Annotated in this window: 175 protein-coding genes, 5 tRNA genes and 2 riboswitches (1 of these 182 running past the window's edge); of the genes, 112 read left to right on the top strand and 68 right to left on the bottom strand. The window is 53.4% G+C overall.

The features are described 5' to 3' along the window. Positions 1-672: 672 nt before the first annotated feature. Complete coding sequence (locus METMA_RS0103685; RefSeq protein ID WP_020157720.1) at positions 673-1749, bottom strand: calcium/sodium antiporter; 1077 nt, start codon at positions 1747-1749, stop codon at positions 673-675. Positions 1750-2266: 517 nt separating this feature from the next. On the opposite strand from METMA_RS0103685, the gene METMA_RS0103680 reads away from it, so the two are divergent. The 5 genes from METMA_RS0103680 (at position 2267) to METMA_RS27975 (ending at position 5619) form a co-directional block, all read left to right on the top strand. Further along, entirely contained in the window at positions 2267-2662 is a 396-nt protein-coding gene (locus METMA_RS0103680) for a hypothetical protein (RefSeq protein WP_020157719.1), read from the top strand. 81 nt (positions 2663-2743) lie between these two features. After that, positions 2744-3235: a macro domain-containing protein gene (locus tag METMA_RS0103675; RefSeq protein ID WP_020157718.1), complete on the top strand. Its 492-nt coding sequence runs from the start codon at positions 2744-2746 to the stop codon at positions 3233-3235. A 62-nt stretch (positions 3236-3297) separates the two neighbouring features. Then, positions 3298-3684, top strand: coding sequence for a VOC family protein (locus METMA_RS0103670; protein ID WP_020157717.1), 387 nt, complete (start codon positions 3298-3300; stop codon positions 3682-3684). A gap of 683 nt (positions 3685-4367) precedes the next feature. Continuing rightward, positions 4368-4937: a reverse transcriptase domain-containing protein gene (locus tag METMA_RS27385; protein WP_084254077.1), complete on the top strand. Its 570-nt coding sequence runs from the start codon at positions 4368-4370 to the stop codon at positions 4935-4937. Further along, on the top strand, positions 4867-5619 hold the full coding sequence (locus METMA_RS27975) for a reverse transcriptase domain-containing protein (RefSeq protein WP_084254076.1): 753 nt from the start codon (positions 4867-4869) through the stop codon (positions 5617-5619). Before METMA_RS27385 ends, METMA_RS27975 begins: the two co-directional genes overlap by 71 nt. A gap of 74 nt (positions 5620-5693) precedes the next feature. Here the strand turns inward: METMA_RS27975 and METMA_RS0103660 are convergent, their stop codons facing one another. Both METMA_RS0103660 and METMA_RS0103655 read right to left on the bottom strand, forming a co-directional pair. After that, positions 5694-6581, bottom strand: a complete 888-nt coding sequence (locus METMA_RS0103660; protein ID WP_020157715.1) for a ribose-phosphate diphosphokinase — start codon at positions 6579-6581, stop codon at positions 5694-5696. A gap of 14 nt (positions 6582-6595) precedes the next feature. After that, positions 6596-8131: a thymidine phosphorylase family protein gene (locus tag METMA_RS0103655; RefSeq protein ID WP_027147011.1), complete on the bottom strand. Its 1536-nt coding sequence runs from the start codon at positions 8129-8131 to the stop codon at positions 6596-6598. Between the two features lie 146 nt (positions 8132-8277). Between METMA_RS0103655 and METMA_RS0103650 the strand changes: the two genes are divergently transcribed. From METMA_RS0103650 to METMA_RS0103600, 11 genes are all read left to right on the top strand, one after another. Then, positions 8278-8835 carry a DNA-3-methyladenine glycosylase I gene (locus METMA_RS0103650; RefSeq protein ID WP_027147010.1) on the top strand — a complete coding sequence of 186 codons (558 nt, stop codon included), beginning with the start codon at positions 8278-8280 and terminating at the stop codon, positions 8833-8835. Between the two features lie 7 nt (positions 8836-8842). Next, complete coding sequence (locus tag METMA_RS0103645) at positions 8843-9712, top strand: ion transporter (protein ID WP_020157712.1); 870 nt, start codon at positions 8843-8845, stop codon at positions 9710-9712. A 48-nt stretch (positions 9713-9760) separates the two neighbouring features. Continuing rightward, positions 9761-10201, top strand: coding sequence for a VOC family protein (locus METMA_RS0103640; protein ID WP_020157711.1), 441 nt, complete (start codon positions 9761-9763; stop codon positions 10199-10201). A gap of 74 nt (positions 10202-10275) precedes the next feature. Continuing rightward, a complete protein-coding gene (gene chrA, locus METMA_RS0103635) occupies positions 10276-11628 on the top strand; it encodes a chromate efflux transporter (protein ID WP_020157710.1) in 1353 nt (450 codons plus the stop codon). Between the two features lie 214 nt (positions 11629-11842). Beyond that, on the top strand, positions 11843-16057 hold the full coding sequence (locus METMA_RS25665) for a colicin E5-related ribonuclease (protein WP_156830448.1): 4215 nt from the start codon (positions 11843-11845) through the stop codon (positions 16055-16057). 10 nt (positions 16058-16067) lie between these two features. Next, positions 16068-16412: a hypothetical protein gene (locus tag METMA_RS0103625; protein ID WP_020157709.1), complete on the top strand. Its 345-nt coding sequence runs from the start codon at positions 16068-16070 to the stop codon at positions 16410-16412. Between the two features lie 56 nt (positions 16413-16468). Next, positions 16469-16900, top strand: a complete 432-nt coding sequence (locus tag METMA_RS26880) for a hypothetical protein (RefSeq protein ID WP_152565180.1) — start codon at positions 16469-16471, stop codon at positions 16898-16900. Positions 16901-17943: 1043 nt separating this feature from the next. Next, positions 17944-18612: a hypothetical protein gene (locus METMA_RS26875; protein ID WP_198014454.1), complete on the top strand. Its 669-nt coding sequence runs from the start codon at positions 17944-17946 to the stop codon at positions 18610-18612. 17 nt (positions 18613-18629) lie between these two features. Continuing rightward, positions 18630-19085: a hypothetical protein gene (locus METMA_RS0103610; RefSeq protein WP_156830446.1), complete on the top strand. Its 456-nt coding sequence runs from the start codon at positions 18630-18632 to the stop codon at positions 19083-19085. Between the two features lie 425 nt (positions 19086-19510). Beyond that, positions 19511-20053 carry a hypothetical protein gene (locus METMA_RS0103605; RefSeq protein WP_020157705.1) on the top strand — a complete coding sequence of 181 codons (543 nt, stop codon included), beginning with the start codon at positions 19511-19513 and terminating at the stop codon, positions 20051-20053. A 110-nt stretch (positions 20054-20163) separates the two neighbouring features. Then, positions 20164-20763 carry a hypothetical protein gene (locus tag METMA_RS0103600; protein ID WP_020157704.1) on the top strand — a complete coding sequence of 200 codons (600 nt, stop codon included), beginning with the start codon at positions 20164-20166 and terminating at the stop codon, positions 20761-20763. A 110-nt stretch (positions 20764-20873) separates the two neighbouring features. On the opposite strand, the gene METMA_RS0103595 is transcribed toward METMA_RS0103600, so the two are convergent. Then, positions 20874-22055, bottom strand: coding sequence for a pyridoxal phosphate-dependent aminotransferase (locus METMA_RS0103595; protein ID WP_027147009.1), 1182 nt, complete (start codon positions 22053-22055; stop codon positions 20874-20876). A gap of 108 nt (positions 22056-22163) precedes the next feature. On the opposite strand from METMA_RS0103595, the gene uvrB reads away from it, so the two are divergent. From uvrB to METMA_RS0103545, 11 genes are all read left to right on the top strand, one after another. After that, positions 22164-24170, top strand: coding sequence for an excinuclease ABC subunit UvrB (gene uvrB / locus METMA_RS0103590; protein WP_020157702.1), 2007 nt, complete (start codon positions 22164-22166; stop codon positions 24168-24170). A gap of 59 nt (positions 24171-24229) precedes the next feature. Next, a tRNA-Val gene (locus tag METMA_RS0103585) sits at positions 24230-24306 on the top strand. Between the two features lie 65 nt (positions 24307-24371). Continuing rightward, a complete protein-coding gene (gene thrS / locus METMA_RS0103580; RefSeq protein ID WP_027147008.1) occupies positions 24372-26279 on the top strand; it encodes a threonine--tRNA ligase in 1908 nt (635 codons plus the stop codon). Between the two features lie 22 nt (positions 26280-26301). Next, positions 26302-26826 carry a translation initiation factor IF-3 gene (gene infC, locus METMA_RS0103575; RefSeq protein ID WP_081917755.1) on the top strand — a complete coding sequence of 175 codons (525 nt, stop codon included), beginning with the start codon at positions 26302-26304 and terminating at the stop codon, positions 26824-26826. A 163-nt stretch (positions 26827-26989) separates the two neighbouring features. Beyond that, positions 26990-27187 carry a 50S ribosomal protein L35 gene (rpmI, locus tag METMA_RS26210; RefSeq protein WP_081917759.1) on the top strand — a complete coding sequence of 66 codons (198 nt, stop codon included), beginning with the start codon at positions 26990-26992 and terminating at the stop codon, positions 27185-27187. A 15-nt stretch (positions 27188-27202) separates the two neighbouring features. Continuing rightward, the gene (rplT, locus tag METMA_RS0103570; protein WP_020157699.1) at positions 27203-27565 is read left to right on the top strand and encodes a 50S ribosomal protein L20; all 363 of its coding nucleotides are present in this window, start codon (positions 27203-27205) and stop codon (positions 27563-27565) included. A 148-nt stretch (positions 27566-27713) separates the two neighbouring features. Next, the gene (gene pheS / locus METMA_RS0103565) at positions 27714-28733 is read left to right on the top strand and encodes a phenylalanine--tRNA ligase subunit alpha (RefSeq protein ID WP_020157698.1); all 1020 of its coding nucleotides are present in this window, start codon (positions 27714-27716) and stop codon (positions 28731-28733) included. A gap of 26 nt (positions 28734-28759) precedes the next feature. Continuing rightward, a complete protein-coding gene (pheT, locus tag METMA_RS0103560; RefSeq protein WP_020157697.1) occupies positions 28760-31135 on the top strand; it encodes a phenylalanine--tRNA ligase subunit beta in 2376 nt (791 codons plus the stop codon). A 4-nt stretch (positions 31136-31139) separates the two neighbouring features. After that, a complete protein-coding gene (ihfA, locus tag METMA_RS0103555) occupies positions 31140-31436 on the top strand; it encodes an integration host factor subunit alpha (RefSeq protein ID WP_020157696.1) in 297 nt (98 codons plus the stop codon). Next, positions 31420-31773 (top strand): MerR family transcriptional regulator, encoded by a 354-nt coding sequence (locus METMA_RS0103550; RefSeq protein ID WP_020157695.1) that lies wholly within the window; start codon positions 31420-31422, stop codon positions 31771-31773. Before ihfA ends, METMA_RS0103550 begins: the two co-directional genes overlap by 17 nt. Before the next feature lie 106 nt (positions 31774-31879). Beyond that, positions 31880-31956 (top strand) — tRNA-Pro (locus METMA_RS0103545). A gap of 501 nt (positions 31957-32457) precedes the next feature. Here METMA_RS0103545 and tnpA read toward each other — a convergent pair. The 3 genes from tnpA to METMA_RS0103530 all read right to left on the bottom strand — a co-directional run bounded on the left by tnpA (position 32458) and on the right by METMA_RS0103530 (position 36747). Continuing rightward, the gene (tnpA, locus tag METMA_RS0103540; RefSeq protein WP_020157694.1) at positions 32458-32832 is read right to left on the bottom strand and encodes an IS66 family insertion sequence element accessory protein TnpA; all 375 of its coding nucleotides are present in this window, start codon (positions 32830-32832) and stop codon (positions 32458-32460) included. A 141-nt stretch (positions 32833-32973) separates the two neighbouring features. After that, on the bottom strand, positions 32974-35664 hold the full coding sequence (locus tag METMA_RS0103535) for an NACHT domain-containing protein (RefSeq protein WP_156830445.1): 2691 nt from the start codon (positions 35662-35664) through the stop codon (positions 32974-32976). Positions 35665-36273: 609 nt separating this feature from the next. After that, positions 36274-36747, bottom strand: a complete 474-nt coding sequence (locus tag METMA_RS0103530) for a Crp/Fnr family transcriptional regulator (RefSeq protein ID WP_020157692.1) — start codon at positions 36745-36747, stop codon at positions 36274-36276. A gap of 828 nt (positions 36748-37575) precedes the next feature. Here METMA_RS0103530 and gdhA point away from each other — a divergent pair. Next, positions 37576-38919: an NADP-specific glutamate dehydrogenase gene (gene gdhA, locus METMA_RS0103520; protein ID WP_020157690.1), complete on the top strand. Its 1344-nt coding sequence runs from the start codon at positions 37576-37578 to the stop codon at positions 38917-38919. Between the two features lie 398 nt (positions 38920-39317). Here gdhA and METMA_RS23840 read toward each other — a convergent pair whose 3' ends face one another. From METMA_RS23840 to METMA_RS0103505, 3 genes are read right to left on the bottom strand one after another with little or no spacing between them, the layout of a single operon-like run. Then, the gene (locus tag METMA_RS23840) at positions 39318-39593 is read right to left on the bottom strand and encodes a DUF1016 N-terminal domain-containing protein (protein ID WP_232216318.1); all 276 of its coding nucleotides are present in this window, start codon (positions 39591-39593) and stop codon (positions 39318-39320) included. Positions 39594-39607: 14 nt separating this feature from the next. After that, positions 39608-40105: a GNAT family N-acetyltransferase gene (locus METMA_RS0103510; protein ID WP_020157688.1), complete on the bottom strand. Its 498-nt coding sequence runs from the start codon at positions 40103-40105 to the stop codon at positions 39608-39610. Next, entirely contained in the window at positions 40105-40392 is a 288-nt protein-coding gene (locus METMA_RS0103505) for a type II toxin-antitoxin system TacA family antitoxin (protein WP_020157687.1), read from the bottom strand. Before METMA_RS0103505 ends, METMA_RS0103510 begins: the two co-directional genes overlap by 1 nt. A gap of 576 nt (positions 40393-40968) precedes the next feature. Between METMA_RS0103505 and METMA_RS0103495 the strand changes: the two genes are divergently transcribed. Further along, the gene (locus METMA_RS0103495; RefSeq protein WP_020157685.1) at positions 40969-41397 is read left to right on the top strand and encodes a hypothetical protein; all 429 of its coding nucleotides are present in this window, start codon (positions 40969-40971) and stop codon (positions 41395-41397) included. Then, positions 41388-42584, top strand: coding sequence for an RtcB family protein (locus METMA_RS0103490; RefSeq protein WP_020157684.1), 1197 nt, complete (start codon positions 41388-41390; stop codon positions 42582-42584). The genes METMA_RS0103495 and METMA_RS0103490 overlap by 10 nt, the downstream gene beginning before the upstream one ends. 323 nt (positions 42585-42907) lie before the next feature. Here the strand turns inward: METMA_RS0103490 and METMA_RS0103485 are convergent, their stop codons facing one another. Continuing rightward, positions 42908-44443, bottom strand: a complete 1536-nt coding sequence (locus METMA_RS0103485; RefSeq protein WP_020157683.1) for a hypothetical protein — start codon at positions 44441-44443, stop codon at positions 42908-42910. Between the two features lie 195 nt (positions 44444-44638). Here METMA_RS0103485 and METMA_RS26870 point away from each other — a divergent pair, with 195 nt between their 5' ends. Then, on the top strand, positions 44639-44800 hold the full coding sequence (locus METMA_RS26870) for a hypothetical protein (RefSeq protein ID WP_156830444.1): 162 nt from the start codon (positions 44639-44641) through the stop codon (positions 44798-44800). Between the two features lie 306 nt (positions 44801-45106). On the opposite strand, the gene METMA_RS0103475 is transcribed toward METMA_RS26870, so the two are convergent. The 6 genes from METMA_RS0103475 to METMA_RS26865 all read right to left on the bottom strand — a co-directional run bounded on the left by METMA_RS0103475 (position 45107) and on the right by METMA_RS26865 (position 50321). Beyond that, positions 45107-45385 carry a hypothetical protein gene (locus METMA_RS0103475; protein WP_020157681.1) on the bottom strand — a complete coding sequence of 93 codons (279 nt, stop codon included), beginning with the start codon at positions 45383-45385 and terminating at the stop codon, positions 45107-45109. A gap of 271 nt (positions 45386-45656) precedes the next feature. Further along, positions 45657-48059: a xanthine dehydrogenase family protein molybdopterin-binding subunit gene (locus METMA_RS0103470; RefSeq protein ID WP_232216317.1), complete on the bottom strand. Its 2403-nt coding sequence runs from the start codon at positions 48057-48059 to the stop codon at positions 45657-45659. Beyond that, entirely contained in the window at positions 47987-48457 is a 471-nt protein-coding gene (locus METMA_RS0103465) for a (2Fe-2S)-binding protein (RefSeq protein WP_020157679.1), read from the bottom strand. Before METMA_RS0103465 ends, METMA_RS0103470 begins: the two co-directional genes overlap by 73 nt. A 140-nt stretch (positions 48458-48597) precedes the next feature. Continuing rightward, entirely contained in the window at positions 48598-49395 is a 798-nt protein-coding gene (locus tag METMA_RS0103460; protein ID WP_020157678.1) for an XdhC family protein, read from the bottom strand. Continuing rightward, positions 49392-49985 carry a nucleotidyltransferase family protein gene (locus METMA_RS0103455; protein WP_020157677.1) on the bottom strand — a complete coding sequence of 198 codons (594 nt, stop codon included), beginning with the start codon at positions 49983-49985 and terminating at the stop codon, positions 49392-49394. Before METMA_RS0103455 ends, METMA_RS0103460 begins: the two co-directional genes overlap by 4 nt. 192 nt (positions 49986-50177) lie before the next feature. Then, positions 50178-50321 carry a hypothetical protein gene (locus tag METMA_RS26865; RefSeq protein ID WP_020157676.1) on the bottom strand — a complete coding sequence of 48 codons (144 nt, stop codon included), beginning with the start codon at positions 50319-50321 and terminating at the stop codon, positions 50178-50180. Positions 50322-50334: 13 nt separating this feature from the next. Then, positions 50335-50552, top strand: a riboswitch (cobalamin riboswitch). A 113-nt stretch (positions 50553-50665) separates the two neighbouring features. On the opposite strand from METMA_RS26865, the gene METMA_RS0103445 reads away from it, so the two are divergent. The 13 genes from METMA_RS0103445 (at position 50666) to METMA_RS0103385 (ending at position 61316) form a co-directional block, all read left to right on the top strand. Next, positions 50666-50845: a CbtB domain-containing protein gene (locus METMA_RS0103445; protein WP_020157675.1), complete on the top strand. Its 180-nt coding sequence runs from the start codon at positions 50666-50668 to the stop codon at positions 50843-50845. Next, positions 50845-51537, top strand: a complete 693-nt coding sequence (locus tag METMA_RS0103440; protein WP_020157674.1) for a CbtA family protein — start codon at positions 50845-50847, stop codon at positions 51535-51537. Before METMA_RS0103445 ends, METMA_RS0103440 begins: the two co-directional genes overlap by 1 nt. Next, the gene (gene cobM / locus METMA_RS0103435) at positions 51534-52343 is read left to right on the top strand and encodes a precorrin-4 C(11)-methyltransferase (protein WP_020157673.1); all 810 of its coding nucleotides are present in this window, start codon (positions 51534-51536) and stop codon (positions 52341-52343) included. Before METMA_RS0103440 ends, cobM begins: the two co-directional genes overlap by 4 nt. Before the next feature lie 8 nt (positions 52344-52351). Beyond that, a complete protein-coding gene (locus tag METMA_RS0103430; RefSeq protein WP_027147004.1) occupies positions 52352-53191 on the top strand; it encodes a sirohydrochlorin chelatase in 840 nt (279 codons plus the stop codon). 11 nt (positions 53192-53202) lie between these two features. Further along, positions 53203-53871: a precorrin-8X methylmutase gene (locus METMA_RS0103425; protein ID WP_020157671.1), complete on the top strand. Its 669-nt coding sequence runs from the start codon at positions 53203-53205 to the stop codon at positions 53869-53871. Between the two features lie 8 nt (positions 53872-53879). Further along, on the top strand, positions 53880-54980 hold the full coding sequence (locus METMA_RS0103420; RefSeq protein WP_020157670.1) for a cobalt-precorrin-5B (C(1))-methyltransferase: 1101 nt from the start codon (positions 53880-53882) through the stop codon (positions 54978-54980). Beyond that, positions 54973-56280: a bifunctional cobalt-precorrin-7 (C(5))-methyltransferase/cobalt-precorrin-6B (C(15))-methyltransferase gene (locus METMA_RS0103415; protein ID WP_020157669.1), complete on the top strand. Its 1308-nt coding sequence runs from the start codon at positions 54973-54975 to the stop codon at positions 56278-56280. The genes METMA_RS0103420 and METMA_RS0103415 overlap by 8 nt, the downstream gene beginning before the upstream one ends. A gap of 87 nt (positions 56281-56367) precedes the next feature. After that, the gene (gene cobI, locus METMA_RS0103410; RefSeq protein WP_020157668.1) at positions 56368-57159 is read left to right on the top strand and encodes a precorrin-2 C(20)-methyltransferase; all 792 of its coding nucleotides are present in this window, start codon (positions 56368-56370) and stop codon (positions 57157-57159) included. After that, complete coding sequence (locus tag METMA_RS0103405) at positions 57156-57902, top strand: cobalamin biosynthesis central domain-containing protein (RefSeq protein WP_020157667.1); 747 nt, start codon at positions 57156-57158, stop codon at positions 57900-57902. The genes cobI and METMA_RS0103405 overlap by 4 nt, the downstream gene beginning before the upstream one ends. After that, positions 57902-58306, top strand: coding sequence for a cobalamin biosynthesis protein (locus METMA_RS0103400; RefSeq protein ID WP_020157666.1), 405 nt, complete (start codon positions 57902-57904; stop codon positions 58304-58306). The genes METMA_RS0103405 and METMA_RS0103400 overlap by 1 nt, the downstream gene beginning before the upstream one ends. Continuing rightward, positions 58303-59682, top strand: a complete 1380-nt coding sequence (gene cobJ / locus METMA_RS0103395) for a precorrin-3B C(17)-methyltransferase (RefSeq protein WP_020157665.1) — start codon at positions 58303-58305, stop codon at positions 59680-59682. Before METMA_RS0103400 ends, cobJ begins: the two co-directional genes overlap by 4 nt. Next, positions 59675-60031 carry a (2Fe-2S) ferredoxin domain-containing protein gene (locus tag METMA_RS0103390; RefSeq protein ID WP_020157664.1) on the top strand — a complete coding sequence of 119 codons (357 nt, stop codon included), beginning with the start codon at positions 59675-59677 and terminating at the stop codon, positions 60029-60031. The genes cobJ and METMA_RS0103390 overlap by 8 nt, the downstream gene beginning before the upstream one ends. Continuing rightward, positions 60021-61316, top strand: a complete 1296-nt coding sequence (locus METMA_RS0103385; RefSeq protein WP_020157663.1) for a cobyrinate a,c-diamide synthase — start codon at positions 60021-60023, stop codon at positions 61314-61316. The genes METMA_RS0103390 and METMA_RS0103385 overlap by 11 nt, the downstream gene beginning before the upstream one ends. A gap of 451 nt (positions 61317-61767) precedes the next feature. Here the strand turns inward: METMA_RS0103385 and METMA_RS0103375 are convergent, their stop codons facing one another. Continuing rightward, complete coding sequence (locus tag METMA_RS0103375; protein WP_020157661.1) at positions 61768-63522, bottom strand: ABC transporter ATP-binding protein; 1755 nt, start codon at positions 63520-63522, stop codon at positions 61768-61770. 388 nt (positions 63523-63910) lie between these two features. On the opposite strand from METMA_RS0103375, the gene METMA_RS27970 reads away from it, so the two are divergent. The 4 genes from METMA_RS27970 (at position 63911) to METMA_RS23830 (ending at position 68520) form a co-directional block, all read left to right on the top strand. Next, a complete protein-coding gene (locus METMA_RS27970) occupies positions 63911-64036 on the top strand; it encodes a hypothetical protein (protein WP_255360584.1) in 126 nt (41 codons plus the stop codon). A 325-nt stretch (positions 64037-64361) separates the two neighbouring features. After that, a complete protein-coding gene (locus METMA_RS0103370) occupies positions 64362-65630 on the top strand; it encodes a hypothetical protein (protein ID WP_020157660.1) in 1269 nt (422 codons plus the stop codon). Next, positions 65623-66987: a coiled-coil domain-containing protein gene (locus METMA_RS0103365; RefSeq protein WP_020157659.1), complete on the top strand. Its 1365-nt coding sequence runs from the start codon at positions 65623-65625 to the stop codon at positions 66985-66987. The genes METMA_RS0103370 and METMA_RS0103365 overlap by 8 nt, the downstream gene beginning before the upstream one ends. Before the next feature lie 327 nt (positions 66988-67314). Beyond that, positions 67315-68520, top strand: a complete 1206-nt coding sequence (locus tag METMA_RS23830; RefSeq protein ID WP_198014453.1) for an Ig-like domain-containing protein — start codon at positions 67315-67317, stop codon at positions 68518-68520. Between the two features lie 243 nt (positions 68521-68763). On the opposite strand, the gene METMA_RS0103350 is transcribed toward METMA_RS23830, so the two are convergent. Beyond that, entirely contained in the window at positions 68764-70416 is a 1653-nt protein-coding gene (locus METMA_RS0103350) for a SulP family inorganic anion transporter (protein ID WP_020157656.1), read from the bottom strand. A 279-nt stretch (positions 70417-70695) separates the two neighbouring features. Here METMA_RS0103350 and METMA_RS0103345 point away from each other — a divergent pair, with 279 nt between their 5' ends. The 6 genes from METMA_RS0103345 (at position 70696) to METMA_RS0103320 (ending at position 76812) form a co-directional block, all read left to right on the top strand. Beyond that, positions 70696-71061 (top strand): antitoxin Xre/MbcA/ParS toxin-binding domain-containing protein, encoded by a 366-nt coding sequence (locus tag METMA_RS0103345; RefSeq protein WP_020157655.1) that lies wholly within the window; start codon positions 70696-70698, stop codon positions 71059-71061. Continuing rightward, positions 71058-71603, top strand: coding sequence for an RES family NAD+ phosphorylase (locus METMA_RS0103340; RefSeq protein ID WP_232216316.1), 546 nt, complete (start codon positions 71058-71060; stop codon positions 71601-71603). The genes METMA_RS0103345 and METMA_RS0103340 overlap by 4 nt, the downstream gene beginning before the upstream one ends. Before the next feature lie 506 nt (positions 71604-72109). Then, positions 72110-72871 carry a class I SAM-dependent methyltransferase gene (locus METMA_RS0103335; RefSeq protein ID WP_020157653.1) on the top strand — a complete coding sequence of 254 codons (762 nt, stop codon included), beginning with the start codon at positions 72110-72112 and terminating at the stop codon, positions 72869-72871. A gap of 211 nt (positions 72872-73082) precedes the next feature. Continuing rightward, on the top strand, positions 73083-73829 hold the full coding sequence (locus METMA_RS0103330; RefSeq protein WP_020157652.1) for a protein-L-isoaspartate(D-aspartate) O-methyltransferase: 747 nt from the start codon (positions 73083-73085) through the stop codon (positions 73827-73829). Beyond that, positions 73830-76262 (top strand): spermine/spermidine synthase domain-containing protein, encoded by a 2433-nt coding sequence (locus METMA_RS0103325; RefSeq protein WP_020157651.1) that lies wholly within the window; start codon positions 73830-73832, stop codon positions 76260-76262. Between the two features lie 313 nt (positions 76263-76575). After that, positions 76576-76812: a hypothetical protein gene (locus METMA_RS0103320; RefSeq protein ID WP_020157650.1), complete on the top strand. Its 237-nt coding sequence runs from the start codon at positions 76576-76578 to the stop codon at positions 76810-76812. 354 nt (positions 76813-77166) lie between these two features. Here METMA_RS0103320 and METMA_RS0103310 read toward each other — a convergent pair whose 3' ends face one another. Further along, the gene (locus METMA_RS0103310; RefSeq protein ID WP_020157648.1) at positions 77167-78186 is read right to left on the bottom strand and encodes a dihydroorotate dehydrogenase-like protein; all 1020 of its coding nucleotides are present in this window, start codon (positions 78184-78186) and stop codon (positions 77167-77169) included. Further along, positions 78183-81788: a pyruvate:ferredoxin (flavodoxin) oxidoreductase gene (gene nifJ / locus METMA_RS0103305; protein ID WP_020157647.1), complete on the bottom strand. Its 3606-nt coding sequence runs from the start codon at positions 81786-81788 to the stop codon at positions 78183-78185. The genes METMA_RS0103310 and nifJ overlap by 4 nt, the downstream gene beginning before the upstream one ends. Positions 81789-82079: 291 nt before the next feature. Between nifJ and METMA_RS0103300 the strand changes: the two genes are divergently transcribed. Further along, a complete protein-coding gene (locus tag METMA_RS0103300) occupies positions 82080-82346 on the top strand; it encodes a hypothetical protein (protein ID WP_020157646.1) in 267 nt (88 codons plus the stop codon). 315 nt (positions 82347-82661) lie between these two features. Here the strand turns inward: METMA_RS0103300 and METMA_RS25660 are convergent, their stop codons facing one another. The 3 genes from METMA_RS25660 to METMA_RS0103285 all read right to left on the bottom strand — a co-directional run bounded on the left by METMA_RS25660 (position 82662) and on the right by METMA_RS0103285 (position 88988). Next, on the bottom strand, positions 82662-83489 hold the full coding sequence (locus tag METMA_RS25660) for a lipase family alpha/beta hydrolase (RefSeq protein ID WP_020157645.1): 828 nt from the start codon (positions 83487-83489) through the stop codon (positions 82662-82664). A 66-nt stretch (positions 83490-83555) separates the two neighbouring features. Further along, entirely contained in the window at positions 83556-86075 is a 2520-nt protein-coding gene (glgP, locus tag METMA_RS0103290) for an alpha-glucan family phosphorylase (protein ID WP_020157644.1), read from the bottom strand. Positions 86076-86570: 495 nt separating this feature from the next. Then, the gene (locus tag METMA_RS0103285; RefSeq protein ID WP_020157643.1) at positions 86571-88988 is read right to left on the bottom strand and encodes a Lon protease family protein; all 2418 of its coding nucleotides are present in this window, start codon (positions 88986-88988) and stop codon (positions 86571-86573) included. 260 nt (positions 88989-89248) lie between these two features. Here METMA_RS0103285 and METMA_RS0103280 point away from each other — a divergent pair, with 260 nt between their 5' ends. The 8 genes from METMA_RS0103280 (at position 89249) to METMA_RS0103245 (ending at position 99822) form a co-directional block, all read left to right on the top strand. Next, positions 89249-90193, top strand: coding sequence for a DnaJ C-terminal domain-containing protein (locus METMA_RS0103280; RefSeq protein WP_020157642.1), 945 nt, complete (start codon positions 89249-89251; stop codon positions 90191-90193). 1 nt (position 90194) lies between these two features. Then, positions 90195-90485 (top strand): chaperone modulator CbpM, encoded by a 291-nt coding sequence (locus tag METMA_RS0103275; RefSeq protein ID WP_020157641.1) that lies wholly within the window; start codon positions 90195-90197, stop codon positions 90483-90485. An 870-nt stretch (positions 90486-91355) separates the two neighbouring features. Then, positions 91356-91826 carry a low affinity iron permease family protein gene (locus METMA_RS0103270; protein ID WP_020157640.1) on the top strand — a complete coding sequence of 157 codons (471 nt, stop codon included), beginning with the start codon at positions 91356-91358 and terminating at the stop codon, positions 91824-91826. A gap of 14 nt (positions 91827-91840) precedes the next feature. Further along, positions 91841-93637 carry a sigma 54-interacting transcriptional regulator gene (locus METMA_RS23820; RefSeq protein ID WP_232216315.1) on the top strand — a complete coding sequence of 599 codons (1797 nt, stop codon included), beginning with the start codon at positions 91841-91843 and terminating at the stop codon, positions 93635-93637. Positions 93638-93856: 219 nt separating this feature from the next. After that, on the top strand, positions 93857-94477 hold the full coding sequence (locus METMA_RS27375) for a PEP-CTERM domain protein (protein ID WP_020157637.1): 621 nt from the start codon (positions 93857-93859) through the stop codon (positions 94475-94477). Positions 94478-95477: 1000 nt separating this feature from the next. Then, complete coding sequence (locus tag METMA_RS0103255) at positions 95478-97130, top strand: DHA2 family efflux MFS transporter permease subunit (protein WP_020157636.1); 1653 nt, start codon at positions 95478-95480, stop codon at positions 97128-97130. 3 nt (positions 97131-97133) lie between these two features. Next, positions 97134-98597, top strand: a complete 1464-nt coding sequence (locus METMA_RS0103250) for an efflux transporter outer membrane subunit (protein WP_051114324.1) — start codon at positions 97134-97136, stop codon at positions 98595-98597. Further along, positions 98590-99822: an HlyD family efflux transporter periplasmic adaptor subunit gene (locus METMA_RS0103245; RefSeq protein WP_020157634.1), complete on the top strand. Its 1233-nt coding sequence runs from the start codon at positions 98590-98592 to the stop codon at positions 99820-99822. The genes METMA_RS0103250 and METMA_RS0103245 overlap by 8 nt, the downstream gene beginning before the upstream one ends. A 106-nt stretch (positions 99823-99928) precedes the next feature. Here the strand turns inward: METMA_RS0103245 and METMA_RS0103240 are convergent, their stop codons facing one another. Together METMA_RS0103240 and METMA_RS0103235 are read right to left on the bottom strand one after the other, a co-directional pair. Continuing rightward, positions 99929-100336, bottom strand: a complete 408-nt coding sequence (locus METMA_RS0103240) for a TraR/DksA family transcriptional regulator (protein ID WP_020157633.1) — start codon at positions 100334-100336, stop codon at positions 99929-99931. Positions 100337-100409: 73 nt separating this feature from the next. After that, positions 100410-100655 carry a DUF1496 domain-containing protein gene (locus METMA_RS0103235; protein ID WP_020157632.1) on the bottom strand — a complete coding sequence of 82 codons (246 nt, stop codon included), beginning with the start codon at positions 100653-100655 and terminating at the stop codon, positions 100410-100412. A 488-nt stretch (positions 100656-101143) separates the two neighbouring features. On the opposite strand from METMA_RS0103235, the gene METMA_RS0103230 reads away from it, so the two are divergent. From METMA_RS0103230 to rluB, 9 genes are all read left to right on the top strand, one after another. Then, on the top strand, positions 101144-101803 hold the full coding sequence (locus METMA_RS0103230; protein ID WP_020157631.1) for a GGDEF domain-containing protein: 660 nt from the start codon (positions 101144-101146) through the stop codon (positions 101801-101803). A 124-nt stretch (positions 101804-101927) separates the two neighbouring features. Continuing rightward, complete coding sequence (locus METMA_RS0103225; RefSeq protein ID WP_020157630.1) at positions 101928-102668, top strand: rhomboid family intramembrane serine protease; 741 nt, start codon at positions 101928-101930, stop codon at positions 102666-102668. Positions 102669-102857: 189 nt separating this feature from the next. Next, entirely contained in the window at positions 102858-104777 is a 1920-nt protein-coding gene (locus METMA_RS0103220; protein WP_027147001.1) for an ATP-dependent DNA helicase, read from the top strand. Further along, positions 104774-105457, top strand: a complete 684-nt coding sequence (tsaB, locus tag METMA_RS0103215) for a tRNA (adenosine(37)-N6)-threonylcarbamoyltransferase complex dimerization subunit type 1 TsaB (protein ID WP_020157628.1) — start codon at positions 104774-104776, stop codon at positions 105455-105457. Before METMA_RS0103220 ends, tsaB begins: the two co-directional genes overlap by 4 nt. A 44-nt stretch (positions 105458-105501) precedes the next feature. Further along, positions 105502-106122: an L-threonylcarbamoyladenylate synthase gene (locus METMA_RS0103210; protein ID WP_020157627.1), complete on the top strand. Its 621-nt coding sequence runs from the start codon at positions 105502-105504 to the stop codon at positions 106120-106122. Positions 106123-106138: 16 nt separating this feature from the next. Further along, on the top strand, positions 106139-106792 hold the full coding sequence (locus tag METMA_RS0103205) for a site-2 protease family protein (protein WP_020157626.1): 654 nt from the start codon (positions 106139-106141) through the stop codon (positions 106790-106792). A gap of 57 nt (positions 106793-106849) precedes the next feature. Further along, positions 106850-107668 (top strand): segregation and condensation protein A, encoded by an 819-nt coding sequence (locus METMA_RS0103200; RefSeq protein ID WP_020157625.1) that lies wholly within the window; start codon positions 106850-106852, stop codon positions 107666-107668. Continuing rightward, complete coding sequence (gene scpB, locus METMA_RS0103195; RefSeq protein WP_232216314.1) at positions 107622-108488, top strand: SMC-Scp complex subunit ScpB; 867 nt, start codon at positions 107622-107624, stop codon at positions 108486-108488. Before METMA_RS0103200 ends, scpB begins: the two co-directional genes overlap by 47 nt. Next, complete coding sequence (rluB, locus tag METMA_RS0103190) at positions 108439-109443, top strand: 23S rRNA pseudouridine(2605) synthase RluB (protein ID WP_020157623.1); 1005 nt, start codon at positions 108439-108441, stop codon at positions 109441-109443. The genes scpB and rluB overlap by 50 nt, the downstream gene beginning before the upstream one ends. 65 nt (positions 109444-109508) lie before the next feature. On the opposite strand, the gene METMA_RS0103185 is transcribed toward rluB, so the two are convergent. The 10 genes from METMA_RS0103185 to METMA_RS0103145 all read right to left on the bottom strand — a co-directional run bounded on the left by METMA_RS0103185 (position 109509) and on the right by METMA_RS0103145 (position 119815). Beyond that, a complete protein-coding gene (locus METMA_RS0103185) occupies positions 109509-110393 on the bottom strand; it encodes a GGDEF domain-containing protein (protein ID WP_020157622.1) in 885 nt (294 codons plus the stop codon). Positions 110394-110599: 206 nt separating this feature from the next. After that, positions 110600-111052, bottom strand: coding sequence for a nucleoside deaminase (locus METMA_RS0103180; protein ID WP_020157621.1), 453 nt, complete (start codon positions 111050-111052; stop codon positions 110600-110602). 3 nt (positions 111053-111055) lie between these two features. Continuing rightward, complete coding sequence (locus tag METMA_RS0103175; RefSeq protein WP_020157620.1) at positions 111056-113335, bottom strand: diguanylate cyclase; 2280 nt, start codon at positions 113333-113335, stop codon at positions 111056-111058. A 233-nt stretch (positions 113336-113568) separates the two neighbouring features. Beyond that, positions 113569-115329 (bottom strand): bacteriohemerythrin, encoded by a 1761-nt coding sequence (locus METMA_RS0103170; RefSeq protein ID WP_020157619.1) that lies wholly within the window; start codon positions 115327-115329, stop codon positions 113569-113571. A gap of 119 nt (positions 115330-115448) precedes the next feature. Further along, positions 115449-115649: a hypothetical protein gene (locus METMA_RS26855; protein WP_156830442.1), complete on the bottom strand. Its 201-nt coding sequence runs from the start codon at positions 115647-115649 to the stop codon at positions 115449-115451. 68 nt (positions 115650-115717) lie between these two features. Continuing rightward, positions 115718-116266, bottom strand: coding sequence for a putative Fe-S cluster assembly protein SufT (sufT, locus tag METMA_RS0103165; RefSeq protein WP_020157618.1), 549 nt, complete (start codon positions 116264-116266; stop codon positions 115718-115720). A 10-nt stretch (positions 116267-116276) separates the two neighbouring features. Then, on the bottom strand, positions 116277-117005 hold the full coding sequence (locus METMA_RS0103160) for an SDR family NAD(P)-dependent oxidoreductase (protein ID WP_020157617.1): 729 nt from the start codon (positions 117003-117005) through the stop codon (positions 116277-116279). Then, positions 116996-117676, bottom strand: coding sequence for an HAD family hydrolase (locus METMA_RS0103155; RefSeq protein ID WP_020157616.1), 681 nt, complete (start codon positions 117674-117676; stop codon positions 116996-116998). The genes METMA_RS0103160 and METMA_RS0103155 overlap by 10 nt, the downstream gene beginning before the upstream one ends. A gap of 7 nt (positions 117677-117683) precedes the next feature. Continuing rightward, positions 117684-118391 carry a bifunctional 2-polyprenyl-6-hydroxyphenol methylase/3-demethylubiquinol 3-O-methyltransferase UbiG gene (gene ubiG, locus METMA_RS0103150; protein WP_020157615.1) on the bottom strand — a complete coding sequence of 236 codons (708 nt, stop codon included), beginning with the start codon at positions 118389-118391 and terminating at the stop codon, positions 117684-117686. Between the two features lie 56 nt (positions 118392-118447). Further along, entirely contained in the window at positions 118448-119815 is a 1368-nt protein-coding gene (locus METMA_RS0103145; RefSeq protein WP_020157614.1) for a TRZ/ATZ family hydrolase, read from the bottom strand. A 60-nt stretch (positions 119816-119875) separates the two neighbouring features. Here METMA_RS0103145 and mtnA point away from each other — a divergent pair, with 60 nt between their 5' ends. From mtnA to METMA_RS0103130, 3 genes are read left to right on the top strand one after another with little or no spacing between them, the layout of a single operon-like run. Continuing rightward, a complete protein-coding gene (gene mtnA, locus METMA_RS0103140) occupies positions 119876-120922 on the top strand; it encodes an S-methyl-5-thioribose-1-phosphate isomerase (protein ID WP_020157613.1) in 1047 nt (348 codons plus the stop codon). After that, positions 120909-121628, top strand: a complete 720-nt coding sequence (gene cysZ / locus METMA_RS0103135; RefSeq protein WP_020157612.1) for a sulfate transporter CysZ — start codon at positions 120909-120911, stop codon at positions 121626-121628. Before mtnA ends, cysZ begins: the two co-directional genes overlap by 14 nt. Before the next feature lie 16 nt (positions 121629-121644). Continuing rightward, complete coding sequence (locus METMA_RS0103130; protein ID WP_027147000.1) at positions 121645-122256, top strand: inorganic pyrophosphatase; 612 nt, start codon at positions 121645-121647, stop codon at positions 122254-122256. Between the two features lie 131 nt (positions 122257-122387). On the opposite strand, the gene pckA is transcribed toward METMA_RS0103130, so the two are convergent. The 6 genes from pckA to METMA_RS0103095 all read right to left on the bottom strand — a co-directional run bounded on the left by pckA (position 122388) and on the right by METMA_RS0103095 (position 130005). Continuing rightward, complete coding sequence (pckA, locus tag METMA_RS0103120) at positions 122388-123968, bottom strand: phosphoenolpyruvate carboxykinase (ATP) (RefSeq protein ID WP_020157609.1); 1581 nt, start codon at positions 123966-123968, stop codon at positions 122388-122390. A 294-nt stretch (positions 123969-124262) separates the two neighbouring features. Continuing rightward, the gene (mtaB, locus tag METMA_RS0103115; RefSeq protein WP_020157608.1) at positions 124263-125549 is read right to left on the bottom strand and encodes a tRNA (N(6)-L-threonylcarbamoyladenosine(37)-C(2))-methylthiotransferase MtaB; all 1287 of its coding nucleotides are present in this window, start codon (positions 125547-125549) and stop codon (positions 124263-124265) included. A gap of 4 nt (positions 125550-125553) precedes the next feature. Continuing rightward, entirely contained in the window at positions 125554-126783 is a 1230-nt protein-coding gene (locus METMA_RS0103110; RefSeq protein WP_020157607.1) for a nucleoside recognition domain-containing protein, read from the bottom strand. Positions 126784-127003: 220 nt separating this feature from the next. Then, positions 127004-128368, bottom strand: coding sequence for an adenylosuccinate lyase (gene purB, locus METMA_RS0103105; RefSeq protein ID WP_020157606.1), 1365 nt, complete (start codon positions 128366-128368; stop codon positions 127004-127006). A 91-nt stretch (positions 128369-128459) separates the two neighbouring features. After that, positions 128460-129551 (bottom strand): tRNA 2-thiouridine(34) synthase MnmA, encoded by a 1092-nt coding sequence (mnmA, locus tag METMA_RS0103100; RefSeq protein WP_020157605.1) that lies wholly within the window; start codon positions 129549-129551, stop codon positions 128460-128462. After that, positions 129544-130005, bottom strand: a complete 462-nt coding sequence (locus tag METMA_RS0103095) for an NUDIX hydrolase (protein ID WP_020157604.1) — start codon at positions 130003-130005, stop codon at positions 129544-129546. Before METMA_RS0103095 ends, mnmA begins: the two co-directional genes overlap by 8 nt. Positions 130006-130270: 265 nt before the next feature. On the opposite strand from METMA_RS0103095, the gene clpS reads away from it, so the two are divergent. Next, complete coding sequence (gene clpS / locus METMA_RS0103090; RefSeq protein WP_020157603.1) at positions 130271-130594, top strand: ATP-dependent Clp protease adapter ClpS; 324 nt, start codon at positions 130271-130273, stop codon at positions 130592-130594. Between the two features lie 16 nt (positions 130595-130610). Then, positions 130611-132881 carry an ATP-dependent Clp protease ATP-binding subunit ClpA gene (clpA, locus tag METMA_RS0103085; protein ID WP_020157602.1) on the top strand — a complete coding sequence of 757 codons (2271 nt, stop codon included), beginning with the start codon at positions 130611-130613 and terminating at the stop codon, positions 132879-132881. Between the two features lie 43 nt (positions 132882-132924). Here the strand turns inward: clpA and infA are convergent, their stop codons facing one another. From infA to trxB, 4 genes are all read right to left on the bottom strand, one after another. After that, on the bottom strand, positions 132925-133143 hold the full coding sequence (infA, locus tag METMA_RS0103080; protein ID WP_020157601.1) for a translation initiation factor IF-1: 219 nt from the start codon (positions 133141-133143) through the stop codon (positions 132925-132927). Positions 133144-133233: 90 nt separating this feature from the next. Next, positions 133234-133935 carry an arginyltransferase gene (locus tag METMA_RS0103075; protein WP_040590947.1) on the bottom strand — a complete coding sequence of 234 codons (702 nt, stop codon included), beginning with the start codon at positions 133933-133935 and terminating at the stop codon, positions 133234-133236. Positions 133936-133937: 2 nt separating this feature from the next. Next, positions 133938-134633 carry a leucyl/phenylalanyl-tRNA--protein transferase gene (aat, locus tag METMA_RS0103070; protein WP_020157599.1) on the bottom strand — a complete coding sequence of 232 codons (696 nt, stop codon included), beginning with the start codon at positions 134631-134633 and terminating at the stop codon, positions 133938-133940. A 72-nt stretch (positions 134634-134705) separates the two neighbouring features. After that, the gene (gene trxB / locus METMA_RS0103065; RefSeq protein WP_020157598.1) at positions 134706-135659 is read right to left on the bottom strand and encodes a thioredoxin-disulfide reductase; all 954 of its coding nucleotides are present in this window, start codon (positions 135657-135659) and stop codon (positions 134706-134708) included. A gap of 205 nt (positions 135660-135864) precedes the next feature. On the opposite strand from trxB, the gene METMA_RS0103060 reads away from it, so the two are divergent. Then, positions 135865-138174, top strand: a complete 2310-nt coding sequence (locus METMA_RS0103060; protein ID WP_020157597.1) for a DNA translocase FtsK — start codon at positions 135865-135867, stop codon at positions 138172-138174. A gap of 2 nt (positions 138175-138176) precedes the next feature. Further along, positions 138177-138377: a hypothetical protein gene (locus tag METMA_RS0103055; protein ID WP_020157596.1), complete on the top strand. Its 201-nt coding sequence runs from the start codon at positions 138177-138179 to the stop codon at positions 138375-138377. Between the two features lie 152 nt (positions 138378-138529). Here METMA_RS0103055 and ppdK read toward each other — a convergent pair whose 3' ends face one another. Together ppdK and METMA_RS0103045 are read right to left on the bottom strand one after the other, a co-directional pair. After that, a complete protein-coding gene (gene ppdK, locus METMA_RS0103050) occupies positions 138530-141280 on the bottom strand; it encodes a pyruvate, phosphate dikinase (protein ID WP_020157595.1) in 2751 nt (916 codons plus the stop codon). Between the two features lie 31 nt (positions 141281-141311). After that, on the bottom strand, positions 141312-142256 hold the full coding sequence (locus METMA_RS0103045; RefSeq protein ID WP_020157594.1) for a histone deacetylase family protein: 945 nt from the start codon (positions 142254-142256) through the stop codon (positions 141312-141314). Positions 142257-142330: 74 nt separating this feature from the next. Here METMA_RS0103045 and acnB point away from each other — a divergent pair, with 74 nt between their 5' ends. Further along, positions 142331-144901 carry a bifunctional aconitate hydratase 2/2-methylisocitrate dehydratase gene (acnB, locus tag METMA_RS0103040; protein WP_020157593.1) on the top strand — a complete coding sequence of 857 codons (2571 nt, stop codon included), beginning with the start codon at positions 142331-142333 and terminating at the stop codon, positions 144899-144901. A 155-nt stretch (positions 144902-145056) separates the two neighbouring features. Here the strand turns inward: acnB and METMA_RS0103035 are convergent, their stop codons facing one another. From METMA_RS0103035 to METMA_RS0103015, 5 genes are all read right to left on the bottom strand, one after another. Further along, positions 145057-145923 carry a M28 family peptidase gene (locus tag METMA_RS0103035; RefSeq protein WP_020157592.1) on the bottom strand — a complete coding sequence of 289 codons (867 nt, stop codon included), beginning with the start codon at positions 145921-145923 and terminating at the stop codon, positions 145057-145059. Between the two features lie 60 nt (positions 145924-145983). Continuing rightward, positions 145984-146367, bottom strand: coding sequence for a GFA family protein (locus tag METMA_RS0103030; protein ID WP_020157591.1), 384 nt, complete (start codon positions 146365-146367; stop codon positions 145984-145986). A 135-nt stretch (positions 146368-146502) separates the two neighbouring features. Continuing rightward, positions 146503-149790, bottom strand: a complete 3288-nt coding sequence (locus METMA_RS0103025) for an efflux RND transporter permease subunit (RefSeq protein WP_020157590.1) — start codon at positions 149788-149790, stop codon at positions 146503-146505. Next, positions 149787-150881 (bottom strand): efflux RND transporter periplasmic adaptor subunit, encoded by a 1095-nt coding sequence (locus METMA_RS0103020; protein WP_020157589.1) that lies wholly within the window; start codon positions 150879-150881, stop codon positions 149787-149789. The genes METMA_RS0103025 and METMA_RS0103020 overlap by 4 nt, the downstream gene beginning before the upstream one ends. Before the next feature lie 10 nt (positions 150882-150891). Continuing rightward, positions 150892-152241, bottom strand: a complete 1350-nt coding sequence (locus tag METMA_RS0103015) for a TolC family protein (protein ID WP_020157588.1) — start codon at positions 152239-152241, stop codon at positions 150892-150894. A 138-nt stretch (positions 152242-152379) separates the two neighbouring features. Between METMA_RS0103015 and METMA_RS23810 the strand changes: the two genes are divergently transcribed. Further along, positions 152380-152937, top strand: coding sequence for a TlpA family protein disulfide reductase (locus tag METMA_RS23810; RefSeq protein ID WP_020157587.1), 558 nt, complete (start codon positions 152380-152382; stop codon positions 152935-152937). Positions 152938-152954: 17 nt separating this feature from the next. Here METMA_RS23810 and METMA_RS23805 read toward each other — a convergent pair whose 3' ends face one another. From METMA_RS23805 to METMA_RS27370, 6 genes are read right to left on the bottom strand one after another with little or no spacing between them, the layout of a single operon-like run. Beyond that, complete coding sequence (locus METMA_RS23805; protein ID WP_020157586.1) at positions 152955-154202, bottom strand: peptidylprolyl isomerase; 1248 nt, start codon at positions 154200-154202, stop codon at positions 152955-152957. Positions 154203-154261: 59 nt separating this feature from the next. Further along, positions 154262-156682: a cytochrome c3 family protein gene (locus METMA_RS0103000; protein WP_020157585.1), complete on the bottom strand. Its 2421-nt coding sequence runs from the start codon at positions 156680-156682 to the stop codon at positions 154262-154264. Positions 156683-156692: 10 nt separating this feature from the next. Next, positions 156693-157343, bottom strand: coding sequence for a c-type cytochrome (locus tag METMA_RS0102995; protein WP_020157584.1), 651 nt, complete (start codon positions 157341-157343; stop codon positions 156693-156695). Position 157344: 1 nt separating this feature from the next. After that, positions 157345-158970, bottom strand: a complete 1626-nt coding sequence (locus METMA_RS0102990; RefSeq protein WP_020157583.1) for a cbb3-type cytochrome c oxidase subunit I — start codon at positions 158968-158970, stop codon at positions 157345-157347. Beyond that, positions 158963-159571 (bottom strand): cupredoxin domain-containing protein, encoded by a 609-nt coding sequence (locus METMA_RS0102985; RefSeq protein ID WP_020157582.1) that lies wholly within the window; start codon positions 159569-159571, stop codon positions 158963-158965. The genes METMA_RS0102990 and METMA_RS0102985 overlap by 8 nt, the downstream gene beginning before the upstream one ends. A gap of 10 nt (positions 159572-159581) precedes the next feature. After that, entirely contained in the window at positions 159582-159734 is a 153-nt protein-coding gene (locus METMA_RS27370) for a hypothetical protein (protein ID WP_020157581.1), read from the bottom strand. 247 nt (positions 159735-159981) lie between these two features. Here METMA_RS27370 and METMA_RS0102975 point away from each other — a divergent pair, with 247 nt between their 5' ends. From METMA_RS0102975 to rsfS, 3 genes are read left to right on the top strand one after another with little or no spacing between them, the layout of a single operon-like run. Next, the gene (locus METMA_RS0102975; protein ID WP_020157580.1) at positions 159982-161238 is read left to right on the top strand and encodes a glutamate-5-semialdehyde dehydrogenase; all 1257 of its coding nucleotides are present in this window, start codon (positions 159982-159984) and stop codon (positions 161236-161238) included. Beyond that, positions 161239-161859 carry a nicotinate-nucleotide adenylyltransferase gene (gene nadD, locus METMA_RS0102970; RefSeq protein ID WP_020157579.1) on the top strand — a complete coding sequence of 207 codons (621 nt, stop codon included), beginning with the start codon at positions 161239-161241 and terminating at the stop codon, positions 161857-161859. A 32-nt stretch (positions 161860-161891) separates the two neighbouring features. Further along, positions 161892-162233: a ribosome silencing factor gene (rsfS, locus tag METMA_RS0102965; RefSeq protein ID WP_020157578.1), complete on the top strand. Its 342-nt coding sequence runs from the start codon at positions 161892-161894 to the stop codon at positions 162231-162233. Between the two features lie 58 nt (positions 162234-162291). Here rsfS and METMA_RS0102960 read toward each other — a convergent pair whose 3' ends face one another. From METMA_RS0102960 to METMA_RS0102920, 8 genes are all read right to left on the bottom strand, one after another. Further along, positions 162292-162861, bottom strand: a complete 570-nt coding sequence (locus METMA_RS0102960; protein ID WP_020157577.1) for a hypothetical protein — start codon at positions 162859-162861, stop codon at positions 162292-162294. Positions 162862-162908: 47 nt separating this feature from the next. Further along, positions 162909-164747, bottom strand: coding sequence for a TonB-dependent receptor domain-containing protein (locus METMA_RS0102955; protein WP_020157576.1), 1839 nt, complete (start codon positions 164745-164747; stop codon positions 162909-162911). 104 nt (positions 164748-164851) lie between these two features. Further along, positions 164852-165057: riboswitch (cobalamin riboswitch) on the bottom strand. Positions 165058-165325: 268 nt separating this feature from the next. Continuing rightward, positions 165326-166141: a bifunctional DNA-formamidopyrimidine glycosylase/DNA-(apurinic or apyrimidinic site) lyase gene (mutM, locus tag METMA_RS0102945; protein WP_020157574.1), complete on the bottom strand. Its 816-nt coding sequence runs from the start codon at positions 166139-166141 to the stop codon at positions 165326-165328. A 161-nt stretch (positions 166142-166302) separates the two neighbouring features. Continuing rightward, on the bottom strand, positions 166303-167649 hold the full coding sequence (locus METMA_RS0102940; RefSeq protein WP_020157573.1) for a GldG family protein: 1347 nt from the start codon (positions 167647-167649) through the stop codon (positions 166303-166305). Further along, positions 167646-168398 (bottom strand): ABC transporter permease subunit, encoded by a 753-nt coding sequence (locus METMA_RS0102935; protein ID WP_020157572.1) that lies wholly within the window; start codon positions 168396-168398, stop codon positions 167646-167648. Before METMA_RS0102935 ends, METMA_RS0102940 begins: the two co-directional genes overlap by 4 nt. Beyond that, entirely contained in the window at positions 168395-169330 is a 936-nt protein-coding gene (locus METMA_RS0102930) for an ABC transporter ATP-binding protein (protein WP_020157571.1), read from the bottom strand. Before METMA_RS0102930 ends, METMA_RS0102935 begins: the two co-directional genes overlap by 4 nt. A 9-nt stretch (positions 169331-169339) precedes the next feature. After that, positions 169340-169963: a high frequency lysogenization protein HflD gene (hflD, locus tag METMA_RS0102925; RefSeq protein WP_020157570.1), complete on the bottom strand. Its 624-nt coding sequence runs from the start codon at positions 169961-169963 to the stop codon at positions 169340-169342. Positions 169964-169994: 31 nt separating this feature from the next. Beyond that, positions 169995-171200, bottom strand: coding sequence for an EAL and HDOD domain-containing protein (locus METMA_RS0102920; protein ID WP_020157569.1), 1206 nt, complete (start codon positions 171198-171200; stop codon positions 169995-169997). A 260-nt stretch (positions 171201-171460) separates the two neighbouring features. Between METMA_RS0102920 and METMA_RS0102915 the strand changes: the two genes are divergently transcribed. The 27 genes from METMA_RS0102915 (at position 171461) to METMA_RS0102775 (ending at position 205441) form a co-directional block, all read left to right on the top strand. Then, a complete protein-coding gene (locus METMA_RS0102915) occupies positions 171461-171670 on the top strand; it encodes a heavy-metal-associated domain-containing protein (RefSeq protein WP_020157568.1) in 210 nt (69 codons plus the stop codon). Between the two features lie 51 nt (positions 171671-171721). Next, positions 171722-173971 carry a heavy metal translocating P-type ATPase gene (locus METMA_RS0102910; RefSeq protein ID WP_020157567.1) on the top strand — a complete coding sequence of 750 codons (2250 nt, stop codon included), beginning with the start codon at positions 171722-171724 and terminating at the stop codon, positions 173969-173971. A gap of 3 nt (positions 173972-173974) precedes the next feature. Continuing rightward, positions 173975-174478 carry a hypothetical protein gene (locus METMA_RS0102905; protein ID WP_020157566.1) on the top strand — a complete coding sequence of 168 codons (504 nt, stop codon included), beginning with the start codon at positions 173975-173977 and terminating at the stop codon, positions 174476-174478. A 113-nt stretch (positions 174479-174591) separates the two neighbouring features. Continuing rightward, complete coding sequence (locus tag METMA_RS27690; protein ID WP_020157565.1) at positions 174592-175047, top strand: hypothetical protein; 456 nt, start codon at positions 174592-174594, stop codon at positions 175045-175047. After that, complete coding sequence (locus METMA_RS0102895) at positions 175016-176215, top strand: hypothetical protein (RefSeq protein ID WP_020157564.1); 1200 nt, start codon at positions 175016-175018, stop codon at positions 176213-176215. The genes METMA_RS27690 and METMA_RS0102895 overlap by 32 nt, the downstream gene beginning before the upstream one ends. Before the next feature lie 8 nt (positions 176216-176223). Beyond that, on the top strand, positions 176224-179022 hold the full coding sequence (locus METMA_RS0102890) for a bifunctional diguanylate cyclase/phosphodiesterase (protein ID WP_020157563.1): 2799 nt from the start codon (positions 176224-176226) through the stop codon (positions 179020-179022). Positions 179023-179430: 408 nt separating this feature from the next. Beyond that, on the top strand, positions 179431-180366 hold the full coding sequence (locus tag METMA_RS0102885; protein ID WP_020157562.1) for a Gfo/Idh/MocA family protein: 936 nt from the start codon (positions 179431-179433) through the stop codon (positions 180364-180366). Positions 180367-180421: 55 nt separating this feature from the next. Beyond that, complete coding sequence (locus tag METMA_RS0102880; RefSeq protein ID WP_027146997.1) at positions 180422-181519, top strand: DegT/DnrJ/EryC1/StrS family aminotransferase; 1098 nt, start codon at positions 180422-180424, stop codon at positions 181517-181519. A gap of 112 nt (positions 181520-181631) precedes the next feature. Then, entirely contained in the window at positions 181632-182780 is a 1149-nt protein-coding gene (gene lpxB, locus METMA_RS0102875; RefSeq protein WP_027146996.1) for a lipid-A-disaccharide synthase, read from the top strand. Between the two features lie 131 nt (positions 182781-182911). Further along, a complete protein-coding gene (gene recA / locus METMA_RS0102870) occupies positions 182912-183949 on the top strand; it encodes a recombinase RecA (RefSeq protein ID WP_020157559.1) in 1038 nt (345 codons plus the stop codon). Between the two features lie 23 nt (positions 183950-183972). Further along, positions 183973-184440, top strand: a complete 468-nt coding sequence (locus METMA_RS0102865) for a regulatory protein RecX (RefSeq protein WP_051114323.1) — start codon at positions 183973-183975, stop codon at positions 184438-184440. 21 nt (positions 184441-184461) lie between these two features. Then, the gene (alaS, locus tag METMA_RS0102860; protein ID WP_027146994.1) at positions 184462-187074 is read left to right on the top strand and encodes an alanine--tRNA ligase; all 2613 of its coding nucleotides are present in this window, start codon (positions 184462-184464) and stop codon (positions 187072-187074) included. An 18-nt stretch (positions 187075-187092) separates the two neighbouring features. Further along, on the top strand, positions 187093-188319 hold the full coding sequence (locus METMA_RS0102855; RefSeq protein WP_020157555.1) for an aspartate kinase: 1227 nt from the start codon (positions 187093-187095) through the stop codon (positions 188317-188319). Between the two features lie 92 nt (positions 188320-188411). Continuing rightward, a complete protein-coding gene (gene csrA, locus METMA_RS26205) occupies positions 188412-188612 on the top strand; it encodes a carbon storage regulator CsrA (protein WP_081917748.1) in 201 nt (66 codons plus the stop codon). 8 nt (positions 188613-188620) lie between these two features. Next, positions 188621-188712: transfer RNA gene (locus METMA_RS0102845), tRNA-Ser, on the top strand. A gap of 84 nt (positions 188713-188796) precedes the next feature. Then, positions 188797-188873 (top strand) — tRNA-Arg (locus tag METMA_RS0102840). A gap of 23 nt (positions 188874-188896) precedes the next feature. Then, a tRNA-Asn gene (locus METMA_RS0102835) sits at positions 188897-188972 on the top strand. Between the two features lie 1727 nt (positions 188973-190699). Then, positions 190700-191830: a sugar transferase gene (locus tag METMA_RS0102830; protein WP_020157553.1), complete on the top strand. Its 1131-nt coding sequence runs from the start codon at positions 190700-190702 to the stop codon at positions 191828-191830. Positions 191831-192249: 419 nt separating this feature from the next. Next, complete coding sequence (locus tag METMA_RS0102820; protein ID WP_020157551.1) at positions 192250-192750, top strand: acyltransferase; 501 nt, start codon at positions 192250-192252, stop codon at positions 192748-192750. Between the two features lie 341 nt (positions 192751-193091). After that, positions 193092-194135, top strand: a complete 1044-nt coding sequence (locus tag METMA_RS0102815) for a Gfo/Idh/MocA family protein (protein ID WP_020157550.1) — start codon at positions 193092-193094, stop codon at positions 194133-194135. Then, positions 194132-195295, top strand: coding sequence for a DegT/DnrJ/EryC1/StrS family aminotransferase (locus METMA_RS0102810; RefSeq protein ID WP_020157549.1), 1164 nt, complete (start codon positions 194132-194134; stop codon positions 195293-195295). The genes METMA_RS0102815 and METMA_RS0102810 overlap by 4 nt, the downstream gene beginning before the upstream one ends. Positions 195296-195546: 251 nt before the next feature. Beyond that, on the top strand, positions 195547-199251 hold the full coding sequence (locus tag METMA_RS25655) for a beta-xylosidase family glycoside hydrolase (protein ID WP_020157548.1): 3705 nt from the start codon (positions 195547-195549) through the stop codon (positions 199249-199251). Positions 199252-199572: 321 nt separating this feature from the next. Continuing rightward, the gene (locus METMA_RS0102800) at positions 199573-200196 is read left to right on the top strand and encodes an Lcl domain-containing protein (RefSeq protein WP_161786370.1); all 624 of its coding nucleotides are present in this window, start codon (positions 199573-199575) and stop codon (positions 200194-200196) included. 49 nt (positions 200197-200245) lie between these two features. Further along, entirely contained in the window at positions 200246-201088 is an 843-nt protein-coding gene (locus METMA_RS0102795; RefSeq protein WP_020157546.1) for an ABC transporter permease, read from the top strand. A 75-nt stretch (positions 201089-201163) separates the two neighbouring features. Continuing rightward, positions 201164-202501, top strand: coding sequence for an ABC transporter ATP-binding protein (locus tag METMA_RS0102785; protein WP_084254075.1), 1338 nt, complete (start codon positions 201164-201166; stop codon positions 202499-202501). Positions 202502-202906: 405 nt separating this feature from the next. Next, entirely contained in the window at positions 202907-204682 is a 1776-nt protein-coding gene (locus METMA_RS0102780) for a GumC family protein (protein WP_020157543.1), read from the top strand. Positions 204683-204685: 3 nt separating this feature from the next. Next, the gene (locus METMA_RS0102775; protein ID WP_020157542.1) at positions 204686-205441 is read left to right on the top strand and encodes a CpsD/CapB family tyrosine-protein kinase; all 756 of its coding nucleotides are present in this window, start codon (positions 204686-204688) and stop codon (positions 205439-205441) included. Between the two features lie 15 nt (positions 205442-205456). Here the strand turns inward: METMA_RS0102775 and METMA_RS26850 are convergent, their stop codons facing one another. Beyond that, positions 205457-205798, bottom strand: a complete 342-nt coding sequence (locus METMA_RS26850; RefSeq protein WP_198014731.1) for a hypothetical protein — start codon at positions 205796-205798, stop codon at positions 205457-205459. Here METMA_RS26850 and METMA_RS0102770 point away from each other — a divergent pair. Continuing rightward, positions 205733-206129 carry the start of a nucleotide sugar dehydrogenase gene (locus tag METMA_RS0102770; protein WP_051114322.1) on the top strand. 944 nt of this gene lie beyond the right edge of the window, so the window shows 397 of its 1341 coding nt (coding positions 1-397); the start codon lies at positions 205733-205735; its stop codon lies beyond the right edge, outside the window. The genes METMA_RS26850 and METMA_RS0102770 overlap by 66 nt on opposite strands.

Genomic DNA, 206129 nt, shown 5'->3' with positions numbered 1-206129 from the left:
AATTTAGCTTAATGGCCTTGTGTTACAACTTTACCCGAGTGCTGAATATACTCGGTGTGGCGGCCTTTAGGGATTACTGCGCCCAGCGCTTAGGGAATAGCGAAACAAACCAGGTTTTTGCCTAAAATGGCTGAAAAACCCGGCTTAATTGGCGAATTCCGCGCTGCCAAGAGGTGGAATTTTCATACCTTATGAAAATTCGCTAATGAAAATAGCGGTATTCACCCAGTAGAGCCATACTCGTTTCTGAATTCTTTCACAGTCTCGTACCTTTTCCAGCGGTTCCGGTGAATGCCATCCCAAAAGGTACGCGATGCGTACGAGACTGTGAAAGTATTCGTTTTTTGAAATTTTAACCACAATATATTGTGCATTTGATATTTGTATATAACAGCATATAGACATTGAAGAGAAAAATGCTGAATACTTTCACAGTCTGGTACCCTACCGGATTTATGAATATCTCTGGCGCACTGCCGGTCAGTGAATGGCTTGTTTTCATGGCGACGCATGCCTGAAGGTAATGTTTCCGGCTAATGAATAAACGCTCCTGAAATCTATCGTTACCAACGTAAACGTCTGCAGGGGCATGCGGATGCGCTCAGGGCTGCGGGGATGATTTAGAACGGCTTTATAAAAGGCTTCAGCCACGGCCTGCGGAGGCGCGGTTTGTCAGGGCCGCTGCCGTTTTCTTTTGCGCAGAATATGGCGAAGCAACAGACTAAGCAGAACCACGGCGGTCAGCGGCATTACAATGCTCCCCATGACCTGGCTGAACATCGGCAGCGCATCATGCCGCATTGAATCCATGATCAGGTACGCGGTATAGGCCGCGTAATAAGCCAGGAATAAAAAGCCTTCCCAGCGCCTGATCTCCAGACCCGTGAAAAAGACCGGCAGGCACGCAATGGCGACGGCGACCATGACCGGAATGTCGAAATGCAGGGCGGCTGGCGATACATCGATGCCGGCCGGTGCTACCGCGGAGCTCAACCCCAGCACGGACAGGATATTGAAAATATTGCTGCCCACGACATTGCCGATAGCGATGTCGCGTTCGCCTTTCAGGGTGGCCATGACCGATGTGGCCAGTTCCGGCAGGGAAGTGCCGATCGAGACGATGGTCAATCCGATGACCAGTTCGCTGATGCCGAGGATATGGGCCAGGGCGACCGCGCCCTCGACCAGCCATCTGGACCCCATGACCAGTAAAACAAGCCCTGCCGCGATCCATATCACATCCCTAAACCAGGACGCCGGTCTTATCGGGGCGCGGCTTTTAAGTTCGCGCGCGGCATGATTTTCCCTGCGGCTCTGCCAGATAAGAAAAATGGTATAGATCACCACCAGGGCGAACAGCAGGCCGCCTTCCAGCCGGCTGATGGCGCCGTTCAGGCTCAGGGCATACATCAACACCGAGACGCCTATCATCAGCGGCACATCAAGCCGCACCAGCCGGCTTGAGACCACGAGCGGGTTGACCAGGGCGGAAAGACCAAGAACCAGCAGTACGTTAAAAATATTACTGCCGACTACGTTGCCGATGGCCATGTCCGACGATCCTAAATAGGCCGCCTGCACGTTCACGGCAAGCTCGGGCGAACTGGTGCCGAACGCCACCACGGTCAAGCCGATCACCAACGGTGAAATGCCGATGACCACGGCCAGTTTCGACGCGCCTCTTACCAACCACTCGGACCCTGCCGCGAGGCATAAAAAACCGGCAATTAACTGAATGGCGATGATCATGGCTTGAATAATCTCAGGCTTTTAAGTTTAGATCTGATGTTACGCATAAGTTGATTTGAGACGGATTTAACAAAGTACCTCCCGCGCGGCGGTTATTTGAATTCGACCCGAAACGCTTGCTGTTCAGTCTAGTGCGAATGAATTCGCACCTACGCGTGGGTAACCCTTCAGTCGATGAGGTCACTGTCAGTTGAATAAAGATCGGTTTAACAACCTATTGCCAGCGCGGCAGGCAGGATAAAAAAAGGTCCATGCGCAACATCAGTTTAGATATCAGGCAATAGCCACGGGGAGCTTTTACCATAAAGGCCAAAATAAGGAAAAAATATCAGGGCTTGCGCAAGCCTGTCGCGTGGCGGCGACTTCAGTCGACCTCAAAGAGGTTCAAGCGGTTTCATGTGGTCATCGCCTGTAACCTTGATGCGCTGCCGAAATTGATCTGATAGAGGAAATCCGTCCGGGAAAGCGCTATGATAATCTCGCTTAATCTGCGGAACTTAATCAATAGGATAATTTAATGAATAAAAAAGCCTTACATTACCTGGTGCTGCTCGCGTTAACGCCTGTTGCCGGACATGCCCAGTTTCCCAATATGAACGAAGAGCAAATGCAGAAACTAATGGAACAGGGCCAGAAAATGCAGGCGTGTTTCAGCCAGATCGATCCGGCGGCCATGGAACAGATGGCGGAGCGGGGCAAGGCCATGGAAGCCGAGATTTCGGCCTTGTGCAAAAGCGGTGATCGCGATGGCGCCGAGAGCCGGGCGGTAGCGTATGCGAAGGAAATGATGGACGATGACAGTATGCAGGCCATGAAAAAATGCGGCGAGGAAATGGCTCGGACGCTGCCGCAAATGGAGTTTATGAAAGAGGATGTCGAGGGAAAAGAGCGGCACGTCTGCGATAACTATTAGAGCTTAAAGCCGGCGTATAGACAGGCCTGTCGTTCATCACTCCTGGAACTGTATAACGATAACAAACCGAGAGAGGGCATTATGATATATCAAGTCGAAGGTGATATTTTGTTGAGCAAGGCGTACGCCATGGCGCATGGCGTGGAGCTCAATGACCCGATGGATAAAGGCCTGGCGCTGGCGCTCCATGAGCGGTATCCGGCCCTGGTGAAGGATTTCGATCGCTGGTGCCACCAGCACAATACCCGGCCCGGCGAGGCATGGCTGTGGGTCGGGCCCGATAATGCTCATGTTATCAACCTGATCACGCAGGAAACCGTGGACTGTCCCGAGCATCATTTCGGCAAGGCGACGATCAGCAATGTGAAGCATGCGCTGGATGCCCTGGTGAAAATAATTAAAAAAGAAAAACTGCCGTCGCTCGCCTTGCCGCGTCTGGCGACAGGCAAGGGCGATCTGGATTGGGATGACGTATGGCCGCTGATCGAGAATAGCCTGGGCGAACTGGATATCCCGGTGTATGTCTATACCACTTATCATGCCGGCCAGCAGGCCCATGAGCCGATAGTTTAAATCAGGCCGGCAAATCTGTTTGCCGGCACGTAAAAAAACCTACCCTAGAAGAGAAAATTATCTTGCCTGAAACCATTCAATTAAAAATTCACCACGTCAGCATTCTTGTCGCCGATACGGCCAAAGCGCTGGCGTTCTACAGCGGCGTGCTGGGCCTGAAAACCTGCGAGCGTCCCCCGCTGCCGTTTCCGGGCGCCTGGCTGCAGCTTGGCGTGCAACAGCTGCATCTGATCGAACTGCCCAATCCCGATCAGGGCAGAATCGCGCCCGAGCATGGCGGGCTGGACCGGCATACGGCTTTTCTGGTCAATGACTTCCAGGCCGCCAAACGCAAGCTGGAACAGCAGGGCATTACCTACACGCTGAGCCGGTCAGGCCGGCCGGCCCTGTTCTGCCGCGACCCTGACGGCAACGCCGTGGAGCTGATTCAGGACCCTGATGTCGTGTAGTAGGGTACGCACCGCGTACCTTTTGGGGCATCGAAAACTGAATAATGGTACGCGGTGCGTACCCTACCAATCTGACGTCTCGCAGTGAATCGGCGTCTGCTGTAGGGTCGAATTCATTCGACCCGAAGTGCGAATGAATTCGCACCTAGTGTGCCCAGCATGGGCCAAAACTAGTTACCTGAAAGGAGGTAACCGGAAGTAGTAACGACAACCGTAGCGAAACCGCAAGGGGGAAGCCGCGAGGCCAGCCTGAAAGAAGCGGATAGCAAATGCACGACCGTAGGAACACGAACAAGCAGAGAGGCCGGATGTGGGCGATGAGTGTGCTAGGAAACACGAAATCCAACCGTTACCGAAAGACACATCAAGTAGAGCTTGGCGGCACGGGCAGACAGTTTAGGCACCTTACCTGGGGAGATCTCCTAAATGAGAGTTTGGGAGAAGTCAGCAGAGGCCGTAGTAGTGAGGAAGTGCCTGTAATGGGCATGGAGCGAAGGGCTGAAGAATCAAGTTCATTAAACCCAACGAGGCTAATCGGACGCGCATAGTATTCTGAAACAAGCGGGCGTTGCAACTGCGGCAACCCCCCCCTTGGCGGGAAATCAACTAGTAAAGTGGATTCTTTAACGAACAAGATCGCGTGGGATGCAAGCTACGATTAGCGGTAAAAGGCGAAAGAGAAAATGACAGAAGAGTTACTGATGGATGCCATGTTCAACTGGCTAACCCTGCAAGAAGCGTTTGACGCGGTAAAGCGCAATAAAGGCGCAGCAGGAATAGACGGGCGAAGCATTGCAGAGACTGAGCAGCATTTAGAGCAGCACTGGGAAGCAATAGAAGCCAAGTTAAGAAAGGGAAGTTATATCCCGAGTCCCGTGAAAGCGGTGACCATTCCAAAACCGAATGGAGGCGAGCGCGTGCTGGGGATACCGACGGTGCAAGATCGAGTCATACAGCAAGCGATGCAACAAATCTTAACGATAAAGTTCGACAGCGGGTTTAGTCAATATAGCTATGGCTATCGCCCTTATCGCAGCGCGCAGGATGCCGTGAAACAAGCTCGAAATTTTGTTCAGCAGGGTAAAAGTTGGGTAGTGGACATCGACATCAAGGCGTTCTTCGATGAAGTGAATCACGATATTTTTACTGCATCAAATCAGCCGGAAAATATCAGACCGCCAAGTGTTAGGCCTGATAAGAGCGTATCTGAAAGCGGGTGTAGTGAAAGACGGAAAAGTAGAACGACGGTATAAAGGAGTTCCGCAAGGTAGCCCGTTGAGTCCCTTGCTTGCAAATATTTACCTGGACAAATTGGACAAAGAACTGGAAAAGCGAGAACTGAGTTTTTGCCGCTACGCAGACGATATTACCCTCTATGTGAGTAGCGAACGCAGTGCGCAACGAGTCTTGAAAAGTCTGACGTTATGGATAGAAAAGCACTTAAGCCTGACCGTCAACCAAAACAAAAGCGGAACGGGGCGACCTTGGGATAGTCAGTTTCTTGGTTTTAGAATAACGGAAACATACGAAATCGCGACTAGCCCAAAAAGTATCGACCGCTATAAAGCCAAAGTACGCGAACTCTGGGATGCTCGGCAAAGCTTGACCAGTAACGAGTTGGTTGAGCAGTGGCGGCAATACGTTGTAGGTTGGTGGAATTATTTCAAACTCACTACCGACCGCCAACATCTCCTGAAATGGGAAGGCTGGACGCGCCGTCATATGCGAAAATGTTTCTGGTTACGCTGGCATAACAAAAAGGGGCGACTGAAGGCTTTGCGCCGATTAGGTGCGACACCAAGGCAACAAGAAACCGCGAACAGTACACGCGGAGCTTGGCGAATAGCGAAAAGCCCAGCACTACACAGAGCGTTGAGTAATGCCACGTTGAGACAATATGGGTTATGTGTACCATCAGAACTATCAACGGCCTAAGCCGTTGGATTCAACCGCCGGATGCGGAAAACCGCATGTCCGGTGGTGTGGCAGGGGTGACGGGCGCAATCCCGTCACCTCGAGCCGATCACGATCGCCTTGATAGCATCGGCCAGCAGGGTGTCGAGGTTGATGCAGGAGGTCGGATGGTCGATGCTGTCCGTGCTCCAGATGGTTTTGATGCCGGCTTCGAGAATGTGGGTCTCGGCGTCGCCGCAGAACAGCGGGTGGGTGACGGCGACATGGATGTCGCCGGCGCCGGCGGCCTTCAGCAAGCGGGCGGCCTTGGTCAGCGTTCTGCCGGTGCTGGCCATGTCGTCCACGATGACGACGGGCTTGTTGCCGAAGTTGCTGGTGGGCAAGGTCATCTCGACGTGCTTGTCGCCCAGCCGTTCTTTATGCGCGATCGAGTAATCGAAGCCGATTTGCCGCGCGATCGTGGCGACCCATTGTTCCGATTCGCTGTCCGGCCCCAGCAGTACGGCATAATCGAGCTGCTTCTTCAGGAAGCGGGCGATTTCGCCGGCAGCCGTCAGGCTGATCGCATTTTTGATCGGAATCGCCTGATCCAGTGACGAGATGCGGTGCAGGTGCGGGTCGACGGTCAGCACGTCGTCGAACAGGCCGGCCAGCATCTTGCCGATGATGCGCTGACTGACCGCCACGCCGGGCTGGTTGGCGAAGTCCTGGCGCATATAGCTCAAATAAGGCGCGACCAGGGTCAGTCGCTTGACGCCCAGTTCGCGGGCCGTGGAAGCGCACAGCAGCAGCTCGATCAGCTTGTCGTTGGGCTGATTGAGGCTGCGACAAATAATGACATGTTCCGGCAGCGGCGACGGTAACTGTACAAAGCTCTCGCTGTCCGGGAAGTGGTGTACCGTGACGTCGGCCAGCTCGGCGTTCAGGCGCGTGGCAAGCCGTTGTGCCTGACTCTGATAATCGGGGAAGGCGAGTATGATCATGGTTGGTTTCCGGATTAGAAGGCGATCAGCGAGGTAAGGGCCAGCTCGTCATCGCCGATGGTATAGCCGTTATTCTGCGTGGACAGATTCTTGGCGAACGAGAAATTGGCAGGGAATTCGGCATGAACGCGGTATAAAACCTCGCCTTTTTTTACCGGACTGCCCAGCTTTTTAAACAAGTCGACGCCGGCTCTTTTGAATAAGGGCGCGCCGGCAAGGCGGGCGATCTTGGCCATCTGGAAGTTGTCGATATTGGTGACGAAACCGTCGCGGTCGGCATGGACTTCATGACACAGCTTGCCGGGATGCAGGTCGATCTGTTTGGGGCCCTGCGCCTGAATCAGAGAATCCATCTTGGCCCAGGCCCGGCCGGATTCCAGGATGTCGCGGGCGATGGCGTAGCCCTGGCCGCCGCGCACGTCGGGGTCGAATTCAATAATCCGGCCGGCCAGTTGCAGGGACTTCTGGCGCAAATCGGTGGGCGCGTCAGGATCATTTTGCAGGACCTGCATGACATCCCGGGCTTCCAGTACCGGGCCAATGCCGAGGCCGACCGGCTGGCGGCCATCGGTGATCATGACTTCCAGGTGGATATCGAGGCGGTCGCCGACGAATTCGAACAGTTTGCGCAGGGCCAGGGCCTGACGCATGTGCCGGACCTTGGCCGTGGGGCCGACAGGGATATCGATCAGCAGATGGGTGGAGCCGGCGGCGAGTTTCTTGGATAGGATGGACGCCACCATTTGCCCTTGCGAATCGATGCCCAGCGGGCGTTCGACGGAAATCAGCATGTCGTCCACGGGCGCCAGTCTGGCCGTGCCGCCCCAGGCCAGGCAACCGCGTTCCTTGCGCACGATTTCATGCAATTGATCGGGCGACAGGTTGACTTCGGCCAGCATCTCCATGGTGTCGGCCGTACCGGCCGGCGAGGTGATGGCGCGGCTTGATGTCTTCGGGATCAACATGCCGTGCGCGGCGACGATCGGCACGACCAGCATCGAGGTGCGGTTGCCGGGAATGCCGCCGATGCAATGCTTGTCGGCGACCAGCGGTTCCTGCCAGTTGATGCTGTCGCCCGATTGCAGCATGGCGCGGGTCAGGAAGAACAGCTCGTCGCGGTCCAGATTGTTTTGCCCCGTGGCTACCAGAAAGGCGGCCATTTCCATTTTCGAATAACGGGCTTCGGCGATATCGGTAGTAATGCCGATGAAGTCATCCTGATCGAGCCGCTCGCCTTCGATTTTGCGGCGCACCGCATCCATGGACTTGGGCTGCTCGGCATGATTGATCGTTACAAGACTGCCTTCTTCGACATTGAGCTGCGCGAAGGCCTGTTCGGACAAGCCCAACTGGTCCGGCAGCACGATCGACGAATCATCGACGACATTGAGCACGGCAACCACCTTGGCGCCATTGGTGCTGATCAGTATTTTGGAAAGCGCCTGGAAACCCTCCGCACGATAAATGCCGCATTCTCGGTGCATATAAGCGACGTTTTCATGATAGGTATCGATGGCGATACGGCGTATTTGCAGGGTGTCGGTACTCATGGTCAATGGTTCAGTCTGATAATGGGGTCGATGATGCGATCTGAGGCGGCGGTTGTCAACAAACGAATCCACGGATCTGGAATTTGCACAGGCCTCGGTCAAGGCCTATCATGCGCCTTACTTTGTATTTAAATTGTCAGAACACCATGGAAAAATGTGCATGGGCATTGGCTAGCCCGCTGGAAGAACAATACCATGATTTTGAGTGGGGCGTTGCCGTGCATGATGACCGGCTGCTGTTTGAGTTTTTGGTACTGGAAGGCGCGCAGGCGGGCTTGAGCTGGTCCACGATCCTGAAGAAACGCGCCGGCTATAAAAAGGCTTTCGATGATTTTGACGCCGAAATCATGGCCGGCTATGACGCCATAAAAATCGACGAGTTGCTCGCCAACCCGGACATTGTCAGGAACCGGCTGAAGGTGCAGGCCGCGGTCGGCAATGCCCAGGCCTTTTTGAAGGTCCGGCAGGAATTCGGCACATTCGATGACTATATCTGGCAGTTTGTCGATGGCCGTCCCGTGCGCAATGCCTGGAAAAGCGCGGTCGAAATCCCCATGACGACGCCGGCCTCCGATTTAATGAGCAAGGATCTGAAACGGCGCGGCTTTAAATTCGTGGGCAGCACGATTTGCTATGCTTATATGCAGGCGGTCGGCATGGTCAATGATCATACGGTCGATTGTTTCAGGTACGGGCAACTGTAAAAAAATCATGCGGGCAATAAAAACATCAAAAACCACTTATCGCCATCATTATAACGAGGGCGATACGCTCTCGCCGTGGCGGGAACGGCTGAATACGATTATTTTCGGCGCCGAAACGCCTATGGGCAGAGGGTTTGATGTCCTGTTGAGCATCAGCATCATGTGCAGCGTGATTGTGATCATGCTCGACAGCGTCGAAGCAGTTCAAAACCGGTACGCGCAAACCTTATATATCCTTGAATGGGGGTTTACCCTGCTGTTTACGCTGGAATACGGGTTGCGCCTGATCAGCGTCAGGCGGCCCTGGCTGTATTTCACGAGTTTCTTTGGCCTGGTCGATCTGGTGTCGATACTGCCCAGTTACCTGATTCTGCTGTTTCCGGGCGCGCAGCCCATGCTCGCGATACGCATTCTACGGTTGCTGCGGGTTTTTCGTATTCTTAAATTGTCGGCTTATATGAACGAAGCGCAGATCATGATGACGGCATTGAGTAAAAGCTTGCGTAAAATCATGGTATTTCTCTATTCCGTGATTATGCTCGTTATCGTGTTCGGCTCGCTGGTGTATGTCGTGGAAAGCAAGGAAGCCGGTTTTACCAGTATTCCAATATCGGTTTATTGGGCTATCGTGACGCTGACGACAGTCGGCTATGGTGATATTTCGCCGCAAACGCCGCTGGGCCAAGTGCTCGCCTCGACGATCATGATCATGGGCTATGGCATTATCGCGGTGCCTACCGGCATCTATAGCGCCGAATTGATCAGGACGTATACGGCGGAAAAAGTCAGGAACGACGCCTGTCCTGATTGCGGTGAAACCGGGCATGATTTCGATGCCGATTTTTGCAAATACTGCGGCCATGCCCTGGAAGATTGACCCGCATGGCCAGAGCTGTTTAATTTTATCTTGAAGGAGGTCCTTGTTATGCGCTATCTGCATACCATGGTTCGGGTTCACGACCTGGACGAATCACTCGATTTTTATTGCAACAAACTGGGGCTGGTCGAATCCCACCGCATAGACGATGACGGCGGCCGTTACACGCTGGTTTATCTGCACGCGCCGCTCGATGCCGAACTGGCCGCTAAAACGCATGCGCCATTAATCGAGCTGACCTATAACTGGGACACCGAGGACTATACCGGCGGCCGCAATTTCGGCCATCTGGCGTTTGAAGTCGACAATATCTATGAAACCTGCCGGAAGCTGATGGAGGCCGGCGTGCTGATTAACCGCCCACCGCGCGACGGGCACATGGCATTCGTGCGCTCGCCCGACAATATCTCCATCGAACTGCTGCAGAAAGGCCATGCGCTGGCACCTGAAGAGCCCTGGTTTTCCATGCAGAATACCGGCAGTTGGTAACCGCGCAATTCCCTTGTAAAGGCTAATCCTGCGGCCCGTGGCCGAAATTCAGGCCACGGCGATCAAATCCTTATATGTCCATTACTTCAGAAACAGTCAGCGAACGACCGTTGCCGGTCGCCTTTCGGGAAGCCTTTTTTTACTGGCTTAAACTGGGTTTTATCAGCTTCGGCGGCCCGGCCGGGCAAATCAGCATGATGCATCAGGAACTGGTCGAAAAGCGCCGCTGGATGTCGGAGCAGCGTTTTTTGCATGCCTTGAATTACACGATGGTGCTGCCGGGTCCTGAAGCGCAGCAGCTGGCGACTTATATCGGCTGGTTGATGCACGGCGTCTGGGGAGGCGTCGCGGCCGGCGTGCTGTTTGTCCTGCCGTCGCTGTTCATTTTATGCGCGCTGACCTGGATCTACCTGGCATTCGGCGATGTACCGGCGGTGGCGGGCATTCTGTATGGCATCAAGCCGGCCGTGACGGCCATCGTTGCCGTTGCCGCGCACCGGATCGGCAGTCGGGCGCTCAGAAACAATGTCCTGCGCGCTATCGCCTTGCTGGCGTTTATCGCGATTTTTGCCGTCGATGTGCCTTTTCCCTTGATCGTCGTCGCGGCCGGGCTGATCGGCTATCTGGGTTCACGCATCACGCCCGATGCTTTCAAGGCAGGCGGCGATCATGCCTCTACCTATAAATCCTATGGCCCCGCCCTGATCGATGACGATACACCCATTCCGGATCATGCGCGCTTTAAATGGTCCCGGCTGCTGCTGTTTGCCTGCATGGGGCTGTTGGTGTGGGGAATTGTGATCGCGGCGCTGGCTGCAAGCTATGGCTGGAGCGGCACATTGACGCAAATGGGCTGTTTTTTCACCAAGGCGGCCTTGCTGACCTTCGGCGGCGCTTATGCGGTGTTGCCCTATGTCTACCAGGGCGGAGTCGAGCAGCATGCGTGGCTGACCGGCACGCAGATGATAGACGGGCTGGCTCTGGGCGAGACCACGCCGGGGCCCTTGATCATGATCGTTGCGTTCGTCGGTTTTGTCGGCGGCTGGAGCAAGGAGATTTTCGGTCCGGAGTTGCAGCCCCTGGCGGGCATGGCCGGGGCGGCAGTAGCCACATTATTCACTTTTTTGCCGTCTTTTCTGTTTATCTTCCTGGGCGGCCCTTCCGTAGAAGCGACGCGCCATGATGTGAAGTTTACGGCGCCGTTAATGGGCATCACCGCGGCTGTGGTCGGCGTGATCGTCAATCTGGCCTGTTTTTTCGCCTATCATGTGCTGTGGCCGCAGGGCTTGGATGGGGCGTTTGACTGGCTGTCAGGCCTGATCGGGGTCAGCGCGTTCATCGCCTTGTTCCGGTTTAACGTCGGTATTGTTCCGGTTATTGCCGCCTGTGCTGGCGTAGGGCTTATTTATTCACTCGTGCTTTTATAGTGATGAAAAATCTGCTGCTTTTTTCTGCTTTGGCTTATTACGCGCAAAGCGCCTCAAATGCCTGATGTGCAATCAATTGATATTAGCGATAAGCGGCATTTTTTGTCATAAACCGTGACATTCTCACAAATCTGTCAATTGCCTCCTGCTTCCATGTTGAGTGGCTGGTTGAATTCGCTTATGCTAAAAAAACAGGGATAGTGTGGAATTTTAGTTGGCTCTAAAGGTCGGCGGCAGCGGGCAGGGGCGCCCGAACACAGGGACGCATCATGGGCAAGGTGGACAGACGCGGATTCCCCAGGATTACCACCTTATTATCGTGAAAGCCTGTCACATGGATACCTTACCCCGTCTTCTCCCGACTTGGCGCGCCTGCTGGCTGCTGCTGGGCCTGTTTTGTTCCCTAACCGTTACTTGGGGCTTGCCCCTGTCCCTCGCCTTGTTGCCGATTCCGGCGCTGGCCGGCACCTGCGACGGCGACAACGACCCGCCGGACTGGGATGACCAGTTCGACCCGCGCTGCCAGGCGCCTGACCCGGCCAAAGAGCGCGGCTGCAGCGTCGACAGCAATGCCCAGCAATGCACGGTCGGGAAAACTTCCGGTAACCCGATCCAGAACAGCACTGGCAACAAATTCCAGCATGAGACTGATTATAGCGGCGCCGGCCCGTTCCCGCTGCAACTCGTGCGCGCTTACAACAGCCAATCCGGCATCACCAACGGTTCCTTCGGCGCCCACTGGAGCTTCAGTTACGGCGGTCGCATCGAACCGGTTTCCGCCACCTTGGTCAAGGTGATCCGCGCCGATGAGAAAACCTTTACCTTCAAACTGGTCGGCGGCGCCTGGCGTCCCGACGCCGACGTGCACAGCAAGCTGGAAGCCCTGCCCGACGGCGGCTGGCACTACACCAACGGCCAGGACGGTATGGAAACCTATGGCGCCGACGGCCGGCTGCGCACGATCGTCAATCGCGCCGGCCTGGCGCAAACCCTGGCCTATGACGGCACCGGCCGGCTCAGCACCGTCACCGATCCGTTCGGGCGCACGCTGCAACTGGCCTACGACAGCCAGAACCGCATCAGCACCATCACCGACCCGGCCGGCAATCGCTACCGCTACGACTATGACAGCGCCAACAACCTGAGCGCTGTCATCTATCCGGACGGCAACCGCCGCCAATACCGGTACGAAAATCCCGGCTGGCCACTCGCGCTGACCGGCCTCATCGACGAAAACGGCGTACGCTTCGCCAGCTGGACCTATGATAGCAACGGCTGGGCCATCAGTTCCGAACACGCCGGCGGCGTCGAAAAAGTCAGCCTGACCTACGACCGGGCTAACCTCCAGACTACCGTCATGGACGCCTTGGGCGCTAAGCGACTCTACTCGTACCGCACCTACCTCGGTGTCGCACACACCGCCTTCGAAAAGCAAAGCTGCCCTGACTGCGTCAGCGCTACGCGCGCCATGAACTACGATAATGAAGGCAACCTGATCAGCAGCACCGACTTCAACGGTAACAAAACAACCTACCAGTACGATCTGGCGCGTAATCTCGAAACCCGCCGCACCGAAGCCGCCGGCAAACCCGAGGCGCGCACCATTACCACCGACTGGCACCCTGACTTCCGGCTGCCGGTTAAGCTCACCGAGCCGGGCCGTGTGACTACCTTCGCCTACAACGCCCACGGCCAGATCACCCTGGCCGATGGTCCGCGCACCGATGTCGATGACAGCACTCGCTACAGCTACGACGAGGAAGGCAACCTGGCCACCGTCACCGACGCCCTGGGCCACACGACTCGCCTCACTGCTTACGATCGGCACGGTCATCCGCTGAAAATCATCGATCCCAACGGTCAGGTCACGGAACTGGCTTACCATGCGCGCGGCTGGTTGCTGTCGCGCACCGACGGCGATCAGACCACGAGCATCGACTATGACGACGCCGGCCAGCCCGTCCATATTCAACTGCCCGGCGGCGAGCAGCTTTATTACACGTACGATGCCGCGCACCGGCTGATCGCCGTCGCCGACAACCTGGGCAACCGCCAGGACTACAGCCTGGACGCGCTGGGCAACCGCCTCGAACAACAGATCAAAGACCCGGACGGCCAGCTCGCGCGCCTGCAGAAAGCCGGCTTCGACGGCTTCGGCCGGCTGAGCCGGATACTGGACCCTTACGGCAACGCCGCCAGCTACCAGTATGACGCCAACGGCAACCGCACCGGCGCCACCGACCCGAACGGCAACCCCAGCCAGTACCGCTACGACGGCCTGAACCGGCTGATCAAACAGCAAAACGCCCTGGCCGGCCTCACGCGCTACGACTACGACGGCGCCGACCGCCTGCTCGGCGTCACCGATCCCGAAAACCACCGGACCGACTACCAGCGAGACGGCCTCGGCCACCTGCTCAACGAAGACAGCCCGGATCGCGGCAGTCTGGCCTATACCCATGACCCGGCCGGTAACCCATTGAGCCGTACCGATGCCCGCGGCATCACCGCTCGCTACCGCTACGACGCCCTGAACCGTCTGCTCAGCATCGACCACGACGGCGAAGCCGACGACGTCGCCTACACCTACGACCAGTGCGAGAACGGTATCGGCCGTCTGTGCCGCATCGAAGACGAAAGCGGCGTGACCGCCTACCGCTACGACAGCCACGGCAATGTGATCGAACAGCGTAGAATGGAGTTGGGTCAGACCTACATCACCGGCTACCGCTACGATAATGGCAACCGCCTGACCGGCCTCCGCTACCCCGATGGCCGCGAGGTCCGCTACCAGCGCGATACCATCGGCCGCATCAGCCAAGTCGCCACCGGCAAGCCGAACAAGCCGTTGATCCTGGCCGACCGGATCGGCTACCGCGCCGACCACCGGCTCACCACCATGACCTTCGGCAACGGCCTGCAGGAGACCCGCGACTACGACGCCAACGGCCGCCTGACCTGCCAGCAGTTGGGCGATCTGCCGCCCCGGTGCTACCAGTACGACGGTAACGGCAACCTCATCAACCGCAACGAGGCCGCCGCCAGCACCGACTACGGCTACGACCCCCTGGACCGCCTGGCGCAGGAAGCCCGTGCCAACGACAGCCAGGACTACGGCTATGACGGCAACGGCAACCGCCTGAGCCAAACCGGCACATCATTCAGCCAGGGCTATAGCTATGAAAGCGGCAGCAACCGCCTGATCGGCATCGACGCCCAAGCCTTCAGCCTCGATGCCGCCGGAAACACCCTCAGCGATGCTCAGGGCCGGCGCTTCGAGTACAACGCCCAGGGCCGGCTGGCCAAGGTCTACCAGGGCGAGCGCCTCATGGCCGTCTACCGCTACAACGCCCAGGGCCAGCGCACGCGCAAGGAACTGCCGGGCCAAAAGCCACAGGTCATCGTTTACCATTACGATTTGAACGGCCAACTGTTGGCCGAAACCACCGGCAAAGGCAGGGCACTCAAAGCCTACGTCTGGCTGGACAACCGTCCGCTGGCGCAACTGGGCGGTCATGGCCATGGCAACAACGCTAAGCTCGTCTATCTGCATACGGACCACCTCGACACCCCGAGGCTCGGCACCGACAACAAGGGGGATATCGTCTGGCGCTGGGACAGCGACGCTTTCGGCAATGATCTGGGCGGCACGCTAGTGGCTCAGGACGCGCATGAGGATGAGGAACATGACAGCCAGCACGTGGATGACGACGAGGATCATGACGATCACGAAGACCATGATGAGGACGAAGAACATCATAAACACCGCAAAGGCAATAAATCTATCCAGGTCAACCTGCGCTTTCCGGGGCAGTACTTCGACCGGGAGACGGGCCTGCACTACAACTGGCAGCGCTATTATGATCCCAAGACCGGCCGGTATATTACCTCCGATCCGATTGGGCTTAAGGGCGGGTTGAATGCTTATACCTATGTCGGAAATGATCCGCTAAATTGGATTGATCCTAAAGGCGAGGCTGCCGCTGCTGCCGTTTGTTTTATACCGGGAATAGGGCCGGTTAGTTGCGCGGCTGCTGGTGCAGCAGCAGGTGCGGTTCTTTGCGCAATTAATCCTGAGCTATGTAAGAAAGCTATTCAGGGTTGTATTGATCGTATGTTCAATGAAGCAAGTGATGATACAGATAAGGAACCAATCTTTGATGATAAAATTAAGGATCAACTAGGTGAGAGGGGATGGACTGAACAGGACGTTAAAGATTTAGTAAATGATGAGGCGGCGGGGACATCGGCAGATAAGCGTAGCCCAAAAAAGACTCCTGACGGTCAAGGTAGAAATGATACGGCTACAGTTTATGGGACAAAGGATGGATATGTTGTTGTCAATGACCGTACTGGAGAAGTCGTACAGGTCAGTGATAGAAATGATCCAACTTGGATTCCAGACGGCCGAATAAATTGGATTAAGTGAGGTTCTGAAAATGAAAGTCGATAGGGCACGATTATATGATTCTTCAATTGATTTTTTTGAGTTGAATGGATCGGTCGTTATGAAACTAACGCCTAACGCAGCTCAAGAGGTTTGCAACAAGGCTCTTGAGCATGGCCTTGTAGTGGTAAGAATCGAAGGAGGAATATGGCACAATCCTGGCTTTGAAGCTCGCCTTGATTGTATATGGGATGGTGTTGATCCGCCAGTATCCGAGACTGAAGCAGCGATAAATAATGCAAGAGCCTTGGAAATGATACGTGAAGAGATTGAAGTGCATGATGTCTTTATCATCACAACTGCACCTTTAACGGGGTATAAGCATAAACCAAAGTAGCGCGTAGACTGGACTTGCTTTGGCAATCTACCAACAAACGGAGCCTTAAAACCGTAATGTTCCGTAATATTACTGGTCTGCTTGAAATGGCGATAATGAAATTTAACTCGGATCTTGGGGTATTTGTTTGCCCTCATGTTTTTAAAGCTACCAGGCCGATCTTGCTTGTTGTTCACGAAGACGGAGATTGGCAATGCCTGTGTGGAGGAAATGATCATAGTGATGATGGCCATTTAGTTGGAATAGGTCATTTAGTTGAAAGAGATCCATCTCTCGATGAATTAGTTGATCTTCCTGATGGATGGGAAGCTGAAAGACATTCGCCAGAACAACCGTGGGAGTGCAAAAATGCACACCATGAAGAACTTGGTAGATACTCTGTTCAAAGTCAACCAATCTCACCGATTTTTTCCTATTCAGAGCTATTAGGATGTGCCGACGACAGGAGGCGCATCGTTCGCGAGCTAATTTCAGGCAGTCATTTTTAGCCGAACCCTTAGGGCCGAATTCACTTGCGCCTCAAAAGGCTTCCGCTCAGTGCGAATATCCTGAAGGGCACAAGTACCCATAGGGCATAAATGAATTCGCACCTACATAACATTGCTCGTTGCATACCGAGGCTATGAAAGAATATCGGTTCCCACGGAGGATCGTGGGTACCAGGGGCGCTCGCTACTTCGTCGGTTACGCATTTTAGTGCGAATGAATTCGCACCTACATAATATTACTCGTTCCACGCTCCGGCGTAAGAATGGATCCCGGGACTGTGAAAGAATTACCGGTTCCCACGCAGGATCATGAGTTCCAAGGGCTCGGCCTCTGCACGGCACCTTACCCGACCGGCCAGGCTAAATTGCGTATTCCTCAGTCTAACAGGATTGGTCCTGAACGGTCCTGCTCCCATACGTACCATCACTTCATAATAAACTGTGATATTCATCACAAAATGAATGCAAACTTCCCGCAGTCGGATTGAGCGGTTAATAAAATTCAACTATAGTCTGGCTCCACATGGATCGTATTGGATTTCAGCGGCCCAAGCGTGCCGGTGAAACAGGGCAGGGAATAGCCCTGACACAGGGATGCGGCATAAGATAAGGCAGGCATGATCGGTTTTTTGGCAACCTTCTTTTCTAGATGTGCACGCCATTCGCGACAGCCTTGCAATTCACATTCAAGCACAAGAAAATGGGCTGGGTTGACCAGGCCCATTGATCACAAACGGTAGTAGGGCCGTATGATATTGCCTCGTCCTCTAGTCTGCCGCTACATAGACCTGAACCGTCTGGTCCGGCGTCCTGGCTCAGTTCCCGCCAAGATAAAATCCATCCGATAACGTATCAAAATTATTACGCCAGCCTGTATCGCAGAAGGCATGGACGAGGATTATGGAAACGGCCAAAAAGTCCTTTGGAAGTTTTTATTGTCCAGTTTGACTTAACAGGGTTTGTGTTCTATTTTCACAAATTGCCTAAGTCCGATTAGTTAAAAAATAAAAGGCCATAAATCACGCGCCTAAAAACATATTGGCTTGGCAAAATTCATTATTCTTCAAACAGGGAGCTTTTGTTTAATGACCGCATCTACTTTTACTTTTTCCGGCGACCGGGTCGCTCTTATCGTTCGTGGGAAAACATCCCATAGCCATGCTCCGGGCGTTATGGAACAACACGCTGATTGCATTCTGTCAAATGGTGCTCCCATCGGATTTTTCGGTACGGGAAATGATGGCAGCAGCGGCGGCGCTTCGTCGGGTATTGGGGAGTCAAGCAGGCGCAGCGCAAATTCCTCTAACTCCAGCGGCATGGGCATGACCGGTGTCGTTTATGATTTTGCCGGGCTTTCACGGGCTCGTGCCAACTATGTCGATATGACGGTCGCGCGGGGCACGGGGACCATATCAACGGTCTTGTTCGTTCAGGTTTCCGCGGCCGAGGCGCGTGCTTTTGACCGGGCCTGGACGGATATGATGGCCGATCCCGGATCGTTCCATATTCTGGGCTGGAATTGCTCCACGCACGCATCCATGGCGTTTCGAAACGCGGGCATTTTGGCCGGCGGTATTCCGGGGCTGGATACGCCCGATAATCTCTATCGTCAACTGTGCGTGGAAAAAGCTGGAAAAGTATCCGTGATCAGTGGTTATGTAGGCTTTTCCGCATTCGGATCGGGTTATATGTTGACGGTGGACACACCCTAAAAATAAGGGGATTTACTATGAAGTCGACTACATCAGTTATTTTTGGATTTTGCATGATTTTTATCGCCACAATGGCGTTTTCTGGAGGATGCTCAGCTATGTCAACTCAAATCCTTGAAATTAAATGGGAATGGCCCGCAGGACGGCAAATGGAGACGAAACTTTTAATCAATATCAAGAAAATTTCAAAAGCATCCAAAGGGCTTTTCGGCATTGGCGCATCGCCGTCGATGGCCAACGCGCTTCCCGATGCTACGGATGTGTCCGCCTCTATAGAATCCGGCCAGGAAAACCTGGTAGGCAGGGAACTGTCCATACGGATCCCCGGCATGGAAGCCCAAAAGCTTAAGGTTGGCGAGCACGCGGCCATTGGCCTGGTTGAAGGCAACACTATCGGCATCTGTGTATCCGCGGCACCAACGGCAGATAAGCAAGAGCTTGCGAACTGGTTTAACCAATGGCGTTGTGAGTAAAGCCACGGATCGGGCAGGGTGGATTGCGCATCCTATATTTCCAGCACAGGGCCTGGCATATATGGTGCGCATGCCCTGCGATTACCGACAAGATGTGAATAGTACGGCGAAATGGGGCATCGTACTGAAGTCCCTCCTGAATCCGCAAAGACAGGATTGGCCAGGCAAAGGTGCCTTCCCAGCCGGACCTCCGGCCCTTTCAGCTTCAATCCTGTGTTTGTCGTTACCTTCTCTCCCTATAATTACCTTGCCGATTGTGGCAGGTTTTCAGCGTGGATCGGCCATTAAGATTCCCACAGTGCCCTGCCGCCAGCCTATGCTTTCACGAATTTGAAAGATTTCTCTGCCTTGGGCTGATAAGATTCATTCATTTTTTGCCTTCGCCGGGGTTATCCTGGCGAAGGCTATGAATTATTGAGGCGATTATGCACGAACTTACCAACCAAGAACTCTACCAAGCCCTGGAATACGCCAAGAGCATCGACGAGGAAACCGGCAGAAGCATGCTCGAGCAGTTTCAACTGGATCAGACTGGACTCGCCCAGACTATTTTTGGCATGTTTCCGGCGGTCATCGCCCGGGAAAACCAGGATATGTCGTACCTGTTCATGGAGTTGTGCTTCGATGTGCTGTGCGTCTTCCAAAAGGCCTTCGGCCCTCTTCCATCCCAGAATGACATGGATTTCGACTGGGCGGAAAAACAAGCGGTGCTTTTGGACGCGGAACTGCAATCGTTAATCAAGGAAAAACCCATGGATGATAAGATCAGGGCCAGGCTGCAGGATAGATTCGCAAGCCGGGTCATCGAGGATAATCCTCAGCTGGGCCTGGTCAAGCTCATGAATGAAGCGATTGACGATTATGCCTCGGAAAATCCGAGCCGCGTTCCTGCCATCAAGATCACCCAGACCATGATCGCTGTTGTCATTCGTTTGTTTAACAATCTTTACAGCCATGGAAGGCGCTGATTTTTATCAGGGGTATATTGCCTGAAGACACTGTTTTCCGAATCGAATTCGGAACAACAATTTTTCAGGACGGTATTCAACTGCAATACCCTCAGCCGTGACGAAAAACAATGCGCTTATCGCTGACCTATTGCCCCGCACTGCCTATTCTGCTCCTGGCCCTGCCATTATGGCTGGGCGGTTGCGCGGTGCGACTGGATCTGCCCCGTCAACTGAGCGAACCGGTGCCCGTGTTCCTGCTGGATCATGGTCGTCATTCCAGTCTTGTGCTTCCCGCTGAAAGCGGGGGGCTGGTCCGATACTCTTACGGCGATTGGCAGTATTACGCTCTGGGCCGGACCGGTCTGGCCAGCGGTTTTAGCGCGCTGTTCGGAGACACCCAGGCCGCGCTAGGCCGCCGCGAACTGCCGGGGGCGCGGACCGCGGCGAACGTACGCAGTCAGGTGCGCATCGGAATCGAACAGTTAATCGAATTGCGTGCGGAAGCGTCGGATGTGCTCAGGCTGCGCGAAAAGTTGGATGATTTGTATCAGGCGGCGCTGCCGGTGCGGGTCTACAACGCCCAAATGGATCTGGACTTCGTGCCTCACCCCGAGCCCTACACGCTTTCGCACAATTCCAACCAGATGGTCGCGAAGTGGCTCGAAGCGCTGGGCTGTCGGGTGCGGGGGCTGCCGATACTGTCGAACTGGCGCGTGGCGGGCGATTAGCTTGCGCCTGCCGGATCGTTTAACAGGAATCGGGTTCAATCCCTGCGGATAAAAAAAGGGCGGCTGCATAGCTGCAGTCGCCCTGTTGTTTATCAATGCGAAGCAGTTTTTCAGATGGCGTTTCTGATGCGCTCCAGGGCATTTTCCAGGTTGGCCATGCTGGTGGCGATGGAAATGCGGATATGGCCGGGGCAGCCGAACGCGGAACCGGGAACCAGCGCGACGCCGGCCTGTTCGATCAGATACTCGGCGAATTCAAGGTCGTCATTGATGTTGTCGAGCCTTTCGATGAGCTTTTCCACATTCGGGAACACATAAAACGTGCCGTCCGTGCCCAAGCAGTCGATGCCGTCGATTTTATTGAATTCAGAGACGACGAAGTCATGGCGCTTTTTAAATTCGTCGCGCATGTTGTCGATAAACGACTGGTCGCCGGTCAAGGCTGCCTCGGCGGCGACTTGCGAAATCGAGGTCGGGTTGGAGGTGCTTTGCGACTGGATCGTGCACATGGCCGCGATCAGGTCGACGGGGCCGGCCGCATAACCGATACGCCAGCCGGTCATTGAATAGGCCTTCGATACGCCATTCATGACCACAGTACGGTCGTACAGGTCAGGGTGCGCATTCAGGATGTTAACGAACGTGTCTTTTTTCCAGAGGATATGCTCATACATGTCATCGGTGGCGATGATGATGTTCGGAAACTCCTTGAGTACATCGCCGATGGCTTTCAGTTCGTCCAGGGTGTAGGCGATACCGGACGGGTTGGACGGGCTGTTGATGAACATCAGCCGGGTCTTGTCGGTGATGGCCGCGCGCAACTGCTCCGGCGTGATTTTAAATTGCTGCGCCTGTGTGGTTTCGATAATAACAGGCACGCCGTCCGCCAGCAGCACCATGTCGGGATAAGAAACCCAGAACGGTGCTGGAATAATGACTTCATCGCCGGGGTTGAGCAGGGCTTGAGCCAGATTGTACGAGCTTTGCTTGCCGCCGCAGGAAACCAGGATCTGTTTGGGCTGGTAATCCAGGCCGTTATCGTTTTTAAACTTGTTGATAATGGCTTTTTTTAAGCTCGGAATGCCGTCGACTGCAGTATATTTGGTAAAACCGTTGTCTAGTGCCTTAACCGCGGCTGCTTTGATGTGATCCGGCGTGTCGAAATCGGGTTCGCCCGCGCCCAGTCCAATAATGTCCTTACCGGCAGCGCGCATTTCCGCTGCTCTGGCGGTAATGGCCAGGGTAGGAGAGGGTTTAACTGCTTGCACTCTATCAGATAGTTTGATGCTCATATTCCGCCGTGTAAAATCAATGTCAGAAATAACGAAGATTATACTCTATGTATAATGGCTTGCTAACAGTCCACTGTTAAAAATGATTAATTTCCTGAGAAGTTTTGAGTGAAGAAAGAATTTAAAATTCAAAGTCGATTCAAACCGGCCGGCGACCAGCCGACCGCGATAAGACAGCTGATTGAGGGCCTGAATGACGGGGAAGTGCATCAGACGCTGTTGGGTGTCACAGGCTCCGGCAAAACTTTCACGATCGCGAATGTGATCAATGAGGTTCAGCGCCCGGCTATGATAATCGCGCCGAACAAAACGCTGGCGGCGCAGCTATACGGAGAGATGAAAGAATTTTTCCCGGAAAACAGCGTTGAGTATTTTGTCTCGTATTATGACTACTACCAGCCGGAAGCGTATGTGCCGGCCTCCGATACGTTTATCGACAAGGACGCCTCGCTGAACGAGCATATCGAGCAAATGCGCCTGTCGGCCACCAAGGCGCTGATCGAGCGACAGGATACGATTGTGGTCGCGACCGTCTCAGCGATTTACGGTTTGGGCGAGCCGGAATCCTACTTCAAAATGGTCCTGCATCTGGTCAAGGGCGACATGATCGATCAGCGCGCCATTTTGCGCCGCCTGGCCGAAATGCAGTATACGCGCAATGATACGGAACTGCGCCGCGCCACCTATCGCGTGCGCGGCGAAGTCATCGATATTTTTCCGGCTGAATCCGACAGTGAAGCCTTGCGCGTCGAGTTGTTCGATGACGAAGTCGAGCGTATGTCGCTGTTCGACCCGCTGACTGGCGAAGTCCTGCGCCGCGTGGCTCGCTATACGGTCTACCCGAAGAATCATTACGTGACGCCGCGCGAGCAGCTGCTGTCCGCTGTCGATGCGATCAAGATCGAGCTCAAGGAGCGCCTGGAGCAATTGCGCTCGTTGAATAAGCTGGTCGAGGCACAGCGGCTGGAGCAACGGACGCTGTTCGATATTGAAATGATCCTGGAAGTCGGCTACTGCTCGGGCATCGAAAATTATTCGCGCCATCTGTCGGGCCGAGGCCCCGGCGAATCACCGCCGACCATGTTCGATTATCTGCCGGCCGATGCGCTGGTCATCATCGATGAAAGTCATGTCACGGTGCCGCAGATCGGCGCCATGTATAAAGGCGATCGCTCACGCAAGGAAACGCTGGTCGAATACGGCTTCCGGTTGCCTTCGGCGCTCGATAACCGGCCGTTGATGTTCGATGAGTTCGAGGCGAAATCGCCCCAGCGCATCTATATATCGGCGACGCCCGGCCCTTATGAAAAAGCGCACTCCGGCGTATTCGCCGAGCAGGTGGTCAGGCCGACCGGGCTGCTGGACCCCGAGGTCGAGGTGCGTCCGGCCACGACGCAGGTCGATGATTTGCTCTCGGAAATCAATAAGCGCATCGAGTTGCAAGAGCGGGTGCTGGTGACGACGCTGACTAAAAGGATGGCCGAGGATCTGACTGAATATTACCTGGAGCACGGCGTACGCGTGCGCTATCTGCATTCCGACATCGACACGGTGGAGCGCGTCGAGATTATCCGCGACTTGCGGCTGGGGCAGTTTGACGTGCTGGTCGGCATCAACCTGCTGCGCGAAGGACTTGATATCCCGGAGGTGTCCCTGGTGGCCATTCTGGACGCCGACAAGGAAGGCTTTCTGCGTTCGGTCGTATCTTTGGTGCAAACCATCGGCCGCGCCGCCAGGAACGCACGCGGCAAAGCGATTTTATATGCCGACCGCATTACCAAATCCATGCAGCAGGCGATCGATGAAACCGAACGCCGCCGGGAAAAGCAGCGCCGTTTCAATGCTGAGCATCATATAGAGCCGACCACTATCTACAAATCCGTGACCGATATCATGCAGACGTCGATTCCCGGCGCCGCCATCTCGTTCGGCGGGGCGAAGGGGCAGGTCGCGGAACTGGCGGCCGATTACAAAGCCATGACGCCCAAACAGCTGGGCAAGAAGCTCAAACAGCTGGAAGAGGCCATGTACCAGCACGCCAAAAACCTTGAGTTTGAGCAGGCGGCCAAGATCAGGGATGAAATCAAGACGCTGCAAGAGGAAATGTTGGTTTAAAAAGTTGCATAATAAAAAACTGTAAGTATAATAGCCGGCTCTGAAGTTACACAGGCTTCAGGCGCGTAGCTCAGTTGGTTAGAGCACCACCTTGACATGGTGGGGGTCGTTGGTTCGAGTCCAATCGCGCCTACCAGACTTTATAAAGCACTGCTCGGCGGTGCTTTTTTTATTGTACTAACTAAATATAGTTGACGAATAATGCCGGTAATTACCCTTCCTGATGGCTCTCATCGCGAGTATGACCAAGCTGTTACAGTGATGGAGGTTGCTCAATCCATCGGCTCCGGATTGGCTAAGGCGACCCTGGCAGGCAAACTGGACGGCAAGCTTGTCGATGCCAGTACATTAATCGAAAACGACGCCACGCTTCAAATTGTCACTTCCAAGGATGAAGCGGGTGTCGATGTTATTCGTCATTCCACCGCCCACCTTTTGGCCCAAGCCGTCAAAGAACTCTTCCCGCAGGCGCAAGTCACTATCGGTCCGGTCATCGAAAACGGCTTCTATTACGATTTTGCCTACGAACGACCGTTTACCCCCGAAGATCTGGCCGCCATCGAGAAAAAAATGCAGCAATTGGCCGATCAGGATTATCCGGTCAAGCGTACGGTGTTGCCCAGAGACGAAGCGGTAAAATTCTTTAGAAACCAGGGTGAGGAATACAAAGCGGAAATCATTGAATCCATTCCGGCCAATGAGGATCTGTCTTTATACGAGCAGGGCGGATTTACCGATTTATGCCGAGGCCCCCATGTGCCGAGCACGGGCAAATTAAAAGCCTTCAAGCTCATGAAGATTGCCGGCGCCTACTGGCGCGGTAATTCCGACAATGAGATGCTGCAGCGTATTTACGGCACGGCATGGGGCGATAAAAAAGAGTTGCAGGCTTATCTGCATCGCCTGGAAGAAGCGGAAAAGCGCGATCACCGTAAATTGGCGAAAACCCTGGATCTGTTCCATTCCCAGGAGGAAGCGCCCGGCATGGTGTTCTGGCACGATAAAGGCTGGACCATTTATCAGCAGGTTGAGCAGTATATCCGCCAGAAGTTGCGCACGAATGGTTACGGGGAAGTAAGAACGCCGCAGGTCGTGGACCGTTCCCTGTGGGAAAAGTCCGGGCACTGGGATAAGTTCGGCGACATGATTTTCACGACGCATTCCGAGCATCGTGACTATGCCATCAAGCCTATGAACTGCCCTTGCCACGTGCAGATTTACAATCAGGGCATTAAAAGTTATCGAGACTTACCGATCCGTCTGGCGGAATTCGGCTCGTGTCACCGCAACGAACCATCGGGCACATTGCATGGCCTGATGCGGGTCAGAAACTTCGTGCAGGATGATGCGCACATCTTCTGTGCGGAAAACCAGATCCAGGACGAGGTATCGACTTTTATCGATATGCTGTTCGACGTATACAAGGATTTCGGTTTCGAAGAAGTCATTATCAAATTATCGACGCGTCCGGAGAACCGGGTCGGCGACGACGCGGTCTGGGATAAAGCTGAAAGCGCCCTGGAACTGGCGCTGAATAATAAAGGCCTGAAATGGGATCTGCAACCGGGCGAGGGTGCTTTTTACGGGCCTAAAATTGAATTTTCATTGAAGGATTGTATTGGACGTGTCTGGCAGTGTGGCACGATCCAGGTCGATTTCTCCATGCCTGGCCGGCTGGGTGCCACCTATATTGCCGAAGACGGCTCAAGACAAGTGCCGGTTATGCTGCACAGAGCCATACTTGGTTCGTTAGAGCGCTTTATCGGCATTCTGATAGAGCAGCATGCAGGCACATTCCCTGCCTGGCTGGCGCCGGTACAGGCCGTACTGATGACGATCACCGATCGACATGCCGAATATGCCTCGGAGCTTGCGCAAAACCTCGAGAAGCAAGGTTTCAGGGTGAAAATAGACTTGAGAAATGAAAAGATCGGGTTTAAAATTCGCGAGCATTCCATGCAGCGCGTGCCCTATCTTTTGATCATTGGAGATAAGGAATTGGATGATCAAACGATCTCGGTGCGTACGCAAAAGGGTGAGGATTTAGGTAGTCTGTCAATCAGTGCATTTGCCGAACGGTTAACGAAAGAGATTGAAGACAAAAAGTAACAATACTTTGGAGGGTTAAGATATCGCTGCTAAAAAAGATGAAACGCGCCTGAACGATGCCATCACTGCTAGGCGAGTGAGGGTAACAGGTGCCGATGGTGAGGCATTGGGCATCATCTCGCTGGACGAGGCTAAACAGATTGCTTATGCTGCGGACTTGGATTTAGTGGAAATATCGCCAAACGCGGATCCTCCGGTTTGCAAGATAATGAACTACGGCAAATACCAGTTTGAGCAAAATAAAAAACTGGCGCTTGCCAAGAAAAAACAAAAACAGATCCAGGTTAAGGAAATCAAATTCAGACCCGGAACTGACGAGGGGGATTATCAGGTTAAGTTAAGAAGTTTAACTAAATTCCTGAATGATGGGGATAAGACAAAAATTACTGTACGTTACCGCGGGCGCGAAATGGCCCATAGGGAAATCGGCATGGATTTGCTGAAGCGTATAGAGAAAGATTTGGAAGAGTTGGCCACTGTTGAGCAATTTCCTAAAATGGAAGGCCGTCAGATGGTCATGGTCATGGCGCCGAAGAAAAAGAAGTAATAAGGCCGCCTTTTCTCATTAGACTTTCAAAAGCTATCAGGCAGCACGGGATGTGTTGCTGAAGGCATCGTTTTTGATGCGCATAATTCTTCAGGGCCATGCATTTTGCCTTGCTGGGTTATTTTCTCAGGGATTTTGTATTTATATTTATTGGAGCAAACAAATGCCAAAAATAAAAACCAACCGTGGCGCGGCCAAGCGTTTCAGACGCACAGGCAACGGCGGTTTCAAATGTGGCCAGTCACATAAACGTCATATTCTGACTAAAAAGTCCACTAAAAGAAAAAGACAGTTACGCAAGCCGGCAACTATTCATCCATCAGATGTGCGCATGGCCGCACGCATGATGCCCTACAGTTAATCAAGGAGCGGAATAATGCCTAGAGTAAAACGCGGCGTAACAGCCAGAGCAAGACACAAAAAGATTTTAAAGCAAGCGAAAGGTTACTACGGTGCACGTAGTCGCGTTTATCGCGTTGCCAAGCAAGCGGTCATCAAAGCAGGTCAATATGCTTACCGCGACCGTAAACAGAAAAAACGTCAGTTCCGGGCGTTGTGGATTGTCCGTATCAATGCGGCAGCCAGAATGTGCGGCACATCTTACAGCCGCCTGATCAATGGCTTGAACAAAGCGAATGTGGCGATAGACCGTAAGGTTTTGGCGGATATCGCGGTACGCGATATGGACGCTTTTGCTGAAATAGCGAAAATCGCCAAGGCGAATCAAAGTCCACTTTGAGATAAGGAAATGACTACTCCGGCTGAGTAGTCAGGTTATTCCCCCCCTCTCCGATCGGGGAGGGGCGGGGTGAGGGGTTAAATCCTTGCCCGGTTAAAAATCCTTTTTGGATCTCCTCCCCATCTACTTAATATAAGCGAGCTGAGCAGTGTCGGCCATTCTAGAAGAAATTCTCGCGCAGGCATTACAACAGCTTGCGGATGCAAAAGACCTTAATCAACTCGATCAGGTCCGTGTTCAATATCTCGGCAAGAAGGGTCAGTTTACCCTGCAGATGAAAGAACTCGGTAGACTTGATCCCGAACAGCGGCGCTCCGCTGGACAAGTAATCAACGAAGCCAGAGACCAGTTTCAGCAACAACTGGAAATCAGGAAAACCGCGCTGGAGCAGGCGGCACTGGAAGAAAGGCTGGCTAGCGAGCGTGTCGATGTGACCCTGCCGGGAAGAGGGCAATTCGTTGCCGGACTGCACCCGGTCACGACCACGTTGAGAAGAATCTCCACGATTTTTGCCGGGGTCGGTTTCAAAGTGGTTGAAGGACCTGAAATCGAAGACGATTACCATAACTTCAGCGCCCTGAACATCCCTGAGCATCATCCGGCGCGGGCCATGCACGATACATTTTATTTTGACGCGCATACGGTTTTGCGGACACATACTTCACCCGTGCAGATCCGGGTTATGGAGTCCGAGCAGCCGCCGCTCAAAGTCATTGCCCCCGGACGGGTATACCGCTGCGATTCGGATCTCACCCACTCGCCCATGTTTCATCAGGTAGAGGGCTTTCTTGTCGATAAAGACGTCAGCTTCGGCGATTTAAAAGGTGTGATTTTCGAGTTTTTACAGGCATTTTTCGAAAAAGATGTCCAGGCTCGCTTCCGTCCATCTTATTTCCCATTCACCGAGCCTTCTGCAGAGTTCGACGTCTCATGCGTGATGTGCGACGGTCAAGGCTGTCGTGTCTGTAAGAACACCGGTTGGCTGGAAGTAGGGGGGTGCGGAATGATCCATCCCGAAGTCTTCAAATCGGTGAATATCGATCACGAACAATTTTCAGGATTCGCATTCGGCATGGGCGTAGAGCGTCTGGCTATGATGCGATACGGCATCAACGATTTGAGATTGTTTTTTGAAAATGATCTTAAATTTTTAGAACAATTCAAATAAGTTGCAGTTACAGGAAAGCTTGAATCATGCAAATTAGTGAAGCCTGGTTAAGAGATTACGTCAATCCGGCCATAACCACAGAAGAACTGGTCGAGCAATTGACTATGGCAGGCCTTGAAGTTGATTCCGTAACGCCCGCGGCTGCAGTATTCAGCGGCGTCGTCGTCGGTGAAGTGCTGGACATGCAGCAACATCCGGATGCCGACCGGCTCAGAGTCTGTACAGTCGCTGTCGGCGAAGCCGAACCATTGCAAATCGTTTGCGGCGCCAGTAACGTGCGCGTCGGGCTCAAAATACCGGCGGCTTTAATCGGCGCCGTATTGCCGGGCGATTTTAAAATCAAAAAATCCAAGCTGCGCGGCGTGGAATCGTTCGGCATGCTGTGCTCGGAAAAGGAACTGGGCCTGGCAGCCGACGCCAGCGGCCTGATGGAACTGGCCTCCGATGCGCCGGTAGGCACCAATATCCGCGACTACCTGTCTCTCAACGACTCCATTATCGAAGTCGACCTGACGCCTAACAGGGCGGACTGCCTGAGCGTGGAAGGCATTGCCCGGGAAGTGGCGGTGTTAAATCGCATGAACTGGTCGCCGACCCAAATCGAGACGGTGGCGGTCAGTCATCAGGATGTTCTGGCGGTCAACGTCGAAGCGGCAGACGCCTGTCCCCGTTATCTGGGGCGCCTGATCAAAGGCGTAAACGCCAAGGCCGAGACTCCGTTGTGGATGCAGGAACGCCTGCGCCGTTCCGGCCTGAGGAGCCTGGGGCCTCTGGTTGACGTCACCAATTATGTACTGATCGAGCTGGGTCAGCCATTGCATGCTTTCGATGTCGCCAAACTAACCGGCGCCATCAACGTACGCTGGGGCAAGACCGGCGAACAACTTTCTTTATTGAACGGGCAGCTGATCACGCTTGATTCCGAAGCGTTAGTGATCGCCGATGATCAACAGGCCCTGGCACTTGCCGGCGTCATGGGCGGCAGCGAGTCGGCCGTCGGCGATGACACACAAAACGTATTCCTGGAGTGCGCGTTTTTTGCCCCGCAAAGCATTGCCGGTAAGGCGCGCCGATTCGGGCTGCATACCGATTCATCGCACCGCTTCGAGCGCGGCGTCGATCCCATGCTGCAGGAAAGAGCCATCGAACGCGCCACGCAACTGATTATTGAAATCGCAGGCGGCAGCGTCGGTCCAGTTACCGAAGCGAAAGCCGAATCGGCGTTACTTACACGTCCGGCGGTTCTGCTCAGACGGCAGCGCATCGAGAAAATACTGGGCATCGCGCTGGCGGATGAAGAAATCGTGGCGATTTTCCAGCGCCTGGGCATGTCAGTGGAAACTCAGGCCGATGGCTGGCAAATCACGCCGCCGGGCTTCCGGTTTGATATCGCCATCGAAGCGGACCTGATCGAAGAACTGGCGCGTATCTATGGCTATAACAACCTGCCGAGCAGCAGTTTGTTGATGCGCTCCGAATTAGGCAAAGCGGCAGAGGCCGTGCTGGACATAGACCGGGTTAAGGATCTGCTGGTCGACAGAGGCTATCAGGAAGCGATCACCTATAGTTTTGTCGATGAAGACATCCAGAAGGCAGTAGCGCCCGACGATGTGTTTATCCCTTTAAAAAACCCCATTTCCTCGGAATTGTCGGTCATGCGCACCACGTTATGGTGCGGTTTATTGAATGCGGCATTGCACAACACCAATCGCCAGCAGAACCGGGTGCGGTTGTTTGAAACCGGTCTGCGCTTTATTAATCAGGGCGGAGAAGTTCGTCAGCAGAAAATGCTGGCAGGGCTGGCATTGGGAAGCGCCTATGCCGAGCAATGGGGCGAGAAGACCCGCAAAGTCGATTTTTTCGATGTGAAAGGCGACGTACAAGCCATGTTTGCGTTAACGAGCTGCGATGTGCGCTTTGCATCGGGAAAGCAAGCGGCGTTGCATCCGGGGCAGTCGGCTGAAATCCTGACGCCGGCAGGTGAAACAATTGGCTGGCTTGGCATGCTCCACCCCACGCTGGAAAAACAGCTGGGTTTCGATACTCAGGTTTTTTTATTTGAATTCGACCAGAACTTATTGTTAAATAAGCGTATTCCTGTGTTCAAATCGCTGTCAAAGTACCCGTCGGTGCGTCGCGATTTAGCCTTGATCGTCAAGGAAGAGATCTCGGCGGATGACATCCTCCGTGCTATTCAAGGATGTGCTGAACAGACCCTGCAGGACATCGTGATTTTTGACGTGTACCGTGGCAAGGGCGTGGAAGAAGGCCATAAAAGTATGGCTTTAAGTTTAACCATACAGGATTATTCACAAACGCTAACAGATTCTGAAATAGATGCTATATTTAACAGGGTGTTAGATACAGTAACGAAGAAAATTAGTGCAAAGCTGAGAGATTGATTTAATGGCATTAACCAAAGCAGATTTTGCCGAAAGGCTGTTTGATGAGCTTGGCTTAAACAAGCGTGAAGCAAAGGAGATGGTCGAATTGTTTTTTGAAGAAATTAAAGGTTCTTTGGAAAACGGTGAGCAGGTAAAAATTTCCGGTTTTGGGAAATTCGAACTCCGCGATAAAAATAGCCGTCCTGGCAGAAACCCGAAAACCGGTGAAGAGATTCCCATAACCGCTCGGCGTGTGGTAACATTCAGGTCAGGTCAAAAACTTAAAGCCCGAGTGGAAGCATATGCTGGAGCCGAGTAATAACAACGAACTGCCGCCAATACCGGCCAAACGGTATTTCACTATAGGTGAAGTCAGTGAGCTATGTGGGGTGAAACCCCATGTGCTCCGGTATTGGGAACAAGAGTTTGCTGAACTGAGCCCTGTCAAGAGGCGCGGCAACCGCCGCTATTATCAGCGCCATGACGTGCTAATGATACGTCAGATCCGCTCTCTCTTGTATGAACAAGGCTATACCATCGGTGGAGCCAGGGCTCACCTGTCCAGCGATGACGCCAAGGAAGACTCAACCCGCACCAAGCAGTTGATTCACCAGTTGATTGGCGAACTCGAAGATATTTTAGAATTACTAAAATAGATTATTACCAACATAGATTTAATGCGACGGATGGAGTATAATCTGCCGCATCGATAGGGCCTGCGTTCGCAAGCCTTTCTCAGATACTCTCAAAATTTCAATACGTCGGGGCGTAGCGCAGCTTGGTAGCGCACTTGCATGGGGTGCAAGGGGTCGAAGGTTCAAATCCTTTCGCCCCGACCAATTGAATCAAAGACTTACGAAAGTCGATAAAATCAAAAAATTCAAAAAACCGCTTTCGGGATAACACTCGGGCTAACAATTTTTTCCTCAGTAACACTTGCCGATCACCTGATACAAAAAAACCGGTATTATTTGATTTGGCTTAATAAAGTGGGGCAATGATCATCTTAGGCTGCCAGTGTTGTGTACTACATGATGATAAATCGAGGAAAAAAACATAAAGGCGAACACCAGCGGCGGGGGCAGGTCTAGATTAGTAGTATTGTTTGCTAATCATCAAGGTTGAACAGCCAGTTCCCCGATGCCTCCCCTCACAAATCCCGGCGTGCGGAATTACCGTGCTGGGCGTTTCAAAACTCTTCGCTTTGAAAAAAAGGAGCGGGTTGAATTATAAAATAAACCCGGCTCTTTTATTTCTCATTTCCAAAAAAAGCTGTGAATCTAGACCTGACCCCTTCTGTGGACCCCTTCTGTGTGACCCCTTCTGTGACCCGGGGCGCATCATAGCGGTAACCGGCTAACCGTCACCAGCAGCCGTTCCAGTCCGGGCTCATCGATATCCATCAGCTCACAGGTCATGCCATTGGGGAAGTGAAGTCGACAGGCGGCCTCAACCACCTGAGTCCGCCGGATCCTGACGGCATGAAACGTGGGCTGAGGTGACTGCCGCTGTGATTCGGGCTCAATGGCTTTGAGCTGCCGCAATCGTCTTTTCCAGTAGTAGAACGATTTGACCGCCAGCCCGTGTTCTCGCGCATACTCCGCAAGGCTTTGGCTGGCCATTTGGCAGGCCTGGTAATGCGTGAGCCAGAAGCGCTGCGCTTCGGTCAGTTCCTGTTCCGGCGTTGACCCCGACAGGGGCAGTTCTTTTTCCATCTTGTACTCCCGATAATTTCAATCGGGAATAGTTTGACAGTAACTCGCCTGGTTTTTTAGATGGGGTTTAATTCGCGCTTACAATTTTTCATATAAGAATTCTTTACAAATCGCCGTATTCTTCGTGTACAGATGTGGATGTCATGAATTCACTAAATAACACTTCCGAACAGTCTTTGCAGATTTACCTTCAACACGAATCGATTCGATGACCGCCAATTTTGTACCAACCTGTATTTGTAGCCAATCATTCCAATCACAATTTTCTGTAGTGTCAAAATGAACGAAATATTCTTGATCATTTTGATCTTCTGCAAACAGAAAGTTAGTTCTCCCCCCCTTCGGGTTATTCGCTATTCTTACAACCTCAACTAGTTCATATTGACTAGGAATTTCTGTTTTTTCAATTGCATTTTTAAAAGAGAATGAAGTGAGTGAGCGCCAATGTCTTTTATTCGAGAAGGGGTTTTCAGACAATGGAATCCCTGCAAGTGAGTTGGCTATAAGCCTAATCTCTTCTGAGCTTCTATTTCTTGCGGCATCAACGATATCAACCAAATGTTTATCACAAAAATTTAATAGGTTTACACATTCACTCTCACGATTTCGATAAAATACTTCGCGATTGAGGAAATAAACTATTTCTTCAATAATTTTAATTCCCTGTGTACATGAAACTTGTGAGTAACCATCTGTTCTATAGACATCATCAAGGATTTTTGTTGCGCTATTCAGACAATCTAAAATTGAAGCTACATCATGATGTGCAAATGTTTCAATCTTTCTTTTATAGGAACTAGCCCTAAAAGTTCCAAATAAACTTCTAAAAACTGTTTCTTCTTTCCATTTTTTCGTATATTCAAGTACAGGTTCATATTCACCTTTAAAAAGATGACTTAGAAAATAACCTTGATATATTGAATCATAGAAAGGTTTATATTTTGGTTCGTACTCAGTTAAATTTATTTCGCTAACAAGTTTTAAGTATTGTTCCAATGAGCCATCATAATCGGCCTGATCAAATAAGAAACGAGCAACAAAATATCTCGTAAACTTGTCATTGTTGAGACTTAACGCTTTTAAATAATATTTTTTAGCTTCCGCAACCAGTAACATAGATTCAAGCAATTTAGCATATGATCTGACAAACAAATAATCGGAATTATAATGCTCTTCACTTTGTTTAAATTTTGCATATACTGAAGATATCTTTTCTTTGTTCGTATTTTTTGAGAAGCGAAGTTTTGCAAACTCCTTCATTAGAATTTTTAATCCATCATCGGCTTCTGCAGGTATATATTGAAAATGCCATTCAGGTATGTTGTAAGCTTTCTGCTGAATATCAATTTCTTTCGAGACAGCTTTCTGTTTATTTAATTTTCCTTGAATATTAGCCCTGATCTCTAAACATTTAGGATTGATAATCAATAGATCCTTAATTGAACCATTGATCTCATATGACTCTTTATCATTTTCCGAACTTCGATTTATTAAAGAAGTCCTAGATAATTCATTAATAGCTGACGCCGCCTCATCAGCCGTTAACTCTAAAATTTCACAGATAAGTTTACGGCTGCTTTCCGATTCTATGAATATTAACTCCAAAACTTGAAGAGCTTCTTTAGAAAGTGATTCAATGAGATTACTAAACGAAAAGTAAGCAATGTTACTTTTAGCTGCAGTGATTGAATCAGGTATCTCTTTTCCGGAAATATACATATCAAGAGTCATCTTGATTGCCAAAGGATTAAAATAACAGTCCTTTGATATTTTGACGTATTTTTCCTGTGGAAGCTCATCGCCTCCTTTATTGCGATTATACAAGCGCGCCAAATGGATGGCTGACTTCTCTTTTAATTCTGATAGTGAGTATATGTAAGCATTAGTTATAATAACTCGACTTGTTACAATAACTTTCCAATCTCTTGGTAACTTTTCAACAAAACTGTAAAATAATAAGTCATTATCTCGAAGAATAGTTTCTAAATTGTCAATACAGAGAACAATTCTTTTATCAGAGAATTCTTGTATTGCCTGATCAATATCATCAATATATTCGTCAAAAATAATACCTAAATGATCTGCGATTAGTTGTTCTACGGCTTTTATTTCAGAGGCCGCATCAAGCTTTACAAACCCGTCATTTTCCCATGTTTCTGTTTTAAGTGTTATGTAACAGACTGCATCGGCCCACTTTGTAGAATCTGGGGTTGAGACTATTTCCTTCAGTAAATCAAGTACAAGTGCCGTTTTTCCATATCCTCCAGGAGCAATAACTGCTGCAGTATTAATCCGTGGGCTAGCTATTTTTTCTTTTAACTCTGTTAGTTCTTTCTGTCTCCCAATTAGTCCTGTTATGTCGGATTCGAATTTAACGGGCAGATTGTTTGGAATAGCCCAGCTATATTTTTTATCCCAACCTTCTGGTGGCTCTTCAATAATTCCTTTTTCCGCTGAATATAAAACAGCCCTGATTTCTCTAATGCCCAAAGTTTCAAAAACAGGATCAGCAGCAATAGCTGCAACACGATACCAATAAACATCTAAAAAAGGTCTATTAGGATGAGCAATTGTATTCCTTATTTCGAACAAGTTCAGATCATGTGCCAGTTGATATAACCGCTTGATTGCTATTTCTTCAGTAGTATCTTTTGTGGCTCTTATTACTAACTGAAATATTTCGTCGAGATATGTTTTTTCTATAACATCCTGTATTTTTATATCTTCAAATCCTGAAGCTTGGCACGTTACTGAACTTTCGTTTTCAAGAATATACCTCCCAAGCGATTCTTCTATACTATAAAGAACCATTGCTGCCTTGCGTTTTGCCAAGTTTATGTCCACTTTTAATTCCTTCTCTACTATGTATTATATTGTTATAGTGTAATAATGGCTGCCTAGATAAACACCAGAGCTTTACTAAGATAATAAGGAGCCTTAGATGCTGATTACAAAGCAAATATGCAGATAAGTTGATGTCGCTCTAATATCTGGACAATTTTATCTTGATATAGGCAATTCGTGTATATACCTTGATAAATTGATGTCAGCACAATTATAAACTACTGAAAATCGACCAGGAACTCAGTGAGATATAAAAACTAAACACCAGCGGGGTCAGGTCTAGATTGGTAGTAAACACCAGCGGGGTCAGGTCTAGATTGGTAGTGTTGGTTGCTAATCATCAAGGTTGAACAGCCAGCTCCCCCTCACAAATCCCGGCATGCGGAATTACCGTACTGGGCGTTTCAAAACTCTTCGCTTTGAAAAAAAGGAGCGGGTTGAATTATAAAATAACCCCGGCTCTTTTATTTCTCATTTCCAAAAAAAAGCTGCGAATCTAGACTTGCCCCTTCTGACCCTTATCGAATGACCAAAATATTAGCCTAAATGGACATTTGAAAGACACAATGCACAGACCGGTTAGGGTCGGACTGCGACTTAGGCAAATCCGGCGGGATTCCATTCCTCCATCATCTTCTGACGCGCCGCTTCGAGACGCATAGACATCATTCCGGCAAATTTCTTTAACAGCTCATAGCCGAATTTCGGTTCCTGCTCGCATCGTGCCAGTATGGCAGTCCCGTCAAACTGGAGCAATTCCGAGTCCTCTTCGGCCCTGGCTTGAAAACTCCATTGATAAGGTGAGATCAACCAGGACCATCCCAAGACTTGGTCATTACCCAGGGTCTGGATCTCCAGATTCGGGCCCATTATCGCTGGGATTTGTAGAGCGATACGTCCATTGCGGACTATATAGAATTTGTCTGCTTTTTCGCCTTGTTGAAACAGGATCTGCCCCTTTTTGATTTCGTATATGCTCGAACATTCGGACAGAAATTTCAGGACATCATCAGGGAGGTCGCAGAAAAACTCATGAACCGACAGGTATTCCGTAGTTGATGGATTGCTCATTGTTTACCTCCATAAGGCACTGGGAAGGATGGATCTATAGTACACATAGCGTACATCTTTTTCGACTGCTGAAGAAAGCCCATCATTCGTGACCAATAGCTTCATGCCTCAGCTCCTTCTATCGCGCTAAATTTTCTAAGGAACGCGCATAAAATAACTTCCTCAAGTGCACGGATGAATTTCCAGTGTAGGTGCGAATTCACTTGTGCCCTTCAGGGTATTCGCACAGTGCGAATACCCTGAAGGGCACAAGTCCATAAGGCATAAATGAATTCGCACCTACAATTCCCTGATTTATTCCATGCCCATTACTAAGCGGCCCGCGGACCCCCAGCCACCTGAAAACTTCGCCGTCCGGCGTGAAAGTCCTGCACATGTCTTCGCCTGCGGTATTGACGGTGTCACCCAGGCTCAAGGGCTCCTGCCACTCGACCTGAGGATTCTGATAGGAAATCCATTCTTCGTATCAGCCCAGCGAGCCGAGGTCAGGGCACATGCTGGTAATGATCAGGCTTTTGCCGTCCTTCGCCAATCCCGTCCAGTGCAGATGATCCCGGTAAAGAGAGTTGATTCTGGGCCCCAAGTCCTGAGATTTCTGCCAACTACCATTTTTTCTTCTTCACTTTCCAAATGTCGCACCCGCTATCACCAACCTCTCTCAGCAGATATTGAACAGATTCTTAGATATGCGTACGGATCCCGTTATGAATTCGCGACCCTGGATCAATTAAAATTTCAGAAGTTAAATAATGTAAAATTGATGAGCTTATGCGCCATAAGCAACATTATTAATTATTAACAAGCCCACTAAATTGAGGCAATGCATTAATGAAATACAAAAGCTGTAATGAATTTCTGACTCACGTAGCCGAACTTAATCCTGGTCAGACTGAATTTCTCCAGGCAGTGACGGAGGTGATGGAGAGCCTGTGGCCCTTTATTTCGCGTTTTCCTAAATACGCTGAAAATGGTCTGCTTGACCGGCTGGTCGAGCCAGAGCGCATCGTCATGTTCCGGGTATCTTGGGTCGATGACCACGGCAAAGTGCAAGTCAACCGCGGCTACCGCATTCAGCACAACATGGCTATTGGCCCCTATAAAGGCGGCTTGCGTTTCCATCCATCGGTCAACTTGTCGATCCTAAAATTCCTGGCTTTCGAACAAACTTTCAAGAACGCGCTGACCACCTTACCAATGGGCGGTGGCAAAGGCGGTTCCGATTTTGATCCCAAAGGCAAAAGCCCGGGCGAAGTAATGCGCTTCTGCCAGGCGTTCGTGACCGAACTGTTTCGGCATGTCGGCCCTGATACCGATGTACCTGCGGGCGACATTGGCGTAGGCGGACGCGAAGTTGGCTATATGGCCGGCATGATGAAAAAGCTCAGCAATCGCGCCGACTGCGTGTTCACAGGTAAGGGCCTGAGTTTCGGCGGCTCCTTGATCCGTCCGGAAGCAACCGGCTATGGCACGGTCTATTTTGCCGAGGAAATGCTGAAACGCAAAGGCATGTCGTTTGACGGTTTGCGCGTCAGCGTGTCGGGTTCTGGCAATGTGGCGCAGTATGCGGTGGAAAAAGCGATGGAACTCGGTGCCAAAGTCGTCACCGTATCCGATTCCAGCGGCACCATCGTGGACAACGACGGTTTCACCATAGAAAAATTGGCTGAACTGATGGAAGTGAAAAACCACCTCTATGGTCGCGTCAACGACTACGCCAAACGTACCGGCAGCGAATTCCACGCCGGCATGAAGCCTTGGAATGTCCCTGTCGATGTAGCGCTGCCTTGCGCGACGCAAAACGAGCTGGATGCTGTGGACGCGGCCATTCTGATCAAAAATGGCGTTAAATGTGTGGCGGAAGGCGCTAATATGCCGACTACCAACGAAGCGATCAAGTTGTTCGAAGCCAACAACGTACTTTATGCGCCGGGCAAAGCCAGCAATGCAGGCGGCGTGGCCACTTCCGGACTGGAAATGAGTCAGAACGCGATGCGACTGTCCTGGACCCGCGCAGAAGTCGACATGCGTTTGCAGGAAATCATGCGAGGTATTCACCAGGTCTGCGTTCAATACGGCGAACGTGAAGACGGTAGCTTCAGCTATGTCGACGGAGCCAATGTCGCCGGCTTCGTGAAAGTAGCCGATGCCATGCAGGCGCAAGGCGTTCTATAGACCGTAGAGCGGAATAGACGCGCACTGTCAATTCACGACAAATGAAACAGGAGGGGAGTTGCGCGTCTTAACCCCTTGCGGAATAATCGCCACTTCATTCCCGTTTCTGTCAACTGCAGTCCCTTCAACGTCATCAACGGGTGTTGGGATAACTGTGCCACGAGGGCAGCGGCGTAGGGCTCCAGAATCGCCCGCCTATAGCCCCTACACGACCGCTCTTTCAAAAGTTTGTTGACCTGCCGTTCCAGCGCTCGGGCGCTCCAATGCTATTCGATCGCTTCCTTCTGGTACCAATTCCTGGGTTTGGATTTTCAATGCGAATCAGCTTTCTATAATGCGTCCAACTTAATTTGTGACTCACTGCGTCACAATTTGGAAAACAGAAGTAAAAGCGCATATTACGCAGATTGCTGGTCAAAACCCTTGCTGAATACTGCCGTCAAATACTCTGAAAGCGCTTGCAGTTGCTGTTTGCCATAAGCGGCACGGGCTTGTCCCTGCTGTTCATGCTCGACAATCAAACGGCCAATTTGCCAGTAGCACTGGACCATCGCGCTATTGACCGCCTGTTGTACTTGCTGGACGATGACGGCGATGTCGCTAAAAAGCGGAGCCAGTTCTGTGGGGATCGCTGGATGGGCGTTTGAGGCTCTCAAGTTTTCTGAATCCGGCATTATGTGTTTCCGCTTCATTTTTTGCCGTAGCCCGGAGCTTTTCGCTTTAACGACAAAATCAATGTCATCGGTTGCGCCGGCGAGGCCACAAAGCCATGGTGTTCATAGAAAGCCTTGGCTTCAACGGACAAGACATGCACCAGAAGGCCGCGTATGCCAAGAATATCGCTTGCTTGTATCGTGCGCAGCACGGCGTCTTGCAGCAGAGCAACGCCGACGCCGCGGCCTTGCCAGGATTGGTCGACGGCAAGACGGCCGAGAACGGCGATAGGCACGGGATCCGGCATATTGCGGCGCAGCGAGGCCGGTGCATGGTTCAGCGCCAGCGCACCGGAGGCAAGGCAGTAATAGCCGACAATTCTTTTTCCTTCGGCTACGACATAGGTACGCGATGCGCCGCTGATCTGGTTTGGGTAGGCCCGCCGCTTGAGCCAGTCATCCAGGCTATCGACACCGCAGGCAAAGTCGTCAAGCTGATGTTCGGTCGAAAGTAGAACCGGTGCGGTTAGCATTATTCCTGCCAGGGCTTTTTAGCGGACATCAGCCGTTCAAAGCCATCGCCGCTTGGCGGTCGGTCGAGAACTTCCAGAAAATAATCATAGGTTTTGTGGTCAACCCGCACCAGTGTTTGATCGAGCAAGGATTCTTCCGCGGCGCGCCGTGCAGCATCGATCATGAACTCGGAGCGAGTCTTGCCTTGAGACTTTGCCGCCCGGTCGATCAATGAACGAATGTCGCTGCGAACGCGCAGATTAACGGCCTGGGTTTGTGCATCAGTCGTCGTTTGGTTATTAGGCATGGCAACCTCGTTGAAAAATTTTAACCTGCTGATCCTAGCATATTAGATACACATTGTGTATCTAATTGTTTGCGAAACTTACCACTTACGCAGTTTCGTCAAGGCATCGCCAAGCCCTCGCTGCACTTCTTCCGCTAATCTTTTTTGAGACCCCATGGTTTTCTTCAGATCAAAGTCACCTAAGGGCATTATTTTACCTTAAACTGATAGGTGGCAAGGTGGAGTGCCTGCCAATAATTAACTATTGCGTAACATCAGTTCTTAATACAAATGAACAAAAAGCCCGGTTTTTGCCAATGCTTATCGCAAGAGAACAGCATTTCCAGCAGGTTTTATCTGAAACTTGACAAACTCCCGCTAACGTATAAAATGCGGCGCTTTATTAACCATCAACCATAGGAGGCCCAGTCGATGTCCGATATTGCAGCATGCTTGAGCCTCGCGTCCGTTTCCCACCGGTAACACTTCTTTCGGTTCGTACGGACCGGGCTCCCAAACTACTCATCTTTTTTAATCGACGCCGTGGCGTTGCGGGCTTTGTTTTGCCCTCGTTTTACACGGCATTGGGAGTTATTTATGAATACATCAAACCGTTGGCGGGACGTTGCTGCGCAGCTATGTGCACAGTGGCGTGCCGAAGATGGTATCGATCCGCGTCTGGAAAAGCGCGGACGGAAAACACGCTCATCATTACATCAGGACAGGCGGATTTGCCGGGAAGCGGAAAGAATCCTGCCATTGATTTTGGCGAGTGAAGCCGCGAATCCGTTGCTGCGTGATTTGCGCATCGTATCAGTCGATTTGCTCGATAACGGCCGGCGTTTGCATATCGTACTGACCGATGCTTACGGATCAGATCCGGATTCTCAGGTAGAGCAAGCGTTAGCAGGCGGCCAATCCTGGTTGCGCACCGAACTGGCGCGTAATTTCCACCGCAAGCGTATGCCGCTCTTGAGCCTTGAATATGTCAGCGGATTGTCCGGGGAGGCTGTGCCATGCCGATAAAACGCATCATGACCAAAGGCAAAGTCCCGGTCAAAATTTATACCGACGATATCGAGCATGAGGCGATGCAGCAGTTGTATAACTTGTCGCAAATGCCGTTTGTGCATAGTCATATCGCGGTGATGCCGGATGTGCATCTGGGCAAAGGCGCGACTGTCGGTTCGGTGATTCCGACTGTCGGCGCGATAATTCCGGCGGCCGTCGGCGTCGATATCGGTTGCGGCATGAATGCATTGAGGTTGTCGATCAAAGCCAAGGACTTGCCGGATAATCTGCGCGGCCTGCGTTTGCATATCGAGTCGGCCATTCCGGTCGGTTTTGCGATGCACAAACAGGACAGGGCTCGGGAATCGACCATACGCGCCTTGTCCGGCGGCATGCACGCGATCTTGCAAAAGCATCCCAAGCTGTATGCCATGCAGAAAAAGCCGTATCAGACCTGGATACGCCAAATCGGCACCCTGGGCGGCGGCAATCATTTCATCGAGTTATGCCTGGATGAAAATCAAGACGTCTGGGTGATGCTGCATTCCGGCAGCCGCGGCATAGGTAATTCCATCGGTGAATACTTTATCGCATTGGCTCGCAAGGATATGGGACGGCATCTGCATCATCTGCCGGACAAGGACTTGGCTTACTTCAGCGAAGGCGCGGATCACTACGACGATTATCTGCAAGCCGTGGCGTGGGCGCAGGATTATGCTGAGGCCAACCGGCGCGAGATGATGTATTTAATCGTCGAGGCTTTGCGTAAAAAACTGCCCAAGTTCGGCATCACCAAGGAAGCCGTGAATTGTCATCACAATTATGTGGCGCGTGAGCGGCATTTCGATGCTTGGGTTTGGGTGACGCGCAAAGGCGCGGTTCGTGCCGGAGAAGGCGAATTGGGGATTATTCCCGGGAGTATGGGCGCCAAATCCTATATCGTGCGCGGTAAAGGCAATCCCCAGTCGTTTTGTTCCAGCTCGCACGGCGCGGGCCGGCGCATGAGCCGCAATGCCGCCAAGCAGCAATTCAGCGAACGCCATGCCGAGGAGCAAACCGCAGGCGTGGAGTGCCGTAAGGACAAGGGCATTCTTGATGAGCTGCCCGGCGCCTATAAGGACATCGATACCGTCATGGCGAATCAAAGCGACCTGGTGGAAGTGGTTCATACCTTGAAGCAGGTACTGTGCATTAAAGGGTAGGGTGTCGACGGCCTTTTGCCAATCAACGTTAACATCAGCGGGGCGGATATGCGGACAAGTGTGCCGCATATCCGCCCCGATTTTTGAGCTGCTTGTGACTGTCCATGATACTGAAATCAGTTGTCGATTTGGCAGAAGCGTATAAGAATCCGTGTAACCGCCGCTAAATTTAATGGGGTATTCGCACGAAACAACAATCCGGTCGTTTACAGCGCGCCTCGGCTCGAGTACCCAACAGGGGCAAGTCAATTCGACCCTGCAGCGCTGCATCACATCAGATGACGCCTTCCCGGAATGCAATCACAAGCATGAAACGGCTAATCCTAATCATCAGGCCCTGCCGTTTTGAAACGGGCAGCCGCTCCCAACAGACCGATCACGAAGAAGGATGTGCCAACAATGGTGAAACGCAGGTTGGGCTCCGGCACGGTCATGTCGTCGGTCGCATACAGCATGATAATGACGGCGACCGATCCCCAGCCTAAAAAACGCAAGCCGGCAGCTATAATGAGTTTACCCGGGGCTTCCGAATCGCTTACCGGCGTGTCCATTCGATAAGCCACAAAACCGCACATGAGTGCCGGCAGGATTCCCCAGCGCATATGCTGTATGAAGCTTTCCAGAAAATCGAACGATTCCCTGCGGTAGAAAGTCAACTCGAGAACAAGCGTCGATACCGTGGTGCTGACAATGAACCCCATTATCATCATGGCCATATAGAAGCCATAATTTTGATCGGAATGTTCCTGTTGCTGCCTGAAGGCGAGCGTTCGTGAAATAAAGACCAGCGCTATCGGCAGGACATACATCGGAATCACATAGGCGATCCAGCGGAGGGTGTTGCCGTCGAAGTGCGCCAGCGGTTCATCGGGAAACAGGAAGGCATTGTGCAGCGCCACCGAAGTCTCCCGGCCCAGTATGACCCCGATGGAAGTGGCGGCCATGAATTGCAGAATATATTTATAAGTATGTTTAAGGCGAGCCTCGTGGACGTTGCCGCCGAGTTGCTTTACGGTTGTCCAGATATCATTTTCGCTTGCGCTCCCGAACACGACCAGTGAGGCGAGCAGACGACAGAGCAGGCCGGTCAGGTGGTCCAGTTCCTTGATCAGGTTTACTGTCTTGGTGTAGTGAGGTTCCGATTCTCTCCAGACGATGACTTTCTCAGACATCGCGTTGTAGGAGATACAGATTTCACCCCATTTGAGCGACGGTTCGTTAAAAAAACGCCGAAACGATGACTGGTTGGCGTAGCTCTGTATCTGGTCGAAAAGCAGGCAGTTATGCGCCCATTTGTATTCGACCGTGGCGCTGGATTTTTCGAAATCGCCCGGGTCAATGCTCGGCGCCAGCAGACGATTGGCGATTTGGCTCTTCAGGCTGTCGTCGACCGCCGATAATCTCGACGTGATTAACGCGTTATAGACTTCTACCGCTTTGGTCGGAATCGCGAAAGCGTCGTGGATGCTGTCCCTTAAAATCAGTATGGGGTTAAATTTGTTTTCCCAGGCGATAAAAAAAAGAAACAGTCCGGCGGCAATCAAAGGAATGATCGTGTTTCCGTCCAGTCCGTTCAGCAGGCTGGTCAAATCCCGCGAGCGGATGCTCTTCACGATGAGCGTCACCAGCGGTTCCAAGGGCAGCCACCGCGAGGTGAGCAACAAGTAAGATGCCGCGATAAACGTGCAGTACGTCGCGATCCCTATCCAATAGGTGGTTCTGCGGGAAAAATATTGAGGCAGTGTCGGCTCATCGCCTAGCTGAATCCGGCGTTTCTGGAAAGACCGATAGGCAAGAAAGAATGCGCCGGCGGTTCCAAGTAACTGAATGACAGAGTAAATAAAAAGTTCGGCAGTCATCCTGCGGCTGCTCCTATGTGCATTTGACAAGATTTCGGGGTTAGGAAAATATCAAGTCCCGTCTGATTACAAACGCGTTTGTTAAGCAATTCCGGGCATTTCTCGCGCCGGTTTTGCAAGGTTTGGACTGATATGATATGGCCGAGCACGCGTTGCGGGATCGAGTGCCTGTATTATAGCCGGACATAGCGCGACATGGTAACTTCCACGCGTTGGGATAGGTCGAGGCGGCAGGCGGCCGGCATTTTGCTCGGCCATTCATTGACGCGCTCGATCGCGCGATCGTCATGGCTGGCGGGACCTGATGAGGCTCTGTTCGATGCCGGGTTGGGCGCGAAAGGAGGCGAGGGGCGTTAAATAGCCATTGGCCGAGTGCGGTCAGTCGCGGCTGTAAAAAGCCTCAATATCCGATGTTACGCATAGACAGACGGTTATGCCGTCCGCCGCGCCGGGCATTGTTCACCCAGCCTTTCAAAGCCGCCCTCAGGACTCTGCATTGAATAATGACATGGTTTTAATGCGGGTCACGATGGGTGGGAGCGATGCCTACATCGCGACTTGCCGGGCGATTTTAGATCGCGATGTTATATCCAAATGGCATAAAGACATCGCTCCCACGAGCCCGAAGGGATAGCAGAGGGTATTTGCCAATACGGCCAGATTTTACGGCAAGCATTCCTCATTAAATTCTTCCTCGAGCACGGTCAGTTCCTCCTGGTTCGTTTCCAGTTCATCCTCCAACTCTCGCACTAGACTATTGATCTCCAGGATGCGGTCAGCATCTGGACTGGGCTGGGCTTTCAGCTCAGTAAGTTGCTGTTTCTGGTTTTCAATTTCGCGCGTCCTGGTTTCGATTTCTTGCTTTAAGGATTTGATTGCTTCCGCCGTCCTTTCGCAGAAAGTTCCTGGCGGGTGGTCACTCTCAGGCGGTTGAACATGCATGGGTCGTCCTCCTTATCTGTGAGTGTGAGAATTATCCATCCCTCATGTGCTGAGTAATCGGCTGCCGATGACATACGGCAGCGGGCAGATCGTGTCGATGCATGGTGAATCATTGACACTGATCCGGGTAAGATTTCCGCTATCTTTGCAATGATGATTATTCATGTTTCCGGCCGAATTGCCATCCGTATCATTACGGTCTAGCTGTGTCGGGGCCAAAATGGGGGCATGGAACAGACCTGCCGGCGCAGCCGGCAGGATCAGGAAGCGATCAGTCTTTCCTCAACTGATCCCGGATGGGCAGTTGACGGATGCGCTGGCCGGTCGCGGCAAAAATCGCGTTGCACAATGCCGGTGCAATAGGCGGTACGCCCGGTTCGCCCACCCCGCCGAGCGGCGTATCGAAGTCGGTAGCCGGCAGCAAATGTACCCGAATTTCGCGGGGCGCATCATCCATGCGGGTGAGTTCGTAAGTGTGGAAGTTATCCTGCACCACCGCGCCGTCCTTGAAGCTGATCTCGCCCAGCGTGGCCAGACTGACGCCCATGATGCAGGCGCCCTCGATTTGCGAACGGATGCGTTCCGGATTGACCTGGGGGCCGCAGTCCACGGCCACGTCGACTCTGGGAATGCTCAGGCTGCCGTCCTCGCCGACGGCGGCTTCCACCACGACAGCCACGTAAGTGACGAAGCTGTAATGGGCGGCGATGCCCAGTCCCCGGCCCTTGGGCAGCGTGCGTCCCCAGCCGGCCTCGCGCGCGACGGTTTCAGTCACACGGCGCAGACGCCCGGTGTCCACCGGGTACACTTCGGGTGATTCGCCCTGGTTCCAGGTATCTTCAAGGGTGCGCGGATCGATACGGCGAGGCGGACCGATCAGGTCCAGCAGGTAATCCTTGGGATCGAGACCAGCCTCCGCGGCCAGTTCGGCGACGAAAGACTGAATGGCGAAGGCATGCGGGATGTTGGACACCGAACGAAACCAGCCGATGCGGGTATGCGCCTCGGCCTCGGGGTTTTCGACCCGCAGATTGGGGATCGCGAAAGGCACATTGATGACGCCCATGCCGAGTTCGGCCGTCATCTGGTGTTTGCTGTCGGGCGCGAAAGTGGATGAAATGGTGGGCGCCACTGTTCTGTGCAGCCAGGCCACCGGCTTGCCCCGAGCGTCCAGTCCCGCCTCCAGGCGCTCGACTGAAACCGTGTGGAAATAAGAATGATGCAGATCGTCCTCGCGAGTCCAGGTCAGCTTGACCGGCTGGCCGTCCATGGCCTGCGACAATAGCGCCGCCTCGATAATGTAGTCGGGTTTGGATTTGCGTCCGAAACCGCCGCCCAGCAGGGTGACGTATACCGTGACTTTGTCTTCCGGCAGTTTGAGCCATTTGGCCACGCGCTCCCGCGACACCTGCGGGGCCTGCGTGCAGCTCCAGACTTCGCACTGGCCGTTGACGATGCGGGCCGTCGCTGCCGGCGGCTCCATCGGCGCCTGGGCGAGATGCGGGAGGTAGTATTCGGCCGACACCCGTTTGGCCGCGCCTTGCAACGCGGCATCGACGTCGCCGCTGTTGCGTACCACTTTGCCCGGTTGGCGCGCGGCGGCCTCGAGCTCGGCCCGGTAAGCCGCCGAATCATAGCTGCCGTGAGGACCCTTGTCCCATTCGATCTTGAGTGCCTCGCGCCCCTGAATGGCCGCCCAGGTATTGCGGGCGATCACGGCTATGCCGCCGAGCGGGTTGTAATCGGCGGGCGGCGGACTGCCCTTGAGCTCGATGACGCGCACCACGCCCGGTACTTTAAGGGCCTCGCCGGCATCGTAGCTCAAGGCCTTGCCGCCGTATACGGGCGGACGGGCTATCACCGCGTACAACATGCCCTCGAGGCGGACATCGATGCCATACTGTCCCTGGCCCTTGATCATATCCTGCCCGTCGTAGAGGCCGACCCGGCCCTTGCTGATGTAGCGGAACTCCGAAGGTTTCTTCAGGCGCAAACTGTCGCGGTCAGGCACCGGCAGTTTTGCCGCCGCCTGGGCCAGCTGACCGTAGCCGAGTGTTCTGCCGGTCGCGGGATGACGGACTTGGTGCTGCTCGGTGCGGACTTCCTGGACCGGCACTTGCCATTGCGCGGCCGCCGCCGATTCCAGCATGGCGCGGGCCGCCGCGCCGACCCGGCGCATGGGCAGGAAAAAATGGCGCATGCTGCGGGAGCCGTCGGTATCCTGGTTGCCGTAGCGCACTTCGTCGCCGGGCGCCTGCTCGACGCGCACGCGTTGCCAGTCGGCTTCGAGTTCGTCGGCCACGACCATGGGCAGGCTGGTACGTATGCCCTGTCCCATTTCCGAGCGGTGGCAGACGATAGTGACCGCGCCATCGTCGGCTATGGCGACGAATACCAGCGGGTTGTCCACCCAGCCGTGCGGCATGGCGTCGGCGCCATACTTCGCCTCGTCTGTGTGCGGGGCGGTTTCGTCCGCCTTACTCAGCAGGGGAAAGCCGGCGGCCAATACGAATCCGGTGAGCGCCAGCTCCTTGAGAAAGGTGCGGCGGCTGATGTTGACGATGTGCAGTTCATCCAATTCGGGGCGATCCAGCGGCTTTTTCATGACTTGGTCTCCTTCTTCAGTCCGGCAACCTGTTTGATGGCGGCGCGTATGCGGGGATAGGTGCCGCACCGGCAGATATTGCCGCTCATGGCCGCATCGATATCGGCATCGGTGGGTTGGGGTTTTTGTTTGAGCAGGGCCGTGGCCGCCATGACCTGGCCGGGCTGGCAATAACCGCATTGCGGCACGCCCAGCGCCAGCCAAGCCTCCTGGACTTTCTTCCCGGTCGCATCCTGGTCGATGGCTTCGATGGTAACGATTTTTTTGTCGATGGCGGCCGAGATGGGCGTCACGCAGGCGCGCGTGGGTTCACCGTCGAGATGCACCGTGCAGGCGCCGCACAAAGCCATGCCGCAACCGAACTTGGTGCCGGTCAGGCCCAGATGGTCGCGCAGGGCCCAGAGCAGGGGGGTGTCCGCCGGCAAGTCGACCTGATGGGGCTTGCCGTTGATATTGAGCGTGGTCATGGGGCATTTCTCCCTCGAGTCGTTAAAAATGCAAGGTGCCGGCCTTAGGTATCGGCTGCGTGTTGGCCGGAATTCTACACAGGCTTCATCGGAGCGTAAAGGCGCCTAAGCGGCGGCTTGTGGCGGAATCCGCCTGTTACTTAGTCCGTCGCCGGCAGTGTTTTGCTCAATGGCTCGCCGCAGCCGCCCCGCCTTACCAGCACCATTTCGCTGACGATGGACAAGGCGATCTCTTCCGGCAGCTTCGCGCCCAGGTTCAGTCCGGCAGGCGCCCGTACCCTGGCGAGGCGGGTCTCGGGGCAGCCCTCTTGGCGCAATCGCTCCAGTACCAGTTTGGCGCGCTTGCGGCTGGCGACCAGCGATATATACAAGGCTTCCGATTGCAGCGCACGGGTCAGGGAGTCGTAATCGCCCTTGTGATGCGTGGCGATGACCACGAAATCGCCCGTTTGCGGCTGCAATTGCTGATAGCGGCTGTCGTCGCTGATCACGCGCAGGGCCGTGGGAAAGCGCTCGACGGTGGCCTGCGGGTCGTTGACGATCACATCGAAGCCTAAGCGCTGGGCGAATTCGCAAAGGCTTTCCACGATGCGCCCGTGTCCCATCAGCCAGAGCAGGGGCTTGGGTAAGACCGGTTCGACATACACGCGCATGCTGCCGCCGCAAGGCATGCCGGCGCCGAACACTTCATCGTTCAGGTCAATTTCGATCACGCGGGGTTCTCCTGTATCAAGGCACTCAAGCGCTGTCCCGGACACCATGGACTGCGCGCAGCCGCCGCCCACCCAGCCGGCAATCACCTTGCCCGACAGGTCGATCAGCGCCTTGGAGGCCGGTTTGGCCGAGGATGAGCCCAGTATTTCCACTACCGTGGCCAGCGCATAAGGGCGGCGCGCTTCGTGCAGTTCCAGCTGAAGGTTGAGAAGGTCCCGGCTCATGATGATGTCCCTATTTCTGTCCGGATGTCCACATCCTCCGGTCTGTCGATGTCCCGAAGCACGCCCGGGTCATCGCAGTCGATAAGGCGGAGCTGTTCCAGATGGGCCTGAATCACCGTTTTCGCGCCGGTGTCGCCGTTCAATGCCGCCAGGTTCGGGCCCAAGACCGGTGAAAAGCCTACCGGATGCCCGCGCCGGCCTTGCCAGCACGGCGCCGCGATCCGGGCGCCCGAGCGTAGCGCATCGGCCACGCTTTGGATGGTCGCGGACGCTATCCACGGCATGTCCGCCAGCGCGACCAGCCAGCCCGCGGCTTCCGGTCGGGCGCGAACGCCACAAGCCAGGCTCGCGCCCATCCCTTGATCGGCATCGACGCAGATCTGAACCGCCGCGCCTTCGGCCCGCAGTCGGGCCGCCAATGCCTCGCTGCCGGGGCGGACCACCGCCAGCACCGCATCGGTGCCGGCCAACAAGTTGCGGCAGGCACGCACTGCAACCAGGTCGCCATCGGGCAACAGATGGCTCAGTTTGTCGGCGCCAAAGCGCCGGCTGGCTCCGGCGGCCAGCAGTATGCCGACAATCGGGGCCATCAGCTTAAGTACAACCCTGGATGACGGTTTCGCAAGACTGATGCATGAATATTCATCGGTATGGCTGGTTTTGGGTGAATAGAGCCGGCAAGACTAACACCGCCGCAGCCTGATTAGCAAGATCCTTCAGACTGGCGCCGCTAATGCGTCTGGCCGGGAAGCGTGAACCGGAAGGTCGAGCCGATGCCTTGCTTACTCTCCCTCTTTTTCCGGATCGGTTTCCAGCTTGTCGAAGATGACGGTAAGGCGATCTTCGGGAATACCCGCGCCGTTATCGCTGACCCAGCATTCGACAGCCGTCAGCGTTTGTGTCAGCGCGCCAGATTCAGTTTTCAATCGGATTGGTTTATACTTGCCGCAATGATTAGGTGCCCTGGCGCGCGGTCCGCGCGCCAGGGTGAAACGGAAAGTCCGGTGCGATTGGCCTCAGGTTCGGTCAAATCCGGCGCAGCCCCCGCTGCTGTAAGCCTGATGTATCACCTCTATGCCACTGTACGTTAGGAACGGGAAGGCGGGTCGATACAGATGACGGCAAGCCAGAAGGCCGGCCTGATCATATGAAGGACACCGACTCCGGAGGGGAGCCGTATGCCAGTGACGCAGCCCGGGCTGTATTACGCGTACGTGTTTTCCCAAGATAGCAGTCGGCTCCCATCCCTTACTTTATTAGGAAACCCGACATGCTCGCTGAACCCCATTCAAGCCAGACGCTTCGCCTGACAACCACACGCCTGATTCCCGCCTTATCAGCGATTATGCTGGGCTTTGCCCTGCTGCTGGTTGTTGGCTTTGCCCCGATTGCCGAAGTGCATAACGCGACCCACGATACCCGCCATGCTACCGGCTTTCCTTGCCACTGATGCCCGGCACGTTCAAACATATTGTATTTTCCGCGCTACCGGCCGGTATTGTCGCGGCGCTGCTGCTGTCCATGCTGCAGATTTTCTGGGTGACGCCGTTGATTCTTCAGGCCGAAACCTATGAAGTTGCCGCTGAAGCGGTTCATCATGAGCATGCTATCGACCCTGGGCTCGATGAACTGGCCTGGCAACCGGAAGACGGCTGGCAGCGGACCTTATCAACGGCCGGCAGCAATATAGTGATGGCCATCGGCTTTGCGCTGATGCTGACGGGGGCTTACTCACTGCGAAAGCCGCCTGGAATAGGGCGGGGCCTGGCCTGGGGATTGGCCGGCTACGCGGTATTTTTTGCCGCCCCGGCCATAGGGCTGCCGCCGGACCTGCCGGGCACGACAGCCGCGGATCTGATGGTAAGGCAATACTGGTGGCTGGGTACGGTGGTGGCGACCGCGGGCGGGCTTGGGCTGGTTTTTCTACAGGACAACTGGCCGCTAAGGATGGCCGGCGTGCTGCTGTTGCTGATACCGCATCTGCTGGGTGCGCCGCAGCCTGAAGTGGATGAAAGCCTGGCGCCGGCGCTGTTGCAAAACCAGTTCCGCTGGGCCAGCGCGCTCAGTAACGCGGCGTTCTGGATGGTATTGGGCGTGCTCTCGGCACTGATCTTTAACCGTTTGCAAGGCAGAAGCGAATGACTCTTTCCAATAACACCGAAGGCGCCACTGGCCAGGTCTGGTTCGTCGGCGCAGGCCCCGGCGACCCGGAGCTCATTACCGTCAAAGGCCAGCGCCTGCTGCGGCAGGCCGGCGCCGTGCTCTACGCCGGCTCCCTGGTCAATGAGGCCGCTACCCTTTACGCCCCGGCTACCTGCCTGGTCCGCGACTCGAAAGACATGACCCTGGAGGAAATTACTGGCTGGTTGATAGAGCAGGCGCGGCAGCATAAAACCGTGGTACGGTTGCAAACCGGCGATCCCGGGCTGTATGGCGCACTGGTCGAAATGGTACAGCCGCTCGATGCGGCGGGTATTCCCTGGGCCGTAGTGCCGGGAGTGTCTTCGGCGATGGCTTCTGCCGCCGCGGCTGGCGAAACGCTGACCCTGCCCGAGGTGACGCAGACGGTGATCCTCACCCGTGTGGCCGGACGCACGCCGATGCCGGCAGGCGAGGATCTGGAATCCCTGGCTTCGCATCACACCACGCTATGCATCTTTTTATCCATCACCCTGCTGTCGGATGTGCAACGGGCTTTGCTTGCCGCAGGCTGGGACGAAGAAGCGCCGATCCTGGTGGTGCAAAAAGCCAGCTGGCCGCATGAAGAAAAGATCGTCCGCGGCACGCTTAAGGACATTCGCGAAAAGTGCCGCGCCGAAAAGATCAACAGCCAGGCGATGATCATTGCCAGCCCGGCACTGGGCGCCCGCCATTGGCCGGAGATCCGGCATTCAAAACTCTACGATGCCGGGTTTTCGCATCGTTTCCGCAAGGCCGTCAAACCATGAGACAGGATATGAATCAGCAAACCATTTTATTGATCGGACACGGCTCGCGCGAGACGTCCGGCAATCTCGAAGTCGAGGCCTTTGCCGATCAATGGCGTGCCCGCCAACCGCAACGGCGCCTGGAAGTCTGCTTTATCGAATTTGCCGAAGTGCTGATTGACGAAGGTCTGGATCGCGCGGCCCGACACGGGGGGCAGGTCGTCGTGGTGCCGTTGATTCTCAATGCCGCCGGCCACGTCAAGATGGAGATCCCCGAGCATATCGAGCATGCCCGGCTGCGGCATCCGGAGGTTGAGTTTATCTATTGCCGCCACCTGGGCGCCAGCGAGGACATTCTGGCTATTCTCAAGCGCAATCTGCGCAAAGCCATGACCAGCCTGGACATGCCCGACCCGCGCAACACCGGCGTCATTCTGCTGGGCCGCGGCTCTTCGGACCGGGTCGCCAACGGCGAAGTGGCCAAAATGGCGCGCTGGCTGTACGAAGACGGCGAGCACCCGATGGTCGATATTGCCTTTACCGGCATCACCCATCCGCGCCTGGAATCGATGGTGCAACGCCAGGCCAGGCTGGAAATGCGGCAGATTGTGGTGCTGCCGTACTATCTGTTCACCGGTACGCTGATCGAGCGCATCCATCGCCAGATGGCGGGCTTGCAGAGCCAATATCCGCGCATCCGTTTTGCCCAGGGCGATTATTTGGGCTTTGAGGACGAAATTTACGCCATGCTGGAACGGCGCATCGATGAAGCCGCTCATACGCAGCCCCCGGTCATGATGGAGTGTGACGGCTGCAAATACCGCGAATTCGCCGCTGATCACGGCCACCACGCTCATCATCACGCATAACAGGTTACACCATGAACAATATCGTCACCGAACAGCTTACCGACGCCGGCCGCCGGATTGAACACGATTCGTTTGCCATCGTCGACAACGAGGCCGGTCCGCACAGCTATAGCGAGCAGCAATGGCAAGTGGTGCGGCGCATGATCCACGCCTCGGCGGATTTTGAATTCAACGGCCTGACCCGCTTCCATCCCGATGCGGTGGCCGCCGGTTTACAGGCCATCATTCGGGGGGCGCCTATTGTCGCCGACGTGGAAATGATCTGCGTGGGCTTGTCCAAACCGCGCCTGGATTACTTTGGTGTCGCCACGCATCAATTCATCGCCGATGAGGATGTGGTCGCCCAGGCCAAAGCCGAAAACAGCACCCGTGCCGTGCAGGCCATGCGCAAGGCGCAGCGGCTGAATTTGCTGGACGGCGGCATCGTCGCGGTCGGCAATGCGCCGACCGCGCTGCTGGAAGTGGTGCGCATGATCAACGACGGGCAGATCAAACCCGCGCTGGTGATCGGAATGCCGGTGGGGTTCGTTTCCGCCGCCGAATCCAAAGCGGTAATGAGCGAAATTGACGCGGTGCCCTGGATGGTCATTGACGGGCGCAAAGGCGGCTCCACCCTGGTAGTGGCCGCGATCCACGCCTTGCTGGCGCTGGCCGAAGCGCGGCAAAAAGCGGCCGGCTGATCTGGCGCATGGAAAAAAAGGCCAAAGGCACCCGCAAGGGCTACACCACCGGCGCCTGTTCCGCGGCGGCGGCACGGGCGGCGGTGCTGGGCCTGGTGGACGGCGCGGTGCCCGAGGCGGTCGATTGCGATTTGCCCAACGGTCAGCGGGTGCGCTTTGCAGTCCGCGACGGGCGCTGCGACCGCAGTGCGGCGCATGCTGTCGTTATCAAGGATGCCGGCGATGATCCCGATGTCACCGACAAGGCGCCGTTGACCGCCGATGTGCGGCTATTGCCGGACGCGCCCGGTGTGGTGTTGCTGAAAGGCGGCGAAGGCGTCGGCACGATCACTATGCAGGGCCTGGGCCTGGAGGTAGGCGGGCCGGCCATCAATCCGGTGCCGCGGCGTAACATCGAAGCCAATGTGCGCAGTGCGGCCGGCGCCTTGCTGGAGCGGGCGGGCCTTGAGCTGACCATTTCCGTGCCCGGCGGCGAGGACATGGCGAAAAAAACGCTCAATTACCGTCTCGGCATTGTCGGCGGCATTTCCATCCTCGGCACCACAGGCATTGTCCATCCGTATTCCACGGCGGCGTTCCGGGCCAGTGTCATCCAGGGCATCGAAGTGGCCGCCAGCCAGGGCCGGGATACCGTGGTGCTGACCACGGGCGGGCGCACGGAAAAATTTGCCATGCAGGCACTGCCCGATTTGGCGCCGGCCTGCTTCGTGCAGATGGGCGACTTTTTGAAATACGCGCTCGATACCGCCGTTGCATGCGGAATCCGGCAGATAGTGATCGGCGGCATGGTCGGCAAGCTGACCAAGATCGCCCAGGGCGAAACCATCACGCACGCCAACCGCAGCGCCGTGGACACCGAATTACTGGCGGAACTTGCCGCCGAAACCGGCGCGCCCGCGGAAGTCTGCGCCGACATCCGCCAGTCGGAAATGGCCCGCTACGCCAGCGAGCGCATGGAAGCGCTGGGGCTGATTGGCGAATTTTATACGGCCCTGGGTCGGCGGGTCATCGCCACCTTGAGCCAACGCTACACCGGCAAATTCCGCCTGCGGGTGCTGATGTGCGACTTTGACGGCAATAAACTGGCCGAAGTTGAAGGAGATGTTTGAGATGACCCACCCTTGCCGGATTATCGGCGTATTGGACAACGGCGTCGCCGGCTTAACGCCGGAAGCGCTGGCGCAGCTGCGCGCCGCCGACATGGTGATTGGCGCCCGCCGCACGCTAGCGTTATTCGCCGATGAAATCAGCGCCGATGCCGAGCGTCGGGACCTGACCGGCCATCTGCCGCAGGTCCCCGTGTGGATAAAGGCGGCGCGCGAGGCCGGCGGACAGGTCGTGGTGCTGGCGACCGGCGATCCCTTATGCCACGGCATCGCCAGTTTTCTGATCGGTAAGCTCGGGCGTGAAGGCGTGGCGGTAACGCCCAATCTGTCCACGCTGCAGCTGGCCTGTGCCCGGCTGGGACTGCCCTGGCAGGCGGTGCGTATCGGCTCGGTGCACAACCGCGACGCCGGCGAGTGGAGCATCGGCGCCACGCCGGCCCACGGCCTGTACCCGTTGCTGACCATGCTGCGCCAGTCCGATCTGACGGCCGTCTTCACCAGCCCGGAAAACAGCCCGGACCGTATCGCCCGCATGCTGCGGATCGAGTCGCTGGCGGACGAATTCGAAATGGCGGTGGCGGAATGCCTGCTGCGGGACAGCGAGCGGATTACCGACTGGCTGGCGATCGACGAGGCCGCCGGCCGCCGCTTCGCCGATCCCAATATCGTCCTGTTGCGCCGCCGCCGGCCTGCCGCGCGCGAAGCCATGTTCGGCCTGCCCGATGAGCGTTTCAACCAGCGCAAGCCCGACAAGGGATTGATCACCAAACGCGAAGTGCGGGCGGTGTCGCTGGCGCGGATGGCCTTATTGCCGGACAGCATCGTGTGGGACATCGGCGCCGGTTCCGGCGCGGTCGGGCTGGAGGCGGCCAGATTGTGCCCGCGGGGCCATGTCTATGCCATCGAGAAGAACGAGGCCGATGCCGAGATCGCCCTGAGTAACCGGGCCAGTCTGCGGGTCAGCAATTATACGCTGCTGCATGGCCGCGCGCCGGTCGGGCTGGAAAACTGGCCCGACCCGGACGCGGTGTTCATCGGCGGTTCCGGCGGCGAGTTGCGCGAACTGATCGCTCTGTGCCTGCGGAGGCTGCGCCCGGGCGGCCAGCTGGTGATGAATTTCGCCACTCTGGAAAATCTGTCCACAGCGGTGGAAGCGCTGAAAGCGGCCGGCGCGCAATGGGATGTGCTGCAGCTGCAAGCCGCGCGCAGCAAACCCATTTTGGACATGCACCGCATGCAGGCGGAAAACCCGATCTGGATTGTCTGCGCCGAGCGCGGCGAGGGCGGCCCGGACAATGCATAATCATTTAATGCGCCTGAAAATCAGTGCGCAAAGCCGGCGCAGGTGCGCCATAGCTCAGTCCAGCGAGCAAACCTCGGAACAAAACACATGAATACCCCCAAAACCGGCCGACTGTTCGGCGCCTCGCTCGGTCCCGGCGATCCGGACCTGATTACCCGGCGCGTCTGGGCCTTATTGCAGCGGACCGACGCGCACTGGGCCTACCCGGTGCGGCGCAAGGACGCCGAAAGCCATGCGCTGCAAATCGCCCTGCGCGCGGGCTTGACGCTGCCTGACGCGCATTCGCCGCTGATTTTCCCGATGACCCACGATGCCGGCATCCTGGCCGGCTACTGGCTGCGTGCCGCCGAAACGGTGCTGACTCATCTGCATGCCGGTCAGGACGTGCTGTTTCTGGTCGAGGGCGACGCCTCCACCTATTCGACCTTCGGCCATCTGGCCCGCACCGTGCGCGCGCTGGACGAAAGCATCATGATCGAAACGATCCCCGGCGTGCCGTCGTTTAACGCCGCCGCCGCGCGCGTGGCCATGCCGCTGGCCGACACCGACGAAACCGTGGCGATTATTCCGGCCAGTTACGGCATCGCCATGATCGAACGTCTGCTCAATGACTTCGACACGCTGGTGCTGCTGAAGGTAAAACCTTTGCTGGATGATATTCTCGATCTGCTGGAACGACGGGCGCTATTGGCCGATACCGCTTTTGTCGAGAAGGCCGGCACGCCGCAGGAGCGCATCGAACGCGACGTGCTGCAACTGCGCGGACAGAAGGTCAACTATCTGTCCCTGCTGCTGGTGCGCAACCCGGGCCGTCAGCGCGGCGAAATGATCCGCGGCTGCCGCAAAAAAACATCCGAACCCACCGAAGAGGCTCAATGACCACTCCCTCACAACCCCGTATCGCGCTGGTCGCGATTACCAAGCACGGCTTATCCCAGGCCCTGCGTCTGGCCGCTCAATTGCCCGATGCCTGTCTGACGGTATCGGAAAAATTCGCGGATGGCCTGCCCGCCCTCGGCAATCCTGTCGAAGTGCTGCCCGGCGCGCTGAGCGCCAATATGGGCGGTCTGTTCGCGCGCTACGACCAGCTGGTGTTGTTTATCTCGCTCGGCGCCGTGGTGCGGCTGATCGCCCCGCATCTGAAATCCAAGGACGAAGACCCCGGCGTCGTGGTCGTCGACGATGCCGCGCGCTATGCGATTCCGGTATTGTCCGGCCACGTCGGCGGCGCCAATGCCTTTGCCGAGCAGGTGGCCGCGTTGCTGGGCGCCGAAGCGGTGCTGACCACGGCCTCGGATGTCGGCAAGACCATCCCGGTGGATATTCTCGGACGCGAGCTGGGCTGGCAGGTCGAGGCGCCGAAGCTCAACATCACCCGCGTCTCGGCGCACGTGGTCAACGAAGAACCCATCGCTTTCGTGCAGGAAGCGGGGGCCAAAAACTGGTGGACGCGGCCCACGCCGCTGCCGGCCAATATTCATCTGTTCGAACGTTTCGAGGCGGTGGATTTGTCCCGGTTCAAAGCCGTGCTCTGGGTGACCCGCCGAGACATTCCCTCGGAACAGTGGCAGCAGCTGGCCGAACGTTTGGTGGTCTACCGGCCGCCGCTGGGGCAGGACTGATGAAAGTCATGCTGGGACTCGGCTGTGACCGCAACACGTCTTTAGCGACCCTGCGCGCGGCCGTCGAACAGGCGCTGGCCCTGGCCGGACTGGATCAATCCGCCGTCGCGGGCGCCGCCAGCATCGACAGGAAAAACGACGAGGCGGCCATCCTGCAACTGGCTGCCGAACGCGCCTGGCCGCTGTATTTTTTTACCGCGCAGCAACTGGCGCAGGTGCCGGTACCCAATCCTTCCGAAACCGTGCGCAAGTATATGGGCACGCCGGCCGTCGCGGAGGCGGCGGCATTGCTGGCGGCAGGCGCCGACATGCGCGCGCTGCGGCTGGAAAAACACAAATACCGCGGCGAGGATGGCAAGAACGCCACGGTTTCAATCGCAAGCATGAAAGAGAACAACGCATGAACAAAGGCAAAATTCTGTTGGTGGGCTTCGGCCCCGGCGCTCCGGAACACATGACCTACCGGGCCCGTGCCGCCATCGCCGAGGCCGATGTGGTGATCGGCTATTCCACTTACATCAAACTGGTGCAGGAGCTGCTGGAGGGCAAGGAAGTGATCCGCAAGGGCATGACCGAAGAGATCGACCGCTGCATCGAAGCCTACGATCAGGCCTTGCTGGGCAAAACCGTGGCCTTGATTTCATCCGGCGACATCGGCGTTTACGGCATGGCCGGGCCGACTTACGAAGTGCTGCTGCAGGCCGGCTGGACGCCGGACAGCGGCATCACCGTGGAAGTGATACCCGGCGCCACGGCCCTGAATGCCTGCGCCGCGCTGGTCGGCGCACCGCTGACGCATGATTTTTGCTCGATCTCGCTGTCGGATCTGCTCACTCCCTGGCCGACCATCGCCCGGCGCCTGGAAGCGGCCGCGCGCGGCGATTTCGTCGTGGCGCTGTACAATCCCAAAAGCGGCCGGCGCACCGGACAGATTGTCGAGGCGCAGCGCATCCTGCTGCGGCATCGCAGCCCGGAAACGCCGGTCGCCATCATCAAGTCCGGCTATCGCCAGCGTCAGGCGATCCAGATGACCACGCTGGCGCAGATGGCCGATTGCGAGATCGGCATGCTGTGCACGGTACTGATCGGCAACAGCAGCACGTTCGCCCGCGAGGGCCTCATGATCACCCCGCGCGGCTATGCCAACAAATACGACAACCTGACCGGCGACGCGAAAACCGGCGAACAGGCCGGCCGCTCGCTGAGCATGGGGCTGACCGGCTGGCATGCCTGCGTGCGCAAATATTTGCGCGAAAATCCGGCGGCCACGCCGCGCGAGGCGGCCGCGCATTTCGACGCGCCGCTGGATGAAATGCTGGCCGCCATTGCCGCGGCTCGGCCCGGTGACGAGGCGGGTGACCGGCTGGCGCGCCGGATTGACGCGGAACAGGTCGATGCCGTGCTGAACGCCGCCAATGACTGGGGGCGGTTGCGGGCCGTGATCCGCAGCGAGGCCGGCGCGGTGGCCGAATTGCTGCTGGATGCCAGGGACTTCACCCGGCGCGGGGACTGGCTGAATATGACCAACGAGCATTGCCATCTGCATGTCGACAGGCAGCGCATCGTTAGCGCCTGGTTTCTAAGCCAGGGCGACAGACAGCATGGCGTCTATTTCGTTGACGGGCACGGCGCGGTGGTGTTTTCCCTGTTGCTGGTCAAGGCAGGCGAGACCTTCGATGCCGCCGCGCTGAACGCTTATCGCGACGCCTGCGAACACTATGGTCGGGCCATTGCGCCCATTGAAGACGTTGAAACCGAAGAGGCGACAAGCGATGAATGATACGGTGCTGCCGGAAAAGCCCAAAATGGGCAACTACAAACGCCATTTGCTGGTTTGCACCGGCCCGCGCTGCACGCTGAACGGCGAGTCGCAAGCGCTGTTCGAAAGCCTGGGCGCCAAATTCAAGGCCGCGGGACTGGATCAGGGCGCGTTGCGGGTCAAGCGCACCCGGGTGTCGTGTTTCGCCACCTGCAAGGCGGGACCGATCGTCTGCGTGCAGCCGGACGGCGTCTGGTATTACCAGGTCAACGAGGCCAATCTCGAGCGCATAATTCAACAACACCTGATCGGCGGTGAACCGGTGTCCGAGCTGGTTTTCCATCAAGGGCCGGCCTGCCATGAAGACTAACAGCGTAAGCTGCCCGGCGCTGCTGGTAACCGCCCCGGCTTCCGGGCACGGCAAAACCTCGGTGACTGCGGCGCTGGCGCGTTTTCACAGCCGTAACGGCTTGCGCGTGCGCTGTTTTAAAACCGGGCCGGATTTTATCGATCCCACACTGCTGGCGGCGGCCTCGGGGCAGGCCGTCTACAATCTGGACAGCTGGATCATGGGCAGCGAGCATTGCCGGCAATTGCTTTATGACGCCGCGGCCGAATCCGATCTGATTCTGGTGGAAGGCGTCATGGGCTTGTTCGATGGCGAGCCGAGCAGCGCCGATCTGGCCGAATTATTTGGCCTGCCGGTTTTGCCGGTGATCGATGCGGCGGCGATGGCGCAGACATTCGCGGCGGTGCTGCATGGGCTGGCGACATTCCGCCCCTCGTTGACGGTTGCCGGAGCCGTCGCCAACCGTGTCGCGTCGGCGCGCCATGCCGATCTGTTGCGCACTGGCTTGCCGGCGGGGCTACAGTTGGCCAGTCTGCCGCGCAATCCGCAAGCCAGTCTGCCGGGACGCCATCTGGGTTTGCAGCTGGCCGATGAAATTGCCGATATAGCCGGGCGCCTCGATCAACTGGCCGATGCGATCGGCGAAACCTGGCTGGCCAAGTTGCCGCCCGCTATTGCGTTCGCCGCGCCGGCCCGCTCGCCGAAGCCCGAGCCTTTGCTGCAGGGCAAAACCATTGCCGTGGCGCGCGATCGGGCGTTTTGCTTTCTGTATCAGCAAAATCTCGATTGTTTGCGCGATATGGGCGCCCGGCTGAAGTTCTTTTCGCCGCTGGCCGATGACGCATTGCCGGACGCGGATGCGGTTTACCTGCCGGGCGGTTATCCGGAACTTTACGCCGATACCCTGGCGGGCAATAACCGGCCGCGCGCGGACATTCAGGCGCATATCGCCCAGGCAAAGCCGCTGTTGGCCGAATGCGGCGGCATGATGTATCTGACGGAAGCGCTGCTGGACGTTGAAGGACGGCGGCACGAGATGCTGGGCGTGATGCCGGGCGTGGCCGTCATGCAGGGGAAACTTTCCGCGATCGGCTCGCAGCAGGCTGAGCTTGATGGACAGATCGTTCGCGGTCATACCTTTCATTACTCGACCTTGCAAACGCCGTTATCCGCTATCGCCCAGGCACAAACGGTTAACGGGCATGGCGGCGAAGCGGTTTATCGGCTAGGTTTGGCGACAGCGTCTTATCTGCACTTTTATTTCCCTTCCAATCCGGAAGCAATCGCCGGGCTGTTCCTGGCTTGAATTCGCGCAAAACATTTCGGACGGGCAACCGCTCCGTCCGGCTGCCGTTAGAGCGTTTATTCATTAGTCGGAAACATTACCTTCAGACATGCGTCGCCATGAAAATAAGTCATTCACTGATCGACAGGGCGTCAGAGGTATTCATAAATCTGGTAGGGTACGCATCGCGTACGAGACTGTGAAAGAATTAGTGAAAAACGTCATAAAAAGCCTTATTCACCACGAAGATCACGAAGGACACGAAGAAAAAATTAACTTAATCAAAAACTTAAAACTTCGTGTGCTTCGTGTCCTTCGTGGTTAAATCCTTTAAATTGAATACTTTCACAGTCTCGTACCCTACTGTATTTTTCAGGTAGCCTTGGGGCATCCCGTTCATGGTTTTCATGCCCGGCACGGTCACGCCGGAATTTGATCACGACATGAATCCAGGCCGGCAGGTGTCGGCCAATCATTCCCCCAGGAAATCCCCGCGCTGATGCTGCCACATGGCGTAATACTTGCCCTTCCGGTCAAGCAGTTGCTGGTGCGTGCCTTGCTCGATGATGCGGCCTTTATCCAGCACGATGATGCGGTCCATGTTCAATATCGTGGACAGCCGGTGCGCGATCACGATGGCGGTCTTGTCCTTGATCAGCTCAAAAATAGCCACCTGGATCTGTTTTTCGGTCAGTGAATCGAGCGCGCTGGTGGCTTCGTCCAGCACGACGATGGGGGCATTTTCCAGAAAGGCGCGGGCCACGGCGATGCGCTGTCTTTCGCCGCCGGACAGTTTGACGCCGCGCTCGCCGACCAGCGTGTCGAACTGTTCCGGGAGCTTTTCAATGAATTCCTGGCAGCGCGACTTGCGCGCGGCATCGATCAGCCGTGCTTCCGGGATATCGGCGCCCAGCGTGATATTGTCCCGCACCGAGCGGTGGAACAGCTCCGGCTGTTGCGGGACCATCGAGATCTGCCGGCGCAAAGCCGCCAGGGTGAAGGTCTTGGCCGGCATGTCGTCGAAAAACAGACTGCCCTGCTGCGGGTCGAGAAAGCGAAACAGCAGTTTGGTCAATGAGGATTTGCCGGAACCGGACGGGCCGACCAGCGCGACTTTTTCGCCGGCCTTGATGGACAGCGAAAAGTGCTCGAACAGCTTGGACTGTTCGGCATTCGACGGATTATAGCTGAAGTCGATGTTGTCGAAGCGGATGGCGCCTTTAGTGATCTTCAGCGGGCGGGCATCGTCGGCATCGGTTTCAAAGTCCCGCAGCCTGAACACCTCGGTCATTTCGGTGGCATCGGCCAGGGCCGTGAAAAAATTGCGGAAATTGCGCCCGAACTCCCACAAACGCTGGATCAGCATGAGCATGATCGATTGAAACAGCACGAATTCGCCGACCTGAAAGTCGCCGGTCTGCCATTTCCCGATCATCAGGTAAACCAGCAGCAGCTCGATGGCGAAAGTCATCAGGCCTTGCACGGCAAAGGAGATGAACATCAGTAGCCAGGCGATTTTCTTTTTGCGGTAGACAACATCCGAGGCCCGGTTGACCTGGTCCTGTTCCTGGGCTTCCAGGGCGAAGCTTTTGACGATGAAGATATTGCCGATGGCGTCGGAATAGGTGCCGCCGACTTTGGAGTCGGCCTGGGCCACGGCCTTGTCGAAGCGCAGTTTCCAGATCGAATAGGCGATGTTCCAGGTGATGAACAGCACCACCCAGATCAGGAAATAAAACGCGAATCGGGGTTGCTGCCGGAAGAAGATCGCGAACGAGATCACGACCGCGACGATATTCATGAAGAACTGGAACAGGAACCAGTCCATGATGATTTCAAAAGACCGCGAGAAGCGGTTGGCCTGCTTGATCAGGCTGCCTGAAAAGCTGTTCTCGAAAAAAGCGTATTTCTGTTTTTTCAGCACCTCGAAGCAGCGTTTTTCCAGCAGATTGACGCCGCCGCCGTCGAGCGGCACAATCGCGACTTCCAGCAGGCGCCATGACAGCCAGACGCCGGCGTAAATCACCATAATCGTCTTCAGGTTGTCCAGCAGCAGGGCCAGGGTTGCATCGGAGTAAGGCGCCGCCAGCCCGTTGGCGATATTTTTATAATAAAGGGGCGCCGATAAATCCAGCACGACCGCGCAGGTCAAGGCGAACAGGGCCAACAGGAAAAACCATTTTTTCTGCCAGACGACCCGGGCGTATTCTTTGAAGATAATGTCCATTATTATGTGCGGTTTAAGTGTTTTTTCAGGTGGCTAATTTAACATGTCATCACCCTGAGCCGGCGTTGTTTTAGCTAAGTAATGGGCATGGAATAAATCAGGGAATTGTAGGTGCGAATGAATTCGCACCTACATCGGAAATTCCATCCGCGCACTTGAGGAAGTTATTTTATGCGCGTTCCTAACCCGGATATTTTATAACTGATGTTACGCGGCCAGTTGAAGTTAGATCGATTTAATAAAGTGTCGCTAGCGCGACGGTTTTATTTAATCGGGTTCCTCGTTCCCACGCTCCCGCGCACCCTGAAGGGCATAAATGGGAACGCATACCGGGCCATACGGCGTGCCGCTCCCAAAGCCCGGTATGGGTTCCCACGGAGGAGAGGCTGTGAAAGAATTAGTGAAAAACGTCATAAAAAGCCTTATTCACCACGAAGATCACGAAGGACACGAAGAAAAAATTAAGTTAATCAATAGCTTAAAACTTCGTGCTCTTCGTGTCCTTCGTGGTTAAATCCTTTAAATTGAATACTTTCACACTCTCAGGACCGTGGGAACCAGAAAAAGCAGGGTACGTATCGCGCCCTTTTTCGAGGCGGCAGAGCGACGAAGCCATGGTGGGGCATACAGGGAATGGCCGGCTTGATCGATATTCATATCTTGACCGCACGGCGCAAAACCGGCTATAAGTAGCCGGACTTAACATATTGAAATACAGACATAAAGGCTTTGATCCTGAAGCCTACTAATAATAACCAGTCATGCAAACACCGTTATGAAAGTAGCTGAAAAATATCTTGCAAATACTCGCATCGGTAAGACAGATAAAGGTGTGAGAAATGGGTGTAGATAACTTTCGCGGCGCGGGCTCGGGCAGTACCGGGGGCATCATCAATCGTATCCAGACGCTGTTCGTCGGCCTGTTGAGAATATGGACGATCCCGATTGTCCTGCTGTTGAGTCTTGCATCCGGATTTACCACGTATTACGGCATGTCCCATTTCATCACGCCGTGGATCGCCCTGATCATTACCGTGGCGATTCAGTCCATCATCGTTATCTGTTCGCTCGAGATCGCCGGCATCCACTGGAAAGCCAACCGGACGCGCTATTTGAGCGTGTTGATCTCCCTGATCATTGCCATTAGCGCCTCAATTTCATTTTCCTATTTTCAGTTTTACGAAATTTCGGAACAGGAAAACCTGCATATCGATCGGCTGAATCAGGTCAGGCAGGACGTTAACGATTACCTGAACCAGATCCTGGCCGTGAAAACCGAGATTCTCGAACAGCAGCGCGCGCAGCTCGATCAGGCCTCGAAGGAAGTCTCGCAAGCCTATTTCGGCACCCATCCTGAAATTGCCCCCGAATACAGAAACCAGGTCGGCGAAGGGCCGTTCTGGAAACGCTATAACGAACTTTACCAGGCCAAGGCGCAACAATTCGCCCAGCTCGAACAGGGGTTCAAGCAGTTGGACGACGATATGCGCAAGTTGCAGGCAGGCCTCAGGCAGGTGAGTCTCGGGCAGGATGAAGGCGGCGCCTATCAGACCGTGCTGACCAGCCTCAACGATGTGCAGATCAGATTCAATCAATTGGCGACCGGCTTGGGCCGCGCCGCGCCGGAGGCCCCCGTGTTGATGTCTTACGCGCAGTTTGCCCAGGACGTACAGCCCTCTTTCCTGATGTGGAAGGGCTTTTCCGCGTTCGCGTTTATCTGCGCGGCCATGGTGGATTTTTTCACCGTGCTGCTTTCGTACCGGCTGGAGTTTACGGCGCCCGGGCCGTTGACCGAACAGGAGCAGGAACTGGTTTTCGAATGCCTCAGGCAATTCACCGAGTTTCGCATCAATGAAAATGACGAGCTTGAGATGGTGATCGAGAAAACCGAAATAGAACGGGCGAGGCGTTATTCCGACTGGTCGAGAATGTTCGCGGTCGGTTTTTTGCTAAGCCGCGGCTTCTTGCGCAAGATCGACGCCCGGACCGTCGAATTCGCCCCTAATCTCTATCCGCTGATCGCTGAGCGCATGGGCGATAAAATCCGCGCCATCAAGGCCGATTCCGCCGCTAAAGTCACGCCATTGCAGAAGGCCGGAAATGAATAACGACAACACTGACCTGGAACGATGGCTGGGCGGATTCGATTTCGACCGGGAAACCGACGGCCCGGAGACTTGGGACCCCGGTTTCGATGCCGAACGGCGCCTGGTCCATGCCCGGCTCGGTTTTTACAACAAGCTGTTCAGCCGGCCCGAGAAATTCGTCAAGCGCTTTTATCATACCGTCTACCCGCTCGCGATAGCCGACTGGAGCCTGACGTCCGATAACAAGCTCTATGACGGCTTTTGCACGATCGCGACGCGCCTGGATATTCGCTTCCAGGCGTCGATCAAGTATGCGGCCGACAACTGGGAATTTCTGCCGGATATCAATCAGCATATCAAGGCTTCCTATGCAGGGCTGGTCAGGGATGCCATCGACAGGGAGCTGCTGAATCTGGACGACGGCGCCTGGATACAGTCAGGCCTGAAGGAGACGGAACAAAGAATCGCCCAGGCCGTCAACGAGTTGCTGATGCTACGCAACATCCAATGCCGGACTTTCTGCATCATGAAACCCTCTTTCGAAGAGTTTTCCGAGGACTCGGCGTTGGACGGCCGGTTCGCGCAGGAGTCCGTGTATCTGAGCGTGATTAAAAAGAATTTCGAATTCCGTGAAAAACAGGCTCAGGAGAAACGGCGCCAGGAACAGGAGCTGGAAAATCAGAAGCTGTTACAGAAGCAGCTGCAATTGCAGCAACTGAACAAGGAAGACGAACTGCAAAGACTGAAAGCCATTCAGGACGCGGAGAACCAGCAGCTGCGCCTGAAGGACGAGGAAAAGCTGCTGATCGGGCAATTCGCCATGGAAAAGCGCCTGCATGCCGAAAAAATCCGGCATGAAAATGCCTTGAAAGAGATGGCATGGCGGGCTGAAATCGAGGAACAGGAGAAGCGTCAGGCCCTGCAGCGCGAAGTCGAAGAGCAAAATCAGCTTAATCAGCTGGCGCATGGGGCGCGGTTAAAGGAAACGGCGCTGGAGGCCGAGATCAAGGAATTCGAGAAGCAGCAGGCGCGCTGGAACGAGGCCAAGGAAAGAATGCATGTTGAAAGCCTGAAGCAGCAGCAGCGCCTGCAACAGATGGATCTGGAGGTCGAACTCAAGGCCCAGGAGCGTCAGCAGCAGGAAAGAAGCAGAGTGGAGCAGAAACTGCAGGCGGAAAAGCTTGAATACGAAGCGCGTCTGAAAGACATGCAACTGGAAGCCGAAATCAAGGAAAAGCAAAGACGCTTTGATGCGACGGAAAAATCGGACGAGTATCTGCGCCGCGAAATCGAACTGCTGATACTGGAAAAACAGCGCGCCGAACTGACCCGGGCTATCAGCAAGCCGGCCACCAACCTGTTGGAACCCCCGGAATAACGGTTTCCGGACCTGAATATTGCGCAGGCCATTGTCGAATTCCTCAAATTGCTCAGCAGGGCGCATAGCCTGTCCGGCTCAGGGTTCCCATGCTTTGTGGGGCATGGCTTTCGGATACTCCAGGGTTCCGTTTCGGACCGGCAGCCAATTTTATTTCCATCATTAACTTGCGCTTCCGTGGACATAAAAAAGTCACAATAATGCCGGTTTTGTCATTTTAGACGTTAAAACAGGCAGTCTTATCAGTTCAAAAGTTGCTTATCCTTGTTTTTTCAGGTAAAGGAACCAGGTCAAGCCACTCGCATTTTGAAAAGCATGGGGAAAAACATGAAATCAACGCGGAATATTTTTCTTCCTCTCATACTGTTGTCGCTTGGTTTTTTCCAGGCAGCTGAGGCGGTTGCCGGCGGCCGTCCGATTGAGAACATGGCTCTTCAGTCTTCCACAGGGCCTGTCATGGAAAGGGCTTCTGAGCCGAACCGGCGCATCACTGCGCCTGCGATGGCCGGGCCCGTTTTCGCGGCGGCGCGCGCCAGGCAACCGATTACCGATATGCGCGAGGCTGAAGATAGCGTAAAGCCGGCCGTTCTCCGTACCGCTACGGGTAAGGAGGGCGGCGCCGACAGGGCGAACCTCAAAAAGGCGGCCGTCGAGGAGGGGCAACCGCCGATGGCCATCGATGATGCCTATAACACCTTGCAGGGCACCTCGCTTATCATTACCGCCCCCGGCGTGTTGGGAAACGACCTGTATCACGAGGGCGTCTCGGTGTCGGCGGTTTTGGTCACCGAGGCCGGCAACGGTGCGCTGACCTTTAATCCGGACGGTTCGTTCACCTATCAGCCCGACAGTGGCTTCATCGGCGAGGATCGTTTTACTTACACGACGAAAGACAGTCGCGGCAATTCATCCGAGAGCCCTGCAACCGTGATCCTTACCATCAGTGAAGCGAATGTCGACCCGGTCGCGGAGGACGATATGGCCGAGACGGATGAGGATACGGCCGTGGAGATTGGCGTGCTGGCCAATGATCGCGATCCGGACGACGACGCCTTGACCGTGACCACGGTCACCCCGCCGGTGAATGGTGAAGCAACCATTAACTCGGATAATACGGTCGAATATGTGCCCGATGCCAATTTCAACGGTACGGACAATTTTACCTATACCATCTCTGACGGCGACGGCGGCGTGGCCACCGCCACGGTAACGGTTACCGTGAATGCCGTCAATGATGCGCCGGCGGCGGTCGATGATGCGGCGGCGACGACTATCGGCAAAGCGGTCACTATCCCCGTGCTTGCCAACGATAGCGATGCGGACGGCGACACCTTGACCATCACCGCCGTCACCAATCCGCGCCATGGCTCGGCCACCATCGCCAAAGGCGGCGTCACCTATAAGCCCGACGCCGGATTCAAAGGCGTCGATAGATTCGGCTATACCGTCACCGACGGCAACGGCGACACGGCCACCGCCTCGGTAACAGTAAAAGTGAAGGTGAAGTCCGGTGCCGGCGCCGCGCGCCATTGAAGATCTGTTGATGGCTTGACAGGCGCCTGCGCCAGCGGAAAATGAGCGGCATTATCCGATACCCGACGCGGGTGGGCCCTGTCGGCGATTCCTTCAGACCTTCCGCCAGCGGGGCCGCCTGGAAGCGGCGTTTTTTTTTGTCCGCTTCCGTTCGGGAAGTGTTTGCCGGTGCCGATAACGAGAAGGGACTGGTTTTTTCCTTGAACATCCTTGTTCGATACTGGACTTATTTCCGTATGAACGTCACTTGATCCTGTCATCAGCGGTCATAAGCCGCGCCGCTAGCTTATGGTCGGAGAATTTTTCCAGGGCATGGCCGACTTGCAGGCATTTTCCGCCCTGCGCTTTGTAGTCCCGGCTGAAGTCGTCGATGAATTCCATGACCGTATGGTCGATCAGGTAGCCGTTTGAAAAATCAAACACCAGGGTTTTGCCGGGTTCAAGATCAGCCAGCGCCTTTTTCATCGGCAGAAAGTTTGAAAACAGCGCGGACCCCAATAATTTAACGACGATGGTCTGGCTATCGGGCCGGTGGATTTCGAAATAAATGCGGAACATATTGTCCAGCCAAACGCCGCGCGTGATCTGAATCGCTAATTTTGCGGTCATGCCCAGCGCCACGCCGACCAGCAAATCCGTGGCCAGCACGCCGATAATCGTAATGACAAACAGGAACAGTTGTTCCGCGCCGATAGACAGGACATGCTGAAAGGTCTTGGGCGATGCCAGGCGATAGCCGGTATAGACCAGCAGCGCCGCCAGCGTCGCCAGCGGGATGCTATGGATAAGATGCGGGAACAGCAGGAAAAAGCCCAAAAAGATCAAGCCATGGAAGAAATTGGCCCAGCCGGTTCGGGCGCCGCTTTCGATATTGGCCGAGCTGCGCACGATCTCGGCGATCATGGGTATGCCACCCAGCAGGCCGACGACCACATTGCCCATGCCCACGGCGGCCAGATCACGATCGATATCGGAAGTACGGTTATATGGATCGAGCTTGTCCACGGCGGTGGTAACTAGCAACGTCTCAAGGCTGCCGACCAGGCAGATACTGATTACGGCTTCCCAGAATTCAACGGTCATCGCCTTGGAAAAGTCCGGGAAATAGAAGATGGACATAAACTGGTCGGGAATGTCGACTAAAAACTGCGGCTGAATCAGATGTTCGTGGCTAGCCAGATAGGTTGGGTCCGGGTAGAAGTGGATATGCTCATGCTGCAGGCCGAAAAACTGCCCCAAGCCCATGCCGGTTATCAACACCACCAGCGGTGCCGGTATTTTCCGTACGGTCGGATGCTTGAGCAGCGGCCAGATAATCAGAATCGCCAGGCCGCTCAGGCCGATGAAGGCAATTTCGGGGGTAGGGTACAGCACACTGTGCGGAATCTGGGCAATGGTTGAAAAAATACTCCCGAAGTCCAGGTTGACGCCCAGCATGACATGGGCTTGCTTGGCGATGATGATCAGGCCGATCGCGGCCAGCATGCCGTGTATGACGGACGCGGGGAAAAACGAACTCAATTGCCCGGCCCGATAGACGCCCAGTATTACCTGCAGGACGCTGGCAATGACAATTGCCGCCAGCGTATAGCGATAGCCGGCCATCATATCGCCTTCTCCCAGTGCCTGCACGGCGCTGTAGAGCACCACGATCAAACCGGCGGCAGGGCCGTTGATGGTCAGGTGCGAGCCATTGATTCGCGATACCAACAGGCCGCCGACCATGGCCGAAATGATGCCGGCGGCCGGCGGAAAGCCCGAGGCCAGTGAAATACCCAGACACAGCGGCAGGGCCAGTAAAAAAACCAGGAAACCGGCGGACAGATCGCGGCGCCAGTTTTCCGTTAAGCCCGCTAAACCGGTTTTAGGCAGGCGTGGTTGCATAGGTTTATTCATAAATTTATTCTTAATTTTTTTAAAAAATCGGATTCCCGGAAACTTAGGGCGCCATCAGTTTAAGCGGATCTACCCAGAAAGACGAGCCTTGGGCGGCCTTTTAAGCCGATGCGCCCCTTCATCTGGCTGGGTTGCCGAATTATAGCTTATTACCGGTTTTGCCGAATGAACGCGCAGGGCCGCAATTGACTGTTTGACGGTTTTTTAGGATTTGAACTTTGGATTATTCGAGATTGCCCTATAATAAAGCCAATCTAACGGTCAAATAACGAGGCATTTATGGCAAACGTGGATTTTTTACATGAGGTTATTAACGATGAAGGCTATGTGGCCGCGAATTCGCTGGCCAAGGTGCTTCATATTACGCAGCATGACCTTGCCGAGGTGACGGGCCTGTCGCGCGACTCCGTGTCCAAGAGCGCCCGGGTCAAGAGCAAAACGACACAAACCCGATTGCGGGATACCGTCGAAATCATCAACCGCGTCGCGGAATGGTCCGGTGGCGCAGGCCGGGCCTTTGCCTGGTTCCGTTCTCAGCCGCTGCCCTCGTTCGGGGATAAAACGGCCGAGGATCTGGTAAAGGAAGGGCGCGCCGCCGCCGTTAAAGCCTATCTTTCCCGTATCGCCGACGGCGGCTACGCTTGAAACTCCCCACCCGTCAATTCACCGGCATCGTCTACCGGGCCCATCATCCCATGTGGGCTTATACGCCGCTTTCAGGGGAGGGCGCCAAAAAGCACGGCGGACGCTTCAACCGGCCCGGCAACAGCGCGCTCTACACTTCACTGGATCCGACCACGGCCTGGATGGAAGCGCAACAGGGCTTCCCCTTCAAACCCCAGCCCATGACACTGGTGGCGTATCAGGTCGACTGTGCCAGTATCGCCGATCTGAACGACCACGAGATACAGCGGTTCATCGATTGCCAGCTCGGTTGCGCCTGGGAAGACATGGCCTTTCGAAACCTGGAGCCGCCGACCTGGCTGCTGGCCGATCGCTTACAGGCCTGCGGCATCGCCGGCATCCGGGTACGCAGCTTCGCCCCCGGCTGTTCGGCGGGCAACCATAACCTGGTGCTGTGGCAATGGTCGGAGGAAAAACCTCATTCGGTGCAGGTCATCGACGATCTGGGCCGGCTTCCGAAGACGCCTGACTCGTGGACCGGCGGACAGGCGGGCCGGGATTAATCCAACGCATCAGATTGGGTTTTATTTCTTAGCCGTAAGATTTATAGGACTTACGCAGTTTGCCTGTTCATCCGCCGAAACAAGCGGGTTCAAAACCTGTAAGGGCGACTTCAGTCGCCTTTTATCTGAATGGGCGACTGCCAACAGTAGGCGCTTTAGGCGAAGTCGCCCATTCAGGCTTGCGTAAGTCCTGATTTATTTACAGTCCGCCAGTAAAACTCGCTTTCCGCAACGATATCTCTGCCAGCCAATTGCCCAACGGGTTCAAACATCCGGAAAAGCCGTTATGTCCGACAAAAAACCTTGCCTGGTCGAGCGCAAGCAGATTTGGGTGAAAGTCGCTTAACCTGATGTCCCAAAAACGACGCATCAATAGCCAGGTGATGCATGATTGACAGGACAATAGCACGTTAAGATCGCATTAAGATTTAGGTGGTATCAACCATTAGTCGGGTTGCAAAGCCATCCAAACGCTCATTTAAAATCCAAGGCAAAAAGGCGGGGGCATGAATAAGTTAACTCAACATATTGTGCCGTACAGGTTCTGGCCCAGCACATTAATACGGCGCTGGATAGAGCGCCGAAGCGGGGGCGAGGTTATAAGCGGTCCATTTTTGGGCATGAAATATGTGAAGACCAGTGTTTGTAGCGAGTATGAGCCGAAATTGCTTGGTACTTATGAGCTGGAACTGAATACGGTATTCAAGCAACTCATCTCTCACGAATTTCAAACAATTGTAGATGTTGGCGCAGCTGAAGGATATTACGCGGTAGGGCTGGCCAGGCAATATACCGATTGCCATGTTATTGCATTTGAAGCTAATGAGCATGGTAGGGAGCTACTGGAACAAATGGCGTTGCTGAATGGCGTGCGGGATCGAATGCGGATCCGGGGATTTTGTGACGCCAAATCCTTAGCAGGCGCTTTGCTGGACTCAGGGCGCACGCTTGTCATTATGGACGTAGAGGGAGGAGAAAAACTTCTCCTGGATCCTGTGATGGTGCCTGAATTGCTTGATGCACATATTATTGTTGAGATACACGATTTTGTTGATTCGGAGTTAGGCAAATTAATATTGCACCGGTTTAAAGACTCACATCATATTCAGGATATTTCTATTAAGGAGCGATCTCTAAATGATTATCCGTTTGAAATTCCTGCATTAGCAGAAATGCTATTTCGGAATGCATTGTTAAATGCTATTTCTGAAATGCGCCATCATAATAGCCGCTGGTTCTATATGATGCCAAGGGACAGCCGCGGGTAAAACACGGGCGTTCTTGTTTTTATGCAATTGAAAATCCCGCGCGGCACTGCGTGGTCACATCCGTCGTTACATGATTCGCATCATGGACAGGCCGGCAAAATAACCGAAAATCCTGAGTTAGCTGGACGGGCCTGATTTAACGGGGGCTGACGGCAGGCTTTACGGCACGGAGCGCTTTAACTTACGCAGGTTGAATCCGGAGGTTGTCCGCATGCCGAAAAACTATCGCTCGGTGCCAAAAGGACTCGCTTGGGTCTGGCTGTTGTTCCTGTGCGGCGCGCTTGCCGTTGCCGAAGAGAGTTACCTGAAGCCGCGCCAGGCCATGATTAATGAAATCAGGGCCGGTGTCGAGATGAGCCAGCAGTTTCTCGAGAAAGGCGAGCTCGATGAACGCGTGCTGGAGGTTATGCTCAAAGTGCCCAGGCACCGGTTCGTGCCGGAGGATCAGCGCCCTTATGCCTATGACAACAGGCCGCTGCCGATCGGTTACGGGCAAACCATCTCCCAGCCTTATATCGTCGCCGTCATGACCGATCTGCTGAACCTTGAGAAAGGCGACCGGGTGCTTGAAATCGGTACCGGTTCAGGCTATCAGGCCGCCATTCTGGCGGAACTGACCGATGCGGTGTTTACCATAGAGATTATCGAGGAGTTGGGCCGGCAGGCCGGGGAACGCTTTGAACAGCTGAAGTACGACAACGTGCGGACCCTGGTCGGGGACGGCTATTATGGCTGGCCATCCGAGTCGCCTTTCGATGCGATTGTTGTAACCGCCGCCGCCAGCCATATTCCGCCGCCGCTGATCAAGCAGCTGAAGCCCGGAGGACGCATGATCATACCGGTCGGCAGCCGGTTCATGGTGCAGCATCTGGTGCTGGTCACCAAGGACGGGGACGGCAAGGTCACCACCCGGCAGGTTCTGCCGGTTGCCTTTGTACCGTTAACGGGTGAACACTAAATGACCGAAGCCAGGCCGACCGGTTCGTATCTACTGGCGATAGCCATTATCTCGGCGTCCGCGCTGGCGTACGAGGTACTGCTGATGCGCCTGTTCTCGATCATCCAGTGGCACCATTTCGCCTATATGATCATCAGCCTGGCGCTGCTCGGCTATGGCGTCAGCGGCGTCTTTCTGGCGCTGAACCGCGACGCGCTGCAGCGCCGGTTTCCGGCCGCGATCACGGCCAATATGCTGCTGTTCAGTTTGTCGGTGCCGGCCTGTTACGCCCTGGCCCAGATCATTCCCTTCAATCCCGAAGAGATTCTGTGGGCGCCGGTGCAGTTGTTCTATCTGCTGTTGTTGTACCTGCTGCTGGCATTGCCGTTCTTTTGTGCCGCCAATGTCATCGGCCTGTCTTTTTATCATTACCAGACCCGCGTGTCGTTTATTTACGCCGCGGATTTGACCGGCGCCGGCGCCGGCAGCGTCGGCATCATCCTGCTGCTGTTCCTGCTGTTTCCGGAAAAAATTCTGACCGTCTTGACCGGTCTGGGTATCGCGGCGGCCATCATCGTGTCGCATTACAGTTTTCGGGCGCGGCCGGAGGATACAAAGTTCCGGTTCAGTGCCGGCATTATTGTGGTTCTGGCGGCGACGGTCGCGATGACCGGCTGGCTCCGGCTCAATGTTTCGCCTTACAAAGGCGAGAAACAGATGCTGAGAATACCGGGCGCCAGGATCATCGACCGCTATTCCAGTCCGCTGGGCTTGATCAGCGTGGTCAAGAGCGCCATCACGCCGCTGCGCCATGCGCCGGGGCTGAGTCTTAATGCCACGACCGAGCCGCCCGAGCAGCTGGCCGTCTTTACCGATGCCGATGGCATGACCGCAATCAATCGTTACGACGGCAACCTGGAAACCTTGAGCTATCTGGACCAGACCACCTCGGCGCTGCCGTACCATCTGCGCTCGCTGCAAAACGTCCTGATCCTGGGGGCGGGTACCGGCAGCGACATTCTTCAGGCGCACTACCATGCCATACCCCGGATCGATGCGGTTGAGCTGAACCCGCAGATGATCGATCTGGTCGAGAATAAATATGCCGATTTCGCGGGCCATATTTATCAGCATCCGCAGGTCAGCCTGCACATAGGCGAGGCGCGCGGATTTGTCGCCACCAGCGATGAACGCTATGACCTGATCAACATTTCCCTGCTGGATGCGTTCGGGGCCTCGGCGGCCGGGCTTTATGCGCTGTCCGAGAGTTATCTGTATACCGAGCAGGCGATACAGGCCGATTTGCGGCATCTGTCGCCGGGCGGCTATCTGAGCATCACCCGTTGGGTCAAGATGCCGCCCCGCGACACGCTGAAAATGCTGGCAACGGTCGTGAATGCGTGCAAGGCGTTGAAGATAAAAGATCCTCAGCAGCGTATCGTGCTGATCCGCAGTTGGCAAACCAGCACGCTGCTGGTAAAAAACGGGCCTTTTACGGACCAGGAGATCGACAGCCTCAAGCGATTCAGCCGTGAACGCAGTTTCGACCTGGCTTATTATCCCGGCATCACGGCCGACGAGGTCAACCGGTTTAACATTCTGCCGCAGCCGTATTTCCATCAGGCGGCGAAGGCGCTGTTGGGCGCTGACGGCGAGACTTTTATCAAGGCCTACAAATTCAATATCGAGCCGGCGACGGACGACCGGCCTTATTTCTTTCATTTTTTCAAATGGAAAACCCTGCCCGAGATTGTGCCTTTATTGGGGCAGGGCGGCATGTCGTTGCTGGAAAGCGGCTATCTGTTGCTGATAGCCGCCCTGTTGCAGGCCTTGCTCGCCAGCCTGGTGTTGATCGCGCTGCCGCTGGTGCTGGGCAAGGACAGGCTGGGCATCAAATCCGGTGCCCAGGGCTATCGGCAGGTGCTGATTTATTTTGTCTGCCTGGGGCTGGCCTTCTTTTTTGTTGAGATCGCCTTCATTCAGAAATTCATCCTGATTCTGCATCATCCGATTTATGCCGTCACGGCGGTGTTATGCACGTTTCTGATCAGCGCCGGCGCGGGCAGTCTGTTTTCGAAAAGATTATGCGGCAACCGGGCAAAGGCGATGATCCGTTGGCCGGTTGCCGGCATCGTTTTATTCAGCGCGATTTATATCCTGGGCTTTGAATCCCTGACCGGCGCTTTGCTGGAACTGGGCGGCGGCAGCCGACTGCTGTTCTCGGTACTGCTGATTGCGCCGCTGGGCTTTTTTATGGGCATGCCGTTTCCGATGGCCATGGACAGCCTCGGCCGGACGGCGCCGACGCTGATCCCGTGGGCCTGGGGCATCAATGGCTGCGCCTCGGTCATCAGCGCGATACTGGCGACGTTGATCGCGATGCAATTCGGTTTTACCGTCCTGGTGTTTCTGGCCCTGCTGCTGTATGTGATTGCGGCGTTTAATTTTCCTTAGGCTTCGGTCGGCAATAATGTCCCACATTAAACATAGGATGCGCCGACGACAGGAGGCGCATCATCCGCGGGTGATGCGTTTCATTGCGCCGCCTGGAGCACATCAAAACGGCAAAACATCATTGAATTGATGGGGAAAAGCGAGTGGCCGCAGCGGGCTTGTCTGGCTCATTTTATAGATGTGTTGACATGATTTGTTATTTGTGGCATACCGCTAATCGTGCGTTACCATGCACAAAATGAATCCCGTCGTTAGATGTCACCGTCCTGTACAAGGAAGCATATATTACTGTCTGTTTACTGAGGAGGCATGTATGTTTTGCAACAATATCGGCAAACACACCGTTAAAAGTGTAAAAGATTCCGGAAAAATTATTGTTATGTCGGATAACTCGAAATGGGAAGTTTACTCGCTGGATAAATTCACATCGAAAGCTTGGGGCTTCGCCGACAGGGTTACCGTCAAGTCTGATATCGGCTCCAAGTTCAGAATTGAGCGCAAGACCCGAAACGGTAAAATCGAGAAGGTCAGGGCAACCTTTGTAAATTAACCATCCCGTTAAAATTCAAACGAAGAAAAGGCCGCGGCAAGCGGCCTTTTTATTGTTATTTCGCTGACGTTACGCACAGACAGAGGGGGCATGCCGTCCGCCGTGCCGGGGCATTGTTCAGCCCGGCCTTTCAAAGCCGCCGGTTCAGGATTCGGCATGGAATAATGGCCTGGTTTTAATGCGGATAACGATAGTGGGAGCGATGCCTACATCGCGATTTAAAATCGCCCGGCAAGTCGCGATGTAGGCATCGCTCCCACGAACCTGAAGAGATGGCGGAGGTTGTTTTTAGCCGCATCCTCAGGTGTCTGAGTCAATCCCGCTTGCGACACCCTTTATCAGGCAAATCCGGAATCAACGCCGCATCCCCGCCGGCGAACTGTAGCTGTCCAGCACGGCCAGGTAATTGGTACGTTCGAACGATTTGGGATCGGGACAAAACTGCTGGCTTAAACGGCCTTTCATGTCCTTGACCGAGGCGTATTCATGCTGCTCCATCCAGGCCGTCAGGCCGGCTTTGATGCGCGTCAGCTGTTCCGGCCCGTGCAGCAGCAGGGTGGCGCATAAGTGCGTGACATCGGCGCCGGACAACAGCAGCTTGATGACGTCGTCGGCCGTGTGCACACCGCCGGTCGCGGCCATCGACAGTTTGACCCGGCCGTAGAGAATGGCGATCCAGCGCATGGCCAGCAGCGCGTCGGCGGAGGTGGATAAGTGCAGTTGCGGGATGATTTGCAGGTTGTCGATATCAATATCGGGCTGGTAAAAACGATTGAACAGCGCCACGGCATCGGCGCCTTCGTTTTCCAGTTCCCTGATAAAATGCGGCAGTGCGCTGAAATAGGGAGACAGCTTCATCGCGATAGGAATATTGACCTGCCGGCGCAATGCCCGCAACAGTTCCAGATAGCGGTTTTCCACATCCATGTTGGATTCATAGAGATCCGTGTCCAGGTAATAGACATTCAGCTCCAGCGCATCGGCACCGGCATCTTCGAGCAATTTGCCGTTTTCCACCCAACCGTCCAGGGAAATGCCGTTGAGACTGGCGATGACCGGGATATTCAGCGTATCTTTCAGGGCTCCGAGATGCTCCAGGTACTGATCCAGCCCCTGTTGAAAATGACTGTCGAAAGGCAGGAAACTGTCGGCTTCGGGATGTCCTATGGTCTGGTGAATCAGAAAGCGCTCCGTCATCTTTTCCTCGTAGCGCAGTTCTTCCTCAAACAGCGAGTACATGACCACGGCCGACGCGCCGGCGTCTTCCAGGCGGCGCGCCGAATCGAGGCCGCGCGTCAGGGGCGAGGCGGAAGGCACCAGCGGGTTGGCCAGTTTAAGCCCCATGTAGTTTGTGCTCAGGTCTATGCTGCTCATGATCGGTCAGACTCCTGTTGGGTGTTGGCTGGCTGCGCGAACGATTGCTCGGCCTGCAGGCGATAATGCCGGTAACGGTTGTTGACATCGCGTTGCGACTGCTGCATGAGGCGTTCCGAATGCTCGGCGTGCGTGCGGCCGAGGACGCTGAAACGCGCTTCGGTCATGGCGAAGTCGCGATAGGGGATGGACGGTTTCTGGCTGTCGAGAAGCAGCGGATTCTGTCCCTGCGCCGCCCGCCTCGGATCGAAACGCAATAATGGCCAGTGGCCGCTGCGCACCGCCAGGTCCTGCTGCCGCAGGTTGTTCGACATGTCGACGCCGTGCGCGATACAGGGACTGTAGGCGATAATCAGCGAAGTGCCCGGATAGGATTCGGCTTCCAGAAACGCGTGCAGGGTCTGAATGTCCTTGGCGCCAAAGGCGACCTGGGCCACGTAAACCTGCTCGTAATCCATCGCCAGACGCGCCAGGTCTTTCTTGGGCGTGGCCTTGCCGGCGGCCGAGAACTTGGCGACGGCGCCCCGGGGCGTGGCCTTGGAGGTCTGTCCGCCGGTGTTCGAATACACCTCGGTATCGAGCAGCAGGATGTTCACATCGCGGCCGGCGGCAAACACATGGTCCAGGCCGCCGAAGCCGATGTCATAGCCCCAGCCGTCGCCGCCGATAATCCAGACGCTGCGCTTGACCAGGTTTTCCGATACCTTCAGCAGACGCTCCGCCGCATCGTTGGCGAGCGCCGGCAGCCGCCGGTTCAGCTCGCTGACGCGCTGGCGCTGCTCATAGATGCCGGCCTCGTCGCTTTGATCGGCCCCGAGAATCGCGTCGGCCAGTTCCGCCCCAACCGGATCGCGCAAGCCCTGCAGCAGCTCGCGCGCGTACTGGGTCTGCTGATCGATGGCAACGCGCATGCCCAGACCGAATTCGGCATTGTCCTCGAACAGCGAATTGGACCAGGCGGGGCCGCGCCCTTCGGCGTTTTTAGCCCACGGCGTCGCCGGCAGGTTGCCGCCATAGATGGACGAACAGCCGGTCGCGTTGGCGACCACCATGCGGTCGCCGAACAGCTGGCTGGCAAGCCGCAGATACGGGGTCTCGCCGCAGCCCGCGCAGGCGCTGGAAAATTCGAACAGAGGCTGCAGATGCATGGCTTCAGGCAGCTTATTGTGGTGCAGCAGGCGGCGGTCCGGCTCCGGAATTTTCAGGAAATAGTCCCAGTTTTCGCGCTCCTGGACGCGCAAAGGCGGCTGCGGCGCCATATTGACGGCTTTGCGCTCGGGGTTGTCGCGATCGCGGATCGGGCAGACCTGCACGCACAGGGTGCAGCCGGTGCAGTCTTCGGGCGCGACCTGATAACTGATCAACAGATCGCCGCCGAAGGCCTTGCTTTTGACCGGCACGGATTTGAACGTCGGCGGCGCGTTTTCGACGCTGTCGGCGGTAAACAGCTTGCTGCGGATCACGCTGTGCGGGCAGACAAACACGCACTTGCCGCACTGGATGCAGATATCGGGCTCCCAGACCGGGATCTCCAGGGCCAGATTGCGCTTTTCGAAGGCGGCGGTGCCGGTTTCAAAGGTGCCGTCGGCGGCAAAGCGGCTGACCGGCAGGAAGTCGCCGCGCCCGGCCATCATCTCGGCGGTCAGGCGCTGCACATAATCCGGCGCGTCGGCGGCCACGGCGGGCGGCATTTCGATCGCGCCGGTCGCCTGCGCGGGCACCGGGACCTGATGCAATTGGCTAAGCGCCGCGTCGATCGCGTCAAGATTGGCCTGCTGTATGCGCTTGCCGGCCTTGGCGTAGGTTTTCCGCCCGGCTTCCCTGATCGCGTCCAGCGCTTCATCCAGCGGCATGATATTGGACAGCGCGAAGAAGCAGGTCTGCATGACGGTATTGATGTGCCGTCCCAAACCGCATGTTCTGGCGATTTCGTAGGCGTCGATCACGTAAAAGGCGATGTTTTTCTCGATCATGGCCTCCTGGAAACGGCGCGGCAGGCTGTTCCAGGCCTGCTCGGCGGCAACCGGGGTATTCAGCAGGAATACCGCGCCCGGTGCCGCCTTGTCGAGCATCGGGTAGCGCTCGAGAAACACCGATTGATGGCAGGCGACAAAGCGCGCGTCGTTGTCGCCGATCAGATAGCTGGAACGGATTTTCTCGGGCCCGAAACGCAGGTGCGAGACTGTGACGGCACCGGCTTTTTTGGAATCGTAGACAAAATAGCCCTGGGCATTGAGCGGCGTTTTATCGCCGATGATCTTGATGGCATTCTTGTTGGCGCTGACCGTGCCGTCGCTGCCCAGTCCGAAAAAAACCGCGCTGACCGTGGCCTGGGCGGCATCGGTGCGAAACGACGGGTCCCAGGCCAGATGGGTATGGGTGACATCGTCGATGATGCCGACCGTGAACGGGTGCTTGGGCCGCTCCCTGGCCAATTCATCGAAAATGCCTTTAATCATGGCCGGCGTGAATTCCTTCGAGGACAGGCCGTAGCGGCCGCCGACGATTTTGGGCAAGTGCTCAAACCGGGGATTGCCGCCCAGATAATTCTGCATGATAGCGGTCAGGACATCCTTGTATAGCGGTTCGCCATCGGCGCCGGGCTCCTTGGTCCTGTCCAGCACCGCCAGACTGCGCAGCGTGGCCGGCAAGGCGTCGATCAAGACCTCGGCGGCGAACGGGCGGAACAGCCGGACTTTCAGCACGCCGACTTTTTCTCCGTGCGCGGTTAAGTGGCGGACGGTCTCCTCGGCGGTTTCGGCCCCGGAGCCCATCAGCACGATGACCCGTTCGGCCTCCTCGGCCCCGACGTAGTCGAACAGATGATAATGGCGGCCGGTCAATTCGGCGAAACGGTCCATGGCAGCCTGAACGATGCCGGGCATGGCCTGGTAATACGGATTGGCGCTTTCCCGCGCCTGAAAAAACACATCGGGATTCTGGGCGCTGCCGCGCAGGACCGGATGGTCCGGCGACAAGGCGCGCCGGCGGTGCAGGTCGACCAGGTTCTCATCGATCAAGGCGCGCACCGTCGCCTGGTCGACAGGCTCGATCGTGGCGATTTCATGCGAGGTCCTGAAGCCGTCGAAAAAATGCAGGATGGGAATACGCGCGGCCAGCGTTGCCGCCTGGGCGATCAGGGCGAAGTCCATGACTTCCTGCACCGAATTGGCCGACAGAAACGCGAAGCCCGTCGTCCGGGCCGCCATCACGTCGCTATGGTCGCCGAAAATCGACAAGGCATGCGTCGCCAGCGTGCGGGCCGCGACATGGAAAACCGTTGACGTCAGCTCGCCGGCAATCTTGTACATATTCGGAATCATCAGCAGCAATCCCTGCGAGGCTGTGAATGTCGTGGTCAGCGCGCCGCTTTGCAAGGCCCCGTGCACGGCGCCGGCCGCGCCGCCCTCGCTTTGCATTTCAATGACCTGCGGCTGCGCGCCCCAGATATTGTTGCGTCCTTCCGAAGCCCAACTGTCGGACAACTCCCCCATCGGCGAGGCCGGCGTAATCGGGTAGATCGCGATGACTTCATTAGTCAGATACGCGACCCGCGCGGCTGCTTCATTGCCGTCAATCGTGATAGTGCTTGCTTTTGACATCAATCATCCCCTTGCAAATAACTGCTGTTTCAGAACCAATCAGGGTTCTGTCGCAACTGTTCGATAGTAAGTTGCCTCAATTGATTCCTGATAACAGCCGGAAAACAGGATATTAGCCGCTATTTCCCGGAACGGCCATACAAACATTGGTTCTTCGCACCCAAGCATAGCTTAAATGCTTGAGGAATGAACAGAATTTGAGGGGCTCTGTCTTAGCCTCAAAGACAGCTTAATTTTTTACCGAAGACTGTTCCACAATGTGTTAAATAAAACAAAAAACAGAGGTGTGTCATGGCATTAAAAGAAGACTTTGAAAACCTGCTTGAATCCTTAAAAACCGAGCGCGATGAAATTAAATTGAAACTGCATTTAGGTTCCATGGAAGCCAGGGACGAATTTGAGAACGTTGAAAAAAACTGGAACGCGTTTACCCGGAAAGCGGCCGACATCTCCGATGATACGGTGGAAACTTCGGAAGAATTTATCGAAAAGACAAAAATAGTCGGCGAGGAATTGAAAGCAACCTATGACCGGATCAGGGCAAGGTTGTCGAAATAATCTTTTGGCCGATAAGCATGGACAGGTGCCTGGCCGAAGCTTGCGATGCGGCCCATTCGAATCAAAGGGAGATGTATCGTACGGTTGCATTGTAGGGGCGGACCTGCGTGTCCGCCCTGTTTCGGGTGCACGACGGATCATCGGCAAACCATTGGCCGAGGGTGCACACCGTAGGGGCGGACCTACGTGTCCGCCCTGTTTCCGGTGCACACGGATCAGCGGCAAACCATTGGCCGAGGGTGAACCGTTGAGCAAGGGCAAACACACAGGTTCGCCCCCACGAGGTTGCCGAAACAACCGCCAGTACCGATCCGGCTAACAGTTTCGCACACGCTCCACAATGTCCTCATATCCGCGCAGGTAATTGAAATGAGCGGGCTTGCCATGCACGCCCTCATCCAGATCATGGCCGATTTCATCGAAATGGTCGGCAGGCCAGGGCGGGGCAATAGCTTCCCACCCGACAGGCAGGGCCGAGGAAACCGGCACCATGCCGTCATTGTCCCCCCCGGTGATTTTGGCGATGTAGCGATAGGCGGGCAGCAACAGCTTGCAGGTCTTTAAAGGGCCCTCGCGCCCGCTGCCGGCCACGCAGAAATAATTCAGCCGCGGGTTGTCGATATAGGTGTCGTTGAATTCGCGCATGGATTCCGCGGTTAAATCGTGCAAAGCATCAAGCCAATGGAATTTATCGGCTATGTCGCGAATGACGCCTTCGATGGCGCCCATTAAGGGTATTTCCGATTCGCCGTCCGCGAATGATTCACAAAGATCGGCCAGCGGCGAGCCTTGATGCGGCGTGCCGATGGTGGTCAGCGAGCAGACCTGATCGGCGATATTGCCGGGATTGGCCGGCGACAGCAGGTAGCGGCCGTCCAGTCCGCCCATGCTATGGGCGATGATATGGACTTTCTCGTCCGGATTCAGTACGGACGGCGCGCCGGTCTGGCCCAGCGCCTCGAGAATCTGCCGCTTCAATTCCTCGCCGCGCACGTCAATGCCGCCGATCGGAGGCACTTGGGTGACCCGCACCCGCGCCTGAAACCGGCGTTCCAGATGCTCCTTGATGCCGTTGAAGTAGTCGACTTGTAAAACAGGCAGGGTATCAAACCCGAGCAGGCCATGGGTCAGGACGATGTTCATATTGCACCTCAACAGATTATTGTGACGAGCCCCTTAACGGGAGTCCTGTAAAGCCGGCATGCTCGCTCATTTCACCCATAAAATAGGCTGGGCTCCCGTAGGCACGCTGACGTCGGGATGGCTGGGTATGATTCTGGGCGTATAGTCCGAAATCGGCCGCTTGGCCGGGATCTCGACGCTGTAGACGAAACCGTTGACCGCCCCGGGGAGTTCATGGTCGATACGCATTTCATAAATATTATCGGCATCGCCGTAGGTCGGTTCCGCGAATAGTTCGACCTTGACATCCTGTGCCGTTAAATCGCCCAGATAAACCTGCAGCCTGAAAGAATATACGCTCTCCCTGTTTTCGATTTCGACATGGGCGACGTGAATTTTTGGCCACAGGTCATTCAGGCGGGCCAGCCAGCGGGCCAGGTCTCGGCCTGACCGGGCGCCGTTCGCGGCGCGGCGTTGATATTGATCCGCCAGGGACAGATAAAAACGGTCGGTATATTCGCGCACCATGCGGTTGGCGGAGAAATAAGGCGTCAAGGTGGTCATGCTCTCGCGCATCTTGGCTACCCAGCGCTCGGGAATGCCGCTGTCGTTGCGCCGGTAGAAAGCCGGGACGATCTCGTTTTCCAGCAGGCCGTACAACATGTCGGCCTGCTGGGCATCGGTGTGCTCGGCTTCGTGCCCGTTCAGCGCCCAGCCGACTTCCGGCCGGTAGGCCTCGGCCCACCAGCCGTCCAGCTCGGACAGATTCAGGCCGCCGTTGACCAGGATTTTCATGCCGCTGGTGCCACAGGCTTCCCAGGGGCGCCTTGGCGTATTGATCCACAGGTCGACGCCTTGCACCAGGTATTCGGCGGTGATCATGTCGTAATCGCTCAGGAAGATCGCGCGTTCGCGGATTTCCGGCCGCCGTATGAACTGGTGCCAGGCCTTGATCAAGCGCTGGCCCGGCAGGTCCGCCGGATGCGCCTTGCCGGAGACGACCAGCTGCACGGGCCTGTGAGGATCGGTCAACAGGCGCGCCAGCCGTTCGGGATCGGTCAGCAGCAGGTTGGGTCTTTTATAGGTGGCGAAACGGCGGGCAAAGCCGATAGTCAATACGTTCGGGTCGAACAGGCGCAACACCAGATCTTCCAGTTCGGTGTCGGATAAGGTGCTGTGCACGTTCAGTTCCCGGCTGTACTCGTCGCGGACGAACTGCACCAGCCGGGAACGGTTCTGGGCGCGTAAATTCCAGAGGTCGTGGTCCTTGACGTGGCGGAATTGGGCGGCCAGATGATCCGGATCGCAAAACCAGCGGTTCTTGCCGCACAAATTGGTCCAGAGCTCGTCGGCTTCCATGGAATCCCAGGCTGGCACATGGACGCCATTGGTGACATGGGTGACCGGGATTTCGTATTTCGGCCAGCCTGGAAACAAGGGGAGGAAAATATTCCGGCTGACCTCGGCGTGCAAGCGGCTGACGCCATTGACGGCGGCGCTGCCGCGGATGGCCAGACAGGCCATGTTGAAAGGCGCCGCCGGGTTGTTGTCGCCGGGATTTCGCCCCAGAGCCAGCAAGGTATCGAGGTCGATATTCAGGGCCTTGGCATAAAGGCCCAGGCTGTTCTTGATCAATTCGGGGCTGAACCGGTCAAAGCCGGCCTCGACCGAGGTATGGGTGGTAAACAGGTTGCCGGCGCGCGTTACCGTCAAGGCCGTCGCGAAATCGACGCGATGCGCGTTCATGAAATGACGCGCGCGCTCAAGCACCAGCAGCGCGGCATGGCCTTCGTTCAGATGGCAGACTTCTGGGGTGATGCCCAGTGCCTGCAAAACCTGCCAGCCACCGATGCCCAGCAGGATCTCCTGCGACAGCCGGTATTCGGACTCGCCGCCGTACAGCTCGGCCGTGATGCAGCGGTCCACCGGATGATTGGCCGGATCGTTGGAATCGAGCAAATACAGTTTGATGCGGCCGATCTGTGCCTGCCATACCCGCACCCATAAACGGGACGGCGTCAACAACTGTATGCGCAGCCATTCGCCATGATTGATGCGCACGGGGCAAACCGGCAAGTCGCTGGTTTCGCTGGACGGATAAAGGGCGATCTGGTTGCCGTCGGCATCGAAGGCCTGGCGGAAATAGCCTTTCTGGTAGAGCAGGCCGACGCCTACCAACGGCAGGCCCAGGTCGTTGGCGGCCTTCAAGTGATCGCCGGCCAGCAGGCCGAGCCCGCCCGAATAAATGGGCAGGGCCTCGCTGAGACCGAATTCCATGCTGAAATAGGCGATTTTCCGCAGGGCGATGTCCTGCCGCTTCTTGGTCTGGAACCAGCGCTGTTCCGACAAGGCCTGGCGATGGGCCGAAACGATGGTGCGCAGCTTCTCGCAGAAGGCTTCGTTTTGCGACAGGTCTTCCAGGCGCGCGCGCGATATAGCCTGCAACACCAGCCAGGGGTTGCGGGTTTGCGCCCAGAATTCGGCATCCAGCTCGCGCCATATCTCATCAGCGCCATGGACCCAGGAGTAACTGCAATCCCGGGCCAGATCGCTCAATCCGTCGAGTTTCTGTTCCATATCGGGGCGAAAATATTTGGGGATGGTCATGTGTTACGGGCTCCATAAGAACGGCAGTGTAAGAATATAGGACAAGTGTACTTCGCGCCTGGGTATCGGATCCCACGGAGGACCATGGGATCCAGGGGCTCGGCCAATACACGTCCGGCCAGATATACTCGTACCCACGCTCCTCAGACTGTGAAAGAATTAGTGAAAAGCGTCATAAAAAGCCTTATTCACCACGAAGATCACGAAGGACACGAAGAAAAAATAAAATTAATCAATAACTTAAAACTTCGTGTGCTTCGTGTCCTTCGTGGTTAAATCTTTTAAATTGAATACTTTCACAGTCTCTCCTGCGTGGGAATGCATACTAAGGAACGCGCATAAAATAACTTCCTCAAGTGCGCGGATGAATTTCCGGTGTAGGTGCGGATTTATTTATGCCCTATGGGTACGGTATCCGCACAGTGCGAATACCCTGAAGGGCACAAGTGAATTCGCACCTACAATTTACCCGTCATAATTAAATCCGACAGCCTCCTAGCTTTCGTTATTTTTCGACGATTCCTTCTCGGCCCTCAGGTGGAATTCCTTGTTCAGCGAGGTAAATTGCAACAGCTGGGCTTCGACCTTGCCGTTGAACGAGGCCGGCGGATATTTGCCCTGCTCGTCGACGACTCCGGCTTCCATGCCGGTCAGCAGTTCAAGCGCTTCGTCCACGGTGGTGACGGCGTAGATATGAAACTGGCCGGACTGGGCCGCGTGCACGACATCCCAGCGCAGCATCAGGAACTTGACGTTCGTGGACGGAATGATGACGCCTTGCGTGCCGGTCAGGCCCTTTTTGACGCAGATATCGAAGAAGCCTTCTATTTTTTCATTGACGCCGCCTATCGGCTGCACATGGCCCAGCTGGTTGATCGAGCCGGTGATCGCCAGATCCTGCCGCAGAGGCACCTGGGCCAGCGACGACAGAATGACGCACAGTTCGGCCAACGAGGCGCTGTCACCGTCGACGTGGCCGTAGGACTGCTCGAACACCAGGCTGGCGGACAGCGAGAACGGGCTGTTGCGGGCATAGCGCGAGGCGATGAAGCTCGACAGGATCAGCACGCCTTTGGAATGAAGGGCGCCGCCCAGTTCGGTTTCGCGTTCGATATCGACCACTTTGCCGGTGCCAAGACGCGTCGTGGCCGTAATGCGCGACGGCTGGCCGAAGGCGAATTCGCCCAGTTGCAGCACCGACAGGCCGTTGATCTGGCCCGTCACCTTGCCCTCGGTATCGATCAGCACGGTGCCGCGATCGATATTCTCATAGAGTTTTTCCCTGAGCTTGTCGAGCCGGTAAATCTTATGGTCGATGGCTTTCTGGACATCGCTGTTGGCGATCAGGGAATGGCCGTTTTCCTCGGCCCAATGGTCGGATTCCGTCAACAGATCCTTGATGCTGCGCAGGTGCGTCAACAGCTTCTCGGCATCGCCGGCCATGCGGGAGCTGTGCTCGATGACCCGGGCAACGGCCGCCGGACTCAACGGCCGCAATTTTTCGTGCTTGGCAATCGTGGCCAGCAGACGGGCGTATTCATGGGTGCTGTTTTCCCGGACAACGGAGACGTCGAAATCGGCGGCCACCTTGAACAGGTCGTGGAACTCGGGGTCATAGGCGCTTAACAGGTAATACAGCAGCGGATCGCCGAACAGGATAATCTTTACCTCCAGCGGTATGGGCTCCGGTTCCAGGGACGAGGTGCTGATCAGGCTGAGTGTCCGCTCCAGCGGCTCGATGCGGATTTCACGGGCCTGCAGCGTTCGTTTAAGGCTCTCCCAGGCATACGGCTGAAACAGGATTTTCCGGGCGTCGATGATCAGGTAGCCGCCGTTGGCCTTATGCAAGGCGCCTGGCTTGATCATGGTGAAATCGGTGATCAACGAGCCCATATAGGCCTGGTGATCGGTATGGCCGATCAGGTTGCTGTAATTCGGCAGGTCCTCGTAGACCACGGGGGCGGCGCGCTTGTTGCTGAAATCGACGATCAGGTTGACCTGATAGCGTTTCAGCGGATTGGAATCCTGTTGAAAATCCATAAACGGCAGCATTTTTTCGGTATGCGGAACGAAATCCCGGACGTGCTCGATGATGTCTTTCTGCACGTCATTCAGATAACTGATGACGTCCGGTTGATCGGCGTATTTTTCGATCAGCTCGTCGATGGAATGGTTGACGGCCAGGGCCGCGACTTCTCGATTCAGCGCCTGCAGCTTGCGCTTGGTTTCCTTGCGCCAGATCGGGAATTTTTTCAGCAGTTGCTGCAGGCGTTCCTGCAGGTTGAAAATCGTGTTTTGTATTTGGTGCTGCTGCTCTTTATCGAGCTTGTTGAACTGCTCGGGCGTCAGCGCGACGCCGTTTTCATCGGCCGGCGCGAAACCGTAGCCGGTGACCGTTTCGGTCAGCAGGATATGGGCGTTTTCGGCTTCCTCGCGCAACTGGTTCAATTCATGGATTTCCCGCTGGCGCGATTCGCTTTCGATCTCGCCGGCGCGGGAGCGGTATTCGTCACCGTCGAATGCCGAGGGTATGGCGATGCTCAGTTCGTCGATCAACTGCTCCATGTCATGCCGGAAAATCCTGCCTTGTCCCGGCGCCAGTCGGATGGCGGTCGGCTTGGCCGGCTGGCTGAAATTGTTGACGTAACACCAGTCCGAGGGCACGGGGCGGTGGAAGGCTTCATGTTCGGCCAGTTGCTTGATGGTGGTGAACTTGCCGGTGCCGGAAGGCGCCATCGCGAAAATGTTGTAACCGCTTTTGTTGATCCGGATGCCGAATTTGATCGCCTCCATGGCGCGTTCCTGGCCGACAATGATATCGATGTTTTCAAGCTCGTCAGTGGAATTGAATTTTAACTGCTCGATATTGCACGGTTTATAAAGTTGTGACGGAGCCAGCGGTGTATTTTTCATAGAATGAACCTTGCTTGGAAGCCTTGGTTTTTATCAGTTGTTATGAATGTTTCATGCCCGGGCGGGACGAGAAACTTACCCTGTTATAAAGGCTCCAACTAACGGCAATGTCATGATATAAAGAGACAACTATGGCTTTATAAAAGTTCTCGCCTGGTGCTTGTCGAGCCTTTGCCGGCAGGGCTTTTACATTATAGCCACATTTGTATGGCACGTTCACTTTACCCCTTTCCCATGCTAAAGCGGAGCCGATTCGCACTATGGAATATAAAGATTATTACAAAATAATGGGGCTTTCCAGGGACGCCTCGCCAGAGGAGATAAAGCGGGCCTACCGCAAACTGGCCCGCAAATACCATCCCGATGTCAGCAAGGAGCCCGATGCCGAGACGAAGTTCAAAGAACTGGGCGAGGCCTACGAAGTGCTTAAAGACCCTAAAAAGCGCGCCGCCTATGATCAGGTCGGCCGTGGCTGGCAGGAGGGGCAGTCCTTTACGCCGCCGCCTGATTGGGGCTTTGATTTCGGTGCCGAGCAGGGCTTCACCGGTACGGGGGGCGGATTCAGCGATTTTTTCGAGGCGCTGTTCGGGCGCGGTTTCGGCGCCGGGCGGGGCGGCGTCTACGGCAGGCAGGCGCACATGCAGGGCAGCGACCAGCACGCCAGGATACAGATCGATCTGGAGGACGCTTACCGCGGCGCCGACAGCCTGATTTCCCTGAACGTACCGCAAACAGACAGCCAAGGCCACCTGGTTTCAAGCGTGCGGACCTTAAATGTCAAGATTCCGAAAGGCATCAAGGCCGGGCAGCGCATCCGCCTGGCAGGGCAGGGCATGCCAGGAGTCGGCGGCGGCCGCAGCGGCGATTTGTATCTGGAAATTGAATTCAAGCCCCACCGTTATTTTCGCGCCGAGGGGCGCGATATTCATCTTGAACTGCCGGTCACGCCGTGGGAGGCCGCCCTGGGCGCCACCGTTCCGGTGCCGACGCTGGGCGGCACCGTCGAATTGAAAGTCCCGGCCGGCTCGCAAGCCGGCAAGCAGTTGCGCCTGAAAAGCCGCGGTCTGCCCGGAACGCCTGCCGGCGATCAGTATGTGACCTTGAAGATCGTCACGCCGTCGGCCAGAACCGATGAAGCAAAAGCCCTGTATGAGCAAATGGCCAAAGTGATGCCGATGAATCCGCGTGCGGCGATGGGGGTATGAAATGAAAAATGAGATAATCGTGATTTCCGGTATAGTGCTCGATGAAAGCATGCGCTTTACGTTGGTCGAGCTGTGCGAGTTCGCCAAAACCAGTCCCGAGCAGGTCATTGAAATGGTGGAAGAAGGCGTGCTGGAACCCGAAGGTTCTTCCGTTTATACCTGGCGTTTCGACACGTACGCCCTGAAGCGCCTGCAGATTGCCTTAAGGTTGCAGCAGGATTTGGACATCAATCTGCCGGGCAGCGCGCTGATCCTGGATTTGCTGGAAGAAATGGAAAGATTGAGGCGATAGTTAAATTTAACGTTCTATTGTTCTTCCATGCCACGTCAGACGCATGCCGCGGCTTCCCGGATTGAGCTGTAAGCGCCGGACCAGACGTCAGTATCTGGAACGTGGGTCTACCTGTCTGAGTTGGCGATTGCATCGCTAAGTATAAAGGCTCGGATTATCTGCAAATGAGCTTGCATTTCAGTGGCATGGACTCATAATTTATTGCAACTAAAATACCGGGGCCCGACCCTTTGCAATTGACGCAGTCCGGCAATTTAGGATTTGTTCGTCAATCATGTCCCTGTTTAAACATAGGATGTGCCGACGACAGGAGGCGCATCATTTGCGAGCAATGCGCTTCGCTGTGCTCTCAGCTCATCCTATGCAAGATTCCAGTTTCAGGAAGTCATTTTTAGCCAAATTCTTAGCCGCTCACTCGATTTATTGCCGTCCTTCACAACAATTCAAAATTCGGTCTTTGAACTTATTAACGGCCGTTTTTTTACGGGGACTCATCCAGGACATGGCTTAACGCGGTCCAACTGACAGCGTGGGGCACATGTAATTGTTGGGTCAGTTTATCGATCACTCTTTCCATCTGGATCGACTCACCGTGGAACAGTCAGGAATTCGTAGCCAAACAACAGTAATAAAGGCGTACCGAACAGCAAACGCCCGCTCCGAAGACGGACTGGATAATAGACGTGACCACTACAGTGAGCATGATTTCGACTGGCATGAGATTTTTCCATGTAATTAAATTAAAGCCAAGTCATAGTCCTGCTAGACCGTTCTATTGTAACTAGATAATATTGAGCGACAGAAGTGTATTGTTCACCGTAACTTACCGGTCAGCACTCGACAGCCCCTCAACTAACCGAAATCAATCCGATGAATGAGCTAATAGACTACAAAGCGCTTATTAACAAAGCCGTAAATCAGTGGGTCGACAAACTACAGAATACGGTTTATTCGAACACCCGATTCGATCACTTTGCCCGCTCGTGGGCCCGTTTGACCGGCAAACCGCTCGCCTTCAATATCGCGATACTGGTCATCCTGTCGTGGATCATCACCGGCCCGCTGTTCGGTTTTAGCGATACCTGGCAATTGATCATCAACACCGCCACGACCATCGTGACATTTCTGATGGTGTTCTTGATCCAACACACGCAAAATCGTGACACCGATGCGCTGCAGGTCAAGCTGGACGAGTTGATTCGAGTCATCGAAGGCGCCAATGACGAATTGCTGGACCTGGAAGAGATGGAAGAAGAAGAGCTCGCGCTGTTGCGCAAGCAGTATCTGGAATTAGCCCGTATTTCGCGGCAAAGAAAGGCTAAACAAAAAAGCGCTCAATAATGCGGCCGGCCCCAATGCCAAAGGATGCTTTCGCCGAGCATTTGCTGCAACACATGCCGGTTCCGGCCTTTGTTCTGGACACCCGGCACCGGGTCCTGATCTGGAACAAGGCCTGCGAACGGCTGACAGGGCTCAAGGCCGAGGACATGATCGGCACTGACAGGCATTGGCAGGGCTTCTACCCCGCGCCGCGCCCCTGTCTTGCCGACTTGCTGCTCGATCGCTCGCTCGGAAAACTGGACAGCCTCTATGAAATAGCCGGTGACGTCGTTTCGGATACCGGTACGCTGCATACGGAAAACTGGTGTCCGATGCCGGATGGGCGCAGGCTTTATCTGGTCATTGATGCCGGGGCCATTACCAACGCCAGGGGCGAAGTCGTGGCTGTCGTGGAAACCCAGCGCGACCGGACCGGGCAGCGGTTGACCATGCAGGCCTTGGCGGAAAGCGAACAGCGCTTCTCCGCCATTTTAGGTTCGGTCATGGATGCCATCGTGGCGATTGATCGGCAGCATCGCATCACCTTGTTCAATGCCGCCGCCGAGAGGATTTTTCGCTGCGCGGCCGATCTGGCCATCGGCCAGCCCGTCGAGCGCTTTATCGCGCCGAGTTGTCATGCTTTGTTCAGGCAGTTTCTCGGCTTTGACGAACAGGCCGTCAAGGCACCGGCCTGGCTGCCGGAAGGTCTCAGCGCGCGCCGAGCCGACGGCGAGGAGTTTGCGATCGAAGTCAGTTTTTCACCGCTGGAGGCTGGCGGGCAGTGTCTTAATACATTGATTTTGCGTGATGTGAACGATCGGCGGCTGACCGAACAGGCGCTCAGCAAGCTTCAGCTCGAGAAAGGTTATCTGCAGGAAGTGATCGACTCCGAGCATAATTTCGGCGAGATCGTCAGCGGCTCGAAGGTCATGCGCGCCGTCTTCGAGCAGGCGCGCATGGTGTCCCGCACTGACACGCCGGTGCTGCTGCTGGGCGAGACCGGTACCGGCAAGGAACTGCTCGCGCGCGGCATTCACGACCTCAGCGACCGCAGCGGCGCGATACTGGTCAAGGTCAATTGCGCGGCGTTGCCTGGCGAGCTGATCGAGAGCGAACTGTTCGGCCATGAAAAAGGCGCATTTACCGGCGCGACCCAGCAGCGCAAGGGCCGCTTCGAGCTGGCGCATGGCGGCACCTTGCTGCTGGATGAATTGGGCGAGCTGCCGGCGGCGGCCCAGGCCAAACTGCTGCGCGTGCTTCAGGAACAGGAATTCGAACGCGTGGGCGGCAGCGAGACCTTGAAAGTCGATGTCCGCGTGATCGCGGCGACCAATCGCAATCTTCCCGATGATGTCGCCGAAGGCCGCTTCCGGGCCGATCTTTATTACCGCCTGAATGTATTTCCCATCAATATTCCGGCCCTGCGTGAGCGTCAGGCCGATATTCCGCTGCTGGCACGGTTTTTTCTGGCCAAATACGCGCGGAAGCTCGGCAAACGCATCGATGACATCGATCCGGCCTCGCTGGAATCGCTGCAGCAGTATGCGTGGCCCGGCAATGTGCGGGAACTGCAGAACGTGATCGAGCGCGCCGTAATCCTCTGTCAGACGCCGGTGCTGGAAATCGGCCCATTGCTCAATCCCTACGCCCAAACCACGCCAGACCGTCCGGCCACCCTGGAAGCGATGGAGCGCAATCATATCCTGCGCACACTTGAGGCGTCCGGCTGGGTGATCTCGGGCCCCAAGGGCGCGGCGGCCATGCTGGGCATGAATCCGAACACCTTGCGCTCGCGCATGCTGAAGCTTGGGATAAGCAGGCGCGGTTCATAGTTCATTGGGCAATTATGTGGCCAGTAATGCGGCGCCGTACGGGGTGAAATTTCTCTATCGAAAAAAAAATAACTATTTTTTCAGCTTATCACCCATATGGGTGATGACGGGCGTCAGTATGACAAGGATACTCTTTCTCACGGTCAACTTGATTAGGCGCTTAATATGTCCAGCGTTTAACCATGTTCAATCTATCAAGGACATCAAGCAGGATAAACCATGAAGACTACGATAAAGAGCTTACGGGGCGCTATTGCGCTGATAACTGTACTATTGATTACCGGAAATGTTGAGGCGGCAATTTTATCGGGAGATTTCAGAACTGAATCTGATCTGCCGTATTGTTGCGACAGAGCAGGGCCTCTAGTCTATGAAAATATCGGTGCTGCTGTCGGCGCCGGGGAAGAGTTAACGGGGGCCAATTTTGTACAAAATCCATCAAATTGGGGTGGCGGTGTTGTCCATATGGATTTGGATCCATTGACAAACATATTGACACTTCATTCTCAAGACATATGGGATTTTGAGACATTCGATGCATGGATCACTAATATTGTTTTCGACGCAGGCGAGCGTATTACCGGATTATCATTGATATCAGGGAATATCACGGATCTGGGGTTGGCGGCCATATTGAATTTTTCAGATAATAGTGTTCATATCCGTTACGATGTGGGAGCAGGTAATCCGACGTTTGATTTTACAGGCGGGCGAGCACAATTTCAGATTACAACGGATGTCTCCGCTGTACCCGTTCCTGCCGCTGTCTGGCTGTTCGGTTCCGGCTTAATGGGATTGCTGGGATTCAATCGCAAGCGCGCTCAACCGTTAGCTGCATAGATACAACTCGGCTATTGTTTAATACCCGCCGCCTTTCGTGCATCGGAAGGCGGTTTTTTATAACCTTTTACCGACATTCCGAAGCCAATTCAGCCACTACCGGAATAATATTTAATATGGCAATCACCTAATAATTTGCGATGCGGCTCATACAAATCAAAGGGGGCGCCTGTATCGTGCGGATGCATTGTAGGGGCGGACCTGCGTGTCCGCTCTGTTTCGGGGGCACAACGGGTTATCGGAGAACCGCTGGCCAAAGGCGAACCCTTGGGCAAGGGCGAACACACAGGTTCGCCCCTATGTGTCTGTTCATTTTACGGTATCAGGGCATCAATCCGTAGGAATTGCCAGATTGAAACGCCTGGTAATCAAGGAAAATGAACAGGCCGATTAACAATCGATACTGAAATAATTCTGATTAGGTCAAATTTTGCTGCGGAATGTAGTACTCAGTCAGCCTTGTTCTGACGAGTAAAATTTGCAGCGTATTCATGGCGTGCGAATAGTGCGAATAAATTCGCACCTACAATTTAACCGCCATAATTAAATTGACTGACTAGTAGGCTCTTGTTTCTTTAATCAAGATTTCCAAGGCGCCAATGCGAAGCAGCCGCGCTTGGCCAGGTCGAACGTTCCGGACGGGCAATCTGCTCCATCCGGATCGAAAGTAATTGAACACCTCATGCATTGCAAACCGGTTAAAATCCGCCGGTGCATTCCAGTATTGCAACACTACGCAATACGCCTTCCACGACCTCTATACCCCGCAAGTAACTAATTCACGGCAAACAAAATCAAATCCGCTCATGCCCAATACGATTCACGATATTTCGTTATTTAACGATATCAAGTGACTATCGCTGCCGGTTATCGCTGGAATTCAGCTTAAATATAATATTAATTTATTGATTTTATTTGATATTTTTTGATTTTTTCAAGTTGGCAGGGAAAATGCTGTTTATTAGATATCCTAATATTCTAATAAAGAGAGGTTTCCATCATGAGTGTCGCCAGCGAGAAAGCACGGGATATCCTGGCTGTAACGAGGCGCGACAGCCTGAAAGCGGTTCGGGCTGATCCGGGTCACCTGAACGGCGGACAATTTTTCCTGCTCAATTTCGCCTTGCTGCTGGGTAATGTGCTGGTGCTTTTCAATACCGGCGCGTTCGCGTCGATCAGTCTGCATGCCGCGGGCGGTCTGAGCGTCAGTCCGAGTCATGCCAGTTGGATGCAGACGTATTATTTCATCAGCCTGGCGATGGCCTTGCCGGTCAGTTCATGGATGGCTTCCCGCTTCGGAAAAGTGCGCCTGTTCATCGCCGCCATGATGCTCATGGCGCTGGGATCACTGCTTTGTTCGGTTACGGATGAACTGATGTGGTTTCTGCTGGGCCGGGTCTTTCAGGGCTTTTTCGGCGGACTGACAATTCCCTTGTCGCAGACCTTGTTGCTGAGTGCATATTCCGGGCCTAAAAAAGCCTTCGCCGTCGCGCTCTGGAGCATGGCCGCGCTGAGCCCGTTCACGCTGGGTCCGGCGGCGGGCGGCTGGATCGCCGATACGCTGGGCTGGCGCTGGCTGTTTTACCTTAATGTGCCGCTGCCGCTTGTTTCGGCGGCGCTGGTCTGGGCCTTGCTGTTCGATAGCGTATCGAGACGCGTCAAACTGCCTTTCGACCATATCGGTTTTCTGTTGCTGGCCGTGGCGCTGGGTTGCTTGCAGGCGGCGTTGAACCAGGGCCAGGATGCGGATTGGTACAACTCCGGCCTGATCATGTCGCTGGTATTTACCGGTCTGCTGGCCCTGGCCTGTTTCATCGTCTGGGAACTGGCCGAGCGTCATCCGCTGCTGGACATACGCCTGTTCGCGCGCCGCAACTTCGCCATCGGTGCCATCGTCCTGAGCGCGAGCTTTTTGCTCATGTACGGCCTGCTGTCCATTCTGCTGGTGCGGCTGCAGTCGGTGGCCGGCTATACCTCGTTTATGGTCGGCTCCGTGCTGCTGCCGCTGGTGATCCTGGCCAAGCCGATGGCGGTCTTTTTTCACCGGATCGTGCATTATTTCGATGCACGCCTGCTGGCTTGCTTGAATCTTGTAGCGTTCGCCGGATTTTGCTTCTGGACCAGCCGTTATGATTTTTTCCAGCGCAGCAGTCTGTTCAGCGGCACGCTCGGGTCTCAGGTTCTGGAAGGCTTCTGTCTGGGCGGTCTGTTCGTGCCGCTCACGACCCTGTTCCTGTCGGGCCTGACGCCGCGCCGGCAAAGTCAGGCCGTGGAGCTGGGCGGTCTGCTGCGCGTACTGGGCGGCAGTATCGCATCGCCACTGATCGGCGTGATCTGGGAACGGCGCGCCGCGTTCCATCAAAGCCGTCTGGTTGAAACCCTGACACCTTACGATACTTTGGGCAGGGAGATTATCGGTAGTCTGAATGCGGCCGGCATGCACGGCCAGATCGCCACGGCCAAACTCGCCGGTTTAGCCAGCCGCCATGCCGCCATTCTGGGGCTTAATGACACGTTCCGGCTCTCGGCCTTGCTGTTTCTGGGACTCGCGGCCCTGGTCTGGTTTGCCCGGCCGGCAGGGCCTGCGCGCCGGCCGCCGCCTCGGCAAGCCGTGCGTGAAACCGCCCTGGAAGCGCTGGTTGAGGAGCCCTGACCGATGTGCGGACCTATTAGAACAAGCCGGACAATAATCCGGTTGCTGGCCGGCTTGCCGTTATTGATCAGCGGCTGCGCGCTGTTCCCTGAACAGGGGGAAAGGGCGGAGCTGATGGAAATGCCGAGCCTGGAGCGGACCGTGGAGGCGGGGCAGGGCGCCGAAAAGCGGGTCAGCCAATGGCCGGGAGCTTATTGGTGGCGCGACTTCCACAACCCGGAGCTGGAGCGGCTGGTGGGGACGGCGTTGCGCGCCAGCCCCGCGCTGCGGGTGGCGCGCGCCAGACTGGGCCAGGCGCGGGCCGTGGCCGATTATCAGGCCGCCGAGATGCTGCCCAGTATCGGGGCGATCGCCGACTTTCATCTGCGCCATTTTTCCGAGACCGATTTCTATGGCCCCACCGGCGGAAGTACCGCTTTCGGCGCCTACATTGATCCGCTTGTGTTTCGCTATCATCTCGATCTTTGGGGCAAGGACAGGGCGGCGCTGGAAGCGGCACTGGGCAAGGCACGGGCGCAGGCATCGGAACTGGCGGTGGCGCAATTGATGTTAAGCACGGCCATCGCGCGCGGCTATTTCCGCCTGTGTTCGGCCGAGGACGAGAGCAGGCTGGTGCGGACCCTGGTTGCCAATGCCGAGGAAAAACTGCGTCTTGCCAGGCTGCGCCGGGACAAGGGCATCGATACGCAGGATCCTGTGCATGCGGCCGAGCAACAGTTGGCGGCCGCACATCAGCAGGCGGCCAGCTTGCGCGCGGAAGCGAAGGTATTGCGCAACCGGCTGGCCGCGCTGGCGGGGCAAGGGCCGGACTGGGGAGAAGGCATCACGGTGGCGGAGAATGCGTTTGCCGAATCCTTCCCGCTGCCTGAATCATTGTCGATAGGTTTGCTGGCGCATCGGCCGGATGTCGCGGCGGCGCTGTGGCGGATCGAGGCGGCCGCGAAGCGGGTGAAAGTCGCCGAAACCGAGTTTTATCCTGACATCGATCTGGTCGGCTTCGCGGGCTTGCACAGCCTGAATCTCAAGGATCTGTTTCTGTCCAACGGCGCCAGCGTGGCTTATTCGATCGGGCCTACCGTCACGTTGCCGATTTTTGAAGGCGGGCGCCTGGAAGCGTCGCTGAAGAACGAGCAGGCCGGTTACGATGCCGCCGTGGAAAGCTATAACGAAATCTTGCTGGGCGCCGTTCAGCAAGTGGCCGACGCGCTGGCGCGGTGGCGCGAGAGCCTGGCCCATGATGCCGCCCAGGAGCAGGCGCTGCAGGCGGCCGAAGCGGAAGCCAGACTGAATGGCAAGCGCTATCGGGCCGGGCTCAAACCGCGCGACGGCGAGATCGATGCCGACATCCGCAAGATCGGGCAGCAACTGAAACTCAGCGCATTGCATGCCGAACACCTTCAAGCCGCGGTCGGACTGATCGAAGCCTTGGGCGGCGGCTACGAAAACAAGAACGACTCTCATGAATAACAGGCAGGACAGCAACATCAGCCCGCTCAAATCGGCTCCGGGAAATAAAGGGCCGCGCCTGCGGCAATGGCGGGACCGGCGAGCGCGCCGGTTGCTCGTGGTCGCTTTGCTCGCCGGTCTGGCAGGGCTTGCCTGCCTGGCTTACTGGCAGTTCCATTCCCGGCATGTGGTCGTGACCAATGATGCTTACGTCACGGGGAATCAGGCTTCGCTGAAGGCGCAGACCAGCGGCACAATCGTCGATGTGCGCGTCGACAATACCCAGTACGTGCACGCCGGCGATGTCCTGGTGCGTCTCGATGGCCTGAACGCTGAAGTGGCGCTGGAGCGGGCCAAGGCCAACCTGGCCGAAGCCGTGCGCCAGGTTGAGATCCTGTTCAGCAAGGTCGAGATGCTGCGCCAGCGGCTGGCGGAAAAGGACGCGACGCTCAGGCGAAGCCGCCGTGATCTGGCGCGCTACCGCAGCGTGGCCGAAGACGGCGCCGTTTCGGCGCAGCAGATCGAGGATACCGAGTTTGCCATTCTGGAACTCGAAGCCGCGACCCGGCGGATTGGCGCCGAATTGAGCGGAGCCGAGGCGCTGGTGCATGGCGCCGGACTGGCGGACAATCCCAGGATCCGGCAGGCCGCCGCTGCACTCAAGCAGGCTTATCTGGACCGGGTCAGGCAGGAAATCGTGGCACCGGTATCGGGATTCATCGCCAAGCGCAGCATTCAACCCGGTGAACAGGTGCATCCCGACACGCCGCTGCTGGCTATCGTGCCGCTGGATTATCTGTGGATAGAGGCCAATTTTCTGGAAAGCGAACTGACGTTCGTGCAACCGGGGCAGCCGGTCGAAATCACCGTCGATCTGTACGGGCCGGACGTGGTTTATCATGGTGAGGTGCTGGGCCTGGGCGCTGGCACCGGCAGTGTCTTCGGTTTGCTGCCGCCGGAAAATGCCACCGGCAACTATATCCATATCAGCGAGCGTGTGCCGGTAAGAATCAGCCTGAATCCGGAGGAATTGCGGGCGCATCCGTTGCGGCCCGGGCTTTCGGTCGTTACGCGCATCGATACCGGCAAGCCGGGGCGTTCGGTTTTGGAGCCCTTGACCACAACGCCGCCGGGAACTTATCTGACCGAAGTCTATGATGATCAGCTTGACGGCGCAGAAGCCCTGATTCGGGCGATTATCGAGGAAAACCGCTTGCCCGGTGCGATGCGGATGGAGCGCCGATAGGGCGGTGTGTGCTGAACGCTAAAAGGACGGGCGCTTTGTCGGCTCAATGATTGCCGGCGTTTAGCTGCGGCAAGCGCCCGAGCCTGGTCATGAAAGTGTCCGTGCCCTACAGGCGGACTTCCGCGTCCGGTTTTCTATTGCCGGCATAGGTTTTTTCGTAATGCGTCTGGCAGACGATGCAGCGTTTGGCCGCGGGATTCGCCACCAGGCGGTTAAGCTCAATCGGCGTTTCGCATTCAACACAGGTGCCGTAACGGCCCTCGGCGATGCGCAACAGGGCGGAATCGATTTCATTGATTTCATGCACATGCCGGTCGATGCTGGCGAGATGGATATCAACCAAAAGGTCCGCCACAGCTTCATCCGCCGAGTCATGAACGCTTCCGGCCAGTTCCCTGTACTGCTCATTATCGTAGGACAGCAGTTCATCGCGTATTTCATGGCGTAGTTCCAGAAATCGGGATTTCAGTTGCTTCTTGAAATTGCTGATCTGAAACTCGGATAAGTTATGCATGGTTCGTAGCCTCTCTATTTAGATGATGACAGATCCGGTATTCGGGCTGTTGATCTCTCGTCTATGGGATTATCTACGTGTTATCGGGATCGCAGGAGCCGATTTTTATCCAGACGCCATAATCGCAATGCAATAAATTGTCGCCGCTGCAGACATAGGTACCATGGGCATAGTTTCTATTGTTAAACACGCAGTTCGGGGCACCGGGTTGCTGAAGTTTATAATCCTGAGCTTCCAGTGGATACTCTTCAAGGATAGGTGAAGTGGTTAATTCAGGATCAGGTGCCCCGACTTGTGGTTTGTTGATGCGGTCAGCCATTATGTTATGCCTTTGTCTAATAATTGTTATGCATTTAATAATGCGGCTTGAATCAAGATGAAAACAGGCAGGGCAGGAAGCTTGACAGCGTTACCTGACCTGGAGGCACGAGTGCCATGCAGCCGCTGATACGACAACATGGACTACACCCGTAACCGATTCAGAGACGTGATTATTGACCAAATCCCAATCCTTATTGTTGATATCGAGTCGGCTAAGTCTGGCCCGTTCAGCCAGTTAAATAAAACTCGATCCGGTTTGTAGGAAACAGTTATAGCGGATCGACCGAATTAGTAGTATTCGTAAAACCACTTAGATAATGATACGGATAGATAATGACCGGATTTGCTCTTACTATAGGGGATGGCGGAAACAGGAAACTCCGAAGTGATGGATTCTTGTTGAGGTGAACTTTGCCGGCGGGCCTGTTTAGGCTATCAGGGGGGCTAATGTTGTCGCGCCGACAGCGGATTTTATAAAGGGGCATTATGCGAAAAAAAACATCACATCGCGGGCTTGACGATATTGGCAGAGCCTGGGGCTGGTTATTTGGCAACAGAAGTAACAGGCGGGTCGAACGGGTTCAGATTGAAACGGCGGAAAAGCAAATAGCAGACAGTATAGAAGATGAACAGAAATTGATGAAAAAGGTTCAGGAAGACCTGCTGACTTTATCGCCGTTAATCGACAGGACGGAACTGGAAAGAATATTCCCTTTTTTTAAAACGAAAGCCGACAGATACGGAATGCGCATAGCCTTCCTCAATGTGTTTGTGGGTGATTGTGAAAAAATGAACCACATGCTGGGCCAGAAGGACTGCGAGAATTTATTGAATCAGATCTGCGACAAAATTGTCAGCTTAAGCAGAAAAGACGAATTCGCAGTGAAATTGGACGGCAATGAACTGTACCTGTTTGTGCCGTTTTTTCAGACCGAAGAAGAACTTTGCCTGCTGTCCGAAAGGCTGGTCAAGGGAATTGAAGAAGCTATCCAAATGGAGGGGCGCAATCTTTCCTTATCAAGCCGCGTTGGCATATCGATTTATCCAAAGAACGGCAAAACGCTCGATAAACTGTTAACGGCGGCGAATAAAGCGCTCCAGAAGGCAGATGACGCCAATAAGCGTCTTTATTATTTTGCCATATAGCCAGGCCGCGCCGCTATGCGCCGAAAACGTCGAGTATTCTTCAGGTTTATTAGGTGGTGACAGGCATTTTTATTTGCCCCACAATAAGCTATAAACAGACTTAAATTGTTAAGGCAAGGTGTTTATGTTTCCAATCAGAGATGAAAATCCGACAGTACGCGCGCCGGTAGCAACCATTACCATTATCGGCCTTAATATCCTGGTATGGCTGTTTGTTCAGGGCGCCGGAAGCGTCTGGCCGCTGATTAACTCATTTTGCCTCTACAGCCTGATTCCGGGCGATTTGCTCGGTATTGTGCCGGCCGGCACCGTTATACCGATGATTGAGGATGTGGGCTGTGTCGTAGACGGCAAGGGCAGTGTTACAACCTTGATTACGCATGCCTTTCTGCATGGCAGTTGGTTTCATATTATCAGCAATCTCTGGTTCCTGTGGATTTTCGGCGATAATGTCGAGGATGTCATGGGCGTTTTTCGCTTTATAGGTTTTTATCTGCTTTGCGCTGTAGCGGCCGCCGCCGCGCAAATCGTATCGAATCCGGCGGCGATTACGCCCATGGTCGGCGCATCCGGCGCCATCGGCGGCGTGATGGGGGCCTATGCACGGTTATACCCCAGGGCTTCTGTCTACACTCTGATTCCAATAGGTTTCTTTATCACCACAGCGGTAATCCCCGCCGTGTATATGCTCGGTCTCTGGTTCTTCATTCAGTTGGTCAGCAGCCTGTTCGGCGCGGAAGGACCGGGCGGCGGCGTGGCGTTCTGGGCGCATGCCGGCGGTTTTGTCGCCGGCTTGATACTGATAGGCCCCATGCAGCGTGAGGACTATCTGGCCGAACGCCGCCGCCTGGACCCGAAAGAGTAGGCCAGACAAGGCTTATGTCCGACAGCATGCCGCGATAAAAAAACAGACCCTGGATTTACGTTTATCAGGTAATCGGCACTGTATTTCGCTTTATAACTTGAAACCGCATCGGGTTGTTTCGTACACTCTATCCTTTGTGTGGAGTCATCCAGGTCAGCCCATGGCACGGGCATTTTTATTATTTCTCAAGTGACAGAATTAGAAACATTCTTCGGCAGTGACGGCGCCTTATCCAAGGTAATTCCAGGTTATCATCCCAGGGCGGCTCAGGTTGAGATGGCCGAAGCGATCGCGCGTGCCGTCGATGAAAACCGGAATTTGATAGCGGAGGCGGGAACCGGCACGGGCAAGACTTTCGCCTATCTGGTGCCGGCTATTTTATCGGGCAGGAAAGTCATCATTTCAACCGGCACCAAGAATCTTCAGGATCAACTGTTCAATAAGGATTTGCCGGTTATTCGCGAGGCAATCAAGCAACCTTTCACGGCCGCGCTGCTGAAAGGCCGCGGTAATTATCTGTGCACCTATCGGCTAAAGAACGCCTTTGCATCGACCCTGGGTTTCAGCAAGGAAGACGCAGCGGCGCTGGCCAAGATCCGCTCCTGGGCGCAGCGCACGAAAATCGGCGATGTCTCGGAAATGTCCGAGGTGGCCGAAGCCGATCCGATCTGGTATCAGGCCACTTCGTCGCTGGAAAATTGCCTGGGCCAGGATTGTCCCGATTATGCCGAATGTTTTCTGGTCAAAGCCCGCAAAAAGGCGCAGGAATCGGAGATCCTGGTCGTCAATCATCATCTGCTGTGCGCCGACTGGTCGATACGCGACAGCGGTTTCGGCGAGCTGTTGCCGGATGCCGATGTCGTGATCATCGACGAGGCGCACCAATTGGCCGATACGGCGTCAAACTTTCTGGGCATCAATGTCGGGGCCAAGCAACTAAATGACCTGGCCGGCGACGCCCTGGTGGAATACTTTAAAGACGCGACCGATATCCCGGCTTTGCGCACGGCTTGCGAAGACCTTGAACATGAAGTCAAGGATCTGCGCATGGCTTTCGGGATAGAACTGAAACGCGGCGAATGGCGGGACATTGAGGCTAATCCCAAAATAGCCGCCGGGCTGACTGCCGTTAAGGAGCAGTTGCAGCGCCTGACCGATCAACTGGAACTGGCCTCGGTCAAGACCAAGGGCCTGGAGTCGTGCTTCAAGCGCGCCGACGAGCTGCTTCAGCAATTAAAGATCATTATCGATGATGACAGCGGCAAATGGATACGCTGGTACGAGATTCACAGGAAAACCTTTACCCTGAGCCGGACGCCGCTCGACATCGCGGCCGAATTCCGCTCGTTCATGCAGCATCATCAGGCGGTGTGGATTTTCACCTCGGCGACGCTGAGCGTGGCGCAAAAGTTCGATCATTTTTCCAATAATCTGGGCCTGGGCGATGCCGTCAGTGCCAGTTGGGGCAGTCCCTTCGATTATGCCAATCAATCGCTGTTTTATCATCCCAAAGGCTTGCCGCAGCCGAATGATCCCGAATTCATCCCGATTATCATGAATTTCGCCCTGCCGGTCCTGCAGGCCAGCAAGGGGCGGGCGTTTTTTCTGTTTACCAGCCACCGTGCGCTGAAACAGGCCGAAACGCTGCTGAAAGACCAGCTGGACTATCCGTTGCTGGTTCAGGGCAGCCGGCCCAAGGGGCGGCTGCTGGAGCAGTTTAAAGCGGCCGGCAATGCGGTCTTGTTGGGCACCTCGAGCTTTTGGGAGGGCGTCGATGTGCGCGGCGAAGCTTTGTCCTGCGTGATCATCGACAAGCTGCCGTTCTCATCACCCGGCGATCCGGTGCTGAAAGCACGCCTGAACGCCATGGAACGGCAGGGGCGCAATCCGTTTTTCGAGCATCAACTGCCGGCCGCCGTGATTGCGCTCAGGCAGGGCATAGGCCGGCTGATTCGCGACGTCACGGACAGGGGCGTGTTGATGGTCTGCGATCCGCGTCTGCTGAAACGCGCCTACGGCCAGGTTTTCCTGGACAGCGTGCCGCCTATGAAGCGAACCCGCGATATTGAAGATGTGCGGGCCTTTTTTCAACAAGAGACTGAGCAATGAAATTATTAGCGGTAGAAACGTCCACCGAAGCCTGCTCGGCAGCGCTGTTGATAGACGGCGCGGTGGCCGAGCGCTTTGAAGTGTCGCCCCAGAAGCATACCCGGCTGATTTTGCCGATGATCGATGCCTTGATGGCCGAAGCCGGGCTGATGCCGCAGCAGCTTGACGCCCTGGCTTTCAGCCGCGGCCCGGGCAGCTTTACCGGCGTGCGCATTGCCACAGGCATCATTCAGGGCATCGCGTTCGGCGCCGATTTGCCGGTTGTGCCGGTGTCCACGCTGGCCGCCATCGCGCAGGATTTTTTCGATCACCATGATGATAATGTATGCTTCACGGCCATGGATGCGCGCATGGGCGAGATTTTCTGGGGCGTTTACCGGCGCGATCAGCACGGTCATGCCGAATTGTTGGGACGGGAAGCGGTGACGCCGGCCGAACAGGTTGAATATCCGCCGTTGCAAGGCGTGGGCGCGGGCTCCGGCTGGGGCGTTTATCGGGACCAGTTAATGACCCGGCTGGCGGGCCTGGTCGATCGGTGCGAGCCCGGTTTATTGCCGCGTGCCGGCGCCATTGCGCGTTTGGGCGCGCGTGGTTTCGAACAAGGGCTGGCCGTCGATGTCGAACAGGCAATGCCGGTTTATTTGCGCGATAAGGTCGCAAAGAAAGAATCAGAGCGATAATACGGTATAATGGCTTCCTGTTTTATAACTTGTCACTTCAGGTAATGGCTCAATATTTCGAAATCCATCCCGAGAACCCGCAGTTGCGTTTGATACACCGTGCCGTGGACATCATCCGAAAAGGCGGCGTTATCGCTTATCCGACGGATTCGTCTTATGCGATTGCCTGCCAAATAGACGATAAACAGGCGCTGGACAAGGTTCGCCGCATCCGGCAACTGGACGATAAACACAATCTTACGCTGGTCTGCACGGACCTGACGCAGGTTTCGAATTTCACGAAAATGGGCAACGATGCCTATCGGTTGATCAAGGCGTTAACGCCGGGCGCGTTTACGTTCATTCTCGATGCCACGCGCGAAGTGCCCCGCAGGCTCCAGCATCCCAGGAAAAAAACCATCGGTATACGCATTCCCGATCACCCCGTGACGCAATTGCTGGTTCAGGAGCTGGGTGAACCCTTGCTGAGCACCACCCTGATATTACCGGGCGATAGCGAAGCGCTCACCGACCCTTATGAAATCAGAAGCCGGCTTGAACATGAGCTGGACCTGGTGATCGATGCCGGTATTATTGCCTCCGAACAGACGACCATGATCGAGTGCTCCGGTAATGGCTGCGAGGTTGTCAGACAGGGCAAAGGACTTGCCCCCATGCTCGATTGATACAGGAAGCGAAGTTATGATGAATGAATTGACGCTGCTGCAGCGTATCGTTGTCTGGGTGTTGCCGGTGATTTTCGCGATTACCGTGCATGAGGTCGCTCACGGTTGGGTCGCGAAAAAATACGGTGACAACACGGCCTTTATGCTGGGCCGGCTGACTCTGAATCCGATCAAGCATATTGATCTGGTCGGCACCATTATCCTGCCCGGCATATTGTTAATGACGGGCACCGGCTTTATTTTCGGCTGGGCCAAGCCGGTACCGGTCGACCCCCGTTATTTCAAGAATCCGCGCCGCGATATGGCGATCGTTGCATTGGCGGGTCCGGTCTCCAATCTGCTGATGGCGATCGCCTGGGCGCTGTGCGTGCGTCTGGGCGTGATCCTGAACATGGAAGCCATATCATTGCCGATGATCTATACGGGTATCGCCGGCATATCCATCAATCTGGTGCTGGCGATGATCAATCTGTTGCCGATTCCGCCGTTGGACGGCAGCCGTATTTTGACCGGCATTCTGCCGTCCCGGCTGGCCTGGAAATATAACCAGCTGGAGCGTTATGGATTCCTTATACTGGTGCTGCTGTTAATGACTGGCGCCCTGGGCGCGATTCTGGCTTATCCGATGTACATCGCCCAGCAGTTGTTTTTTTCGATTGCCGGGTTATAGGGTGTGGTATTGCGCAACGATCTTCCGGTTACCGGCAGGCATTGTTAATTTTTTCAGATGAGTCAAAACACAGCCGAAATCCTGGATGAGCCGCAAGCCATTGCGATGGTCCACGGCGCGCCGTTCAATCAGTTGCCGGAAGACCTCTATATTCCGCCCGATGCGCTGGAAGTGTTTCTGGAGGCCTTTGAGGGACCGCTGGATTTGCTGCTGTATCTGATAAGAAGGCAGAACCTCGATATCGTCAACATACCGATTGCCCAGATTACCCACCAGTATGTCGCCTATATCCAGATGATGGAATTGCTGAATCTGGAACTGGCGGCGGAATATCTGGTGATGGCCGCGCTGCTGGCGGAGATCAAGTCCAGAATGCTGCTGCCCCGGCAGCCGGAAGCGGAAGACGAGGAAGAGGATCCTCGGGCCACGCTGATACGCCGGTTGCAGGAATATGAATGTATTAAAAACGCGGCCGAAGAGATAGACTTGATGCCCAGGATTGAGCGCGATCTGTTTGAGACCGCTGTCGATGTTTCCACGCTCAATGTTGAAAAAATCCTGCCCGATGTGCAGTTAAAGGAAATGCTGCTGGCATTTCAGGATGTGCTGAAACGGGTAGAACAACTCAGTCACCACCAAATCACTAAAGAACCGTTATCAGTCCGTGAACGAATGGCAACCATTTTGGAAAACCTTAAAGGAGCGGATAGTCTCCTTTTCTCGCAATTATTTATCCGAAAAGAAGGGCGACACGGGGTCGTTGTCTCGTTTCTGGCCATCCTCGAACTCAGCAAAGAGCGACTCATCGACATCATCCAGTCAGACGCCCTTGCCGAACTGCGAGTCCGAAGCGCCGTCTCCGCTTCCGGCTCCTAAAGCGAAGAAAGAGCCAAAGCCCAGAAAAACCAAACCAGTAACAGTCGATGCGATTGACTCGAATGTCCGTATTATTCCCGAGCCCGTCAAGGGGCCGCCTGTCGACTTAGACCGGCTAAAAGCCTACGTCAGGCACAAGAATCGGCGCAGACAGTCTCAATCGGCGCAATTGCCGGTACCACCTCCCGTTATTGAACAGCCAGAACCCAACATGGAAATCAAGCGCATAGTCGAAGCCATTTTGTTTGCAGCCAGCCGGCCGATGACAGCGAAACAGGTGCAACAGGTTTTTCCCGAAATCGAGCAGCCGGAATTGGCGGAAATCCAGTCGGCCATTGATGCCATTGTCGAGGAATACCGGTCCAGGCCTGTCGAGCTGAAAAAAGTGGCGAGCGGCTATCGGTTTCAGGTTAAACAGGAGCTGTCGCGTTGGGTGTCGCGACTTTTTGAGGAAAAACCGCCCAAATATTCGCGTGCCTTGCTGGAAACGCTGGCCATCATCGCCTATCGGCAACCGGTAACGCGCGGCGATATCGAGGATATTCGCGGTGTCAGCGTCAGCAGCAGCATTATGCAGACGCTCATTGAACGCGAGTGGGTGCGGGTGGTGGCGCATAAGGAAGCCCCGGGCCGGCCCGCCATTTACGGCACGACCAAACAATTTCTGGATTATTTCAATATTGCCTCGTTAGATGAACTGCCGACTTTGCAGGAGATTCAAAATCTTGATTTGTCGGTGGATAACGGGCAACAACCCATGCAGGTAAAGAGTGAAAAGCAAGAAACCCGCGAAGAACTCGCAGAAACAGCTGAACAATAACAAGGCAGCGAAAAAAACCGACCGCCATGCATCGCCGGGCGAGCGCTATAAAAAAACCGCGCCACGCGGCGCTTCGGCAGACGCGCAAAAGAAACCGGTCAGCGCCAGGCCAAAGGTGTCTGAGACGGTCGAGGCGGTTGAGGCGGGTCAGCCGTCAGACGGCGAACGCATCCAGAAAGTGCTGGCACGCGGTGGCGTCGGCTCACGCCGGGAAATCGAGCGATGGATAGAAGAAGGCCGGGTCAAGCTGAACGGAGAGGAAGTCAGCCCGGGCACCCGGCTAAAGACCGGCGATCATTTACAGATCAATGGCCGGGTCGTGCATTGGGAGAAATTCGATCAGCAGCCGACGCGCGTGTTGTTGTACCACAAGCCGACCGGCGAAGTCGTCACGCGCCGCGACCCCGAGGGGCGCCCGGTCATATTCACGCAGTTGCCGAAATTGCCCGTGGGCCGCTGGATAGCGGTAGGGCGTCTCGATATCAACACCTCGGGGCTATTGCTGGTGACCAACAACGGCGAGCTGGCCAATCGGCTGATGCACCCGTCGACGGCCGTGGAGCGTGAGTACGCGGTGCGTATTCTGGGCGAAGTGTCGGAGACGACCATGGAAAAGCTCAAGCAAGGCGTGGAACTGGAAGACGGCAAAGCCAGGTTTGACGAAATCCATTTTGCCGGCGGCGAGGGCGCCAATAAATGGTATCACGTCATCGTCACCGAAGGTCGCAACAGGCTGGTCAGGCGCTTGTGGGAATCGCAGGAGGTGACCGTCAGCCGCTTGATACGCCTGCGTTATGGGCCCGTGGTGCTGCCGGAGCGCCTGAAAGCGCATGCGTTCTATGAGTTGACCGATAAAGAACTGGATCTGCTGTTTGATTTTGCCGGCATGGCAAGAGAGAAGCGGGAAGCGGTAGCCGAAACGGAAATGAAAAGCCACAAGCACAGACGGCATTAAGGTCAGGCGGGTTCGCTGACCCGCCAATCGCAGAGGCGCCCCGCGTTGCCGATTGCCGCCAGCCGTTATCGAGCGGCTATGACTCGGTTCCTGCCGTTCTTTTTGGCTTGGTACATGGCGGCATCGGCGCGTTTAATGAAGGACTCGAACGTGTCGTCGGCGCGTAAGGCATTGACGCCGAGGCTTGCGGTCATCCTGAGGGTGTTCATGTCATAGGTCATGGTGCGCCGTTCGATGGCGGCGCGTATTTTTTCCGCCAGCAATTCGGCGTCGGCCAGATCGGTGTCGCTTAACAGGATGACGAATTCCTCGCCGCCATAACGGAAGATGAGATCGCTGCTACGCAGGCTGTCCTTGATCCATGCCGCGACAGAGGCGAGCATGATATCGCCGCAATCATGGCCGTAATCATCATTAATCGTTTTAAAGTGGTCGATGTCCAGGAAAATAATGGCCAGATTCTTGGCCTGGCGTATGGCCAGCCTGATTTCCCGGTTTATCGTGTCGTTAAAGGACGCTCTGTTATGGGTCTGCGTCAGCGGGTCCATATACGCCATTCTCAGCGCCCGATGAAACAGCGTTGCGTTTTTCAGCGGATAGATCAAATAGCGCAGCAGCGTTTCCAGTAACTCGATTTCAGCCTCGGTAAACTGATGATTGCGCATCAGTTTTAATTCACCCAGTGGTTGTTGCTCGATTTTAAAGGCATGGCTATAGGCATGCTTGGTAAAGACGCCATTTTTAATTTCCAGGCTGAATTCCCGATTGCTATAGACGTAACCGCTATGCGGAATCATCGATTCGATTCTGCTGCAAAAAATGGAGATCAGTTCGTTAAATTCCAGCGTCGTCTGTAGCGCGTTGCTGATATCGTACTGACTCAGGTTTTCCGCTTTGCCAGCTTCAAATGCGGTATTGCTGACCATGGCCAGGTTTACGGATTTTTTCACGGTATTGCCTACTCTCACCTTGGGATTTAATTGACATAACAACTCAAGCGAGGACTGTGCCATTTTGTATAAATATATAAAATTCAATAAATTATGAATTTTACTCAGGATCTGGAGTGTATGATTATGTCAGCAATGTGACAATTCAGGACAACAGGGAATGGCTGGCGAGGCAGCGGCCGATAGTGTTTTATACCGCCGGTTTTTTATTCCACGGCGATATCTTCGTTCCAGAGTTGAGGTTTTTCCTTGATTAACCGGGCCATCAGTGCGATGCAGCGAGGGTCGTCAAGCACGGCGACTTCAACGCCGTGGCTTTCCAGAAATGCAATGTTGCCGGCAAAGTTTTCCTTCTCACCGATAACGACGCGTTTAATGCCGAACTGAACAATGGTGCCTGCACACATCATGCAGGGGCTGAGCGTCGTGTATAGCGTGACGTCCTTGTAACTGCCGCGCCGTCCGGCTCGACGCAGGCAGTCCATTTCACCGTGCGCGATCGGGTCGCCTTCCTGAACGCGCCTGTTATGGCCCACGGCTAAAACCTGGCCGTTTTCAACCATAACCGCGCCGATCGGCAGGCCGCCTTCGTCGTAACTTTTTTGCGCCTGGTCGTAAGCCATGGCCATGAATTTCAGGTCTTGTTCGCTGGTCGTCATTTTTTAAGCCCTCTGTGTGATTACTCTATTTCTGCCTTGATCCTTTGCCTGATAAAGCGCGTCATCGGCTCGCTTGACCAGTTGCTCGATATCCATTCCGTCGCCTATTTGCGCGACGCCGAAACTGGCGGAAATCCGCCGCTCATGCTTGTAGTGGTGCGAGCTGATTTTTACTCTTAATTTTTCCGCCAGAATGGCCGCGCTCTCGGCACTGTTCTGTGGGCAAATAATCATGAATTCCTCGCCGCCCCAGCGCCCGAGTATATCAGTCTGCCGAATATGGCCTTTCAGGATATCGGCGATGCTGGTCAACACGGCATCACCGGTCAGATGGCCATGGGTATCGTTGATGGCTTTGAAATGGTCGATATCCAGCATAATGATACTGAATGGTCTCCGGTAGCGTTGATATAAATCGAATTGCTCCTGCAGAATGTCGTCGAGTTTAGCGCGATTGTATACCTGCGTCAGCTTATCGGTTATGGACAGTTTCAGCAGCAATTCATTCTGTTCGGCAATTTCCTTAAGATATTTGGCCTGCACGAAATTGCGGTAGAGCAGCAGGAAGCCGATAACGGCAATTCCGGCCACCAGCTTCCAGAGCAAACCGTAATCAGTGCCTTTTTCATACTTGACGGAGATCCATTTGTTGATAATGGTCTGGTGCTCTGCTGCGGGAATTGCGTTAACCATCTTTTCAAAGATCGCCAGCAATATGGGATCGTCATTACGCACGCCGATGCCGAGTTCAAACTTGTCATCAAATTTACCGGCAATTTTAAGCTCGCCGATGTAATGATTTTGTAAGGCATACCCGATGGTTGTCAATGAATCCAGAAAACCGAACAGTTCGCCTTGGGCGACCTTGTTCAGGCCTTCATCAAGCGTGTCGAATTCAATCAGATTGATGGTCGGATATTTATTTCGCAACAGCTCGGCAAAGGCATAACCCTTGACGATGCCCAGCTTCTTGTTGAGCACATTTTCGATGTCGGCGACAAACAGTTCATCTGTTCGGGTGGCGATAACCAAAGGTGAGTTCAGGTAAGGGCTGGTGAAATTCCAGTCTTTTTCACGTTCAGGCGTCGCTACGACCAGCGATAACAGATCGCATTTTCGCTGTCTGGCAAATGCCAGCGATTGAGTCCAATTACTGGTCGGCACCAGTTCAATCGGGGTCGGTATCATTTGGCGCAGCAAATTAAAATAATCGGCGCTTATGCCAATATGCTGGCCTTGTTCAATTTTTTCATAGGGCATCCACTGCGGGTCTACGCATAGCGTTATTTTTTCCAGGGATTGTATGTAGTCGAGTTCCTGTTTTGAAAACAGTGGCGTTTTCGATGCCGCGGCGGCTTCGAAGAAAAAGCCGTTGAGGCTGGCGGACGAATCGATCAGGTCTGCCGCTTTCAATACGTCAAAATTGTGCAGGACCAGGTTTGTATTGACAGAGCCTAGCGTTTTTATATCGGGCAAAATCAATTTCTTGATGATGTCGGCTTCATAGAGCAGCGCGTCCAGAGGCTTTTCCCGCGAGTAGTTGTTATAAATGAGTTCGGCCATTTCTTCCGTGTGACTCAGCGCATATTCCCAGCCCTTGTTGCTGGCGTCGATCAGTTTCTGCGTGCGTTGTCTGTAATGCTCGGCAGTTGAATAGGCGGTAAAAAGATTGCCGTGATAGGCGTTGATGCCATAGGCGGACGGATCAATGATATTGTAAGGCGTTTTCGATTGCCTGATCTGGTAGAGCTCATTCGACAGGAAGGCTGACATTGCATCTATATCGCCGCGAATAAAGTCAGCCGCATCGAATGAATGAGGAATCGCCTGAAAGTCATTAGCCGTCATGTTAAAGGCTTTTAACAGCAAGGCCAGGGAGCTATTGCGCAACTGTTCTTCCGTGATCATGACTTTCTTGCCGATCAGGTCGGAAGGCGTGAGCAGCGTTTGCTTGCTGATGATAACCAGCGCCGGGCGCTTGAAGTAGTTCGCCAACAGCACAACCGGTTTGTTTTGCGCCTTGACCAGGGTTAAATCGGCATCGTTTATACCGTAATCGGCCTGGCCGTTTAAAACCGCCTCGACGACGTCCATATCCGCTTCCCGTTCCTTTAACTCAACATCAAGGCCTGCTTCTTTGTAAAAACCTTTCTCTTTTGCCGCAATGAAACCGGCAAATTCGAACTGGTACTTCCAGCCGAGTTGAAGGGTAACTTTTTCTAACGGTGAAGAGGACGTTATAGAAGCAAACAGGGTCAAGAAAATAAAGATGGCTATTTTCAATTTAGATTACAGGCTGGCTGGGTAGGCATAAAGATAAAGTTTATCACTATTATCCTTGATATTGCGCGCGGGCGGTTTTTATCTTTCGTTTGCCGTGCCGGAGAGAAGGGGCGCGGGAAGGAGTCAATTGGCGCCGATCGTCAGGCCGGAAGCGAGGCAGGCGGCAATAGAACCGTGTCGGCCAGGGGACCTCGCAGGTCATGGCTTCAAAATGGATCAGCCAAGGGCTGGCGCTAACCGGCCGGCAGATAGATTCTGAACCGGGTGCCCTGGTCTACGGTGGAATCAATGACGAATTCGCCCTGATGGTCCTGGATAATCTTATGGGAAAGGGATAGTCCGAGTCCGAGGACCTTGTCGGCGGGTTTGGTAGTAAAGAAGGGCTCGAAGATTCTGTTTTTTATCGAGTCCGGGATGCCTGTGCCGGTATCTTCAATCTCAAACCATAGCCAGTCGGAATTTTTATAACCGGTTCTGATGGTGATTTTGCCGAAGCCCTCGATAGCCTGGGCGGCATTAATCAATAAATTCATGAATACCTGAATGAGATCAGAGCCTATGCAGCGGACGGGCTTGATTCCGCCGTAGTCCTTGATAATCTCGGCCTTGTATTTGAACTCGTTGTTGAGGATGGTCAGGATGGAGTCGAGGTTTTGTTCAATATCGAAAGGCTCTTTATCGCGCTTATCATTACGTGCAAGGCTGTATAAATCCTGGACCAGTTTTTGGGCCCGGTCGGCATCTGCTATCGCCGCTTTCAACCGGCCATTCAAGTCATCGATTAGCGATGCCGGAGCCAGTTGCTTTTTAAGCGCATTGAAGGCCGTCACTTCGCTATTGTCATGCGGAAGCTGTCCGGCAAGGCGTTTGGTCATATCGGTAAGGCGGTTGATATTGTGTAGAAATTGTTTCAGGGTGTTCAGATTGGAATAGACGGAATCCAGCGGATTATTAATTTCCTGCGCGATGCCCGAAGCCAGTTTGCCTATCGCGGCCATTTTTCCCGATTGTATCAAGTGCCCTTGGGCTTCAGTCAGCTTTTCTTTTAAAGCTCGCCGCGCCTCCTTTTCCCGGTTAAGCATTTCCCGGGTCTGCTGTAATTCCTCTGTCTGGTTCTTGACCATTTCTTCAAGTTGTTCGACGGACAAAGCCTGTGCCGCTTCAATCTGTTTTTGCCTGGAGATATTGGTCCCCCAGCCTGTGAAACCGGCAAATCCGTCATTTTCAAGTATGCCGGGTGCAGCGGTTTCCAAAATGGACAGGTAATTGCCTTCGTGAGACATCAAGCGATATTCAATCTGTAATGTTGAACGCTCCGCGAAAGCTCTGGCGTATTCCGCTGACAGCCGGTCCCGGTCATTCTGATGAACGAAATTCAGCCATACTGCCGCCGGGCATTCGCGCGCCGTAAATCCGGTGGTTTGCTGCCAGTGTTTATTGCAATACATGGACTGGTTGAGTTCATCCTTGAGCCAGATAAAGGCGGGCACATTGTCGGCAAACTCCCAAAAACGGCTGTCATTTGCCCGGGAGAGGTTACGGCAAGCGTCCTTGATGACATAGCCCGCGCCGGTTTCCTCGACGGATTGTTCGGCGCCGGCTACAGTTAATACTATCTGTTTGTCGACATTGATTATATGGTCGATAAACCAGTTGGTCAGGAAATCAAGCAGCTCAAGCGTGATTCTTTCCGGGGTGGACGTGCACCGAAGCTGTTCCTTGGCGATTTTTTTGATGAATGCCTGGTGTTTTATCTGATGTTCGAGAAAAAACGGCTCGGGATAGCCGTTTTGGCGCATGAAATGCTCTTCGGCATCAAAATGGTAATAGATGTAGGCGACCAGCTTATCCAGTGCCCTGAGGCGGATTTGATGTTCTCCATTTGCGGCAATGATTTCATTCAGGTTATTGATTAGTTTGAATATCTGCTGATGATGAGTATCAATTTCATCAATCCCGGTACTTAATTGGGTATCCCAAATAAATATTGCCATAGATCATAGAATAGAAATTTGAAGGCAATAAGCAAGTTACAGTACCCAATGGCTTTGTTCAATAATGAAAGAATTATAATTATGTCAGCAAATACTGACAGTCTAGCTCAAGCCTGGATTTAAAAAATCGTTTTTAAAAAGCAAATGCGACCGATCCGGCGAATCCTTGGGAAAAGCAGGGCCATTGAAACAGTTGCCGGGAAGACTGCCGTCATGGCAGTTTTCCCGGCAGGCGCGCTGATTTTTGATGAAGGGACGCCAGTAAAACGGATATAACGGTAAGCATTAAAGGGTCGAAGTCGGGCGTAGACCGCCGTCATACGGAGCTGGCCGCGAATCCGGGAGTGGCAGAAAGGCAAAAAGCGTTAATTCGGGCTCGGGGCGTGCGTTAATACAAGCCCAGTTGCAGTTGGGCGACTTCCGACATCATGTCGCGCGACCAGGGCGGGTCGAGCACGATCTCCACATTGACATTGTCCACGCCGGGCAGTTCGCGGATGCATTTTTCCACGTCGCTCTGGATCACGGGGCCCATGCCGCAACCTGGCGCCGTCAAGGTCATCATGACGTGCACATCATTCAGTCCTTCGCCTGTCGGCGTGACCTTACAGGAGTAAACCAGGCCCAGATCGACGATGTTAACCGGTATTTCCGGGTCATAAACTGTTTTCATGACTTCCCAGCAGTTTTTCTCGACCGCCTCGGGGCTGGTTTCCGATACCAGGGTATGCAATTGATGCATATCCTTGCCCAACGCATCGGCATCAACGCCGGCGATGCGGACCATGTGGCCGTGCTCGGTCACGACGGTGTAGTTGTTGCCGAGAGACTGGTGGATGGTTACTTCGTGGCCTTTGCTCAAAGTTCCGGTGTTGCCGTCGGGTATGGTGACAACATTGACATCGCGGGTTAAGACAACGGTTTCTCTTTCTGCCATAGTGATTCAGTTATAGGTTAAAAGTGCGGGCGTCGATAATCTGGCCGCTGACACCAAGACTCGCGGCGCTAAATAAATAGACATAAACAGGCGCCAGGGATTCCATGGCGGGCAGCTTGTGTTTGTCTTCCGCCGGATAAGCGCGCTTTCTTAGCGGCGAGTCAACCGGTCCGGGCACCAAGGTATTGACGCGGATTCTGTTGAAGCCTTCAAGTTCTTCGGCCAGAATGTTGGCCAGGCCTTCCAGTGCTATTTTCGACACGCCGTAGGCGCTTGAATAAGCCGGCGCATGTCTGGCGGACGAGTCGGAGGTGAAGACGATCGAGGCGTGCTCGCTTTTGTTCAGCACCGGCAGCAATACGCGGCTTAACAGGAATGGCGCATTCAGGTTGACATTCAGCGTGTGCCCCCAGTCCTTGGTTTTGGTAACTGCGATAGGGGAGAATGCGGTTAATTCGACTGCCGAATGCAGAACGCCCTGCAGGGAGCCGTATTTGTCGTCGATTCTGTCGGCCAGTTCCTGATAGTCGGCTTCATTGGCGCCGGCCAGATCGAAAGGGTAAATAATCGGTTCCGGTGCGTTGGCGGCCAGGATGGCATCGTAGGTCGCTTCCAGTTTGGCGATGTTCTTATCGAGCAGAATAATATGCGCGCCCTGTTTGGCCAGTGCCAGTGCCGCCGTGCTGCCCAGGCCTCCGCCCGCGCCGGTAATGAGGATGACGTGATGGGTTAGCGGCATGTGAGTGACTCTATCCAGGTTGGAATTTGTTCGGGCGATGCGATCAGCGCATCGGCGCCCCAGGTTTCCGGCGTGTCGCCCGGCTTCAGGTAGCCGTAAAGCGCGGCCAGCGTTTTCATCCGGGCATTTTTTCCTGCCGCAATGTCATGAATGGCATCGCCGATATAAACGCATTCCTGCGGCCGGACGCCGGCCTGCCGGCAAGCTTCCAGCATCGGTTCCGGATGCGGCTTGCTGTTGGCCGTGGTATCGCCGCTGACGATGCAGGCCGCTCTGGCGGTCAGCTTTAACGCCGCCATCAGCGGGTCGGTAAAGCGCTTGCGTTTATTGGTCACGACGCCCCATTTCAATCCCCGCGCCTCGATGATGCGCAGCGTTTCGGCCATGCCCGAGAAAAATACCGTGTATTCGGCAATGTTGCTCTGGTAGTGGTCAAGCATGGTTTTCAGAATGGCCGCCTGAAGTTCCGGGTCGGTGTCGGCACCGACGCTCTCTCTGACCATGGCGCCGCCGCCGTAGGAGATAAAGGGGCGGATAGCCTCCGGGGCGACGGCCGCCAAGCCGTGCGCAGCCAACGCCCGATTCAGGCTGGCGATCAGGTCGGGTGCGGTATCGACCAGGGTGCCGTCCAGGTCGAACAGCACGCAGGAAAGTTTGAAGTCGGTCGGCATCGGCACGTTACTCGGGGCGTCTGAACGCGGCGAGATAGTTGACATCGATATCCCTGCCCAGGCTGAAACGCTTGGTGAACGGATTGTATTCGATGCCCACCATGCCCTGCAGTTCGAGACCCGCATTACGGGCGGACTGGCTCAGTTCCGACGGCTTGATAAAGGTTTTGAAATCATGCGTACCTTTGGGCAGCATTCTGAGCACGTGTTCAGCCGCGACAATGGCCAGCAGATAGGCTTTCGGTTGCCGGTTCAGGGTCGAGAAAAACACCATGCCGCCGGGTTTGACGAGCCGGGCGCACGCGGAAATGATAGAGCCGGGGTCGGGCACGTGCTCGAGCATTTCCATGCAGGTGACATGGTCGAAACTTTCGGGCTGTTGCTCGGCCAGCGCTTCGGCGCTGATTTTCTGATAGTGCGTGTTGACGCCGGCTTCCAGTCCATGCAGATCGGCGATATCGATCAATTCTTCGCTGAGATCAATGCCCAGTGCATCGGCGCCCTGTTTGGCGAGGCCTTCGGTTAATATGCCGCCTCCGCAGCCGACGTCAACGATGCGCTTGCCGGCAATTTCAGCATACTGCTGGATGAACTGGATGCGCAGCGGATTGATGTCGTGCAGGGTCTTGAACTCGCCCTGCGGGTCCCACCAGCGTTCGGCCATTGAGCCGAATTTGTTGATTTCGTGCGGATGTACGTTCTCTGTTGCTGTCATCGTATGAACCGTGTGTTGGATGGCTATAGTGTACTATATTAGTAGGTTATTCGTCATTACTGGCCTAAGCGTTGCCGCCATTCGCCGATTTTCCGTTTTAAATCCGTTATATCGATCGTGGTCAGGTGGCGTTGCTTTAACAAGTGTTTGCCCGCTACCCAGACATCAGTGACCTGCTGGCGGCTGGCGGCATAGACGATCTGCGAGATCGGGCAATACAACGGCTGGGTTTCCAGTCGATCCAGATCGATGGCGATCACATCGGCGGATTTGCCGATGCTCAGCGAGCCGATTTCATGATCCAGGCCCAGAGCCTTGGCGCCATTGATGGTCGCCATGCGTAAGGCGGTCATGGCCGGGATGGCGCTGGCGTCATTGGCGACGGCCTTGCCGAGCAGCGCGGCCATGCGCATCTCCCCGAGCATGTCCAGATCATTGTTGCTGGCCGCGCCGTCGGTGCCCAGGGCGACATTGATGCCCGCCGCAAGACATTTGGCAATCGGGCTGAAGCCGCTGGCCAGTTTCAGATTGGATTCGGGGCAATGGACAATATGCGCGCCGGTTTCCGCGACCAACTGGATTTCGTCATCCGTCAGCTGGGTCATGTGCACAGCCATGAATGACGGGCTGAGCAGGCCCAGTTCATGCAAGCGCCGTAGCGGGCGCCGGCCGGTTTTTTGCTGCTCCTGTTCGACTTCGTGCAGGGTCTCGTGCACATGCATATGCACGGGCAGTTCCAGTTCGTCAGCAAATGTTCTGATCTTGCTCAACGGTTCATCCGAAACTGTATAGGGCGCATGCGGGGCAAACGGCGTTGAAATCAATGGATGGTGGCGGAGCTGGTCGTGCAGGGCCAGGCCTTTTTCGATATAGGCCTCGCTGTTTTCGGCCCAGACCGACGGAAAATCAATCACGATCAGGCCGACACTGGCGCGTATGCCATGATGCATGGCCTGCTGCGCCGTGATTTCAGGAAAGAAATACATGTCATTGAAGCAGGTCGTGCCGCCCAGGATCATTTCGGCAATGGCCAGGTCAGTGCCATCGCGCACGAACGCTTCGCTCATCCATTTCTGTTCCAGGGGCCAGATATGGTTTTGCAGCCAGTCCATCAGGTGCAGGTCATCGGCGATGCCGCGGAGTAAGGTCATGGCCGCATGCGTATGGCTGTTGATGAAACCGGGCAGCAGTGCGTGACTTTCCAGGTTTTCCGTTGTCGTACCTTGGTACTTCTGTCTGGCCATCGCTGTCGGCAACAGATCGATAATTCGGCCGTCGTCGATAACCAGTGTATGGTATTCGTATAGGGCGTCAGGCGCGCTCTCACGAACAGTCGCGCCATTGTCGGGAGCAATGCGCGAGGTTACGGATTCCGGCTCAACGGGTATAATCCAGCGCGCATGGATCACTGTGTCAACTATCATAGGTATTCCTGTTATTTAGATGCGGAATTATAACTTTTTTAACTTAATTTTTGATAAATAATGACAAGACAGACTAAATTGACTGTACAAGCCCTGCATTGGACGGGCGATGCTTTAAAAGTGCTGGATCAGCGCCAACTTCCCGAAAAAATCGTTTATGACGAATACCGCGATGCTGTCGGCGTAACGGAAGCCATTGCTTCCATGCGCGTGCGAGGCGCCCCGGCGATCGGCATTGCGGCGGCTTATGGGGTCGTGCTGTCGGTCATGCGGCATTATGCGGCCGGAGCCGACCTATGGCGGCAACACGTGGCGGCCGACTTCGACCGGTTGGCCCATTCCAGACCGACGGCCGTCAATCTGTTCTGGGCATTGGACCGGATGAAAGCGGCGCTGAATCAAGCGCAGGATGATCCTTTGGCGGCGGCGCTGGACTGCGCCGAAAAAATCCACGCCGACGATATCGCCGCCAATCATGCCATGGGCGAACTGGGCGCCGATATCCTGGCCGGCGCCAAGGGCATTATGACGCATTGCAATGCCGGAGCCCTGGCAACGGGCGGTTACGGCACGGCGCTGGGCGTTATTCGCAGCGTCTATCGGCGGAAGCCGGTCGATGTCTACGCCGGCGAAACCCGGCCCTGGCTGCAGGGCGCGCGCCTGACCGTCTGGGAACTGGCGCAGGACGGCATACCGGCGACTTTGATCGCCGATTCGGCGGCGGCCTGGCTCATGAAATCGGGCGCAATCGACTGGATCGTTGTCGGCGCCGACCGTATTGCCGCGAATGGCGACGCAGCCAATAAAATCGGTACTTATTCACTGGCGGTGCTGGCCAGACAGCATGGCGTCAAGTTAATGGTGGCGGCGCCGACTTCGACGATAGACTGGAGCATAGAGGACGGCAGCCAGATCGAGATCGAGCAGCGCAATCCGAATGAATTGCTGGCGCCTTGCTACATCCGGGAGGATTCACTGGTCAGCGCCTGGAATCCGGTATTCGATGTGACGCCGGCCGAATTGATTTCAGCGATTGTGACCGAGAAAGGCGTGGTATTGAATCCATCTGAACACGGAATCAGGAGTTTAACGCATGCAACTAAGTAAAAAAGGTAATAATCCGGTATTGGCGGTCGGTTATTTCTTCAGAGGACTAAGATTATTGACCAACCCTCAACTGCGCGCATTCCTGATCATTCCGGTCCTGATCAATCTGGTGCTGTACAGTGTTGTGTTGGCGCTGGGGTATTTTTACGTCAGCGGCTTGATTGATCAGTTTATTCCCGACTGGCTGCAGTGGCTGAACTGGATATTGTGGCCGTTGTTTTTTATCAGCTTTTTTATCGCCGGTTTTTTCAGCTTTACGGTACTGGCGAATCTGATAGCGGCGCCTTTTTATGGCAAGCTGGCGGCGAAAACACTGAGCATCATTACGGGGGAAGCCGGTGCCGGCGAAGAACAGCCTTTGGCTAAAGTCATGGTTGCCGAACTCAAGCGCATCGGGTATCTCGTCGTGCGCGCCTTGCCGTTGCTGCTGTTGTTCATTATTCCCGGCATCAACGTGATCGCGCCTTTTCTGTGGGCCTTGTTCGGCGCCTGGGGCATGGCGCTCGAGTACATGGCTTACCCGCTTGAAAACGAAGGCATGCTGTTCACGGAACAGAAGCAATTGGCCAAAAGTATACGCCTGGGCGCATTGGGCTTTGGCGGCATCACGATGGCGGGATTGACGTTACCCTTGTTAAATATTGTTGTGGCACCGGCTGCTGTTATCGGCGCGACTATTTATCTTCATGAAGTTAAACAAGACTAAAGACACGAGGTTGATCATGAATAGAGAATATAAAGCGCATCCCTGGCATGGAATCAGTCCCGGTGATAGCGCTCCGTCCGTTGTTACGGCATTTATCGAAATCGTCCCGACCGATACGGTTAAGTATGAAATCGACAAAGTCAGCGGATATCTTAAAATCGACCGGCCGCAGAAGTTTTCCAATACGGTGCCGGCGCTGTACGGCTTTATTCCGCGAACTTATTGCGCCGAGCAAGTTGCCGAGTTTGCGGCCGTAAGGTCCGGCAGGACGGTTATCAAGGGTGACGGGGATCCGCTGGATATTTGCGTGTTAAGCGAGCGCACAATCACGCATGGCGATCTTATTTTGCCGGCTATTCCTATCGGCGGGTTTCGTTTGCTCGATAAAGGCGAGGCCGACGATAAGATTATCGCGGTTATGAAGGACGATGAGTTTTATAGGCAATGGCGTGATGTATCAGACTGCCCCGTGTCTTATATCAACCGCCTGAAACATTATTTTCTAACCTATAAAAGTCTTCCCGAAGAAAACAATTCCTGCGAAATAACCAATATTTACGGGCGGGAAGAGGCACATGAGGTGATTAGCAAGTCCATGGCGGACTATGAAAATCATTTTGCCCGATAAGCGGTTTTTGCGTTTCAAGGCCGGATTTAATGGCGTTTTTCCATTAAATCCGGTTTTTTATTGCTTGCGTCCCGCCTTTTCTGTTCGGGAGGCGGCATTCAATGGGGTGATTGACTCAACCCGGCCTTGAACTACAGGTGCGGTCCGGCTTTGGTGAAATCAAAATCATCGCCGGCGTTGGTATATTTCTTGAAGTTCTCGATGAACATGCCGGCGAGTTTTTTCGACGTCGCATCAAACGCCTCTTTGTCGGCCCAGGCATCGCGCGGATTGAGTCGGGCATCATCGACGCCTGCCAGCTCTTTGGGAATGAACAGGCCGAAGTAAGGTATTTTGTTAAACTCAGACTTGTTGATGCTGCCGTCCAGGATCGCATTGATGCAAGCGCGCGTCGCTTTGATGCTCATGCGCTTGCCGACCCCGTAACCGCCGCCGCTCCAACCGGTATTGACCAGATAGGCGTTAACGCCGTGTTTTTCCATTTTTTCGCCGAGCAGCTTGGCGTAAACGGTTGGATGCAGCGGCAGAAATGCTTCGCCGAAGCAGGCGGAAAAAGTAGCCTGGGGTTCGATGATGCCGCGTTCTGTGCCGGCAACCTTGGCGGTATAGCCGGACAGGAAGTAGTACATGGCCTGGTCCTTGGTCAGCCGGGAGACCGGCGGCAGAACGCCGAAGGCATCGCAACTCAGGAAAATAATATTTTTCGGCAGGCCGGCCTTGAGCGTCGGCTCATGATTTTCGATGTGCTCGATAGGGTAGGAGACGCGGGTGTTTTCAGTTTTGGAGCTGTCGAAGAAATCGACCACGCCGTCTTCGTCATACACCACGTTTTCCAGCAAGGCATGGCGTTTGATGGCGCCATAAATCTCGGGTTCATTCTCCGGAGACAGGCCGATACACTTGGCATAACAGCCGCCTTCGAAGTTGAAGATGCCTTCATCGCTCCAGCCGTGTTCATCGTCGCCAATCAGTTTGCGTGCGGCATCGGTCGATAAAGTGGTTTTGCCGGTACCTGACAGGCCAAAGAACAAAGCGACATCACCCTCCTTGCCGACATTGGCACTGCAATGCATGGACAGGATGCCATCCAGCGGCAGCCAATAGTTCATCATGGTGAAGATGCCTTTTTTCATCTCGCCGCCGTACCAAGTGCCGCCAATGATGGCGATGTTCCTCTCGACGTTGAAGATGCAGAACACTTCCGAATTGAGACCGTGCTTTTGCCATTTCTCATTGATCATGTTGCTGGCATTATAGACTCGAAAATCGGGAGCGAAATGATCGAGTTCCTCGTCCTCAGGACGGATAAACATGTTTTTGACAAAATGCGACTGCCAGGCAAATTCGGTAATAAAACGCACGGACTTGCGCGAGTGCGGGTTGGCGCCGCTGTAACCGTCGGTTACATAAATATCCTTGCCGGAAAGATAATCGATGACGTCCGCGTAGAGCTCGTCAAATATCTCGGCCGACACGGGCTGGTTGATTTTGCCCCAGGCGATATTATCGCTGGAGGGAAGTTGCTGGACAAAATACTTGTCCTTAGGCGAGCGCCCGGTAAATTTGCCGGTGTCGACCATCATTGTGCCGTTGCTTGAAACCTTGCCTTCATTATTGCTGGTTTCATGGGTGAACAGCTCATCATAGCTGAGATTACGATAAACAGTGCCCACGCTCTTCAATCCCAAATCATCTGGGCTCAATCCTCTCATTAAAACCTCCTGTGGATGGCTTTTTACCATCACTAATTATGTTAACGGTCTAAGCCGGTCTTGTTAGTCAGCTACAACGGATGAGTTGTATACGGCTCAAAATCTTCTTTGCTAAAGGGTTGAGACGCGGTTGAAAAATCTCCCTTCATTATTGTCTCAATGTGCTAAAAATAATGGCGCGGATTCGGTGCCGCCGCCATGCTGAGCTATGAATAAATCATATATCATTTTAACTTAAAGCTAAACTCCCGGAATGATTTAGACACTGCTCCGCCGTGCCGCGAGCAGGCTTGATTACGCCAGTTCCGCAACCAGGTGATTTTCGGCATTCGCCGTTAATCTGGCAGTAATAATTTGATTCTCAAGCGATTCATCCTGATTGATCACGCAGCCTACGCGCAGATAATTGGGCGTATAGCCGAACACTCGCTTTTTGCCGGCATCGAGCTCTTCGCTGTAGCCCTCCCATAACACAGGGAACGCATTGCCGACATTGTCCGCGAAAAACCGCTGCTTCATTGTCTCGGCCAGTTCATGCAGTTGCTGGCTGCGCTGCTTTTTGATCTCATTGGATAACTGATCGGGCAGCGTGGCGGCCTTAATGCCTTCTCGCGGCGAGTAAGTGAAGATATGGATATGGCCGAAACCGGTCTGCTTGATGAAACCGAAGCTGTCCTGCCATTCCTGTTCGGTTTCGCCGGGAAAGCCGACGATGATATCGGTCGTGATGTTGAAGTACGGTATTTGCGCGCGCAGCCGATCCACGATGGCGGCAAACTCGTCGGTTTTGCAGCGCCGCGCCATGCGCCTTAGCACCGCATCCGAACCGCTCTGCAAGGGCAGGTGCAAGTGCGGCATCAAGCGAGGGTTATCGAACAGCGCAAAAAAATCATCGGACAATTCCCACGGTTCCAAAGACCCCAGTCTCAGTCTTGGTATGTCTGTTTTGGCCAGAATGGACTTAATAAGATCCGATAAATTATTGCCCAGATCGCTGCCGTAGCCGCCCAGATGCACGCCGGTCAGGATGACTTCATCGATGTTCTGGCTGTGCAGCGCGTTGATTTCATCGATGACGTCCGCGACAGACCGGCTGCGCTCGACGCCGCGCGCAACGGTCACGATGCAGAACGTGCAGCGGTAGCGGCAGCCGTCCTGCACCTTGACAAAGGCGCGCTGCCGGCCGCGCGTGAACAGGGAGATCTCGCCCGGTTCCGTCGACATGGCCGGCATGCTGTCCATATTGAGCGTGGTCAGGGTTTTTTCGACCAGTTGGTCCTTGTCCTTGTTGCTGACGACCAGGTCGACGCCCATTAGCTGCGCCGCTTCATCTTCGTTCAAGGTCGCATAGCAACCGCTGACGACCAGTTTGGCGGCCGGGTTGTCCCGATGGATGCGCCGAATCAGCTGGCGCGATTTTCTGGCGGCGTCCTGAGTCACGGCGCAGGAGTTGATAACGACCAGATTGGCGGCTTCTGCTTGCCGCGTTATTTGATGGCCGGCTTTTTGAAAAGCCTGGGCCCAGGTTTCCAATTCCGCTTCGTTAAGGCGGCAGCCGAGCGTTTTGAGGTGGATATTCATAACATCATCCGAAGAACCAGTAGGCAACAAAAATGGCGGCCATGATGCCCGCAAAATCGGCTATTATCCCACAAGCGGCGGCATAACGGATATTTTTGATGCCGACCGCGCCGAAGTAGATGGCCAATACATAAAAAGTGGTTTCCGTGCTGCCCTGCACGATCGAAGACAGGCGTCCGGCAAACGAGTCGGCGCCCATCGTCTTCATTGTATCGATCATCATGGCCCGGGCGCCGCTGCCGCTGAATGGTTTCATCAGCGCCGAGGGCAGGGCATCAATAAAGCGATCGTCCAGCATCAATAGATGAGCCGTGTAACGGGCCAGGTCCGCCAGCAGGTCCAAGGCGCCGCTGGCCCTGAATACGCCGATGGCGACCAGCATGGCAACCAGGTAAGGAATGATGGTAATGGCGGTCTGAAAGCCTTCCCTGGCGCCATCGATAAAGGCTTCATAGGCATTGATGCCTTTATATAGGGCGCCGGAAATAAATGCGATGACCAAAGTGTACAGGATGACATTGCTGATCAGTGCGGATTGTTCAAGCATTTGCTGCTGGGGCAAACTTGAAAAATAATTGATAACGCCGCCGACAAACAGGGAAAATCCGCCCAGATAAGCCAGAATGACTTTGTCGAACAGGTTGATTTTTTGCACGAAGGCAATGGCCAGCAAACCGGCCAGCGTTGACGTATAAGTCGCTAATAGGATTGGAATAAACACATCGGTCGGGTCAGTCGCGCCCAGTTGCGCGCGGTATGTGAAAATCGTTACCGGAAAAAGCGTGACCCCTGAGGTGTTGATGACCAGAAACAGTATTTGTGCATTGCTGGCGGTTTCAGGGTGCGGGTTCAGCGTTTGCAGTTCCTTCATGGCTTTAATACCCAGTGGCGTGGCGGCATTGTCCAGTCCCAGCGCATTGGCCGAGATATTCATGACCATGGCGCCCAGGGCGGGGTGGTCTTTGGGGATATCGGGCATCAAGCGGCTGAATAGCGGCGCGAGGCCTTGCGTCAATAACTGGATAAATCCGCTGCGTTCACCGATGCGCATAATGCCCAGCCATAGTGCCAGGATGCCGGTCAGGCCCAGGGCTATTTCGAATGCCGATTTCGACAGGCTGAACATCGCGGACATGATTTGCGCGAAAACCTGTTGATCGCCCAGAAAGAGCAGTTTAAACAGCGCGGTGAGAAAAGCGGCGATGAAAAAGAAAATCCAGATGATATTGAGCACAATAGGCCAGTGAGTAAAAACTGTGCGCTATTTTAAAGCCTGAAAGCGGTGATTGTCTTGCCGGAAATAAAAAAGGCTGTGCCAGGAGCGGCGACACAGCCATAAGGACAGATTGCCGAGTTAGCTTAACAAGGGAGAAAGTTAACCTGGATGGCAATCGTGGTCGGATTGTTACAGAAGCCGGTAATTTTTAATGTGATTCGTCTCACAAAAGGAATCATTAAACGTTCTTGGCCAGGTTTTCCGCATAGCCGGTGTAATTGCGAGGCGTTAACGCCAGCAACGCCGTTTTGGCTTCGGCCGGTATGTCCAGCGTATCAATAAAAGCCTGTAGCTGCTCCGGCGTGATGCGCTGGCCGCGGGTCAGTTCTTTCAATTTCTCATAGGGTTTCTCAATGCCGTAGCGACGCATGACGGTTTGAATTGGCTCGGCCAGCACCTCCCAGTTGGCATTCAGATCGGCTTCGATGGTTTCGGCATTAATCTGCAATTTGGAAATGCCTTTCAGGCTGGCCTGTATCGCGATGCTGGTATGAGCGATGCCGACGCCGATATTTCTGAGCACGGTTGAATCGGTCAAATCGCGTTGCCAGCGAGATACCGGCAGTTTCTCGGCTAAAAACGAGAACAGGGCGTTGGCTATGCCCAGATTGCCTTCCGAGTTTTCGAAATCGATCGGGTTGACTTTGTGCGGCATCGTCGATGAACCGATTTCGCCGGCAATGGTTCTTTGGCGAAAATAACCCAGCGAAATATAACCCCAGATATCACGGTCGAAATCCAGCAGAATCGTGTTGAAGCGAGACAATGCATGAAAAAACTCGGCAATATAATCGTGCGGTTCGATCTGGATGGTATAAGGATTCCATTGCAGGCCTAAGGATTCGACAAAATTTCTGGAAAATTCCGCCCAGTCCACATCAGGATAAGCGACAGCGTGGGCGTTGTAATTGCCGACAGCGCCATTGATCTTGCCTAACAAGGCGACATTTTCCAGTTGTTCCTTCTGGCGCAGCATGCGCGCGGCCACATTGGCGAATTCCTTGCCGGTAGTGGTCGGGCTGGCCGATTGGCCGTGAGTGCGCGACAGCATGGGCTGGCCGGCCGTTTCCACGGCAATGGCCTTGATCGCATTGATGCAGTCGGCGATTTGCGCGGCAATGACCGCACGGCCTTCTTTCAGCATTAAGGCGTAGGACAGGTTGTTGATGTCTTCCGAGGTGCAGGCGAAATGAATGAATTCGCTGACTTTTTCTAGTTCGGCATGGCCGGTTATTTTTTCCTTGAGCAAATATTCAACGGCTTTGACATCGTGATTGGTGGTTTTCTCGATGTCTTTAACGCGCTGGGCATCGGCTTCCGAAAAGTGATCGACGATGCTGTTCAATAATTGGTTGGCGGAATCGCTCAGCGGACTGACTTCCGCAATCCGCGGATGAGCCGCCAGCGCCTGCAGCCAGCGCACTTCAACCTGTACGCGAAAGCGAATCAGGCCGTATTCGCTGAAAATAGGCCTTAATTCCTTCACTTTGTCGGCATAGCGGCCATCAATGGGGGAAATAGCGGTAAGGGCAAAATTTGTCATGGTTATTCCGAATGTTTTAAAGAGTTTATTACGACGAAGCCATGCCGGTGCGGAGTAACAGGGTTCAGCTTCGCACAAAAAACGTTAGATGTTATTCATTAGTCTTGGATTCAATAATGCCGCCGCCCAAGCAGATTTCGCCGTCATAAAAAACGACGGACTGGCCCGGCGTAATGGCTCTTTGCGGTTGATCAAAAACAGCCTTGCAGCGATCGCTGCCGATGGGTTCCAGCCGACAAGGCTGGTCCGCCTGCCGGTAACGCGTTTTGGCGCTGCAGCGTATTGTTTGAGTTAACGGCCTATTGCTGCACCAGTCCAATTGGCTGGCTTCCAGTACATTGTGCAGCATCAACGGATGATCGTGACCCTGGCCAACGATAAGAATATTGTTTTCGAGGTCTTTTTCGAGGACATACCACGGCTCGTCCGGTGCATCTTTAACGCCGCCTATGCCTAAGCCCTGACGTTGACCCAGGGTGTAATACATCAAGCCCTGATGCGGACCGATGTACTGGCCTTCCGGTGTGCGCATTTCGCCGGGCTGGGTTGGCAGATACCGCTGCAGGAATTCCTTGAATTTACGCTCGCCGATAAAGCAGATGCCGGTGCTGTCTTTTTTCCTGTAATTGGCGAAACCGGCTTTTTCGGCCATGGCCCGGATTTCGGTTTTATACAGGTGGCCGATTGGAAACAGGGTGCGCGCCAGCTGTTTTTGCCCCAGCGTGTAAAGAAAATAACTTTGCTCTTTGCCGGGATCTAGCCCTTTCAATAAAAAGTATTCGCCGTTTTTCTCGCTGACGCGAGCATAGTGCCCCGTGGCAATGTATTCCGCACCGAGGTCTTCAATCGCATAGTTCAGGAAGGCTTTGAACTTGACGTGCTTGTTGCAGAGAATGTCCGGGTTGGGTGTGCGGCCGGCCTGGAATTCGGACAGGAACACTTCAAATACTTCATCCCAGTATTCGGCGGCGAAATTGACGGTTTTTAATTCAATGCCCAGCTTGTCGCAGACCTGTTGCGCATCGGCGAGGTCTTCCATGGCTGTGCAGTACTCGGTACCGTCATCCTCTTCCCAGTTTTTCATGAATAAACCGGTGACCTGGTGGCCTTGTTCCAGAAGTTGTAATGCTGTTACTGAGGAGTCGACACCGCCGGACATGCCGACGATTATGTTTTTACGCATGGTCAAGATCGAGAAATGATTTTAGTAATGATAAAGGGTGACGCTGTCCGCTCAGGTATTCGTCCACGGCAATAAGCACCAAAGGGCTGCGTAAACGATGTTCCCTGGCGGCTATTTCGTCACGGCTCAGCCAGTGGGTGGCAATAATACCCTCATCCAGTCGCTGGTTGGGGTTGTATGAATGGCACCGCCCGGAAAAACAGATTCTGACGAAACTGGGGAATTCAGGATTTTTTCGCCAAAGTTGAATGGAGAGGACATGCTCGGGCTCAAAATGCCAGGCGGTTTCTTCGTAGACTTCACGTTTGACGGCTGCAATCAGGTCCTCGCTCTTTTCAAGATGGCCTGCTGGTTGGTTGAACTGAAGGCCGTTGGAAGTTTCTTCTTCAACGAGCAAAAAACGATTGTTCTGTTCAATAACGGCGGCAACTGTAACATGCGGTTTCCAAACCATTAACAAATTCCGGCTGCAAAAAACTGATATTTTACTTGATTTGGTTATATTATGTTCGTAAAGATTTTTGAACTCTGCCTATAAAACAAGTCAAAGTTGGTGTCGTAAATGTTGTCTAAGAATGCGGGATGACTGATCAAGCTAATGCCGATCAATGATTTTTCGATATTTACGAAGAATGACTGTATTTTGTTAGGATAGGGTTGAAATTTACTGATGTTGGCACTATGGTAAGCTCTTAAAGTACTTTTATTATTTGGTTGATATGTCCGGTTTTGATCCATCTAAAGATAATGACGACGGCTTGGTTGTTCAAGAGGCCAAGCCTAAACTGAAACGGCCACCTTTATACAAGGTCATCTTGTTGAATGACGATTTTACACCGATGGACTTTGTAATTGAGATTTTAATGGATTTTTTTGCTATGACTGAAGAAAAGGCGACACAAGTGATGTTGCAGGTGCATACGCAAGGAGTTGGTGTATGTGGCACCTATTCCAAGGATGTTGCTGAAACCAAGGTATATATAGTTAATGAATATTCGCGAGAGCATCATCATCCATTATTGTGTTCAATGGAAGAAGCATAGGTTGGAGAGATAGATTATGTTAAGTAAAGAACTTGAAATTACATTGAATCATGCTTTTAAAAATGCGCATGATAAGCGACATGAATTTATCACGGTTGAGCATTTACTGCTGGTGCTGCTCGATAATGCTTCCGCGGAGCCGATTCTGAGAGCATGTGGATGTGATATTAAGTTGTTACGTGCACAGTTGACTCAATTTATTGATGAGACAATGTCATTGATTCCGGAAGGTGTGCAGCGTGAAACTCAGCCTACTTTGGGTTTTCAGCGAGTGCTTCAGCGTGCTGTTTTTCATGTGCAGGCCTCGGACAAGAAAGAGGTTTCCGGCGCCAACTTATTTGTGGCCTTGTTTAGTGAGCAGGATTCTCACGCGGTTTATCTGTTGAACAAGCAGGACATATCACGTTTGGATGTCGTCAATTATCTTGCGCATGGCATTTCAAAAGTGGAACAGGAACGAGAGTCTTCCGATGAGCGGGCATCTGAAATTGGGGCTTCGGATCCTGATGCTTCAGGCAGTCCATTGGATAAATACGCCGTCAATCTCAATGAGGAGGCTTTACAGGGTCGGATTGATCCGTTAATTGGGCGTGAGCTTGAGGTTGAAAGAACCATTCAGATACTCTGCCGTCGCCGTAAGAATAATCCTCTATTGGTGGGCGAGGCCGGTGTAGGCAAAACGGCAATCGCGGAAGGCCTGGCGAAAAGAATCGTCGAGGAGAGCGTGCCTGAAATCCTGCTGAACAGCACCATCTATGCCCTGGATTTAGGTGCGCTGGTGGCCGGGACCAAATACCGCGGTGATTTTGAAAAACGCCTGAAGGCCCTGGTCAGCCAATTGAAGAAAGAGCCTGAATCGATTTTGTTCATTGATGAGATTCATACCATTATCGGCGCGGGATCAGCCTCGGGCGGCGTCATGGACGCATCCAATCTGATTAAGCCGGTGCTGGCTTCCGGCCAGTTGCGCTGTATCGGTTCTACGACTTATCAGGAATACCGCGGTATTTTTGAAAAAGATCATGCGCTGGCACGCAGATTCCAGAAAGTTGATGTCGTCGAGCCCTCCGTTGAGGACACCATCCTCATTCTAAAAGGTCTTAAATCGCGCTTCGAGGAACATCACGATGTGAAATATTCCGTCGAAGCTTTGCGGCTGGCGGCGGAATTATCTGACCGCTATATCACGGATCGGCATTTGCCCGATAAAGCCATTGATGTTATTGATGAAGCGGGCGCAAAACAGCGCATGATGCCTGATGCTGAGCGTAAGGATGTTATCGATGCCGCTGAAATTGAAGAGATTGTTTCAAAGATAGCCAGGGTACCGGCAAAATCCGTATCTTCAAACGATATAGATAAGCTGGCGAATCTGGAGAAAAACCTGAAAATGCTGGTCTTCGGTCAGGATGAGGCGATTTCGGCTCTGGCGTCAGCGATAAAGTTATCGCGTGCGGGCCTGAGGGAATCGCAAAAAACCATCGGTTCATTCCTCTTCGCGGGACCTACAGGTGTAGGTAAAACAGAAGTGACGCGTCAATTAGCCAAAGTATTGGGTGTTGAACTCATTCGTTTTGATATGTCCGAATACATGGAGCGGCATACGGTTTCCAGGTTGATTGGTGCGCCTCCCGGATATGTAGGCTTCGATCAGGGCGGGTTGCTGACCGAACAAGTGACCAAGCATCCTCATGCCGTGTTGCTGCTTGATGAATTGGAAAAAGCCCATCCTGATGTGTTTAATCTGTTGCTGCAGGTCATGGATCACGGTTCGTTGACCGATAACAACGGACGTAAGGCCGATTTCCGGAATATTATTCTGGTCATGACCACAAATGCCGGGGCGGAAGAGGGTAGCCGTGCTTCAATTGGCTTTACTCAGCAGGATCATGCCAGCGATAGCATGAAAGTGATCGAAAAAGGGTTCTCGCCGGAATTCCGCAACCGCCTGGACGCAATTATTCAGTTTAAACCTCTGGATATTTCAATTGTCGGGCACGTGGTTGATAAGTTCATCTTTGAACTGGAAGCTTTACTGGCAGAGAAGCATGTTACGCTGACGCTGGAACCCGATGCCCGATTGTGGCTGGCTGAAAATGGCTGTGATCCGAAAATGGGAGCTAGGCCAATGGCGCGATTAATTCAGGAAAAAATCAAGAAACCTCTTGCTAATGATTTGCTATTTGGCAAGTTGGCTCATGGAGGTGATGTGCGGATTTATGTGGAAGACAATGCGCTTGCCTTTGCGATCGAAAGCAATGAGTTAAGTGTTCCTGAAGGCAGTTAATCGTTCTGGATGCATGCGCGATGTCCAATAAATTGAGGATGGATTAGCGCATGCGGAACGTGATACGGCCTTTAGTCAAATCGTAAGGCGTCATTTCAACTTTAACTTTGTCTCCGGTGAGGATGCGGATGTAATGTTTACGCATTTTTCCGGAGATATGTGCTGTCACAATGTGACCGTTTTCAAGTTCAACACGAAACATAGTATTCGGAAGTGTGTCAATCACTTTGCCTTCCATTTCAATTTGATCTTCTTTAGCCATTTGTTTTAATCCAAGTAATATAAAGCCGCCAATGATAACATAAGCTTGTTTTTAACAACAAACACGTATATCGAAAAGGGGATTTTTTGTTTAAAGAGACAATTCAGCCCAGCAATTATCGATAAATAATTGCAAGGGTTGATATTTACTTTTATAAGACATTTTTTTACAGTTTTTTATCCAGAACCCCAGGTATAAAAATTCCCGTTGTTGCAGTTTTGCCTGTTCAATTTGCCATAAGATGGCATAAACGCCTAGGCTGTGACTGGAAAATTCAGGTTCAAAAAACGTATAAACAGCCGACAAGGCATTGTCCAGGTAATCTATTACGGCTATTCCTGCCAATTTACTGCCAATGGAAAACTCCACGAAGCGTGTGTCGCACCATGTGCTGCCCAGAAAATTGAGATATTCATCGGGACTGGACTCCGCCATGGAGCCATCGCCGTGTCTCATTTTCTGATACCGCATATACATATCGTAATGTTGTTGTTCAAAGACAGGCGGCTTGACGATGGCCCTGGTTTGACTGTTCTTTTTCAGGCAGCGCTTCTGGTTTCTGTTGATCTTGAATTCATTCACCGCCAGCCTTGCCGGAAGACAGGCTGAGCATTGGGGACACTTGGGAATATAGACTTGATCGCCACTGCGACGAAAGCCTTGTTCGATCAGTTGCGAATAGAGAGAGGGAGTCAGTTGAAATGTTGGATGCACGAACGCGGACTGGGCCTGCTCTCCAGTCAGATAGCTGCAGTCGTATTCCTGGGTCAAAAATAACGGGATGGAAATCATCGTCATTGAAGTTGCCAAGCGTGTTTATTGGCGGGGATGTCGCAATATCGATCAAGTAACTCTACAAAATAGGCTCGGTCAATTTCTTGAGCGCCCAAACTTTCCAGGTGGCGCGTATGTACTTGGCAGTCTATTAGCTGGTAGTCCCATTGTTTAAGTTGCTCGACCAGTCTGACGAAGGCTACCTTGGAGGCGTCGGTCATACTATGAAACATGGATTCGCCAAAAAAAACCTGGCCAAGGGCCACGCCGTAGAGTCCGCCGACCAGTGCGCCGTTGTGCCAGGTTTCCACCGAGTGAGCGAAGCCGAGTCGGTAAAGTTCGTTATAGGCCTCGGTTATTTCATCTGTGATCCAGGTTCCGGTACTGTTTTTTCGAAGCTCTCCACAAGCATTGATAACTTGCTTGAAAGCCTGATCGAAAGTCACTGAAAAGATATTTTTGCGCAAAGTCTTGCGCAGACTGCGGGATACATTCAGTTTGTCCGGGAATAAGACTAATCTGGGGTCGGGCGACCACCAAAGAATAGGATCCTCAGGGTTATACCAAGGAAAAATTCCGTTTCTATAAGCTTTAAGCAATCGCGTTTTTGACAGGCAGCCGCCCACGGCAAGCAAACCGTCAGGTTCTCGCAACGCTTTACTTAACGGAGGAAAATCCTCATCCGGGTTGTTGAGGTCTAGGATTGTCAGTTGCATAATGCCAGACGAAAGGCGCAAGGACAGAAAAAGTATCTATTTGCCTTGAGCTTTTCATCTTGTGTGTATCTCCTATACAGACTCATCCAGGAATTTTTCCGCATCGAGAGCGGCCATGCAGCCCGCTCCAGCTGAAGTGATCGCCTGTTTATATACGGCGTCCATCACGTCGCCGGCAGCGAATACGCCTTCCACGCTCGTTGCCGTGGCATTCCCATGAAGACCGCTTTTGACCTTGATATAGCCATGCTCCATATCAAGCTGACCTTCAAAAATGCTCGTGTTGGGCGTGTGGCCGATGGCAATAAAAACGCCGTGCACATCCATTTCCTTGGTTGAGCCGTCATGGGTGTTTTTGATTCTGATGCCGGTAACCCCCATATCATCCCCCAGTACTTCATCCAGCGTATGATTCCATTCAATGGCTACATTACCGTTTTCCGCTTTTTCAAGCAACTTGCTGGACAGGATTTTTTCGGAACGGAATTTGTCGCGACGATGAATGACGGTGACTTTAGATGCGATATTCGCTAAATACAATGCCTCTTCAACAGCGGTATTGCCGCCGCCAATAACTGCCACCGGTTTGTTTCTGTAGAAGAACCCGTCGCAGGTCGCACAGGCTGAAACGCCTCTGCCTTTAAAGGCTTCTTCCGATTCCAGGCCTAAATAGCGTGCCGAGGCGCCGGTGGCAATAATCAGGGCGTCACAAGTATAACTGCCCGCATCGCCTGTTAATTTGAAGGGACGGGTGGATAAATCGGCCGTATGGATATGGTCGAAAACAATCTCGGTATCGAATCGTTCGGCGTGTTTACGCATTCTTTCCATCAGATCAGGTCCCTGCAAACCTTCAACATCGCCGGGCCAGTTATCGACTTCTGTGGTTGTGGTTAGTTGACCACCTTGTTGCATGCCAGTAATGATAACCGGATTCAGGTTCGCGCGCGCGGCATAGACGGCGGCCGTGTATCCGGCAGGGCCGGAACCAAGAATCAAAAGACGGCAGTGTTTGACGTCGCTCATCAAAAATCCTCCAAAGGGTAACAGATAGACAAAACTTCAGGAATTATGAAGGCGAAATATTATTTCGTAAACTTTTTATCTAACGTTTGTCTGCAGGAAGGCGGGGAGCTGTTGTGGACATTACTAATGTAAAATGTGTGATTATTCATCTATAATGATGTTTTATTGGTAATATTGTCAGACGAGTTGTTACATGGCTGCTGTGATGGAAGAAAAAACTTACCGGGGGTTGCGCGAAGTTGCTTTATTAGGTTTTTCCGCTTGTGCATTATTTTTTTTAATTTCACTGGTCACTTTCAGTAACGAAGATGCCGGCTGGTCACATAGCGGCGCAATACAGGAAGTTACCAATGCATGTGGCGTCGTCGGTGCATGGTTGTCTGATTTTACCCTCAGTATTTTTGGTTTAATTGCGTACTTGTTTCCGGGCATGATTACCTGGTTCGGCTATCTGATATACAAACAAGGCTGGCGAACCGGCAGCCTCATGCTGATGGCATTGCGCTGGACTGGTTTTATTGCCACCATTATTTCAGGAGCGGCGTTATTTTCCCTGCATTTGCTGAGAACGGGAGTTGAACTGCCGGGTACTACTGGGGGGATTCTGGGCCAGGAAACCGGTGATGCCTTGCAGATTGTGTTCGGCAATTCAGGGACGACACTGTTTTTATTGGTTGTCTTGTTGGCCGGGGTCACCTTGTTTACGGGACTGTCCTGGATAACCTTGCTAGATATGATCGGTAAATCCACGGTTATTCTCTGCCGCTTTATAGGGATTAAACTCATGACGCTCTGGCAGATGAGTCCAATCCATCGTATTCAGATATCAGTCAAGCCCTCTCGAGTTCAGGCACCCGAGTTTGTCGCCGCGAAACCCGAGGTCAAGAAAAAGCCCAAAATGAAAATGTTGCCCGCCATCGAAGCGGTGCCCATTATCGAAAAGGCTGAAAAAGTCATCATCGGCAAAGTTGAAAAAATAAGCAAGGCAAAAAAACAGTCGCCCTCGGGTGAAGGCGTCTTACCGCCCTTAACGATGCTGGATGAACGTGATACGCGCGTCAAGGGCTATTCCGAGAGCGATCTGGAGGAAATGTCGCGGCTGGTAGAGAGCATTCTTGAGGATTTCAATGTAATCGTGGAAGTCGTTGGCGTGCTTCCGGGACCCGTGATCACGCGTTTTGAATTGCAGCCGGCTGCCGGCGTTAAAGTCAGTCGTATAAGCGGTTTGTCCAAGGATCTGGCCCGGGCACTGTCCGTGACCAGTGTGCGCATCGTTGAAGTGATTCCGGGCAAATCAGTCATCGGCCTTGAAATTCCGAATCGTGAACGCGAAATGGTCACGTTGCGGGAGTTGTTGGCTTCAAAGAATTTTGAAAAATCCAAATCCCTGTTGACGCTGGCGATGGGCAAGGATATTTCCGGTGCGCCGGTCGTCGCCGATCTCGGTAAAATGCCCCATGCCCTGGTGGCCGGTACGACAGGCTCGGGAAAATCGGTCGCCATCAACACCATGATCCTCAGCATGCTCTACAAGGCGACGCCGGAGCAGGTGCGCATGATCATGATCGACCCCAAAATGCTGGAATTGTCGGTTTATGAAGGCATTCCTCATTTGCTGACGCCGGTCGTGACCGACATGAAAGAGGCCAGCAACGCCTTGCGCTGGGCTGTCGCCGAAATGGAACGGCGCTACAAGCTGATGTCCAAAATGGGCGTCAGAAACCTGGCTGGCTTCAATCAGTTGATTACAGACGCCGAGGCCAGGGGCGAAACCATCAGGGACCCGATGTTCCAACTGGTCAGAGAGCTTGAAGAAGGTGAAGAGTTTCCGGTATTGACGACCTTGCCGAGCATCGTCATCGTCATCGACGAATTGGCCGATATGATGATGATCGTCGGCAAGAAGGTCGAGGAGCTGATCGCGCGTCTGGCCCAGAAAGCCAGGGCCGCCGGCATCCATTTGATCCTGGCGACCCAGCGCCCGTCCGTTGACGTATTGACCGGCCTGATCAAGGCCAACGTGCCGACGCGGATTTCATTCCAGGTTTCGTCAAGGATCGATTCGCGCACGATTCTCGATCAGGGCGGTGCGGAAGCCTTGCTCGGCAACGGCGATATGCTGTTCTTGCCGTCCGGCACCAGTATTCCGATCCGCGCTCATGGCGCCTTTGTCGATGACCATGAAGTTCATCGGGTCGTCGAGTTTCTGAAGAAAACGGCTCCCGCCAATTACCTCGATGAGATTACGCGCGAATCATCCGATTCCAGCGATAGCTTCGGCATGGGCGGTGGCGGCGGCAATGGCGGCGGCGAGAGCGATCCGCTGTATGACGAAGCCGTGCAGTTTGTCACTGAATCGCGAAAGGCTTCAATCTCCAGTGTGCAGCGGCGCTTCAAGGTTGGCTATAACCGCGCCGCCACTATGATCGAAGAAATGGAAGCGGCCGGTGTCGTCAGTCCCGCCGAGTCTAATGGCTCAAGAGTCGTTTTGGCGCCGCCGCCGGTCAAGGATTGACCATGAATATCGCCATTATGGGTGTCGTCATGGTGATTGTTGCCGCCCTTGGCGGCATCCTTTTTGTCCGGCGGCATACAGAACAGTCGCAGACTCAAGTCAAAATGGTGCTTTTCGGTCTCTATTTCTGGGGGCTCATTTTTGCGCAGATAATTGTTTTGGCACTGGCCTATGCACTGAACCAGAAATTTCACTTTTTCTGATGAATGTGGGGGCGACTTCAGTCGACTTTAGCCAACAGGTTTAAGTTATAAACCACGAAGAACACGGAGGACACGAAGTTTTTACCTGTTTTTCTCCGTGTTCTTCGTGGTTAAAAAGATTTCAAAATGACAATTGCCGGTCAATCACAGGGTTATTCATTCTCCTTGTAGCCATTCTCCAGCAGTTTGGCATGCGCGGCGGCAAGCCTTGCAATCGGTATGCGCGGCGCTGAGCAGGAAACATAGTCCAGTTTGATACGGTGGCAAAAACGGATGGACTGGGGGTGTCCGGCCTGTTCGCCGCAGATGCCGATTTTGATATCGGGCCGGGTTTTGCGGCCCAACTCCGCCGTCATCTTCATTAGTTGACCGACGCCTTTGACATCCAGCACTTCAAACGGGTTGTCCTCAAGCAGCCCCACTTCATTGTAAAGCGGCAGAAACTTGTTCTCAGCGTCTTCGCGCGAGAAAGAAAAGGTCGCCTGCGTCAGATCATTGGTGCCGAATGAAAAGAACTCGGCGAATTCCGCCAGTTGCCCGGCGCGGGTGCAGGCACGCACCGTCTCAATCATGGAACCGAACTTGAAATTCAGTTTGAGGCTATAGCGGGCTTCAACGTCCTGCTGTATGTCATGGACATACTCTCTTACCCGTTTCAGTTCCTGTGCGGTAATGACCTGCGGGACCATGATTTCCGGTGAAATCCGGAGCCCCTGCTGTGTACAGATGGCGGCGGCCTCGAGGATGGAGCGGATCTGCATCCGGTAAATTTCCGGATACGACATGCCCAGACGCACGCCGCGATGGCCTAGCATCGGGTTGACTTCATACAGTTCACGAACTTTTTTCAGCATTAATTGCTTCTTGGCGATGGCTTTGCGAATGACATCCTTGCCGAGCCGATTGAACGGTGCCGGCAGTTCGTCATGTTCGCCCAGTGTCTCCAGTGTGACGCGCTGGCCTTTGGCAATAATTTCATACTGCTTGAGCGCCTGTATTTCGTCCTTTAACTGCTGCTCATTAGGCAGAAATTCATGCATGGGCGGATCGAGCAGGCGCACCGTGACCGGAAGAGGCGACATCACGGTAAACAACTGGACAAAGTCCTCCCGTTGTATCGGGAACAGTTTTTTCAATGCGGCTTCGCGGCTTTTCTGGTTGTCGGCCAGTATCATATCAATGACCAGCGGCAGGCGGTCCCTGGCGTTGAACATGCGTTCCGTGCGGCACAAGCCGATGCCGGCGGCGCCGTAATCGATGGCCAGCCGGGCGCCGGCCGGCGTATCGACATTGGCGTACACCTTCAGCTCGGCATAGTGATCAGCCCAGGACAATAAGGTTTGGAGTTCTCCGGAAACAGACGGCGTGACCGTCGGAATTTCGTCCAGATAGATCAAGCCGGAGCCGCCGTCGATGGTGATGACGTCGCCCTCCTGTATATGGACATGGCCGACGGTGGCCTGGCGCGACCTGACATCGATTCTGATATCCTCGGCGCCGGCCACGCAGGCTTTGCCCATGCCGCGCGCGACCACCGCGGCATGGGAGGTTTTGCCGCCGCGGCTGGTCAGTATGCCCTGGGCGGCAAAAAATCCGTGGATGTCCTCAGGCTTGGTTTCCTCGCGCAGCAGGATGACTTTTTCGCCGGCGCGGCCCATGATTTCGGCGGTATTGGCATCAAATACGCATTTGCCGCAGGCAGCGCCCGGCGATGCCGGCAGGCCTTGCGTCAGCGCGGAGATCTTGTTGTTCGGGTCAAGCTGCGGGTGCAGCAATTGCTCCAGCAGCTCCGGATCAATGCGCAGCAACGCCCGTTCCTTATCGATCATGCCCTCATTGGCCATTTCGACAGAGGTTCTGACCATGGCCGTGGCATTCATTTTGCCGTTGCGGGTTTGCAGGCAGTAGAGCACGCCGCGTTCTATCGTGTACTCATAGTCCTGAACTTCGTGGTAATGGCTTTCGAGCTTATGGCGCAGTTCAACCAGTTGCCGGTACATCTCCGGCATTTCCACGGCCAGTTCCTGAACCGGCTTGGGCGTGCGGATGCCCGCCACGACGTCCTCGCCCTGGGCATTGACCAGGTATTCGCCGTACATTTCATTGGCGCCGGTGCCCGGATTGCGGGTAAAGCCGACACCGGTCGCGCAATCGTCGCCCATGTTGCCGAACACCATCGCCACGACATTAACGGCCGTACCATTGGCCATTTCCGGCGTGATGCGGAATTCGCGCCGGTAATCGACGGCGCGCTTGCCCATCCAGGAATTGAACACGGCTTTGATGGCCAGTTCCAGTTGCTCGTACACGTTATCAGGAAAAGGCCGGCCGGTTTCGTCGCGCACCACCTGCAGGAACAGTTCGCAGATCTGTTTCAGGTGGTCGGCGCTCAGATCCGTATCGGCCTCGACGTCTGCCTGTCGCTTGACGTTGTCGAAATGCACGTCGAATTTTTCGTCGTCTATGCCCAGCGCAACTTTGCCGAATAGTTGAATAAAGCGCCGATAGGCATCAAAGCTGAAGCGCGGGTCCTGCGTTTGTTCTATCAACGCTTCCAGGGTGGCTTGATTCAAGCCCAGATTCAGGATCGTATCCATCATGCCCGGCATCGAAATCGCCGAGCCGGAGCGTACCGAGACCAGCAGCGGTCTGACCGGCGCGCCGAATTCCTTGCCTGTCGCCTGCTCGACTATCCGTATCTGCAGCTTGACTTCATCCATGAGACCGGCGGGCAATTGTTGATTTTTCAGATAGTCGAGGCAGGCTTCCGTGGTAATGACAAAGCCGGGCGGCACATTCAGGCCGATCTGGGTCATCTCGCAAAGATTGGCGCCTTTGCCGCCTAACAACACCTTATTTTTACCGTCACCTTCGTGAAAAGAATAAATGTATCGAGTTGTCATGCCTGTTCCCTGAAAAATAGTGAAGAACTGTTTATTTGCCGGCTTGTACCTCGTATGCCAACAGTGTTTTGACGTGAACGGCAGCACTGGCAGCCAGGGCTTTAAGGTTATAGCCACCTTCCAGTATTGAAATTATTCTGCCTCCGCAATAGATGCCGGCAATCTCCATCAGTTCCTGAGTAACCCATCGATAATCGTCTTCAACGAGTCCGATCGATGCCAAGGGGTCGTCCCGGTGCGCGTCAAAGCCGGCCGAAACCAGCAGCAGTTCCGGCTTGAAAGCTCTCAGCGCCGGCAGGATGATCCGGCTGTATTTATGCCTGAACTCCGCCCCTGAATCGCCGGCCGCCAGCGGTACGTTGACGATATTGCCGACGCCGGTTTCACTTGGATAGCCCGTGCCGGGGTAATGCGGAATTTCATGGCTGGAGGCGTAAAGCACGGCCGGCTGCTCATAAAATGCCGCCTGCGTGCCGTTGCCGTGGTGGACGTCAAAGTCCACGATGGCGATGCGCTGAAGATGATGGTGCGTGCGGGCGTATTCGGCCGCAATGGCGATATTATTGAACAGGCAAAAACCCATGGCCCGTTCGGATTCGGCGTGATGGCCGGGCGGGCGCACCGCGCAGAAGGCGTTGTCGGCTTCACCGGCCAGTATTTTGTCGACGGCATCGCAAACGGCGCCGATCGCCCGCAAGGCGGCCTTTCCCGAGCCGGGCGAAAGCACCGTATCGGAATCCAGATAATGCAGTCCATGCCGGGGTACGGCGCTCAGCACGGTATCGATATGAGCCTGTGTATGGACAAGCCTGATTTGCCGTTCCGTGCCGAGCGGCGGCTGCGGCCTGATCAAGCCGGAGAAGTCGGGCGTGTCCAGGGCATCGGCTATGCTTCTGAGCCGGTCGGCGCTTTCCGGATGGCCTATGCCCGTGTCATGAAGCAGGAAATCGGCATGGCTGTAGTAAAGTGTCTTCACGACGCCTCGCTTTCAAGAATCTGTTAAAATAGCCTCCTTTCTACCGATTATTTGATTTATTTACAAGGAGCATCATGCTAGATCAATACCGCAAACATGTTGAAGAACGCGCAGCTGAAGAAATAGTTCCGAAACCGTTGAATGCAGAGCAGGTTGCCGGTCTGGTCGAGCTGATCAAACAGCCGCCGGCAGGCGAAGAGGCGTTTCTGCTCGATTTGCTGGCCAACCGCGTGCCGCCGGGTGTTGATGAAGCCGCTTACGTCAAGGCCGGCTTTCTGGCTGCCATCGCCAAAGGCGAAGCGACTTCGCCCATACTCGATGCCGCCAAAGGCACCGAACTGCTGGGCACGATGCTGGGCGGCTACAATATCGCGCCGCTGATCGAACTGCTCGACAACCAGGAACTGGCGCCGATTGCCGCCAAGGCGCTTTCGCACACCTTGCTGATATTCGACGCCTTCCACGACGTGCAGGAAAAAGCCGAGGCCGGCAATGAATTCGCACAACAGGTGCTCAGGTCATGGGCCGAGGCCGAATGGTTCACCAGCAAGCCCGAAGTGCCTGAAAAACTGACCGTAACCGTATTCAAAGTCACCGGCGAAACGAATACCGACGACTTGTCGCCGGCGCCCGATGCCTGGTCGCGGCCCGATATTCCGCTGCACGCCAAGGCCATGCTGAAAATGCCCCGGGAGGGCATCACCAACGCCGAGCAGCAGATTGAAGAGCTCAAGCAGAAAGGCTTTCCGGTCGCTTACGTCGGCGACGTGGTGGGTACCGGTTCATCACGAAAATCGGCCACCAACTCCGTATTATGGTTTACCGGCAATGACATTCCCTATGTGCCGAACAAGCGCGCCGGCGGCGTCTGCATAGGCGGCAAGATCGCGCCGATCTTCTTCAACACGATGGAAGATTCAGGCGCGCTGCCGTTTGAGTGCGACGTATCGAACATGCACATGGGCGATGTGATCGACATCTATCCTTACCAGGGTGCCGTCAAGCGCCATGACAGCGATGAAATCATCGCCGAATTCTCGCTCAAGACCGACGTGCTGCTCGATGAAGTGCGCGCCGGCGGCCGCATTCCGCTGATTATCGGCCGCGGCCTGACCGACAAGGCGCGTAAAGCCTTAGGCTTGCCGGCATCGACCGTCTTCCGCCGCCCGGGCAGTCCTGCCGACACCGGCAAAGGCTTTACCCTGGCGCAGAAAATCGTCGGCAAAGCCTGCGGCGTGGCCGGCGTGCGGCCCAACACCTATTGCGAGCCGCACATGACCATGGTCGGTTCCCAGGACACGACCGGCCCGATGACGCGCGATGAGCTGAAAGACCTGGCATGCCTCGGCTTCTCGGCCGATCTGGTGCTGCAGTCGTTCTGCCATACCGCCGCCTATCCGAAACCGGTCGACGTGGAAATGCAGCATACCTTGCCCGATTTCATCATGAACCGCGGCGGCGTATCCTTGCGCCCCGGCGACGGTATCATCCATTCCTGGCTGAACCGCATGCTGCTGCCCGATACGGTCGGCACCGGCGGTGATTCGCATACGCGTTTTCCGATAGGCATCTCGTTCCCGGCCGGCTCCGGCCTGGTCGCTTTCGCGGCGGCTACCGGCGTCATGCCGCTGGATATGCCCGAATCCGTGCTGGTGCGCTTCAAAGGCGAAATGCAGCCCGGCATCACCCTGCGCGATCTGGTCAACGCCATTCCATATGCGGCGATTCAGCGAGGCCTGCTGACGGTCGAGAAGAAAGGCAAGAAGAACGTGTTCTCGGGCCGTATCCTGGAAATCGAAGGATTGCCGGATCTGAAAGTCGAACAGGCGTTTGAATTGTCCGATGCCTCGGCCGAGCGTTCGGCCGGCGGCTGTACGATTCGCCTGAATGAAGCGCCGATCCGCGAATACATCAATTCCAACATTACACTGTTGAAATGGATGTTGTCCGAAGGCTACGGCGATGCGCGCACGATCGAACGCCGCATCAAGGCCATGCAGGAATGGCTGGCTAATCCGGTATTGCTGGAGCCCGATGCCGATGCCGAATACTATGAAGTCATCGAAATCGACCTGAATGAAATCAAGGAACCGCTGCTGGCCTGCCCGAACGATCCTGACGACGTCAGACCGCTGTCGGAAGTCGCCGGCACCAAGATCGACGAAGTCTTTTTAGGTTCGTGCATGACCAACATCGGCCATTTCCGCGCCGCCGGCAAACTGCTCGACAAGCATGCAGGCCGCCTGCCGACCCAGTTGTGGGTATCGCCGCCGACCAAGATGGACCAGTCGCAATTGACAGAGGAAGGCTATTACAGCATTTTCGGCAAGTCCGGCGCGCGCATGGAAATGCCGGGCTGCTCGCTGTGCATGGGCAACCAAGCCCGGGTCGCGGATGGCGCGACCGTGGTCTCGACCTCCACGCGCAACTTCCCGAACCGTTTGGGCAATAATGCGAACGTCTATTTGGCCTCGGCGGAACTGGCGGCCGTCTGCTCGATACTGGGCAGAATCCCGACGGTTGAGGAATACATGCAGTTCGCGCATCAGATCGACGAAACGGCGGCAGACACCTACCGCTATCTGAACTTTGACCGGATCAAGGCTTATCGGGAGAAGGCCGAAGCCGTAGAGACAGATAAATAGCAGACCTTGCGTAGGGTATGCACCGCGTACCTTTTCAAAGTTATCAACTTTTGAAAAAGGTACGCGGTGCATACCCTACAGGGTTTAACAGCAGCGAGGCGTCCCGGGTCGAATACCCTATAGGGCACAAGTGAATTCGACCCTACAGTTTGTTCTTAACCCGTCAGCGAAGCCAACATCAAAAACAACCCCTGAGTCATTCTGGCAAACGGCTCGTAATCGAGCTGATCAGGCGTATCTTCAGGCGCATGATAATAGGGGTACCGATAGAGTGCCGTATCGGTCACCATAAACGCCTTATAACCATGCCGCCAGAACGATGAGTGATCGCTCCAGGAAACGCCCGGCACTATGTCCGGCGCCGCAATCGTTTCCAGCGGAAAATCGGTTGACGCGGAAAACGCTCGAGCGCTTTCCAGCATGACGGCTCGGGATCTCAGGTTGGAAACAAAGGCGATAAAATTGCCGGTGTCGGGATAGAAGTATTTAAGCATGGGCGGATAGGCCTGGCTGCCCGGGTCATTCCTATAGCAGGCGATGGTTTCCAGCGCAATCATGAAGCGTATCGGTTCGCGGCGCTGTTTCGCGGCTTTGGCGTAGATCATGCTGCCCATTTCTTCGCTGTAGAAAAAAGGCGGCTCTTCATTGACAAAAGCCACGAAGCGAAGGCTGACATTGGGCTTTAAGCCGCTGAACAGGCGGGACAGTTCCAGTAATGCCGCGATACCGCTGCCATTGTCATTGGCGCCGGGACTGCCGATGACCGAATCGTAGTGAGCGCCCACCAGAATGTATTCGCGATTGCGGTTTTTGCCTTCACAGGTGATTTCAAGATTGGCGCGCTCGACGCCTCGGTCATCGTAAACATGCGACCGGACTTCATAGCCTTGCTTGTGCCATTCCTCAGTGATGTAGTGTGCGGCGGCATCCAGCGCCTGCGGATGAAATATATTCCGCTGCCCAATCTCGCCGGCAAGTTTGTACACATGCGTTTTCAGTCGTTCTACGGATATCTCGGCCATGTTTTTATGGACAGCAACGGTTGAGTTGGGTTAACTATTTTTTCATGTCATTCGCATTTGTCAGACTTCCCGGCTTTTGTGAGCCAGCTTGTGCGCATGATTCTCCCAGTTTTGACCGTCGAATTGTTCTATGGTTATCGAACGGGGCTTTGTATCCAGGCAGCGGACATTGATATCGTAACCGTCCGGGTTCGAGCGCGGAATATAAAACGGCTTGATGCCGCATGTCCTGCAGAACATATGTTTGGCTACTCCGGTGTTAAAAGTATAGGTGCTGATATTCTCTTCCGGGCTCAATAACCGGAATTTCGATTTCGGCACGATCAAATGCAGGAAGCCCGATTTCGCGCAAATGGAACAATTGCATTCTTCCACTTGTAAATCCTCCGGTGCCTCCACTTCAAACTGAATGCCGCCGCAATGACAGCTGCCTTGATATTTCATAATAATTGGCCTTTTAGCTTGAAAATTTAGCTGATAGTGAGGCCAAAAAATACCACAGAATACACGAAGTTTTTACTTAATCTTCGTGTCTTCCGCGGTAAGAAATTAGCTACTGCAGAGGTTAGGAATTTGATTTTACAATTCCGTCTCTATATTCAGCTCTTTGGGCTCGTTCCGTTTGATCAGGAAATAAACCACCGGAATCACGACCAGCGAAAACAGCGTAGACGCCACGATGCCGAATATGAAGCTCCAGGCCAGCCCGGAGAATATCGGGTCCAGCACGATGATTGCGGAGCCGAATACGGCGGCCGCGGCGGTCAGGAAGATCGGCGTCAGACGGATGGCGCCTGCTTCTATCAGCGCTTCGGCCAGCGTCGTTTCGAGGTCACGGTTGTAAGTGCGTTCGATGAAGTCGATCAGGATGATCGAGTTCCTGACCACGATGCCGGCCAGCGCAATCATGCCGATCATGGCAGTGGCCGTGAAATAGATCGGCGTCGGATAACCCGCCACCGGCTCCGTGAACAGGTTCAGCAGCCAGAAGCCGGGCATGATGCCGATGATGGTCAGCGGGATCGCGATCATCATCACCAGCGGAATGCCCAGCGATCCGGTCTGGCCGACCAGCAGCACGTAGATCATGACCATGGCCGCGCCAAAGGCCAGCCCTAGGTCGCGGAACACGTCGACGGTGATTTTCCATTCGCCTTCGCCGGCCATGTCAGCCGTGTAACCGTCGGGCAAAGGGTTCTCGTCGAAGTAGTCGAACATGTCCAGTATCGCTTCTACCGGACTGCGGCCGGCCATTTCAGCTGTTACATAAGACAGTCTTTGCAGATTTTTATGGTGAATGGTCGTGTCGCCCGATTCGACGGACATCGTGCCGATTTCACCTAGCGGCACCAGATGACCCTGGTCCGATTTAACGCGCAGCGACAACAGATCGGGCAGGGTGGAACGGATGGCCCGGGGCAGCTGCAGATAGATTTCCAGCGGCTTGCGTTCGGTCATGATATGCATGGAACCTGCCGCCGAGCCTTGCACGGCCAGCTGCAGGGTTTGCGCAACCTGAGCGGCGGTAATGCCGTTCAGGGCCGCCTTTTCGCGGTTCAGGCGGAAGTGTATTTTTTCATGCTCGGCATCGACCATGTCGTCGACGTCGACCACGCCCTCGGTTTCGGCCAAAGCGGCCTTGACGCGGTTGGAGACGTTGATGATGTTCTGGTAGCTCGCTTCGGGCGGACCGTAGACTTCGGCGACCACGGTCGACAGCACGGGCGGGCCGGGCGGCAGCTCGACTATTTTGAGCTTGGCTCCGTACTCTCTGCCGATGCGTTCGACTTCGGGCCGTATGCGCAGGGCGATGTCATGCGATTGATGCTCGCGGTGCTCCTTGTCGATCAGGTTGATGCGCACTTCACCGACATAACTGCCCTGGCGCAGATAATAATGCCGCACCATGCCGTTGAAATCCATCGGCGAGGCCAGGCCGATATAGGATTCATAATCGGTCACTTCATTGACGGTGGACAGGTAGCGGCCTAAAGCCCGGGCGACTTCGTCAGTCTGCTCCAGCGTCGAGCCTCGGGGCATGTCGATGACCAGCTGCAGCTCGTTTTTGTTGTCGAACGGCAAAAGCTTGAGCGGCACGGCCCGGGTCACGGCCAGCAGGGCGGAGGCGATGAAGGCGATGATGATCACGCCGATAAACAGCCAGGCGCGCCGCGGCGAAACCAGCAACGGCGCCAGTATCCTGTTATAGATGCGGTAACCGGCGCTTTGCTTCAGTTCGAACGGTTCGCCGTGATCCTTGCCGTAATCGCCTTTCAGCATCCGGTAACTGGCCCACGGCGTCACGGTGAAGGCGATGATCAATGACATCAGCATCGCGATCGGCACGTTAAACGCCATCGGCGCCATGTAGGGGCCCATCATGCCGGTGATGTAAAACATCGGCACGAAGGACAGGATGACGGCAAAGGTCGCCAGGATGGTCGGCGGCCGGACCTCGTCGACGGCGGTCAGCAAGGCGCGCAGCGGCGGCTCCTTGCGCATTTTGTAGTGACGGTGGATGTTCTCGACGTCGACGATCGGGTCGTCGACCAGCAGGCCCAGCGACAGGATCAGCGCGAACAGCGTGACGCGGTTGATGGTATAGCCGAAGATCAGATCCAGCAGCAGCGTGACGGCGAAGGTCATCGGCACGGCGATGGAAACGATGAACGATTCTTTCAGGCCCAGGCTTAATGCCAGCAGCACGATGATGGTCAGGATCGCGATGCCTAAGTGCTTGACCAGTTCGTTGACCTTATGGTCGGCCGTCTCGCCGTAGTTGCGCGTCACGCTCACGAGGAGGTCGTCCGGAATCAGGGTGCCGCGCAGTTCTTCGGTAGCTTTGATGACGTCTTCGGCGACGCTGACGGCATTGCTGCCTTTGCGCTTGGCGATGGCGAGCGTCACCATCTGCCGTTCTTCACCGGCCTGAGGCAGGTCGCCTACGGCCTGGCCGACCGTATGCATGTGTTCGGCGGCAGGGCCGAAACCGATACGGGTGTAGTGCTGCACATCGGCAGGTCCGTCCTCGACGCGCGCGACATCTCGAAGATAGACAATGCGGCCATTGATGCTTTTAATGACCGTCGCGGCCACTTCTTCCGGCGTTCGGTAGAAAGGGCCGGCTTCCAGCAGGATTTCGCGGTTGTTGTGCTCGAATGCGCCGGCCTGCACGTTGATGTTAGCCTGAATCAGCGCCTGCCTGATTTCCAGCAAAGTGGTATTGCGCGAGGCCAGTTTGCCCGGATCCGGATAAACGGAAATGCGCCGCGGCGCCGCGCCGACGACCCAGCTTTTGCCAACGTTCTCCACCGTGCGCAATCGCTCGATCAGTTCGTCGGCAATGCGCCGCAGGCTCATGGAATCATACAGGTCGTTTTGCGGCGACAGGGTCAGCAGCACGACCGGCACGTCGTCGATTTCCACGGGCTTGACCACCCAGTTGGTCACGCCGACCGGTATGATGTCCAGGTTGGCCAGCAATTTGTCGCGCGTCTTGATCAGGCTGTTTTCGCGGTCTTCGCCGACAAAATAACGGACCGTAATCACGGCCTCGCCAGGTCTGGACATCGAATACACGTACTCCACGCCGTCGATTTGCCGCAACAGGACTTCCACCGGCGTCGTGACCAGTTTTTCCACTTCCTCGCTGCTGGCGCCCGGGTACTGCACGAACACGTCCATGACCGGCACGATGATCTGCGGATCTTCTTCGCGCGGCGTCAGCATCAGTGCCGCCGCGCCGGCCAGCAGGGAAATGATCAGAAACAGCAACGACAGCTGCGAGGTCGTAAACAGTCTGACGATGCTGACCGTGAAGCTGTCTTTTTTTACCGGCTCGGTCGTATTGGGTTGATGCTCGCTCATTCGGGTGAACCGCTGTTGATCAGTATGGTTTCGCCATCGCGCAGGCCGGACAGCACTTCGATTTGATCGCCGTATTGCTTGCCGGTGCGGATATGGCGGGTATAGATGTGATTGTCTTTAACGATGGCGACTGCTTCGAGCTGGCCGTAGTGCCGCACGGCGGATACCGGTATCAGAATGGCATGGTGTTCCTCGGTGCAGTTCAGCAGCAGCCAGGCCAGGAGTCCTGGTTGCAGCCCCTCTATTTTCGGCAGGGCGGCCTTGACCAGCTGGGTGCGTGTTTCTATATCGATTTGAGGGGTGATCTCATCGATTTTGGCTGTTAAATGTTTATCCAGGGCATCAATGCGCACATCGACTTCCATGCCGGTACGGATGCGGCTGGCGCAGAAGTTTGGAATCGCAACCTCCAGACGCAAATCCTCGGGTTTTTGTAAAATAACGATAGGCTCGCCAATGAGTCCCATGTCGCCGGGATCTTTCAACCGTTTGGAAATGATGCCGTTGAAAGGCGCGTGCAAAGTATTTTCACCTAACGAGACGCGCAGTTGCTCAAGGGCGCTGGCGGCCTGTTTGACATTGGCTTGCGCGGCTTTTGAGCGGGCGATGGCGGCATCGTAAGTTTCGCGCGTGGCGGCCTGTTTTTCATAGAGAAATCGGGTTCGTTTCTCATCGGCAACGGCCTGGGCGGCCTGCGCCCTGGCTGCGGCCAGGCGCGCCTTGGCTTCATTCAGGCTCGCCGTCGCTTCGCGTTCGTCCAGCCTGGCCAGTACCTGGCCTTTTTTGACGCTGTCGCCGGCATTGACTTCGATGCTGGTGATGCGCGCCGTGTATTTGGGTGAAATATTGGCGACTATGCGCGAACGGACTGTACCGGGCCAGAATTGGACATCATCGGTTTTGCTTTGGCCGACCACGAGCGTCTGTGCATTGGCCGGCACAGGCTTTGCCGCAATTTCCTGAGTGCCCGGCTCTACTTTATCGCCGGCACCGATAAGTCCCAGCGCGTAAAGAATGACCAGGAAAAGCCCAAGGATGGCGGCGGCCGGGATGAGCCATTTGTTTTTCATGGCCGGGTTGTGATCTGTCATAAAGATTCCTTTATTTCCAATTACCTAACGCTTTATTGAGTTCGGCTTCCGCCTGCAGGGCATCGTAACGGGCGGCGATGACGCGCGAGTTGGCCTTGTCGCGCGCGACCTCGCTTTCGATATAGCGCGTGATGGTGACGACATCGGCCTGGCGCTGTTCGCTGACAAGCCGGAAAGCTTCCTCCGCGGACGTGACCGAAACGGTTGTCACTTTGACCCGCTCCAATGCCTCCTGAAGTTTCAGATAGGCGGTTTTAACGTCATTTTCGATGTCGAGCTGTATTTTCCGGGCGATTTTCTTCGCTTCGGCAAGCTGCCTCTCGGCTTTTTTCACATTTTCGCTGGTGCGAAAACCTGAGAAGACGTCCAGTTCGACCTGGACGCCGGCGGTGACATTGTCGCGGTTGGTCGAGTAATCGAGGTTCTTGCTGTCGGAGCCGTAGCTGAGATAAGCATCGGCTCGGGGCAGATGAGCGCCTTTGGCGGCGCTAAGCTTGCGCTCGGCAATTTCAATCTGTTTCTGGGCGGCTTCCGATTCGGGGCGCTGTGCGATTGCTTGAGTCAGCAGCGTTTCAAAAGATTTATCGAGTTGCGGCAGTTGCCAGACCGAACTTTCGGCGATACCGAATTCTCCACTGGCATCGATTCCCATAAGGGTCCTGAGTCCGCTTTGAGCCAGTTCTATGGCATTGGCGGCCTGGATTTCGGCATCCTGGGCCTCGGCCAGTTGCACTTCCAGCGATAACACGTCGGATTTGAGTACGGTTCCGGCTTCATAGCGGGTACGGCTTTGCTCCAGCTCGCTTTTTACCGCATCAATGGAGCGCTGAGCCACTTTATGCGCTTCCTTGGCGGCCAGCACGCTGTAAAATGCCGAGGTGACTGCCTGAATCAGCTGGTTGCGCGTCGCCGATTCCTCAAGTGTGGCCGCGTCCACGCCCAGTTCGGCGGCTATTTTGTTTTGATAGTCCTGGCCGCCGTTAAAGAGCGAGTAAGTGGCGATCACTTCCGGGCGGTAATTGTCGACACCGCCGGGATGGTTGAAGTCAGTACCGCCTAAGTCCAGCCGCCGCTGCGAGATAACCATGCTGAACGCGCGGGCAGGGTTGTCGGAATGCTCGTAGGAAAGCCGCGTTTTGACCTGCGGATAAAAGCTGGCCAGCGCCTCGCCGACCTGGGCTTCGGCCTGGGCAATGCGTTCATGCATGACCTGCAGGCTCGGATTATTGTCCAGCGCATAATTGACGGCTTGTTCGAGTGTGTAGTTGTTGCTTTCGGCGACGGCCGGGGCGGAAAAGCCTATGCAGCCCAGTAATAAAGCCGTAGCGGCGGAGGTAGCGTATTTTGATAGGTCAAACATGGTGTATGCCGTTTTTTTTGTTATTTGCAGTCGGAAAATCAGCCTGGATATACTTTTAGTATATTAGGAATTATTAATATAGTCTATCGACTCTGTTTCGGTTTATCTCAATCTCTTAAGTCATTGGCGTGTAACATTATGATTAAATTGGTTAAAAAAGAAAAAGTGCTCCCGATATGGTATGTCGGTATGGCCGCAATATTGTCAGGCGCTATAGGATTCTGCGCGCCCGCCATGGCTGCGCAGACCGAACATATCAGGCCGGTAAACAAGGTCAGGGCTCTACCTGCTTTGATCCTGAACGACCTCGATGGAAAAGAGCATAATCTGTCTGAGTGGCGCGGCAAAGTCATCATGCTGAACTTTTGGGCGACCTGGTGCGGTCCTTGTCAGATTGAAATTCCGTATTTTATGAAATATCAGCAGGCCTATGCAGGGCAGGGACTGCAGATTATCGGCATCGGTCTCGATGAGACAAAAAAATTACGCAACTATGCCCGTACCCTGGGAATCAATTATCCAATCCTACGCGCCGACCCCGCCCAGCAATATGAGTTATTGAATCAGTGGGGCGACCCGGCCGGCGTTCTGCCTTTTACCGTTATCATCGATCGCGAAGGCCGGCCGGTCTTCATGCAAACCGGTATCTTTAATGATGAGGCATTCGACACGATCGTCAAACCGTTGCTTGAGTGACCGGCCGGGCTCAAGTATCAAATACGGTCTTTTATCTGCCAATCCAGCGGATGCCTGGCCATGACCTGTTCCAGATAAGCCGTCATTTTCTCGGCGATCAAGGCCTGTTTTACCCTATCTTTTATCCCTGCAAATTCTTTATGCTCGGCAGGCTTGCGGTTCACGATCATGACCAGGTGCCAGCCCCTGGGGGTCTGGATAATATCGCTGACCTGATTGTTTGGCAGTATTTTCAGGACCTGTTCGACCGCGTCGAAACCGCTGCCTTCCTGCAGCCAGCCCATATCGCCGGCATGCTCGCGGCCATACGGATCGATGCTGTATTCGGCCGCCAGTTTAAACAGGCTTTCACCGGCCTGTATGCGTCGGCGCAGGGCTTCGGCCTGTTCCCTGGTGGCCGCGACAAGCTGGCCGATTTGCCTGCGTTCGGGGATGTAGCCGATCTCCGGATGTTTATGGAAATAATCGAGCAGCGTTTTATCGTCGGGTATCCATTGCCGTTCCTGTGCCGCCAGCAGCATTTTGGCGCCCAGATAGTGCCCGTAATCGGCCACTTGCGTTTCAACGTCAATGCCCTCGGCTACTGCCGCACGTGCCAGAAGCATTAGTTCAAGCCACTCGTTGACCTTGTCTTTAATAGGTTGAGGATCTGTGCTAACAGCGCCTTGAGGCGGCATCAGATCGGCGTATTTAATGGTATAGCCGGTCGCTTCCGCCAGTACGGTATCGGCTTTTGTATTTTTATCCAGACGTTCGAAATAAGTTTTGATGCGGGCTTGTTGTTTAAGCTCGGCTATGCGGCTTTCCTTCAAATTCTTGAATTGCCGCGCAATATAGGCGGCGCGGGCCGCCATAAGCGCGTCGCCGTTGCCTTTCAAGTCGTCTTTCAGTCGGCTTTCCAAGGCTGCCGGGATGCTGATCTGATCGCGCAGATGCGTCAGATAACGTTGCGCCAGCAGGGACGTGCGGAAATTGCTCATTTCCTGCCTGTAGGTCTGGGTTTCGGTCATGCCCGAGGCGACGGCTTCCTGATAGAGCGCTTCCGATCGGGCCAGACGCATCAGCATGTCGCCGCGCAGGTAGGCCTGGTCTTTTTCATCCATCGCCGGAAACTGACTGGCGAAAGGCGCCGCACTCATGGCTTTTTCCAGTTGCTGTTCGGTAACCTGGCCGTTGCCGACTTTGACCAGCACCGTGTCGGCGACGGCAGCGCCGCTAATGGTGCAGGCAAGCCAGAATAATAAACCGATCTTCTTTATAGGCATAAAAACTGTCTCATCGTTGCATCCATGCCGACGGGGCAATGCCCATCGGCGTTTTGCGGTTATTTAGGATTTTTGCCGCCCAAATCCGGCGCGTTGGCATGTATCCAGCTGATTGCCGCATCCAGATCATCCTTGATTTTCTTGCCGTTCCAGGTCAACGCTTCCGCGACAACCGGCACGCCGAATTGGTTGGTCTGATGACAGGATGCGCATAACAGCGGACCGTGGCTGCCGTCCGGATTGTATTGCGGGGCCTGTTTGTAAGTCGTGGTGTCGACTGCCGTCGTTACCGGGTACAAGCCGTGGATGGACTCGTGACAAGCCTGACAGGCAAGGCCGGCATGGCCTTTCGAATAGCGCATCAGGCTGTACTTGCCGGGCTGATTGATCGGGAAGGCTACGCCGCCCTGGCCTTCGACGTAGGGCGGCGCGTGACAGTCGGCGCAATGCGGCTCGCCGGGCGCCAGCCAGTAGTCCCGACCGTGTGAGGCCGCGTCATAGGAGACCGCCGTGACGCCGTTGGCGTCTTCCGGCACTGTCAACGCGGACATTTTTACCGAAGGATTGGCCGATAATATCGAGACATTAATATCACCGTCTTCATCCTTGGTCACCAGCGGTTTGCCGTCTTTGGTGGCAATGACGGCAATGTCAGGCACCATGTGGTCCTTGGCCCAGGTTTTCAGAATGCCGGATTTGCCGGGGGTATCATGGCCGTTTTCATCCGGTACCACTTTAGGATCAAGATACTGTTCTTCCAGCGTTCTGCGGTCGACGCCTATCGCCTTGGCGATGTCATCCAGCGACTGGTCGCGGATGGTTTTGCCGGTTTGCTTGAAGGCATTTTCCAAATCATCTCGCTGATACAGTTCCCTGGAGAGCTGGGTATGGCAGTTGGTGCACCAGACGCCGTTGCCGCCTTCGCCGGTGCCGATTTTAGAGACATTGGCCTGTATCCATTTGCCGATTTCATTCAGATGCTCGGGGGTACCGACGCCGTCTTTATCCTTGTCGGGGTTGGAATGGACGTCGCGGCTGGCAAAACACCCGCCTTTGGAGTCGCGGTTGTCGGATGAGGCGTAAAAATTCCTGCCGTCCGCCGTGATGGCATAGCCGTCCATGGAGCCGTCCTGCCTGTGCGAAGGATGGCAGCCGGCGCAGGTGCCGGTGCGGCCGTACGAGTCGGGCATGGGGCGTATGGTCTGATGAACCCGGTGCAAGGCTTGCGACAGGGGCGGAATCGGATTGTCGCCTTCAATTTTCTGGCCGCCGGAAATGACTTCGACGACACCCTTCGATTGCAGCACGCCGATGACGTTATCGGCATGGCATTGCTGGCATAAAACCGGATCGGCGCCCAAGCGGTTTTGGGTGGCTCGGCTCGATGGATCGTATTTGGCCGTAAACTGTGTGCCGTGGCGGGCGTCGTGGATCTGTAAAATGGAAATGGATGTGGCCTTTAAATCGGCCATGTAATCGCTGGCGCCCAGACCTTTCCAGAACGCTTTTTCCTGTTTGTACAAAGTGAAGGTGTCGCCATTGGCGTTCTCATTGGAATGACAGTTGGAGCAGTTGGGCACATCGATCGGATTGGTGCCGATGAATTTCACGGGGTTGCCGGAATGGCTATCGATAATGGGCTGATTGGTTTTGGCGTCGACCAGTCCCACCCAGGCTTCCTGATAAGGCCGGATGTCACTTTCCACGATTTCCAGCGGGCTTTTTCGCATCATGTCGTCATAGAAGGGCGTCAACGGCAGACCCAGCGCATCCCAGATGCCCGGGTTGGTCAGCACGATAGGCACGTTGTCCAGTACCGGCGATTTGGTATAAACAACGGTGCCCTTATCGCCCGTGTAATGCAGATGGCCGCCTTTCACGGGGCTCGGCGCCGCCGCGCCGGCCGGACCCATATCGCGCGGGATGGGGATTTCGATGCCGATCCGCTGCTTTTCGCTGTCCTTGCTGGTGTTGTCGGGATTGTCGCCTTTCAATCCCTTGTAGACATACAGGTGGGTGAAATAAGCGTTGGCCACATTCTCATTATTGCCGTATTTGCCATCGTGGTTTACGTCGTACGGTATATTCCAGTAAGCCAGCTTCGTGCCTTCTGAAAAAGTGTTGCCGACGTGGCCGTATTCAAGCTTCATGCGTTTGTCGCCGTCAACTAAAACGGTCGGATCATTCGGGTCGGCGACCAGCAACCGCGGAAATTCATAGGTAGAGCCGGCCGTCTTAATGACCTGGCTCTGGATGGAATTGTAGGGCGGCAGGACGCAACAGTAAGAAAAGTCAAAGCCGGTGCAGTGCATCCCCAGTTCATAATTGATGGTGATGTTGTAATCGTTCTTCGGCTTCTGTTCATTCGCCTTAAAAATCTTACTGCTGCCCGTCCCGGGCGTTTCCTGGGCGAAAACCGGCAGGACTGACAGGCTGCCTGCCAACATCGTGGTTAACAGGCCTATAGGCAGGATGTTCATAGTCTCACCATCACTGCAGTTGCTGGTAATATTGCGCAAGCTCTTGTATTTCCGTATCGCTCAGCTGCTGGCTGAGTATGCGCATGCGACTGTAGATGTCGTTGTGGCGCTCGCCATTTCTATAGGCCGTGAGTGTGGCTGCGAAATATTCGGCCTGCTGCCCTGCCAGGGCCGGTATATCCATTTTCTCGCCTTGCCCTTCGGGGCCATGACAGGTGTAACACGGAGGCAGGGTGCGCCTGCCGTCGCCTTCGAATACCAGTCGCTCGGCAATTTCCAGCTCTTTATTGCCGGCTTTGTTCCTGGGCGGCGGCAGTGAACTGTACCAGGCGGCCATATCGGCCATATCCTGGTCGCTTAATCCCGCCGCTATCGAGGTCATGAGCGGGTGAGTACGCTGGCCGTTTTTGTAATCCTGCAACTGTTTGTAGATATAGGTTGCCAACTGGCCCGCCAGCGAGGGAAACCCAGGCGTCGGACTGATGCCTTTTTCGCCGTGACAGCCAATGCACTGGGCGGTCAATTCCTTGCCGTTTTTGCTGTTGCCTTTTTTTACGAAGTTCAGCTGGTCGGACGTCCAGGCAACTTGAGAGGAGGGTTCGGCATGTGCAAGGCTTGTGGCCAAAAGACCCAGCAATGCCGTTTGGATTATTTTATTCATGTTAGTACCCCCATCCGCTTGATTCGAACGTGTCCATGAAAAAGAACTGAAGAATAGGATAGCCGAAACTGATAAGCATGGCGGCTGCTATGACCCAGTTCCAGATTTTGAAGTCATTCAGAAATTCAGGCAAACGAGCGACCGGATAGATCGGTTCGGCGTATTCGACTTCGCCTTTATAGGTTTCAGTTGTTGAATTTAATTGAGTCTTCGCCAGATTGTAGACAAATAAACAAGCTGACCCCAGCATTATCAGGCCGCCGACAATCATGGCCAGTTCAAATGTATCCCATGCCAGGGTAAGGGGGCTGTTGTACTGAACGCTGGAAATGCGCCGGGGCTGGCCTAATAATCCCAGAATGTGCCAGGGAGTGCTCAGGACGACCATGCCGATAAACCAGGTCCATAACTGCAGTAAGGCCATGTTCTGCGAGAACAGCGGCTTGCCCGTCAATATTGGCCAGAGATAATAAGCAATGGCAAAGTACATGATGACGGTCGTGCCGGCAAAGATCAGGTGAAAATGGCCGGGAACCCAGGCGGTATTGTGAATCATGGCGTTCATGGCATAGCTGGCATTGACGATGCCGCCGAAACCGCCCAGCATCAGCATCATCAGGCCCAGAATCATGGCCAGCACCATCGGGTTGCGCCAAGGCAGGGCGCCAATCCAGCCGAAAAGGCCTTTGCCGCCGCGCAGTTTGCCGGCTATTTCCAGCGACGCAATCACGGCAAAGCCGGTCAGCAGTGTCGGCAGGGTGACGATAAATGTACCGATGCCGTGCAATAGCTTCCAGCCTTTGGCCTGCTCCGGATCCATATATAAATGATGGAAGCCGATTGGCAGGCTGAAGACGACCAGCACAATAAAGGAGACTCTGGCCAGTTCATCGCTCAGTATATAGCTGCCCGCCTGCTTTGGCACGAATACATAAAAGGCCGTGTAGGCGGGGATCAGCCAGAAGTAAACAATGGGGTGCAAGGTCCAGGCAAACAAGGTGCGCGCCAGTCCGGGATCGACCGTATCCATCCAGCCGAAAGCCAGAGGGATCAGTTGAAACAATACTTCCAGGGCAACACCGACGCTGGTCCATAGCCATAACACGGCATTGGACACGGTTGCGAACATAGCCAGAGGCACAGGCTGTCCGGGGTTGGCCTGCTTCCATTGCCCCATCATGACAATCATGATCCAGCACCAGACCCAGGAGCCGGCAAGCAATAAGGTGGCACCGACGTAAAACAAGGAGTGCGCCTGTATGGGCGGATAAAAGGTATAGAGTACGGAAGCGGAACCTGTCAGCAAGGGGATGGCTGCCAGGACCGTGCCCAACAGGGACACGCCGAAGCCGGCCCAGGCCAGTTTTATGTTCCATACCGGCTGCTTCAGGCTGGTCGTGGCCGTGTAATAACCAAAACCGGGTATAAAAAAAACCGTTAAAACATAAGCCATCAATACGCCATGGCTGCTGACCGAAGCGAAATAAACCCGGCTTGACTCAATAATCGGCAGGAAGCCGCTGCGTTCCAGAACCTGATAGGCGCCCATGAATGAGGCGATAAGGAATGCCCCGAAAGCGATCCACATATGGCTTAGCGCCAGTTTTTTTTCTTCAGCATCATTCATGACTGCTGTCTCCTTTGGAAGCTGTTTTTACCGGTGCGGTCCAGTGTTCTTTCGCGACGACTGTGATACTGCCCCACATGTGATCGTGTCCCATGCCGCAATATTCATTGCATAGCAAAGGGTAGTTGCCGGGTTTTGGAAAATCGGTCTTCAGCTCTGCGACATAGCCCGGCAGTATCATCGTATTCATGTTGGTCATGGGCAAGTGAATGCCGTGCAAGACATCCATGCTGGCCCAGCGGAATGTTAAAGTCGTGCCGGAAGGGACGGTAACCTGTTTGGGGTAAAATCCGTAACGACCGGCTACTATCCGGACCGTTATATTGCCGCTTTCATCAACCTGAACGCCCAGGTTGTCCTCGGCGAATTCCTCGCTCAGATGCAGGCGGGCTGAATCGATGGTTTCAACATGGCTGGGAGGATTAATGCCGTGAAACAGCGCATCTATGATAATGATGCCGACAAGCAGGCCGGCCATGCCCAGTATCACGTATACCCATTTTTTTTCCAACGGATCAATATGAACAGGGTCGCCTTTAAACTGCTCGGCTAAGGACTGGATTGCACTGGACCATTTCTTTTTCAATGGGTCGGTATTCATAAGGTCCCCTTTAGTCTATAGCACCACGCGGCAGAAATACGCCGTAATAGAGAAACAGCCAGGCGGCAACCATGCCGGCGCCAACCATTAGCATCAGAGCCCAGGTGCCAACAGGCGGGCTCTTGATGATTTTTTCGCGTTCTTCTTCGCTTAATTGAGTCATAGCTTCTCCTCGATTTTTTTATTGTTATTGCTTCTAGAGCGATGCCGGAGGTTCGGCCGATCCGGCGGATGGAGCGGATGCTTGTCGAGACTGACAATTCCGAATGTAATGATGAAACGGATGAAAAGTCAATTTTTAATTTATCTGTTTGAAAAATAAGAAATAACTAAGTAGAAATGCTTACTGTCAATGGGCATGGAATCGATTTATAATGGAAAGTTAATTTAGATCCGTTTGAGAGAGAATCATGGAAATCAAACAATATATGAGCAGTCTGGGCCTTAACGCCAGGGCAGCGGGGAGAGAAATCAGTCGAACCGAATCGTACAAGAAAGATCAGGCTTTACTGAAAATAGCGGAAATCATCGAAGCCGATCGAGACATGCTGATTGCGGAAAACGCCAAGGATCTGGAGGCCGGCAGGCAAAACGGTCTGGATGCGGCATCGCTGGACAGGCTGGCCTTAACACCGGCGCGCATCCAGGCGATGATCGAAGGTCTGAAACAGGTGGCCGCCTTGCCTGATCCGGTCGGTGAAATCAGCGATTTAAGTTACCGGCCCAGCGGCATACAGGTCGGGCAAATGCGCGTGCCGTTGGGCGTGATCGGCATTATTTACGAGTCTCGTCCCAATGTGACGGTTGATGCCGCGGCCTTGTGCCTTAAATCGGGCAATGCCTGTATTCTACGAGGCGGCTCGGAAGCGCTGCATTCCAATCAGGCGATCGCAGCCTGTATCACCAAAGGTCTGGCGGAGACCGGCTTACCGGTGGAGGCGGTGCAATGTGTGGCGACTGCGGACCGCGCGGCCGTCGGCGAATTGATCACGATGGACCGGTACGTGGATGTGATCGTGCCGCGTGGAGGCAAAAGCCTGATCGAGCGTATTTCCAAGGAGGCCACGATCCCTGTGATCAAGCACCTGGATGGCATTTGCCATGTCTATATCGACGATAAAGCCGATATGGATAAGGCCATTAACATAGCCGTTAATGCCAAAACCCATCGTTACGGGGTTTGTAATGCCATGGAAACATTGCTGGTGGCCGAAGGCATTGCCGCGAAAGTATTGCCGAGACTGGCCAGGGAATATGAGGAAAAAGGCGTGGAATTGCGCGGCTGCCTGAAAACCTGCTCCCTGATTCCAGGGTGCAAAAGAGCAACCGAGGAAGACTGGCGCAGCGAATACCTGGCGCCGGTTTTATCGATCCGGATTGTCGATGGGCCGGATCAGGCCATGGAGCATATCCATCGGTACAGTTCCGGCCATACCGAAGCCATTGTCACGGAAGACTACACGCTGGCCCGACGCTTCCTGAGGGAAGTCGATTCCAGTTCGGTCATGGTCAATGCCTCGACGCGTTTTGCCGACGGCTTTGAATATGGCTTGGGCGCCGAGATCGGCATCAGCACTGACAAACTGCACGCACGCGGCCCGGTCGGTTTGAAGGGCCTGACCTCGCTGAAATACATTGTGCTCGGCGATGGCCATATCCGGCAATAAATGATCGGTATTTTGGGCGGCACGTTCGATCCGGTGCACTACGGTCATCTGCGCCCGGCGCTGGAAGTCAAGGAAGTTTTCGGGTTGACCGAGATCCGCTTGTTGCCCAGCGCCCATCCCCCCCATCGCGAACAACCAGCCGCCACGGCGCTGATGCGCGTGCGGATGCTGGAACTGGCTATTCAAAATCAGTCCGGCTTTGTCATCGATACCCGGGAACTGGACAGGGCGGGTCGGTCCTATATGATCGATACGCTAAAATCCTTCAGGCTGGAATTCCCCGAACAGACTTTAATACTGTTTGTCGGGGCCGATGCGTTTAAAAATCTGACCAACTGGCATTGCTGGCAGCAGTTGTTCGATTATGCGCATATCGTCGTCATGACGCGGCCAGGGGTTCAATTACAGGAACTTGACGGCTATTTCGCGGCCAAAAAGGCTAACGGGATAAGCGAGCTCACGCAGGCGCCGGCCGGCAAATTATTCTTTCAGCCAGTTACACAGCTTGAAATCTCGGCAACGGCTATCAGACAAATGATTGCGGAAAAACACAATCCGGGTTTTTTATTGCCTGATGCTGTCATAGAATACATTAAGCAACATAAGCTTTACGAGAGTTAAGCTCTCATAATTTATTGACTATAGGAATTTGAATGCGAACAGATGAGTTATTAAATATTGTCCAGACCGTTTTGGATGAACGCAAAGGACAATACATCACCACAATAGATGTCAGGGGTAAAACCAGTTTTACCGATTATATGGTTATCGCTACCGGTACTTCCGATCGTCATGTTCGGTCCTTATGCGAGTACGTATCGGAAAAAGTCAAAGAGAGCGGTTTTAGACCGCTCGGCATCGAAGGCGACCAAGGCGCTGACTGGGTATTGCTGGATCTGGGCGATGTCATCGTTCATGTGATGACGGCCCAGGCACGCGAGTTTTATCAACTGGAAAAATTGTGGTCGGTTGACCGGGCCAAAGAAGTAGTCTGATTGGTACGGGCAGAACATTAGTGGCACAGAGGGCTTAAAGCCCTCTGTGGAAACAGCTTCAAACTTCTTTATGTGCTGCCTGTAAGTCAGGCATTGATTTCAATAGCTTGATAATCAGGTAACCGGCTAATCCATAAACCATGGCGAAGCCTACATAAGGCGGATAATACTGTGCCACGCGAGCAACGTATTGCGCCCATGACAAATCCGTATAACGTCCTGAAAATAGATAGAAACTGCCGTTCGAGATGACGAATGCAACTGAGGTGGCCAGTGCCATCAGACCGACCGAGATGGCCAGTTCGGGTGCGTTAAATGATTTGAACTTCGAGCAGTAACGGCCCGCCAACCACATGACCGCATAGGTCGGAACCAGAAATACATAGGCAGGGGACACGCACCAGGCGCTGGTGCCGTTTGCGATCGCGACATAATCGATCAAGCCGGCCAGTAATAACAAAAAGGCGAATAAGGCTTTTTTGCGGTAAAAGCCGGCGAAGAAGAAAACCGCCAGCGAGGCATCGGGCAGATGCAGAACATCGCCGAAATGATGAAAGCGCGTCAGCGCCATGATAGCGATCAGCGGAATCGGCAAATACTCGACTTGCAGCCATTGTTTTATATTCATATTGTTATCTCCAAATGGGTTAGTGATTAAAGTCCAGCGATGTAGGGTCAATTATTATAATGAATAGCGAGGAAGAAGTTCCTGTCCGCGGTGTTGTAAGTATTAATTGTCTGATAGTTTTTATCCAGCAGGTTATTGAGTTGCGCGCTCAATATCCAGTTTTTATTGAAATGATAGGCTGACCGCAGGTCGACGGTGACGTAACCGGCCACTTTGGTCTGGTTGCGAGCTTCATCGAAGCGGTCGCCTTGGGCCAGGACATGCGTGCCCAGATCCAATGATCCGAATGACCTGGACAGATCAAACGACAGGGTTTTCTCGGCGCGGCGCGGCAGGCGGGCATTGGTTTCGCGGTTTTTGGGGCTTAACAGGTCGAGTCCCAGTTTGCCGTCCCAGCCTCGCCACTGCTTGCTGATTTGGATTTCAATGCCGTCGATTTGAGCCTTGCCGACGTTTTCCGCGCTCAAATCAAACGTGACCGGATTCGTGACCGGCGTGATCAGGTTGTCGATATTGGTGTGATAAGCCCGCACTTCCCATTGTAGCCAATGGTCGCCGGCAAGCCCTGTCTCAAAAGTAGTCGATTTTTCCGGTTTCAGGCTGGCGTTGCCGAAATTCGGAAAATAGAGATCGTTAAAGGTCGGCGCCTTGAAGGCGTTGCCGAAGCTGGCGAAGGTACTGATGCCGTAGTCCGAGTTAAAGCGCCAGCCGAAATTGCCGGTGACATAGTCACCGAAAGCCTCGTTTTCATCCCAGCGTAAAGAGGCATTGATAAAATGACTGTCCAGTAAGCGGCTGTGCAATTCCGTGAATATGCCGATATCGTAGCGCGATATCTCTTTGTAAGACGTCGTGCTTTCCACTTCATCGACGCGGTAATCCGTGCCGGCAATCAGTCGGTGGTCGTCGGACAGTGTGAATTCGTTCAGCCAGGTGGTGTTCCAGCGCGTCGTATTGAAGCGGCTGGCGAATGAACCGTCGGGTGCAAACTGGTCGCTGTCATCACGGCTTTGGCCCAGGCGCAGCGTTGACCGCCAGTTATCCAGTAGATCCATGCTGGCTGATGTGCCGACCACCTGGTCAACGAATTTGGTTTTGTTCTGGAAGTTGCCGTCGTATTCGTTTTTGCCTTCGGCGCGCATGAAAAAGGCTTCCAGTTCGGCATTATTGTCGAAACGGTAGCCGAGCCTGGCGTTCAAGCCCGTGTTGCGGTAACCGTCCTTGTCGGGCTGGTCGAGGCCGAAACGTCCCGGGACCGGCTCGCGGTTATCGAAGCCCTGGGAATTGAAATGCGATGCACCCAGGCTGTACCAACTGTTTTTCCATTTGCCGCTGACCGTGCCGGAGGTCTTGATGGTATCGTATGATCCGCCGCCGGCATCCACGCTGAAACTGGGTTTTTCTTCCTGACCGCCTTTGCGGGTAAAAATCTGGATGACGCCGCCTATCGCTTCCGAACCGTACAGGCTCGATTGCGGGCCTTTGATGATTTCCACGCGCTCGATCTGGTCGATGGGAATAAACTGAAACGGTGTCGTGCCCAAGGTCGCCGAGCCGACTTTAATGCCGTCGACCAGGACCAGTACGTGATCGGAATTGGTGCCGCGCATGTAAACGCTGGTGTTTTGACCGTAACCGCTTTGCGTCATATCGATACCGGTCGTGTGCCGCAACAGTTCCGGCAGGGTTTTGGATTGCAGACGTTCGATATCGGTTCGGGAATAAACGGTTGCCGAAGCCGCCAACTGGTTTTTCGGGGTTTCCGTTCGTGTGGCCGTCACGACCATTTCGGGTAAATTGAGCGATTCGTCAGCCTGAGTTTCCCGAGCCTGTACAGAGCTGTTAAAACCGGCCAACAATAATGAACTGACTATGAATTTTCGCATGTGTCCTCTGCGCCGCCCGCGCATAAAGGTTGTGTAATAACAACGGAGGACAAAAAGAAGACGACGAAGATATGCTGTCTTTTTCGCAGACAGCCCTCCGCTGTTCCGAATAATACTTTCGGGCCGGTCTCCGGGCTTATAAGTGGCGAGAGCCTGAATCGTCACCTTCCCATGCATGACACAGTGGCATATTAACGATTCTTTCACTTATCTACCGTTGCGGGGGCAGCGTCGGCATTGGCATAACCTGACCGACTTCCCGTTTAACCATCGGCAAAAAACCGATGGAACCTGAAAGCAGGCGGCAATTATAAGGATTAACAGGGATAAAGCAAATTTATCGGTATGGCCGGTTCGTTTCAGTTAAATACCGGCAACAATCTGCCGGACACTTACGGTTCGACAAGTATTTCCATGCCTGAATTTGACGATATTACCGCGCCGCTACGAAGATATTCGACAGATGCGGACATTAACCAGCCTTAATTGATTCGATTCAAAGTGGGTGAAATTCGGGATAGCGTTCGTAAATTTTCGAGTCAAGCCGCTCATGTTGGAAGTAGAAGTGCACCTTACCATTACCGCTGACAATCGCCGCAAAATACCGTTGAACGATTGGATAACCTGATTTCCTTTAAAGTCTGTCGGCAGCGGGGGCAAGGCAGTCCAGTCCGGCCGTAGACATTGAGCTGTTGCTGGAAATAGCCCGGTTTTCCGGCTTCGTTGACAAAGTCGCGCAATGTCGTGCCGCCTTGTGCGATAGCCTGATGCAGGATCATACGAATACAGTCGGCCAGTTTCTGATAACGGGACAGGGCAATTTTGCCCGCTTGACGTGCGGGGTGTATGCCGGCCATGAACAAGGCTTCATTGGCGTAGATATTGCCGACGCCAACCACTATGTGGCTGTCCATAATGAATGACTTGACCGCCATTTTTTTGTTTCTGGACAATTTATAGAGCAACTCGCCGCTGAAATCCGCCAGCAATGGTTCGGGGCCGAGGTTTTTGAGCAGCGGATGTTGTTCGGCCGGCGCCGATGTCCATAACACCGCGCCAAACCGGCGCGGATCGTTGAAGCGCAGGATGATATTGTCATCAAAAATAAAATCGATATGGTCATGTTTGCCGGTGATCTGGCCGTTGGCAATGATCCTCAAACTGCCGGACATGCCCAAATGCAGCAGCAACGTGCCGGCATCGGTGGCAAGCAGCAGATACTTCGCTCTTCTGCAAACGGCTTGTATGCGCCGGCCTTTCAAGATTTGATCGAGATTTTCCGGCACCGGCCAGCGGAGGCTGGGTTGGCGGATAATGACGCGTCTGACCGTTTGTCCTTCAATATAAGGCGCTATGCCGCGTCGGGTCGTTTCAACTTCGGGTAATTCGGGCATGAAAGTAAAGCCAAGGAGTCAAAGGTAATGGTGCTTAAAGCATAAAACCACGAAGCACACGGAGGACATGAATTTATTTGGTTTTGCCCGGCAATTCATGCCGTCGTTCATGAGTCGCGTGTTTTCCGTGGTTTGCTGATCAATCTATTGAAATTTTATATTTATCGCCGTTTGCGTCGGCGCCAGATCAAAAATCCGGTGCCCATTAACGATAAGGGTATGACCAGCAGGAAGCCGAAGCCGATGACGGCAACCGATGTTTCTGTCAATTGCAGGCTTTTATCGCTGGCGGTTTTAGCCGGAATGTCGATAAAACGGTCGTCATGGATCAGCCAGTTGACCATTCTGAGCCCCATGTCCAGGTTGCCGACATTGCCGATATAGGCATTGGACAGAAAATCGCCGTCCCCGACGACGACAATGCGTTGCTGCGTTTTTTCATTGACGGCGCGCGTCAACGCATAGGCCACGGGCAGCGGACCTTGTTTTTCATCGCTGTCGGCATCAAATTGGACATTTCCTTTAACAGGGCCGGTTTCTGTCCAGGACTGTCGGGCGCTGCTGAGTATGGCTTCGGCCTGAAAATCCGATTCCGCGTCCATTTCCAGCGCCGCGGCAGCGGGATAGATCGTGGTGGTCTGGAAACCTTGCGTGATGGCGTGAGGCCCGTATTCCGCCACGAGCACAAAACTCGGATCGGTAATGCCGTACAACTGGGTACTGCCGTCCATGATGGCGCCAGGCAGTCGATGTATGCCCAGGCGCTGCTCCAGGGTATCGAGATGCACGGCATCAGGATCGGCCAACACGAGCAGATTGCCGCCTTGCTCTATGTAGCGATTGATGATCTCGGTTTCGTTCGCCAGCAGCGGCACTGTCGGGGCGGTCATGACCAGCAATGCCGAGTTATCGGGAATGGCCGGCAGGGTGGCCAGGTTAATGGTTTGGGCGTTGATCTTGCGTCGGGCCAGTTCCTTGCCGAATTGCTCCAGATCAAAATTGGCCTGTCCTTCAACCGAACGCTCGCCATGGCCGGTCAGGAACGTGATCCAGCGTTCATGAGCATTGGCCAGTTGCAGCAGGGCATTGGTCAAGGATGATTCATCAATAAAGGTTAATTTCTCGATACGACCCTGATATTCGATCAGAATGGCGCCGGCTGGGCCGATATTCAGCTCGCGCGTCTTTTCCGGTTGCGTATCGGGATCTATGAAAGTGAGGCTCAGGTCGGGTTTATGTCGTTTGTAACGATCGACCAGTTGCGCGATCTGGCTGCGAATCGGCTGATCTGCTTTCATGTAAACCGTGATGGCGAGTTTGTCCGGCATGGACGCAAGCAGCTTTACCGAAGCCGGAGACAGCGTGTTGCCGGCATTGGCGGTTATGTCGGTTTCCAGGGTGTAGCGGGTGCTTAACCAGGCCAGTCCACCGATGGCGGCCAGCAACATCAAGGTCAGCAGCAGGTTTTTCACGCGTATCCGCTGATGTATGCGTCGGGATATCTTCATCTTTGCAACCGGTCGTTATCGAGTCTGCGTATGCTGAGCAGGATAAAAGTGCTGATAAACAGCAGAAAATAGCTGATATCGAGGCTGCTGACCAGGCCGGTTTGAATATTCTGGAAATGCCTTAACAGGGACAGGTATTCAAACAACTCGCTACGTTGGTCATCCATGCCCATTGTCCAGTCCAGAACCCACAGCACCAGTAACAAGCCGAACGTACCCAGGGCGGCAACGGTCGGATGACCGGCCAGGCAGGATACAAATAGGCCGGTCGCGGCGAAAGCGGAAACCAGCAGCAGTAACGCCAGTATGTTGGCGAACAGTTTGCCGAAATCCAGCTCGCCGCCCGCAAGCAGGGATAACGGCATCAGCGCGGTCAGCAGGATTATCAGCAGCAATAAGCCGAGCGTGCCCAGATACTTGCCGATAATGATGTCGCTGTTGGAAACAGGTGCCGAAAGCAGCAATGACAAGGTTTTGTTTCTTCGTTCCTCACAAATCAAGCGCATGGTCAACAGCGGGGTTACCAGCAACAGGATAATGGCCGCGTTTCCGAACAAGGGTGTGACGATGATATCGGTCAGCCCCGGCGCGCCTTCGATAGCAGCCAGTTTGGGCTGGAGCATGGTAAAGGTTTCGACTTGCGATAAGAATAAAAAGGCGAGGATGAATTGCAGAATCGCCAATATCGTCCAGGCCATCGGCGATGAAAACAGGGTTTTAAACTCACGCGCGGCAATAGCTAGAATCATAAGTCGATCTGTTTCGGTTCTTGGGTCAGGGTAATAAAAATATCTTCCATCGATCGTTTGATCGGTGTCAGTTCCTGCAGACCCCATCCTGAAGCTACAATGGTCTCGGCAATTCGCTCGGCCGTGTGGTCGTTCGTGCTGTGATGAATTCTGATCTGGCGTTCGGTCACGGTTTCGATGGAGGTCACGCCAGGCAGCGACATCAGCGCGTCCAGATCAGGCGGGAGGCGCGTACTGGCCCGCAACGTGCCGGTATTCATTTGCCGGTTAAGGCCGGCAATGGTTTCTTTCAGGATCAGTCGCCCCTGATGGATGATTTGTACATGCGAACAGGATTCCTGGACTTCGGTCAGAATATGCGTGGACAGGATAACACCGTGATCCTGGCCCAGTTCGCGGATCAGCGTGCGGATTTCACGGATTTGAATAGGGTCGAGGCCCACGGTCGGCTCATCCAGTATGATGACATCCGGGTTGTGCAGGATGGCCTGGGCAATGCCGACGCGCTGCTGGAAGCCTTTGGACAGATTGGTGATCAGCCGGTCGGCGACGTCATTGAGACCGCAGCGCTCTTTAGCCTTGGCGATGGCCGGCTTTATCGAACTTCGGGGGATGCCGTGCAGTTGCGCGCAATAATGCAAAAACTCCTGCACGCTTAAGTCGCGGTATAGCGGCGGCGTGTCGGGTAAATAGCCCAGGCTCCGTTTGGCTGCTTTGGGCCGGTCGAGCAGATCAAAGCCGTTGATTTTAATCTGACCGGCACTGGGCGCCAGATTGCCGCAAAGCATCTGCATGGTTGTCGTTTTACCGGCGCCATTGGGTCCGAGAAAGCCCAGTACCTCGCCTTTTTCCAAGGTAAAGCTGACGTCATGTACCGCACAATGTTTGCCGTAATAGCGATGCAGATGCTCGGCTTCTATAAGAGTTGTCATGTTAACGCTTTAGATTTGTTTCAGCAGGTTTTCCAATTCGACTTGAATCTTTTTCCTGAAAAACAGGAACTTCCAGCGGGTACCGCCGCACTGTTTCCATAAAATGGCCGAGCGAATGCCGGCCAGCAACAATGCGCGTATTTTATTGACGATATCGGGTCGGGACAGGTAGCCCGGCTCGCCATTGACCATAATCCTCGGTTGCAGGGTGCTGATCGTGCTGTGGTATATTTCGCCGAGGTTAGCCAGTACATTTTCATGCATCGGGCCGAAATGCTCACTTTGGAGCTTGGCTTTTTCCACGCCGTTTCGTATGGTTTTGAGCATATCCTTGCGACCGGACAGCTGTTTCTCCAGAAAAACCAGGGACGCGGAATAACGCGCCTGCTCAGGATTGACAATTTTATAACCGGTCATTTGCTCATGGAGCTGTTCAAGCCCTAGTTTCAGGCCGGACAAGCCGCCATAGATATCGGTCACGCTGTCGGAATCGATTTTTAAAATACTGGCAATGCTGGCTTCCATGGCGTCGGCATCGGCCGTACCGGTTGTTGCCAGTTGTTGAACCAGCGCCGCCGCCTGGGCAATACCGGCGAGTGCAATAGTTTGGTTGGTAATCGTGTTTAATTGCATAGATTTATTTACAGGTGTGGAGTCGGGCAGTTTATATCAATATAACCTCGCTCAGTACATCTTTTGCCCAGTTGATGCTTTGGATGTAGGCTTCGCCTATGATTTTCTGGTCCAGGTCCTGAAACGCCACGGCTGAAATATTCCAATAGTTATAATTGATGACGCACCGCAGGGCTTCTCCGGCCGGTCCCTCGCCGGCCAATATGGCTGAAGTCATGTCGTCGGTCAAGGGTAGTTGGGCAAGTGCGTCTTCCAGGGGGATATCCAGGATGCTGTCCAGGCTGGACAAGATGCCGACCAGGAAAAAATGCTCGGATTGTTCGCCAATCAGATCGCCTAGCCGCTCGCACATTTTGGCGCGGATCAATGCGTTCTGCAGCATCGCCACCGGTTTGTTCGATAGTGAAGCCAACGTCAATATATTCGACCAGCGTTTGATTTCCTTCAAGCCCAGATAAGATATCGCGTGGCGGATGGATTTGATTTTATTCGGCACCGAGAAGAAAGCGGAATTGATGTAATGCAGCAGCTTGTAGCTGAGCACGGCATCCTGGGAGATGATCAGGGTGAGTTGTTCAAATTCAACCTCGGGATCGTTAATGACCGTCAGCAACCGGATAGCGGCGGCCTGATTGACGCCCAGGCGTTTGCCCGCGATGATATTGGGCTTTTGGAAGAAGTAGCCTTGAAAATAATCGAATCCCATTTCACGCAGGTATAGATATTCATCATGGGTTTCTACTTTTTCAGCGAGAAGTTTCACGTTATAAGGTTTAAGTTGTTCAATGGTAGTCCGGGTTTTGTTTTCGCCCAGGTCCAGAATATCCAATTTGATGATGTCGGCAAACTCTATCAAAGGCTTCCATTTCTCGGAAAACACAAAATCATCCAGGGCGATAGTATAGCCCTGCTGGGTCAGTTCTTTCAGGTTGCTGATGATTCTTGAATCGACGGACACATTCTCTAAAACTTCGACTACTATCCGGTCCTTGGGAAGATTCATGGGCGTTTTTTCCAGAATGTTCTGTGTGGTGAAGTTAATAAACGCCTTATGAGGACCGACGATCTGGTTGAGGCCAAGTTCCAGAATGGAGTCGGTAATAACTTGATTGGTGGCCTGCGTGGCGCCGTCTTCCCGTCTTAAATCGAAATCCTGGCCGCGAAAAAGAATTTCATAGGCGTAAATGTTCAGCTTTTTGTCAAGAATCTGCTGCCGTCCGATAATAAAGTCTGCCATTGTATTTAGGTGGGTATTAAATTTCGGAGGGTGTGAATACAAAATCCATTGTCTGAAGCAAAGTGAGACCGGTTGGCTATTGTTGTGACTGAATCTTTATATTTTAGCGGAAGTAACAGAAATTTCCGGTTAGCAACAAACATCCGGGTAGGCGGGACAAACCAGATGTTTGTATGATGAAATGTCAATTTATATCATGATTATTGGCGATCGGTCGAGTATGATATAAAGACTAACGTACTGGTTAAAAGGAGAGAGAAATGACTGAATCTGTAACATTAACCGTTACCGGCATGAAATGTGGCGGTTGTGAATCGAATGTAACGAATAAACTGAATACTATCGAAGGTGTCGTGTCAGTTAAAGCATCGGCCAAGGATAATGAGGTGAGCGTTGAATATGATGCTGGAAAAACGGATCTGGATGCGATTACAGAGGCCATTACGGAAGCGGGCTTTACTGTAGAGTGATATTTTATTGGCTGTAAGGTATCTAATATTGTTAGTCAGACCGGATAATTTATGAATGCACAAGAAATTTCTGATACGGCGGCGGAAGAGTTGCGGTTATCTATTTTGGGCATGCGTTGCGCGGGTTGCGTAAGTGCTGTTGAGAGTGCCTTGTCCGCGGTAGAAGGCGTAACTTCGGTCAGTGTCAATTTTGCCGATCATTCAGCGATGGTAAAAGGACACGCCGATCCCGAGGTGTTAACGCAGGCCGTTAAGGAGGCCGGTTATGACGCAGCCGTGATGGAAGGGCTCGAAGATGTAACCGAACAGGAAGAGCTGGAGCTGCAACGTTACCGAAACCTGATGAAAAAAGCATCCGCGGCCGCGATGCTTGGCGTGCCGCTGATGCTTGGCGATCATCTCGGGTGGTTGCCTGAAATCGATTCGGCGGCAGGGCAATGGTTCTGGCCGGAAATCGCGCTGATCACCTTCTGCATCCTGTTTTATTCAGGCGGGCATTTTTTCAGCGGCGCGATCAAATCGCTACGTTTAGGTCAGGCCAATATGGATACCCTGATTGCTCTGGGCACGGGCTCTGCATGGCTTTATTCCACGATAGTCATTGACTATTCCGACACGCTGCCTTCCCTGGCCCGGCATGCCTATTTTGAGGCCGCCGTGATCATCCTGGCATTTATTAATCTCGGCTCAGCGTTGGAAATGCGGGCCAGAGGCAAAACTTCCGGAGCGATTCGCCAGCTGATCGGTTTGCAGCCACGCACGGCGCGCGTGCTTAGAGACGGGGTGGAAATGGATATTCCGATTGAACTGGTAGGCTTGGGCGAAACGTTGAGAGTGAGGCCCGGTGAAAAAATCGCTGTGGACGGCGTGCTGCTGGAAGGGCATTCCACTATTGATGAGTCCATGCTGACGGGCGAGCCGCTGCCGGTAGAAAAAACGGTAGGATCAGAAGTGGTCGGCGGCACGATAAACCAGACCGGCAGTTTTCTGTTCAAAGCGACGCGTATCGGCCGCGATACCGCATTGGCGCAAATCATTAAAAGCGTGCGCCAGGCACAAAGCAGTAAACCTGAAATCGCCCGGTTGGCTGATAAAATTGCAGCCGTTTTTGTACCGGCAGTGGTCACGCTTTCGGTGCTGACATTCCTGATTTGGTATACCTGGGGGCCGGAACCAGCATTAGGCTATGCTTTTGTGACTTCCATGACGGTATTGGTTATCGCCTGTCCTTGCGCGCTCGGCCTGGCGACGCCTATCTCAGTCATGGTCGCGGTCGGCCGGGCCGCCCAGTCAGGGATTTTGATCCGCAATGGTGAGGCGCTACAGACGGCAGGTAAGCTGACTTGTATGATACTTGACAAAACCGGGACGGTAACCGAGGGCAGACCTGTCGTTTCGGCTATCGAAGCCATCGGTGATTATAGCGATGAGGCTGTTCTGCAATGGGCCGCGAGTATTGAAGCCGGCTCGGAGCATCCGTTAGCGGCGGCCATTTTGTCGGCGGCGGAAGACCGGGGCATCAGGCTGGAAAAAGTCAAAAAATTTGAAGCGGTTACGGGGCATGGCGTAACGGCGCAAATCAACGAACAGTCCGTGTTGTTCGGCAATCAGGCGCTGATGGATAAAAAAGGCGTCAAATATTCGCGATATAACAGCAAATTGCAAAAGCTTTCAGCCCAGGGCCAAACACCGATGCTGTTGGCAGTGGATCATAAAGTCGCCGGCATTATCGCCGTGTCGGATCCGATTAAAAAAGATTCGGCGGAGGCCGTACAGTTATTGAAAAGCCAGGGCGTTCGCCTGCTAATGGTAACTGGCGATAATGAAATTACGGCGCAGGCTATTGCCCGCCAGGCGGGTATTTCTGAAGTCAGGGCGCAAGTGCTGCCGCAAGATAAGGCGGCTGTCGTGAAGGAACTGCAGCAGCAAGGGGAAATTGTCGGCATGGTAGGTGACGGCATCAATGACGCGCCGGCATTGGCTCAGGCCGATGTCGGGTTGGCTATCGGTACCGGCACCGACGTTGCTATTGAAAGCGCTGATGTCGTCATTCTGCAAGGGTCGTTATTAAAAATTCCTGAGGCCATCGAATTGTCCAAAGCGACTCTGGTCAATATAAAACAGAATCTGCTCGGGGCTTTTTTCTACAATACGATCAGTATTCCGGTCGCGGCGGGGTTGTTGTATCCCGTATTTGGAATTTTATTGAATCCTATGATAGCTGGTGCGGCAATGGCCATGTCATCCGTGACAGTGGTCTCTAACGCCAACCGTTTGCATTGGGTAAAATTTAGAGGGTAAATAATGAAAAACATGTTTCAAGCTGTCATTGTCGCCGTGCCTTTACTTTTGGGCGGTTGCAGCGATTCGTCAAATGATAAGGGTTCGGCGGCACAAGCCTATTCCCATATTGAAGGTGTCGTCTCGGACAGGGATGGGCCAGTAATCAGCGGTGAGGTCGCGGTTAAAGATAAAAATGGCGTACCGGTGACTTCGGTAGTGCTTAATGGCGACTCCCAATATTCGGTGAACATTCCGGCCAATACCGCCTATCCGGTCTTCCTGGAAATCACCGGCCATGATGAATTGCTGGAAGCGGTTGTTATCGATCCTTCGGCAGTGAAACAGGATATTACGCCTATGTCTACATTGGTGGTGCGTTCGGCACGAGATCTCGGCGGCGTGACAAAAGAAAATATGGCCAGGGCGGCCATAAATGCAATTTCACAAAGCAAAACGGCTAGCGGCAAAGGTACAACGGCCGGATTTAAAGGCGATCCCACCAAACAATACGGAGGGTGGCATTAGGCTTTAAGCAAATGGACCAATTGTTTGGGTGTTAAAGGAGAACATATAGCCCCAGACCTGAATCAGTATTAATAAACTCGTCTATAAAGACTCATGCCGTTAGATAAAAATTAATGGAAACTTTTACGTTGCAGCAGTTTGTTCATGAAAAACTGGCTAGTTCCTTAAGAGTCGGCATTATCATCGCTATCATGAGTCTTTCTTCTGTCAATGCGGCGGAGATAGTCGTCAATCAAACCGTGCCTTCGAAGCAGTATACGCTGGCGGAAGTTCGGGCTGTATTCATGATGCGGCAGCAATTCTGGCCTAACGGCGAGCGAATCAAAGTTTTTACTTTATCCGATGATGACTTTCTTCATAAGGATTTTGTTAAAAACAATCTCAATATGTTTCCACACCAGCTCAGAAGAATATGGGACAGAATGCTTTACTCTGGGACTGGGGCGATACCCGTTCAGCTGGATTCTGAACAGGAAATGATTGATAAAATAGCCAATACGCCCTATGCCATCGGGTATTTAAATAGCAGAACGGACAATGAAAAAATACGCTTATTTGAATACCAATAACGGAATTTTACTGTTGAGCCTGTTCTGTCTGTCCGGTATCGCGCAAGCCGGTATTGTACCTGATGAACTCAAGTTTCATGGTTTTTTGACACAAGGTTTTTTTCATTCTTCCGATAATAATATTTTTGGGCAAAGCGACGACGGCATTACTCCCGGATTGACTGAAATAGGTTTGAATGTCTCCTATCAGCCGCTCGATAGATTAAGATTTACGGCTCAAGGCTTATATCGGCGTGATGGAGATGTTGATCGTGGCAGTGTAAAACTCGATTATGGCTTGGCTGATCTGACATTATGGAATTATGCAAGCGGCCGGATCGGTCTCCGTGCCGGCCGGGTTAAAACGCCGTATGGCCTATATAATGAAACCAGGGATGTATCTTTTACGCACCCGACTATACTATTACCTCAAGGCATCTATTTCAATCGTTCACGCTCGTTGCTGATTTCCGCGGATGGCGGTTCACTTTATGCCGAGCAACGCACGCATTATGGCGATTTTTCCTTCAAGTTTAATGTCGGCGTCCCGCTAGGAAATAATAGAGAAATACGGTCAACCGTACTCGGTCCTGATGCCAAAGGCGAGTTTCAGGCGCAGCCTGCTATTGCCGCGCAGCTTAATTATGAAATTAATGGCGGAGAATATGTTTTTGCCGTGAGCTATGTGGATCTTGAGCTTGAATATCGACCTGTGGCGGGCGATACGTTTTCGAGCGGTGAGGCTCATATTCGGCCATTGGTGTTTTCCGCCCAATATAACGGCGAAAAATTTTCATTAACAGGCGAATATGATTATCGATGGAATAGTGTCAGTAATTTCGGAACTTCTTTTCCAGATTTTAAATCGGTAACGGAAAGCTGGTACATTCAGGGGGGCTACCAGATTTTGGAGCAGTTGCGGGCGAATATTCGCTATGATGTTCTCTATAATAATAAAAATGATAGGGGCGGGCAGAGAGCCGTTGCACTCGGGTTGCCGAATCATGCCGCTTATGCCAAGGACTGGATGTTTGGCCTGCGTTGGGACATGACGACATCCTGGATGTTAAGGGCTGAATACCATCGAATCCATGGTACGGCCTGGCTACCCCAGGCGGACAATTCCATCAGGAGCCTTACCGTTCAGGACTGGGATCTGTATGGATTGCAATTATCGTTTAGGTTTTAATTAAGCACATGCATATTAAAGGAATTTTTTTTAGTCTGAGATGGAAATTAGCTATTCTATTCGGTAGTGTCTTCCTGATCTTGCACAGTGTTTTCTCCTATTTTTCCTATCTGGAAGCTATAGATAATTTCGAACTCGACCGGAAAAAAATTCAAAGCAGTCATATTAATATAGCCAAGGCATTGACTGAAGACTCATTTCTGGTTCTAGAACAGTTTGGCGAGCTGTTATCGCTAATTGATGTGCTTTCGTCACAGGACAAGCCTCGATATCAGGTATTGTCAGTATTGGATGAGACGTTATCGAAATGGCAATTCAGTTGGGACATGGAAAACGTCACTTATTTTGATAATCAAGCCCAGCCGATAAAGTCCTGGGGTAGCCAGTTGGTTTCCTTGAATTCAATTGTCAAGAAGGTTCTGCGCAATGAGGCGCCGGAACATCAGGTTTTTTGTCCCCACAAATGTTTTCAGCAGACTGTCACGCCGGTCATGGGAAATTCGGAAACATCCGGAGCTTTCAGTGTGATTCGGTCGTTTGCCGATGTCATTATCAAATATAAACGGGCAACACGTTCGGATATCGGGCTTTTAATCATGGATGAAGCGACAGAGCAGCATCAATGGCCTTATAAGCTCTCCGGAATGACATTACCTGAAAAAAATGGCCCTGTATTTGATTACATTTCCAGGCATTTTACGATTGATGAGTTATTGGAACACAGTAAAACAATCAGCTTGAATGACGCTGTTTTTGAGGTTAGGGTTTTCCCGGTTCACCAAGAAGCGGCTGGGCCGCCTTTTTTTCTGTTTGTGGACGATATTACCGCCGATTTTACCGGTTTTAACGAGGATTTGAAGCAAGTCTGGTTTCAAGGCGTCATCAGTTTTCTGGCTTCACTTATGCTGCTGATAGTGGTTCTGCATTTTTCATTACGCCGAGTCACTCAGCTCTCGCAGGCATTGCCTCTATTGTCACAAAATCAATACGAGCAATTTAAAAAACAGGTGACCATTAAAGCTTTCTCCAATTTTGGCTATGATGAGTTGGATAAATTAAATCATACGGCTTTAACCTTGTCGGACCAGTTGGAGCATCTGGAGCTGGAGGTGCGCAGCAATACGCTTAAGTTGTTGGAAAAAAGCCAGGCCTTGGGAAAAGAGAGAGACTTTGTCCGGCAATTAGTTGATGTAGCGCCTATTATTATCATCACTCAAAAACTGAACGGCATGATTTTGACGATCAACCAGGCTGGTGTCGATGAATTTGAGTCGGATAGTCGATCCATAATCGGTAAAGTGTTTGATGCCTTCCTGCCGGAGTCGGACAAGGAACATCTGGACAAATTAAGTCGGTTAAGAGCAGGGGATTTGCGTTCCGGCAAGTTTCAGGTGGACGGACTTTTATTGACCGAATCAGGTAAACTGCTGAATGTTTCCTGGTTGCATACGCTTTTGAAATCCGTTGGCAATACAAACGAAGCAGTGATTCTGACTTTAGGTGTGGATATCAGTGCCTGCAAAATTGCTGAAGAAAAAAGTTTCAGAATGCCCGTTTATGATTATTTGACCGGCTTGAGCAATAGCCGAAAATTTCAGGAAGAGCTAGCTCTAGCCCTGGCTTCAGCCCAGCGCTATGATTATCAGGTTGCCCTGGTTTACATGGATCTGGATCACTATAAGGCCATTAATGATTGCGGCGGCCAAGAAGGTGCGGATCAGTTGCTTGTGCGCATTGCCAGTGCGCTTAAAAATACCCTACGCTCAACTGATTTATTGTCTCGAGTGGGCGATAACGAATTCGCGGTCGTTATGCCTCATGCAGACTTAGAAGGTATTGAATGTATCGCTAAAAAAATTAATGAAGTGCTTATGGCCCTGGATGTCGGGTTTGCTGAGAAAAAGTATCAAGTCAGTGCCAGTTTGGGTATTGCCTTTTTCCCTCAGCACGGAATGGCCCCCAATGAATTGTTGGCCAATGCGAATTTTGCCATGTGTCAGGCAAAAGCAATGGGCGGAGGGCAATACCATGTGTTTTCTCCCGATTTTGATTATCAGGTTAAATTAAACCGGATGCTGTATTGGCAAGCGACTCTCGAGGATGCCATAGCCAATGATAAGTTTGTGCTGTTTTACCAGCCCATTCTTAATATCAAGACGAATGCAATAAGTCACTTTGAATGCTTGATTCGGCTACAGTTGGATGATGAACAATTGATTATGCCGGCGGATTTTATCGGTCATGCGGAAGAGTTGGGTTTGAGCGGGCAAATCGACCGGTTAGTGCTGAAAAAAGTCGTAAAAAAACATATCGAATACGAACGCCAGGGCCAGGATTATAAATTGACAGTTAATTTATCCGGACATTCATTCAATGATCCGACGCTTTTTGAGGATGTTTCCCAACTCATCAATATGCCGGAAGTTGATCCTGCAAAGATTATTTTCGAAATTACTGAAACAGCGGCGGTTTCCAATTTCGCGGCAGCGAAGATATTGATTGACCGGATTAAAGCGCTGGGTTGTGTGTTTGCCTTGGATGATTTCGGAGGCAATTTTTCTTCATTTTATTACCTGAGGCATTTTCCTGTTGATTACGTCAAGATTGATGGCTCATTTATCAGGCAGATCGATAAGCGTGAGGACGACAAGATATTCGTCAAGGCTTTGGCCGGAGTCGCGCATGCATTTGGCAAAAAAATAGTGGCGGAGTTTATCGAAAATGAAGCTATTTTGACTATTCTTAAGGAGTTCGGCATTGATTATGCGCAGGGATACTACATAGGCAGACCGCGACGGGCGGATTGACTTGACCGGGGTTTCAATAAAATAAAAAGGACACGGCTTTTTACCAGCAGGATGTCTGCACAAAATTTTCTGAATACAGACTGATGGTTTACAATATGCGGTTTTATCCCGTAGCAGGGTAGATAACACCGCGAGGTCTTTGTCACTATTGAAGAAACGTGAATTTTATAACGCCCGCAACTGACTTGTCTTTCCGTCCATCCCCTGCGTTGCCTACAGGGATGTAGGTAAGGGGCGTGAGTACGACTGCATGGACAGGAAATGATCCCGTCATTTCTCTGCATTCACCCCATCCATGCAGTCGTTGAGCAGGAACAGAAATCCTGCCTCAATCGCGGGTCTTATTTCATTCCGTTCCTAAGGCTTCTTGTCGGGTTGTAAGTTGAACTAAATTAATAAAGTAATTACATGAAAAAAATAAAATGCGCTGTTATTGGCACAGGCTATCTAGGGAAATTTCACGCACAGAAATATGCGTCACTGCCGGATTGTGAGCTGGTTGCCGTTGTCGACATCAATGAGGCGACAGCCAAAGAAATCGCAGGGCAATACGGCGCCCAGGCATTGACCGATTATAAACCCCTGCTTGGCGAAGTCGATGCGGTCAGTATTGTCGTGCCGACAACCCTGCATCACAAAGTTTCAAAGGATTTTCTTGAACATGGCGCGCATGTGCTGGTTGAGAAACCGATTACCGTAACAGTTGAGGAAGCTGAAGAACTGATAGCTATTGCCAAGGCAAAAAATCTGATACTGCAAGTGGGGCATCTGGAACGGTTTAACCCGGCCGTATTAGGTCTTGATAACGAGGAAAAGCCGCTGTTTATCGAGTCTCATCGCCTGTCGCCTTTCAATCCGCGCGCTAATGACGTCAGCGTGGTGCTGGATTTGATGATTCATGATATCGACATCATTCTGGCACTGGTGGATTCAGAAGTAGAGCGCATCGATGCCAGCGGCACGCCGGTGCTGACTCAGGGCACCGATATCGCCAATGCCAGGCTGATGTTTAAAAACGGCTGTGTAGCCAATGTGACCGCCAGCCGCATCAGCATGAAGATGGAGCGTAAAATGCGCATGTTCCGTCCTCGTTCCTATGTATCGGTGGATTTCCAAAACCGTGTTTTGACCAAACACCGTACCGGCAGCAAGGAGATGTTCCCGGGCATCCCTGAAATAGAAACGGAAGAATCCGTGTTTGAAAGCGGTGATGCCTTGCTGGAAGAAATTAAGCATTTCATCAATTGTATTCATACCGGAGAAAATCCTCTGGTATCCGGTGAAGCCGGTAAAAGAGCGCTTGAAACGGCGATACAGATTACGCGTTTGTTAGGCGACAAATAGTCGTCTTTTTGCATTGCGCTATAAGATTTTCTGAATAAATTAAAGGCAATAAAATATGATACCAATGGTAAACCTGAAGGCTCAATATGCTGAAATCAAAGATGAAATTGAGCAGGGGCTGGCTGAGACAATAGCAAACTGCTCGTTTATTCTAGGGCCTAATGTTCAGGCATTCGAAAAAGAAGCGGCCGAGTATCTGGGCGTCAAGCATGCCATCGGCGTGGCTTCAGGCACCGATGCCTTGCATTTGGCGCTGCTTGCCGAAGGCATTGGTGCTGGTGATGAAGTCATCACTACTGCCTTCACTTTTATTGCCACGGCCGAGGCGATCAAGTATGTAGGCGCCAAGCCGGTCTTTGTCGATATCGATCCGAAGACTTTCAATATCTCCCCGGAAGCGATTGAAAAAGCCATTACGCCAAAAACCAAGGCAGTCATGCCGGTGCATCTGTTCGGTCAGCCCGCCGATATGGCTAAAATCAAGCAGTTGTGCGATCAACATGACCTGAAGCTGATTGAAGATTGCTGCCAGTCGTTCGGCGCGAGCATCAACGGACAACAAACCGGCGCTATCGGTCATGCGTCTGGCTTCAGCTTTTTCCCGAGTAAAAATTTAGGGGCTTTCGGGGATGGCGGTCTGGTGACGACAAACTCTGACGAAACCGCAGCCGAAATCAAAAGATTGCGCAATCATGGTTCCGATATACGGTATTATCATGATGTTATCGGTTATAACAGTCGTCTGGACGATATGCAGGCGGTGGTTTTAAGAGCGAAACTGAAACGAATCGATCAGTACAATAAAGGGCGTCGTCATGCCGCACATCTTTATTCCGAATTAATGGCTGATCTGCCGTTGACGACTCCTTTTGAAGATGGGCTCGGCGAGCACGTTTATCATCAGTATACTTTGTTGTGCGATCGTCGGGATGAGGTGTTAAAAGCCTTGCAGGATAAGCAAATAGGCTGCGCAGTGTATTACCCGGTGCCGTTGCATCAGCAAAATGTATTTAAAGAGGAATGCGCGGGTTTGAGTCTGCCTGTCACCGAGTCCGTTGCGGCCAACTGTTTCTCGTTGCCGATTTGCCCTTATCTGGCTGATGCGACTATCAAAGAGATTGTCAGCGTTATCCGTGAGGTATTAACCGCTTAAGTGATTGCAGGATTGGTCAAGCGATAAAGATTGACGCAATAGCAATGAAGGCCGGCTTTTAGTCGGCCTTTTGTTTGGTAGTCTCTAATATATTTATTCGATAGGTTCATTCTTGTCACAAAACAAACCATTCACTGTTATGTTCAGTGCCGGCGAGTCTTCCGGCGATCAGCACGCCGCCAATATGTTCCTGGAATTGCGTAAATATCAGCAGGATATCAATGGCATCGGCATGGGCGGCGCGAAAATGGCTCAGGCGGGCGTTGATATTCGTTATGACTCATCGACTATCTCTGTGATCGGTGTTGTCGAAGTGATAAAGCATTATGGTGAAATTCGTCGCGCTCTGAAGCTCATGCAACGGATACTTTCGGATGAGCGACCGGATCTGCTGGTTTGCGTCGATTACAAGGAATTTAACTTCAAGCTGGCACGATACGCCAAGCAGCACGGTATCAAGGTGCTGTTTTACGTCGGTCCACAAGTGTGGGCATGGCGTCCAGGACGGGTTAAGAAATACGGGCAAGTCATTGACATGATGGCGGTCATCTTCCCCTTTGAGACGGCTTATTATGAAGCCGAAAATGTGCCGGTCCGCTATGTCGGACATCCGTCTGCCGATAAAGTCCATGCCCAGTACTCAAAAGAAGAAGATCTAATGCGATTCGGCCTGGGGCAAAGAAAAACAGTGATTGGCTTATTGCCGGGGAGTCGTGCCAATGAGATCAAGCGCATGCTGCCGGTCATGCTGGAAGCCGCCGGAAAGATTCAGATCGATTTTCCTGAAGCCCGGTTTCTGCTGCCTCAGGCCGATTCAATCAGCGATGCATTGCTCGAAGAATATCTTCGCCAGTCGCCGGTTAAAATTACCACGGTAAAAAATCAGCCTTATGATGTGATTCAGTGCTGCAATGTGGTCATGACAACATCGGGCACGGCAACGCTGGAAATTGCCTTGTTAACCATTCCTATGGTAATAGCCTATAAACTTTCCCTGGTAACTTACTTTCTAGGGCGATGGCTTGTGAAAACACCGTTTATCGGATTACCCAATATTATTGCTGGCAAACGTATTGTGAGAGAGCTGATTCAGCATGAGGCGACTTCGGAAAATCTGGCGGCGGAAATCAACCGGATTTTAACCGATAAGGCTTATGCCGACACGATGCGTGGCAACCTGGCCCAGGTTAAGGCGCAGTTGGGGCAGGGTGGAGGTTCGAAAAACATGGCGGAACTCGCTTGGGCCATGTTGTCTAATTGAAGTTAAGAAATCAGGGTCGCAAAAGAGATAAGGTTGATTTGCAAATCAAGGCTATCCGAATACATATCTCTATGTGATAATAAACAGTTCGATTGAGCGATACTTCCTTTTCAATATACAGGGCATAAACAATGGATGAGAACAAGAAGAAAGCGCTGGGCGCAGCGCTGATGCAGATAGAAAAACAGTTCGGTAAGGGATCTGTCATGCGCATGGGCGATGTAGCTGCCGCGCGTGATATCGAAGTGGTTTCTACCGGTTCTCTGGGGTTGGATATTGCGCTGGGCTGCGGAGGCTTACCGCGCGGCCGTATTGTGGAAATTTATGGACCTGAATCATCCGGCAAAACCACCTTGACGCTGCAAGTTATTGCTGAAATGCAAAAACTCGGCGGCACAGCGGCTTTTGTCGATGCCGAACATGCTCTGGATCCCAGTTACGCCGAAAAAATCGGCGTCAATGTCGATGATCTCCTGGTGTCTCAACCCGACACCGGTGAGCAGGCCCTGGAAATTACCGACATGCTGGTGCGTTCCGGTGCCGTTGATGTCGTCGTCGTCGATTCGGTCGCGGCCTTAACGCCCAAGGCTGAAATCGAAGGCGATATGGGCGACTCCCATATGGGACTGCAGGCGCGCCTGATGTCGCAGGCATTGAGAAAATTAACAGCCAACATCAAGCGATCCAATACGCTGGTTATTTTTATTAACCAGATCAGGATGAAAATCGGCGTTATGTTCGGCAGCCCCGAAACAACGACCGGCGGTAATGCACTTAAGTTTTATTCCTCGGTGCGATTGGATATTCGACGTATCGGCTCGGTTAAAAAAGGCGAAGAAGTAATAGGAAACGAAACTCGCGTAAAGGTTGTTAAAAATAAAGTCGCTCCACCTTTTAAACAGGCTGAGTTCGAGATTTTGTATAACGAGGGTGTGTCGTTCCTGGGCGAACTGGTCGACTTGGGGGTCAATTATGGTTTCATCCAGAAGGCGGGGTCCTGGTACAGCTATGGCGATGAAAAAATTGGCCAAGGCAAGGATAACGCTAAAACCTTCCTGAAGGAACATCCTGAAAAAGCCAAAGAGATCGAAAGCAAAATACGGGCCGAGGCGTTTGGGCGGAAGCCAGAACTCATTGAGGAAGCTTCTCTGGCGGATGAAGGCGACTAGCCGCTCGGTTGATTTAATCTGTTGTGAATGACGCTTGTAAAGCAATTAAGGAAACCTGTCTTCGATTACTGACTCGCAGAGAGCATAGCCGGAAAGAATTGCTCGTTAAATTAACGGGAAAAGGTTTTGATAGGGCAGACATACTGGCTGTTATTGATGAGTTAGCGCGACAAGGCTGGCAAAATGATCAACGCTATGCCACAAACTATGCCCGCTATCGTATGCAGAGAGGCTATGGACCTGTTCGCATTGAATATGAGCTTCGGCAAAATGGAATTGATGAAATTGATTTAGAGGAAGTTTTACGAGAGTCCGGCGATAGTTGGATGGAACTGCTGGAGCAGGTTTACAGCAAAAAATATAACCATAAGAAAAACCTGGATCGAAATGAGTGGGCAAGACGCAGCCGATTTTTATTGCATCGCGGCTTTACCGGTGAAATGATCAGTGCTTTATATGATCATTTGAATATTAACAAGAATAAATTTTAGTTTTTAAATCATTTAGTTACTATGAGAAAAATGACTAGTTCAGAATTGCGCTCCGCATTTCTGGAATTCTTTCGCGAACGAGGTCACTCTGTGCAGCCTTCAAGTTCGCTAGTGCCCGGTAATGACCCGACCTTGTTATTCACGAATGCCGGCATGGTGCAGTTCAAGGATGTATTTCTAGGCAGAGATCAGCGCGATTATAGTCGGGCCGTGACTAGCCAGCGCTGTGTGAGAGCAGGCGGTAAGCACAATGATTTGGAAAATGTCGGTTATACGGCCCGTCATCATACGTTTTTTGAAATGCTGGGCAATTTCAGCTTCGGCGACTATTTCAAGAAAGAAGCAATCCATTTTGCCTGGGAATTTCTGACGAAGGAGTTGGGAATTCCAGCGCAGAAATTATGGGTAACCGTTTTTGAGGAAGATTCCGAAGCTGAAAAAATATGGCTGCAGGATATCGGAATCGATCCGAGCCGGTTTTCAAGAATCGGTGCCAAGGATAACTTTTGGTCCATGGGCGATGTCGGTCCTTGCGGGCCATGTACCGAAATATTCTATGATCATGGCGAAGACATTCCTGGCGGTCCGCCGGGTTCACCGGAAGAGGATGGAGACAGATATATCGAAATCTGGAACCTGGTGTTCATGCAATATGATCGCGACAGTGAAGGAAATTTACATCCCTTGCCCAAACCTTCTGTCGATACAGGCATGGGGCTTGAGCGAATCTCAGCAGTGATGCAAGGGGTGCACAGCAATTATGAGATCGATCTGTTTCAGAAATTGCTGAGAGCCGCGGCTGAAATCGCCGGAACCAATGATTTAACGCAAAGTTCATTGCGGGTGATTGCCGATCATATCCGTTCCTGCGCCTTCCTGGTGGCCGATGGTGTCATGCCGTCAAACGAAGGGCGCGGGTATGTCCTGCGGCGGATCATTCGCCGGGCTATCCGCCACGGTTATCGTCTGGGTATTCGTGATGTGTTCTTCTATAAATTAGTCGCGCCACTGGTAGAAGCAATGGGCGAGGCTTATCCGGAACTTAAAGGCGGCCAGGCGCAAGTCGAACGGGTGCTGAGAAAAGAAGAAGAGCGCTTTGCTGAAACTTTAGAACAAGGCATGAAAATCCTCGAAGCTTGTGTGGCCAGAATGGAAGGTTCGGTAATTCCTGGTGATACGGTATTCCAGCTTTATGATACATACGGTTTTCCGGTGGATTTGACGGCTGATTTTGCTCGTGAAAACCATCTCTCCGTCGACCATGCCGGTTTTGAAATGGCTATGTCCGAGCAGCGGCAAAGAGCTCGATCCGCCAGCAGTTTCGGGGCCGATTATGATCAGGATATCAAACTGGATGTGCAGACCGAATTCACCGGTTACAAACAACTCGATGATCAGGTACATATCCTTGGACTTTACCAAAAAGGCCAACCGGTTGACAGTCTGGAGGAAGGTGACGAAGGCATTGTGGTTCTGGATAAAACGCCTTTCTATGCTGAATCCGGGGGGCAGGTGGGCGATTGCGGCAGAATCGAAGCCGATGGCGCAGTATTTGAAGTGACTGATACGCAAAAGCAGGGCGGTAATCTGTTTTTACATAAGGGTAAGGTCACTGCGGGAACTCTGAGCAAAGGGCAAGTGTGCGATGCGCGTGTCAGTGCCGCCGATAGAAAGGCAACTGAACTGAATCATTCGGCTACCCATTTACTGCATGCGGCATTAAGACGGGTTTTAGGTGATCATGTGGCTCAGAAAGGATCCCTGGTTAACGCGGAGCGTCTGCGATTTGACTTCTCGCATTTTGAACCAGTGACAGCCTATGAAATCAGCGTTATTGAACATCTGGTCAATGAGCAGATCCGGTTGAACAATCCCGTTTCCGCGCAAATCATGGCGAAAGATGAAGCTATGAATGCCGGAGCCATGGCTTTGTTTGGCGAAAAATACGGTGACGAAGTCAGGGTTCTAAAGATTGGCGCGTTCTCAACAGAGCTTTGCGGCGGCACACATGTCGATAGGGCGGGCGACATAGGTTGTTTTAAAATAATCAGTGAAACCGGTATTGCGGCGGGTGTTAGACGTATTGAGGCGGTAACCGGAAATGCCTGTATTGACTGGATTGAAAGTCGAGACAAGGCCTTGACCGGTATTGCGGGGCTTTTAAAAAGTTCAGTCGAAAAGGCGCCCGAAAAAGTTGAACAACTGATAGAAAAAAACAAGTCATTGGAGAAACAGTTGGAACGCTTGAAATCAAAACTGGCGAGTTCAACAGGTGGAGAGATCAGTGCGCAGGCTATTGATGTCGGCGGCATCAAGGTTTTAGCCGTCAAACTCGATGATGTTGACCCTAAATCCATGCGCGACATGGTGGATCAGTTGAAAAACAAATTAGGCAGCTCTGCAATCGTGCTGGCGGTCGTCGATAACGGCAAGGTCATGCTATGCGCGGGCGTCTCCAAAGATCAAATGGGACGTATAAAAGCTGGCGATCTGGTTAATTTTGTGGCGACAAAAGTCGGTGGCAAGGGCGGCGGCAGACCTGATATGGCCCAGGCCGGCGGCAATGATCCATCTCGTTTGGCCGAGGCATTGGCTCAGGTTCCGGCTTGGGTGCAAGAGCAAATGAATGCTTGAAAATTAAGGTTATAGTGAATGGCATTATATGTATACAAATTCGGCGGTACTTCGGTAGGTTCTGTCGAGCGAATTAAAGCAGTCGCTGAAAAAGTCAAAAAAGCGCATGATCTAGGTGATCAGATTGTCGTCGTCGTTTCGGCGATGAGCGGCGAAACCAATCGTTTGGTGTCCTTGGCAAGGGAAATGCAACAACAGCCTACTGAAAGAGAAATGGATGTTCTGCTGTCAACAGGAGAGCAGGTCACCGTTTCGCTTTTGAGTATGGCTTTGCACGAGATTGGCTGTCCGGCGTGTTCTTATACCGGAGGGCAGGTAAAAATTCTGACCGACAGCAGTCATACTAAAGCCCGGATACGCAATATAGATGATACCCGCATACGGATGCATCTTAACGCGGGAAAGGTCATTGTTGTCGCCGGTTTTCAAGGTGTTGATGAGCACGACAATATCACGACATTGGGACGTGGTGGTTCTGATACGACGGCAGTTGCCTTAGCGGCGGCTTTAAAAGCCGATGAATGTCATATTTATACGGACGTGGACGGTGTCTACACTACTGATCCCAGGGTAGAGCCGAAAGCCCGCAGGCTCGACAAAATCACTTTTGAAGAAATGCTGGAGATGGCCAGCTTGGGTTCAAAAGTGCTGCAAATCCGATCAGTTGAGTTTGCCGGCAAATATAACGTTGCTTTAAGAGTATTATCATCATTTAAAGAAGGTAAGGGTACGCTCATTACCTATGAGGAATCACAAATGGAAAGTGCTTTAATTTCCGGAATCGCATTTAATCGAGACGAGGCAAAATTAACCATTACCGGAGTGCCTGATTTGCCGGGTGTTGCGTTTAAGATTCTTGGGCCGATTGCCGATGCCAATATCGAAATCGACATGATCGTCCAGAATATTGCCGATGATTCGACGACGGATTTTACTTTTACCGTGCATCGCAATGATTACCTCAGGGCGAAAACGTTATTGGAAGGCATACGCGAAGAGCTTGGTGCCAGAAAAGTTACTGGCGATGACAGTATTGTAAAGATTTCAATTGTGGGCGTTGGCATGCGTTCTCATGCGGGCATTGCCAGCACTATGTTTAAAACGCTTGCAAAAGAAGGGATAAACATTAGAATGATATCGACTTCTGAAATTAAAATTTCCGTTGTTGTTGATGAGAAATATCTGGAGCTGGCAGTCAGAGCACTACATGCTGCTTTCAAGTTAGATCAAGAAGTAGAATCTTAAACTTTATTTATCTGAAAAAGCTGCTATAATTGTGCATCTTGGTTGGATGCTGTGTAAGAACAGTGGTTTTTAAATAGATATAGGGAGAAGCCATGCTTATCTTGACTCGTCGGGTAGGAGAGACTTTGATGATCGGTGATGAAGTTACAGTCACTGTTCTTGGAGTCAAAGGAAATCAGGTTCGCATCGGTGTTAACGCACCAAAAGAAGTCTCTGTTCATAGGGAAGAAATTTATGAAAGGATTAAAAAAGAACAAGCTGAGTCTACAGGATTGAGCGACTCAGAAGAGTAAAAGTTTTAGGAGAGATGGCCGAGAGGCTGAAGGCGCTCCCCTGCTAAGGGAGTATGGGTTTTATCGCCCATCGAGGGTTCGAATCCCTCTCTCTCCGCCACGATAGTTAAGGTTGATTTTTATTTTATTAAAAAATAAAGTTGACAAGGAATCATCAACAAAGGATAATGATCGGATCAATAAGGCGCCCGTAGCTCAGCTGGATAGAGTACTCGGCTACGAACCGAGCGGTCGGGAGTTCGAATCTCTCCGGGCGCGCCATTGAAGATTCTAAAAAAGTTTATTCCCCTGTAGCTCAGTCGGTAGAGCGGATGACTGTTAATCATTAGGTCGGCGGTTCGAGCCCGTCCGGGGGAGCCAAGTAAAATTAGGGCCTGCAAACTGCAGGCCCTTTTTTTTGCCTTTTTTCCAATCAATTTCCGGTTCATAAAGTCATTAGGTCGGTATCAAGACCTGTTCCGAGTTGTCCCCGCTTGCTTATTTTCCTTAAGAAAACAGCTGATAAGTTACTCGTTCCTAACTCTCCTGTGTGAAATGCGGGCCGAGGCTGTGAAAGAATTGGAACGTCATAAAAAGCCTTGTTCACCACGGAGGACAAGAAGAAAATTAAGTCAATCGATAGCTTAAGACTTCATGTTCTCGATTGCTGTTCCAAACATAATTCTACCGAGTCCTACATGGAGGCGTTCGTGTCCTCGGTACACCGCTAGGCTGCTCCTGAATTGCTAAGCCCCAGGGATGTGACGAATGGAAAACGCAGGAGTTGTTTCCGAGGAGCAAATATCTGCACCTGCATTCGTGTGGTTAAATCCTTTAAATTGAATACTTTCACGCTCTCTTTAGTGTAGCGACATTACCTGAGGAGGTAGCGGGTGTGTGGAAACTGGTGACCTTGGCCTTCAATTTAAGGCGAATGCATATGCTGGAGGCGGGATGGGAAAATGACCTGAAGCCCCTTCCCCCCGGCTCGACGGAATCGAGATAACTACAGGCCATTTCCCAATGTGATTCCAGCAATCGCTCAACTAAGGAGCGTGAATTTTATAACTCCCGCAACTGACTTGTCTTTCCGTCCCTCTTCGGCGTTGCGCAAACAGTTACATAGCTGGCTATGCGCCTGTTTGCGCGCCTCGGCAACTGCTCCATGCGTTGCTCTACCTCCTGCATCCATGCAGTCGTTGAATAGGAACAGAAATCCTGCCTCAATTGCGGGTTTTATTTCATTCGCGTTCCTAAGCGAGTCAAAGTCGCTGAAAATCTGGTTGTATATGACCTGAATACCGAGCCCTATTCCCGAACAGACCCCCTAGAGACATCTATTTGTGTAGGCACGTTTCTGTTCGGTTTTTTTGAATTCAATTTCTTGTTGCAAAATAGTCTACACAAGCCGGTCTTGATGTTTTTTGGCTTGGCTATTAGCCCCTTGCATCACGGGATATGTTTCAACAGATCATTTACATTTGACATTCTGATAGCGGTCGATTGCATTGTAATGGAAGATTTCAAGATCTTAGGAATGGGCATAAATGAATTCGCACCTACAATTGCCTGATTTATTCCATGCTTATTACTTAGTCTGATCATTGATCAGCAGGTCACCTAGTAGTGCGGCTGTTATCCGCCGAATTACAAGTTTTTCATATCCTCCTGATAATCCTTTACAGCAAAATACCTGCCAGATTAAGGCGCGTAAGTCCTGGTAATGTTACTTAGGTATTTGTACCAAGTGTGATTTTGGGTGAAAAAAAGGAACAATAATCACTCAGTAACATGCTCAAAATTATTAAGCATGGATGTTCATCGACATCATTTGCGTATTACAACTGTGTGATCTTTAGATTACGCTAGCCGGCTAAAAAATTGATTAAGGAATCAAGCTTAAAAAAACAGCTTTAAGCGCGATTGCATGTATTTTGAAAAAATTGATGAAACAAAAAAGTTGTTGCCGGTTTTGAAGACACTATGTGTATTTTATTCGATGAGTATCTTGAACAATGGAGCTATGTTGTTACTCATTAACAATGAGGATTTAAAAGATGCTTAAAATATTTTATGTACGTTGCTAAGACGTTAGCATTGGGATAAAAATGAAAAAAAGCGAAGATTTACTTTTAAAGCCAACGCCATTTTCCAACCCCACCCATAATTCAAATCACTATCGGCCTGATTTCGGAAAAATTTTTTATGATTTCAGTTTTCTTGAGCAGTTACGTCTTGAGAAGCTTCGGGCTCAGCGGTCCAGGTCAGCATTATCAATTATATTGCTGACTCTCAATAAAGAGGCAAGTGAGGAATCAACGGATATGATTGAGATTTTGCACGATGTTCGGTCAAAAACACGGGATACCGATATTTGTGGCTTTGTCAATCAAGAAACCATCGGTGTACTTCTCCCCGATACGGATGAAACCGGAGCCAAAGTGATTTGTGGAAAATTAATCAATGGAAATAACTATCCAAAATTTTCTATCACCACTTCGACTTATCCGGATCAAATATTTGAAAGTCTCGTAAAAAACGGCTGTATTCGGCCAGATGCTTACCCTTTCGAGTTGGAAGATTCAAGGAGGGCTTCAGAGCTGAAATTACTGGTCAAAAGAGGCGTCGATATCATAGGTTCGATCATCGGTATATTTACTTTAATGCCTGTAATGTTAATTACCGTATTCGCTATCAAAGCGACTTCTCCGGGCCCCGTTATTTTCAGGCAAATCCGATTGGGCAAACAAGGTATCCCTTTTACATTCTATAAATTCCGATCCATGCATGAGGGTATGGATGATCAGATACATCGTGAATATATTCAAGACTTTATCGATGGCCATCACGTAAAAATTAATCAGGGGAATGAGGAAAAGCCGTTATTCAAAATTAAATCTGATCCCAGGACAACCAGGGTTGGGAGATTCATTCGAAAAACCAGTATTGATGAGCTGCCTCAGCTTTTCAATGTATTACAGGGGGACATGAGTCTGGTTGGTCCCAGGCCGCCTCTTCCTTATGAGGCGGAAAAATATCAACCGTGGCATCTCAGGCGAATATTAGAGATGAAGCCCGGGATCACAGGGCTCTGGCAAGTGGAAGGGCGGAGCAAGACCGGATGGGATGACGCTGTAAGGCTAGATATTCGGTATATTCAAAACTGGTCTCTCTTGTTTGATTTAAAGATTTTACTGAGAACTGTCACGGAGGTTTTAAGATGCCGGGGGGCTGTTTGATGCGTAAGGCAACGAAAGCCAGCAGATCCTGCTTAATTGACCGAATCCCCGATATTCGGGCCTGGAAACAGTTGCATTTCCTGGGTTTCTGGTTCGGCGCCTCCGGTAAGCCTGAAAATGGCAAGTTAAGGACGAATAACACTCAGGATCTGGCTAAAAATGACTTCCTGAAACTGGAATCCTGCATAGGATGCGCTGACCAAAAGTAGGTGCTCCAGGCGGCGCAGTGAAGCGCATCGCTCGCGAACGATGCGCCTCCTGTCGTCGGCGCATCCTATGTTTAAACAGGGAAATTATTTAAGACCAAATCCTAAGCAGCGAAAGCCGGCAGCGGTACCGGGCATCATCATTAGTCTGAGTCTGGGCAACGAATGATTTTGCTGGATAGAACAACTCCTATTCAATTTAGAGGAAACAGAATGATTAAAGAGAATGTGGTTTTAGGTGAAGATGTTGTCATATTCCATCCTCAGCTCGTAAATCTGTACGGTTGCGTTATTGGCGAGGGGACCCGAATCGGTACTTTCGTGGAGATACAAAAGGGGGTTTCGGTAGGAGCCCGTTGCAAAATATCCAGCCATACGTTTATTTGCGAAGGGGTTGATATCGAGGACGGGGTCTTCGTCGGCCATGGTGTTATGTTCACTAATGATATTTATCCGAAAGCCGTTAATGCGGAAGGAGATTTGCAAACAGAGGCTGATTGGCAGGTTATCAGGACTCATGTCAAGGCACGCGCTTCCATTGGCAGCAACGCAACCATTCTTTGTGGCATCACTATTGGCGAAGGGGCTTTGATTGGTGCCGGAGCTGTGGTTACCCGCGATGTGCCCGACCATGCAATCGTCGCTGGCATACCAGCCCGCGTCGTGGGAGATGCTCGTGCTCGGGGGAGCGCGGCGGCGACAAGTGTTGCCTAGGACATTGCTGCGGAGTTTTGACCATTACTGTAAGCGTATCAATAAGGGCAACCAGACTCTTGCAGCGCCTTGTAATCGATGAAGTTGATGACTGGGGCTCTTCCGATGCGGTGAGCCACTGAACAACGTATGTTTGGGACCATTTGTGGATTATCTCCTTAGAGTGGGCCCCTCCCGTGTTGGGTATTCCGCGTCGCGGGTTACCGGCACCTGAGTTTTTTATACGGATAACCGCGGGAGTAGCTCTCATACTGGTGAATTATGTGATGCGCAAAGTGGTTGGATTTTCAGCAATTTTGAAAGTAATGCAATTAATTCCATTCAACTGAAAGAGAGTCATCATGATTAAAATAGGCATTATCGGCTATGGCTACTGGGGACCCAATTTGGTCAGAAATTTCACCGAAACCCCGGGGCTGACAGTTGCCGGCGTAGCGGATCTGGATCAGAAGAGACTCGAGATTGTTCAGAAACGTTATCCGGGCGTGAAAACGACAACGCGCTTCCAGGATCTGGTTGAGGATATATCCATTGATGCCATCGCGGTGGCAACGCCAGTCAGCACACATTTCGAACTAGGAATGGCGGTCCTCAAGGCCGGGAAGCATTTGTGGCTGGAAAAGCCCATGACTGAGACATCTGCTCAGGCACACAAGCTGGCTGAGGAAGCCGAGAAACGGAAGCGCGTGTTGATCGTCGACCATACATTCATTTATACGGGAGCGGTACGTAAAATTGCGGAGATCATAAAGCAAGAGGATCTCGGCAGCATTTATTACTACGACTCGACCCGAGTCAATCTTGGCTTGTTCCAGCGCGATGTGAGCGTCATTTCCGACTTGGCTGTGCATGACTTCTCTATCCTCGATTACTTGCTGGGGGAGCAACCGGTGGCGGTATCGGCCGCTGGGACCAATCACTTTCCCGGCACACCGGAGAATCTGGCATATGTCTCACTGTTCTATGATTCCGGCATGATTGCGCATAGCAATGTAAGCTGGCTGGCGCCGGTTAAGGTGCGCCAGATTCTCATCGGCGGCAGCAAGAAAATGATTACTTATGATGACCTGGAGCCAAGTGAAAAGATCAAGGTCTATGACAAGGGCATTAGCTTTACCGACGACCCCCGGCAGATTTATGCGATGCGGGTTGGCTATCGTACCGGAGACATGTGGGCGCCATGGCTGGATTCCACAGAGGCCTTGCGGGTTGAGGGAGAACATTTCGTCGACTGTATCGAGCATGACAAGACCGCGGAAACGGATGGAGCACTGGGGCTGCGCGTGGTGCAGTTGATTGAGGCAGCGACCCGGTCGATGAGCGAAAGTGGCCGAGCCGTCAAAATCAACGGAATGCACATGTGCCAAGGGAGGATAGTGGCATGATTCCGTTTGTCGATCTTAAAGCGCAATACACTGGAATCCAGGATGAAATCAACGCCGCTATCCAGGGGGTATTGGAAACTTGCCAGTTTACCCTGGGAAGCGAGGTGGCAGCGTTTGAAGAAGAATTTGCCGCCTATTGCCAGGCCCAATATGGCATTGGCGTGAATACAGGGACCAGCGCTCTGCACCTTGCCCTGCTAGCGGCTGGAATTGGTCCCCAGGATGAGGTGATTACGGTTCCATTTACCTTTGTGGCAACCGTGGCGGCGATTGACTATACCGGTGCTAAAGCCGTGTTTGTTGACATCGACCCGCAAACGTTCACGATTGAAGCGAAGGCGATCGAAAGCGCTATCACCGATAGGACCAAAGCCATTGTACCCGTACACCTGTATGGTCAGCCGGCCGACATGGACCCCATTCTGGAAGTTGCTAGACGGCATGGTCTGGTGGTGATCGAAGATGCCGCCCAGGCTCATGGGGCCGAATACAAAGGGCGTAGAGTAGGCACTCTGGGAGATATGGGCTGTTTCAGTTTCTACCCGGGCAAGAATCTGGGTGCCTGCGGTGAAGGCGGCATGGTGGTGACTAACAATACCGAATATACCCGCGCCATCCGCATGCTTCGCGACTGGGGGGCAGAGCAGAAATACCGGCATGTGCTCAAGGGATACAATTATCGCATGGAGGGTATCCAAGGGGCTGTCCTCAGAGTCAAGCTGCGCCATCTGGAAACATGGACTGAAGCGAGGCGGGCGGCGGCCAGGTATTACAACGAGCTGTTGTCTGACAGCGGAGTGCCGACGCCAGAGGTCATGCCTTATGTCCGGCATGTGTACCATATCTATGCGGTCCGGACCCGGCGGCGTAATGAATGGCAACAGGCATTGCTGGCCAAAGGCATTCAGACAGGCATCCATTATCCCATTCCCGTGCATTTGCTGCCGGCCCATGCCGACCTGGGCTATGCAAGAGGGGATTTTCCCCATTCAGAACAAGCGGCCGATGAAGTCCTCTCCCTTCCGATGTTTGCCGAGCTAAGTCGGGCTCAATGCAAAGCGGTTTGTGAAGCGGTCAAGATGCTGGCGAGCCAGTCGGGGACTGAGCCGGAAGAAAACCATGATACGCATGCATTTGTTCAGAAACAGCTTGCGAATTGAGCGTTAGTTGGAGCAGCAGTGTTACTGGGAATGTTGTGGCGGAAGCACGAGATGCAGGAAGCTTGGCGCGAGGATGTAAAGCCGAGCTCGCGGCGGGATATAACCAACGGGTTAGCCGCGTTGAATAGGTTTTCCGCTGGTTATGCTTTAACCGACGACGGTGAATACAGACGTATTAAGAATGGCAACAGGCGATAATTGAAGGGATCAGTGCCAACTGATGGAAAATATAAAACCTAGAGGCTGGTGACATGATGGCATTATATAAAACGGTTCTTGTAATTTTATTGTTCTTCATCCTTGGCACTCAACAACAACTCCTGGCTGATGAACACTATGATTTTGTCTATCCCAATCGGGCAAGCTTACTGACGGCGGGTTGGGACTTTATGGCGAAAACAAGCAGCGGGGATGAGAGAAATACCGAGCAAACCACAGGTGCGGTCGTTTCCTATGATCAATCCTCACATCCTGGGATCTTGCGGATACCAGCGGATGTTGGCGACTTATGGTCGAATCTGAACAATTCCCGCAATACGCTGTTTCGCGATTTGCCTTCCGACTGGACGAGTATCACGCTCAACTTGTCATTCGCGCCTACGGATAACTATCAACAAGCGGGGCTGTTGCTTTATCAAGATGACGACAACTACATACAGGTAACCCGGATATACAATGGCGGCAATCATTTTGAGTTCGTTTACGAATCCGATGGCGTCGGCGTCGTTGACAGCGCGGCCGGAACCAGCGCGACCAGTAATCTTTATCTTCGTTTAAGTCGGGGCAACGATAGCTTTATCGGGGAATATTCAATCGGCGGAAGTGCCTGGACTGAGCTTGGCAGGATCGCTCAGCGGCTAAAGAATCCACGTCTGGCAATTTTTGTCGGCGCTTCTCCTTTCGGTTTTCCGAATGCCGATCTGGCTTCGGTTCATATCACAACGGGCATAGTTCCAGGCCCTGACTTATCATTATTTCCCAGGGATATTGTTTTTAACACAACCGCCGGTTCCGCGAATCCGTCTTCACAGAGCATCAATGTTTTGTCACGCGGGTTAGAGGATTTCGATTGGAATGCGACGCCGGAGGCACCGTGGCTAGCGGCCTCTCCGTTGAATGGCGGTACTCCGGGTACCATGGACGTTTCTGTAAATGCATCAGGTTTGTCACCTGGCGTCTATTCCTCAACCGTGACAGTCAGCGCCGAAGCGGCCGGGAATAGCCCGCAACAAGTAGGGGTCGATCTAATCGTAAATCCAAGCACACCCGTTTCCGTCTCGCCATGGAAGGATGGTTACAGAAGTGCTTTGAGCGCTTCCACGGATGATAGTCAGACTTCGTGCTACAACACGGAACTGACTAATTCCATGGAAGGCGGGTTTTATATACAGGGGTTGGACAACCAGTCGCCAGCGCCTCCTGAAAATGTTCTATTTTCAACAATTTACAGTAATAGCATGGAGCTGGGATCGCACACGGTCAATCATATCTGCGCACCAGTGTCCGAGGAGAATCTTCGGAATCAGGAATGGATTCCAAGCATCGAGTCCATCTGCGGATTAATAGGAGGCGGGCCGCTATGTTCTCAAATAACGACATTTGCCTGGCCCTGCGGTTTTACAGATGTCTATGAACAGGATATATCCTCTGAGTACTTTTTAGCTTCCAGGGGCTATAACATTAACGAACTGGAAGACCAGACGCCTAGTAATTTCCACAACCTGAAGAGCTTCAACTCGCATGAACATACGCCGTACCCTCCCAGCGATTTGAAAACGGTCATAGATATGGCCGTGCAGCAGGAAAAATGGGCTAATCTGGTGCTTCATAACAGCTGTAACGACGATGATGCCATTGCATATGCCGTCACTAAGGATATTTGGGGAGCGCCGGTCGATGCAGTGATAAAGTACATCCTGCAGAGGGATCGCTTTGTTTTAAATAATTATCAGGAAACGGAGGGCAAAACGACATTTGATTTTTACCGTTTGCCGATTCCCCAGACCGCGGTCAGGACATTTGATGACTCGTTCGGCCCTAACGATGTTATTACCTTAAAGGTCGATATCGACGATACTCGGACGGTTTCCTCAGTCCTCATCAATGGCGCCAACACGTCTTTTTTTATAAAGACAATCAATGGTAATGACATCCTGTTTTTTAATACCGCCATCGATATCAATCCCAAAGCCGCTGAAATCAATTATGGCGCTGTCGGACCCAATCCGACGATTGGCGTTTCTCCCGGTAGTTTGAGCTTTGCCGCTACGGAGGGCAGTAACCCGGCCAATCAGACGCTGGCGATCACGAACACGGGCGGGGGCACGCTGAACTGGACCGCGTCGGCGGACGGCAGCGCGCCGGCCTGGCTGGCGGTGAGTCCGACGAGCGGCACGGGAGCCGGCACGCTGACGGTGTCGGTCAACAGCGCCAGCCTGGCACCCGGCACTTATAACAAGGCCATTACCATCGCCGCCGAGGGCGCGACGAACACGCCGCGGACGGTCAACGTGACGCTCACGGTCAGCCCTTCGGGCACCGTCCATGACGATTTTACCTACCCGGACAGGACCAGCCTGTTGGCGGACGGCTGGGATTTTCTGGCGCGGACCGCCAGCGGCGGCACGCGCAATACCGAGCAGACCTCCGGAGCCGTGGTCAGCTATGACCAGACGGCGCATCCCGGGGTGATTCGCATACCGGTGGATACCGGTGATGTTTGGGAGGATGCGAATGATACCCGGAATTCATTGTTTAGAAACCTTCCGGCCAACTGGACGAGCATAAGACTCAAGTTGCAGTCTTTTTCGCCGACCCAGGATTACCAGCAGGCAGGGTTGCTGGCTTATCAGGATGATGACAACTATGTGCAGGTAACGCGAATTTACAATGGAGGGAACAGGATTAACTTCGCCCACGAGCTCAATGGATCGCCAACAGATCTTAACTCTGTTTCAGTGAGCGCGACCAGCAACCTGCACTTCCGCTTGGACCGTAATCCGGCGACAGGCGATATCAGCGGCTATTACTCATTGGACGGGGCTAACTGGACATCCCTGGGCAGCGTGGTTCAGACACTGAACAATCCGCGCTTCGCGATCGTGACAGGCGCTTCACCCGGCGGATTCCCCAATGCCGATATCGCCTGGGCCGAAGTGATCACCAGTGCGGAATCCAATCCGACGCTGACGCCACAATCGATAGCGGTAACACCGGCGAATCCGACGATTCAGGTGGGCGCGACCCAGCAATTTATAGCAACGGGGACTTATCCGGACAGCTCTACCGAGGATCTTACCGATAACGTAACCTGGGATTCTTCGAATACGGCGACGGCGACTATCGACCAATCCGGAGTGGCGACCGGGCATGATGCCGGAGAAAGTACTATTTCGGCGACGCTTGATGGTGTCACAGGCAGCACCGTGCTGACAGTGCAAAGCGCCAATATCTTTGTCGGTCCGACCGCCAATGCGCCGGTAATAAACCATGGCGACGGAAATGGATTTCAAACGAATCCGGCCAATGCTCACGGCGATGATGGCCTGTTCGCCGTGGACACAAACAGTGGCACCAATAGCAATACCTCCTGCACGAATGCCGGCAAGGATAAACATATCTATTATAACTACGGCCTCAACATACCGAGTGGCGCCACCATCGCGGGCATAGAGGTTCGTCTGGACGCACGGGTCGATGCCACGAGTGGTTCTCCGAGGATGTGTGTGCAACTTTCCTGGGATGGCGGCGCAACATGGACAGCGGCCAAAGTCACGCCGACGCTCTCAGGCAGCGAGGCTACCTATATTCTCGGCGGCACTGCCGATAACTGGGGCCGCTCCTGGGCTTCAAGCAATCTGTCAAACGCCAACTTCCGAGTGCGCGTTGCCAACGTGGCTTCGAATACGAGACGCGATTTTTCGCTGGATTGGGTAGCCGTGAGGGTGACCTATTAGTCATTTGCCACCGCATTGTTGAGCATGAAACCGCGGGCAAGTCAGGCATGAATAGGGGTAAGAAAGTGATTATGAAGAAAATGTAACTTTAGGCGAATAGGGGGCCGCCGATCATCTCCAGTTCGTAATTTTTACGGTTGGATGATTGGTGCCCTTGCCAAAATCGATGCATGGGGTGTACCGCGGCTATTGCCGGTGGGATTTACGTTATTTGGACTTGTACTTTTATGATGAGTAACGACCATGAAGCTATTTTCTGAGCAGCACTTGTTAGGAATTTTGACCAGCCTTCAAACATTTCGAAAGGCCGGCAATCGGGTTTTGAAAAAGGTAATACTGCTATCGCCATTGTTACTGTTATCCGGCGCGGGAGAGGCGGTTGCAGAGGCAGATGGCCCCTGCGAACGTGCCGGGTTCCGCTATGCCGATTGCGGCAATGGCACGGTAACCGATGCCGAGACGGGGTTGATCTGGCTGAAGGATGCAAACTGCGAAAATTTCGGCCCGAGGAATTGGGCCGATACCGCTGTCGCGGCGGCGGACCTGGCCAATGGTCAGTGCGGCTTAACTGATGGATCGTCACCAGGCGAATGGCATTTGCCCTTCTGGTTCGAGTGGGAAAGGACAGCTGCCGATGCGAGGGAAAAAAACTGCATGCCCTTTTTGACCGATGCAACCGGCGATCGTTGTTACAGCGAGGGATCGTCGCCATTTATCAACGTGCAAAACGGCTTCTATTGGACGGCGGCGGTCCAGCCAAACGCTCCTGGCACGGCATGGGCTTTGAGCATACCGGACACCACCGGCTACAACTATCGTGACCAGGCCTATGGCTGGCCGGTCCGGGGCAATAATATCGGTATTAATAAAGAAAGTTGTAAAAATAATGGTTGGCAGGCGCTCGGATTCAGAAATCAGGGGCTATGCATCAAGGCTCTAATGTAATCCGGTTACCAATGAGTCAGAACTTGATTTTAAAAGCAAATATGATTACATGAATACCTATAATATTGATATAAAACCAAAAAAACATCTGTTGAAGATTAATTTCAAGGAAATCTGGTTTTATCGTGACTTACTTTACATGTTTGTCAAGCGCAGCATTATCACCGTTTACAAACAAACTATACTGGGGCCGATATGGTTCATAGTACAACCGATTATGACCACGGGCATGTACATGTTGGTTTTTGGCCGGATTGCCAATATATCCACGGACGGTCTTCCCCAAATACTGTTTTACCTGTCCGGCATTGTCATCTGGAATTACTTTCACGAGTGCTTCAACCAGACCGCGCATACCTTCAACCAAAATGCCCAAATATTTGGAAAAGTATATTTTCCACGGCTTATTATTCCTTTCGCTGAAGTACTGTCGGGCTTAATAAAGTTTTTTATCCAGCTGGCGATTTTTATCATCATCTATTTGTATTTCCTTTACTCAGGTAATACGACCATTCAACCTAACTGGACTTTGGCATTAGTACCCGTTTATATCGTCTTGATGGCAGGTATTGGGCTGGCGGCAGGTCTTATTTTTAGCTCTTTAACGACAAAATACCGGGATTTGAATCACTTGCTCACGTTCGGCATTCAATTGCTGATGTATGCGACGCCTGTCATTTATCCGGTATCGACTGTTCCGGAAAAATATAAAATCTTCATTCAAGCCAATCCGTTAACCCCTGTTCTGGAAGGCTTCAAATATGCCTTTTTAGGCGCGGGTCACTTTAGCTGGCAGGCCCTGGCTTATTCCGGAGGCTTTATGACGATTCTGTTATTCATGGGCATCATCATTTTTCACCAGACCGAACGAAATTTTATCGATACGGTTTAATTAATCATGAAAAACAATCCAACGAATATAGGCCAGAAAATCTCGGGTCTTAATTTTTTTAAAAATGGAATGTACATGTCGCAACCCATAATTAAAATAGAAAATCTCGGTAAACTTTATCGTCTCGGCGAAGTCGGGACGGGCACCTTGTCTCATGACCTTAACCGTTGGTGGAAAACCAGAATAATGGGCAAGGAAGACCCGTATTCCATAATAGGCACAATCAATGATCGGACCCAGGCCGCGAAAAAAGGCGAACATGTATGGGCCTTGCGCGATATTAATCTGGAGCTCCAGGAAGGTGAGGTACTGGGCATTATCGGTAAGAATGGCGCGGGTAAAAGTACCTTGTTAAAAATCCTCTCCCAAGTGACCTCACCGTCGAGCGGGCGTGTCAGGGCGCGTGGCAGAATGGCCAGCCTGCTGGAAGTGGGTACCGGTTTTCATCAGGAAATGACAGGGCGGGAAAATATCTACATGAACGGTACCATCATGGGGATGCGCAAAAGGGAAATTACCAGCAAGCTCGATGAAATCGTAGACTTTAGCGGGGTAGCAAAATACCTTGATACGCCGGTTAAACGTTACTCCAGCGGCATGATCGTGCGCCTGGGATTTGCCATAGCCGCGCATCTGGAGCCGGAAATTCTGGTTGTTGATGAAGTGTTGGCGGTCGGTGATGCTGAATTTCAGAAAAAAGCAATTGGTAAAATGCAGGATGTGTCTAAAAGTCATGGCCGGACCGTCCTCTTTGTCAGCCATAATATGGCGGCGGTAAAAAGCCTGTGCAAAAACGGCATCGTGCTCATTAATGGCTACAAGCGATTTGAAGGAAAAATTTCAGACGCTATTGATTTTTATCAAGATAACAATGTGCTGATAACCAATAAAAACAACTATTGGGAATTTGGCAACGATGCCGAAAATGACAATATCCGGGTAAATAGCATAAAAATAACGCCTATAAACGGAACCGTATTGGACATCGGTTCGGGTGTTCGGATAGAAATAGATTTTTTCAACAAAGTTAAGGATATTACCGAAGACCTGACGTTTGAGATACTCACAAAAGACGACGTTTTGGTTTTTCATCACGGTTTTGTGTTTGCCAAGGATAGAAACTCGAAACAGGGCAAACATAAAATCACTGCCTTCATACCGCCGGACCTGCTTAATGCCAATATTTACAGCATGAATCTGTTTTTTGGTCAGAGCCAGCGTTACCTGCTATTCCGACGAGATAGAATATGCGCCTTTGAAGTCGAAAACATACCCCTGGAAAGCAATATGGCGGTACTGCCTGGTATTGTCAGGCCGGCGGTCAGCTATACCCTGGATTACCATGAAAATAACACTCAGACGATAACGAAAACTATTTTGACCGATGCAACCGGCGATCGTTGTCAACAATGATGGGGCGTCGCCATTTATCAACGCGCAAAACGGCTTGTATTGGACGGCGGCGGTCCAGCCAAACGCTCCTGATATTGCATGGGCCTTGAGCATACCGGACACCACCGTCTACAACTACCGTGACCAGGCCTATGGCTGGCCGGCCCGGAGGCATTAATAAAGAAGTAAAAAATAACGGTGGCGGGTGCCCGGATTCACAAATCAGGGGCTCTGCATTAAGGCCTTGAACTAAAGAAGGATTAACAAAAAGTCAGTCACTTGACGATAGAAAAAAACAGATCGTCACGCCTTCATACGGAAAATGTATTTTTACGATCAGGCCGACAGGCGAGGTACTCGTAGCGGGATTATGAATTCGGCCCCTAAGTTGTTTGATTTTAAAGCGATTATTTTTCTCTGAGCCTTATGGATAAACACACTAAAACATTAGCCGATTACCTTGACTTTGTAAAACGACGCAAGTACTACATCGTAGTGACCTGGCTGCTTGCCAGCCTGGTTTCTGTCATCATCGCCTATAATCTGCCTAAGGTTTATCGGTCAACGGCAACGTTGTTGATCGAAGCGCCAATTCCCACAAAACTTTTCGAATCGACCGCGTCCCGCTATGCGGCGGAACAGATCCAATCGATATACCAAAGGGTCATGATGACCGATAACGTATTGTCGATTATTGATGCGACTGGCCTTTACAGCGGGTTCAGGAATGGCTATACGAAATATGAATTGGCGAATTTGTTCAGGGATAGCACCGAGGTTGGGCTAACCACATCTTCTTTAACGCCCCGGAATGAATCAAGAATGGCTGAAGTCGCCTTTTATATTTCCTTCAGCCATGGCGAACCCGCCAAGGCGCAAGAAGTGGCGGGTAAGCTGGCGGCTCTGCTCATCGAGCAAAATGATAAAGCCCGAACTCAACGGGCTACCAATGTGGCTGAGTTCCTGATGGAGGAATCGGCCAAGCTGAACCGGGAGCTTCAGGAAATCGATAATAGAATCGCCAACTACAAAGAGCAAAATAACTTCAGTCTGCCGGAGCAAGTGCAAGGGAATCTGGCAGCGATCGACCGCGCGGAGAGCGAACTGAGAGACACCGATAACCAGATCCGGGCGACAAAGGAAAGGATCGCTTTTTTATCGGCGGAGCTGGCAAGAGCGCAACAGGAACTGCCGGGCAAGTCTGATGACAAGGCGCCGAAAAGCCGGGCCGAAACGCTCAGAATCTTGCGCGCGCAATACCTTCGATATTCCAGTCTTTACTCACCTTCCCATCCATCGGTGGTTCGTCTCAAACGCGAAATAAAGGGGTTGGACCCGGCTTTCGAAGGGCAACTGGCGCATGAAGACGTGAAGAAACAGTTGGCGGAAGCCCGGCGTGAACTTGAATTACTGGAAGAAATGTATGCCGATAATCATCCGGATATAGTCAAGCGCAGAAAACAAATCGACCGGCTTGAACAACGCTTGAAAAATACGCAGCCGCATTCGCGGCAGGAGCAGGAAGCGGTGGCCATGAACGCCATTAATCCGGCTTATTTAGGTGTGCAGGCGCAGTATAAAAGCAGTCAGTCAGAGCTTCAGTCATTGATGCAGAAGCAGGACTATTTAAAAGCGAAACTTGAAAAATTGCACACTATCCTTGCGATGGCGCCTCAGGTTGAAATGGAATATACCAATCTGATCAGGGAACGGGACAACACCATGAAGAAATACACCCAACTCAAGGAAAAATGGCTGGATGCCAAGCTTGCTCAAACCCTGGAAGTACAGCAGCAAGGGCAAACGCTGACCCTCATCGAACCTCCCGCTATTCCCGCGCGTCCGGAACAAGTCAGCAGAAGAAAGGTCGTCATCGGCGGTTCTTTCATGGGAATTATCGCAGGCCTCGGCATTGCTTTCCTGCTTGAATTCCTGGAGCCCGGAATCAGGGGGTACCGGGCCATTAGCGAAGTCACCGGACTGATGCCGTTGGTTGTCGTTCCGTACATCGAGTCGCCGGCCGAGGTGGGCGAACGGCTGGCGAAGCAGAATAGAATGAGGAAAGTTGTTGTCAGGACCGGCATCGCTTTCATCATGCTGGTTGCCATTGCGATGTATGTTCTTTTCTTTCCGTTGAATACAGCCATGAATCAAACGCAGGGACATAGTAACGGTAATAATCATGCCCTGATTGGAGAATGACCAATGATTAATAAGGCGGATGGATATCCACTCGACTCGATCCAATACACGAAAACCCAACGGGTCACTATTGATCCCGATGTGCTGCGCAATAACCGGGTTATTATGGGACTTTACAACGATCCAAGAGCGGATATATTCCGTGTGCTCCGGACCAATGTCCTCAAGCAGCTCAGGGAAAACAACTGGAATAGCTTCGCAGTCACCAGCGCGACGCCAAACGCGGGAAAAACATTCATCTCCATCAATCTCGCGATCGCCATGGCCATGGAGGGAAATCAAAGCGTTCTCGTCGTTGACGCTGATCTCAGGCGGCCAAGTGTGGGCCAATATCTGGGATTGCAATGGGAATTCGGACTGGTCGATTGTCTGGAAGGAGAGGTGCCCCTGGAAGATGCCTTAATCAATCCCGGTATTGAACGCCTGGTGATATTGCCGGGTAAAAACGCCAGCAACAGTGCTTCGGAATTGATTTCATCCCACAAAATGGTCAATTTGATCGAAGAGATCAAATCGCGCTATGAGTCGCGGATAATCATTTTCGATATCCCGCCGCTTTTTGCCGCGGACGATGCGCTGTTGTTTATGCCCTATATCGATGCGGCTCTGCTGGTTGTAGAGGATGGAAAGAACACGGCCGATGAACTCCAGCATTCCATGTACATTCTGGAGCAGACCAACCTGCTTGGGCTGGTGGTGAACAAATCACAACAGCCGCTTCCGACCTATCAGTATGGGTACCCGTGTGAAACCGCCTGAAAAAATCAGGGCTTATTATTGTCTGAATCGATCAGGATTGAACTGAAGTGGAGGATGGGCGAATGATTCATGTTTTACAAAAAGCCGTTGAGGGGAGGCGGGGATGATTTCAGCACAGCCGGAAATAGGCTTTATTTCCTGACCGGCGCCCACGCTTTTCCGCGACTCGCTTGACGGCATGAGGCAATAATACCGGATCGTTGAAAGCCCGTTGAATTGCGCAAGTGCGCCTGATTTCGCGGCAATCTCAATGACACGGTTTTCAAAACAAGGCATGAGGAGTATTGCAGAATGAAGATTACGGTAGTAGGCGGCGGCCGGATGGGACTTCCCCTTGCTTGCATGTTCGGCAGACATGGAGCAAGCGTAACAGTGAGCGACATCAATCAGACGCTTGTGGATGCTGTTCATGCCGGCGTTTGTCCTTATGAAGAGCCGGGGCTGGCCGAGCTCATGGATGATTTGCACAAGGAAGGCCGGCTTCAGGCCGGCACGGATACCAGCAAGGCCGCGTCCGAAGCCGATGTGATCGTGGTTATCGTACCCGCCCACCTGACGTCCGAACGCGATATCAATTTCAGCATACTGCAGCAGGCTTCGGAGGAAATCGGCAAGGGGCTTCGCCCAGGCACGCTGGTGGTGTACGAGACCACCGTGGCCGTGGGCGGTACCCGGCGCTGCCTGATAC

The sequence above is a fragment of the Methylobacter marinus A45 genome, from assembly GCF_000383855.1.
Lineage (GTDB): Bacteria > Pseudomonadota > Gammaproteobacteria > Methylococcales > Methylomonadaceae > Methylobacter > Methylobacter marinus.
The sequence above is the reverse complement of the archived record's forward strand: the minus strand, read 5'-3'. Positions and strand labels throughout refer to the sequence as shown.

What these genes read in the sequence shown, in the direction of transcription:
- METMA_RS0103685 (WP_020157720.1), bottom strand. Translation starts at nt 1,749, where the DNA reads ATGATCATCGCCATTCAGTTAATTGCCGGTTTTTTATGCCTCGCGGCA.
- METMA_RS0103680 (WP_020157719.1), top strand. Translation starts at nt 2,267, where the DNA reads ATGAATAAAAAAGCCTTACATTACCTGGTGCTGCTCGCGTTAACGCCT.
- METMA_RS0103675 (WP_020157718.1), top strand. Translation starts at nt 2,744, where the DNA reads ATGATATATCAAGTCGAAGGTGATATTTTGTTGAGCAAGGCGTACGCC.
- METMA_RS27385 (WP_084254077.1), top strand. Translation starts at nt 4,368, where the DNA reads ATGACAGAAGAGTTACTGATGGATGCCATGTTCAACTGGCTAACCCTG.
- METMA_RS0103660 (WP_020157715.1), bottom strand. Translation starts at nt 6,581, where the DNA reads ATGATCATACTCGCCTTCCCCGATTATCAGAGTCAGGCACAACGGCTT.
- METMA_RS0103655 (WP_027147011.1), bottom strand. Translation starts at nt 8,131, where the DNA reads ATGAGTACCGACACCCTGCAAATACGCCGTATCGCCATCGATACCTAT.
- METMA_RS0103650 (WP_027147010.1), top strand. Translation starts at nt 8,278, where the DNA reads ATGGAAAAATGTGCATGGGCATTGGCTAGCCCGCTGGAAGAACAATAC.
- METMA_RS0103645 (WP_020157712.1), top strand. Translation starts at nt 8,843, where the DNA reads ATGCGGGCAATAAAAACATCAAAAACCACTTATCGCCATCATTATAAC.
- METMA_RS0103640 (WP_020157711.1), top strand. Translation starts at nt 9,761, where the DNA reads ATGCGCTATCTGCATACCATGGTTCGGGTTCACGACCTGGACGAATCA.
- chrA (WP_020157710.1), top strand. Translation starts at nt 10,276, where the DNA reads ATGTCCATTACTTCAGAAACAGTCAGCGAACGACCGTTGCCGGTCGCC.
- METMA_RS0103625 (WP_020157709.1), top strand. Translation starts at nt 16,068, where the DNA reads ATGAAAGTCGATAGGGCACGATTATATGATTCTTCAATTGATTTTTTT.
- METMA_RS26880 (WP_152565180.1), top strand. Translation starts at nt 16,469, where the DNA reads ATGTTCCGTAATATTACTGGTCTGCTTGAAATGGCGATAATGAAATTT.
- METMA_RS0103610 (WP_156830446.1), top strand. Translation starts at nt 18,630, where the DNA reads ATGAAGTCGACTACATCAGTTATTTTTGGATTTTGCATGATTTTTATC.
- METMA_RS0103605 (WP_020157705.1), top strand. Translation starts at nt 19,511, where the DNA reads ATGCACGAACTTACCAACCAAGAACTCTACCAAGCCCTGGAATACGCC.
- METMA_RS0103600 (WP_020157704.1), top strand. Translation starts at nt 20,164, where the DNA reads ATGCGCTTATCGCTGACCTATTGCCCCGCACTGCCTATTCTGCTCCTG.
- METMA_RS0103595 (WP_027147009.1), bottom strand. Translation starts at nt 22,055, where the DNA reads ATGAGCATCAAACTATCTGATAGAGTGCAAGCAGTTAAACCCTCTCCT.
- thrS (WP_027147008.1), top strand. Translation starts at nt 24,372, where the DNA reads ATGCCGGTAATTACCCTTCCTGATGGCTCTCATCGCGAGTATGACCAA.
- rpmI (WP_081917759.1), top strand. Translation starts at nt 26,990, where the DNA reads ATGCCAAAAATAAAAACCAACCGTGGCGCGGCCAAGCGTTTCAGACGC.
- rplT (WP_020157699.1), top strand. Translation starts at nt 27,203, where the DNA reads ATGCCTAGAGTAAAACGCGGCGTAACAGCCAGAGCAAGACACAAAAAG.
- pheT (WP_020157697.1), top strand. Translation starts at nt 28,760, where the DNA reads ATGCAAATTAGTGAAGCCTGGTTAAGAGATTACGTCAATCCGGCCATA.
- ihfA (WP_020157696.1), top strand. Translation starts at nt 31,140, where the DNA reads ATGGCATTAACCAAAGCAGATTTTGCCGAAAGGCTGTTTGATGAGCTT.
- METMA_RS0103550 (WP_020157695.1), top strand. Translation starts at nt 31,420, where the DNA reads ATGCTGGAGCCGAGTAATAACAACGAACTGCCGCCAATACCGGCCAAA.
- tnpA (WP_020157694.1), bottom strand. Translation starts at nt 32,832, where the DNA reads ATGGAAAAAGAACTGCCCCTGTCGGGGTCAACGCCGGAACAGGAACTG.
- METMA_RS0103530 (WP_020157692.1), bottom strand. Translation starts at nt 36,747, where the DNA reads ATGAGCAATCCATCAACTACGGAATACCTGTCGGTTCATGAGTTTTTC.
- gdhA (WP_020157690.1), top strand. Translation starts at nt 37,576, where the DNA reads ATGAAATACAAAAGCTGTAATGAATTTCTGACTCACGTAGCCGAACTT.
- METMA_RS23840 (WP_232216318.1), bottom strand. Translation starts at nt 39,593, where the DNA reads ATGCCGGATTCAGAAAACTTGAGAGCCTCAAACGCCCATCCAGCGATC.
- METMA_RS0103510 (WP_020157688.1), bottom strand. Translation starts at nt 40,105, where the DNA reads ATGCTAACCGCACCGGTTCTACTTTCGACCGAACATCAGCTTGACGAC.
- METMA_RS0103505 (WP_020157687.1), bottom strand. Translation starts at nt 40,392, where the DNA reads ATGCCTAATAACCAAACGACGACTGATGCACAAACCCAGGCCGTTAAT.
- METMA_RS0103495 (WP_020157685.1), top strand. Translation starts at nt 40,969, where the DNA reads ATGAATACATCAAACCGTTGGCGGGACGTTGCTGCGCAGCTATGTGCA.
- METMA_RS0103490 (WP_020157684.1), top strand. Translation starts at nt 41,388, where the DNA reads ATGCCGATAAAACGCATCATGACCAAAGGCAAAGTCCCGGTCAAAATT.
- METMA_RS0103485 (WP_020157683.1), bottom strand. Translation starts at nt 44,443, where the DNA reads ATGACTGCCGAACTTTTTATTTACTCTGTCATTCAGTTACTTGGAACC.
- METMA_RS26870 (WP_156830444.1), top strand. Translation starts at nt 44,639, where the DNA reads ATGGTAACTTCCACGCGTTGGGATAGGTCGAGGCGGCAGGCGGCCGGC.
- METMA_RS0103475 (WP_020157681.1), bottom strand. Translation starts at nt 45,385, where the DNA reads ATGCATGTTCAACCGCCTGAGAGTGACCACCCGCCAGGAACTTTCTGC.
- METMA_RS0103465 (WP_020157679.1), bottom strand. Translation starts at nt 48,457, where the DNA reads ATGACCACGCTCAATATCAACGGCAAGCCCCATCAGGTCGACTTGCCG.
- METMA_RS0103460 (WP_020157678.1), bottom strand. Translation starts at nt 49,395, where the DNA reads ATGAGCCGGGACCTTCTCAACCTTCAGCTGGAACTGCACGAAGCGCGC.
- METMA_RS0103455 (WP_020157677.1), bottom strand. Translation starts at nt 49,985, where the DNA reads ATGGCCCCGATTGTCGGCATACTGCTGGCCGCCGGAGCCAGCCGGCGC.
- METMA_RS0103445 (WP_020157675.1), top strand. Translation starts at nt 50,666, where the DNA reads ATGCTCGCTGAACCCCATTCAAGCCAGACGCTTCGCCTGACAACCACA.
- METMA_RS0103440 (WP_020157674.1), top strand. Translation starts at nt 50,845, where the DNA reads ATGCCCGGCACGTTCAAACATATTGTATTTTCCGCGCTACCGGCCGGT.
- cobM (WP_020157673.1), top strand. Translation starts at nt 51,534, where the DNA reads ATGACTCTTTCCAATAACACCGAAGGCGCCACTGGCCAGGTCTGGTTC.
- METMA_RS0103430 (WP_027147004.1), top strand. Translation starts at nt 52,352, where the DNA reads ATGAATCAGCAAACCATTTTATTGATCGGACACGGCTCGCGCGAGACG.
- METMA_RS0103425 (WP_020157671.1), top strand. Translation starts at nt 53,203, where the DNA reads ATGAACAATATCGTCACCGAACAGCTTACCGACGCCGGCCGCCGGATT.
- METMA_RS0103420 (WP_020157670.1), top strand. Translation starts at nt 53,880, where the DNA reads ATGGAAAAAAAGGCCAAAGGCACCCGCAAGGGCTACACCACCGGCGCC.
- METMA_RS0103415 (WP_020157669.1), top strand. Translation starts at nt 54,973, where the DNA reads ATGTTTGAGATGACCCACCCTTGCCGGATTATCGGCGTATTGGACAAC.
- cobI (WP_020157668.1), top strand. Translation starts at nt 56,368, where the DNA reads ATGAATACCCCCAAAACCGGCCGACTGTTCGGCGCCTCGCTCGGTCCC.
- METMA_RS0103405 (WP_020157667.1), top strand. Translation starts at nt 57,156, where the DNA reads ATGACCACTCCCTCACAACCCCGTATCGCGCTGGTCGCGATTACCAAG.
- METMA_RS0103400 (WP_020157666.1), top strand. Translation starts at nt 57,902, where the DNA reads ATGAAAGTCATGCTGGGACTCGGCTGTGACCGCAACACGTCTTTAGCG.
- cobJ (WP_020157665.1), top strand. Translation starts at nt 58,303, where the DNA reads ATGAACAAAGGCAAAATTCTGTTGGTGGGCTTCGGCCCCGGCGCTCCG.
- METMA_RS0103390 (WP_020157664.1), top strand. Translation starts at nt 59,675, where the DNA reads ATGAATGATACGGTGCTGCCGGAAAAGCCCAAAATGGGCAACTACAAA.
- METMA_RS0103385 (WP_020157663.1), top strand. Translation starts at nt 60,021, where the DNA reads ATGAAGACTAACAGCGTAAGCTGCCCGGCGCTGCTGGTAACCGCCCCG.
- METMA_RS0103375 (WP_020157661.1), bottom strand. Translation starts at nt 63,522, where the DNA reads ATGGACATTATCTTCAAAGAATACGCCCGGGTCGTCTGGCAGAAAAAA.
- METMA_RS0103370 (WP_020157660.1), top strand. Translation starts at nt 64,362, where the DNA reads ATGGGTGTAGATAACTTTCGCGGCGCGGGCTCGGGCAGTACCGGGGGC.
- METMA_RS0103365 (WP_020157659.1), top strand. Translation starts at nt 65,623, where the DNA reads ATGAATAACGACAACACTGACCTGGAACGATGGCTGGGCGGATTCGAT.
- METMA_RS23830 (WP_198014453.1), top strand. Translation starts at nt 67,315, where the DNA reads ATGAAATCAACGCGGAATATTTTTCTTCCTCTCATACTGTTGTCGCTT.
- METMA_RS0103350 (WP_020157656.1), bottom strand. Translation starts at nt 70,416, where the DNA reads ATGAATAAACCTATGCAACCACGCCTGCCTAAAACCGGTTTAGCGGGC.
- METMA_RS0103345 (WP_020157655.1), top strand. Translation starts at nt 70,696, where the DNA reads ATGGCAAACGTGGATTTTTTACATGAGGTTATTAACGATGAAGGCTAT.
- METMA_RS0103335 (WP_020157653.1), top strand. Translation starts at nt 72,110, where the DNA reads ATGAATAAGTTAACTCAACATATTGTGCCGTACAGGTTCTGGCCCAGC.
- METMA_RS0103330 (WP_020157652.1), top strand. Translation starts at nt 73,083, where the DNA reads ATGCCGAAAAACTATCGCTCGGTGCCAAAAGGACTCGCTTGGGTCTGG.
- METMA_RS0103325 (WP_020157651.1), top strand. Translation starts at nt 73,830, where the DNA reads ATGACCGAAGCCAGGCCGACCGGTTCGTATCTACTGGCGATAGCCATT.
- METMA_RS0103320 (WP_020157650.1), top strand. Translation starts at nt 76,576, where the DNA reads ATGTTTTGCAACAATATCGGCAAACACACCGTTAAAAGTGTAAAAGAT.
- METMA_RS0103310 (WP_020157648.1), bottom strand. Translation starts at nt 78,186, where the DNA reads ATGAGCAGCATAGACCTGAGCACAAACTACATGGGGCTTAAACTGGCC.
- nifJ (WP_020157647.1), bottom strand. Translation starts at nt 81,788, where the DNA reads ATGTCAAAAGCAAGCACTATCACGATTGACGGCAATGAAGCAGCCGCG.
- METMA_RS0103300 (WP_020157646.1), top strand. Translation starts at nt 82,080, where the DNA reads ATGGCATTAAAAGAAGACTTTGAAAACCTGCTTGAATCCTTAAAAACC.
- METMA_RS25660 (WP_020157645.1), bottom strand. Translation starts at nt 83,489, where the DNA reads ATGAACATCGTCCTGACCCATGGCCTGCTCGGGTTTGATACCCTGCCT.
- glgP (WP_020157644.1), bottom strand. Translation starts at nt 86,075, where the DNA reads ATGACCATCCCCAAATATTTTCGCCCCGATATGGAACAGAAACTCGAC.
- METMA_RS0103285 (WP_020157643.1), bottom strand. Translation starts at nt 88,988, where the DNA reads ATGAAAAATACACCGCTGGCTCCGTCACAACTTTATAAACCGTGCAAT.
- METMA_RS0103280 (WP_020157642.1), top strand. Translation starts at nt 89,249, where the DNA reads ATGGAATATAAAGATTATTACAAAATAATGGGGCTTTCCAGGGACGCC.
- METMA_RS0103275 (WP_020157641.1), top strand. Translation starts at nt 90,195, where the DNA reads ATGAAAAATGAGATAATCGTGATTTCCGGTATAGTGCTCGATGAAAGC.
- METMA_RS0103270 (WP_020157640.1), top strand. Translation starts at nt 91,356, where the DNA reads ATGAATGAGCTAATAGACTACAAAGCGCTTATTAACAAAGCCGTAAAT.
- METMA_RS23820 (WP_232216315.1), top strand. Translation starts at nt 91,841, where the DNA reads ATGCCAAAGGATGCTTTCGCCGAGCATTTGCTGCAACACATGCCGGTT.
- METMA_RS27375 (WP_020157637.1), top strand. Translation starts at nt 93,857, where the DNA reads ATGAAGACTACGATAAAGAGCTTACGGGGCGCTATTGCGCTGATAACT.
- METMA_RS0103255 (WP_020157636.1), top strand. Translation starts at nt 95,478, where the DNA reads ATGAGTGTCGCCAGCGAGAAAGCACGGGATATCCTGGCTGTAACGAGG.
- METMA_RS0103250 (WP_051114324.1), top strand. Translation starts at nt 97,134, where the DNA reads ATGTGCGGACCTATTAGAACAAGCCGGACAATAATCCGGTTGCTGGCC.
- METMA_RS0103245 (WP_020157634.1), top strand. Translation starts at nt 98,590, where the DNA reads ATGAATAACAGGCAGGACAGCAACATCAGCCCGCTCAAATCGGCTCCG.
- METMA_RS0103240 (WP_020157633.1), bottom strand. Translation starts at nt 100,336, where the DNA reads ATGCATAACTTATCCGAGTTTCAGATCAGCAATTTCAAGAAGCAACTG.
- METMA_RS0103235 (WP_020157632.1), bottom strand. Translation starts at nt 100,655, where the DNA reads ATGGCTGACCGCATCAACAAACCACAAGTCGGGGCACCTGATCCTGAA.
- METMA_RS0103230 (WP_020157631.1), top strand. Translation starts at nt 101,144, where the DNA reads ATGCGAAAAAAAACATCACATCGCGGGCTTGACGATATTGGCAGAGCC.
- METMA_RS0103225 (WP_020157630.1), top strand. Translation starts at nt 101,928, where the DNA reads ATGTTTCCAATCAGAGATGAAAATCCGACAGTACGCGCGCCGGTAGCA.
- tsaB (WP_020157628.1), top strand. Translation starts at nt 104,774, where the DNA reads ATGAAATTATTAGCGGTAGAAACGTCCACCGAAGCCTGCTCGGCAGCG.
- METMA_RS0103210 (WP_020157627.1), top strand. Translation starts at nt 105,502, where the DNA reads ATGGCTCAATATTTCGAAATCCATCCCGAGAACCCGCAGTTGCGTTTG.
- METMA_RS0103205 (WP_020157626.1), top strand. Translation starts at nt 106,139, where the DNA reads ATGATGAATGAATTGACGCTGCTGCAGCGTATCGTTGTCTGGGTGTTG.
- METMA_RS0103200 (WP_020157625.1), top strand. Translation starts at nt 106,850, where the DNA reads ATGAGTCAAAACACAGCCGAAATCCTGGATGAGCCGCAAGCCATTGCG.
- METMA_RS0103180 (WP_020157621.1), bottom strand. Translation starts at nt 111,052, where the DNA reads ATGACGACCAGCGAACAAGACCTGAAATTCATGGCCATGGCTTACGAC.
- METMA_RS0103170 (WP_020157619.1), bottom strand. Translation starts at nt 115,329, where the DNA reads ATGGCAATATTTATTTGGGATACCCAATTAAGTACCGGGATTGATGAA.
- METMA_RS26855 (WP_156830442.1), bottom strand. Translation starts at nt 115,649, where the DNA reads ATGACGGCGGTCTACGCCCGACTTCGACCCTTTAATGCTTACCGTTAT.
- sufT (WP_020157618.1), bottom strand. Translation starts at nt 116,266, where the DNA reads ATGGCAGAAAGAGAAACCGTTGTCTTAACCCGCGATGTCAATGTTGTC.
- METMA_RS0103160 (WP_020157617.1), bottom strand. Translation starts at nt 117,005, where the DNA reads ATGCCGCTAACCCATCACGTCATCCTCATTACCGGCGCGGGCGGAGGC.
- METMA_RS0103155 (WP_020157616.1), bottom strand. Translation starts at nt 117,676, where the DNA reads ATGCCGACCGACTTCAAACTTTCCTGCGTGCTGTTCGACCTGGACGGC.
- ubiG (WP_020157615.1), bottom strand. Translation starts at nt 118,391, where the DNA reads ATGACAGCAACAGAGAACGTACATCCGCACGAAATCAACAAATTCGGC.
- METMA_RS0103145 (WP_020157614.1), bottom strand. Translation starts at nt 119,815, where the DNA reads ATGATAGTTGACACAGTGATCCATGCGCGCTGGATTATACCCGTTGAG.
- mtnA (WP_020157613.1), top strand. Translation starts at nt 119,876, where the DNA reads ATGACAAGACAGACTAAATTGACTGTACAAGCCCTGCATTGGACGGGC.
- cysZ (WP_020157612.1), top strand. Translation starts at nt 120,909, where the DNA reads ATGCAACTAAGTAAAAAAGGTAATAATCCGGTATTGGCGGTCGGTTAT.
- METMA_RS0103130 (WP_027147000.1), top strand. Translation starts at nt 121,645, where the DNA reads ATGAATAGAGAATATAAAGCGCATCCCTGGCATGGAATCAGTCCCGGT.
- pckA (WP_020157609.1), bottom strand. Translation starts at nt 123,968, where the DNA reads ATGAGAGGATTGAGCCCAGATGATTTGGGATTGAAGAGCGTGGGCACT.
- mtaB (WP_020157608.1), bottom strand. Translation starts at nt 125,549, where the DNA reads ATGAATATCCACCTCAAAACGCTCGGCTGCCGCCTTAACGAAGCGGAA.
- purB (WP_020157606.1), bottom strand. Translation starts at nt 128,368, where the DNA reads ATGACAAATTTTGCCCTTACCGCTATTTCCCCCATTGATGGCCGCTAT.
- mnmA (WP_020157605.1), bottom strand. Translation starts at nt 129,551, where the DNA reads ATGCGTAAAAACATAATCGTCGGCATGTCCGGCGGTGTCGACTCCTCA.
- METMA_RS0103095 (WP_020157604.1), bottom strand. Translation starts at nt 130,005, where the DNA reads ATGGTTTGGAAACCGCATGTTACAGTTGCCGCCGTTATTGAACAGAAC.
- clpS (WP_020157603.1), top strand. Translation starts at nt 130,271, where the DNA reads ATGTCCGGTTTTGATCCATCTAAAGATAATGACGACGGCTTGGTTGTT.
- clpA (WP_020157602.1), top strand. Translation starts at nt 130,611, where the DNA reads ATGTTAAGTAAAGAACTTGAAATTACATTGAATCATGCTTTTAAAAAT.
- infA (WP_020157601.1), bottom strand. Translation starts at nt 133,143, where the DNA reads ATGGCTAAAGAAGATCAAATTGAAATGGAAGGCAAAGTGATTGACACA.
- METMA_RS0103075 (WP_040590947.1), bottom strand. Translation starts at nt 133,935, where the DNA reads ATGATTTCCATCCCGTTATTTTTGACCCAGGAATACGACTGCAGCTAT.
- aat (WP_020157599.1), bottom strand. Translation starts at nt 134,633, where the DNA reads ATGCAACTGACAATCCTAGACCTCAACAACCCGGATGAGGATTTTCCT.
- trxB (WP_020157598.1), bottom strand. Translation starts at nt 135,659, where the DNA reads ATGAGCGACGTCAAACACTGCCGTCTTTTGATTCTTGGTTCCGGCCCT.
- METMA_RS0103060 (WP_020157597.1), top strand. Translation starts at nt 135,865, where the DNA reads ATGGAAGAAAAAACTTACCGGGGGTTGCGCGAAGTTGCTTTATTAGGT.
- METMA_RS0103055 (WP_020157596.1), top strand. Translation starts at nt 138,177, where the DNA reads ATGAATATCGCCATTATGGGTGTCGTCATGGTGATTGTTGCCGCCCTT.
- ppdK (WP_020157595.1), bottom strand. Translation starts at nt 141,280, where the DNA reads ATGACAACTCGATACATTTATTCTTTTCACGAAGGTGACGGTAAAAAT.
- acnB (WP_020157593.1), top strand. Translation starts at nt 142,331, where the DNA reads ATGCTAGATCAATACCGCAAACATGTTGAAGAACGCGCAGCTGAAGAA.
- METMA_RS0103035 (WP_020157592.1), bottom strand. Translation starts at nt 145,923, where the DNA reads ATGGCCGAGATATCCGTAGAACGACTGAAAACGCATGTGTACAAACTT.
- METMA_RS0103030 (WP_020157591.1), bottom strand. Translation starts at nt 146,367, where the DNA reads ATGAAATATCAAGGCAGCTGTCATTGCGGCGGCATTCAGTTTGAAGTG.
- METMA_RS0103025 (WP_020157590.1), bottom strand. Translation starts at nt 149,790, where the DNA reads ATGAGCGAGCATCAACCCAATACGACCGAGCCGGTAAAAAAAGACAGC.
- METMA_RS0103020 (WP_020157589.1), bottom strand. Translation starts at nt 150,881, where the DNA reads ATGACAGATCACAACCCGGCCATGAAAAACAAATGGCTCATCCCGGCC.
- METMA_RS0103015 (WP_020157588.1), bottom strand. Translation starts at nt 152,241, where the DNA reads ATGTTTGACCTATCAAAATACGCTACCTCCGCCGCTACGGCTTTATTA.
- METMA_RS23810 (WP_020157587.1), top strand. Translation starts at nt 152,380, where the DNA reads ATGATTAAATTGGTTAAAAAAGAAAAAGTGCTCCCGATATGGTATGTC.
- METMA_RS23805 (WP_020157586.1), bottom strand. Translation starts at nt 154,202, where the DNA reads ATGCCTATAAAGAAGATCGGTTTATTATTCTGGCTTGCCTGCACCATT.
- METMA_RS0103000 (WP_020157585.1), bottom strand. Translation starts at nt 156,682, where the DNA reads ATGAACATCCTGCCTATAGGCCTGTTAACCACGATGTTGGCAGGCAGC.
- METMA_RS0102995 (WP_020157584.1), bottom strand. Translation starts at nt 157,343, where the DNA reads ATGAATAAAATAATCCAAACGGCATTGCTGGGTCTTTTGGCCACAAGC.
- METMA_RS0102990 (WP_020157583.1), bottom strand. Translation starts at nt 158,970, where the DNA reads ATGAATGATGCTGAAGAAAAAAAACTGGCGCTAAGCCATATGTGGATC.
- METMA_RS0102985 (WP_020157582.1), bottom strand. Translation starts at nt 159,571, where the DNA reads ATGAATACCGACCCATTGAAAAAGAAATGGTCCAGTGCAATCCAGTCC.
- METMA_RS27370 (WP_020157581.1), bottom strand. Translation starts at nt 159,734, where the DNA reads ATGACTCAATTAAGCGAAGAAGAACGCGAAAAAATCATCAAGAGCCCG.
- METMA_RS0102975 (WP_020157580.1), top strand. Translation starts at nt 159,982, where the DNA reads ATGGAAATCAAACAATATATGAGCAGTCTGGGCCTTAACGCCAGGGCA.
- nadD (WP_020157579.1), top strand. Translation starts at nt 161,239, where the DNA reads ATGATCGGTATTTTGGGCGGCACGTTCGATCCGGTGCACTACGGTCAT.
- rsfS (WP_020157578.1), top strand. Translation starts at nt 161,892, where the DNA reads ATGCGAACAGATGAGTTATTAAATATTGTCCAGACCGTTTTGGATGAA.
- METMA_RS0102960 (WP_020157577.1), bottom strand. Translation starts at nt 162,861, where the DNA reads ATGAATATAAAACAATGGCTGCAAGTCGAGTATTTGCCGATTCCGCTG.
- METMA_RS0102955 (WP_020157576.1), bottom strand. Translation starts at nt 164,747, where the DNA reads ATGCGAAAATTCATAGTCAGTTCATTATTGTTGGCCGGTTTTAACAGC.
- mutM (WP_020157574.1), bottom strand. Translation starts at nt 166,141, where the DNA reads ATGCCCGAATTACCCGAAGTTGAAACGACCCGACGCGGCATAGCGCCT.
- METMA_RS0102940 (WP_020157573.1), bottom strand. Translation starts at nt 167,649, where the DNA reads ATGAAGATATCCCGACGCATACATCAGCGGATACGCGTGAAAAACCTG.
- METMA_RS0102935 (WP_020157572.1), bottom strand. Translation starts at nt 168,398, where the DNA reads ATGATTCTAGCTATTGCCGCGCGTGAGTTTAAAACCCTGTTTTCATCG.
- METMA_RS0102930 (WP_020157571.1), bottom strand. Translation starts at nt 169,330, where the DNA reads ATGACAACTCTTATAGAAGCCGAGCATCTGCATCGCTATTACGGCAAA.
- hflD (WP_020157570.1), bottom strand. Translation starts at nt 169,963, where the DNA reads ATGCAATTAAACACGATTACCAACCAAACTATTGCACTCGCCGGTATT.
- METMA_RS0102920 (WP_020157569.1), bottom strand. Translation starts at nt 171,200, where the DNA reads ATGGCAGACTTTATTATCGGACGGCAGCAGATTCTTGACAAAAAGCTG.
- METMA_RS0102915 (WP_020157568.1), top strand. Translation starts at nt 171,461, where the DNA reads ATGACTGAATCTGTAACATTAACCGTTACCGGCATGAAATGTGGCGGT.
- METMA_RS0102910 (WP_020157567.1), top strand. Translation starts at nt 171,722, where the DNA reads ATGAATGCACAAGAAATTTCTGATACGGCGGCGGAAGAGTTGCGGTTA.
- METMA_RS0102905 (WP_020157566.1), top strand. Translation starts at nt 173,975, where the DNA reads ATGAAAAACATGTTTCAAGCTGTCATTGTCGCCGTGCCTTTACTTTTG.
- METMA_RS27690 (WP_020157565.1), top strand. Translation starts at nt 174,592, where the DNA reads ATGGAAACTTTTACGTTGCAGCAGTTTGTTCATGAAAAACTGGCTAGT.
- METMA_RS0102895 (WP_020157564.1), top strand. Translation starts at nt 175,016, where the DNA reads ATGAAAAAATACGCTTATTTGAATACCAATAACGGAATTTTACTGTTG.
- METMA_RS0102890 (WP_020157563.1), top strand. Translation starts at nt 176,224, where the DNA reads ATGCATATTAAAGGAATTTTTTTTAGTCTGAGATGGAAATTAGCTATT.
- METMA_RS0102885 (WP_020157562.1), top strand. Translation starts at nt 179,431, where the DNA reads ATGAAAAAAATAAAATGCGCTGTTATTGGCACAGGCTATCTAGGGAAA.
- METMA_RS0102880 (WP_027146997.1), top strand. Translation starts at nt 180,422, where the DNA reads ATGATACCAATGGTAAACCTGAAGGCTCAATATGCTGAAATCAAAGAT.
- recA (WP_020157559.1), top strand. Translation starts at nt 182,912, where the DNA reads ATGGATGAGAACAAGAAGAAAGCGCTGGGCGCAGCGCTGATGCAGATA.
- alaS (WP_027146994.1), top strand. Translation starts at nt 184,462, where the DNA reads ATGAGAAAAATGACTAGTTCAGAATTGCGCTCCGCATTTCTGGAATTC.
- METMA_RS0102855 (WP_020157555.1), top strand. Translation starts at nt 187,093, where the DNA reads ATGGCATTATATGTATACAAATTCGGCGGTACTTCGGTAGGTTCTGTC.
- csrA (WP_081917748.1), top strand. Translation starts at nt 188,412, where the DNA reads ATGCTTATCTTGACTCGTCGGGTAGGAGAGACTTTGATGATCGGTGAT.
- METMA_RS0102830 (WP_020157553.1), top strand. Translation starts at nt 190,700, where the DNA reads ATGAAAAAAAGCGAAGATTTACTTTTAAAGCCAACGCCATTTTCCAAC.
- METMA_RS0102820 (WP_020157551.1), top strand. Translation starts at nt 192,250, where the DNA reads ATGATTAAAGAGAATGTGGTTTTAGGTGAAGATGTTGTCATATTCCAT.
- METMA_RS0102815 (WP_020157550.1), top strand. Translation starts at nt 193,092, where the DNA reads ATGATTAAAATAGGCATTATCGGCTATGGCTACTGGGGACCCAATTTG.
- METMA_RS0102810 (WP_020157549.1), top strand. Translation starts at nt 194,132, where the DNA reads ATGATTCCGTTTGTCGATCTTAAAGCGCAATACACTGGAATCCAGGAT.
- METMA_RS25655 (WP_020157548.1), top strand. Translation starts at nt 195,547, where the DNA reads ATGATGGCATTATATAAAACGGTTCTTGTAATTTTATTGTTCTTCATC.
- METMA_RS0102795 (WP_020157546.1), top strand. Translation starts at nt 200,246, where the DNA reads ATGAATACCTATAATATTGATATAAAACCAAAAAAACATCTGTTGAAG.
- METMA_RS0102785 (WP_084254075.1), top strand. Translation starts at nt 201,164, where the DNA reads ATGTCGCAACCCATAATTAAAATAGAAAATCTCGGTAAACTTTATCGT.
- METMA_RS0102780 (WP_020157543.1), top strand. Translation starts at nt 202,907, where the DNA reads ATGGATAAACACACTAAAACATTAGCCGATTACCTTGACTTTGTAAAA.
- METMA_RS0102775 (WP_020157542.1), top strand. Translation starts at nt 204,686, where the DNA reads ATGATTAATAAGGCGGATGGATATCCACTCGACTCGATCCAATACACG.
- METMA_RS26850 (WP_198014731.1), bottom strand. Translation starts at nt 205,798, where the DNA reads ATGTCTGCCGAACATGCAAGCAAGGGGAAGTCCCATCCGGCCGCCGCC.